At 68.6% G+C, this 229,398-nt stretch carries 196 protein-coding genes, 1 tRNA gene, 19 pseudogenes and 2 other annotated features (2 of these 218 cut by a window edge); of the genes and pseudogenes, 100 read left to right on the forward strand and 116 right to left on the reverse strand.

The genetic code is table 11. The features are described from left to right. Together lysA and argS are read right to left on the reverse strand one after the other, a co-directional pair. Positions 1–95, reverse strand: partial view of a diaminopimelate decarboxylase gene (gene lysA / locus CKW28_RS15840; RefSeq protein ID WP_003925519.1) — the 5' end (the start) only. 1,324 nt of this gene lie to the left of the window's left edge; 95 of the gene's 1,419 nt are visible here — the first part of the coding sequence; the start codon lies at positions 93–95; its stop codon lies off the left edge, out of view. Further along, the gene (gene argS / locus CKW28_RS15845) at positions 92–1,744 is read right to left on the reverse strand and encodes an arginine--tRNA ligase (protein WP_003925520.1); all 1,653 of its coding nucleotides are present in this window, start codon (positions 1,742–1,744) and stop codon (positions 92–94) included. The genes lysA and argS overlap by 4 nt, the downstream gene beginning before the upstream one ends. 211 nt (positions 1,745–1,955) lie before the next feature. On the opposite strand from argS, the gene CKW28_RS15850 reads away from it, so the two are divergent. The 5 genes from CKW28_RS15850 (at position 1,956) to CKW28_RS15870 (ending at position 5,612) form a co-directional block, all read left to right on the forward strand. Further along, complete coding sequence (locus CKW28_RS15850; RefSeq protein WP_003925521.1) at positions 1,956–2,405, forward strand: hypothetical protein; 450 nt, start codon at positions 1,956–1,958, stop codon at positions 2,403–2,405. Positions 2,406–2,521: 116 nt separating this feature from the next. Further along, positions 2,522–2,594 (forward strand) — tRNA-Arg (locus CKW28_RS15855). Positions 2,595–3,101: 507 nt separating this feature from the next. After that, a complete protein-coding gene (locus tag CKW28_RS15860) occupies positions 3,102–4,676 on the forward strand; it encodes a hypothetical protein (protein WP_003925522.1) in 1,575 nt (524 codons plus the stop codon). Positions 4,677–4,945: 269 nt separating this feature from the next. After that, positions 4,946–5,284 (forward strand): type II toxin-antitoxin system RelE/ParE family toxin, encoded by a 339-nt coding sequence (locus CKW28_RS15865; RefSeq protein ID WP_003925523.1) that lies wholly within the window; start codon positions 4,946–4,948, stop codon positions 5,282–5,284. Between the two features lies 1 nt (position 5,285). Next, positions 5,286–5,612 carry a type II toxin-antitoxin system RelB family anti-toxin gene (locus CKW28_RS15870; protein ID WP_040546732.1) on the forward strand — a complete coding sequence of 109 codons (327 nt, stop codon included), beginning with the start codon at positions 5,286–5,288 and terminating at the stop codon, positions 5,610–5,612. A 246-nt stretch (positions 5,613–5,858) separates the two neighbouring features. On the opposite strand, the gene CKW28_RS24520 is transcribed toward CKW28_RS15870, so the two are convergent. Next, positions 5,859–6,248, reverse strand: coding sequence for a YegP family protein (locus tag CKW28_RS24520; protein ID WP_157997570.1), 390 nt, complete (start codon positions 6,246–6,248; stop codon positions 5,859–5,861). Here CKW28_RS24520 and istA point away from each other — a divergent pair. Then, positions 6,247–7,455, forward strand: a pseudogene (istA, locus tag CKW28_RS15880) (IS21 family transposase); the annotation flags it as partial. The gene CKW28_RS24520 and the pseudogene istA overlap by 2 nt on opposite strands. A gap of 34 nt (positions 7,456–7,489) precedes the next feature. Here the strand turns inward: istA and CKW28_RS15885 are convergent. The 6 genes and pseudogenes from CKW28_RS15885 to CKW28_RS15905 form a co-directional block, all read right to left on the reverse strand. Then, complete coding sequence (locus tag CKW28_RS15885) at positions 7,490–8,113, reverse strand: IS5 family transposase (RefSeq protein ID WP_328588361.1); 624 nt, start codon at positions 8,111–8,113, stop codon at positions 7,490–7,492. Further along, a pseudogene (locus tag CKW28_RS24170) lies at positions 8,104–8,307 on the reverse strand (transposase); the annotation flags it as partial. The pseudogene CKW28_RS24170 and the gene CKW28_RS15885, both read right to left, overlap by 10 nt. Before the next feature lie 56 nt (positions 8,308–8,363). Beyond that, positions 8,364–8,792 (reverse strand): Zn-ribbon domain-containing OB-fold protein, encoded by a 429-nt coding sequence (locus tag CKW28_RS15890; RefSeq protein ID WP_061252274.1) that lies wholly within the window; start codon positions 8,790–8,792, stop codon positions 8,364–8,366. A gap of 1 nt (position 8,793) precedes the next feature. Beyond that, complete coding sequence (locus CKW28_RS15895; RefSeq protein WP_003890696.1) at positions 8,794–9,984, reverse strand: thiolase family protein; 1,191 nt, start codon at positions 9,982–9,984, stop codon at positions 8,794–8,796. Positions 9,985–10,064: 80 nt separating this feature from the next. Then, the gene (locus CKW28_RS15900) at positions 10,065–10,487 is read right to left on the reverse strand and encodes an FAS1-like dehydratase domain-containing protein (RefSeq protein WP_234785025.1); all 423 of its coding nucleotides are present in this window, start codon (positions 10,485–10,487) and stop codon (positions 10,065–10,067) included. Between the two features lie 92 nt (positions 10,488–10,579). Beyond that, entirely contained in the window at positions 10,580–11,575 is a 996-nt protein-coding gene (locus CKW28_RS15905) for an NAD(P)H-dependent flavin oxidoreductase (RefSeq protein WP_003924896.1), read from the reverse strand. Between the two features lie 109 nt (positions 11,576–11,684). Here CKW28_RS15905 and CKW28_RS15910 point away from each other — a divergent pair, with 109 nt between their 5' ends. The 3 genes and pseudogenes from CKW28_RS15910 (at position 11,685) to CKW28_RS15920 (ending at position 14,864) form a co-directional block, all read left to right on the forward strand. Continuing rightward, a complete protein-coding gene (locus CKW28_RS15910) occupies positions 11,685–12,143 on the forward strand; it encodes a MaoC family dehydratase (RefSeq protein WP_003924895.1) in 459 nt (152 codons plus the stop codon). Continuing rightward, positions 12,143–13,336 carry a thiolase family protein gene (locus tag CKW28_RS15915; RefSeq protein WP_003924894.1) on the forward strand — a complete coding sequence of 398 codons (1,194 nt, stop codon included), beginning with the start codon at positions 12,143–12,145 and terminating at the stop codon, positions 13,334–13,336. The genes CKW28_RS15910 and CKW28_RS15915 overlap by 1 nt, the downstream gene beginning before the upstream one ends. After that, positions 13,333–14,864: pseudogene (locus tag CKW28_RS15920) on the forward strand (class I adenylate-forming enzyme family protein). The gene CKW28_RS15915 and the pseudogene CKW28_RS15920 overlap by 4 nt, the downstream one beginning before the upstream one ends. On the opposite strand, the pseudogene CKW28_RS15925 reads toward CKW28_RS15920, so the two are convergent. After that, positions 14,849–14,965 (reverse strand): annotated as a pseudogene (locus tag CKW28_RS15925) (CAP domain-containing protein); the annotation flags it as partial. The pseudogenes CKW28_RS15920 and CKW28_RS15925 overlap by 16 nt on opposite strands. Positions 14,966–15,034: 69 nt before the next feature. Here CKW28_RS15925 and CKW28_RS24430 point away from each other — a divergent pair. Beyond that, a pseudogene (locus CKW28_RS24430) lies at positions 15,035–15,331 on the forward strand (lipoprotein LpqH); the annotation flags it as partial. 44 nt (positions 15,332–15,375) lie between these two features. Here CKW28_RS24430 and CKW28_RS15935 read toward each other — a convergent pair. Beyond that, the gene (locus CKW28_RS15935; RefSeq protein WP_234785024.1) at positions 15,376–16,509 is read right to left on the reverse strand and encodes a CaiB/BaiF CoA transferase family protein; all 1,134 of its coding nucleotides are present in this window, start codon (positions 16,507–16,509) and stop codon (positions 15,376–15,378) included. Positions 16,510–16,698: 189 nt separating this feature from the next. Here CKW28_RS15935 and CKW28_RS15940 point away from each other — a divergent pair, with 189 nt between their 5' ends. Beyond that, the gene (locus tag CKW28_RS15940) at positions 16,699–18,162 is read left to right on the forward strand and encodes an aldehyde dehydrogenase family protein (protein WP_003924890.1); all 1,464 of its coding nucleotides are present in this window, start codon (positions 16,699–16,701) and stop codon (positions 18,160–18,162) included. A gap of 15 nt (positions 18,163–18,177) precedes the next feature. Next, positions 18,178–18,279: pseudogene (locus CKW28_RS24180) on the forward strand (SDR family mycofactocin-dependent oxidoreductase); the annotation flags it as partial. Between the two features lie 58 nt (positions 18,280–18,337). Here the strand turns inward: CKW28_RS24180 and CKW28_RS15950 are convergent. Continuing rightward, positions 18,338–19,694 (reverse strand): annotated as a pseudogene (locus CKW28_RS15950) (IS256 family transposase). 64 nt (positions 19,695–19,758) lie between these two features. On the opposite strand from CKW28_RS15950, the gene CKW28_RS15955 reads away from it, so the two are divergent. Beyond that, positions 19,759–20,499, forward strand: a complete 741-nt coding sequence (locus tag CKW28_RS15955; RefSeq protein WP_234785075.1) for a mycofactocin-coupled SDR family oxidoreductase — start codon at positions 19,759–19,761, stop codon at positions 20,497–20,499. A gap of 21 nt (positions 20,500–20,520) precedes the next feature. Next, entirely contained in the window at positions 20,521–21,765 is a 1,245-nt protein-coding gene (locus tag CKW28_RS15960; RefSeq protein ID WP_003923694.1) for a cytochrome P450, read from the forward strand. A gap of 83 nt (positions 21,766–21,848) precedes the next feature. On the opposite strand, the gene CKW28_RS15965 is transcribed toward CKW28_RS15960, so the two are convergent. Genes CKW28_RS15965 through CKW28_RS15975 form a run of 3 tightly spaced genes read right to left on the reverse strand, consistent with a single transcriptional unit; the run spans position 21,849 to position 24,619 of the window. Next, positions 21,849–22,730, reverse strand: coding sequence for an alpha/beta fold hydrolase (locus CKW28_RS15965; protein ID WP_003923693.1), 882 nt, complete (start codon positions 22,728–22,730; stop codon positions 21,849–21,851). Between the two features lie 58 nt (positions 22,731–22,788). Beyond that, complete coding sequence (locus tag CKW28_RS15970; protein ID WP_003886630.1) at positions 22,789–23,091, reverse strand: hypothetical protein; 303 nt, start codon at positions 23,089–23,091, stop codon at positions 22,789–22,791. Positions 23,092–23,119: 28 nt separating this feature from the next. Further along, positions 23,120–24,619 carry a class I adenylate-forming enzyme family protein gene (locus CKW28_RS15975; protein ID WP_197700595.1) on the reverse strand — a complete coding sequence of 500 codons (1,500 nt, stop codon included), beginning with the start codon at positions 24,617–24,619 and terminating at the stop codon, positions 23,120–23,122. Positions 24,620–24,698: 79 nt separating this feature from the next. Here CKW28_RS15975 and CKW28_RS15980 point away from each other — a divergent pair, with 79 nt between their 5' ends. From CKW28_RS15980 to CKW28_RS15995, 4 genes are read left to right on the forward strand one after another with little or no spacing between them, the layout of a single operon-like run. Then, the gene (locus tag CKW28_RS15980) at positions 24,699–25,850 is read left to right on the forward strand and encodes a thiolase family protein (protein ID WP_003886632.1); all 1,152 of its coding nucleotides are present in this window, start codon (positions 24,699–24,701) and stop codon (positions 25,848–25,850) included. Further along, on the forward strand, positions 25,847–26,692 hold the full coding sequence (locus CKW28_RS15985; RefSeq protein ID WP_003886633.1) for an alpha/beta fold hydrolase: 846 nt from the start codon (positions 25,847–25,849) through the stop codon (positions 26,690–26,692). The genes CKW28_RS15980 and CKW28_RS15985 overlap by 4 nt, the downstream gene beginning before the upstream one ends. Further along, a complete protein-coding gene (locus CKW28_RS15990) occupies positions 26,689–28,173 on the forward strand; it encodes a class I adenylate-forming enzyme family protein (RefSeq protein WP_003923691.1) in 1,485 nt (494 codons plus the stop codon). Before CKW28_RS15985 ends, CKW28_RS15990 begins: the two co-directional genes overlap by 4 nt. Continuing rightward, positions 28,170–29,282 carry an acyl-CoA dehydrogenase family protein gene (locus CKW28_RS15995; protein WP_003886635.1) on the forward strand — a complete coding sequence of 371 codons (1,113 nt, stop codon included), beginning with the start codon at positions 28,170–28,172 and terminating at the stop codon, positions 29,280–29,282. The genes CKW28_RS15990 and CKW28_RS15995 overlap by 4 nt, the downstream gene beginning before the upstream one ends. Positions 29,283–29,285: 3 nt before the next feature. On the opposite strand, the gene CKW28_RS16000 is transcribed toward CKW28_RS15995, so the two are convergent. Both CKW28_RS16000 and CKW28_RS16005 read right to left on the reverse strand, forming a co-directional pair. Then, positions 29,286–30,194, reverse strand: coding sequence for a TIGR03619 family F420-dependent LLM class oxidoreductase (locus CKW28_RS16000; protein WP_003886636.1), 909 nt, complete (start codon positions 30,192–30,194; stop codon positions 29,286–29,288). 1 nt (position 30,195) lies between these two features. Beyond that, positions 30,196–31,005, reverse strand: coding sequence for an SDR family NAD(P)-dependent oxidoreductase (locus CKW28_RS16005; protein WP_003886637.1), 810 nt, complete (start codon positions 31,003–31,005; stop codon positions 30,196–30,198). A gap of 166 nt (positions 31,006–31,171) precedes the next feature. Here CKW28_RS16005 and CKW28_RS16010 point away from each other — a divergent pair, with 166 nt between their 5' ends. The 3 genes from CKW28_RS16010 to CKW28_RS16020 are packed head-to-tail and all read left to right on the forward strand — an operon-like array spanning position 31,172 to position 34,442. Further along, entirely contained in the window at positions 31,172–32,338 is a 1,167-nt protein-coding gene (locus CKW28_RS16010; RefSeq protein WP_003923690.1) for an acyl-CoA dehydrogenase family protein, read from the forward strand. Further along, on the forward strand, positions 32,335–33,522 hold the full coding sequence (locus tag CKW28_RS16015) for an acetyl-CoA hydrolase/transferase C-terminal domain-containing protein (protein ID WP_003923689.1): 1,188 nt from the start codon (positions 32,335–32,337) through the stop codon (positions 33,520–33,522). Before CKW28_RS16010 ends, CKW28_RS16015 begins: the two co-directional genes overlap by 4 nt. Before the next feature lie 11 nt (positions 33,523–33,533). After that, positions 33,534–34,442: an SDR family NAD(P)-dependent oxidoreductase gene (locus tag CKW28_RS16020; protein ID WP_192810886.1), complete on the forward strand. Its 909-nt coding sequence runs from the start codon at positions 33,534–33,536 to the stop codon at positions 34,440–34,442. A 2-nt stretch (positions 34,443–34,444) separates the two neighbouring features. Here the strand turns inward: CKW28_RS16020 and CKW28_RS16025 are convergent, their stop codons facing one another. The 3 genes from CKW28_RS16025 to CKW28_RS16035 are packed head-to-tail and all read right to left on the reverse strand — an operon-like array spanning position 34,445 to position 38,259. After that, entirely contained in the window at positions 34,445–35,194 is a 750-nt protein-coding gene (locus tag CKW28_RS16025; RefSeq protein WP_003923688.1) for an enoyl-CoA hydratase-related protein, read from the reverse strand. After that, positions 35,184–35,813, reverse strand: coding sequence for a TetR/AcrR family transcriptional regulator (locus CKW28_RS16030; RefSeq protein ID WP_003923687.1), 630 nt, complete (start codon positions 35,811–35,813; stop codon positions 35,184–35,186). The genes CKW28_RS16025 and CKW28_RS16030 overlap by 11 nt, the downstream gene beginning before the upstream one ends. Further along, complete coding sequence (locus CKW28_RS16035) at positions 35,806–38,259, reverse strand: CaiB/BaiF CoA transferase family protein (RefSeq protein WP_003923686.1); 2,454 nt, start codon at positions 38,257–38,259, stop codon at positions 35,806–35,808. The genes CKW28_RS16030 and CKW28_RS16035 overlap by 8 nt, the downstream gene beginning before the upstream one ends. 201 nt (positions 38,260–38,460) lie before the next feature. Between CKW28_RS16035 and CKW28_RS16040 the strand changes: the two genes are divergently transcribed. The 9 genes from CKW28_RS16040 (at position 38,461) to CKW28_RS16080 (ending at position 46,440) form a co-directional block, all read left to right on the forward strand. Next, positions 38,461–39,600 carry an amidohydrolase family protein gene (locus CKW28_RS16040; protein WP_003886644.1) on the forward strand — a complete coding sequence of 380 codons (1,140 nt, stop codon included), beginning with the start codon at positions 38,461–38,463 and terminating at the stop codon, positions 39,598–39,600. 4 nt (positions 39,601–39,604) lie between these two features. Further along, positions 39,605–40,804: a thiolase C-terminal domain-containing protein gene (locus CKW28_RS16045; RefSeq protein WP_003886645.1), complete on the forward strand. Its 1,200-nt coding sequence runs from the start codon at positions 39,605–39,607 to the stop codon at positions 40,802–40,804. After that, the gene (locus CKW28_RS16050; RefSeq protein ID WP_003886646.1) at positions 40,801–41,250 is read left to right on the forward strand and encodes a Zn-ribbon domain-containing OB-fold protein; all 450 of its coding nucleotides are present in this window, start codon (positions 40,801–40,803) and stop codon (positions 41,248–41,250) included. The genes CKW28_RS16045 and CKW28_RS16050 overlap by 4 nt, the downstream gene beginning before the upstream one ends. Then, complete coding sequence (locus CKW28_RS16055) at positions 41,234–41,455, forward strand: hypothetical protein (RefSeq protein ID WP_003886647.1); 222 nt, start codon at positions 41,234–41,236, stop codon at positions 41,453–41,455. The genes CKW28_RS16050 and CKW28_RS16055 overlap by 17 nt, the downstream gene beginning before the upstream one ends. A gap of 14 nt (positions 41,456–41,469) precedes the next feature. After that, entirely contained in the window at positions 41,470–42,291 is an 822-nt protein-coding gene (locus tag CKW28_RS16060; RefSeq protein ID WP_003886648.1) for a mycofactocin-coupled SDR family oxidoreductase, read from the forward strand. Positions 42,292–42,306: 15 nt separating this feature from the next. Then, the gene (locus tag CKW28_RS16065; RefSeq protein ID WP_003923685.1) at positions 42,307–43,761 is read left to right on the forward strand and encodes an aldehyde dehydrogenase family protein; all 1,455 of its coding nucleotides are present in this window, start codon (positions 42,307–42,309) and stop codon (positions 43,759–43,761) included. 218 nt (positions 43,762–43,979) lie between these two features. Next, positions 43,980–44,783, forward strand: coding sequence for a DUF2889 domain-containing protein (locus CKW28_RS16070; RefSeq protein WP_234785074.1), 804 nt, complete (start codon positions 43,980–43,982; stop codon positions 44,781–44,783). Positions 44,784–44,863: 80 nt separating this feature from the next. Then, the gene (locus CKW28_RS16075) at positions 44,864–45,547 is read left to right on the forward strand and encodes an alpha/beta fold hydrolase (RefSeq protein WP_234785073.1); all 684 of its coding nucleotides are present in this window, start codon (positions 44,864–44,866) and stop codon (positions 45,545–45,547) included. After that, positions 45,472–46,440: an ISL3 family transposase gene (locus tag CKW28_RS16080; protein WP_234785072.1), complete on the forward strand. Its 969-nt coding sequence runs from the start codon at positions 45,472–45,474 to the stop codon at positions 46,438–46,440. The genes CKW28_RS16075 and CKW28_RS16080 overlap by 76 nt, the downstream gene beginning before the upstream one ends. A 68-nt stretch (positions 46,441–46,508) precedes the next feature. Here the strand turns inward: CKW28_RS16080 and CKW28_RS16085 are convergent, their stop codons facing one another. From CKW28_RS16085 to CKW28_RS16095, 3 genes are read right to left on the reverse strand one after another with little or no spacing between them, the layout of a single operon-like run. Beyond that, positions 46,509–47,453 carry a VOC family protein gene (locus CKW28_RS16085; RefSeq protein ID WP_003889577.1) on the reverse strand — a complete coding sequence of 315 codons (945 nt, stop codon included), beginning with the start codon at positions 47,451–47,453 and terminating at the stop codon, positions 46,509–46,511. Then, entirely contained in the window at positions 47,453–48,664 is a 1,212-nt protein-coding gene (locus CKW28_RS16090; protein ID WP_081475408.1) for a CaiB/BaiF CoA transferase family protein, read from the reverse strand. Before CKW28_RS16090 ends, CKW28_RS16085 begins: the two co-directional genes overlap by 1 nt. Continuing rightward, positions 48,661–50,163, reverse strand: a complete 1,503-nt coding sequence (locus CKW28_RS16095; RefSeq protein ID WP_003923682.1) for an aldehyde dehydrogenase family protein — start codon at positions 50,161–50,163, stop codon at positions 48,661–48,663. The genes CKW28_RS16090 and CKW28_RS16095 overlap by 4 nt, the downstream gene beginning before the upstream one ends. Positions 50,164–50,246: 83 nt before the next feature. On the opposite strand from CKW28_RS16095, the gene CKW28_RS16100 reads away from it, so the two are divergent. From CKW28_RS16100 to CKW28_RS16120, 5 genes are all read left to right on the forward strand, one after another. Further along, positions 50,247–51,446, forward strand: coding sequence for an acyl-CoA dehydrogenase family protein (locus tag CKW28_RS16100; RefSeq protein WP_040545949.1), 1,200 nt, complete (start codon positions 50,247–50,249; stop codon positions 51,444–51,446). Further along, positions 51,443–52,426 (forward strand): acyl-CoA dehydrogenase family protein, encoded by a 984-nt coding sequence (locus tag CKW28_RS16105; RefSeq protein WP_003923680.1) that lies wholly within the window; start codon positions 51,443–51,445, stop codon positions 52,424–52,426. The genes CKW28_RS16100 and CKW28_RS16105 overlap by 4 nt, the downstream gene beginning before the upstream one ends. A gap of 10 nt (positions 52,427–52,436) precedes the next feature. Beyond that, positions 52,437–53,579 (forward strand): acyl-CoA dehydrogenase family protein, encoded by a 1,143-nt coding sequence (locus CKW28_RS16110; RefSeq protein ID WP_003923679.1) that lies wholly within the window; start codon positions 52,437–52,439, stop codon positions 53,577–53,579. 113 nt (positions 53,580–53,692) lie between these two features. Then, positions 53,693–54,433 carry a FadR/GntR family transcriptional regulator gene (locus tag CKW28_RS16115; RefSeq protein WP_040545956.1) on the forward strand — a complete coding sequence of 247 codons (741 nt, stop codon included), beginning with the start codon at positions 53,693–53,695 and terminating at the stop codon, positions 54,431–54,433. Positions 54,434–54,446: 13 nt separating this feature from the next. Further along, on the forward strand, positions 54,447–55,277 hold the full coding sequence (locus CKW28_RS16120; protein ID WP_003889570.1) for a PaaI family thioesterase: 831 nt from the start codon (positions 54,447–54,449) through the stop codon (positions 55,275–55,277). 51 nt (positions 55,278–55,328) lie between these two features. Here the strand turns inward: CKW28_RS16120 and CKW28_RS16125 are convergent, their stop codons facing one another. From CKW28_RS16125 to CKW28_RS16135, 3 genes are read right to left on the reverse strand one after another with little or no spacing between them, the layout of a single operon-like run. Beyond that, positions 55,329–56,138 (reverse strand): enoyl-CoA hydratase/isomerase family protein, encoded by an 810-nt coding sequence (locus CKW28_RS16125; protein WP_003923677.1) that lies wholly within the window; start codon positions 56,136–56,138, stop codon positions 55,329–55,331. Between the two features lies 1 nt (position 56,139). Then, the gene (locus CKW28_RS16130) at positions 56,140–57,300 is read right to left on the reverse strand and encodes a thiolase C-terminal domain-containing protein (protein WP_040545946.1); all 1,161 of its coding nucleotides are present in this window, start codon (positions 57,298–57,300) and stop codon (positions 56,140–56,142) included. Beyond that, on the reverse strand, positions 57,297–58,502 hold the full coding sequence (locus CKW28_RS16135) for a Zn-ribbon domain-containing OB-fold protein (protein WP_040545945.1): 1,206 nt from the start codon (positions 58,500–58,502) through the stop codon (positions 57,297–57,299). The genes CKW28_RS16130 and CKW28_RS16135 overlap by 4 nt, the downstream gene beginning before the upstream one ends. 88 nt (positions 58,503–58,590) lie before the next feature. On the opposite strand from CKW28_RS16135, the gene CKW28_RS16140 reads away from it, so the two are divergent. The 3 genes from CKW28_RS16140 to CKW28_RS16150 are packed head-to-tail and all read left to right on the forward strand — an operon-like array spanning position 58,591 to position 61,674. Beyond that, positions 58,591–59,466 carry an SDR family oxidoreductase gene (locus tag CKW28_RS16140; protein WP_050811862.1) on the forward strand — a complete coding sequence of 292 codons (876 nt, stop codon included), beginning with the start codon at positions 58,591–58,593 and terminating at the stop codon, positions 59,464–59,466. Positions 59,467–59,473: 7 nt separating this feature from the next. Continuing rightward, positions 59,474–60,622 (forward strand): acyl-CoA dehydrogenase family protein, encoded by a 1,149-nt coding sequence (locus CKW28_RS16145; RefSeq protein ID WP_003923673.1) that lies wholly within the window; start codon positions 59,474–59,476, stop codon positions 60,620–60,622. After that, positions 60,619–61,674 carry an acyl-CoA dehydrogenase family protein gene (locus tag CKW28_RS16150; RefSeq protein WP_040545944.1) on the forward strand — a complete coding sequence of 352 codons (1,056 nt, stop codon included), beginning with the start codon at positions 60,619–60,621 and terminating at the stop codon, positions 61,672–61,674. Before CKW28_RS16145 ends, CKW28_RS16150 begins: the two co-directional genes overlap by 4 nt. A gap of 167 nt (positions 61,675–61,841) precedes the next feature. Here CKW28_RS16150 and CKW28_RS16155 read toward each other — a convergent pair whose 3' ends face one another. The 3 genes and pseudogenes from CKW28_RS16155 to CKW28_RS16165 form a co-directional block, all read right to left on the reverse strand. Next, positions 61,842–63,248, reverse strand: a complete 1,407-nt coding sequence (locus tag CKW28_RS16155) for an IS1380 family transposase (RefSeq protein ID WP_095176457.1) — start codon at positions 63,246–63,248, stop codon at positions 61,842–61,844. Between the two features lie 286 nt (positions 63,249–63,534). After that, positions 63,535–64,332, reverse strand: coding sequence for an IS21-like element helper ATPase IstB (gene istB / locus CKW28_RS16160; protein ID WP_095176459.1), 798 nt, complete (start codon positions 64,330–64,332; stop codon positions 63,535–63,537). A gap of 1 nt (position 64,333) precedes the next feature. Further along, positions 64,334–65,158: pseudogene (locus CKW28_RS16165) on the reverse strand (Mu transposase domain-containing protein); the annotation flags it as partial. Between the two features lie 48 nt (positions 65,159–65,206). Between CKW28_RS16165 and CKW28_RS16170 the strand changes: the two are divergent. Next, a pseudogene (locus tag CKW28_RS16170) lies at positions 65,207–66,569 on the forward strand (IS256 family transposase). 13 nt (positions 66,570–66,582) lie between these two features. Next, positions 66,583–67,823, forward strand: a protein-coding gene (locus tag CKW28_RS16175) for an IS3 family transposase (RefSeq protein WP_235653871.1) whose coding sequence is annotated in 2 segments (ribosomal slippage) — positions 66,583–66,865 and positions 66,865–67,823 — 1,242 coding nt in all. Because the reading frame shifts where the segments join, the coding sequence is not laid out codon by codon here. Beyond that, positions 66,858–66,975, forward strand: a sequence feature (AL1L pseudoknot). It overlaps the preceding gene by 118 nt. 109 nt (positions 67,824–67,932) lie before the next feature. Here CKW28_RS16175 and CKW28_RS16180 read toward each other — a convergent pair. Beyond that, positions 67,933–68,739: pseudogene (locus tag CKW28_RS16180) on the reverse strand (transposase); the annotation flags it as partial. A 135-nt stretch (positions 68,740–68,874) separates the two neighbouring features. Here CKW28_RS16180 and CKW28_RS16185 point away from each other — a divergent pair. Continuing rightward, positions 68,875–70,461, forward strand: coding sequence for an IS1634 family transposase (locus CKW28_RS16185; protein ID WP_235653883.1), 1,587 nt, complete (start codon positions 68,875–68,877; stop codon positions 70,459–70,461). 561 nt (positions 70,462–71,022) lie between these two features. Here CKW28_RS16185 and CKW28_RS16190 read toward each other — a convergent pair. Beyond that, complete coding sequence (locus CKW28_RS16190) at positions 71,023–71,604, reverse strand: TetR/AcrR family transcriptional regulator (protein ID WP_003923659.1); 582 nt, start codon at positions 71,602–71,604, stop codon at positions 71,023–71,025. Beyond that, entirely contained in the window at positions 71,594–72,577 is a 984-nt protein-coding gene (locus CKW28_RS16195) for a Rieske 2Fe-2S domain-containing protein (RefSeq protein WP_040545936.1), read from the reverse strand. Before CKW28_RS16195 ends, CKW28_RS16190 begins: the two co-directional genes overlap by 11 nt. Before the next feature lie 142 nt (positions 72,578–72,719). Here CKW28_RS16195 and CKW28_RS16200 point away from each other — a divergent pair, with 142 nt between their 5' ends. Together CKW28_RS16200 and CKW28_RS16205 are read left to right on the forward strand one after the other, a co-directional pair. Then, positions 72,720–73,715, forward strand: a complete 996-nt coding sequence (locus CKW28_RS16200; RefSeq protein ID WP_003923657.1) for an LLM class flavin-dependent oxidoreductase — start codon at positions 72,720–72,722, stop codon at positions 73,713–73,715. 105 nt (positions 73,716–73,820) lie between these two features. Further along, positions 73,821–74,165, forward strand: a pseudogene (locus CKW28_RS16205) (FadR/GntR family transcriptional regulator); the annotation flags it as partial. Positions 74,166–74,215: 50 nt separating this feature from the next. Here CKW28_RS16205 and CKW28_RS16210 read toward each other — a convergent pair. The 4 genes and pseudogenes from CKW28_RS16210 to CKW28_RS16230 form a co-directional block, all read right to left on the reverse strand. Next, complete coding sequence (locus tag CKW28_RS16210) at positions 74,216–76,171, reverse strand: tyrosine-type recombinase/integrase (protein WP_040545935.1); 1,956 nt, start codon at positions 76,169–76,171, stop codon at positions 74,216–74,218. Then, the gene (locus CKW28_RS16215) at positions 76,168–77,223 is read right to left on the reverse strand and encodes a tyrosine-type recombinase/integrase (protein ID WP_003923652.1); all 1,056 of its coding nucleotides are present in this window, start codon (positions 77,221–77,223) and stop codon (positions 76,168–76,170) included. Before CKW28_RS16215 ends, CKW28_RS16210 begins: the two co-directional genes overlap by 4 nt. Before the next feature lie 114 nt (positions 77,224–77,337). Next, positions 77,338–78,348 (reverse strand): annotated as a pseudogene (locus CKW28_RS16220) (IS256 family transposase); the annotation flags it as partial. An 836-nt stretch (positions 78,349–79,184) separates the two neighbouring features. Beyond that, positions 79,185–79,895, reverse strand: a complete 711-nt coding sequence (locus CKW28_RS16230; RefSeq protein ID WP_003924808.1) for a TetR/AcrR family transcriptional regulator — start codon at positions 79,893–79,895, stop codon at positions 79,185–79,187. Positions 79,896–80,018: 123 nt separating this feature from the next. Here CKW28_RS16230 and CKW28_RS16235 point away from each other — a divergent pair, with 123 nt between their 5' ends. The 4 genes from CKW28_RS16235 (at position 80,019) to CKW28_RS16250 (ending at position 82,086) form a co-directional block, all read left to right on the forward strand. Further along, positions 80,019–80,315, forward strand: a complete 297-nt coding sequence (locus tag CKW28_RS16235; RefSeq protein WP_040546436.1) for a hypothetical protein — start codon at positions 80,019–80,021, stop codon at positions 80,313–80,315. Between the two features lie 152 nt (positions 80,316–80,467). Beyond that, positions 80,468–80,701, forward strand: coding sequence for a hypothetical protein (locus CKW28_RS16240; RefSeq protein WP_040546438.1), 234 nt, complete (start codon positions 80,468–80,470; stop codon positions 80,699–80,701). A gap of 87 nt (positions 80,702–80,788) precedes the next feature. Continuing rightward, on the forward strand, positions 80,789–81,250 hold the full coding sequence (locus CKW28_RS16245; RefSeq protein ID WP_131588016.1) for a hypothetical protein: 462 nt from the start codon (positions 80,789–80,791) through the stop codon (positions 81,248–81,250). A gap of 17 nt (positions 81,251–81,267) precedes the next feature. Then, the gene (locus CKW28_RS16250) at positions 81,268–82,086 is read left to right on the forward strand and encodes an alpha/beta fold hydrolase (RefSeq protein ID WP_003924812.1); all 819 of its coding nucleotides are present in this window, start codon (positions 81,268–81,270) and stop codon (positions 82,084–82,086) included. Here CKW28_RS16250 and CKW28_RS16255 read toward each other — a convergent pair whose 3' ends face one another. Further along, positions 82,087–82,974 carry an LLM class flavin-dependent oxidoreductase gene (locus CKW28_RS16255; protein WP_040546440.1) on the reverse strand — a complete coding sequence of 296 codons (888 nt, stop codon included), beginning with the start codon at positions 82,972–82,974 and terminating at the stop codon, positions 82,087–82,089. It lies immediately after the preceding gene. 174 nt (positions 82,975–83,148) lie between these two features. Then, positions 83,149–84,329, reverse strand: a protein-coding gene (locus CKW28_RS16260; RefSeq protein WP_435406119.1) for an IS3 family transposase whose coding sequence is annotated in 2 segments (ribosomal slippage) — positions 83,149–84,107 and positions 84,107–84,329 — 1,182 coding nt in all. Because the reading frame shifts where the segments join, the coding sequence is not laid out codon by codon here. Next, positions 83,997–84,114, reverse strand: a sequence feature (AL1L pseudoknot). It overlaps the preceding gene by 118 nt. Positions 84,330–84,450: 121 nt before the next feature. Between CKW28_RS16260 and CKW28_RS24185 the strand changes: the two are divergent. Both CKW28_RS24185 and CKW28_RS16265 read left to right on the forward strand, forming a co-directional pair. Further along, a pseudogene (locus CKW28_RS24185) lies at positions 84,451–84,645 on the forward strand (transposase); the annotation flags it as partial. A gap of 44 nt (positions 84,646–84,689) precedes the next feature. Further along, a complete protein-coding gene (locus CKW28_RS16265; protein WP_072816225.1) occupies positions 84,690–85,259 on the forward strand; it encodes an IS5 family transposase in 570 nt (189 codons plus the stop codon). A 5-nt stretch (positions 85,260–85,264) separates the two neighbouring features. On the opposite strand, the gene CKW28_RS16270 is transcribed toward CKW28_RS16265, so the two are convergent. Next, a complete protein-coding gene (locus tag CKW28_RS16270) occupies positions 85,265–86,185 on the reverse strand; it encodes an IS110 family transposase (RefSeq protein WP_095176461.1) in 921 nt (306 codons plus the stop codon). 115 nt (positions 86,186–86,300) lie between these two features. On the opposite strand from CKW28_RS16270, the gene CKW28_RS16275 reads away from it, so the two are divergent. The 3 genes from CKW28_RS16275 to CKW28_RS16285 are packed head-to-tail and all read left to right on the forward strand — an operon-like array spanning position 86,301 to position 89,133. Continuing rightward, entirely contained in the window at positions 86,301–87,593 is a 1,293-nt protein-coding gene (locus CKW28_RS16275; RefSeq protein ID WP_003924143.1) for a sensor histidine kinase, read from the forward strand. Continuing rightward, positions 87,581–88,225, forward strand: coding sequence for a response regulator transcription factor (locus CKW28_RS16280; protein ID WP_003924142.1), 645 nt, complete (start codon positions 87,581–87,583; stop codon positions 88,223–88,225). Before CKW28_RS16275 ends, CKW28_RS16280 begins: the two co-directional genes overlap by 13 nt. Before the next feature lie 47 nt (positions 88,226–88,272). Further along, positions 88,273–89,133, forward strand: a complete 861-nt coding sequence (locus tag CKW28_RS16285; protein ID WP_003924141.1) for a DUF4097 family beta strand repeat-containing protein — start codon at positions 88,273–88,275, stop codon at positions 89,131–89,133. Between the two features lie 17 nt (positions 89,134–89,150). Here the strand turns inward: CKW28_RS16285 and CKW28_RS16290 are convergent, their stop codons facing one another. Both CKW28_RS16290 and CKW28_RS16295 read right to left on the reverse strand, forming a co-directional pair. Further along, complete coding sequence (locus tag CKW28_RS16290; protein ID WP_081475424.1) at positions 89,151–90,251, reverse strand: nitronate monooxygenase; 1,101 nt, start codon at positions 90,249–90,251, stop codon at positions 89,151–89,153. Then, positions 90,251–90,814, reverse strand: coding sequence for a GNAT family N-acetyltransferase (locus CKW28_RS16295; RefSeq protein ID WP_003924138.1), 564 nt, complete (start codon positions 90,812–90,814; stop codon positions 90,251–90,253). The genes CKW28_RS16290 and CKW28_RS16295 overlap by 1 nt, the downstream gene beginning before the upstream one ends. Before the next feature lie 94 nt (positions 90,815–90,908). On the opposite strand from CKW28_RS16295, the gene CKW28_RS16300 reads away from it, so the two are divergent. After that, the gene (locus CKW28_RS16300) at positions 90,909–91,244 is read left to right on the forward strand and encodes a hemophore-related protein (protein WP_040546162.1); all 336 of its coding nucleotides are present in this window, start codon (positions 90,909–90,911) and stop codon (positions 91,242–91,244) included. Between the two features lie 38 nt (positions 91,245–91,282). Here the strand turns inward: CKW28_RS16300 and CKW28_RS16305 are convergent, their stop codons facing one another. The 7 genes from CKW28_RS16305 to CKW28_RS16335 form a co-directional block, all read right to left on the reverse strand. After that, on the reverse strand, positions 91,283–91,759 hold the full coding sequence (locus CKW28_RS16305) for an Rrf2 family transcriptional regulator (protein ID WP_003924136.1): 477 nt from the start codon (positions 91,757–91,759) through the stop codon (positions 91,283–91,285). Positions 91,760–91,819: 60 nt separating this feature from the next. Then, entirely contained in the window at positions 91,820–92,554 is a 735-nt protein-coding gene (locus CKW28_RS16310; protein ID WP_003924134.1) for a 3'(2'),5'-bisphosphate nucleotidase CysQ, read from the reverse strand. Next, complete coding sequence (cysN, locus tag CKW28_RS16315) at positions 92,551–94,413, reverse strand: sulfate adenylyltransferase subunit CysN (RefSeq protein WP_003924133.1); 1,863 nt, start codon at positions 94,411–94,413, stop codon at positions 92,551–92,553. Before cysN ends, CKW28_RS16310 begins: the two co-directional genes overlap by 4 nt. Beyond that, positions 94,414–95,370: a sulfate adenylyltransferase subunit CysD gene (cysD, locus tag CKW28_RS16320; RefSeq protein ID WP_003924132.1), complete on the reverse strand. Its 957-nt coding sequence runs from the start codon at positions 95,368–95,370 to the stop codon at positions 94,414–94,416. Positions 95,371–95,823: 453 nt separating this feature from the next. After that, positions 95,824–96,318: a beta-class carbonic anhydrase gene (locus CKW28_RS16325; protein WP_003927147.1), complete on the reverse strand. Its 495-nt coding sequence runs from the start codon at positions 96,316–96,318 to the stop codon at positions 95,824–95,826. Between the two features lie 92 nt (positions 96,319–96,410). Then, the gene (locus tag CKW28_RS16330) at positions 96,411–96,764 is read right to left on the reverse strand and encodes a hypothetical protein (protein WP_131588065.1); all 354 of its coding nucleotides are present in this window, start codon (positions 96,762–96,764) and stop codon (positions 96,411–96,413) included. Between the two features lie 108 nt (positions 96,765–96,872). After that, positions 96,873–97,118, reverse strand: coding sequence for a hypothetical protein (locus CKW28_RS16335; protein ID WP_003927145.1), 246 nt, complete (start codon positions 97,116–97,118; stop codon positions 96,873–96,875). Between the two features lie 202 nt (positions 97,119–97,320). Between CKW28_RS16335 and CKW28_RS16340 the strand changes: the two genes are divergently transcribed. The 5 genes from CKW28_RS16340 to CKW28_RS16360 all read left to right on the forward strand — a co-directional run bounded on the left by CKW28_RS16340 (position 97,321) and on the right by CKW28_RS16360 (position 104,288). After that, the gene (locus CKW28_RS16340) at positions 97,321–98,298 is read left to right on the forward strand and encodes an oligopeptide ABC transporter permease OppB (RefSeq protein WP_003927144.1); all 978 of its coding nucleotides are present in this window, start codon (positions 97,321–97,323) and stop codon (positions 98,296–98,298) included. Next, complete coding sequence (locus CKW28_RS16345) at positions 98,295–99,209, forward strand: oligopeptide ABC transporter permease OppC (protein WP_003927143.1); 915 nt, start codon at positions 98,295–98,297, stop codon at positions 99,207–99,209. Before CKW28_RS16340 ends, CKW28_RS16345 begins: the two co-directional genes overlap by 4 nt. Next, positions 99,206–101,068: an oligopeptide ABC transporter ATP-binding protein OppD gene (locus CKW28_RS16350; protein WP_003927142.1), complete on the forward strand. Its 1,863-nt coding sequence runs from the start codon at positions 99,206–99,208 to the stop codon at positions 101,066–101,068. The genes CKW28_RS16345 and CKW28_RS16350 overlap by 4 nt, the downstream gene beginning before the upstream one ends. 98 nt (positions 101,069–101,166) lie before the next feature. Next, on the forward strand, positions 101,167–102,807 hold the full coding sequence (locus CKW28_RS16355) for an oligopeptide ABC transporter substrate-binding protein OppA (protein ID WP_003927141.1): 1,641 nt from the start codon (positions 101,167–101,169) through the stop codon (positions 102,805–102,807). Positions 102,808–102,896: 89 nt separating this feature from the next. After that, the gene (locus CKW28_RS16360) at positions 102,897–104,288 is read left to right on the forward strand and encodes a wax ester/triacylglycerol synthase domain-containing protein (protein WP_003927140.1); all 1,392 of its coding nucleotides are present in this window, start codon (positions 102,897–102,899) and stop codon (positions 104,286–104,288) included. Positions 104,289–104,322: 34 nt separating this feature from the next. Here CKW28_RS16360 and CKW28_RS16365 read toward each other — a convergent pair whose 3' ends face one another. Together CKW28_RS16365 and CKW28_RS16370 are read right to left on the reverse strand one after the other, a co-directional pair. Further along, positions 104,323–106,938 carry an AAA family ATPase gene (locus tag CKW28_RS16365; protein ID WP_003927139.1) on the reverse strand — a complete coding sequence of 872 codons (2,616 nt, stop codon included), beginning with the start codon at positions 106,936–106,938 and terminating at the stop codon, positions 104,323–104,325. Continuing rightward, positions 106,935–108,119, reverse strand: a complete 1,185-nt coding sequence (locus CKW28_RS16370; RefSeq protein ID WP_003927138.1) for a metallophosphoesterase family protein — start codon at positions 108,117–108,119, stop codon at positions 106,935–106,937. Before CKW28_RS16370 ends, CKW28_RS16365 begins: the two co-directional genes overlap by 4 nt. Positions 108,120–108,249: 130 nt before the next feature. On the opposite strand from CKW28_RS16370, the gene CKW28_RS16375 reads away from it, so the two are divergent. After that, positions 108,250–108,762 carry a SixA phosphatase family protein gene (locus tag CKW28_RS16375; RefSeq protein ID WP_003927137.1) on the forward strand — a complete coding sequence of 171 codons (513 nt, stop codon included), beginning with the start codon at positions 108,250–108,252 and terminating at the stop codon, positions 108,760–108,762. A gap of 60 nt (positions 108,763–108,822) precedes the next feature. Here the strand turns inward: CKW28_RS16375 and CKW28_RS16380 are convergent, their stop codons facing one another. Both CKW28_RS16380 and CKW28_RS16385 read right to left on the reverse strand, forming a co-directional pair. Continuing rightward, a complete protein-coding gene (locus CKW28_RS16380; RefSeq protein WP_003927136.1) occupies positions 108,823–109,392 on the reverse strand; it encodes a DUF3558 domain-containing protein in 570 nt (189 codons plus the stop codon). Continuing rightward, positions 109,389–109,985 (reverse strand): DUF3558 domain-containing protein, encoded by a 597-nt coding sequence (locus CKW28_RS16385; protein WP_040547405.1) that lies wholly within the window; start codon positions 109,983–109,985, stop codon positions 109,389–109,391. Before CKW28_RS16385 ends, CKW28_RS16380 begins: the two co-directional genes overlap by 4 nt. A gap of 115 nt (positions 109,986–110,100) precedes the next feature. Here CKW28_RS16385 and CKW28_RS16390 point away from each other — a divergent pair, with 115 nt between their 5' ends. From CKW28_RS16390 to CKW28_RS24190, 4 genes are read left to right on the forward strand one after another with little or no spacing between them, the layout of a single operon-like run. After that, complete coding sequence (locus tag CKW28_RS16390) at positions 110,101–111,834, forward strand: ABC transporter ATP-binding protein (RefSeq protein ID WP_003927134.1); 1,734 nt, start codon at positions 110,101–110,103, stop codon at positions 111,832–111,834. Between the two features lie 8 nt (positions 111,835–111,842). Next, on the forward strand, positions 111,843–113,726 hold the full coding sequence (locus CKW28_RS16395) for an ABC transporter ATP-binding protein (RefSeq protein ID WP_040547909.1): 1,884 nt from the start codon (positions 111,843–111,845) through the stop codon (positions 113,724–113,726). 47 nt (positions 113,727–113,773) lie between these two features. Then, positions 113,774–115,936, forward strand: a complete 2,163-nt coding sequence (locus tag CKW28_RS16400; protein WP_003927132.1) for a molybdopterin-containing oxidoreductase family protein — start codon at positions 113,774–113,776, stop codon at positions 115,934–115,936. Positions 115,937–115,979: 43 nt separating this feature from the next. After that, positions 115,980–116,315 (forward strand): hypothetical protein, encoded by a 336-nt coding sequence (locus CKW28_RS24190; RefSeq protein ID WP_003927131.1) that lies wholly within the window; start codon positions 115,980–115,982, stop codon positions 116,313–116,315. A 10-nt stretch (positions 116,316–116,325) separates the two neighbouring features. Here CKW28_RS24190 and abmR read toward each other — a convergent pair whose 3' ends face one another. From abmR to CKW28_RS16420, 3 genes are all read right to left on the reverse strand, one after another. Continuing rightward, positions 116,326–116,874, reverse strand: coding sequence for an ATP-binding transcription factor AbmR (gene abmR / locus CKW28_RS16410; protein ID WP_003927130.1), 549 nt, complete (start codon positions 116,872–116,874; stop codon positions 116,326–116,328). An 83-nt stretch (positions 116,875–116,957) separates the two neighbouring features. Further along, on the reverse strand, positions 116,958–117,161 hold the full coding sequence (locus CKW28_RS16415) for a hypothetical protein (RefSeq protein WP_003927129.1): 204 nt from the start codon (positions 117,159–117,161) through the stop codon (positions 116,958–116,960). Between the two features lie 108 nt (positions 117,162–117,269). Further along, positions 117,270–117,851: a TetR/AcrR family transcriptional regulator gene (locus tag CKW28_RS16420; protein ID WP_040547904.1), complete on the reverse strand. Its 582-nt coding sequence runs from the start codon at positions 117,849–117,851 to the stop codon at positions 117,270–117,272. 99 nt (positions 117,852–117,950) lie between these two features. Here CKW28_RS16420 and CKW28_RS16425 point away from each other — a divergent pair, with 99 nt between their 5' ends. From CKW28_RS16425 to CKW28_RS16435, 3 genes are read left to right on the forward strand one after another with little or no spacing between them, the layout of a single operon-like run. Continuing rightward, positions 117,951–118,760, forward strand: coding sequence for an acyl-CoA thioesterase (locus CKW28_RS16425; RefSeq protein WP_003927127.1), 810 nt, complete (start codon positions 117,951–117,953; stop codon positions 118,758–118,760). A gap of 51 nt (positions 118,761–118,811) precedes the next feature. Then, a complete protein-coding gene (locus CKW28_RS16430; RefSeq protein ID WP_040547401.1) occupies positions 118,812–119,012 on the forward strand; it encodes a heavy-metal-associated domain-containing protein in 201 nt (66 codons plus the stop codon). Next, positions 119,009–121,264, forward strand: coding sequence for a heavy metal translocating P-type ATPase (locus CKW28_RS16435; protein ID WP_003927125.1), 2,256 nt, complete (start codon positions 119,009–119,011; stop codon positions 121,262–121,264). Before CKW28_RS16430 ends, CKW28_RS16435 begins: the two co-directional genes overlap by 4 nt. A gap of 269 nt (positions 121,265–121,533) precedes the next feature. Here CKW28_RS16435 and CKW28_RS16440 read toward each other — a convergent pair whose 3' ends face one another. Both CKW28_RS16440 and CKW28_RS16445 read right to left on the reverse strand, forming a co-directional pair. Further along, on the reverse strand, positions 121,534–122,871 hold the full coding sequence (locus CKW28_RS16440) for an IS110 family RNA-guided transposase (RefSeq protein ID WP_157997571.1): 1,338 nt from the start codon (positions 122,869–122,871) through the stop codon (positions 121,534–121,536). A gap of 113 nt (positions 122,872–122,984) precedes the next feature. Next, positions 122,985–124,100 carry an adenylate/guanylate cyclase domain-containing protein gene (locus CKW28_RS16445; protein WP_003923726.1) on the reverse strand — a complete coding sequence of 372 codons (1,116 nt, stop codon included), beginning with the start codon at positions 124,098–124,100 and terminating at the stop codon, positions 122,985–122,987. A 67-nt stretch (positions 124,101–124,167) separates the two neighbouring features. On the opposite strand from CKW28_RS16445, the gene CKW28_RS16450 reads away from it, so the two are divergent. After that, positions 124,168–124,686, forward strand: a complete 519-nt coding sequence (locus CKW28_RS16450) for a DNA-deoxyinosine glycosylase (protein ID WP_040545963.1) — start codon at positions 124,168–124,170, stop codon at positions 124,684–124,686. Here the strand turns inward: CKW28_RS16450 and CKW28_RS16455 are convergent. Both CKW28_RS16455 and CKW28_RS16460 read right to left on the reverse strand, forming a co-directional pair. After that, on the reverse strand, positions 124,679–126,085 hold the full coding sequence (locus CKW28_RS16455; protein WP_003923723.1) for an amidase: 1,407 nt from the start codon (positions 126,083–126,085) through the stop codon (positions 124,679–124,681). The two genes, CKW28_RS16450 and CKW28_RS16455, sit on opposite strands and share 8 nt — an antisense overlap. Continuing rightward, the gene (locus tag CKW28_RS16460; protein WP_040545966.1) at positions 126,082–126,933 is read right to left on the reverse strand and encodes an AraC family transcriptional regulator; all 852 of its coding nucleotides are present in this window, start codon (positions 126,931–126,933) and stop codon (positions 126,082–126,084) included. The genes CKW28_RS16455 and CKW28_RS16460 overlap by 4 nt, the downstream gene beginning before the upstream one ends. 26 nt (positions 126,934–126,959) lie before the next feature. Between CKW28_RS16460 and CKW28_RS16465 the strand changes: the two genes are divergently transcribed. Both CKW28_RS16465 and CKW28_RS16470 read left to right on the forward strand, forming a co-directional pair. Next, entirely contained in the window at positions 126,960–127,433 is a 474-nt protein-coding gene (locus CKW28_RS16465; protein ID WP_003923721.1) for a VOC family protein, read from the forward strand. 31 nt (positions 127,434–127,464) lie between these two features. After that, on the forward strand, positions 127,465–127,905 hold the full coding sequence (locus tag CKW28_RS16470; RefSeq protein WP_003923720.1) for an HIT family protein: 441 nt from the start codon (positions 127,465–127,467) through the stop codon (positions 127,903–127,905). A gap of 21 nt (positions 127,906–127,926) precedes the next feature. Here the strand turns inward: CKW28_RS16470 and CKW28_RS16475 are convergent, their stop codons facing one another. After that, on the reverse strand, positions 127,927–128,964 hold the full coding sequence (locus tag CKW28_RS16475) for an LLM class flavin-dependent oxidoreductase (protein WP_003923719.1): 1,038 nt from the start codon (positions 128,962–128,964) through the stop codon (positions 127,927–127,929). 7 nt (positions 128,965–128,971) lie between these two features. Beyond that, a complete protein-coding gene (locus tag CKW28_RS16480; RefSeq protein WP_003923718.1) occupies positions 128,972–129,859 on the reverse strand; it encodes a uracil-DNA glycosylase in 888 nt (295 codons plus the stop codon). A gap of 75 nt (positions 129,860–129,934) precedes the next feature. On the opposite strand from CKW28_RS16480, the gene tap reads away from it, so the two are divergent. Then, positions 129,935–131,188: a multidrug efflux MFS transporter Tap gene (gene tap, locus CKW28_RS16485; protein WP_003923716.1), complete on the forward strand. Its 1,254-nt coding sequence runs from the start codon at positions 129,935–129,937 to the stop codon at positions 131,186–131,188. On the opposite strand, the gene CKW28_RS16490 is transcribed toward tap, so the two are convergent. Next, positions 131,185–131,850 carry a winged helix-turn-helix transcriptional regulator gene (locus tag CKW28_RS16490; protein WP_003923715.1) on the reverse strand — a complete coding sequence of 222 codons (666 nt, stop codon included), beginning with the start codon at positions 131,848–131,850 and terminating at the stop codon, positions 131,185–131,187. The genes tap and CKW28_RS16490 overlap by 4 nt on opposite strands. 78 nt (positions 131,851–131,928) lie before the next feature. Here CKW28_RS16490 and CKW28_RS16495 point away from each other — a divergent pair, with 78 nt between their 5' ends. The 6 genes from CKW28_RS16495 to CKW28_RS16520 all read left to right on the forward strand — a co-directional run bounded on the left by CKW28_RS16495 (position 131,929) and on the right by CKW28_RS16520 (position 138,053). Beyond that, positions 131,929–132,408: a DUF3237 domain-containing protein gene (locus CKW28_RS16495; protein ID WP_003923714.1), complete on the forward strand. Its 480-nt coding sequence runs from the start codon at positions 131,929–131,931 to the stop codon at positions 132,406–132,408. A gap of 9 nt (positions 132,409–132,417) precedes the next feature. Next, entirely contained in the window at positions 132,418–133,782 is a 1,365-nt protein-coding gene (locus tag CKW28_RS16500) for an FAD-binding oxidoreductase (RefSeq protein WP_003923713.1), read from the forward strand. 154 nt (positions 133,783–133,936) lie between these two features. After that, positions 133,937–135,388 carry an LLM class flavin-dependent oxidoreductase gene (locus CKW28_RS16505; protein ID WP_040545962.1) on the forward strand — a complete coding sequence of 484 codons (1,452 nt, stop codon included), beginning with the start codon at positions 133,937–133,939 and terminating at the stop codon, positions 135,386–135,388. A gap of 23 nt (positions 135,389–135,411) precedes the next feature. Next, on the forward strand, positions 135,412–136,443 hold the full coding sequence (locus tag CKW28_RS16510; RefSeq protein WP_003923711.1) for a methionine ABC transporter ATP-binding protein: 1,032 nt from the start codon (positions 135,412–135,414) through the stop codon (positions 136,441–136,443). A gap of 38 nt (positions 136,444–136,481) precedes the next feature. Next, positions 136,482–137,147 (forward strand): methionine ABC transporter permease, encoded by a 666-nt coding sequence (locus tag CKW28_RS16515; RefSeq protein ID WP_050811864.1) that lies wholly within the window; start codon positions 136,482–136,484, stop codon positions 137,145–137,147. A 12-nt stretch (positions 137,148–137,159) separates the two neighbouring features. Then, positions 137,160–138,053 (forward strand): MetQ/NlpA family ABC transporter substrate-binding protein, encoded by an 894-nt coding sequence (locus CKW28_RS16520; protein ID WP_003923709.1) that lies wholly within the window; start codon positions 137,160–137,162, stop codon positions 138,051–138,053. Between the two features lie 4 nt (positions 138,054–138,057). Here CKW28_RS16520 and CKW28_RS16525 read toward each other — a convergent pair whose 3' ends face one another. From CKW28_RS16525 to irtA, 3 genes are all read right to left on the reverse strand, one after another. After that, positions 138,058–139,050, reverse strand: a complete 993-nt coding sequence (locus tag CKW28_RS16525) for an NAD(P)H-dependent flavin oxidoreductase (protein WP_003923708.1) — start codon at positions 139,048–139,050, stop codon at positions 138,058–138,060. Positions 139,051–139,113: 63 nt separating this feature from the next. Next, positions 139,114–140,853, reverse strand: a complete 1,740-nt coding sequence (gene irtB, locus CKW28_RS16530; protein ID WP_003923707.1) for a mycobactin import ATP-binding/permease protein IrtB — start codon at positions 140,851–140,853, stop codon at positions 139,114–139,116. Further along, a complete protein-coding gene (gene irtA, locus CKW28_RS16535) occupies positions 140,850–143,576 on the reverse strand; it encodes a mycobactin import ATP-binding/permease protein IrtA (RefSeq protein ID WP_040545965.1) in 2,727 nt (908 codons plus the stop codon). Before irtA ends, irtB begins: the two co-directional genes overlap by 4 nt. Before the next feature lie 129 nt (positions 143,577–143,705). Here irtA and CKW28_RS16540 point away from each other — a divergent pair, with 129 nt between their 5' ends. Continuing rightward, complete coding sequence (locus tag CKW28_RS16540) at positions 143,706–144,926, forward strand: cytochrome P450 (protein WP_040545961.1); 1,221 nt, start codon at positions 143,706–143,708, stop codon at positions 144,924–144,926. Continuing rightward, positions 144,923–145,486, forward strand: coding sequence for a TetR/AcrR family transcriptional regulator (locus tag CKW28_RS16545; protein WP_003923704.1), 564 nt, complete (start codon positions 144,923–144,925; stop codon positions 145,484–145,486). The genes CKW28_RS16540 and CKW28_RS16545 overlap by 4 nt, the downstream gene beginning before the upstream one ends. On the opposite strand, the pseudogene CKW28_RS16550 reads toward CKW28_RS16545, so the two are convergent. The 3 genes and pseudogenes from CKW28_RS16550 to CKW28_RS16560 form a co-directional block, all read right to left on the reverse strand. Next, a pseudogene (locus CKW28_RS16550) lies at positions 145,471–145,785 on the reverse strand (SIP domain-containing protein); the annotation flags it as partial. The gene CKW28_RS16545 and the pseudogene CKW28_RS16550 overlap by 16 nt on opposite strands. Positions 145,786–145,794: 9 nt before the next feature. Then, positions 145,795–146,955 carry an acyltransferase family protein gene (locus tag CKW28_RS16555; protein ID WP_003923702.1) on the reverse strand — a complete coding sequence of 387 codons (1,161 nt, stop codon included), beginning with the start codon at positions 146,953–146,955 and terminating at the stop codon, positions 145,795–145,797. Beyond that, positions 146,952–148,667, reverse strand: coding sequence for a DEAD/DEAH box helicase (locus CKW28_RS16560; RefSeq protein ID WP_040545960.1), 1,716 nt, complete (start codon positions 148,665–148,667; stop codon positions 146,952–146,954). Before CKW28_RS16560 ends, CKW28_RS16555 begins: the two co-directional genes overlap by 4 nt. A gap of 94 nt (positions 148,668–148,761) precedes the next feature. On the opposite strand from CKW28_RS16560, the gene CKW28_RS16565 reads away from it, so the two are divergent. The 3 genes from CKW28_RS16565 to CKW28_RS16575 all read left to right on the forward strand — a co-directional run bounded on the left by CKW28_RS16565 (position 148,762) and on the right by CKW28_RS16575 (position 153,734). Then, positions 148,762–149,322 (forward strand): LppP/LprE family lipoprotein, encoded by a 561-nt coding sequence (locus CKW28_RS16565; protein WP_040545959.1) that lies wholly within the window; start codon positions 148,762–148,764, stop codon positions 149,320–149,322. Between the two features lie 75 nt (positions 149,323–149,397). Next, positions 149,398–152,811, forward strand: a complete 3,414-nt coding sequence (locus tag CKW28_RS16570; protein ID WP_003923699.1) for a TM0106 family RecB-like putative nuclease — start codon at positions 149,398–149,400, stop codon at positions 152,809–152,811. 122 nt (positions 152,812–152,933) lie between these two features. After that, complete coding sequence (locus CKW28_RS16575) at positions 152,934–153,734, forward strand: FadR/GntR family transcriptional regulator (RefSeq protein ID WP_435405804.1); 801 nt, start codon at positions 152,934–152,936, stop codon at positions 153,732–153,734. A gap of 90 nt (positions 153,735–153,824) precedes the next feature. Here the strand turns inward: CKW28_RS16575 and CKW28_RS16580 are convergent, their stop codons facing one another. The 8 genes and pseudogenes from CKW28_RS16580 to CKW28_RS16615 all read right to left on the reverse strand — a co-directional run bounded on the left by CKW28_RS16580 (position 153,825) and on the right by CKW28_RS16615 (position 163,845). Further along, entirely contained in the window at positions 153,825–155,030 is a 1,206-nt protein-coding gene (locus CKW28_RS16580; RefSeq protein ID WP_003923697.1) for an IS481 family transposase, read from the reverse strand. A 167-nt stretch (positions 155,031–155,197) separates the two neighbouring features. Further along, positions 155,198–155,416: pseudogene (locus tag CKW28_RS16585) on the reverse strand (transposase); the annotation flags it as partial. Between the two features lie 48 nt (positions 155,417–155,464). Then, positions 155,465–157,420, reverse strand: coding sequence for a tyrosine-type recombinase/integrase (locus CKW28_RS16590; RefSeq protein WP_040545935.1), 1,956 nt, complete (start codon positions 157,418–157,420; stop codon positions 155,465–155,467). Beyond that, complete coding sequence (locus tag CKW28_RS16595; protein WP_003923652.1) at positions 157,417–158,472, reverse strand: tyrosine-type recombinase/integrase; 1,056 nt, start codon at positions 158,470–158,472, stop codon at positions 157,417–157,419. Before CKW28_RS16595 ends, CKW28_RS16590 begins: the two co-directional genes overlap by 4 nt. 111 nt (positions 158,473–158,583) lie before the next feature. Continuing rightward, positions 158,584–159,600: pseudogene (locus CKW28_RS16600) on the reverse strand (IS256 family transposase); the annotation flags it as partial. Between the two features lie 154 nt (positions 159,601–159,754). Continuing rightward, positions 159,755–160,138 carry a hypothetical protein gene (locus CKW28_RS16605; protein ID WP_095176467.1) on the reverse strand — a complete coding sequence of 128 codons (384 nt, stop codon included), beginning with the start codon at positions 160,136–160,138 and terminating at the stop codon, positions 159,755–159,757. Continuing rightward, on the reverse strand, positions 160,122–161,048 hold the full coding sequence (locus CKW28_RS16610; RefSeq protein WP_003924965.1) for a DUF7064 domain-containing protein: 927 nt from the start codon (positions 161,046–161,048) through the stop codon (positions 160,122–160,124). The genes CKW28_RS16605 and CKW28_RS16610 overlap by 17 nt, the downstream gene beginning before the upstream one ends. A 28-nt stretch (positions 161,049–161,076) precedes the next feature. Continuing rightward, positions 161,077–163,845 (reverse strand): PEP/pyruvate-binding domain-containing protein, encoded by a 2,769-nt coding sequence (locus CKW28_RS16615; protein ID WP_003924966.1) that lies wholly within the window; start codon positions 163,843–163,845, stop codon positions 161,077–161,079. A gap of 474 nt (positions 163,846–164,319) precedes the next feature. Between CKW28_RS16615 and CKW28_RS16620 the strand changes: the two genes are divergently transcribed. Continuing rightward, positions 164,320–165,087 (forward strand): tyrosine-protein phosphatase, encoded by a 768-nt coding sequence (locus CKW28_RS16620; protein WP_003924967.1) that lies wholly within the window; start codon positions 164,320–164,322, stop codon positions 165,085–165,087. A 101-nt stretch (positions 165,088–165,188) separates the two neighbouring features. On the opposite strand, the gene CKW28_RS16625 is transcribed toward CKW28_RS16620, so the two are convergent. The 6 genes from CKW28_RS16625 to CKW28_RS16650 all read right to left on the reverse strand — a co-directional run bounded on the left by CKW28_RS16625 (position 165,189) and on the right by CKW28_RS16650 (position 172,667). Next, positions 165,189–166,748, reverse strand: a complete 1,560-nt coding sequence (locus CKW28_RS16625) for an aldehyde dehydrogenase family protein (protein ID WP_003924968.1) — start codon at positions 166,746–166,748, stop codon at positions 165,189–165,191. Positions 166,749–166,767: 19 nt separating this feature from the next. Further along, positions 166,768–167,544, reverse strand: coding sequence for an SDR family NAD(P)-dependent oxidoreductase (locus CKW28_RS16630; RefSeq protein WP_003924969.1), 777 nt, complete (start codon positions 167,542–167,544; stop codon positions 166,768–166,770). Positions 167,545–167,565: 21 nt separating this feature from the next. Next, positions 167,566–168,402, reverse strand: a complete 837-nt coding sequence (locus CKW28_RS16635; RefSeq protein ID WP_435405810.1) for a mycofactocin-coupled SDR family oxidoreductase — start codon at positions 168,400–168,402, stop codon at positions 167,566–167,568. Between the two features lie 91 nt (positions 168,403–168,493). Then, entirely contained in the window at positions 168,494–168,937 is a 444-nt protein-coding gene (locus CKW28_RS16640) for a Zn-ribbon domain-containing OB-fold protein (RefSeq protein ID WP_061252268.1), read from the reverse strand. Continuing rightward, complete coding sequence (locus CKW28_RS16645) at positions 168,934–170,178, reverse strand: thiolase C-terminal domain-containing protein (protein ID WP_061252269.1); 1,245 nt, start codon at positions 170,176–170,178, stop codon at positions 168,934–168,936. Before CKW28_RS16645 ends, CKW28_RS16640 begins: the two co-directional genes overlap by 4 nt. Next, entirely contained in the window at positions 170,175–172,667 is a 2,493-nt protein-coding gene (locus CKW28_RS16650; protein ID WP_003924973.1) for a CaiB/BaiF CoA-transferase family protein, read from the reverse strand. Before CKW28_RS16650 ends, CKW28_RS16645 begins: the two co-directional genes overlap by 4 nt. Positions 172,668–173,051: 384 nt before the next feature. Between CKW28_RS16650 and CKW28_RS16655 the strand changes: the two genes are divergently transcribed. Then, entirely contained in the window at positions 173,052–174,416 is a 1,365-nt protein-coding gene (locus CKW28_RS16655) for an FAD-binding oxidoreductase (protein ID WP_003924974.1), read from the forward strand. Here the strand turns inward: CKW28_RS16655 and CKW28_RS16660 are convergent. Together CKW28_RS16660 and CKW28_RS16665 are read right to left on the reverse strand one after the other, a co-directional pair. After that, positions 174,386–176,059 carry an MFS transporter gene (locus CKW28_RS16660; protein ID WP_040546569.1) on the reverse strand — a complete coding sequence of 558 codons (1,674 nt, stop codon included), beginning with the start codon at positions 176,057–176,059 and terminating at the stop codon, positions 174,386–174,388. The two genes, CKW28_RS16655 and CKW28_RS16660, sit on opposite strands and share 31 nt — an antisense overlap. Positions 176,060–176,177: 118 nt before the next feature. Beyond that, complete coding sequence (locus tag CKW28_RS16665; protein ID WP_003924976.1) at positions 176,178–177,395, reverse strand: multidrug effflux MFS transporter; 1,218 nt, start codon at positions 177,393–177,395, stop codon at positions 176,178–176,180. Positions 177,396–177,592: 197 nt separating this feature from the next. On the opposite strand from CKW28_RS16665, the gene CKW28_RS16670 reads away from it, so the two are divergent. Beyond that, positions 177,593–178,396: a hypothetical protein gene (locus tag CKW28_RS16670; protein ID WP_081475462.1), complete on the forward strand. Its 804-nt coding sequence runs from the start codon at positions 177,593–177,595 to the stop codon at positions 178,394–178,396. Positions 178,397–178,567: 171 nt separating this feature from the next. Beyond that, positions 178,568–182,338, forward strand: a complete 3,771-nt coding sequence (locus CKW28_RS16675; protein WP_003924978.1) for a multifunctional oxoglutarate decarboxylase/oxoglutarate dehydrogenase thiamine pyrophosphate-binding subunit/dihydrolipoyllysine-residue succinyltransferase subunit — start codon at positions 178,568–178,570, stop codon at positions 182,336–182,338. An 80-nt stretch (positions 182,339–182,418) separates the two neighbouring features. On the opposite strand, the gene CKW28_RS16680 is transcribed toward CKW28_RS16675, so the two are convergent. After that, entirely contained in the window at positions 182,419–182,805 is a 387-nt protein-coding gene (locus CKW28_RS16680; RefSeq protein WP_003924979.1) for a DUF732 domain-containing protein, read from the reverse strand. Positions 182,806–183,003: 198 nt separating this feature from the next. On the opposite strand from CKW28_RS16680, the gene CKW28_RS16685 reads away from it, so the two are divergent. Next, positions 183,004–183,828: an SDR family NAD(P)-dependent oxidoreductase gene (locus CKW28_RS16685; protein WP_003924980.1), complete on the forward strand. Its 825-nt coding sequence runs from the start codon at positions 183,004–183,006 to the stop codon at positions 183,826–183,828. Between the two features lie 48 nt (positions 183,829–183,876). Here the strand turns inward: CKW28_RS16685 and CKW28_RS16690 are convergent, their stop codons facing one another. The 8 genes from CKW28_RS16690 to CKW28_RS16725 form a co-directional block, all read right to left on the reverse strand. Then, positions 183,877–184,734 (reverse strand): glycine betaine ABC transporter substrate-binding protein, encoded by an 858-nt coding sequence (locus CKW28_RS16690; protein WP_040546571.1) that lies wholly within the window; start codon positions 184,732–184,734, stop codon positions 183,877–183,879. Between the two features lie 7 nt (positions 184,735–184,741). Next, positions 184,742–185,911 carry an NAD(P)-dependent malic enzyme gene (locus CKW28_RS16695; protein WP_040546573.1) on the reverse strand — a complete coding sequence of 390 codons (1,170 nt, stop codon included), beginning with the start codon at positions 185,909–185,911 and terminating at the stop codon, positions 184,742–184,744. Between the two features lie 84 nt (positions 185,912–185,995). After that, positions 185,996–186,589, reverse strand: coding sequence for a suppressor of fused domain protein (locus CKW28_RS16700; RefSeq protein WP_003924983.1), 594 nt, complete (start codon positions 186,587–186,589; stop codon positions 185,996–185,998). Then, on the reverse strand, positions 186,586–187,773 hold the full coding sequence (locus CKW28_RS16705) for an ABC transporter ATP-binding protein (RefSeq protein ID WP_003924984.1): 1,188 nt from the start codon (positions 187,771–187,773) through the stop codon (positions 186,586–186,588). Before CKW28_RS16705 ends, CKW28_RS16700 begins: the two co-directional genes overlap by 4 nt. Positions 187,774–187,783: 10 nt before the next feature. After that, positions 187,784–188,629 (reverse strand): carbohydrate ABC transporter permease, encoded by an 846-nt coding sequence (locus tag CKW28_RS16710; RefSeq protein WP_003924985.1) that lies wholly within the window; start codon positions 188,627–188,629, stop codon positions 187,784–187,786. 13 nt (positions 188,630–188,642) lie between these two features. Continuing rightward, positions 188,643–189,575: a carbohydrate ABC transporter permease gene (locus tag CKW28_RS16715; RefSeq protein ID WP_003924986.1), complete on the reverse strand. Its 933-nt coding sequence runs from the start codon at positions 189,573–189,575 to the stop codon at positions 188,643–188,645. After that, positions 189,572–190,969, reverse strand: coding sequence for an ABC transporter substrate-binding protein (locus tag CKW28_RS16720; RefSeq protein ID WP_040546736.1), 1,398 nt, complete (start codon positions 190,967–190,969; stop codon positions 189,572–189,574). Before CKW28_RS16720 ends, CKW28_RS16715 begins: the two co-directional genes overlap by 4 nt. A gap of 117 nt (positions 190,970–191,086) precedes the next feature. Next, positions 191,087–191,605, reverse strand: coding sequence for a YflT domain-containing protein (locus tag CKW28_RS16725; protein ID WP_003924988.1), 519 nt, complete (start codon positions 191,603–191,605; stop codon positions 191,087–191,089). A 117-nt stretch (positions 191,606–191,722) separates the two neighbouring features. Here CKW28_RS16725 and CKW28_RS16730 point away from each other — a divergent pair, with 117 nt between their 5' ends. Then, the gene (locus CKW28_RS16730) at positions 191,723–192,562 is read left to right on the forward strand and encodes a DUF4190 domain-containing protein (RefSeq protein WP_003924989.1); all 840 of its coding nucleotides are present in this window, start codon (positions 191,723–191,725) and stop codon (positions 192,560–192,562) included. 22 nt (positions 192,563–192,584) lie between these two features. Here CKW28_RS16730 and CKW28_RS16735 read toward each other — a convergent pair whose 3' ends face one another. Continuing rightward, positions 192,585–193,586, reverse strand: coding sequence for an HpcH/HpaI aldolase/citrate lyase family protein (locus CKW28_RS16735; RefSeq protein WP_081475463.1), 1,002 nt, complete (start codon positions 193,584–193,586; stop codon positions 192,585–192,587). On the opposite strand from CKW28_RS16735, the gene CKW28_RS16740 reads away from it, so the two are divergent. From CKW28_RS16740 to CKW28_RS16755, 4 genes are all read left to right on the forward strand, one after another. Further along, positions 193,585–194,883 (forward strand): magnesium transporter MgtE N-terminal domain-containing protein, encoded by a 1,299-nt coding sequence (locus CKW28_RS16740; protein ID WP_003924991.1) that lies wholly within the window; start codon positions 193,585–193,587, stop codon positions 194,881–194,883. The two genes, CKW28_RS16735 and CKW28_RS16740, sit on opposite strands and share 2 nt — an antisense overlap. Then, positions 194,880–195,434: a DUF1003 domain-containing protein gene (locus CKW28_RS16745; protein ID WP_003924992.1), complete on the forward strand. Its 555-nt coding sequence runs from the start codon at positions 194,880–194,882 to the stop codon at positions 195,432–195,434. Before CKW28_RS16740 ends, CKW28_RS16745 begins: the two co-directional genes overlap by 4 nt. Positions 195,435–195,617: 183 nt before the next feature. Beyond that, on the forward strand, positions 195,618–196,973 hold the full coding sequence (locus CKW28_RS16750; RefSeq protein ID WP_040546577.1) for a lytic transglycosylase domain-containing protein: 1,356 nt from the start codon (positions 195,618–195,620) through the stop codon (positions 196,971–196,973). Between the two features lie 28 nt (positions 196,974–197,001). Continuing rightward, positions 197,002–198,144, forward strand: a complete 1,143-nt coding sequence (locus CKW28_RS16755) for an Mrp/NBP35 family ATP-binding protein (RefSeq protein ID WP_003924994.1) — start codon at positions 197,002–197,004, stop codon at positions 198,142–198,144. A 296-nt stretch (positions 198,145–198,440) separates the two neighbouring features. Here CKW28_RS16755 and tatB read toward each other — a convergent pair whose 3' ends face one another. The 4 genes from tatB to sigE form a co-directional block, all read right to left on the reverse strand. Then, positions 198,441–198,875, reverse strand: a complete 435-nt coding sequence (gene tatB / locus CKW28_RS16760) for a Sec-independent protein translocase protein TatB (protein ID WP_003924995.1) — start codon at positions 198,873–198,875, stop codon at positions 198,441–198,443. A 2-nt stretch (positions 198,876–198,877) separates the two neighbouring features. After that, positions 198,878–200,383: a serine protease HtrA gene (gene htrA, locus CKW28_RS16765; protein ID WP_003924996.1), complete on the reverse strand. Its 1,506-nt coding sequence runs from the start codon at positions 200,381–200,383 to the stop codon at positions 198,878–198,880. 92 nt (positions 200,384–200,475) lie between these two features. Beyond that, on the reverse strand, positions 200,476–200,874 hold the full coding sequence (gene rseA / locus CKW28_RS16770; protein ID WP_003924997.1) for an anti-sigma E factor RseA: 399 nt from the start codon (positions 200,872–200,874) through the stop codon (positions 200,476–200,478). Positions 200,875–201,060: 186 nt separating this feature from the next. Beyond that, entirely contained in the window at positions 201,061–201,702 is a 642-nt protein-coding gene (gene sigE, locus CKW28_RS16775; RefSeq protein ID WP_003924998.1) for an RNA polymerase sigma factor SigE, read from the reverse strand. Positions 201,703–202,051: 349 nt separating this feature from the next. On the opposite strand from sigE, the gene CKW28_RS16780 reads away from it, so the two are divergent. The 5 genes from CKW28_RS16780 (at position 202,052) to CKW28_RS16800 (ending at position 206,716) form a co-directional block, all read left to right on the forward strand. Continuing rightward, a complete protein-coding gene (locus CKW28_RS16780; protein WP_003924999.1) occupies positions 202,052–202,729 on the forward strand; it encodes an O-methyltransferase in 678 nt (225 codons plus the stop codon). A 102-nt stretch (positions 202,730–202,831) separates the two neighbouring features. Then, complete coding sequence (locus tag CKW28_RS16785; protein WP_003925000.1) at positions 202,832–203,503, forward strand: TetR/AcrR family transcriptional regulator; 672 nt, start codon at positions 202,832–202,834, stop codon at positions 203,501–203,503. After that, the gene (locus CKW28_RS16790) at positions 203,478–204,395 is read left to right on the forward strand and encodes an ABC transporter ATP-binding protein (RefSeq protein WP_003925001.1); all 918 of its coding nucleotides are present in this window, start codon (positions 203,478–203,480) and stop codon (positions 204,393–204,395) included. Before CKW28_RS16785 ends, CKW28_RS16790 begins: the two co-directional genes overlap by 26 nt. Continuing rightward, positions 204,392–206,011 carry an ABC transporter permease gene (locus CKW28_RS16795; protein ID WP_003925002.1) on the forward strand — a complete coding sequence of 540 codons (1,620 nt, stop codon included), beginning with the start codon at positions 204,392–204,394 and terminating at the stop codon, positions 206,009–206,011. Before CKW28_RS16790 ends, CKW28_RS16795 begins: the two co-directional genes overlap by 4 nt. A 72-nt stretch (positions 206,012–206,083) precedes the next feature. Continuing rightward, a complete protein-coding gene (locus CKW28_RS16800; protein WP_050811947.1) occupies positions 206,084–206,716 on the forward strand; it encodes a methyltransferase family protein in 633 nt (210 codons plus the stop codon). Positions 206,717–206,728: 12 nt separating this feature from the next. On the opposite strand, the gene glgC is transcribed toward CKW28_RS16800, so the two are convergent. Further along, complete coding sequence (gene glgC, locus CKW28_RS16805) at positions 206,729–207,943, reverse strand: glucose-1-phosphate adenylyltransferase (RefSeq protein WP_003925004.1); 1,215 nt, start codon at positions 207,941–207,943, stop codon at positions 206,729–206,731. Positions 207,944–208,109: 166 nt separating this feature from the next. Between glgC and glgA the strand changes: the two genes are divergently transcribed. Continuing rightward, the gene (gene glgA / locus CKW28_RS16810) at positions 208,110–209,273 is read left to right on the forward strand and encodes a glycogen synthase (protein WP_003925005.1); all 1,164 of its coding nucleotides are present in this window, start codon (positions 208,110–208,112) and stop codon (positions 209,271–209,273) included. A gap of 16 nt (positions 209,274–209,289) precedes the next feature. On the opposite strand, the gene CKW28_RS16815 is transcribed toward glgA, so the two are convergent. The 10 genes and pseudogenes from CKW28_RS16815 to log form a co-directional block, all read right to left on the reverse strand. Next, positions 209,290–209,457, reverse strand: a complete 168-nt coding sequence (locus CKW28_RS16815; protein ID WP_003925006.1) for a DUF3117 domain-containing protein — start codon at positions 209,455–209,457, stop codon at positions 209,290–209,292. Positions 209,458–209,615: 158 nt separating this feature from the next. Continuing rightward, entirely contained in the window at positions 209,616–210,239 is a 624-nt protein-coding gene (locus tag CKW28_RS16820; protein WP_003925007.1) for a DNA-3-methyladenine glycosylase I, read from the reverse strand. 235 nt (positions 210,240–210,474) lie between these two features. After that, positions 210,475–210,763: pseudogene (locus CKW28_RS16825) on the reverse strand (DivIVA domain-containing protein); the annotation flags it as partial. 60 nt (positions 210,764–210,823) lie between these two features. Beyond that, positions 210,824–211,774, reverse strand: coding sequence for a glucosyl-3-phosphoglycerate synthase (locus CKW28_RS16830; protein WP_040546583.1), 951 nt, complete (start codon positions 211,772–211,774; stop codon positions 210,824–210,826). After that, positions 211,771–212,646, reverse strand: a complete 876-nt coding sequence (gene folP / locus CKW28_RS16835; RefSeq protein ID WP_003925010.1) for a dihydropteroate synthase — start codon at positions 212,644–212,646, stop codon at positions 211,771–211,773. Before folP ends, CKW28_RS16830 begins: the two co-directional genes overlap by 4 nt. Before the next feature lie 88 nt (positions 212,647–212,734). Continuing rightward, positions 212,735–213,598, reverse strand: coding sequence for a metal ABC transporter permease (locus CKW28_RS16840; protein ID WP_003925011.1), 864 nt, complete (start codon positions 213,596–213,598; stop codon positions 212,735–212,737). After that, entirely contained in the window at positions 213,595–214,326 is a 732-nt protein-coding gene (locus CKW28_RS16845) for a metal ABC transporter ATP-binding protein (RefSeq protein ID WP_003925012.1), read from the reverse strand. Before CKW28_RS16845 ends, CKW28_RS16840 begins: the two co-directional genes overlap by 4 nt. Continuing rightward, positions 214,323–215,231, reverse strand: a complete 909-nt coding sequence (locus CKW28_RS16850; RefSeq protein ID WP_003925013.1) for a metal ABC transporter substrate-binding protein — start codon at positions 215,229–215,231, stop codon at positions 214,323–214,325. The genes CKW28_RS16845 and CKW28_RS16850 overlap by 4 nt, the downstream gene beginning before the upstream one ends. Positions 215,232–215,330: 99 nt before the next feature. Beyond that, positions 215,331–217,121 (reverse strand): long-chain-acyl-CoA synthetase FadD6, encoded by a 1,791-nt coding sequence (fadD6, locus tag CKW28_RS16855; protein WP_003925014.1) that lies wholly within the window; start codon positions 217,119–217,121, stop codon positions 215,331–215,333. Positions 217,122–217,161: 40 nt separating this feature from the next. Next, positions 217,162–217,725, reverse strand: a complete 564-nt coding sequence (gene log, locus CKW28_RS16860) for a cytokinin riboside 5'-monophosphate phosphoribohydrolase (protein ID WP_003925015.1) — start codon at positions 217,723–217,725, stop codon at positions 217,162–217,164. Between the two features lie 190 nt (positions 217,726–217,915). Between log and CKW28_RS16865 the strand changes: the two genes are divergently transcribed. Then, complete coding sequence (locus CKW28_RS16865; RefSeq protein ID WP_003925016.1) at positions 217,916–220,033, forward strand: tetratricopeptide repeat protein; 2,118 nt, start codon at positions 217,916–217,918, stop codon at positions 220,031–220,033. Positions 220,034–220,038: 5 nt separating this feature from the next. Here CKW28_RS16865 and CKW28_RS16870 read toward each other — a convergent pair whose 3' ends face one another. Together CKW28_RS16870 and CKW28_RS16875 are read right to left on the reverse strand one after the other, a co-directional pair. Continuing rightward, a complete protein-coding gene (locus tag CKW28_RS16870) occupies positions 220,039–220,839 on the reverse strand; it encodes a PE domain-containing protein (protein WP_003925017.1) in 801 nt (266 codons plus the stop codon). Between the two features lie 22 nt (positions 220,840–220,861). After that, positions 220,862–221,953, reverse strand: a complete 1,092-nt coding sequence (locus CKW28_RS16875; protein WP_003925018.1) for a hypothetical protein — start codon at positions 221,951–221,953, stop codon at positions 220,862–220,864. 204 nt (positions 221,954–222,157) lie between these two features. On the opposite strand from CKW28_RS16875, the gene CKW28_RS16880 reads away from it, so the two are divergent. Beyond that, complete coding sequence (locus CKW28_RS16880) at positions 222,158–222,976, forward strand: type VII secretion target (RefSeq protein WP_003925019.1); 819 nt, start codon at positions 222,158–222,160, stop codon at positions 222,974–222,976. Here the strand turns inward: CKW28_RS16880 and CKW28_RS16885 are convergent. Both CKW28_RS16885 and dapE read right to left on the reverse strand, forming a co-directional pair. Beyond that, complete coding sequence (locus CKW28_RS16885; RefSeq protein WP_003925020.1) at positions 222,973–224,559, reverse strand: ABC-F family ATP-binding cassette domain-containing protein; 1,587 nt, start codon at positions 224,557–224,559, stop codon at positions 222,973–222,975. The two genes, CKW28_RS16880 and CKW28_RS16885, sit on opposite strands and share 4 nt — an antisense overlap. A 101-nt stretch (positions 224,560–224,660) precedes the next feature. Then, the gene (dapE, locus tag CKW28_RS16890) at positions 224,661–225,728 is read right to left on the reverse strand and encodes a succinyl-diaminopimelate desuccinylase (RefSeq protein ID WP_003925021.1); all 1,068 of its coding nucleotides are present in this window, start codon (positions 225,726–225,728) and stop codon (positions 224,661–224,663) included. Positions 225,729–225,762: 34 nt separating this feature from the next. Between dapE and dapD the strand changes: the two genes are divergently transcribed. Then, positions 225,763–226,719, forward strand: a complete 957-nt coding sequence (gene dapD, locus CKW28_RS16895) for a 2,3,4,5-tetrahydropyridine-2,6-dicarboxylate N-succinyltransferase (RefSeq protein WP_003925022.1) — start codon at positions 225,763–225,765, stop codon at positions 226,717–226,719. Positions 226,720–226,830: 111 nt separating this feature from the next. Here the strand turns inward: dapD and CKW28_RS16900 are convergent. The 3 genes and pseudogenes from CKW28_RS16900 to CKW28_RS16910 form a co-directional block, all read right to left on the reverse strand. Beyond that, a pseudogene (locus tag CKW28_RS16900) lies at positions 226,831–227,177 on the reverse strand (VOC family protein). Between the two features lie 289 nt (positions 227,178–227,466). Then, positions 227,467–228,804, reverse strand: a complete 1,338-nt coding sequence (locus CKW28_RS16905; RefSeq protein WP_157997571.1) for an IS110 family RNA-guided transposase — start codon at positions 228,802–228,804, stop codon at positions 227,467–227,469. 119 nt (positions 228,805–228,923) lie between these two features. Further along, positions 228,924–229,398, reverse strand: a pseudogene (locus CKW28_RS16910) (acyl-CoA synthetase) (it continues 919 nt past the right edge of the window).

Raw genomic sequence — 229,398 nt, forward strand, 5'->3', positions numbered from 1 at the left:
AACAGCAGCAGCTCGTCCGGAGACTGCGGCCGGGGTGGCGTCTCACCGTGGTGGATCTCTTCGGCATGCCGGGGTCCGGCGGGGTGGGCGATCACATCCGCTCCGGAGCGCTCACGCCGAGAATGCCGAGTCCGTTGGCGATCACCTGGCGGGTAGCCTCGCACAACGCCAACCGCGCCGCATGCAGTTCGGTGGGTTCCTCATCCCCCTGTGGCAGCACCCGGCAGGAGTCGTAGAACCGGTGGTAGGCGCCCGCCAGATCCTCCAGATACCGCGACACCCGGTGCGGCTCGCGAAGCGCCGCAGCGGTTTTCAGGATCCGCGGGAACTCCCCGATGGTCCGGATCAGGGTGCCTTCCTTGTCGTGGGTCAGCAGATCGAGGTGTTCGGTGCTGGGGGTGACGCCCAGGTCGGCGGCGTTGCGGGCCAGTGCCGACAGCCTGGCGTGCGCGTACTGCACGTAGTACACCGGGTTCTCGTTGGTCGCCGACGACCACAGTTCCAGGTCGATGTCGATCGGGGTGTCCACCGAGGAGCGGATCAGCGCATAGCGGGCCGCGTCGACCCCGATGGCCTCGACGAGGTCGTCGAGGGTGATCACGGTGCCGGCCCGCTTGCTCATCCGCACCGGTTGCCCGTCGCGGACCAGGTTGACCATCTGCCCGATCAGCACCTCGACGGTGTCCGGGTCGTCACCGAACGCCGCGGCGGCCGCCTTGAGCCGGGTGACGTAGCCGTGGTGGTCGGCGCCGAGCATGTAGATGCACAGGTCGAAGCCGCGTTCGCGCTTGTCCAGGTAGTAGGCCAGGTCGCCGGCGATGTAGGCGGGCTGGCCGTCGCTCTTGATGACCACCCGGTCCTTGTCGTCGCCGTAGTCGGTGGTGCGCAGCCAGACCGCGCCGTCCTTCTCGTAGATCGCGCCGGCCTCGCGCAGCCGGGCGATCGCCTGGTCCACCCGGCCGCTGGTGTGCATCGACTCTTCGTGGGTGTAGACGTCGAAGTCGGTGCCGAACTCGTGCAGCGACTGTTTGATGTGGGCGAACATCAGGTCGACGCCGATGGACCGGAACGTCTCGTGCATCTCGTCGTCCGGCAGGGACAGCGCCTGCGGCTCCTTGGCCAGCACCGCCGCGGCGATCTCCTGGATGTATTCGCCGGCGTAACCGTCCTCCGGGGTGGGCTCCCCCTTGGCGGCCGCGATCAGCGACTTGGCGAACCGGTCGATCTGGGCGCCGTGGTCGTTGAAGTAGTACTCGCGGGTGACGTCGGCGCCCTGGGTGGTCAGCAGCCGGCCCAGCGCGTCGCCGACGGCGGCCCAGCGGGTGCCGCCGATGTGGATCGGCCCGGTCGGGTTGGCGGAGACGAACTCGAGGTTGATCTTGCGTCCGGCGAGCGTGTCGGAATGGCCGTACCGCGCCCCCTGCCGCAGCACGGTGGCGACGATGGCGCCCTGGGCGGTCGCGTCGATCCGCAGGTTGACGAAGCCGGGGCCGGCCACCTCCGCGGCGGCGATACCGTCGGCCTCGGCCAGCGCCGCAGCGAGCCAGCCGGCCAGCTCGCGCGGGTTCACCCCCACCTTCTTGCCCAGTTGAAGTGCGATGTTGGTGGCGTAGTCGCCGTGCTCGGGGTTGCGCGGACGCTCGACGGTGACCGTCGCGGGCACGGCGGCGGTGTCGAGGTCGCGCTCGGCCAGCACCGCGACGGTGGTGGTCTTCAGCAGCTCGGCCAGATCGGCGGGGGTCACGAGGCTCCATCCTATGGTCTGAGGTGATCAAGGCCCGAATCCGTGCCATCGGGCGGCGGGACGAACCCCCTTCAAAGGTGACTTTGGTCTCTTACCTCGAGCCGCGGCAAATGATCGACTGAAGGAGCGAAAGTCGTCGCACCGGGGTTACCGGCGGCTGTATCCCACTGGTCGTCCCGACCTGGACATCGACCGGCGGAGAGGGTCAGCAATGGAGATCTCGCAAGACTCGGCGCTCGCGACGCGCAGGTTCGCCCGTGTGCTCGGGCCCTACATGGTGATCGTGCCGCTCGCCGCAGCGGCACGGCCGTCAGACACCCAGGCGGTGGTGGGAGCGATCGACGCGAGCGGTGTCTGGCAACTCCTGACCGGGGTGTTCGCCCTGCTCGCGGGCCTCGTCATCGTCGGGCTGCATGAGCATCGGCGCGGGCCGGCGGCGATCATCGTCTCCGTTGTCGGCTGGCTGGCCGTGCTGGAGGGGTTGGTGTTACTGGTCGTCCCGCGGGCGTACCTGGCGCTGGCCGATTGGCTGGTCGGATCCACGGTCTTGTTGTGGGTCGTCATGCTGGTCGCGGCGGCGATCGGGGCCTACCTGACCTACGTCGGCTGGATCGGGGAACGGTCCGTGGCGCAGGAACCGGGTTCCCGGGCCCGCGCCTGACCTCCCCATCGGCCGGGCGTGAAAGCCCCGAGTCCGTGCCATCGGGCAGGCGGTGGTGGCCTGACGGGGAGAATGCGTTACGCTGTGTCACGCCCAGCGCGCAGAGTCATCTCAGCGCCCCCGTAGCTCAGGGGATAGAGCGTCTGCCTCCGGAGCAGAAGGTCGCAGGTTCGAATCCTGCCGGGGGCACAGCCTCTGACCTGCGCGTTTGTCGCTGACAGCGCGCACGTCGGACCTGCGTCACGACGAAAAGTCACACAAAAATCACAACAGCCCCGTGATGGGGTGTCACTGGGCGCGCTTCCGGCTTCCCCGGATGGTGCCGAGCACGTTCGCTGCTGACCGTGACCATGCGCGACGTGATGTTCGGGAACCTGCCCGAGGGGCAGGACATGTGGGAGTACCTGGACGGTCCCCGGCGTGAGTTCCTCGAACGCGCCAACGAAGCCTTTTATGAAAGGACTGACGCACACCTGCAACCTCCCAGTTCGCGGGATTCTCAATGCTTTGAACTGGGCTTTTGCAGGTGTGCTGGTGTCCGGGTTGGGAGAGTCAACCCGGACTCTGCGACCGTATCTGTGACCCGTCCGCCCCGCACTTCACCCGTGCGTGCGGTGCGCACCTGAACACCCACGCGCCATTTGAACCGCAACGTGCAGCCCTGCTGATGTCGGGGGTTGGCGTTACCGTCCGGCCATGGCTCTCGACATACCCGACGATGCTCCTCGCCACCGGTTCATGCGCTACGTGCGCCCGCCTGTTGACCGTCCCATCGCCCGTGATTCCGGCGCGTTGTTTTCACTGCGTCCGAACACGCGAAAGCTCAGGATCGCAGTCGATGTACAGACCCTGAGCGAGCCCACGCACGAGCTGCTGCGAGTCCTGTCCCGTGACGAGGAAGTCGAACCGCTGCTGCTGGTGCAAAACGAGGAGACCGAGCCCTCGACCTGGATGCGGGCGCTCGATTGTCCCCGCTGGTACCAGTTCGAGTTCACGACGGTGGCAGACGCACCAAGGTTCCTGGATTCTTCGACCGTTGGAGTGTCCGGTTACGAAGACGGTATGAGGACACTGGCGACCTCGGGGAACTTCTTCAGCGTTTACGCGATGCTTGACGAAGCTGCACGCGCCGCGTACTCGGACGACTCCGGGATCACTCTTGCTGATCGCCACCGCGCCGCAGCCCTGGCAAGTGCCGCTGGGGCAATCGGAGCCGATGTCATCGTGACCGCTGCGCCCACCGCAGGGCGGGATGATGTCGCGGACAACGATCTGGTCGTGAGTGTCACGCCCAGCCAGTTGATCCCGCTGTTCGGGCACTACCTCCGAATGACCGCCAATCCAGTGCTTGAGGTTTCCAGGGGGCAGATCATCGGCGGAGGCGAGCTGGTCCAGACGTTCAACGCAACCTCGGTGGCGGACCTGTACCTGGCGGGCATCGACGCTTCGGTTCCGCACCTCACCGCGATCCGAATGATGGCGACGGCAGGCGGGGATCAAAATCTCGTTCAGTCGATGGAGGCAATTGCTCTGCGGCTGAGTCGAGCCGCACGAGCGGTGGATCATGTGCTGGCTGCGCTGAGCAACGGCACCTCAACCGACACGCAACGTTCTGACACGGCTGAGATGACAGCAGAAGCATTCGACCGGATGCTCCTGTATCTGTGCGCCGCGATGGACCGGTACGCCCGAATCACCAAGACCCTGTTCGACACAAGCCTTGATCCTGACAAACAGCGCGGAACGCTGACCTCCACCGATGAGCTGAAATCGGTAATCGACCGGTTTGAACCGACAGACACGACACTGCTCGAATCGTTAGGCGCATACGCACGGGTGATCGGGCAGTTGCGCAACCGAATCCACGCGATTCCGCTGGGCACCCGCCACCAGTTGTCGCGCAGCTACGGCTCATCCACAACGGTCGCCCTCACCCTCGACGGTCTCCCAGAGCTGGACCCCGCAACCACACCGCTCAGTCAGGACCAGCTTGACAGGCTTGGAGTCTGGAACGCCCAGCCATCCAACCCGTTCCAGCCGCGCGCCTACTGCGCCGACATCGCCACCGTTGCGACAACCCTGTTCAGGGAGACGTTGCAATACCTGGAGGAGTTCTCACGCTTCATCATCCGCAACAAACCCGTGGCGACGGTGACAACGCAGAAGCACCCTGTGCTGGGCTGCTGGGCGGGCGACCCCCGTCCGATGCCGGGTCCAGTGCCCAACGAGCTTCTCTACCGAGAGATGTTGGGATGGGCTGACTTCGGCTGACCCTGAGCCACCCGACGCTGACCCCGCGCCTTCCGGGGTGCCCACCCACCCCGGAACCACCCTGGTCCCTGCACCTGATCACGTGAGTGTTTTCCCAGGTCAGCGGCGTATCCAGCGACGAGGTGGCGCGCGGCTGGCATGATCGGCAGGGCTGCGGGGTGGTGCACGGGGTGCCCACCCACCCCGGCGAACCCCGGAGATGCTCGACACCGTTGTGAGCAGCGGATACGGCGAGCCCTTGCATATAACTCTGGCGTTATACTATTCTCATGTGGGAGGTCATCCTGGTCGAGGAGGTGGAACAGTGGTTCTTCAGCCTGGACCCCGATGTGATTGACGTGGTTACCGGTGCCATCGACCGGTTGGAGGAGAGCGGACCAGCGTTGGGACGCCCGACCGCCGACCGGGTGAAGGGCTCCAAGTACCACCACATGAAGGAGCTGCGCCCCGCAGGCACCAGCATCCGCATCCTGTACATCTTCGACCCGACGCGGCGAGCAGTGCTGCTGGTGGCGGGCGACAAGGCAGGACAGTGGAAGAAGTGGTATCAGGACAACATCCCCGTGGCGGAACAGCGCTACGAGAGATGGTTTGAGAGAGGTGAGTGACATGGCACGCAGTTGGCGGGATGTCCGGGCTGAGGCGGTCGCCTCAGGTCGTGTCGATCCGGCGCGGGCTGACGCCGCGCGCAGGCGGATGAAGGTGATGGAGCACGCTCACACGCTGGCTGAAGTGCGCAAGACCCTCGGCATGTTGCGCCAGGAGGACATCGCTCAGCGCATGGGAGTGTCCCAGGCTCGCGTGTCGAAGCTGGAGCGCGGCGACCTGGCGCACACCGAGCTGGGAACGCTGCTGTCCTACATTCAGGCGATGGGCGGCGAACTGAAGATCGAGGCGCGGATCGGTGACAACAGCATCGACCTGATCCCGGCATAACCCGAACAGTTCCAGAGCCCCGCACCGATCCGGTGCGGGGCTCTGTTCGTCGTCAGCGTCATCACCATCACCAACAGCAGGAACAGATGTTCACCGGGATGTCCACCGGGAACGTCACGTCCCCGTGCGGTCAGGCGACCCATGCCCATCTGCTCACCACTCTCGGCATTGTGGACACTGCCAAGTCTGTCGGTGAGTTCGTAGAAGTCGTTCCTCAATTCGACCGCTCCCACCAGGAGCGACCGCTCAGGTCAGGTCCACGACGGGCGCACCAGGGGCGTTGGTCTTCACGGACTCGATCCCGTTGAGCGCCCCAGACCGCGTGGTGTAGCCCTCGCTGACGGCGATGGTCTCCCCGTTTCCCGCTTTCAGCCGGAATCGGTACTCCCCGCCCGGTCCTTGTACAGCTCGAACTTGCCTGCCATGTGTCCCCCCATACTTGGCTTGACAGGCACGGCACCAACAAGCACCGACTGTCGTCTGCCATGAGCTTGGGACCAGTGTGACCTGATTTTTGCCAGGAGGATGGGACCACCTGGATTGCCAGTTATGGGACCACCGGCGCGTCGCGTCGGTGGTCTCTTCGTTTGTTCGTTCGATCGTCGTGACAGCTCTAGTCACGGAGGCAGCGGGCATGGCTTTTCGGGAGGTCAATGTGAACGAGATCAGGGAAGTACTGCGGTTGTGGCTGGGGGTGGCCGGGTTACCGGCGCCAGGCCTGCGCACGATCGCCGCGCATTGCGGCCTGGACCGCAAAACGGTGCGCCGCTATGTGCAGGCCGCGCATGCTGCCGGTCTGCGCCGAGACGACGACGCCAGCGTGATCGATGACGGGTTGATCGGGGCGGTCGCCGAGGCGGTGCGCCCGGTGCGCCCGCATGGTCATGGTGCGGCGTGGGAACAGTTGTTGGCGTTCGAGGGACAGATCAGGGCGTGGGTGGCCGGCGACGGTGAACAGCGGCCGTTGACGATCACCAAGATCCACACGTTGCTGGCCCGGCAGGGGTGTGTGGTGCCGTATCGAACGTTGCACCGATTCGCCAGTGAGCGTTGTGGTTTCGGCCGCAAGGGCACCACGGTACGGGTTGCTGATGGTGATCCCGGCGTGGAGTGCCAGATCGATTTCGGCTACCTGGGAATGCTCACCGACGCCACGGACGGTCGGCGCCGCAAGGTGCATGCGTTGATCTTCACCGCCGTCTACTCCCGGCACATGTTCGTCTGGCTGACGTACTCGCAGACCCTGGCGGCGGTGATCGCCGGATGTCAGGCGGCGTGGGCGTTTTTCGGTGGGGTGTTCGCAGTGCTGATCCCCGACAATTTGAAACCGGTGATCGCTTCTGCTGATGCGCTCAACCCGCAGTTCACCCGTGGGTGGCTGGACTACGCCGGTCATGGCGGATTCCTCACCGACCCGGCCAGGGTGCGGTCCCCGAAGGATAAGCCGCGGGTGGAACGCGTGGTGCAGTATGTGCGCCGAAACTTCTGGGACGGTGAAACATTCAGCAGTCTCGACGAAGCTCAGCACGTCGCGACCGTGTGGTGTGAGCGCACCGCCGGGACCCGCATCCACGGCACCACCTGCGCGCGTCCGCTGGAGGTGTTCACCGCCGAAGAACAGCCGCTACTGCTGGCGATGCCGGGGGTCTATGACGTGCCGGTGTTCAAAGCGGTCAAGGTGCACCGTGATTTCCACGCCGAGGTCGCCAAAGCGCTGTACTCGCTGCCCGAGTGTTGGATCGGCACCACGTTGGACGTGCGTGCCGATGGGGAGTTGGTGAAGTTCTATCACCGCGGCACGCTGGTGAAAGTCCATCCCCGCCAGCCGGCCGGGGGCCGCAGCAGAGCGTGTCAAGTTTTCTGTGTAACTGACGGTTTCAGAATGATCTCCGCAGTCGCCTCAAACAGATGATGCTGCACGCGAGTTCGAGCAGCCCCTGATGCAAGTCCGCTCGTACCTCGGAACGTGTTCGCAGACGCTTGAACTGGTGCAACCAAGCGAAGGTCCGCTCGACGACCCAGCGGACCTTGCCGAGCCCGGAGCCATGCGCGGCGCCTCGGCGGGCAATCATCGGGGTGATCCCCTTTTCGCGAAGCAGGTTTCGGTACTTGTCGTAGTCGTAGCCTCGGTCGGCGAACAACCGGCGGGGCCGATTCCGCGGCCGGCCCCGCCGGCCTCGAATACGGGGGATCGCCTCGACGAGCGGCATCAGTTGAGTGACGTCGTGGCGGTTTCCGCCGGTCAGCGACACCGCAAGAGGGGTTCCGTGCCGGTCGACGATCACATGGTGCTTGCTGCCGGTGCGGCCGCGATCGACCGGTGAGGGTCCCGTGTGATCCCCCCTTTGAGGGCCCGCACGTGCGAGCCGTCGACGGCGACGTCGTCCATCTCGAGCAACCCGGCGGCTCGCAGCTCCGCGAGCAGCATCTCGTGCAGCCGCGGCCACACCCCGGCCTCGGTCCACTCCCGCAACCTGCGCCAGCAGGTCACTCCGCTGCACCCGATCGTCTCTGCCGGCACATCACGCCAGGCCACGTTGGTGCGCAGAACGAACATGATGCCGGCCAGGGCGACCCGGTCGTCGACCGGCTTGCGCCCCGGAAACCGGAACCGGCGGGCAGATCTGGGCGGAAGCAGCGGAGCTACACGCTCCCACAGATCGTCAGGAACAAGATCAACAGACACTCTCGACACGGTGCCCGAAACCGTCCCGGAACGCCATCTACCACGCCGAACTCATTCTGAAACGGTCAGTAAGCCGGTTTGAACGCGTAGGTGAGCAGCTGCTCACCTGACTCAGTCTCGAAAACCGTTGTGGTGCTGACCATCTTCTGGCCGATCGACAGCTCCGTGGCGGTCGCGCCGATGAGTAGCGCCTCGACCAGCACACCCTCAGGCAGCTCGATGAACCCGACGATGTAGGGCTTGAACTCCTCGGGCGAGCGCTTGCCCTTGTACGGCAGCGGCGGCGGGAACTCCTGGGTGGTGTAGGTGTAGAGGGTGCCCTCGGTGGACAGTTCGATCGGCTCGATGTCCTCCTGGATCGCCGGGTCGGCGTCGAACAGCTCCGGCCGCTCGGGCGGGAACTTCACCACGCCGGTCGACCGGCGCCGCGAGCCCAGCAACACGGCGCGGTCGCCGTCGACCCGGAACACGTTGTCTGCGATGAGTTGAGTCATGTCATGCCACCTCGATTACCATTGCCGCACCCATTCCGCCGCCCGCGCACATCGACAGGACGCCGAGTCCGCCTCCGCGACGCCGTAATTCGTGGATCGCCGACGTCACCATCCGCGCCCCGGTGGCCGCGATCGGATGACCCAGGCTGATCCCGGAGCCGTAGACGTTCACGATCTCGTCGTCGAGACCGAGTTCCCGCGTGCACGCGATCGCCTGCGCGGCGAACGCCTCGTTGATCTCGAACAGCGCGACGTCGGAGATCGTGCGCCCCGCCAGATCCAGCGCCTTGGGGATCGCGTAGATCGGGCCGCTGCCCGTGCGATTCGGCTCCACCCCCACCGATGCCCACGACAGCACATGGGCCAGCACCGGGCGATGGGTGTCGGGTCGGGCCAGCGCGACGACCGCCGCGGCGTCGTTGACGCCGGACGAGTTACCCGCCGTCACCGTGAAACCCTCGATCTCCGGGTGCAAAACCTTCAGCCCGGCCAGCACCTCCATGCTGGTGTCGCGGCGCGGATGCTCGTCCTCGGCGAATGTGATTGTCGACCCGTCGGCCTGCGGCACCTCGACGGGCACGATCTCGTCGATGAACGAGCCCGCGTCGATCGCCTTGACCGCGCGCTGGTGACTGCGCAGCGCCCACTCGTCCTGCTCCTGCCTGCTGATGCCGTATTGCACCGCGCAGTTGTGCGCCACCGTGATCGACATGTCGACCGCGGGAGCATCCTCGGTCGGGGGATGGGAGAACGGGAACCATGGATCCTCGTAGTCCTCCGGCGCCTTGCCCGACGTGAACGGCTTGCGCTTGCGCAGCACCGGGGTCGTCGAGCACGATTCCATGCCGCCGGCCAGCACCGCGGTGCTCATCCCGGCCGCGATCTGGCCGGCGGCCACTGCGATCGCCGACAGGCTCGACGCGCACTGCCGGTTGACGGCCAGCCCTGGGATGGAGGTCAGCCCGAGGTCGACCGCGACGTAACGCGCGCTGTCACCTCCGCCCTGCAGGACCTCGGCCAGCACGAAGTCATCGAAGTCGGTGGCGTCTAGTCCGGAGCGCTCGACGGCCGCCGCGACCACCGGTTTGGCCAGTTCGACGGCGGGCGTGTTGGCCAGCGAGCCGCGACGGGCGGTGCCGATCGGGGTGCGGGCGGCGGCCACGATCGCCGCGCGGGACGTCGTCGACGTCATATGTCTCCCAGGGTAGTCGGATGGAGGGTCTGCAGAGGCACTATACAGCTAAATAGATAGATAAATAAGTGATTGCGCCGCTAGTCGGCCGCTGTGGCGCTGCGCCGGACCAGTCGGGCGGGGCTGTACTCGAGTACCTCGTCGCCGTGGTGGTTGTGGACCTTGATGGTGCTGACGACGAGGCCGCGGCTGGGATTCCTGGTGGCGCGGGATTCCGATATGGCGACCACCGCGTGCACTGTGTCACCGACGTAAACAGGCTGACGGACCTTGAGGTCCATGCCCAGGAAGGCTATTCCGGTTCCCGCGAACGCCAGGGTCTGTATGACGAGTCCCTCGGCGAGGCTATAGGTCAGTGCGGCGGGCACCAGGCGACGACCATGGCCTGCCGCAGAATCCGATGCGTCCAGGAACAGCGGCTCGGTGAAGCCGGCCCAGGTGACGAAATTGATGAAGTCGGTTTCGGTGATGGTGCGGGCGCCGGTCCGGAACGACAGGCCCACCGGCAACTCTTCCCAGGTGAGCCCTCGGTGGAGAGGGGAGGCGACAGCCTCTTCGGGCGCGGCCGGGTGCTCCCTCGCGGGATCCTCCCTGTTCACTGATCGGCCCCGGCTGGCGACCGCACCATGGCCTGCAGGCGACCCTCGATCAGGTGCTCCGCGTCGCGAATGATGCGGGAGAGCAGGGTGCCGACGGTGGGAATGTCGTCGATCAGTCCCATGGACGTCCCGATCCACCAGATCCCGGCTTCAAGGTCGCCCGTCTCGTACACCCGCGCTCCGCGGGCGCCGGAGACCAGGTCTCTGACGTCCTCGAACCGGCCCCCATCGGCGAGGATCCGCACGACTTCGCGCGACACGCTGTTGCTCGCCACGCGCCCGGTATTGCCAAGGGTCCGAAAGATCAGTTCGGTGCCGCGTTCATCGCCCGCGACAATGGCCTCCTTGACCTTCTGGTGGACCGGTGACTCGACGGTGCACATGAACCGGGAGCCCATGTTGATGCCGTCGGCGCCGAGGGCGAGTGCGGCCACCAGGCCACGCGCATCGGCGAAGCCACCCGAGGCGATCATCGGGATCTCGATCTGCTTGGCGGCCGCCGGGATCAGCACCAGGCCGGGGATGTCATCTTCACCGGGGTGGCCGGCACATTCGAATCCGTCGATACTGATGCCGTCCACGCCGAGTTCCTGTGCCTTGACCGCGTGGCGCACCGAGGTGCACTTGTGCAGCACCTTTATCCCGTTGTCGTGAAAGTGCGACAGGTGCGGGGCGGGGTTGGATCCCGCGGTCTCGACGACCTTGACGCCGGAGTCGATGATCACCCGGCGGTATTCGTCATAGGGCGGGGGGCTGATCGTCGGCAGGATCGTGAGGTTCACCCCGAACGGCTTATCGGTCAGGTCGCGGCACCGTGCGATCTCGTTGGCCAGATCCTTCGGCGTCGGCTGGGTCAGCGCGGTGATGAACCCCAGCGCACCGGCGTTCGCGACGGCCGCGACCAGTTCGGCTCGTCCCACCCACTGCATACCGCCCTGGGCGATGGGGTGTTCGATACCGAAGGCCTCGGTGAACTTCGTTGTGAGGGGCATGAGCGTTCCTGGGTAGGCGGGTGGAGATGATCGACGAATAGCAGCATACAGTTAAATAGATAGCGATATTGTTAGGTGTGCCTGTGGTCGGCTGACGGATGGGAGTGACATGAAAACGATCGGATCCATCGACGAGGCGATCGCGGCGGCCGGTACCGAACTCGGTGTCAGCCAGTGGTTCGAGGTGGAACAGGAGCGCATCAGCCAGTTCGCCGACGTCACGCTCGACCACCAGTGGATCCACGTCGACACCGAGCGCGCGAAGACCGAGAGTCCCTACGGCACCACGATCGCACACGGCTTCCTCACGCTGTCGCTGATCCCGGGCCTGAGCAAGGACAACTACCGTGTCGACAACGCGAAGATGGGCCTCAACTACGGCCTCAACAAGGTCCGATTCCTAGCGCCGGTGAAGGCCGGCAGCCGCGTGCGCGTGCGCTCGGAGATGGCCGAGGCGGACAAGATCGGAGATGACACCGTGAATTTGCTGGTCCGCCACACCGTCGAGATCGACGGCTCCGAGAAACCGGCCGCCGTCGTCGAGATGATCTCGCGGTGGATCTTCTGATGAGCCGGGGTCCGTTCGACGGTAAGGCGGTGCTGACCGGCGCCGGCAAGTCCCAGGTCGGGCGTCGACTCGGCCGGACCGGCCTGGACCTCACCCTGGAGGCCGTGCTGCGTGCGATCGCCGACGCGGGCCTGGACGTTGACGACATCGACGGCATCGCCAGCTATCCCGGTCCCGGCGTTCCGGACCCGGGGTTCAGCGGAGCCGGTATCCACGACGTCCGCAACGCGCTCGGCCTGCGCAGCCGGTGGTACATCTCCAGCATGGAGACCGCGGGCCAGATCGGACCCGTGATGGAGGCCTGCATGGCCGTCAGTCTCGGGCTGGCCAACCATGTCGTCGTGTTCCGGTCGGTGTGGGAGTCCACCGCCGCGCAGCAGGGCGGCGGCGGGCGCGCGTCGGTGTTGTTCAGCGGGGGCAAGCTGCCACCGCACCTGGAGTGGGTGGCGCCGTTCGGCGCGCTGTCGGCAGCGAACTGGCTCGCCATGCCCGCCCAGCGGTACATGCAGGAATACGGGCTCACCCGCGAACAGCTCGGCGCCATCGCGATCAACGCGCGCCGCAACGCCGGGCTCAATCCGGACGCGATCTACCGCGAGCCGATGACGATGGACGACTACCTCGGCGCGCGGATGATCTCGGAACCGTTGTGCCTCTACGACTGTGACATCCCGTGCGACGGCGCCACCGCGGTGATCGTGTCACGCCGCGACGCCGCCAAGGGACTTCCGCGCCATCCGCTGACCGTGGGGTCCGTCGGCCCCGGGATGTTCGAACGCGCCACGTGGGACCAGCGCTCCGACCTCACTACGATGGCCGCCCACGACTCCGCGGCCACACTGTGGCAGAACACCACGCTGACCCCGAAAGACGTCGACATGGCGCAGATCTACGACGGCTTCTCGTTCCTGACCGTGATGTGGCTGGAGGCGCTGGGGTTCTGCGAGCACGGCAGGGTTGGCGAGTTCATCGAGGGCGGCCAGCGGATCGCCCTGGACGGTGACCTGCCGATCAACACCAGCGGCGGTCAGCTCTCCGCGGGACGGCTGCACGGAATGGGCTTCCTGCATGAGGCGTGCGTGCAGATGTGGGGAGAGGGTGGCGACCGCCAGGCCCCCAAGACGCCCGAGGTCGTCGCCGTCGGCGTCGGTGGCGGCCCGGTGGCCGGTTCGATGCTGCTCAGCAGCCGATGACCGCGCTGACGGTGGGAGACATCGTCTCCGACAACGCTCACCGCTTCCCGGACGTCGTCGCCTACCGGATGGGCGAGAGGACGCTCACCCATGCCGAGCTCTACGACCGGGCAACCCGTCTGGTGTCGGCGATGGTGGCCGCCGGCGTGCGGCGCCAGGACCGCATCGCGATTCTCAGCCGCAACAGCATCGAGTTCGGCGAGGTGATGGCGGCCACCCACCTCAGCGGAATCATCCTGGCCACTGTCAACTTCCGGCTCACCGGCGGTGAGGTCCGCGACGTGATCAACCGGGTCCGGCCGAAGATCGTGTTCGTCGGCGACGAGTTCGCGCCGATGGTCGCCGACCTCGCCGGGCAGTTGACGTCGACGCCGCTTCTGGTGTGCGTCGGCGACGGACACTCCGCGATGACGGACTACGAGGAGTTCGTCGCCTCCGGTCGCGCTGGGGATGTCGCGCTGCGCGCGCGGCCGGAGGACATCGCCTGCCTGATCTTCACCAGCGGCACCACCGGTGCGTCGAAGTGCTGCATTCTCGGTCAAACCGAGCACCGCCGCGTACTGTTCACAATGAACAATGAAATGCGCTCCGGCTCTGACGATCAGATCCTGATCAACATGCCGATGTTCCACATCGGCGCGATGGCGATGCTTGGCGGCATGCACGCCCGCGGCGGGACCGTGGTGCTGCAACAGCAGTTCGATCCGGACGAGGCGGTCCGGTTGATCGCTGAGCATCGGATCACCGTGCTGCATCTGGCACCGGTGATGTTGAGCGCGCTGCTCGACGCGGTCACCGACACCGGGTCGCTCGAGTCGCTGCACACCGTCGTGTACGCCGCCGCGCCGATGACCATGAACATCCTCGAGCGTGCGCTCGCGCTGATGCCCTCGGTCGGATTCCTCAACCTGTACGGACAGACCGAGGCGATCGTGTCCGGGTTGCCCCGCGAACTGCACGCCGGTGATCCGGAGGCACTACGCTCGGTCGGCTTCCCGTTCCCGGGCAACCGGGTGCGCATCGTCGACGACGACGGTGCCGACGTTCCAGTCGGAGAGGCGGGCGAGATTGTGGTGCAGTCGGATTCACTATTCCGCGGGTACTGGGACGATCAGGCCGCGACCTTGGCGACGCTGCGCGACGGCTGGTGTCACACCGGGGACGTCGGGCGATTCGACGAGCGCGGTCTGCTGTATCTGGTGGACCGCAAGAAGGACGTCATCATCACCGGCGGGGAGAACGTGTACTCGCCGGAGGGGAGGACGCCGTTTTGCGGGTGACCGGTATCGCCGCGTGCGCGGTGGTCGGTGCCCCCGACGAGCGCTGGGGTGAGGCGGTGTGCGCGGTCGTCGTGTGTGAACCCGGTGCCGACGTCACACTCGAAGCCGTGCAGGCGGAGGTCCGGCAGCGGCTGGCCGCGTACAAGATCCCGCGCCGGCTCGTGATCGTCGACGAGCTACCCGTGCTGCCCAGTGGCAAGGTCGACAAAAAGCGGCTTCGCGCCCAGGTCGCTCAGACCGGGGGATAGGCCGGGGGCGGATAGACCCCGCGCAGAATCCACGCGAACCAGTTGATGCCGTACTCCAACTCGTCGCTGGCGTCGTAGTCCGAATTCGGGTCCACTGACACAGTGTCCCAAGTTAGGGTCGAATTGGGAAGATATTTAGCTAATTCAGGTCTGAGTCGAATCGAGGTGTGATGTCGAACCGCACGGTCCTCGCGATCGCCTTGAGTATCGCAGCAGCGCTGTCCGCCTGTTCGACGACGGCGGCTCCCGAGCGTGCGGCGGGCACGCTGCCGTCGGGCACCGCCGAGATCGCGCTCGATGGTGCGCTGGTCGACACCGTGCACACGGTGAAGTGTTCGACCACCGAGGCGGTGACGACGATCGAGGCCGGTGACGAGAACGCCGGGGCGACGATCACCGTCGACACCAGTGACAAGCCGGTGGTCCGATCCGCCGAACTGCGCGCCGTCAACGGTTTCACCGGCAGTGCCTGGGACGGGCTCGGACCCGGGACCGACCTCGAGATCACCGGTCAGACATACGTGCTTAAAGCCGTGGGCAGCCGGCCGTCATCCTGGCCGACCGTCGGAGCACCCACGGCCGGCCGGTGCTCCAGACCGCCGAAACGGATTGCCGGAGCGACCTGTTCGAGCGGTCCGAGCACCGGGTCCTCGACCGTCACCACCATCCCGTTGTGGCGCACCTGGGGTTCGTCGAAGATCTGGCCGGGGCGCAGTTCCGGGATGGCGGCGATGTCGGCGTCGAGCAGTCGCTTGAGCCACACATCACGGGGCTGCGTCTCGAAGATCGCGGGTACTTCCTCCATCACGATCCTGCGCTCGTCGTCGGTGAGCGGCATCTGCATGTCCGAGCCGTCCTCGGCGACCTGCACCCGGTCGGCGAGCCCGAGTTCACGGATGAGCCGCCCGAAGGCGCCCACCGCGCCGGTGTGCACGCCGATGTACTCGTCGTCGGCGCAGCGGAATGACCGGGAGATCAACCGGATCCGGCCCGGCACGACCGGCGGCGCACTGTCGGCGTCGTCGGCGTCGCCCCACAGCATGCCGAGGTAGCTCAGGGCACCGTCCACCAGCGAGGTCTGGACGTGGCGGCCCCGGCCGTCGCGGGTCCGCCGGTACAGCGCGGCCAGCGCTCCGATGACCGCGAGATAGGCGGCGCCGATGCTGGCGAACGGCAGGCCCTCGTAGATCGGCGCGGGGCGCAGCCCGACCTGTTCGGCGGTCACGCCCACATACGAGCTCACGATCGCCTCGTGGCCCGCCACCTCCGCGAGTGTGCCGTCCTCGCCGAATCCGGTGATCGACGTGTAGACCAGCCGCGGGAACGCGGGATGCAGATCGGACCAGCCGATCCGCAGCCGCTCGGCGACACCGGGACGCCAGCTGGTCAGGAAAACATCTGCGGCGGAGAGCATCTCGAACAAGCGGGCCCGGCCGGCGTCGGCCTTGAGGTCGAGCGTGACGCTGCGCTTGCCACGGTTGAACACCGCGTACTCGGTCTTGCGCACATCGCGCAGCGGGTCACCGCCCGGCGGTTCGACCCACCACACCTCTGCGCCGTAGTCGGCGAGCATCCCGCTGGCACGGGGTCCGGCAAGTCCTCGTGAGCAGTCGACCACGGTGATCCCGTCGAGCGGACCAGCCACGCTGACCTTCCCTTCGCTGTCGAAACCTCAACCACCACAAGCGCGTGTGAGGGCCAATCTAGGAGCGCGCCACAGCCCTGAACAGGTCGCGAACGCAAACGGCGCTTTCACCTCAGGCCGTTGCCTCCGCATCGGCCGAGATCCAAAGATGGTCTGCGTCACATCCGGCGCAACAGATCGGACGGAAACGTGCAACGCACACTGCCCGACAAACTCCCCGCTCCCCGCCTCGTCATCGGCGGTGGGGACGTCATCTCCACCAGCGGCGGCGTTTACGAACACCACTACGCCGCAACGGGTGGGGTCCAGGCCGAGGTCCCACTCGCGGGCCCCGCAGAGGTCGACGCCGCGGTGGCGGCCGCCCGCGCGGCCTTCCCCGCCTGGCGTGATCTGGACCTCAACCGGCGCCGCGACATCCTGCAGGAACTGGCCCGCCGGCTGGTCGCCGACGGTGAACGTCTCGGGGCCATCGCGACCCTCGAGGTCGGTACCCCCAATCTGCTGGCGAGCTCGTCGTCGGCGATGGCCGCGGACTGGTTCACCTACTACGCCGGCTGGATCGGCCGGTCCGCGGGCGAGGTGGTCCCAGTCCCGGCGGGCGGCGCGCTGGACTACGTGCTCGACGAACCCCTCGGCGTGATCGCGGCAATCATCCCGTGGAACGGCCCGCTGATCTCCATCGGCATGAAGGTCGCCCCGGCACTGGCGGCGGGCAACTGCGTGGTGCTCAAACCACCGGAGAACGCACCGTTCTCGGCGCTGCGGTTCGCCGAGCTCGCCGCCGAGGCGGGACTGCCGCCGGGTGTCCTCAACGTCATCCCCGGCGGCGCGGAGGCGGGCAGCGCACTGTGCTCGCATCCCGGCGTCGACAAGATCACGTTCACCGGTGGTGGCGAGACGGCGCGCAAGGTGTTCGCCGCTGCCGCACAGGCACTGACCCCGGTGGTGCTCGAGCTGGGCGGGAAGTCCGCGAACATCGTGTTCCCGGACGCCGATCTGGACGCGGCCGCGACGATGGCGGTCAGCGCCGGGCTGATGATGCTGTCCGGACAGGGCTGCATTCTGCCGACACGGCTGTTGGTGCACGACGACGTCTACGACGAGATGGTGACCCGCGTGGTGGCCGGCGCCGACGCGTTGACGGTCGGCGACCCCTGGCAGCCGACCACGATGATGGGCCCGCTGGCCACCGCGGCACAGCTCGAACGCGTCACGCGCGCAGTCGATTCCGCACTGTCCGACAAGGCGGGCAAGCTTCTGGCCGGCGGCCGCCGACCCGACGGGCTCGATGCCGGCTACTTCTACCGCCCCACCGTGTTCGGTGACGTCGACCCCGCCAGCGATCTGGCCCAGACGGAGATCTTCGGGCCGGTGCTGGCGATCCTGCGCTTCCGGTCCGAGGAGGAGGCCGTCGAACTGGCCAACAACACCCAGTACGGGCTGGCTGCCTACATCCACACCCGCGACCTGCGCCGCGCACACGTGATGGCTGCCGCGCTGGACGCGGGTGGCGTTGCGGTCAACGGGTTTCCGATCGTGCCGAGCGCGGCACCGTTCGGCGGGGTCAAGCAGAGCGGATTCGGCCGGGAAGGCGGGATCTGGGGTCTGCGCGAGTTCCAGCGCACCAAGAACGTCTACATCGGCCTGCAATAGAAAGGGTTTCGCGCAATGGGCAGGGTCCAGGACAAGGTCGTCTTCATCACCGGTGCCGGTATCGGCCAGGGCCGCTCGCACGCGGTGGCGCTGGCCAACGAGGGCGCCGACATCATCGGAGCGTGTCAAGTTTTCTGTGTAAGTCGCTTGTTTGGTTTCCTGTCGATCGTCGGTGTTACAGATACGGCTCGATGCGGTCTGGGTAGACCAGCGAGAGTTGTTCGAGTGCTTTCTTCCAGTTGGTGACCACCTGTCCTTCCACGAGGCGTCCGGGAGCTGTTCGGCAACGTTTCTGGCTGCGTTCCTTGGCCCGTTCGGCGGCGCGTTTATCCTCGATGTTGCAGATGGCCAGCCACAGCAGTTTCACCACGGCGGCATCGTTGGGGAACTGGCCGCGGGTCTTGGTGACCTTGCGTAACTGGTAGTTCAGCGATTCGATCGAGTTGGTCGTGTAGATCACCCGGCGCAACTCGGGCGGAAACGCCAAAAACGGCGTGAACTGTTCCCACGATCGATCGAAAACCCGTGTCACCGTGGGATTCTTCGTGCCCAACTCCGATGCGCTGAACGCGTCGAGCTCGGCACGGGCCGCTTCGGCGTTCGCCGCGGTGTAGATCGGTCTGAGTGCTGCGGCCACGGCCTTGCGGTCGCTGTAGGACACGAACCGCAACGCGTTGCGGATCAGATGCACCACACAGGTCTGAACGGCGGCCTGCGACCAGGTGGCCGCGATCGCCTCGGGGAAGCCGGTCAACCCGTCGCAGCATACGATCAACACGTCGCGGACGCCGCGGTTGGCCAGATCGGCACACACCGAGGCCCAAAACGCCGCTCCTTCGTTCTGCTGGACCCAGATGCCCAGGACGTGCTTGATCCCGGCCATATCGACGCCCACGGCGATGTGAGCGGCCTTGTTGCGGGTGTGGCCGCCGTCTTTGACCTTGACGACGATCGCGTCGAGGTATATCACCGGGTAGATCGGGTCCAGCGGCCGGCGCTGCCAGGCCAGGACCTCCTCGCAAGATCTCGTCGACGATCTTGGAGATCGTCTCGTGCGAAACGTCGGTCCCGATCGTCGACGCAAGGTGAAACTGTATGTCACGCAGGGTCATTCCACCGGCGTACAGCGAAATGATCATGTCATCGAGCCCGCCGAGGCGCCGCTGACCCTTGGGCACCAGCCGCGGAGTGAACGAGCCGTCACGATCACGCGGCACATCCAACGGCACCGGGCCGGCCTCGGTCTGCACCGTCTTCGCCGAAGTGCCATTGCGGGCATTGGGCAGCGCCCGCCCCACCGGGTCGCCCTTCTCATAGCCCAGATGATCGGTCAGCTCCGCAGCCAGCCCACGCTCCAGAGCCAGCTTGATCAGCCCGGGCAGCAAGCCCCCCTCACCGGTCAACGCAACCTCGCCGGAATCGACCTGAGCCAGCAAATCGTCCACCACGCCCGACACCCGAAGCGCCTCGGCCATCTCCACGGTGGACCCCACCTCACCCAGTGCCAAATCCGCGTCCTTGCCTGTCGCCATGCCCTGAGATCCTTCCGTCAGGACTTACACAGACCATCTGACACCCCCCATCATCGCGGTCGACGTGTGCCGCCAGGTCAGCGACAAGGTGCAGTACCCGTACGCTAGTCAGGAGGATCTCGACGAGACCCGCAAGCTGGTCGAGAACGCCGGCCGCCGCTGCGTGACCTACGTCGCCGACGTCCGCGACGCCGCCGCGCTCAACGAGGCCGCGGCCGCGGGCGCCCGCGAGTTCGGCCACATCGACGCGGTGCTGGCCAACGCCGGGGTGTGCACCTTCCACAAGGACGGATCGCTGACGATCACCGAGGACCTCTTCGACCTGGTCGTCGACACCAACCTCAAGGGTGTGTGGAACACGATCCAGGCGACGGCGCCGCACCTCATCGAGGCAGGCGGCGGTTCGATCGTCATCACCAGCTCGGTCGCCGGGCTGCGCGGCCAGGTGCCGTATGCGCACTACGTCGCCTCCAAGCACGGCGCCGTCGGGCTCATGCGGGCCTTTGCGAACGAGCTCGCCCCGCACCGCATCCGGGTCAACACCATCCACCCGACCGGGGTGCTGACCGCGATGGGCAGCGACCCGAGCGCGTACGCCTGCGCCGAACCGCAGCCGCTGTTCGCTTCCGGCGCGGCGAACATGCTGCCGGACCTCGACGCAGCGGCCGATCAGCCGTACGCACCAGTGGCGATCCTGCACCCCGAGGAGATCTCCAAGACGGTGCTGTTCCTGCTCTCCGACGATGCCCGCTACATCACCGGTGTCACGCTGCCGGTCGACGCCGGCAACACGAACAAGCCCTGATCCCAGAGGAAGACCGCACACATGACCACGTTCGACACCCGGCCCACCGTCGACTTCGACCACCACTCCCCAGAGTACGCGCAGAACTCCGCGGCGATCAACGCCGAGCTGCGCGCGAAATGCCCTGTCGCCCACACGGATGCACACGGCGGCTTCTGGGTGATCAGCCGCTACGACGACGTCGTCGCCGCCGCCAAGAACGACGAGGTGTTCGCGTCCGGCTACACCGTCAACGGGGTGTCGCCGCTGGGGGTGACGATCCCACCGTCGCCGGTGCCGATGTGCCCGATCGAGATGGACCCACCGGAGTACCTGCCCTACCGCAAGCTGCTCAACCCGTTCTTCTCCCCCGGGGAGAGCAAGAAGTGGGAGCCGCGCATCGCGCACTGGGTGGACGTCTGCCTCGACCAGGTGATCGAGAAGGGCTCGTTCGACCTCGTCGACGATCTCGCCAACCCGGTGCCGTCGCTGTTCACTTGTGAGTTCCTCGGGCTGCCGATCGAGAAGTGGAACGATTTCGCCAGCGTCCAGCACGAGATCATCTACACCCCACCGGAGGAGCAGGAGGACATCCTGCGGCGCTACATGGAGCTCTGCGGCGAGGTCTTCCAACTCATCACCGAGCGCCGCCAGAACCCGACCGGTGAGGGACTGATCGACTTCCTGGTCACCGCCGAGATCGACGGAGAGCCGATCCCCGACGACAAGGTGTTCTCGATGGTGAACCTGGTCATCGCGGGTGGGTTCGACACCACCACCGCGGTCACCGTCAGCTCGCTGGTGTATCTGGCCGAGCATCCCGAGGACCGGCAGCGGCTGATCGACAACCCGGATCTGCTGCCGCGGGCCATCGAGGAGTTCCTGCGCGCCTTCACCCCGCAGCAGGCGCTGGCCCGCACTGTCACCAAACCCGTCACGGTGGCCGGGGTGGAGCTGCAGCCGGGGGAACGGGTGCTGCTGAGCTGGGCCTCGGCCAACCAGGACGAGACCGCGTTCGAGCGGCCTGAGGAGATCATCCTCGATCGGTTCCCCAACCGGCACACCACGTTCGGCATCGGCATCCACCGCTGCCTGGGCTCACACGTCGCCCGCATCGAACTGGAGACGATGATCCGACGGGTCCTGGACCGGATGCCCGACTATCACGTCGACCTCGCGGCAGCGCGCCGCTACCCGAGCATCGGGATCATCAACGGCTGGATCAACGCGCCCGCGACGTTCACCCCGGGCCAGCGGCTGCGCGACGAGAAGCTGCCCGGCGCCTGACCTGGATCCACTGCGCCGAGTGTGAACTGGTGGCGGCGAAACCGCGATTTCCCCGCCCTGGATTCACACTCGGCGCGTAGACCTCAGCTCGCGAACAGCTTGAGCCGCGACCGGATCCGGCGGTCCAGGAAGTCGTCGAGCACATCCTCGAACACCGCGTTGTCGTCGCCGGCCACCATGTGGTGGGCGCCCACCACGATCGCGAACTCGGCGTGCGGCACCAGCTCGATGAACCGTTTGGCATCCTCGACGCTGAGCACGTCGGACTCCCCGCCGCGCACCAGCAGCGTCGGCAGCCGCAGATCACGGGCCGCCGCGCCCAGCCGGGCCGGATCGATCAGCGGATCGCGCTGCACCGCCTCGAACGGTTCGGCGAGGAACTTCGGGTCCCAGTGCCAGTACCAGCGGCCGTCACGGAAGCGCAGGTTCTTCTTCAGCCCCTCGAAGTTCTTCGGCCGCGGCCGGTGCGGCACGTAGGCGGCGACGGCGTCGGCGGCCTCCTCCAGCGACCCGAAGCCCGACTCGGCGTGGGCCAGCATGAAGTCGCGGATCCGGCTGGTGCCCTTCGGCTGCAGGAACGGCGAGACGTCGACCAGCACCAGACCGAGCCCCAGATCGGGCCGGTGACCGATCGCCGCCAGCGACGACACACCACCGAGGGATGCGCCGACGTAGACCGGCTGACGGCCCAGGTACTCGGCGATCGCGATCACGTCGTGGGCGAAGGTGTCCAGCCCGTAGTAGCCGTCCGGGGACCAACCGCTGTCGCCGTGTCCGCGCAGGTCAACGGTGATCGCGTACCAGCCCTTGGCGCCGAGGTCGGTCGCCGTCGAACCCCACGAGTGCCGGGTCTGCCCGCCGCCGTGCAACAGCACCACGGGTGTGTCCGACGGATCGCCGTACGCGTCCGCGGCCAGAGTGACGTCGGTCGACGGAATCTCCAGCGTCTCGTGTCGTGGTCCCATGTCACTCCTCACCCTCGTCGCCGCGGGTACACACCCCGGCCCCCATCGTGACACGGGCTCAGTCACTGGCGGGCAGCGGCTTGGCCTCCTTGAGTGAAAGCGGCGTTTCGCCGATGCTCAGCGTGCCGGCGCCGGCCTTGGTCACCAGGACCTCGGCGCCGCCCTCGTCGACGTAGCGCTTGCCCATCGCGCTGCCGTCGGCGAACGCCGGGTCGAGGCTCAGACCCGCGCCGGGCTCGGCGTCCAGCGTCACCATCGGGGCGCCGCCGCAGCGCAGGTCATCGAGGCTGTCGGCGGTCCGCACGACGATCACCTGGGTGTCGCAGACCTGGCTCTTGAGACGGGTGCCGTTCTTGATCACTGTTGTGCTCCTTAGGATTTGGCTGCTGTCAGTTCTGGAGGGCGCCGGCCCGCAGGTTCTCGAGGATCTCGCGGCGCAGCACCTTGCCGGTGTCGGTGGTCGGCAACCGGTCGACGATCTCGATCCGGTCCGGGGTGCGGGAGCCGCGCAATGTCTTGTGCGCGAACGCCCGCAAGTCCCCCGGTTCGACCTCGGCGCCCGGCTCGGGCACGACGACCGCGACGATGATCTGTCCCCACTGGTCGTCCTCGAGCCCGACCACGACGACGTCGTGCACCGCGGGATGCTCGATCAGCACGTCCTCGACCTCGGCGGGCGCGATGTTCTCCCCGCCGCGGATGATCGTGTCGTCGGAGCGCCCGCCGATGAACAGGTAGCCGTCCTCGTCGACCATCGCGACGTCCTTCGTCGGGAACCAGCCGTCGTCGTCGAGCACCGACCCGATCCCGGTGTACCGGCCCGACACCTGCGGCCCGCGCACGAACAGCTCACCGGTCTCCCCCGGCCCGAGCACCTCACCGTTCTTGGAGCGGATCTGGATCTCGATGCCGGGCACCGGCTGGCCGACCGACCCGAGCCGGCGCACCACCTTCTCGTCGTCGGACGCCAGCGCGATCCGGTGGTCCTCGGGACCCAACACCGCGATCGTCGAACTGGTCTCGGTCAGCCCGTAGGCGTTGACGAACCCGACGTCGGGCAGCAGCTCAAGAGCCTTGCGCACCAACGGAAGACCGACTTTCGAGCCGCCGTAGGCCAGGTTGCGCAACGACGGCAGCTCCCGCGGCCGGGCCTCCAGTTCGGTGACGATGCGGTCGAGCATCGTCGGCACCACCGTCGCCGTCGTCACCTTCTCGTCGGCCACCAGCCGCACCCACTCCGCAGGGTCGAACCGGCTGAGGCACACGATCTTCCGGCCCGCGTACAGGTTCGACAGCGCCGCGCCGACGCCCGCGATGTGGTACGGCGGCACGCACACCAGCGCCGCGTCCTCGGCGTCGGCGTCGGCGAATTCGACGGTGCCGGTGACGTAGCTGGTCAGGTTGTTGTGGGTCAGTTCGACGGCCTTCGGGCGTGAGGTCGTGCCGGAGGTGAACAGCACGATCCCGACGCTGTCGGGGTCGGCGAAGCCCTCCAGGGGTTCGGCCGCGCGCGCCGCCTCAACGAACTCCGACGAGCGCATCACCTGCTTGCCGGTGCCGGCGACCGCGTCGACGTACTCGTCGTCGGCGATCACCAGTGGTGACGGCAGCCGCTCGATGAGCTGGTGCAGGCCCTCGGCGCTCAGCCGGTAGTTCAACGGCGTGAACGGCACGGTCGCGTGCGTCGACGCGAAGATCAGCAGCGGCAGCATCGCCCCGCCGAGCCCCACGTAGGCGACGTGCTGAACCCCGGAACCCGCGATGACCTGCGCGCCGCCGCCAGCCAGCCGCGCCAGCTCCGTGGTGGTCAGCCGAACGTCACGGTCGATGACTGCCACCCGGTCAGGATCCCCCGAGACGGCCATCTCCAGCAGAAGTGCAATGCTCAACGCCCTCAGTCCTTCGCTAATCCGCTATATAGTTATATTTATAGCACCCCGCTTACGAACATCCCACACGAGGAGCGCCATGAGCACACCCGACATCGCGATCATCGGCGTCGGCATTCATCCGTTCGGACGATACGCAGACCGCTCGGCTTTGGAAATGGGTGCGGTCGCCATCGGCCGGGCGCTCAAGGATGCCGGCGTGGACTGGTCCGATGTCGGCAGCCTCTACGCGGGCAGCCTCGAGGTGGCCAACCCGGAGGCGATCACCGGCCTGGTCGGCATGACCGGCATCCCGGCGCGGGCCACGCTGAGCGGCTGCGCCACCGGCAACTCGCTGCTCACCCTCGCCGCCCGCGACGTTGTGGCGGGCGTGGCCGACATCGCCGTCGGCGTCGGACTGGACAAGCATCCGCGCGGCGCGTTCGGCGCCGACCCCGCGGTCGCGGGTCTGCCGCAGTGGTACGGCGATCAGGGCATGTTCCTGACGACGCACTATTTCGGCACCAAGATCATGCGCTACATGCACGACCACGGCATCAGCGAGCAGACGCTGGCCCGCGTCGCGGTCAAGAACCTCGGCAACGGCGCACGCGCACCGCACGCGTGGCGGCGCAAGCCGATGAGCCTGGAGACGATCCTGGAGTCCCCCGTCGTCAACGCCCCACTGCGCCAGTTCATGTACTGCAACCCGAACGAGGGTGCGGCCGCCGTGGTGGTGTGCCGGGCCGAGGACGCCAAGAAGTACACCGGCACCCCGATCTATCTGCGCGCCAGCGCCCTGCGCAGCCGTCGGGAGGGGTGCTACGAACTGCTGCGCACCTCGATCGAGCTGCCGTTGGTGGAGGGCACCACCGCCGCGGCCGCCAAAGCGGCTTACGAGCAGGCCGGCATCGGCCCGGAGGACGTCGACGTCGCGCAGCTGCAGGACACCGATTCCGGCTCGGAGATCATCCACATGGCCGAAACCGGGTTGTGCAAGGACGGCGAGCAGGAGCAGATGCTGGCCGATGGCGAAACCGAGATCGGCGGCCGGATCCCGATCAATACCGACGGCGGGCTGCTGGCCAACGGCGAACCGGTCGGCGCGTCCGGCCTGCGCCAGGTCTACGAACTGGTCCACCAACTGCGCGGCACCGCGGGCGAACGCCAGGTGCCCAACAACCCCAAGGTCGGCCTGGCCCAGGTGTACGGCTCGCCCGGCACCGGAGCCATCACGATCCTGTCGAGATGAGCGCGACGACCATCACCGTCGATGACGCCGCTATCGAGTACACCGATGTCGGCGGCGGGCCGCCGATCGTCTTCGTCCACGGCGCCTACGTCACCGGCGCCCTGTGGGACGACGTGGTCACGCGACTGTCCCGGGGACACCGGTGTATCGCGCCGACGTGGCCGTTCGGCGCGCAACGCACGCCGGTCGGCGACAGCGTCGATCTGGATGTCGTCGCGTGTGGCCGGCGCATCATCGGGTTGCTCGAACAGCTGGACCTGCGCGACGTGACCCTGGTCGCCAATGACTCCGGGGGTGGAATCACGTTGTCGGCGTTGGGGATTCTCGGGCTGGACTGGTCGCGGGTGTCACGGCTGGTGTTCACCAACTGCGACACCTTCGAGCACTTCCCGCCGAAGCAGTTCGCCCCGCTGGTGAAGCTGTGCCGTGTCGCTCCTCCCCTCGGAGGTGCAGTACTGCGGCTGCTGGCGACCGGCCCGGGATTAGCCTTCTTCAAGCGCGCCGTCACCAGGAACGGGATCACCGGGGACCGCGACGACGCGATCTTCGGCGGCTTCCTGAGCTCGGCCGCGGTCCGCCGGGAGGCAGTGCGGTTCAGCGCTGGGCTGCATCCGCAGCACACGGCGGCCGCAGCCCAGGCTATCGGGAAGTGGACAAAACCCGTGCTGGTCTTGTGGGGCACCGCCGACGACCTATTTCCTGTCAGCCACGCGCAGCGCCTCGCCGAGGCCTTCCCGAACTCCAGACTGCGCCTGATCGAGGGCAGCTCAACCTACGTCATGCTGGATCATCCTTCCGAAACCGCCGACGCCATCGGCACGTTCATCGCGGGACGGTCATGACCGCCACCATCGCCGGACTTCTCGACGACGCCGCGGCGCGAAAGCCGGATCAGCGCATGCTGATCGACGTCGACGGCGGCTGCCTCACGGTCGCGGAGGTGGCGCGTCTGTCGTCCGCGGCCACCCGTTGGCTCGCCGACGCGGGCGTGCAGCCCGGGATGACGGTCGCATGGCAACTGCCCGCGCACAGCGCCGCGGCGCTGCTCATGCTGGCGCTGGCCCGCATGCCGGTCGTTCAAGCCCCGGTGCTGCACCTCTATCGACAGCGGGAGGTCCAAGCCGCCCTCGACGTCGCCGGTGCCGACGTCCTCATCGTCGACGCCTCCACCGCCGCCAACGCTCCCGACGACACCTCGGTGATCACGCTGCCCGACGACTTCGTCGACGTGTTGCGGGCGATGCCGGCCGAGCCGGTGCTCGTCGAGGACCCTCGGCCGGACGACGTGCGGTGGATCTACTTCACCTCCGGAACGACCGGACGTCCCAAGGGCGTTCGCCACACCGACAGCACGCTGCTGGCGGCGGCCCGCGGCTTCACCGCTCACCTCGGGCTCGGCACCCATCCCCAGGAAGTCAGCACAATCGCGTTCCCCGTCGCCCATATCGGCGGGATTGTCTACCTGTCGTGTGCGCTGCTGGCCGGCTTTCCGGTCCTCTTGATCCCCAAGGTCGAAGCCGACGAACTTCTGCGGTTGCTCGCCGAGTACCGGGTGACGGTGACCGGCGGCAGTACGGCCTTCTATCAGATGCTGCTGTCCGCGCAACTGGCATCCGGGCAGAACGAGCCGCTTGTCCCGACGCTGCGCATGCTCATCGGTGGCGGCGCCCCGTGCCCACCCGAAGTGCACCGCAAGGTGCGGGCCCACATGGGCATACCGATCGTGCATGCCTACGGAATGACCGAGGCGCCGATGATCGGTGTCAGCGAGGCCGCCGACACCGAGGAACAACAGTCCAACAGCAGCGGGCGTCCCATCCCGGGCTCCGAGATCCGCATCGCCGCGAACGGGGAGATCGAACTGCGCGGCTCCAACGTCACCACGGGATACGTCGACCCCGACCAGTGGTCGGGGTCGACGACAGCGGACGGCTGGTTCCGCACCGGGGACAGCGGGCACCTGCGGCCCGACGGCCGCATCGTGATCACGGGCCGGGTCAAGGATCTGATCATCCGCAAGGGCGAGAACATCTCTCCCGAGGAGATCGAGAACGAGCTGCTGGCGCACCCGCTCATCGACCAGGTCGCGGTGATCGGACATCCCGACGAGGAGCGCGGCGAGCTGGTCTGCGCCGTCGTGCGCCGCTCACCCGGTCGGCGGGATCTCACTCTCGGGGAGGTGTGCGCCTTCCTCGACGAGCGCGGACTGATGAAGCAGAAGTGGCCCGAGCGGCTCGTCGTCGTCGACGAGTTCCCGATGACGGGTCTCGGGAAGATCGCGAAACGCGAACTCGTACAACAACTCACAGGAGGAATCCGATGACGGCGCTGAGCGTCGAGGAACGCCAGGAGCTCGCGCAGTCCATCCGCGCGGCATGCGAGCGACTCTCGCCCGAGGAGCGGGTGCGCGCGGTGGCCTACGACGGTGATTCTCAGCACCGCGGTTTCGACACCGAGCTGTGGAAGGTGTTGTGCCAGCAGGTCGGGGTGACCGCGATCGCGCTGCCCGAGCGGTTCGGTGGCGCCGGTTACGGCGCGTCCGCGATGGGCGTCGTCGCGCACGAGTTCGGGCGCGCGCTGGCGCCGGTGCCGTTCGTCGCGACGGTGCTGGCGACCAACCTGCTGCTGGCCGCCGACGCCGGTGACCGGCTCGCCGGCCTGGTCGACGGGGAGCGCACCGTCGCCGTCGCACTGACGGGCGACGGCGGGCTGTGGCGGCGCGAGGACGTGACCGTCTCAGCGGAGAACGGGGCCACCGGGTGGACGCTCAACGGTGTTGTGCGCCATGTCCTTCACGGCGCGTCGGCCGACGACCTCGTCGTCGCGGCGGTCGCCGGCGGTGAGCTCGCCTTGTTCACGCTCGACGCCGCCGGTGCCGCGGTCGCCGAGGAGGAGGTGCTCGACGGCACCCGGCCGATGGCGACCCTCACCTTCAACTCCACGCCGGCCACCCTGCTGGCCCGCGGCGGCGCGGTCGAGGAGGCCATCGCGGACAGCGTCGACCTGGCGTTGGCGGTGCTGTCCGCCGAACAGGTCGGCGCCTGCGAGCGGGTGCTGGAGATCGCGACCGACTACGCCCGCACCCGCGAGCAGTTCAACCGCCCGATCGGCAGCTTCCAGGCGATCAAGCACAAGTGCGCCGACATGCTCGTCGACCTCGAGTTGGCCCGGTCGGCGTCGCAGGCCGCGCTGGAGGCGTTCGACGTCGGGCCGGCAGACGAGAAGACCTGGCGGGCGAGCATGGCCAAAGCGGTGTGCTCGGAGGCGCTGCGCAACGCCGCGCACGCGAACGTCCAGATCCACGGCGGCATCGGGTTCACCTGGGAGAACTCGGCGCATCTCTATCTGCGACGGGCGCGCACCGACGAGGTGCTGTTCGGCAAGCCCTCCGAGCACTGGGACCGGCTGGGCGCCGAAGCCCGGATCGTCTGACCGCTACAGGCCGAAGTGCTCGGCGAACCGGGTCATGTAGGTCTCGGCCGCCGACGCCGACGAGGCGTGCACATGCGCGAGGATCCGGGTCGCCCCGGCGGCGCCGACGGCGGAGACGAAGCGATCCAGCTCGCCGACCGCGGCGGCGTCGTCGAAATCGACTGCGGGAACGGCGACTTGGATCTCGATCTGCGCGGGATCCCGGCCCGCGTCGGCGAGCAGCTGCCGCAGCTTGTCGGCCGTCCGCGCGAAGTCGTCGACGGTCTCGATCGCCGCGGTGCGCACCGACGAGGCGACGGCGGCGGGGTTGACCATCGGGCACCACCCGCTGCCGTGTTCGACGACGCGGCGCAGCGTGGCGGGACTGTTGCCCCCGATCCACAGCGGCGGGTGCGGCTTCTGCACCGGCGTCGTCACAGCCATCTCCCCCGCCGCAGCGAACGTCGTTCCCGTGACGGGTGTTTCGGGGTGCAGCCAGATCGCGCGCAGGGCGGCGAGGTACTCGTCGAAAAGCGTGACGCGGTTCTCGAATTCGACACCGAGCGCGGCGAACTCCGAGCGCAGGTATCCGGCGCCGACGGCGGCGATGAGCCGGCCGCCCGACACCTCGTCGAGCGACGACAGCGTCTTGGCGGTCAGGTACGGGGTGCGGAACGGCAGCACCCACAGGTGCGTCATCAGCCGGATGGTCGAGGTGGCGGCCGCGAAGAACGCCAGCGCGACGGCCGGGTCGAACGTGCTGTGGCCTCCGGAGCGGCGCCACTTCGCCGACGGCGCGGGATGATCGGCGAGCGCGATGGCGTCGAACCCGACCGCTTCGGCGTGTACCGACAGTGCGCGCAGGACGGCGGGCTCGCGGAGCTCGGGGTTGGCGGTGGGGACGTCGCTCGGGTATTCGAGGGTGAAGTGCATGTCAGTAGATCGATTGCGTCGCGCCACCGTCGAGGTGGAGGTTGATGCCGTTGAGGAAGTCGGCCCGCGGGCTGGCGAGGAACGCGACGGCGTAGGCGACGTCGCTGACCTGCCCGATGCGGTGCACGGTCTGGCCGGTGCCCTTGAGGATGTAGTCGGCGGCCTTGTCGAGGTCGTCGCCCCAGCCGCGGTGGTCGGCGAAGGTCCGCAGGAAGTCCCTGAGTCCCTCGGTCATGATCATGCCGGGCATCACCGTGTTGACGGTGATGCCGGTGCCCGCCAAGGCTTTTGACAAGCCCATCGACATGTTGATCATCGCTGCCTTGGACGGGCCGTAGTCCGGTTGGCCCGATGTCGGGATGATGCCCGCGGCGGAAGCGATCTGGATTATGCGGCCCCAGCCGCTCTCCTTCATCGCCGGTACCAGGGCGTGGATCAGGTAGCCGGCGGACATCACGTTGCGCTGGTAGGTGACGCCCCACTCCGACACGGGCAACGCGAACCACGACTGGATGCCGGTCTCGGAGGACCCGCCGGCGTTGTTGACCAGGATGTCGATGCCGCTGAACGCCGCGGCAGCGGTGTCGGCGACCTGTGCGGCACCGTCCTCGGTGGCCAGATCGCCGACGGCGGTCGCGGCCGTGCCGCCGTCGGCGCGGATCCGGTCGGCCACCGCCTCGGCGCGTTCGGCGTTGCGGCCGTGCACCACGACCGACACCCCCTCGGCCGCCAGCGTCTCGACGATGCCCGCACCGATTCCCGAACTACTGCCGGTGACCAGTGCCCGCTTGCCGTTCAGATCGAAGTCCATGGGTCTCCTCGCGTCGTCGCGCACTCCGAGTCTAGCGCGATATCGATATATGTATATTGATATAAGGGGAGACTCTTGCTGCACGTTTCGCCCGTGAGTAGACTCACCGACAGTAAACGGGCTAAATGTTTTTCTATTTAGTCCGGACGAACCGCCTGGAAGTGACGTGACGATTACCGACAACGGCCCAGCCAGCACCGACTCCCTCGGCGACCTGCGCGCGAAGTTCCGCGACTTCCTCGCCGACGCACCGAAGCCCGCCGGCCTGCGCAACTACGGCCCGACTCCGACGGCCGACGACATCGAGCCCGGACGGGCGTGGCACAAGTACCTGGCCGACCACGGCTATGTGTGCCTGCACTGGCCGAGGGAGTACGGCGGCGCGGACGCGCCGGTGGCGTTCCAGGCCGCCTTCGCCGAGGAGTGCGCGCGCGCCGGGGTGCCCCGGCAACTGGCCATCACCGCGATCGACCTCGTCGGCCCGGTGCTGATCAAGTTCGGCACCGACGAGCAGAAAGCGCGCTACCTCGAGCCGATCCGGCTCGGCGACCACGTCTGGACCCAGTTGTTCAGCGAACCGGGCGCCGGCTCCGACCTCGCCGGTGTGCGCACCCGGGCGGAGAAGACGGACACCGGCTGGCGCATCAACGGCCAGAAGGTGTGGAGTTCGGCGGCCAACTCCGCGGACTACGGGCTCCTGCTGGCCCGTACCGGCCCCGACTCCCACCGCGGGCTGAGCATGTTCATCGTCCCGATGGACGCCGACGGCGTCTCCGTCCGCCCGCTCAAGCAGATGGACGGCGAGAGCAAGTTCAACGAGGTCTTCCTGGACAACGTCGAGCTGCCCGACGACGCCATCATCGGTGAGCCCGGCCAAGGGTGGACGATCGCGATCATGACGCTCGGGCGCGAGCGGCTGACGCTGGGCTCCCAGGCCGTCGCGATGTTCAAGCTGCACGAGAAGCTGGTTGCCGCGGCCCGTGACCGCGGTGCGCTCGATCCGGTGCTGGCGCGGTCGATGACCAGACTGTGGGCCCGGATGTGGCTGCTGCGCTACACCTGGCAGCGCGCCATCGACGAGGGCGACACGACCTCGGCGGCGTTCTCGGTGCTCAAGCTGATGACGTCGGAGACCGACCGCGACCTCGCCGACATGGCGACCGAGGTGCTCGGCACCGACGTGTGCGTCGACCCAACCGCGGGCACCGACGACGCCGATCTGGTGCGCGCCATGCTGGTCGGCCGCGCCCAGACGATCCTGGGCGGCACCAGCGAGATCCAGCGCAACATCCTCGGCGAACGCGTGCTGGGGCTTCCCAAAGAACCTCGGTGACAACGGATCTGCTGCGCTCACCGCTGGCCGCGGAGCTGCGGGCACGTCTGCGCCCGGGGATGACGGTCGCGCTGGGCGACGGCGTCGGTGCACTGCGGTGCGCGGACGACGGCACCTCGGTCGCCGCGACGCTGAGTGCGCTCGCCGCGGAGCTCGGCGACATCCGCCTGGTCCTGGGCTGGTTGACCGCGCCACTGGACGGCCTGGCGACGGAGGTGTTCCGCGACATCGTCGCGCTTATGCCGGGCTGGGGTGTCCGCGACGTCCTGCGCGCACCGAACGCCCGGTTCGTTCCGGTGCGGTTGAGCGCGATCGCCGCGCTGTTGCGTGACGCGTTGTGTCCCGATGTGCTGTTGACGCGAGTCATCCACCGCGACGGGTCTTTTCACTTCGGTACCGAAGTGTCCTGGCAACGCGAGCTGGTGGACAGCGGCGTTCCGGTGCTGGCCGTCGTCGACGACGGGGTCTGCGCCGACGCCGGTCCCCCGCTGCCCGCGAGTGCCATGCGTGTGGTCGGGCGCAGCGCCGACCGACCGGTGACCATCCCGTCGCGCGCCCCGGAACCGGTTCACGAGGCGCTGGCCGACGCGGTGCTCCGATTCGTCCCGGAAGGTGCGCGCCTGCAGTACGGACCCGGTCAACTGGGCACCGCACTGCTGGACCGGATCCGCCAGCCGGTGAGCATCGACACCGGGTTGCTGACCGACGCGGTGCTCGGCCTGGAGCGCAAGGGTCTTCTGGCCGGAACCCCTTCGGCCACTTACCTGTTCGGTAGCGAAGCTCTCTACACGTGGGCCGACGGCCGGCCGATCCTGCGCGGGATCGAACACACCCACGATCTCACCCGGCTGTCGCGGGGGACACCGCTGGTCGCGGTGAACACGGCGATCGAGATCGACCCCTTCGGGCAGGTCAACGTCGAGGGCGTGGGCGACAAGGTCGTCGGCGGGATCGGCGGGCACCCTGACTACTGCGCGGCGGGCGCGATGAGCCGCGGCGGCCTGTCGATCATCGCGGTGCCCTCGACGGTCAACGGCCGCTCCCCCTATGTCGAGCGGCTGAGTAGGCCCGCGTCCACCCCCGCCCATGACATCGACGTGATCGTCACCGAGTCGGGTCACGCCGATCTGCGCGGCGCCGACTGGACCCAACGCCGCCGACTGATCGCGGCACTGTTCGAGTGAAAGGACTCTCAATGACCTCACCATTGGCCGGACGGGTTGTCCTGGTGACCGGAGGCGGCCGCGGTATCGGGCGCGCGCACTGCCTCGCGCTCGCCAAACACGGTGCCGCGGTGGTGGTCAACGACCCCGGCGTCGGTCGCGACGGCACCGCGGGTGACGCGGGACCGGCCGCGCAGGTCGTCGCCGAGATCGAGGCCATGGGCGGAAAAGCCGTGGCGCACACCGGATCCGTCGCGAAGTGGGACGACGTCGCGGACATGATCCGCACCGCGGTCGACACCTTCGGCATGCTGACCGGCGTGGTCAACAACGCGGGCATCGTGCGCGACGCCACCGTCGCCAACGCCACCGAGGAGGACTGGGACGCCGTCATCGCGGTGCATCTGAAGGGCACGTTCGCCGTGACCAGGCACGCGTGCGAGTACTGGCGCGCACAGGCCAAGGCGGGCAACCAGATCGACGCCCGCATCGTCAACACGGTCTCCGGTGCGGGGCTGTGGGGCAACATCGGCCAGGCCGCCTACGGCGCCGCCAAAGCGGCGATCGCCAACCTCACCGTGGTGACCGCGATGGAGGGACGCCGCTACGGCGTGGTCGCCAACGCGATCTCACCGCTGGCCGTCACGCGCATCAGCCAGGACTTCTTCAAGGGCGAGCGGGCCGACGACCCGGCCCTGGATCCGGCCCGCAGTTCCGAGGTGGTCGCCTGGCTGCAGTCGGCCGAGTCGGGCTGGCTGACCGGTCAGATCCTGCGCGTCGACGGCCACAAGCTCAGCCGCATCGAGGGGTTCACCGAGGCGCCGAGTCGCTACCACGCCAAAGACGGGGCGTCCCTGGAGTTCTCGGAGATCGGCCAGGCGGTCAGCTGGCTGTACGGCACCTCACCGCGCGGGCTGGCCGGCCCACTGCCGCGCACCTGACGTCAGCGACCGACCCACCGCGGCGGCCGTCGCTCGAAGAAGGCCGCCAGGCCCTCCTGCAGATCATCGGAACTCACGACCCGATCGACGGCCTTCGCCGTCGCCGTCCACCCGACGGCATCGGCCTCATCGAGCTGATCCGCCAACGCCTCGAGGATCGCCTGCACCGCCGTCGGCGAGGACTGGCAGACGTCCTCGGCGAGGTCGATCGCCGCCTCCAGAGCGGCGCCCGGTTCGGCTATCCGGTTGACCAGACCGAAATGGTGAGCCCGTTCGCCGGACAACTCCGCACCGGTGATCATCAATTCTTTGGCCAGATGAATGGGCAGCGACCGCGTCGCCCGGAGCAGGGCGCCCGACGACGGCACCAGACCACGCCGTGACTCGGGCAGGGCAAAGCGCGCCGTCGTGGCCGCGACGACCAGGTCGCACGCGAAGGCGATCTCCATGCCACCGCCGAAGCAGGCACCCTCGACCGCGGCGATCAACGGTTTCCGGCGACGGCGGCGGATGATTCCGTACTCCCCGCCGCGCTCGGTTCGCGCGTCCGCTCCGTCCTTCAGATCGGTGCCGGCGCAGAAGAACTCGCGGGTGCCCGTCAGCACACCCGCCCACAGCTCGTCGTCGTCATCCATGAGATCCAGCGCGGCACTGAGCGCCTCGGCCATCTCCTTGTTCACCGCGTTGCGTTTAGCCGGGCGATTCATCGCGATGACGAGGATCCGGTCCTGGCGCCGGACCTCAACGATCATCGGGTGCGCCTTCCATTCCGGCAGCGCCCAACCCGCGCAGCACGAAGCCCATCAGGTGGTCGACTTCGTCGGCCACGCTCCCGGTGGTCTTCTGCTGGAACCGGTCGAGAAGCGCGGCCTCGACCGCCGCGCGGATCGTCCGGGCGTCGGACTCCGGTGCGCATTCCGTGAAGATCCCCTCGGCCTTGCCGCGGTGCAGGATCGCGGCGATCGACGCCTGATCGGCGGCGCTCATGATCTCCAGCTCGCGGTCATAGCCGGGCGTTCGCCGCATCTCCTCGGAGTAGAAGGTCGCCATCCTCTTGCGTTTGCGTGGATTCGACACCAGGTCGAGCATGTGCGCCATCCACGCCCGCAACGCCTCGACGGGCCCCTCGGCGCGGGCGACAACCTCGCGAAGTTGCGCCCGGACCGCGTCCCGGTCGCGGCGGAACAGCTCCAGCAGCAGATCGTGCTTGGTGCTGAAGTTGCGGTAGAAGGCGCGGGTGCCCAGCCCGGCCTCGTCGAGGATCTCGGTGATCGACACCGCCGAGCCGGCGTTGCGGTGCAGGCACCGGTAGGCGGCATCGATGATGTGCTGCCGCTCCGATGAGCGATCGACCGTCCGTGTCTCAGCCACAGTTGATTACACCGGCATCCTGCCATTTCGCGATTGTCGCGTCATCGTAGCCGAACTCCCTGAGCACGGCGGCGGTGTGCTGGCCGGCCAGGCACCCGCCCGGGGCCCTGGTCGCAGACCGGCTCAGGCCGGCCAGCGGGGAGAACCGCAGGTGCTCGTCGAACACCGGACTCACCGCGGGCACGGTGTATTCGGCCGCCAGCGCCGGATCGGTCTGGATGAGCCGCGCCGGGGCGCCCTCGTAGAGTTCCACACAGCCGATCCCGGCCGCGGACAGGCGCTTCTCCCAGAACGCTGCGGGTTCCTTGCCGAACACCGCCTCCAGCCTCCGGGCGAGCTCGTCGTCGTTGGCGGCCCGGCCCTCGGGCGTGGCGAAGCGGTCGTCGGCGAGATCGGCGAAGTCCCGCAACGCGTCGACGAGCGGCTGCCATTCCTTCGGCTGCGGTGCGGCCAGGAAGATGTGCCCGTCGCCGGCGGCGTAGATCCGGTACAGGGCCGAGAGCCCGTTGCCGTCGTGGACCGGGGCGGGGGCCGTCGGCGCATCCGGGTAGTCGACGAGCCAGTCGGTGAGCACATGGGTGACGGTGCCCAGCATAGAGGTCCGCACGTCGTTGACCGGGTTGCCGCGGTCCCGCCCGATCAGCGCGGTGAGGATCGCCGACGCGACGGCCAGGGCGGCCAGGCCGTCGCTCTGCAACTCCGGCGCCGTTCCGGCGCTGGTCACCCGCGGCGCCTGGTGCATCACCTCGTCCAGGCACGACGTCGCGCACGCGGCGTCCGGGGTGTTGGTGAGCGCCACCCCGCCGGCAGCACCGATGCTGGGCGCGTAGGAAGGGCGGGCGCCGTACGGCCCGTCGACGCCGTAGCCCGGCGCGGACACGTAGATCAGGTCGGGCTTGACGGCACGCAGGGTCGCCGCGTCGATCCCCAACCGTTCGGCCGCACCGGCGCGCATCGACTGCAGCACCACGTCGGCGGAGGCGACGATCCGGTGCGCGACCGCCTTGCCCTCATCGGTGTGCAGGTCGACCTGGATACTCTCTTTGCCCTGCATCACCTTTGCGCCCGCCGCCTCGGGGAACTGCAGGAGGTTGCGGATGTTGTCGCCGTTGACGTTCTCGAACTTGATGACCCGCGCGCCCAGGTCGGCGAGCACGCTCGTGGCGTACGGCGCGGCGAACATCTCACCGAACTCGACGATCGTGATGCCCGCCAGCGGGGGCTGCGACGACGCGTCGCCACCGGCCATCGCCACGCCCTCGGACCGCCATCCCGCGCCCGCCTCGCCCAGCCGGGGCGCAGGCGACGGCTGGCGCAGGGGTCCGTCCGCCGTGTGGATCAGCGTGGAGGGCTGGCGGACCGGACCGACCTCCGGGTCCTCCACGACGGTCGACCGCCGGTCGTGGACGAGCTGGGGGTGGTCGAGGACCTGCGGACCGGAGCGGAACAACTCCGCACACAGGTCGGGGTTGTTGTCGAACACCTGCTGCCATTCGGCGAGGGTGCGCTCACCGACCTTGGCGAGCATGATGGACCAGAACTCCTTGTACAGCACCGGACTCTCCAGAGCCGGGAAGCCCTTCCACTTCGGGTCGGCGAGCAGTTCCATCATGCCGAACTCGGTTAGCATGGCCGCGAACAGATGCGGGGACACCTGCGCGAACTGCAACCAGTGACCGTCCTTGGTGGGAGCGGCCAACAGCGCCAGCAACATCGGACTCTGGGGTGTGCCCTCTTCGGTCCACGCCTCGACGTTCTCATACGCATCCGGCCACCGGATGCCGACCATCTCGCCGAACCAGTTCCACGCGTCGATCGAGTGCACCCCGCGCACCAGGTCGGCGTCGACGATCTGCCCCAGCCCGCTGCGGTCGCGCTCGTGAAGTGCGGCCAGAATGCCGTGCACGGCAATGTGTCCCGCGGCGAAGCTCGCGTAGGGCACGGTCACGTACGACGGCCGCGGGGGATTGGCCATCCGACGCACCGCGTGTGAGAGACCGGCCTTGGCCAGCACCAGCCCCTCGTAGCCCTTGAGGTCGCGCCACGGACCACTGCGCCCCCAGCCGGTGATATGCGCGATCACCAACCGCGGGTGGCGCGCGAGCAGCGCCTCCGAGTCGATCCCCAGTTCGGCCAGGGCAGCGGGGCTGAACGTCGTCACCACGACGTCCGCGTCGCGCAGCAGGGCATCCAGTTCATCGGCCCCGGAACCGGACTTGAGGTCGACGACCGTGCTGCGCTTCCCGCGACCGAACGCGGGCCAGCCGCGCAGCGAGCGCACCGGACTGCCGCCGGGTGGTTCCACCATCAGCACGTCGGCACCCGAGTCCGCCAGGAACTGGGTGCAGACCACGCCGGGCAGCGTGGTGGACAAGTCGACGACACGGGTGCCAGCGAGTGGGGTCACCGACTGGGGCGCGGCCTGGGTACCGGCGGAAGACGACATCTAGTCCGACTCCTTTGAAAAAGAATTTTTCGCGTCATGCCACAGATAACGTGGCTGTGTGATGTGTATCGCATCGTATGCGGCAGCATTCCGTTAATTCAGCCCGATTTTCACCCACACCTGGTTGACACGCCCACTGGCCTCGCCCTAGCCTCAGTGCAAATCAATTTTTCACTCGTCGGCTGACGGTTGGAGGACCGCGTGACCAAGATCTGGGCGAATTCGGGCGACTCGCATTTTCTGGAACCAGACGACCTGTGGGTGTCCCGCCTGCCGAAACGGCTGGCCGACCTGTGCCCACGTTCGGAGAAAGATCCCGACGGCGAGTACGAGACCGTCTACGTCGACGGCCAGATCTTCCGGCGCAAGTTGCCGTCGTCGGCGATGCTCGCGTTCGCGGAAATGAGCTCCCGCCCGGACGGCTGCCGTGATGCCAAGGCCCGGTTAGCCGACAACGACCAGGAAGGCATCTGGGCCGAGGTGATCTTCCCGTCGCTGGGCATGTGGGCCTCGACGTTCCGCACCCCGGAGTTGCTCAAGGCGTGCATGCGCGTCAGCAACGAGTGGGCGCTGGAGGAGATCGCCTCGGTGTCCCCGCGTTATGTGGTGACCGCACAGATCTCCACCCTGGTCGTGCAGGACGCGGTCGAGGAGCTGCAGTGGGCCGCTGACAAGGGGTTCAAGGCGGTGTTCCTGCCGACCACTCCGCATCCGAGTGCGCCGGACTGGCATCGCGACGACTGGGAGCCACTGTGGGCGGCCGCCGAGGAGGCCAACATGGTGCTGGCCTTCCACATCGGCACCGACCCGGTGGATCCGGCGAAGGGCAACAGCGCCACGGGCGGTGCCGGCCAGGTGTACCGCGGCCCGGGTGGCGCGATCATGAACTACACCGAGACGACGTTCTCGGGGCAGCGGGCCGCGATGAAGATGGTGGCCTCCGGTGCGCTGGACCGGCATCCGAACCTGAAGGTGCTGATCTCCGAGGGGGGTGCCACCTGGGTTCCGTTCCTCGGCGACCGGCTGCTCGAGGGATACCGCCAGCACCACATGGCGGTGCGGCCCAAGCTGAACCGGAACCCGAAGGAGATCCTCTACAGTCAGGTGTACGCGTCCTTCCAGCACGACGAGAGCGCGGTGCAGGCCTTCGAGGCGATGGGCTACCGCAACGTCATGTTCGGCAGCGACTACCCGCACATGGAGGGCACCTGGGGCCACACCCAGGACACGCTCAAGACGCTGTTCGACGGGGTCAGCGACGAAACCCGGCTGCGCATCACCCAAGGCGCGTTCTTCGAACTGTTCCCCGACGTCCCACCCGTGCCGGCCGAAAGCATCTGATCCAGTGACACATTCGAACGGCCTCCGCGACGTCGCGATCGTCGGCATCGGCGCGACGCCCTACTACAAGCGTGGCGGGTCTGTGCCGAAGACCACCACCGAACTCGCCTGCGAGGCGATCATCGCCGCCTGTGAGGACGCCGGCCTGTCGGTCCACGACATCGACGGGTTCGCCTACTACTCCGGCGCCAGCGCGGGCTACACCGAGAAGATGGACACCGCCGACTTCATGGAAACCCTTGGTATTCCGGAAGTCCGGTTCACCGCGGCACTGACGTCGGGCGGCGGCGGGTCGGCGGGTGCCATCGGGTTGGCGCGCGCGGCGATCGTTGCCGGCGACGCGTCGGTCGTCGTCACCGTCATGGCGCTGCAGCAGGCCAAGCAGCGCCTGGGATCGGTCTTCTCGGCGATGGAGCCCGATCCGATCAACTCCTTCCTGCAACCGTCGGGACTGTTCGGGCCGGGTCAGCTGATGTCGGTGCTGGCGCGCCGTCACATGCACCTCTACGGCACCCGCCGCGAGGCGTTCGCCGAGATCGCGATCTCGACCCGCACGAACGCCATGAACCGGCCCAAGGCGATCCACCGGAACCCGCTGACGCTGGAGGACTACTTCAACGCCCGGATGATCGCAGAACCGCTGTGCCTCTATGACTTCTGCCAGGAGACCGACGGTGCGGTCGCGGTCATCACCACCAGCATGGACCGCGCCAGGGATCTGCGTCAGCCGCCGGTGCCGGTGGTCGCCGCCGCCCACGGCGGCGTCAAGGACTGGGGCCGGGCCTTCGCGTGGATGGGTATGCCCGACGAGTACTTCGCGTCCTCGGGGAACAAACCGATCGCCGAACGGCTCTACCGGCAGGCAGGAATCACGGCGAAGGACATCGACGTGGCGCTGCTCTACGACCACTTCACCCCGATGGTGCTGATGCAGTTGGAGGACTACGGGTTCTGCGAGAAGGGTGAGGGCGGACCGTTCGTGGAGAGCGGGGCCATCCGCTACGACGGCGGCTCCATCCCGGTCAACACGCACGGTGGCCAGCTGTCGGAGGCCTACATCATCGGCATGACCCACATCATGGAAGGAGTCGAGCAGATGCGCGGCACCGCCATCAACCAGGTGGCCGACGCCGAACTCGCGTTGGTCACCGGCGGTCCGGCCAGCCTGCCGGTCAGCGGCCTGATTCTGGGGAAGGCGGCATGAGCACAGCCGAGGCCACGCTCGCGACCACCATGCCCGGCGAGCATGTGCGGATCGCGGTCAACTCCCACACCGAGCCGTTCTGGCAGGCGGCCAAGGAACGACGGCTGGTGGCGCCGCAGTGCGCCGAGTGCGGCACCTTTCGGCTGCCGCCGACGCCGTTCTGCCCGAAGTGCCAGTCCAAGGCCGTCAACTGGGTCCAGCTCAGCGGTGAGGCGACCGTGTACAGCTTCGCGGTGATCCACGGTCTCCCGGGCATGCCCGATCTCACCGTGGTCCCCGTGGTCGTCGACCTCCCCGATGCTCCGGGCGCACGCCTGGTCAGCAACGTCGTCGGCATCGCCCCGGCGGAGGTGACGATCGGAATGCGGCTGCGCGTGGACTTTTCACCGATCGCCGACGGCTGGATGCTCCCGGTGTTCCGCGCCGCGGATGGTGCCGATGGCTGACGACGACAACTCACTGCACGAGAAACCCCTGGAATTCCTGACCAGCATCGCCAACACCGGCGGCGATTGCGACGGTCAGGTCGTCGTGCCCGAGAACGGGCGCTACCGCGCGTGGTGCACGTGCGGCGACTGGAGCGTCGAGGTCGACGACTCCGAAGAAGGTCTGAGGTTGGCACGCATCCACACCGGCCGCGCGCCGGACTGACACGGAGTCGACTCATGGGAAACCTCGAAGGCAAAGTCGCCTTCATCACCGGCGCCGCCCGGGGCCAGGGCCGAGCACATGCGGTGCGCCTGGCCAGCGAGGGCGCCGACATCATCGCGCTCGACATCTGCGCCGACATCGACTCGATGGACTACCCGAACGCATCGCCCGCGGATCTCGAGGAGACGGCCAAACTCGTCGAGGGCACCGGGCGGAGCATCGTGGCGCGGCAGGCGGACGTGCGCGATGCCGACGCCGTCGACGAGGTGGTGCGCGAGGGTGTCGAACGGTTCGGCCGCCTCGACATCGTCGTGGCGAACGCGGGCATCGTGCGACTAAGTTCCGACGAGCCCTCGCAACGGCGGCAGATCTTCCGCGACATCATCGACGTCAACCTGGTCGGCGTGTGGAACACCGTCGAAGCCGCCATCCCCCATGTCATCAATGGAGGGCAGGGCGGGTCGATCGTCATCACCAGCTCCAGCGCCGGCCTCAAGGGCACCGGCACCGACCGTGCCGGCGGTCAGGCGTACGCGGCCGCCAAGCGCGGCCTGGTCGGGCTGATGCAGGTGTGGGCCAATCAGCTTGGGCCGCATTCGATCCGGGTCAACACCATCCACCCGACCGGGGTCGCGACCGGCATGGTGATGAACGAGACGATGGCGAAACTGTTCGAGCAGGGCGACGAGGCGTTGTCGGCCATGCAGAACGTCCTGCCGATTCAGATCCTGCAGCCCGAGGACATCGCCGAGGCCGTCGCGTGGCTGGTGTCCGACGCCGGCAGGTTCATCACCGGCACCGCCTGGCCGCTCGACGCCGGGTTCTCAGTGAGATAAGGGAGTCAAGATTCCATGACCTCGACGCTCGAACGCCCCGAAGTCACCCTGCGGATCGGCGGTGAGAAGCGCCGCACCGCGTCCGGTGGCACCTTCGACCACATCAACCCGTGCACCGGGGCTCCCGACGCCGCAATCCCCCTGGCGGGACCCGCCGAGATCGACGACGCCGTCAAGGCGGCCCACGATGCCTTCCACAGCTGGCGTCAGACAAATCCCGCCGAACGCCGGCGCCTGCTGTTTCGGCTGGCCGAACTGATCGAACAGCACACCGACGACTTCGTCCGCCTCGGCACATTCGACAACGGCACCCCGGTCGGCCTGGTGGCCGGTCTGGTCGCGATGTCAGCGGAATGGACGCGCTACTACGCCGGCTGGGCCGACAAGATCACCAGCGAGGTCTCCGGCACCTACGGGACGACCGGCGAGTTCAGCTACACGCTGAGCCAGCCCTACGGCGTGATCGGCGTGATCATCACCTGGAACGGCCCGCTCATCTCGCTGGCGATGAAAGTGCCTGCGGCCCTCGCCGCCGGCAACACCGTCGTCGTCAAGCCCTCCGAGCTCACGCCGTTCAGCGCCACCTTGTTCGCCGACCTGGCCGCCGAGGCCGGCATCCCCGACGGCGTCATCAACGTGGTGCCGGGCACCGGCGACGCCGGCGCCGCGCTGGTCGCACACCCGCTGGTCAAAAAGGTCACTTTCACTGGCGGCCCGGACACCGCGCGCAAGATCCTGCAGTCGTGCGCCGAGCACATCAAACCGTCGGTCATGGAACTCGGCGGCAAGTCCGGCAACATCATCTTCGAGGACGCCAACCTCGACACCGCCTGCAGTGTCGGAACGTTGATGTCGGTCGGCATGATGAGCGGTCAGGGTTGTGCGTTCCCGACGCGCATGATCGTGGCCCGGCCGCTCTACGACGAGGTCCTGACGCGGGTGTCAGCGCTGGCACCGATGGTCAAGGTCGGCGATCCTCTGGAACCCGACACGGTCGCCGGGCCGGTCGTCAACGAGGCTGCGCTGCAACGGATCCTCGGCATGATCGAGCGCGCCAAGCAGGACGGTGCCCGGCTGCTCACCGGTGGCGAGCGCCTCGGCGGCGATCTCGCGGACGAATACTTCGTGGCGCCCACGGTGTTCGCCGACGTCGACCCCTATTCCGAGCTGGCACAGAAGGAAGTATTTGGTCCGGTGTTGTCGATCATCCCGTTCGACACCGAGGAGCAGGCCGTCGAGATCGCCAACAGCACTCCCTACGGGCTGTCGGGTTATGTGTTCACCAACGATCTCAAGCGCGCGCACCGGGTCGCCGAGCAGCTGGAGACCGGCGAGGTGCTGATCAACGGTGCCGCACCGCTGACCGTGCACCGGCCGTTCGGCGGCTTCGGGATCAGCGGAATCGGCAAGGAGGGCGGACGCGAAGGCCTGGCCGAATTCCTGCGGACCAAGAGCGTCAGCATCGCGTGATGCAGCGGTTCCCGCGCCACCCGCTGCACGGCATCCACGACCCGACGCGTCATACCCCGCCGCGTCGGCCAGGATCGGTGCGGCGCACGAGTTCGGTTGACATGACGCGGGATCCGGGCTCCCTCGATCCCGTGTTCCTGCACGGACACGCTCGTGACCTCTACACCGCGCCGGACAGCACTACCACGGTGCTGGGCACCGCGGCTGTGGAGGCCACCGTGGAGCTGGTGGCCCGCGTCATGCAGCATCTCGCGATTCAGCCACCGGTCGCCGGCCTGCACCTGGTCGGCGCTCCGGCGATGAGCGGTTTCCGCAACGCGGTCGACAAGGCCGCACCCGAGCTGCGGATGCGGCGCGATCTGCGCTACACGCTTCTCGACGATCTCCCGGTTGCCACTCTGATCTCCGGCCACGCACTGTCGGCGTCCGGGGTGCTGGGGAAGGCCTCCACCACGGGATACATGCCGGTCGCCGACCAGTGTGCCGGCTTCGTCACGGGAGGCCTGTTGATGTCGAGCTTCGCGCGCGACGAGCCGACCGTGGTGACGGGCCCGGTCGCACCGGAGTTGCGCGATCCCGCCGACCCGCTGTCGTGGCACGACATGGCCGACCTGCCGGTTCACGGTATGCGTCGGCAACGCCGGCTCGACGTCTGGCGCAGCGGTCGAGATGTTCTGGTGGATGCGATGTTTCGCGACACCTATGTGCGTGCCGACGGTGTCGTGACGGTCATCCACGAGTACACCCTCGAGGCTGCGGTCGATCCCGGATCCGGCGTGATCGTGCGGGCGGAGGCCACACCGCGCGTGCTGCCCTGGCAGGAGTGCCCCGGTGCCGTCGCGAGCGCCCGCCGGATCGCCGGGATGCGACTGGATGAACTGCATGCCCGGGTGCGCAACGAATTGCACGGCACGACGACCTGTACGCATCTCAACGACCTGCTCCGCAGCGTCGCGGACACCGCGGCCCTCATTCCCGCACTCCCCACCGACAGAACGAAGAAGAAATGCCGCTTTCGCTGACGTTCGATGTCTCCGGTGCCGTTGGCAGCGGCGAACAACTCACCCAAACGGCCTGGGCATTCCTACCCGAAGATCCTTCGTTGGCTCCGGCGATCCTGGTGTGCCTGGCGGGCGGGCTGTATGACAAGCACTACTGGCACATGGAGATACCCGGCCACCCCGGGTACAGCTTCGGCGAGCACATGGCGGAAGCGGGCTACATCGTCGTCGCGGTCGACCATCTCGGCGTCGGTGAGAGCACCGACCCCGTCGCGTCGGGGGTGGTGGGCCTGGAACTGCTCGCCACCGGTGATGCCGAGGTCGTCCGCCAGGTCCGTTCCCGCGCTGCGGCAGGCACGCTGGTGGAGGACCTGCCCCCTGTCCAACTACCCGTCGTCGGGGTGGGCCATTCGATGGGGTCGTGCCTCACCACGATGGTGCAGGCGCGTGAGGGCGGCTACGACGCGGTGGCACTGCTCGGCTACGGCGTGCAGATCACCAACATCCACGAAAAGGACGCCGACGCTGAGGATCTGGAAGATCGCATCCAGCAGAGCCTGGAGACCGCCTATCAGGTCACCGGCGCCAAACCCGGCGACAACTTCGTGGTCGCCCCGCGCGACTACCTCAAGGACATGTTCTACGGCGGCGAGGTCCCGCAGGAGGTGATCGACGCCGACACGGCCGTGCAGAGCCGAGTGCCGCTGCGGTGCGCGGCCGAGGTGACTACCCCGGGTTTCGTGGAGAAGTACACAAGACGTTGGGGGTCAGCTGGGACACAGTGAACACGGTCGCCGCCGAACTCACTCGTGAACTGGTCTTCAACAGTGCTGGCCACCTCGACGGTGTTCGCTATCTGGGTGTTGATGAACACAAGTGGAAACACCGCCGCGGGCAGGGCGAGGCCGATTTCGTGACCGTCATCGTCGATCTGACTCCGGTCATCGACGGCACCGGCCCAGCCCGCCTGCTCGACATGGTGGCCGGCCGATCCGCCGCGGTGCTCACCGACTGGCTGGGCGCCAAGGACCCGAACTTCCGCAGCCGAGTCAAGGTCATGGCGATGGACGGGTTCGCCGGCTACCACACCGCCACCGCCGACGCTCTGCCGGCAGCACGGGCGGTCATGGACCCGTTCCACGTGGTGCACCTGGCCGCCGACAAGCTCACACTGTGCCGCCAGCGCGTCCAGCAGAACACCTGCGGGCACCGCGGCCGCAGCGGCGACCCACTGTTCGGGATTCGCCGGATTCTGCTGACCCGCACTGAGCTGCTCACCCCCAGGCAGAAGGCCAAGCTGGACAAGGCCCTGTCAGCTCACGACGCGCACGCAGCAGTGGAGGTCACCGCCTGCTACTACCAGGACCTGATCGGCGCCTACGCCAACCCGGACCGCAGAGCGGGCAAGCTGGCGATGTTCAAGTGTCTCAAACGAATCCGATCCGGACTCCCCAAAGGGCTCGACGAACTGGCCCAACTGGGACGCAGCCTCTGGAAACGACGCCACGAGATCCTGGCCTACTTCGACGTCGGCGTCTCGAACGGCCCCGTCGAAGCCATCAACGGCCGCCTGGAGCACCTCCGCGGCATCGCCCTGGGATTCCGCAACCTCAACCACTACATCCTGCGATCCCTGATCCACTCCGGCCAACTCCAAAACCGGATCAACGCACTCTAAATCCGGAAGAGCCCGCAAACTGCCCCGAAAAGCCGCGAAACTACGGCAGTTTGCGACTGCTCGCGCGGTTAACGCTGGAAGAACTCCAGCGGGCGTTCGACGAACTCGAAGACCACCCCGTCCGGGGAACGCAGGAACGCGATGTAGAGCCCGTCGATCTTGGTGCCGGGCAGCGGGCACCACACCGGGTCGCCGCACCGCTCGACCCAGTCGGGCACGGCGGCCAGGGCCTGCTCGACGTGCTCGACGCGCAGCGCGCAGCGGTACAGCCCCTGGCGGTTACCGCCCCACGGCACCGGCCACTGACCGGCGGTGTCCGGATGGCCCACCACTGTCACCGTGAACTGCTCGCCGTCCTCCGGCAGCGCGAAGCGGGCGACCGTGCAGTCGACCGACTCGCCAGAGGCCCCTGGGGCCAGTTGGTCTCCGGCCACGGTCATCGTCACCGGCGCAGACACCTCCGAGAACCCGATCGCGGTCAGGAACCTCGCGGTGGCCGCGAGATCGATCGCCGCGATCCGGATCCCGCCGAACAGTGCACCGTCGAGATCTCTTGACGTCTGGGCCAATTCGATCACCGCGCCGTCGCCGTCGACCGCGAGCACCGCCTTGGCCCCGGAGATCAGCCCGTCGACCGGCTCCCCCACCGTGACCCCGGCATCCCGCAGCGCCGACGCGGCGGCGTCGAGGTCGGCCACCCACATCAGCGTCGACCGGATTCCCGGCCGGGTCGGCGCGGTGTCCGGATCCCGCACCAGAGACGGCGAGAAGAACTCGATCGCCTCCAGCGCACACCCGTCGCGAGCGCCCCGGGTGTCGTAGAGAAACGCGGTCTCACAGAAAGTTTCACCGCCCGCGATCCCCAGGATGCTGCCGTCGGTGGCCACCTTCGGGTCGGTGCGCATCCGTGCGGACAACCCGAGCCCCTCGGCATACAGCCGCTCGGTCGCCTCCAGCGAGGCACAGTTGAGGTTGACGTGCAGGAACCGCCGCGCGAGAACGTCGGAACCCACTACAGCGCCACCGACTTGATCTTGAGGTCGATGATCGCGTCCTCGTCGTAGCCGAGTTCGGCGAGCAGTTCGTCGGTGTGCTCACCGTGTCCGGGCGCGCACCGTAGCGACAGCGGTGTCTCGTCGAACTGCACCGGGCTGGCCGCCAGCGCGAACTCGTTGCCGTGCGCGTCGGTGGTACGAGGCAGATACCCGTTGGCGATCACCTGCGGATCGTCGTGGATCTCGCGGGCGGTCCGCATGACGTCCCACACGCCGTCGAAGCCCTCGAACGCCTTCTCCCAATGCGGAAGATCCTGGGACGCGAACGTCTTGCGCAACTCGGCGATGCAGGCGACACGATTCTCGAAACGCACTGCCGCGTTGGCGAAGCGCTCGTCGTCGATCAGGTCGGTGCGTCCGAGCCGCGTGCAGAAATCGGCCCAGAACCGGTCGGCCTGCAGCAGCACGAACGCGATGTGCCGGCCGTCGCGGGTCTGATACATACTCGCCACCGGGTTCGGCATCTCGGGCAGGTTGAACTTCGGGATGTCCGCGCCGATGACGCCGGCGCCCACCACATCCGGGCCCAGCTGCCAGATCGCCGCTCCCAACAGCGACACGTCCACCACCGACGGCTTGCCGGTGCGTTCCCGCTTGAACAAGGCGCCCGCGATGCCGGCGGCGATCGTCAACCCGCCGTAGACATCACCGAAGGCCGGCCGCTGGATGGGCGGATACGAGCCGTCACCCGCGGCGTAGGCCTCCCCGATACCGCCGCGTGCCCAGTACGCGGCGAGGTCGAACCCACCCTGCGTCGCGAGATCGCCCTTGGTGCCGTACCCGTGGCCGCGCGCGTAGATGATCTTCGGGTTGCGGGCCCGCACCTGCTCGACGTCGATGCCCATCCGCTGCCGCGAGTCCGGCAGCAGGTTGGTCAGGAACACGTCGGCGGTCTCGACGAGCTTCATCAACACCTCGAGGCCCTCCGGGGTTGAGGTGTCCAGCCCGATGCTGCGTTTGCCCCGGTTGGGCTGCTCGATGAAATGGTTCACCCCGCCGGCCCCTGCGACGATTCCGGAACTCACCAGACCGCGCTGGGGATCTCCGGTCTCGGGATGCTCGACCTTGATGACGTCGGCGCCCCAGTCCGCCAGCACCGCACCGGCCGCAGGCACGAAAGTCCAGGCGGCGACCTCGATTACCCGAACTCCTTTGAGAATGTCAGTCACTGGCCAGCCTCCAGGGGATAGGCGATCGTCTTGGTCTCGAGGTACTGTTCGAAACCCTCATGGCCGTTCTGGCGGCCGATACCGCTCATCTTGTACCCCCCGAACGGCGCGTCGGCACCGTAGTACAGGCTGTTGTTGATCATCAGCGACCCGGTGCGGATCCGGCGGGCGACGGCCATCGCGCGATCGTCGGGGCCCATGACCGCGCCGGCCAGGCCGTAGGTCGAGTTGTTCGCCAGCTCGACAGCGGCGTCGTCACCGCCGTTGTACGGCGTGATCGACAGCACCGGCCCGAAGATCTCCTCCTGGAAGATCGTGTGGTGCGGTTCGACGTCGGCGACCACCGTCGGCGCCACGAAGTAGCCGCGGTCCAGCCCCTCGGGCACCCCGCCGCCCACGGTGATCCGGCCCCCTTCGCGCTTGGCGATCTCGATGTAGTTGAGCACCCGGTCGCGCTGTCTGGCCGACACCAGCGGCCCGCAGAACGTGTTCGGGTCCGCCGGGTCACCGACGGCCAGCGAACCGAACGTCGCACTCGCCACCTCGGCGGCCTGGTCGTAGATCGACCGCGGCACCAGCATGCGGGTGGCCAGCGCGCACCCCTGACCCGAATGCATCAGCGCGCCAACGCATCCCGGTAGTGCAGCCTCCAGATCCGCGCCCTCGCGCACCAGGTACGCCGACTTGCCGCCCAATTCGAGCATGGTGCGCTTCATCGTGTCCGCGCCCAGCCGCTGGATCAGCTTGCCGACCGCCGTCGACCCGGTGAACGACACCATGTCCACGCGCGGATCGGTGGCCAGCACCTGCGCGATGCTGTTGTCCGACGTCGGCACGATGTTCACCACGCCCGGCGGGATGTCGGTCTTCTCGGCGATGATCCGGCACCAGCGCAGCGCGCTCCACGGCGTCTCCATCGCGGGCTTGAGCACCACCGAGTTCCCGGTGGCCAGGGCCTGGCCGAGCTTGTTGCTGATGATCTCGAACGGGAAGTTCCACTGCGTGATCGCCCCGACGACGCCCACCGGCTCCTTGACGACCTTGCGGTGATACGGCGCCCCCATCAGGGCCGCGTCGGGCAGCGGACGCTCCCAGGCGAACTCCGAGATGTAGTTGGCCGGCCACCGGATCGCGTCGGCCAGCGGCCACTCCAGCTGGGCGATGAACGTCATGCCCACGGTGGCGCCGACCTCGGCGATCAACTCGGCGCGGATGTCCTCCTTCTCCTCCTGCAGCGCGTCGTGCAGCTGCAGCAGGCAGCGCCGGCGGAACTCGTGGTTGGTCGACCAGTCGGTGGTGTCGAACGCCCGGCGGGCCGCGGCGATCGCCTGCTCCATGTCGTCGGCGCCGACGTCGGTCGCGGTCCCCAGCACCTCCTCGGTTGCCGGGTTGATGTTGTCAACCGTCTTCCCTGTCCGCGACTCCCGCAACTCACCGTCGATGTAGAGCCTGGTCTCGGGGTTGAACTGCACGCTGGTGGCGACCGGCGAAGCCGTCATTGGCACTCCCCCTCGCTGGACTGTCGTCGCGCGCTAGTGTACCTCTTATAGATAATTGTTTAGCTGATTCGGGAGGTGACGCAGTGCCAGCTGCCGTCGACGGCGCCGTCAAGCGTAGCGATTACGTGTCCGACGTGGCCCAGTTTCGGCAGGATCTCCGGCAGTACCTGCGGCGGCTGGACTACGCCGACGTCTGGCGGTCCGCCGCGTCCACCACCGCGGAGGACGGACTCGCCCACGACGCGACCGTGATGGCCAGCCTGTACGCCGACGGCTGGAACCGCTACGGCTGGCCGGAGGAGGCCGGCGGGCTCGGCGGCACCGAGATTCACCGCGCGGTGCTCTACGAGGAGCTCGGCCAGGCGATGCTGCCGATTCCCGCCCAGGCCTGGACGCTCGAGGTGATCGCACCGTCGGTGCTGAAGTTCGCACCGCACCTGGCGAGCCGGTTCCTGCCGAACTACCTCAACGGCTCCGAGTGGTGGGGCCAGGGCTTCTCCGAACCCGAGTCCGGCAGCGACCTGGCCTCGCTGCGCACCCGCGCCACCGTTGACGGCGACGGGTTCGTCGTCAACGGCCAGAAGATCTGGACCAGCCAGGGCGCCACCGCCAAGCGGCTGCTCGTGCTGGTGCGCACCGGCACCCCGGAGAGCCGCCACCGCGGCCTGTCCATGCTGCTCATCGACACCGACACCCCCGGCCTCACCGTGCGTCCGATCGCGCTGGCCAGCGGCCGCCGGGAACTGGCCGAGGTGTTCTTCGACGACGTGCGGGTGCCCACGGACCGGCTGATCGGCGAGGTCGGCGGCGGGTGGGCCGTGACGATGTTCCTCATGCAGTACGAGCGCGGCATGTACGGCTACGCGGCGCTGAACAAATCGCTGATGGAGCTGAGCCGGGTGCGCGAGTACATGGTCGAGCGCGCCGTCGGGCAGTCCGCGTGGGAGAAGTTCGCGCGGGTGTACGTCGAGGTCATCACCGCCCAGGCGCGCGCTGCCAGCAACGTGCGGAGGCTGGCCGCGGGTGAGGCGATCGGCCCCGAGAGCAGCATCGACAAGCTGCTGTTCAGCGAGGCCGAGCGCGACGTCAACGACCTGATCATGGACATCGCACGCGACCACATCATGGTCGACCCCCTCGGCGCCGACCCCGCCGAACTCGACACCGTCCGCGCCGAATGGTGGTACTCACGCGCCGCCACGATCATGGGCGGCACCGCCGAGGTGCAGCGCGGGATCATCGCCGACCACCTGCTCGGACTGCCGAAGGAGAAGCGCGCATGACGGCCTCGCAAGTCGACGAGTCGTGGCCGATGGTCGAGGAGGCGGTGTTCCGCCTGTTCGACGAGATCGCAGCCAAACAGGATCACGTCGCCATCGATCCCCTGCTCTCCGAATTGGGTTGGGCCGACATTGAATCCGAGTATCCGGTGGAGGCGTGCGCACTGTTGTTCCGCGCCCAGGGCCGCTCCCTCGCGCTGACCGACGCACTCGACCGCGTCATGATCGCCGAGATGGCCTCGCTGGTCGAGGAACCCGTCGACTGCGTCGTGCTGCCCGCGCTGGCACAGGCCTCGGTGCCCAGCTCCAACGAGGGGCAGGTGAAGGGGATCGTGCTCGGCCCGCTGCGCGGGCGGGTGCTGGTCCCGGTGTCCGGTGCGATGGGCACGGTGTCGGCGACGGTCGTCGACGCCGATCAGCTGCGCGCCACACGCCTAAACACGTTCGACAGCTCCGTCGTCTGGACCCGCGTGGAAGGCGCCACCGACGGTGAGTTGGTCGACGCCTCGACCGAGTGGGCCCGCGCGGTCGCGGCGGCCCACCGCGCGCTGGCCACCGAGCTGATCGCGCTCGCCGACCGCGCACTGCAGATCGCCGTCGAACATGTCAGTGTCCGAGTGCAATTCGGCTCACCGATCGGCTCGCTGCAGTCACCGCGCCACCTGCTGGCGGCCGCCGCCGCGAAACTGGAAGGGGCCCGCGCCCTACTCGACGACTCGTGGCACTACGGCGGGGTGCTGTCCGCTCAGGTCGCAAAGGTCTCGGCCGGACGCGCCCACCGCGCGGTGTCCGACGCCGTGCTGCAGGTGTGCGGCGCGGTGGGGCTGACCGCCGAACACGACCTGCACCGGTACGTGCGGCGAGGGATGCAGATCGACTCGCTGTGCGGTTCCTACCGACAGCTGGAATCGCTGCTCGCCGACCGCCTGTCCGCCATCTACGCGCCCGGCCGCGCACTGCCCGCCATCATCAACGTCAACTGAGGGAACCCGTATGCGCCGCAACATCTTCGAACAGGTCCATGACGACTTCCGCGCCACCGCACGGGAATTCTTCGAGCGTCACTGCGTACCCAACGTGGAGAAGTGGGAGAAGCAAGGCAAGGTGGACCGCGAAGCCTGGCTCGCCGCGGGTGAGGCCGGGCTGATCGGCTGGGAGTTCGATCCCAAGTACGGCGGGTTGGGAATCAAGGACTTCCGGTTCAACCAGATCATCTCCGAGGAGATGTTCATGACCGGGTCGGTCGGCATCGGCCTGGGCGTGCAGAACGACATCCTGATGCCGTACCTCAACACGCTGACCACCGAGGAGCAGAAGCAACGCTGGCTGCCGAAGTTCATCTCCGGCGAGTACATCGGCTCCATAGCGATGTCCGAGCCCGCCGCAGGTTCCGATCTCGCCGGCATCAAGACCACCGCCCGCGACGCCGGGGATCACTGGGTGGTCAACGGCCAGAAGACGTTCATCAGCAACGGCCTGCTGTCGAAGCTGGTGCTGACCGCGGTGAAGACCGATCCGTCCGCGGGCCATCGGGGCATCAGCCTGCTGATGATCGAAGACGGCATGGAGGGCTTCACCCGCGGCCGCAAGCTCGACAAGATCGGCCAGTACTCGGCTGACACCGCCGAGCTGTTCTTCGAGGACGTCAAGGTGCCCAAGGAGAACCTCGTTGGCGAACTCAACCGCGGGTTCTACCACCTGATGCAGAACCTGCCGTTCGAACGGGTCGGGGTCGCCTGCTACGCGCTGCCCGCGGCGCGCCGGGCACTCGAGCTCACCAAGCAGTACTGCCTGGAGCGCACCGCGTTCGGCCAGCCGATCGGCAAGTTCCAGGTCAACCGGCACTTCATCGCCGAGATGCAGACCAAGCTCGACGCCGCCCAGACCTACCTGGACCAGTGCGTGCTCGCCGTCAACGAGGGTTCGCTCTCCGCCGCCGACGCCGCCGGCCTAAAGTGGTGGACCTCGGAGGTGCAGTGGGAGATTATCGACCGCTGCCTGCAGCTGCACGGCGGGTACGGCTACATCAACGAGTACGAGGTGGCGCGGCTGTGGCGTGACTCGCGGGTGCAGCGGCTCTACGCCGGCACCACGGAAATCATGAAGGACCTCATGGGACGAGCGATGGGTTACTGACGATGGGTGGAAATGAGCTTGCTCACCCTCGGCGCGCGTATCGCGGGTGACAACCGACGTTTGGGTTAACCTGGAAAACAGTTAGTGGATTCTGGAATGGGGTGGAGGACGACATGGAGGTCACCAGCCTTCGCGAGCCGAAGATGGCGGACCGGGTAGCCACCGTCCTCCGCCGCATGTTCATCCGCGGGGAGATTCCCGAAGGGACGATGCTGCCCCCGGAGTCGGAACTCATGGAGCGGTTCGGCGTGTCGCGCCCGACGCTGCGTGAGGCGTTCCGCGTCCTGGAGTCCGAGTCGCTGATCGTCGTGCAGCGCGGCGTGCGCGGCGGTGCCCGGGTCACCCGGCCGCGCCGCGAGACGCTCGCGCGCTACGCCGGGCTGATCCTCGAGTACGAGGGTGTGACGGTCAAGGACGTCTACGAGGCCAGGGTGGCGCTCGAGGTGCCGATGGTGGTGCAGCTGGCCAAGGACCGCAACCCCGCGGTCATCGCCGAGCTCGAACGCATCGTCGAGGCCGAGTCGAAGCTGGAGCCAGGCGCCGAGACCGTCTCGCAGCTCACCGACTTCCACGGCGCGATCGCCCGGCTGTCGGGCAACAAGACGCTGCAGATCGTCACCGACATGCTGCACCACGTCATCGAGAAGGCGAACCGGTCACTGCAGCCCACCGAGGGCACCCGCGCCGAGCAGGCGGTCAAGAAATCCACCAAGACCCACCGCATGGTGCTGGACTACATCAAGGCCGGAGACGCCGAGAAGGCCGGCGAGCTCTGGCAGAAGCACCTGCAGAAGGCCGGGGAGTACCTGCTGTCGGGCACCGAGATGTCCACGGTCGTCGACCTTCTCGAATGACCGGGGTTTTCAGGTGACCGACCTCGCCGCGGCTGGCGACCTCGAGACGCCCGCCCACCTGCTGCGCCGGTTCGAGATCGACGTGCTGGGCGTGGACATGGACGCCGCAACGGTGGAGATGTCGATGTCGCTCGCCGGCATGCGTAATCCGTTCACCGGCCATCCGACCGTCGCCCCGCTGGGGCTGCTCGTCGACTCGGCCAACGGCATGTCCAACCACTACCGGCATCGCGGCAGGGAGTGGACGGTCTCCAGCGAGCTGGCCATCGAGCTGAGCCCGGAGGGGAGTGTGGTGGCGGCGGCCGACGACGCCCCACCCGTCGTGGCCACGGCCCGCCCGCTCGGCCCCCGTGACAGCGGATCGTCGCTCTCGGTCTGCACGCTGACCTGCGGCGGCGTCGTCATCGGCGGCGGGACCGTGCGCTCGTACTTCGTCACGCCCGACGAGGTGAACATGGACGAACCCGAGGAGACGCTGGTGCGGACCGAACGCACCACGCTGGCCGAACTGATGGCCGTGGAACCGGTTCCGGCGCCCGACGGTGTGTGGCGTCTCCGCCAGAAGGTGGACCCGTTCCTCAACAACGCCGTCGGGATCGTCAACGGTGGAATCGCCTGCGCCGGGCTGGAATTGGCTGCCTCGGCGGCGGTGAACACCGGCGAGGACCTGATGCGCACCGCGTCGGTGCGGGTGAACTTCCTGCGCCCGTTCTACGCCAGCGAGAAGTCCCGCTACGAGGCATCGCCGCTGCGGATCGGCCGGGGCACCGCGGTGGCCGACGCCCAGGCGATCGGCGACGACGGCCGACCCGCGCTCGTCGCCCGAATCACCGCCTACCGCTAACGATTCGGGTGTAGTTGGTGGCGGTGAGCACCACCAACTACACCGAAACCGCTACTTGTTGGACTTGGCGCGGAACGCCGCGACGCGCTCCTGGAACTCCGGCGTGGTGAACGAGGTGTACTCCTCGGCCAGCGCGTACTCGAGGATCCCGAGCGCGGCGCGCGACAGGTGCATGTTCATCGCGACCTTCGTGGCCCGCAGCGCCTGCGGGGGCAGCGCCGCCAACCGCTCCCCGATCGCCAGTGCGTCGTCGAGCACCGCGTCGTCCTCGGCCACCTTGGTGACGAGGTTGAGCTTCTCGGCCTCCTCCGGGGTGATCCGATCGCCCAGCAGCACATACTGTTTGGCCTTCATCAGCCCGATCAGCAGCGGCAGCATCGCGGCACCGCCGTCGCCGGCGACCAGGCCCACCGCGACGTGCGGGTCGGCCAGATAGCTGCTCCTGCCCATCACCAGGAAGTCGCTCAGCAACGCGATCGAGCAGCCCAACCCGACGGCGGGACCGTTGACCGCCGACACCAGCGGCTTGGGGAAGTTGATCACCTCGAGGAAAACCGTTCGGGCCTCGGTGATCTGGAACTGGCGCGCGACCGGGTCCTCGATCAGCCGGCCGAACATCACCATGTCGCCGCCGGCCGAGAAGGCCTTGCCGACGCCGGTGGTCACGACGGCGCGGACGTCCTCGTCGTCGGTGAGCCTGCGCCAGATCGTGGCGAAGGCGTGGTGCACCTCCTCGTTGACCGCGTTGAACGCCTCCGGCCGGTTGATGCTCACCACGTGCACCGCACCGCGCTTCTCGACGAGCAGCCAGGGGGCGAACTCCTCGTAGCCGGGCAGGGTGGCGATCTCGGAAGTCGTCATATCAGTCCTTTTCACTCGAGAGGATGGTCACCGCTGAGACCGCGGTCGGTCCGCCGATGTTGTGCGCCAACGCTACCCGCGCGCCGTCGACCTGGTTCTCGGCCTCGCCGCGCAACTGGTTGAACAGCTCGTAGCACTGGGCGACGCCGGTGGCGCCCGGCGGATGGCCCTTGGCCTTCAGCCCACCGCTGGGGTTGACGGGGATCGAGCCGCCGACGTAATTCTCCCGGCCCTCGACGATCTTGTACGCCTCGAACCGATCGGCGAAGCCCAGGTCCTCGTAGCTGATCAGCTCGACGCCGGTGAAGCAGTCGTGCACCTCGGCGACGTCGATGTCCTTCGGGGTCACGCCGGCCATCTTCATCGCCGCCTTCGCGGCCCGCACCGTGGGCGGGAAGGTCGTCATATCCTGCTTGTGCTGGTGCATGACGCGGTCCATGCCGATACCGACGCCGCGCACCCAGACCGGCCGGTCGGTGTAGCGGTCGACGACGTCCTCGGCCGCAAGGATCACCGCGGCCGCACCGTCGCTCTGCGGGGTGCAGTCGTAGAGACCGAAGGGTTCGACGACGATCGGGGCCGCCAGCGCCTGCTCGACGGTGATCTCGTAGCGCAGTTGGGCCTTCGGGTTCTTCAGCGCGTGGAAGTGGTTCTTGACCGCCACCATCGCCAGGTGCTCCTTGGTGGCGGGCGACTCGTGCAGATACCGGGTGACGTGCAGCGCGAAGTTCGCCGGTGCCACCAGCCCGAGCGGATAGTCCCATGCGTTGTCGCGCGTCATCGCCGCCCACTCCCAGAAGGTAGTGTTCGACGACGTCTCCCGCACCTTGTCCGCGCCGACGACGAGCACCACGTCGTACATCCCCGAGGCGATCGCCATCACGCCGTTACGGACGGCGTCGTTGCCGGTGGCGCAGGCGTTTTCGACGCGCGTCACCGGGATGTCGGTGAGATCCAGGGTGTCGGCCAGGATCCCGGACGGGAACCCGTCGGTGGTCGACAGCTCACCGAACCAGGCCGCCTCGATCTCGGACTTGGAGATGCCCTTGTCGACATTGGCGACGGCCTCGGCGTACGCCATCGGCACGAGATCCTTGATGCCCAACTCGAAATGCTCACCGAACGGCGTCATTCCCGCGCCGACAATGGCCACTCGTCTCACGACGCAACTCCTTCCGCCCGCCCCGGCCAGAACGCGTATCCGTAGTCCGGGATGCCCGATCTCATCGCGATGCGCCGCAGCACCACCGCACCCGGCTGACCGACCGTCGTCTCCCCCGCCGGCACGCCGGTCACCTTGAGCAGCACCCGCACCGGGCTGCCGTCGAGCTGTACGACGGCCAGCGAGTACGGGCTGGGCAGGTCGGGCACCGGAATGCGGATGGTGGTGTGGGTGTATACGGTGCCGGTGCGCGGCAACGGTTCGAGCCGGTACTCGGTGGCGAGCGTGCCGCCGTCGTCGACCCGCAACCGCGGCGGGAACTGCGGTGCGCCGTCGATGCCCGGCCGCTCGTCGAAAACCGCAGCCTCCCAGCGGATCTTCGGCTCGAACGCGCGGTTGTAGGCGGGCATCGAGATCGGGATACCGTTGCCCTCGGCGTAGGTGAACCTGGGCAGTTCGCGCGGTTCGACCTCGTCGCGGGTCACCGTCACCTCACCCGGCGCCAGGTCCGCGACGCTGATCGTGGCCTGCTCGACTCCGATGACCAGCCCGGATCCCTTGCCCTCGATCGCCTCGGCCAGCGCCCGGATCAGCCCGGAGGCCGACACCGTGCGGTCCTCGACGGCGCCGGAAGTGTCGACGGCCTTGCCCAGCTGCGCGGCGGGCACACCGGCGGCCGCGGCCACCCGACCACGCAGATCCAGCCTGTCCAGCGTCGCGCGCACGCCGACCTCGCGCTGCAGACGCGGATCGGGGTAGGTGTGCCGCGATCCGTCGTCGCTGCGCGCCACCAGCGGAAGGCTGCGGGTCTGCCGTGCGCGGACCACCAGCTCGGCGCCGCGATCACCGGTCAGCGCGGCGGCGGCCCCGGCGGCGGCGTCGTTGTCGTCGGCGCCGATGACCAGGGTGCCCGGCGCGGCGCTCACGAGCTGGTCGAGTACCGCGGGGGCACCGCCGAGCACCTCGGACACCGGGGTGTCGGCGGGAAGTCCCAGAGCCGCCACCAGCACGGCGCCGTTCCCGCCCTCGACGAGCGGGAAGTTGCGGGTCACCAGCACGACGGCGCGCGCCTGCGCCCCGGGGTCGGCGGCCCGGCCGGCAGCGACGGCCATGGTGAGCGCGTCCTCGTCGGGCCCCTTGACCCGGCGTTTACCGCTGGTCCACGGCGGAAGGTACGTGCCGATCGACACGATGTGAGTCATCAAACCTCGTTTCCGACGGCGCCCGCAGGCGATCAACCGTTTCTAATACGCTATATAGTTAACGCATTCGACACAACATTGACTGTCGATGAATTTCCAGGGAGGACACACGTTGGCCGAAACCAGATCGCTGACCGACCGCGCCGTCATCGTCACCGGCGCGAGCCGCGGCATCGGGCGCGAGATCGCGGTCCGGGTGGCCGCCGACGGGGCACGAGTCGGGCTGCTGGCCCGCACCGAGACCCCGAACCCGAAGCTCGCCGGCACGCTCGCCGAGACCGCCGAGGCGGTGCGGGCGGCCGGCGGGCAGGCCTACGAGGCGGTCTGCGACGTCCGCGACGCCGACTCCGTGGCGGCCGCCGTGGCCGACATCGCCGACGCGTTCGGCGGCATCGACGTCGTGGTGAATAACGCCGGAGCGCTCGACCTGCGACCGACATCGGCGTTGCCACCCAAGAACTTTCGCCGGCTACTCGCGGTGAACGTGGAGGGGCCGTTCGCCGTCGTGCAGGCGGCGCTGCCGCACCTGCGCCGCTCGGACAACGCGCACATCGTCAACGTGTCGCCGCCGGTGAACCTCGCCCCCGCCTGGATCGGCGCGCACACCGGCCATACCGTCGGCAAGTACGCCGAGAGCCTGCTGACCATCGGCTGGGCGGCGGAGTTCGCCTCGATTCCCGTCGCGGTCAACTCGCTGTGGCCCGCCACGACTGTGGCGAGCACCGGCATGCTGGTCGCGATGGGCGACGAGGTCAGGGCGCAGGCGCGGGATCCACGGATCATGGCCGACGCTCTGCACGCCCTGGTCACCCGGCCGGCCGACTGCACCGGCAACTTCTATACCGACGAACAGATCCTGCGCGAGGAAGGCGTCGCCGACCTCACCGGCTACCGGCTCGCGGCCAGCGAGGATGATCTGGTTCCGAACTTCTATCTCGAATCCACCCCGCTCCCGACGATCTAGGAGAGCTGTGAGCCAGTTCGACGCCCTGCGCGCCAACGAACCCGAACTCGCCGACTTACGGGCCTCGGTGCGCGAATTCCTGGAAAGAGACCGCGCCGAGTTCGGCTGGGAACCCGACGTCGACTCCTGGCTGGGCCAGTGGGACGAGGGCTTCTCCGCCCGCCTGGCCGCCGCCGGATACGTCGGGATGACCATCCCGAAGGAGTACGGCGGACACGGCCTGACCCACCTGCACCGGTACGTGGTGACCGAGGAGCTGCTGGCCCAGGGCGCGCCGGTGGCCGCGCACTGGGTCGCAGACCGTCAGGTCGTGCCCGGGCTGCTGGCCTACGGCACCGAGGAGCAGCGCCAGCGGCTGCTCCCCCGCATCGCCGCCGGGAAGTTCTTCTCCTCCATCGGGATGAGCGAACACGGCGCGGGGTCGGACCTGGCCGCCGTGCAGACGAAGGCGGTCAGGACCGACGGCGGCTGGGTGCTCAACGGCACCAAGGTGTGGACCAGCGGTGCGCACAAGGCCCATCAGGTCGTCGTGCTGGCCCGCACCAGCCCGCCGGATCCGCAGAAGCGGCACGCCGGGTTCAGCCAGTTCCTGGTGCCGTGCGACGCCAAGGGCGTGCGGATCGAACCGATCCTGCTGATGAACGGCGACCACCACTTCAACGAGGTCTCCTTCGAAGACGTGTTCATCCCGGACGCGGATGTGCTCGGCGAGATCGGCAACGGCTGGCACCAGGTGACCGCCGAGCTGTCCTTCGAGCGCAGCGGGCCCGAGCGGATCCTGTCGACGGTGCCGCTGATCGTCGCGGCGATCCGCCTGCTGGGCAACACCCCCGGCACCGATGACACCACCGCCAGGATCGTGGGTGACCTTCTGGGACGGCTGATCTCACTGCGGCAGCTGTCGGTGTGGGTGGCGCGCACGCTGTCCGAGCACAAGGACGCCGCCAACCAGGCCGCACTGGTCAAGGATCTGGGCACACGCTTCGAACAGGATTCGATCGAGGTGATCGCCGATGTGCTCGACCGGGTGTCGCCGACACCTCAGATCGCGGCGCTGACCGCCACCGCGATCCTGCACAAGCCGATCTTCACGCTGCGCGGCGGCACCAACGAGGTGCTGCGCGGCGTCGTCGCACGAGGAATGGGGTTGCGATGAGCGCACTTTCGGGCGGGGTGTTCGCCACCGACACCGCCGACGACTACACCGACCTGCGCCAGCTCGTCGACGACATCGGGCGCCGGTCGTTCGACGCCCGCATCGGCACCCGGCGGGTGCCCGACCAGTTCGACGACGAGCTGTGGGGCAACCTCTCCGACACCGGGCTTACCCGGTTGACCAGCGACCCCGATCTCGGCGCCGGCCCCAACGAGCTCGCCGTCGTGCTGTCCGGCATCGCCCGGTACGCGGGTGCGGTTCCACTGGCCGAGACCGATGCGCTCGCCGGCTGGCTGGGCCGCGAGGCGGGCCTCGACCTGCCCGACGGGCCGCTGACCGTCGCGATCGCCGAACACTCCGGTGACGGACCCGTGAAAGCCGTCGACGTCCCGTGGGCGCGGGCCGCCGCGGCGGTGCTTCTCGCGGTGCGGACCCCGGACGGGGCACGCATCGGAATCACATCGAACCCGCAGGTCGTCGACGGGCACAATGCCGCGGGTGAGCCCCGCGGCCGGGTGACCGTCGATCTCGGTGCTGTCACGTTGGCGTCGGTCGACGACGCCGTCCTCACCGAGCTCACCCTGCGCGGCGCCTGGTGCCGCGCCGTGCAGATCGTCGGCGCGCTCGACACCGCGGCGGCGATGACGGTCAGGCACACCGCCGAACGCGAACAGTTCGGCCGCTCGCTGAGCAAGTTCCAGGCGGTGCAGCACGCGCTGGCTGGGATGGCCGGTGAGATCGAACGTGCCAGAGCGGCGGCATCCTTGGCGGTCGCAGCCGCCGCTGATTACGGATTCGCGGCACCGCGAACCGAATTCGCGATCACCGCCGCGCGGGTGACTGCCGGCCGTGCCGTCACCGCGGTGACGACGAGCGCCCACCAGCTGCACGGGGCCATCGGCGTGACCGCCGAGCACCCGCTGTGGTCGGTGACGCTGCGCGCTCAGGCCTGGGCCGACGAGTTCGGCACCACCGCCGGGTACGCACGCCGACTCGGCCGTCTAGCACTCGAATCGGCGAATCCGTGGGACCTGGTCATCGGCAACGTCTAACCTCGATTTTGCATCGAGTTGACGCGGAGTTGCTTTGAACGCTGGTTGTGTTGCTGGGGCGGTTTTTTTGGTATGACGGCATGATCGGTCGTCCCGTGTCGCCGGGTGGGGCGGGCTTTCCCAGGGCCTGTGGTTCTTTCGTGATCGGTGGTCAAGGGGGCTGGCGGTTATCCGAAGGCGGTGCGCAGGTGTTGCCAGGCGGTGACGATCGCTGCGGCCCATCGCCAGGTGGCGTCGATGCGTAGCCGTAGTTGGCGGGCGCCGCGGGTGATGCGGGCGGCGACGTGCAGGACGCGGTAGCGGAAAGTGTTGATCTCGGCGCGGGCCAGCCCGGGCTGGTTGCGGAAGCCGATGAGTCTGGTCCAGGTGACCAGGTCGGCGGCGGCCAGCACGATTTCCAGCCAGGCGGCGTTGGCCCAAAACGAGTGACACGGCAGGTTGCGCAGGCCGGTGGCTTTGAGTTCGCGGATGCGGTCTTCGACGCGGGCGTGCTGGCGATGACGTAGCTCCAGGCCGGCGACTTGCCCGGGCACCACGCCGTGGGGTGTGTCGGTGATGAACGCGGTGACGCGCATCCCGTCGGCGTCGGTGAACCGTAACTGTGCACCCGGATGGGGGCGCTCCTTGCGCAGGATCAGTCGGGTGCCGGGCGGCCAGCTCTCGAGGTTGACCAGGTCGGTGGCCTCGGCGACCCAGGCCCCGTCGCGGATTCCGCCGCGGGTGTCGATGGCCGGATACCAGCATGAACCGAGGTTGAGGGTGTCCACGGCGTCCTGGACGCGAACGTCGACGGGGTAGCCGAACGAGAACCCCACCCCGGCAGTGCGGCAGGCCTCGGCGAACTTATGGGTGGCCCCGGCGGTGTCGCAGCGCACCAACACCTTCGGCTTATCGGGGTCGCCGGGTTGATCGGGGTCGGGCTGCCACGCTGGGGGCAGCGCGGCCAGGGCCTGCTCCAGGACAATGATGTGATCGCTGGCGGTGTTGGCACCGGCGTTGCCGGTGCGCAACAGCCCGCCCAGAGCTTCCCCACCGGCGATCTCCGGGCGGTCCAAAAACGCCAGCAGCGGATGGTGGCCGAACGTCTTCTTCCAGGTCGGCGTGGCGCCGGCTTTGTTGTCGGAGTGATCGATGACCAGGGTCGCATCGAGGTCGATGTGCAACCAGTCCTGATCAGCGGGGGCCGCTCCGGCGTCCCAGGCCGCCGCTCGCGCGGCGGCCCGCGCGGCCCGCACCGCGGGCAGGTGGGCGGCGTCGATGCGCTCATCGACCAGCCGCCACATCGTCGTCGTCGACGCCGCGGCACCGAACACATGCTCACGATCGCCGCACAGCTGGCCGACCCCGTCGATGCAGACCGCCCCGTCGGCGACCGCGGCGGCCAGATCAGCGAAGACATCACCGGGGGCGTAAACCCACGGGCCCCGGTAGGTGTCGACCAAAGCTACGGTGACCTGCGTTGATAGGCCCGTGCGGTCGGCGAGTTCACGCACCATGCCCATCCCGGCGTGCGACACGACGCCGTGGCCGTCGGCTGAGACTTTCACCCGTGGTGCGACCGCGATATTCTTCACCTGCGAGGTGCCTTTCCGTGGGAACGATCCGAACCTTAGACAAGTCCGATTATTCCTTACAGGACAGGCACTTTCGCTTATCTACACGCCATCAAGGGCAACATTCCACGAAAAATCCGGGCTAACCGGGTAGGTTCGTGCGGTGGCGTACGTGCGGAAAGTGCGCACTGCCTCGGGCGCGGTGGCGGTGCAGGTGGCCCGCAAAGACCGGGGTCGAGTGGTGATTGTCGCTTGCCAGGGTGATGGGACCACCTGATTGCCAAGGGGATGGGACCACCGTGGCGCGTTACTGAGGATGCTCGTCGTCGGGGCCGGGGTCAAGCTGGGGTCGGGTGCGTTGTCGGTAGGACGGTCCCTCGATGACCAGGGTGTGGGCCGCGGAGGTCAGCCGGTCAATGGCTGATTGGGCGAGCAGGGTGTCGGCGGTCATGGTCAGCCATTCGGCGGGCTCGCGGTTCGACGTCACGATGGTGGTCTTGGTGCGGTGGCGTTCGACGACGATTTCGTAGAAGTCGCTGGTTTCGGTGGCGTCGAGGGGTCGTAGCGCGAAGTCGTCGATGATGAGGACGTCGACGGCGGCCAGTCGGCGGATCTCGGCTTCGACGGTGTGGTCGAGCCGGGCGGCGCGTAGCCGGGTGAACAGTTTGTCGGCGCGGCCGAACACGACGGTGTGGCGGCGACGAATAGCCATGTGCCCCAATGCTGTTGCCAGATGAGTTTTGCCAACACCAACGGGTCCGAGGACGATGGCGGACTGGCCGGCGTCGAGGAACCGCAGTGAGGTCAGATCGCCGAGCAGGGTGCGGTCATAGCGCAGGTCTTCATGTGCGGCCCAGGTGTCGAACCGCATGGTGGGGTCGAGCCCGGCTTTGGCCGCTCGTAGTGCGGCGGAGCGGGATTCGCGTCTGGAGACCTCGTCGGCGAGCAGTGTTTCGAGAAAGCCGATGTGGCTGAGTTTGTGTTGGCGGGCCAGGGCGGCGCGTTCGGGCAGGGTGTCGGCCATCGCTCCGAGTTTGAGGGCCTTGAGCAGGCTGAGCAGATCAGCGCCGATAGGGTCGGTGGCGCCACGGTGGGTGGTGGTCATGTCAGCGGGTCTCCTCGGGATCGGTACCGGGTACGACGGTCAATGATGTTGGGGTGGAATTGAATTCGGATGGACCGCGGACAAACCGGGTCGCGGTGTGGCCGACTGCCTGTGGCAGTGCCGGGGCGCTGGTCTCGGTGGCGCGCTCCAGCATGGAGGCGATCTTGTTCACCGAGACGACATCGAGATCCAGCGATAGCGAGCAGGCTTGTTCGACCCGCGCTGCGCCGTAGCGCCGTACCAGGCCCAGCAGGCGGTAGACCGTGCGCATCCGGGTCCAGGGCAGCCGGTCATCGAGGATGCGTTCGGCGTAGATCCCCACGTGGGGGCCGTGGGAGGCGCAGGTGGCGATCAACGCCGCCACATCCCGCAGGGCGTAGCCGGTCTTGTGTTCGGGCAGATCGGTGGGGTCGGTACTGCGCCCACCGGGCCGCTGGCGGGGGTGAACCTTGACCAGCACGCCGCGGTGGTAGAACTTCACGAGCTCGGTGTCGGCGCGCACGTCCAAGCGCTGTCCTATCCAGCACTCGGGCAGCGAGTACAGCGCCTTGCCGACCTCGGCGTGGAAATCGCGGTGCACCTTGACCGTCTTGAACACCGGCACGTCATAGACCTCCGGCGCCGGCAGCAGCTTCGGTTGTTCCTCGGCGGTGAACACCTGCCCCGGCTGTGCGCAGGTGGTGCCGTGGGTGCGGGTGCCCGCCGTGTCACGACACCACCGCACGGCGGCCTGCTGCGCTTGCTCAAGGCTGGTGAATGTTTCACCGTCCCAGAAGTTTCGGCGCACGTATTGCACGGCGCGTTCCACGCGCGGCTTGTCTTTCGGGGGGGTGTCAGATGGTCTGTGTAAGTCCTGACGGAAGGATCTCAGGGCATGGCGACAGGCAAGGACGCGGATTTGGCACTGGGTGAGGTGGGGTCCACCGTGGAGATGGCCGAGGCGCTTCGGGTGTCGGGCGTGGTGGACGATTTGCTGGCTCAGGTCGATTCCGGCGAGGTTGCGTTGACCGGTGAGGGGGGCTTGCTGCCCGGGCTGATCAAGCTGGCTCTGGAGCGTGGGCTGGCTGCGGAGCTGACCGATCATCTGGGCTATGAGAAGGGCGACCCGGTGGGGCGGGCGCTGCCCAATGCCCGCAATGGCACTTCGGCGAAGACGGTGCAGACCGAGGCCGGCCCGGTGCCGTTGGATGTGCCGCGTGATCGTGACGGCTCGTTCACTCCGCGGCTGGTGCCCAAGGGTCAGCGGCGCCTCGGCGGGCTCGATGACATGATCATTTCGCTGTACGCCGGTGGAATGACCCTGCGTGACATACAGTTTCACCTTGCGTCGACGATCGGGACCGACGTTTCGCACGAGACGATCTCCAAGATCGTCGACGAGATCTTGCGAGGAGGTCCTGGCCTGGCAGCGCCGGCCGCTGGACCCGATCTACCCGGTGATATACCTCGACGCGATCGTCGTCAAGGTCAAAGACGGCGGCCACACCCGCAACAAGGCCGCTCACATCGCCGTGGGCGTCGATATGGCCGGGATCAAGCACGTCCTGGGCATCTGGGTCCAGCAGAACGAAGGAGCGGCGTTTTGGGCCTCGGTGTGTGCCGATCTGGCCAACCGCGGCGTCCGCGACGTGTTGATCGTATGCTGCGACGGGTTGACCGGCTTCCCCGAGGCGATCGCGGCCACCTGGTCGCAGGCCGCCGTTCAGACCTGTGTGGTGCATCTGATCCGCAACGCGTTGCGGTTCGTGTCCTACAGCGACCGCAAGGCCGTGGCCGCAGCACTCAGACCGATCTACACCGCGGCGAACGCCGAAGCGGCCCGTGCCGAGCTCGACGCGTTCAGCGCATCGGAGTTGGGCACGAAGAATCCCACGGTGACACGGGTTTTCGATCGATCGTGGGAACAGTTCACGCCGTTTTTGGCGTTTCCGCCCGAGTTGCGCCGGGTGATCTACACGACCAACTCGATCGAATCGCTGAACTACCAGTTACGCAAGGTCACCAAGACCCGCGGCCAGTTCCCCAACGATGCCGCCGTGGTGAAACTGCTGTGGCTGGCCATCTGCAACATCGAGGATAAACGCGCCGCCGAACGGGCCAAGGAACGCAGCCAGAAACGTTGCCGAACAGCTCCCGGACGCCTCGTGGAAGGACAGGTGGTCACCAACTGGAAGAAAGCACTCGAACAACTCTCGCTGGTCTATGAAGTACCCCAGGTTTTGTTCCGATCCGTATAGGAGGATCAGGAACATGCCACGTAAGTATTCGCCGGAGTTTCGTGACCGTGCGCTTCGGTTGTTGGACACCACGATGGAAGACTCAGGGGTTTCTGAGTTCGAGGCCATCAAGTCTGTAGCCAGCAAACTTGGTGTATCGCAGGAATCGGTGCGCCGGTGGCGGCGCAAGGCCGAGATTGACGCCGGGCAGCGCCCCGGCGTGACCAGCACTGAGCACGCCGAGATCCGCAAGCTCAAGCGCGAGAACGCCGAATTGCGCAGAGCTAACGAGATTTTGAAGTCTGCGTCCGCGTTTTTCGCAGCGGAGCTCGACCGCCCCGCGACGAAATGATCGCCTTCATCGATGCGCATCGCGATCAGTTCGGGGTCGAGCTCATTTGCCGTGTTCTGCGGGCAGCAATCGCCGGTTTCCTCACCTCCCGGGGCTATCGGGCCGCCAAGGCCCGCCCGCCATCAGAGCGGGCGATGCGCGATGAACTCCTCATCGCCGAGCTGCGCACCGTCCACGAGCAGAACTTCTCGGTCTATGGCGTCAAGAAGATGCATCACGCCATGAAACGCCGCGGCTGGCGGGTCGGCCGCGAGCAGACCCGCCGGTTGATGCGTAAAGCCGGCCTGCGCGGCGTGCAGCGCGGTAAGCCGGTGTTCACCACGATCAGCGACCCTGCGCACTGCCGGCCTGCTGATCTGGTCAACCGGCAGTTCAGCGCTGAGGCCCCAGACCGGCTGTGGGTTGCTGACATCACGTTCGTACGGACCTGGCAGGGGTTCTGCTACACCGCGTTCGTCACCGACGCCTGCACCAAAGCCATCAAGGGATGGGCAGTCGCGGCCAGCATGCGCACCGAGGACCTACCGCTGGAAGCATTCAATCATGCTGTGTGGCACTCGGACTCAGACCTGTCTGAGTTGATCCATCACTCCGACCGAGGGTCGCAATACTTATCGTTGACATACACCGACCGGTTGGCCGAGCTCGGGATCGCCCCTTCGGTGGGGTCCCGCGGCGATAGCTATGACAACGCCCTCGCCGAAGCGGTCAACGCCGCCTACAAGACCGAGTTAATCAACCGCGGCAAACCCTGGCGCAGCGTCGACGACGTCGAGTTGGCCACCGCCGGATGGGTGGCCTGGTACAACCAGGAACGCCTGCACGAAGCCCTCGGCTACGTCCCACCAGCCGAGTACGAGGCCGCCCTCACCGGCACCTCACACCCCGCGAGCCAGCCAACCCCGGCCCTCGCAACCAACTAGGAACAAAACCTGGGGTACTTCAGTACCCAGACCGCATCGAGCCGTATCTGTAACACCGACGATCGACAGGAAACCAAACAAGCGACTTACACAGAAAACTTGACACGCTCTCTTTCGGCGAGGCCACCCTCGCCGGGTCGGTCAGGAACCCGGCATGGCCGGCGTAGTCCAGCCAGCCCTGGCTGAACTGCGGGTTGACCGCATCGGCGGCGGCGATCACCGGTTTGAGATTGTCGGGGATCAGCACCGCGAACACGCCCCCGAAGAACTCCCACGCCGCCTCGCATCCGGCGATCACCGCGGCCAGGGTCTGCGAGTAGGACAGCCACACGAACATGTGTCGGGAGTACACCGCGGTGAAGATCAGGGCATGCACCTTGCGGCGCCGCCCGTCGGCGGGGTCGGTGAGCATCCCCAAATAGCCAAAATCGATCTGGCACTCCACCCCGGGATCACCATCGGCGACCCGTACTGTGAGGTCCTTGCGGCCGAAACCGCAACGCTGGCTGGCGAATCGATGCAATGTCCGGTACGGCACCACACAGCCCTGCCGACCCAGCAGGGTGTGGATCTTGGTCACCGTCAACGGCCGCTGCTCTGCCGTGCCAGCCACCCAGGCAGTGATCTGATCCTCGAACCCCAAAAGCTGCTCCCACGCCGCCCCGTGGCCATCAGGGCGCACCGGACGCACCGCTTCGGCGACCAACCCGATCAGGCCGTCATCAATCGCGCTGGGATCAGCGTCGCGGCGCAGACCGGCCCCCTGGGCGGCCTCGACATAGCGCCGCACCGTCTTGCGGTCCAGGCCGCAATGCGCGGCGATCGTGCGATAGCCCGGCGCCGGCAACCCCGCGACCCCCAGCCACACCCGTAACACTTCTCTGATCTCATTCACACTGACCTCCCGAAAAGCCATGCCCGCCGACCTCCGTGACTTGAGCCGTCACGACCGATCGAACGAACAAACGAAAAGACCACCGACGCGACGCGCCGGTGGTCCCATAACTGGCAATCCAGGTGGTCCCATCACCCTGGCAAAAATCAGGTCACACTGGTCCCATCCTCATGGCAGACGACAGTGATCCTGGCTCATCTGGGATCAGCGCATACCGATGCTGAGCTGGGCATTCTGCTCGAGCAAGCGAGGGAAATGGTGGTCGGCGGCCAGGCGGCGCTGGATTTCGAGGTGGCTGCCCGCGCCCAATCGATGGCCGATGTGGCCGATTTCCGTGCGCAGGCGTTGATCTCCGAGCGAGCCACACCGACGGTCGCGGCGCCGGTGGTGCCGCCCGGGCGTACCGTCGGTGCCAGCTCGCGGCTGCTCTACGACGTCCTGGGCCACGTCTATGACTGGCTCGGCTTCGATGCCGTCGGCGACGCGGTGTTCCGCGATTTGGTGATCTCCCGGATCGTGGAGCCAACCAGCAAGCTCGACGCCTCACGAGTGCTGGCAGATCTTGGGGCTCGGTTGGTGTCCTACAAGACCATCGACCGCCATGCCCGCAAGATCCACTCCAGCGGTCACCGCGACACGATCGCCGAGAAGTGCTTCGCCTACGCTTCGGACTGCGGTGGACTGTCGCTGATTTTGTACGACGTGACCACCCTGTATTTCGAAGCGGAATCCGAGGATTCGCTGCGCAAGGTCGGCTATTCCAAAGAGCGTCGAGTCGATCCTCAAATTGTGGTCGGACTGCTGGTCGACCGGACCGGATTTCCCTTGGAGATCGGCTGTTTCGAGGGCAATACCGCTGAGACCACCACGATCGTGCCGATCATCACCAGCTTTCTGGCCCGCCACCATCTGCAGGGCACACCGATGGTGGTGGCCGCCGACGCAGGCATGCTCTCGCAGACCAACCTCGCCGCGCTGGATGAGGCGAACCTGTCGTTCATCGTCGGCTCGCGGGTCACCAAGGCTCCCGGCGATCTGGAATCCCACTTCCATTGGAACGGCGATCTTTTCACCGACAGCCAGGTCATCGACACCGTGACTCCCCGGCACGGCAACACCCGCGTCAACGACACCAAATTGCGTACCGAACCGGTCTGGAACCCCGACCGCGATACCGGGGCGTGGCGGGCGATCTGGGCGTATTCGGCCAAACGGGCCCGCCGCGACCAGAAGACTCTGGCCGCCCAGGAAGCCCGGGCCCGGGCGATCATCTCCGGCGAGAAGAAGGCCAAGACAGCACGATTCGTCACGACCCGCGGCGATGAACGCACTCTCGACGAAGCCAGCCTGGCCCGTGCCCAATCCCTGGTCGGGCTCAAGGGCTACGTGACCAACGTCCCGGCATCGGTGATGCCCGCTGGCGAGGTCATCGCGAAGTATCACGACCTGTGGCACGTCGAGAAGTCGTTTCGGATGTCCAAAACCGACCTTGATGCCCGGCCCATGTTCAACCGCATGCGCGATGCCATCGAAGCGCATCTGACCATCGTGTTCGCCGCGCTGGCCGTCTCCCACGCCATCCAATCGCGCACCGGACTATCCATCGCCAAAGTCGTCAAGACACTGCGGCCGCTGCGCTCGGCGACCATCAACATCAACGGCGCCACGCAGACCTTCCCACCAGAGATCCCCGACACCGAGCGCAAAATCCTCACCGACCTCGGCTTCAAACCTGGGTACTAAGCAAAATGTCCAAACTCAGGAGTTTTATGCACAGGAACTAATTCGAGCAATTTTCGAAGAGTTTCTTTCCCTTGTGTCAATAACGATCTGCACGCGGGCCCAAAAGAACATAAATGCAGCCGATAATCTCGACTGCTATCACTGATTACAAAATCACTTTACGCCGTCCAACAAGAATGGAACCGTCACCCGTCGGTCGATCAACTCGGCCGCGACGTTGAGACGCGTCTCATCGGCGCTACTACAGGGCCGATGCAGAGGTGGCGCACATCCCTGGGCCCGGCTCGGACATCAAGAACCCGCGCGCGGATGGGGCGGATTGTCAGAATCCGCATAAGCTCGGACATTTGTGTCGTGGCCCACACTCGACGATGGTGAATCTTCACAACCGCGAAAAAAACTAAAGATCTATCTATATAGCGAATTGGATATCCCGTAGCGCCCAAACTTCGCGGGACTCTGGTGGCCGATCTCGGCACAGATCTGCGGCTCGGATTCCGTTGCTCACCGCACCTTCGCATCCAGCGATCGCCGGGGCGGGGTTCTTCGCAGGCCGCGGCGTCATTCGACCAGCCGCCAGACGACTTCGGACACCGCACCCAGCACCTCGGCGAGGGACACGTCGGACACCCCGTTGTGATGGATCAGCCAGGACCGCTCGAGCATCGCCATGACGGCCAGGCCGGTGGCCGCCGCGTCCGTGGACACCGGCCTGGCGGCCGCCTTGGCGATCCGCTCCCCCAGCGCCCGCGCCGCGCGCCGGTGCGACCGCGCCACGGTGGCGCGGAACGCTTCGTCGTCCGGCATGTCCTCCTCTGACCGGATCACGAACGCGCCGTTACGGTCGAGATAGGCGAAATAGCGGGCCACCCACTCGTCGATCCCGGCGCGCGACATGTCCTCGCCGAACGACTCAGCCACGGCGAGCACCTCGCGATAGGTGTCAGTGCCTAGTTCGATGAACAGTTCGGTCTTGTCGCTGAAGTAGTAGTAGAAGTTCGCGCGAGTGACGCCGGCCAGGTCGGTGATGTCACGGATCGTCACCCCGGAGAACCCCTTGCGGGCGAAGGCCACCCGGGCTGCGTCGAGGATGGTCGAGCGGGTGCGATCCGACTTACGGGCCGTACCGTTGTCAGCCGGCATGGACCGGCTCCGGGTAGAAGCCGCGCGCCCATGCCCGCAACTCCTTGAAACCGTCGGCCTCCGACGGCGCCAGCGCGGGTTTGTCCGTGTAGCGCTGGTGCTCCCAGATCCGGATATCGTCGGGCAGCGCCAGCTTGGCGGAGTCGAGCCGCTCGACGAAGTTGTCGGCACCCTCGTCGCTGATCCAGTAGCTCGCGAAGATGTCCGAGGTGGTGTCGTCGACGGGCGTGGCGTTGATCGAGATCACCCGCACTCCCTCACGCAGATGCTCGGCGGTAAATGAGACACCGATGCCCGACCAATAGATCTCGATGGTGTTCAGGGTGTCCTCCGGACGATCGAGTCCGTCGGCCCACCGTCTGCCGAATCCGACCTTGGCCGCCCAAGTCGCCTCGTCGCGCGTCTCACGCAGCACCCGCGGGCTGATCGGCGTGCCGTGCACGAACCGGAAATGATGTGGGTCGACGGCATTCTCAGCGATGACCTGCGGGTGCACCTTGACGCGCTCGAACCTGGTGCGACAGTCGGGAGTGAACTCGTAATAGCTACGCGACGAGACATGATCACCGAGAACGTCGAAAGTGTCGGGCAACCGCCAGCGCGGCTCGGCGCCGGAGACGTCGTGCCAGATGTAGATGGTGTCATGGGCCTCGACGACGGGGTAGGAACGGATACGCCTGCCGCGATTCGGGCGTTTCTCGTAGGGAATCCGCACGTTTCGGCCCTGCCCGTCCCAGACCCAGCCGTGGAACGGACACTGGATACCGTCGTCAACAACGCATCCGCCGTGCGCGAGGCTGGCCCCAAGGTGCTCACAGTGCGCATCGAGCACGCTGACGGTGCCGTCCGCCTGCCGGAACGCCACCAGATCGCGCCCGAAATAGCGCAGTGGCGCGACCGCGCGATCAGTGATCTCAGCACTCCAGGCGACCTGAAACCAGCCGGTCGGCACACTGCTCGGCAGCCGAGTCATCGAACCTCCTATGTGTCACCACGTTTCCAGTCACGAACCCTACCTCACCTTTTGACAAAAAAGTCAAAAATTAGATCCGGAAGTCGTGCGCGGTGTATCTTCACCTGTATTACTAAGTAAGCGATCTACGAATGGGGTCAACATGCGGTGGGGTTTGCCATGGCCGGGTGAGCAGGTGGCGGTGGAAGCCGAAGCGGTCGGCGCATCGGTGTTCTGCGCCGGCGAGTTCGCCGATATCAGCGCGTATGTGACGGCCGCGGAGATGGCCCTGTCGACAACGTCGGCGATGGTCGGCCCCGGCATCGCCTACGCGTTCGCACGCTCTCCCTTCGTACACGCCTCCTCGGTGCGACACCTTTCCAAGCGGGCGCCGGGCCGGGTGTTCCTCGGCCTGGGTGCCGGCACTGCGCGGATGAACAGCGACTGGTTCTGCGTCGACTCCTCCCACCCGGCGCCCCGCATGGCTGAACTCATCGAGGTCATCCGACTGTTCCTGCACGCGGAGAATGGCGAGAAGATCCGGTACTCCGGCGACTTCTACCGCGTCGACGCCGACATCCGGGCACCCGTCTTCGGTCGCCTGGACGTGCCGATCCTCATCGGCGCGTTCAACCGCATCATGCTCCGCACCGCGGGCCGCGTCGCCGACGGTGTGCTCGGCCACGGGTTGTTCACCGACCGCTGGTGGGACGAGGTCGTGGGTCCCGAAATCACCGCGGGCGCCACAGCGGCGGGCCGCCGGACCGAGGATCTGAAACGCTGGGGCTGGGTGATCACCGCGGTCAACGACGAGGATCCGCAGCGGGCCATCACCGACGCCCGCCTGCAGATCGCCTTCTACCTGACCGTCAAAACCTACGACTCACTGGTCGAACTGCACGGATGGCAGGATCAGGTGAGCGCCATCCGCACCGCGTTCCGCAGCGGCGACCCGCGCTCAATGGCCCGGCATGTGACCGACGACATGCTGTGGGCGATCGCGGTCTGCGGTGACAGCGACCAGGCCGCCGAGATGCTGGCAGCGCGGAAGCGGTTGCCCGACACGGCGATACTGGCCGCTCCGAGTTTCCTGGTCAGCCCGCGCCGGCGAGCGGGCTACGACGCCGCTGGGCTACGCCTGATGGCTGATCGGTCGTGACGGGCGCGGTTATGACCTCCGACGTCGGTACACATGGTTTACTGAGTAGTACAACTGATCCATGACGAAGGGACCGCAGTGTCTCGACCTGAGTCGCTGGCTCCGATGATCTCAGCTGACGCGGCGCCCGGCGCGGTGCGGTCGCCCAAAACGGCCGAACTGGTCGCGCGCACACTACGGCGAATGGTCGTCGAGGGCCAGCTCAAGGACGGCGACTTCCTCCCCCACGAGGCGGAACTGATCGCACACTTCGGCGTCAGCCGGCCGACGCTGCGCGAGGCCGTGCGCGTACTGGAGTCCGAGCGCCTGGTCGATGTCCGCCGCGGTTCCCGCACCGGCGCCCGGGTCCGCGTACCAGGCCCGGAGATCGTCGCCCGGCCGGCAGCCCTGCTACTGGCGCTGTCCGGCGCGACGCTGGCCGATGTGCTGACCGCCCGGATCGCCATCGAGCGCTGTGTCATCAGCGCCGAAACGGATCAACCCCTGATTGCCGATTTGGGTCAGCGGTCGAGCCGCTGCAGGTGGTCGGTCAACGCGTCAGCGACGCGATGGTGACGGGCCGCTTCATCGGGCCATCCTCGGTCGCGGGCATCGACCTCGAGTGCCTCGACGTCGGTGCGTTGCGCCTCGAGCGCGTCGCGGAACTCCGGTCCGGTGACGAAGTTGTCGCAGGTCTCGCAGATGTTGGCATAGGGACAAGCACCCGCGCTCTCGTGACGGGAACAGTAGCCGTGGGCAACACGCGTTTTGAGCATCTCGCTGCCAAGCCAAATCACGGCATCGGGGACGATCGGTTTGCCGACCGGGGTGAGAGTGAACCGCCGCCGCATCTTGCCCATCGCCTGGTCGTAGGCATCACGCAACGTCGGTGAAGCCAAAGTGGCGTAACGCAAAGTCATTTGCGGGGTGACGTGCCCGAGCAACGCCATCAACGCCTGCAGGCCCATCCCGGCGTTCGCGAGTTCGGTAGCCCACGTATGCCGCAGCTGATGCGGGGTCACCACCAACGGCGCACCCCCGGCCCCACGCAGTCCGCAAGTCTCGACGGCAGCGATCAGTCCGTTGCGCAGCCGGGTCTGGCTGAGACGGCGACCGTGCGCGACGAACAGGAAATCGGTCAACGCTCCGGTGCGGGGGTGCGGCAGCGGCCGGCAGATACCACGCCCGGTGGTCCACTCGTCCAACGCGGCGATGGTGGCGACCGAGAGCGGGACCATGCGTTCGGTGGCGAGCTTGCCCAACGGAACCTTCAACCAGGTGCCGGCGGGACCGTAGTCGATGACGCTGCCAAGTTCGAGGTCGAGTAGCTCCCCGACCCGCAGACCAGCTCCGCGGAGCACGGTCAGCCCGATACGAGCGAACGAATCATCCAGCCCAGAGACCGCATTCATCACTGCAACATCGATGTCGGGCGGCAGGGCCCGCGGAAGCGGTTGATCGAGTTTGGGGACGTCGACGGCGAAAACCAGACGGCGCGGTGGGGCCTGCTCCCAACCCCATTCGGTGATGTCGTCGAGCAGGTTGCGCACGCTCAGCACCGTCGATTGGATCACGGCCTTCGAGATGATGCGTCCGGCGCCGGAAGCGGCGCGTTGCCCACGCCAGGTGCGGGTGCGGTTCCAGACGAGGAAACCCTCGATGTGATTGCGGTCGAGATCCTCGAGGGACGTGACCTCGGGATGAGCGGTGGTGAGGTAGTCCGCGAACGGCAGCAAGTCGTTGATCAAGGATTCGACGGATTTCGGACGCAGCACCGATGCCCGGACGGTGACGTAACGCAGCAATGTTGCGCGAATCGCGTCGGCCATCGGAACCTCGGCGAAGCGTTGAGCGTAACTGCGGGCCCACCGCCGGCGCCGTGGTGGTGTGTCGACGATGCGGGCCTGAAACAGCATCTGTCGCAGCCCCGCAATCCGGTTGCGGTAGGCGCGACGAGACGTTGCCGGAATCGACTGTGTTGCAGCCAATGCAGCGTCGAATTCGTCGACGGTATCGGCGCTCACGCCGCTGACGAGTCCGCCGTGCCAGGCGAGCAGCACCGCCAGACATTCACCCAGGACCGTCTCGATCCATTGCGGTGTCCAGCCCAAGGCCAGCCCGGCGGCCCGGACTGCGGCGAACCCGTCCGGGTCGCGGTCCTCGACGGCTCGGCCGAGACCGGTGAGGTTCTTGACGGCCGCAAGTTCGAGGTCCAGCCGCAGCTCGCCGCGTCCGATGAGGTGACACAGCAGCGGCCACGCCCCGGTGCGGCGCAGTTCGATGAGCCGTTCGGCTGCCGGTCGGGTCATCCAGTCCCGCAGGTCCGGATGCGAGGTGAGGAAGGTGGTCGCGATGAGGGTGCGAGCGCGCACCGACCTACCGCTGAGACCCAGGGCGGCAACGTACTCGAGGTAATCGGCCAGCACCGTATCCGGGTCGGCCAGCGGATCGACCATTGCGAGCGCGGGGGTGGTCATCGTCGTGTCCCGGCGAGGCTGGCGCGGGCCGCGCCGTATTCGGCGGCGAGCTGCGCGACCGACAGATGCACGTATCCGGCGGTGGTCTCGGGAGACACGTGCCCCATCAACTCCCGTAACGCCATCAGATCGATTCCCGCAGAGGCCAGTTCGGTGCCGTAGGTGTGGCGCAGTCGGTGCGGACGCACCCGCGTTGCGCCGGACAGGACTCGGTGCCGCCGGAACAGCGACCGCAGTCCGGCCTCGGTGACCGGCGACCCGTGGGTGGGGCCACGCAGCACCACGAAACACTCTTGCGTCGCCAACCCCGGTGGCCGTTCGAGGCGCAGATAGGCCGATAGTTCGGTGAAGAACACCGCATCGACCGGCACCACCCGTTCCTTCGAGCCTTTGCCGAGCACCCGCAACCGACGTCGACCGAAATCGACGTCTGCCAGCCGCAGTGATCGCACCTCGGCGCTGCGCAGACCCCCGAACAGCATGGCCCACACCATCGCCCGATCCCGATGAGTGCGCAACGACGCCACGAACTGCTCTACCGCGTCGGCGTCGAGGGATTCGGGCAGCAGTCGCGGTTGACGCACCAGCCGGCCCCCGGCTCGGGGTCGGCCCGGTCCGAGGTGCCCGAGCAGTCCGCGCGCTTGTGGTCGCAGGCCCTGCCCGCGCCGCGGTGAGGGCACCGGATTGTCGGCGCGCATCCTGGTCATCACCAGGTACTCGAACAACGCCCGCACCGCCGCGACTCGTCGGTTGATCGTCGACGCCGCCGCGCCCCGATCACCTCGTGTCGCCATACCTGGGCGGGGTTCGCGGCGCACGTCCTGCCAGTCGATCCACTCGAACACCGTCACCGGCGTCACCGCCGCCACCGTGAGGTCGCGATCGAGAAGGAACCGGGCCAGGTTGAGCACGTCGAACGCATACGCCCGCACCGTTGCCGCACTGAATCCGCGTCCGGCCAAGTGTGTCAGGAATGCGTTCGCCGCTGCGCTTCCCTCCCACTGGCCGTCGATCGCATAGCCGTCGCCGTGGGTCCGCACCCGAACGGTCATGGTCTGCCCCTCTCGATCGAGCTGACACCGCCAGCATGCGCCGAGCAACGCCGTCGGCCCCGGACCTCACGCCGCACCCATGATCGTGTCGTGAGAGGGCCGGTTAACCGATCTCGGATTATTCGACCAGATCTTCTGCCAATGGGCCCGCGGGAACGCGGTGAACGCCAGCACATCGGTCTTGGCTTCGCCCATCATGGCGGCGACCTTCGGAAACGAGCCGGCCAGCGTGTCAGCGACGCGGTCCCACTGCGCGGCGACCTCGTCGGGGTCGGTGTGGGCGAAGATCGTCTTGACCGCCGCGGTCACCGCCGGGGCATGCTTGGCCGCGACCGCGGTGTGCAGATTACGCATGAAATGCACCCGGCAGCGCTGCCACGACGAGTTCGTGAACTGTTGCGCCACAGCGGCTTTGAGTCCGGCATGGGCGTCGGAGATGACCAGATGCACCCCTGAGAGCCCACGCGCTTTCAGCGACGCCAAAAACTCGCGCCAGAACTCGAAGGACTCGCTGTCGCCGACGGCGGTGCCCAAGACTTCGCGGGTGCCGTCGATGGATACCCCGGTGGCCACCACCAGGGCCTGAGAGACCACGTGCGCCCCGATACGGACCTTGCAGAACGTCGCATCGCAAAACACGTACGGGAACTGCGTATGGGCCAAGCTGCGGATGCGAAACGCCTCGATCTCCTCATCGAGGCCCGCACAGATCCGCGAGACCTCCGACTTGGACACCCCGGAGCCCACGCCCATGGCGGTGACCAGGTCATCGACACTGCGGGTCGACACACCGTGCACATAGGCTTCCATGATCACCGCGTGCAGCGCGCGGTCGATGCGGCGACGGCGCTCCAGCAGTGACGGGAAGAACGAGCCGGCCCGCAGCTTGGGGATCTGTACCTCGATATCGCCGCTGGTGGTCGACACCGTCTTGGGTCGGTGCCCATTGCGGTGCACGGTGCGCCCATCGGTGCGCTCGTAGCGGCCCGCTCCGATCGCCGCGGTGGCCTCGGCCTCGATCAGCTGCTGCAACCCGGCGCGGATCAACTCGGCGAACACCGCCCCCGAATCAGCAGACTTGAGCGCATCGAGCTGAGCAAGCAAGGCAGAATGGTCCTGGGTCATCGCGTAGATGGTCCTTTCGTGAGTAACTTTTGTCGGTGACTCACTGATCACTACGCGATGGCCCACCCCAGCACCGGGAACGACACACCCCGGCCGTAGGGCTCAGGTCCCAAACCCCACCACTCCAGGGGACTTACCCCGAGCCTGAACGGGGGACGTGCCACACACCTGTTCGATTTGCTGCCCAGCCACGCCGAGAAGTCACACCAAAGTCACACGAGGTCGTTTGCCCATGCTGGGTGAACGCAACACCCCACCGCTCTGACCTGCGCGTTGAGCCGTGGTGACACCCGTGTTTCCCCTGGTGGACTTTGCGAATCTGCCTCCGGAGCAGAAGGCCGCAGGTTCGAATCCTGCCGGGGGCACCATCTGACCAGCACGTTTGCCGTCAGGTCAATGCGCACAGATGGCGCCTGCGTCACGACGAACAGGTCACACGAAAGTCGCAACAGCACCGGAATGGGGCCTCGCTGCGCGCGCCCCTGGGCTTCACCGGATGGCGCCAAGCACGTTTTACTGCGTCCCTCAGACCCTCGGTGTCAGGGTGCGGGCACAGCCGCGCGGTGGTCCGGGGACGAGTGCCGCTTCGCGACGGCCGCCGACGAGACACCGTGCGATCCGTTCTACTTTGTCGTCGACGAGAGTTCGTGTTCGCTCATGACACTCCGCGATGCGGGGTTTAGGCGGGGCGTTGACCACCGGTAGGTGCGATGACCGACGACGCCGATATCCGGCCCGCCGCTTCACGTTTGGCGAGGACACCGTCATCGACAACATCGACCTCGACGAGGAGCCTGGCATCCTGCAGTTGATCACGGCTAAGGCCGCCGAAAAGCTCACTGCGACAACCGGTCCAACCATTCCTTGAGCAGCTCCGCTTCGGCCTCGGTCAGCACACCGGCGCCGCCCGTTTCCAGCACCGATTTGAGGGCGATGGCCCGGGTGGCCACGCCGGCGCCGTCGGCGGGACCTGCGGCGCCGCCGGTGGTGATCGCCGCCAACATGGCCTCCCGGGTCGCCGCGGACAGTTCCGGGTCGCGCTCGGCGGGCGTTTGCGAGATCAACGTCAGCGTGACGCCGCGGCATGCCGAATGCATCATCTCGGCAGCCCGGTCGACCCCGATCCGTAGACGTCCCGCCTCGGCGACGCGCTGCATCAGCGACCTCAGAATGGCGTCCCCCTCGGCGACCGCCCGGGGTTTGGCGTCCGGGCGCGGATCGCCGTACAGCACCGTGTAGGTGGCAGGGTGGCGCAGGCCGAACTCCACATGCAGGTCCCAGCCGTCGCGCAGATCGTGGACCGGGTCGTCGGTCAGCGCACGCTCGCGTTTCGCCTTGAGATATTCGGCCATGCCGAGGCTGGCGGCGTCGTCGATCAGGCGGCGCATATCGCCGAAATGCCGATAGATCGTGGGGGGCTGCACTCCCGCGGCAGCGCTCACGTTGCGGGTGGTCACGGCGTCCCGTCCCTGCTCGGCGAGGATCTCGGCGGCCGCGCGCAGAATGCGCTCCCGCTGCTCGCGTTGCTGCTCGGTCAATCCATCCACGTTATCGACGGTAGCATTCTCCATCTATCGCTGTTACTATCAGCGATATCGGTATTTTGCTATCACCGATATCCAGTGCCGGCGGCGGCATCATCGACCCCCGTTATCGGGAAGGACAAGACCATGCGATTCCGGACAGCTTCCGCTTTGGCCGTGGTCGGCATACCGGCAGCGCTGAGCCTGGCGATCGAAACCCAGGCCGCACCGTCGGGACCCGGTTCGGCGGCCGACATCATCAACCGGCTCGAAACCGAGGGCCTACGGGTGATCGTCAACCGCGTCGGCACGGGTCCGCTGTCGGAGTGCACCGTGACCCGGATGGCCGCCGGCCGGGACGTCACCCGGCGAGACGCCACCGGTGACGACAGTTCGGTGGAACGTCTGCGTTACCGAACGGTCCACGTCACGGTCACATGCTGACCGGGTTCTGCGTGCAAACCCGTTGCGGCGCATGGTTATCTCACACCCATCCGATGCCGCCCACCCCACCGTTCGCCGAGTGACCACGGTCGCGAACCGACCGATGTGGTCAACTGGTTCCGAACCGGCCGCGACAGTGGCAGGCTGCCGTCATGGCATTCCGAGTGAGTTTCGTCGACGAGGGCGAGAACAGCATTCAGGGCAGCGATTTCGACACCTACTACTTCCTGTCCGACGGTGTGCTGCGGGTCGAACTGGCCGAGGAGACGTTCTACTACTCCCCGTCCTACTGGCGATGGGTCGAACCGAGTCGTGGCCATCTCCCCGGCCTGCGACAGGTGCCCGGCGGCAACGGCGAATGGTTCGCGTCCGGACCCTCGATCTGAACAGGCCCGATATAAGGGTCCGGGCCCGGATCTAAGGGCTTTCTGAAAGGCCTCGTCCCAGCCGCCGTCAGATGGAATGATGCCGTTATGGCCGGGATTGTCCGGTTGGACACCGCAGGCAGGAAAGGCGCCCAGTCGGCCCGAAAAGCGCAGACCGGGCAGGAAACAGAGCGCGCCAAGAAAGCCCGGTTGGCGGCCATGCGTGCTGCCGATGGTTTCTGGCGGTCCCCCGTCGGCCAGGCGCTCCAGGCCTATCAGCGTGGGGACGGCTTCTTCCAGGTGCAGTTGCCGCACTCGGCCGTCAGGTTCAATCCCCTGGGCCCGCCGTCCGGCCTGACCTCATCCGTCGATGCCGGCTTCAACAAGACCGACGTGCTCGGCCAGATCGAGGAGATCGGCTGGCGGCTGATCCAGGCCACCTGGGTGCAGGTCGAGCCTGCCCCGCGTCCCGGACCACCGACCCCGACCCAGCCCGCCGGCGCCGACGACGTCGTCGGCATCTATCTGTTCCGTCGAGATCAGCCGCACTACCGGCCGGTCGCCGACTGACCCGTACCGAGGTTCCGATGCCGCGATTCAGCCGAGCCGGAACCACCATCGACTACACCGACACCGGGGCGCCCGCAGGCCGGCTCGAGGCGCCCACCATCCTGTTCGGCCACGGTCTGCTGTTCAGCGGCTGGCAGTTCAACCTGCAGATCTACGCGCTGCGCCGGTACTACCGCTGCCTGGCCATCGACTGGCGGGGTCAGGGCGCCAGTTCGGGAGCCGCCCGCCCCTACGACATGGACACGCTCACCGAGGACGCCGCCCACCTGGTCAGATCGCTGGGCGTCGCGCCCGCCCACTACGTCGGGCTGTCGATGGGCGGGTTCGTCGGGATCCGGCTGGCAGCCCGCCACCCGGAGCTGGTGCGGTCGCTGGTGCTGATGAACACCAGCGCCGGCCCGGAGGACCCGGCCAAGGCCGACCGCTACCGCACGATGGCCCGGATCTACCGATTCACCGGCATCGGACCGCTGCGTCGGGCGGTGCTGCCGTTGATGTTCGGTCCGGCCTTCCTGGCCGACCCGGATTCCGAGGACGTGATCGACGAATGGGAGCGGCGGCTGCGCCGCTACCCACGCAGCAGCGTGCGCGACGCCGTGCTGGCAGTGGCCAACCGCGCCGGCGTCGAGGACGAACTCGCCGCGATCGACGTGCCCACCCTGGTCATCGGCGGCGCCCAGGACGCCGCCACCCCGCCGGCACACGCGCAGGCGCTGGCGGCCGGCATCCGCGGTGCACGGCTGGAGATCATCGACGACTGCGGCCACAGCAGCCCCCTGGAGCGGCCCGACGTGGTCACCGAGCTGTTGCGCGGGTTCCTGCTGGAGCACACCTGATCACGGTTCGCCGAACTCGCGCACCACCTCGGCGGCCCGGCGCACCTGATCGACGTCGGCACTGGTGGGGATCAGATGCACCTCGTCGGCACCGATGTCGCGGAACCGGCGCAACACGCGGTGCAGTTCGTCCTCGCTGCCGGCGAATCCGGTGGTCGGGGCCATCGCGTCGACGAACTCGACCGGAATCCAGTTCATGTACCGGCGCAGATGCCGGTGCACCTGGTCGCGGGCGGTGTCGGCCGCGCCGAGGGCGAACCAGAACGACGTCGCAAGATGCGGGGCCGGCTTACCCGCCTGCGCCCACGCCGACCTGGCGATGTCGAACAACTCGTTCTGCTTGCCGGTGTCGAGATCCAGCGTGGTGCCGGCCATTCCGTCCGCCCACGCCGCGGCGCTGCGCACGGTCTTCGGGCCGATCGTGCCCACCAGCAACGGCGGCCCGCCGGACTGCACCGGAGGCGGGCCGACCGGCAGCACCGACTCGGTCACCTTCTCCCCCGCCCACACCCGCTTCATGACCGCCACCCGCTCGGCCATCTCCCGCATCGTCTGGGTCGCCGGATCGGCCCCGACGGCGCGATAGTCCTCATGGCGGCCACCCACGCCGATGCCGACCGTCAACCGGCCGCCGCTGAGCACATCGCCGGTGGCGAGACCTTTGGCCAGCAGCACCGGGTCGTGCAGTTGCGGCACCACGACCGTCGTCACCAACCGCACCCGGTCGGTCCAGGCGGCCAGCGCCCCGAGCAAGGTGAGGCTGTCGGGATTGTCGAAGGCGATCCGCTCACCCCAGCACAACGCCGAGAAGGGGCCGTCGTCGATGGCGCGGGCCCACGTGCGCAGCGTCGCGGCGTCGAGGTCCGGCTCCATCACCGGCATGGTCATCCCAATCCGCACGCCGGTGATTGTGGCAGGTTGGCGACGCTCGACGGCGCCGAGCGTCCGCGAATGCGCACGGATCACGGCGTGTCGCGGTGCAGACACCTTCGTAAGTGGTTTTTGTCAAGGGGTTGGGGGGCTCTGCCCGGTCCTCGTCTTGAAGTACCCCAGGTTTTGTTCCTAGTTGGTTGCGAGGGCCGGGGTTGGCTGGCTCGCGGGGTGTGAGGTGCCGGTGAGGGCGGCCTCGTACTCGGCTGGTGGGACGTAGCCGAGGGCTTCGTGCAGGCGTTCCTGGTTGTACCAGGCCACCCATCCGGCGGTGGCCAACTCGACGTCGTCGACGCTGCGCCAGGGTTTGCCGCGGTTGATTAACTCGGTCTTGTAGGCGGCGTTGACCGCTTCGGCGAGGGCGTTGTCATAGCTATCGCCGCGGGACCCCACCGAAGGGGCGATCCCGAGCTCGGCCAACCGGTCGGTGTATGTCAACGATAAGTATTGCGACCCTCGGTCGGAGTGATGGATCAACTCAGACAGGTCTGAGTCCGAGTGCCACACAGCATGATTGAATGCTTCCAGCGGTAGGTCCTCGGTGCGCATGCTGGCCGCGACTGCCCATCCCTTGATGGCTTTGGTGCAGGCGTCGGTGACGAACGCGGTGTAGCAGAACCCCTGCCAGGTCCGTACGAACGTGATGTCAGCAACCCACAGCCGGTCTGGGGCCTCAGCGCTGAACTGCCGGTTGACCAGATCAGCAGGCCGGCAGTGCGCAGGGTCGCTGATCGTGGTGAACACCGGCTTACCGCGCTGCACGCCGCGCAGGCCGGCTTTACGCATCAACCGGCGGGTCTGCTCGCGGCCGACCCGCCAGCCGCGGCGTTTCATGGCGTGATGCATCTTCTTGACGCCATAGACCGAGAAGTTCTGCTCGTGGACGGTGCGCAGCTCGGCGATGAGGAGTTCATCGCGCATCGCCCGCTCTGATGGCGGGCGGGCCTTGGCGGCCCGATAGCCCCGGGAGGTGAGGAAACCGGCGATTGCTGCCCGCAGAACACGGCAAATGAGCTCGACCCCGAACTGATCGCGATGCGCATCGATGAAGGCGATCATTTCGTCGCGGGGCGGTCGAGCTCCGCTGCGAAAAACGCGGACGCAGACTTCAAAATCTCGTTAGCTCTGCGCAATTCGGCGTTCTCGCGCTTGAGCTTGCGGATCTCGGCGTGCTCAGTGCTGGTCACGCCGGGGCGCTGCCCGGCGTCAATCTCGGCCTTGCGCCGCCACCGGCGCACCGATTCCTGCGATACACCAAGTTTGCTGGCTACAGACTTGATGGCCTCGAACTCAGAAACCCCTGAGTCTTCCATCGTGGTGTCCAACAACCGAAGCGCACGGTCACGAAACTCCGGCGAATACTTACTGACCGTTTCAGAATGAGTTCGGCGTGGTAGATGGCGTTCCGGGACGGTTTCGGGCACCGTGTCGAGAGTGTCTGTTGATCTTGTTCCTGACGATCTGTGGGAGCGTGTAGCTCCGCTGCTTCCGCCCAGATCTGCCCGCCGGTTCCGGTTTCCGGGGCGCAAGCCGGTCGACGACCGGGTCGCCCTGGCCGGCATCATGTTCGTTCTGCGCACCAACGTGGCCTGGCGTGATGTGCCGGCAGAGACGATCGGGTGCAGCGGAGTGACCTGCTGGCGCAGGTTGCGGGAGTGGACCGAGGCCGGGGTGTGGCCGCGGCTGCACGAGATGCTGCTCGCGGAGCTGCGAGCCGCCGGGTTGCTCGAGATGGACGACGTCGCCGTCGACGGCTCGCACGTGCGGGCCCTCAAAGGGGGGATCACACGGGACCCTCACCGGTCGATCGCGGCCGCACCGGCAGCAAGCACCATGTGATCGTCGACCGGCACGGAACCCCTCTTGCGGTGTCGCTGACCGGCGGAAACCGCCACGACGTCACTCAACTGATGCCGCTCGTCGAGGCGATCCCCCGTATTCGAGGCCGGCGGGGCCGGCCGCGGAATCGGCCCCGCCGGTTGTTCGCCGACCGAGGCTACGACTACGACAAGTACCGAAACCTGCTTCGCGAAAAGGGGATCACCCCGATGATTGCCCGCCGAGGCGCCGCGCATGGCTCCGGGCTCGGCAAGGTCCGCTGGGTCGTCGAGCGGACCTTCGCTTGGTTGCACCAGTTCAAGCGTCTGCGAACACGTTCCGAGGTACGAGCGGACTTGCATCAGGGGCTGCTCGAACTCGCGTGCAGCATCATCTGTTTGAGGCGACTGCGGAGATCATTCTGAAACCGTCAGTTACGTGGCATGTTCCTGATCCTCCTATACGGATCGGAACAAAACCTGGGGTACTTCACGACGAAGACCGCCTCGATGATGGCCCGACGCCGCCGCTGACCACCCCAACGGCCCAGCTCGCGAACCACCGCGGCCTCAAACCGTGCCAGCCCACGTCCCTTGAGCCGTTCCGGGCGGCCGTCACAGCGGTCGAGCACCACCGCCACAGCCGCACACCAGTTGCTCGAACCGAAGGGATCCGCCGCCGCCTCCAGCACCCCCGGCCAGACGCACTCCAGCAGGTCGCGCAGCTGCTGCACACACGCAGTGGCCTCGGTGACCAGCCGCTCACGGCGCGCTCCCAGCTGGCGCAGCCGCGCCCACGTCTCCTCAGCACGCTCGGGGCGGTAACAATGCAGCTGGGCCACCAGCCGCGCGATCAACATCGCATCCTTGTCATCGCTTTTGTCACGGGTGTAGTCCTCAGCTTCACGTGCCCGACCCACCAACATCGGGTTCACACACATCAACGTCATATCGCGTTGAGTGGCAAGCTGATTGAGCACCATCCAGCGATGCCCGGTCGGCTCACACCCCACCGTCACACCACAGAACCCATGCTTGTGCGCCACGCGCTGCGCCCACTCCAGCACAGGACCCAATTCCCACGCCCGAGCCTTCACCGTCTTGCGGGCCAGCACCTGCGAATCGTGATCACACACCACCACCGCCTGCTTCTTATCCGCCAGATCAATACCGACGATCACATGATCGGCCGGCACCAGCCGCCGCAGCTCGGCCAACTTGGCATTACGGCGCTTGTCACCACGCGACAGACCACTACCCTTGGACACGACGCCCTCCTCCATGTCATTGGGACTCGAACCCGTCAACGACATCAGGAGGGCGTCGCCACTTTCATCACCAACACGCCGCATAGCTCTCTTACTACGGTCGCTCGCACAGGTGTGGCGGGCGGGTGGGGGTTAACCCCCGTGGGGGTCTCCGGGAATCAGCGTGTCGCGCACCGCGGTCGATCCCTAGGTTGAAAGCATGGTTGCAGTCACCGCGGAAACCGCACCCGCACCGGCACCCACGCGCACCGCCCGCCTCGGTGTGGTGCCCACGGCGTCGATGGTCACCGGCGCCGCGATCGCCCTGGTGTGGTTCTGGATTCCCCTGACCATCTTGATCGTCGGCATCAGCTCGATCCCATCAGTGATCGGCTTCCTGCTGGCCGGCGTGGTGTTCATCTATCTCATCCGCGGCGTGGAATGGGTCGAGCGGATCCGCAGCGAGGCGGTGTTCGGCATGGGCATCCCGATCCCGCCGCGCCGGCTCTCGCCGCACACGGGTTTCCAACGGTGGGCGCATCAGCTGTGGCTGGACATCAGCAGCGCCCGGTTCTGGAAGGCCGCGGCCCACCACTATCTGCGGATGAGCTACGACATGCTGGCCGTCGGCGTCGCGTTCGCCCTGCTGGCGTTCGCATTCCTCGGCCCCGCCGGCGCTATCGCCGTGCGCAACAGCGACGACAACGCCGGCCTGACCTTCCTGCCCCCGGCGCTGGCGGTGGTGCTGGCGGTCATCGCGGTCGCCGCCGCCGCGGCGATCCTGTTCTTCGCCCCGGCGGTGGACGCCCGCATCGACCGCTGGCTGCTGCCGCCGTCGTCGACCGAGGCGCTGCAACACCAGGTCAGCGCGTTGTCCGACGCCCGGGCGGGCGCGGTGTCCTCAGCCCAGACCGAACGGCACCGCATCGAACGCGATCTGCACGACAGCGTGCAGCCGCGGCTCGTGTCGCTGGCCATGACCATCGGGCTGGCGCAGACCAAACTCGACACCGACCTGCCCGCGGCGAAGAAGCTGATCGCCGAGGCCCACGAGGACGCCAAGAGCGCGCTGGCCGAACTGCGTGACGTGGTCCGCGGAATCGCCCCGACCATCCTCACCGACCGCGGTCTGGACGCGGCGCTGTCCGCGGTCGTACAGCGCGCCGAAACCTCCGGTGTGCCGACCACTCTGAACCTGCACCTGCCCCGACGGCTGCCGGAGGAGGTGGAGTCGGTCGCCTACTTCGTCGTCGCCGAGGCGTTGACCAACGTCGTCAAACACGCCCAGGCCAGCCAGGCGGTGGTCACCGTGCGGTTGAACGAGACAGACAACACCCTGCAGGTGTCGGTGTTCGACGACGGCTGCGGCTCGGCACAGATCTCCGACCGGGACAACGCCACCGGGCTGCGCGGACTGGCCGAACGGGTCCGCGCCGCGCACGGCACATTCACCGTGTCCAGTCCGCCCACCGGTCCCACCATCGTCACGGCGGTGCTGCCATGCGGATCGTGATCGCCGAGGACTCCGCGCTGCTGCGGGCCGGCATCGAGCGCATCCTCACCGACGCGGGTCACGAGGTGGTGGCGGGCGTCCCCGACGCCACCGACCTGCTGCGGTTGGTCAACGAACTGCGGCCGGACCTGGCCATCGTCGATGTGCGGATGCCCCCCACGTTCACCGACGAGGGCATCCGGGCGGCCGCGCTGCTGCGCAGCCAGAATCCGGAGTCCCCGGTGCTGGTGCTGTCCCACTATGTCGAGGAACGCTACGCTGCAGACCTGATCGCCTCGGACACAAAAGGTTTCGGGTATCTGCTCAAGGACCGGGTGGCCGACGTGCCGGCCTTCCTCGATGCCGTCGAGGTGGTCGGGGGCGGCGGCACGGTGCTCGACCCGGAGGTGGTGTCACAGATCTTGGTGCGTTCACACCGGCGCAGCGCTCTCGATGAGCTTACCGCCCGAGAACACGACGTGCTGCGGCTGATGGCCGAGGGCAAGACCAATTCGGCGATCGCCGGTGCGCTGCACATCTCGATCGGCTCGGCGGAGAAACACATCGCGTCCATCTTCACCAAATTGGGCCTGGAACCCGATGAGAGCGAGAACCGCCGCGTTCTGGCGGTGCTGCGCTATCTCGAATCCTGAAGCCCGAATCCTGAAGCCCCGAACTCGGAAGCAGCGAAAGGCAAGTCATGACTACCCTCACTCCCCCACCGCCGCCGGCGCTGTCACCGGGCAGCCGCACCGCGCTGCGGGTGGTGCTCGTCGTCGCCGCGGCGGTCCTGCTGCTCGGCACACTCGTGGGACTCGGGGTGCTGGCATGGGGGGTCAGCACGGTGCGGGTGGTGGCCGACGAACAGGATCTGCCCGCCGAGATGCGCACCCTGACCATCGACACCGGAGATATCCCGGCCATGTTGCGGATCACCTCGGACTGGGAGACCCGCACACCGGTCGCCGAACTGCGGCTGGTGAACTCCTTCCGCGGCGGTGACCACCGGCTCCTGGTCACCACCGCCGGCGCCGACACCGAGATCCGCATCGACGGCAACCCGTCCCGCGTGAACCGGTGGGGCCGCGCCGCGGAGGTCACCGTCACCCTGCCGCCTGATCAGGCCCGCCGCCTGCACCTCACCACCCGCCAACAGGCCGGGGTGCTGCTGGCCCAGACCGACCTCGACGAGCTGACCGCCGGCACCAGGCACGGCCGGATCATCCTCAGCGGCGACGCCCGCCGCATCGAGGCGCACAGCCAGAACGGCGGAGTCAAAGCCCGCCAGGCGATCTCGGTCACCGAGTCGTTCCGGGCCACCACCGGCGAGGGCGAGATCGACGTCGAATTCCGCGACGCCCCGCCCCGCACCGTGCACGCCACCACCCGACGGGGTGCGGTGGTGCTGGGCCTGCCCGGCAGCGGCCCATATCTGGTGCACGCGCAGGCCGGCGGATCGACGCGGGTGCGGGTCCCCGAGACCACCTCGCCCACCGCGGCGACCGCGGAGGTGACGGCCCGCGCCGATGAGGGCAATGTGCTCATCGAACAGTCCGGCTGAAGCCGGGCGGGGCGCGGTCACGACCGCGCCGGCAACTCCGCGGCCAGGCCGGTGAGGATGTCGGCGGCGGGGCCGGCGGTGATCGACCGGTAGCCGGTTCCCGCCCACACATTGGTGCCGTGCGGGTCCCCGGCCCGCGCCGCGGCCGCCCGCACGGGACTGGTCAGATGGTGCACCTGCGGATAACCGAACGGCGCGGCATCCTCGTGTTCGTCGATGAACCGGTTGCGCAACCCGCGGGCGTAGCGGCCGGAGAACGCGCGGGTGAGCGCCGTTTCGGTGAACTGCGGATCCCGCAGCGCCGCCCGCTGCGTCGGGCCGGTACCGGCTTCGTCGGCCAGCAGGAACGCGGTGCCCGCCTGCACCGCCACCGCCCCGGCGGAGATCGCCCCGGCCACCCCGGCCGCGGTGACCAACCCGCCGGCGGCGACCACCGGGATGGACAGCCGCGCGCTCACCGCCGCCACCAGGTCCAGCAGCGGCTGATCGGCCGGCAGCACCGTCGGATCGAAGGTGCCGCGATGTCCTCCGGCCGCGGCGGCCTGGGCCACCACCGCGTCCACCCCGCAGGCCTCGGCCGCTTCGGCCTCGGCCACCGTCGTGACCGTCGCGATGGTGGTGATGCCGACGTCGCGCAGCCGGGCACATTCATGGGCCGAGGGCAGGCCGAAGGTGAACGACACCACCTCGGGCCGCAGGTCGGCCACCACGTCGAGTTTCGCCGCCCAGTCGTCGTCATCGAAGCGCGGTTCGCCGAGCGCCACACCGTACCGTTCGGCCTCACCGGCGAGGTGCTGTGCGTACCGCTCCAACTCGGCGGTGAACGCGGTATCCGGTTGTGGGGTGAAGAGATTGACCCCGATCGGGCCGGTGGTCAACCGGCGGGCGGCGGTGATCCGGTCGGCGAGGGTGGCGGCGCTCAGGTATCCGGCCGCGAGGAATCCGAGCCCGCCGGTCTCGCTGCCCGCGGCGGCCAGCTCGGGAGTGGACGGTCCGCCCGCCATCGGGGCGACGACGATCGGGTGGCGCAGGTCGCGCAGGTCGAAGCGGGCGCCCGAACCCGAGCGGGCCCCGGAAAGCGGGCCGGCGCCACTCGAACGGGTTGGGGAATCCGTCATCACCGCACCGCCTTGGCAAACAGCAGCACGTCCTGCGGCTCGCTGCCGAGGTTGGGCAATACGGCGTACCGGGCCAGCCGGCCCTCCAGCGTCAGTCCGCAGCGGCGCAGCACCGCCGCCGACGCCGCGTTGTCGACGTGGCACACCGCCCACAACCGGTACACCCGCTCATCGCGGCTGACGGCGTCGATCAGCAGCGACAACGCCTCGGAGGCAAGGCCCCGGCCCCACCACCGCCGGCCGAGGCAGTAGCCGAATTCCACCGCATGGGGTTCCGGGCGCCGCCATCCGCAGAGACCGACCACGCCGACCCCGGTCAGGTCCATCACCCAGGTGCGGTCGGTGTCGGCACCTGAATCGGCCTTCGAACCGGCCCTGGCATTCGCGTTGAAGATGGTGTCGATGACGCGGCGGGTCTCCCTGACGTCGACGTGCGGGCGCCAGGACACGAAACGCGCCACCTGCGGGTCGCTGCACACCCGGCTGAACAGCGTGTCGGCGTCGTCCGTGCGGGGTGGACGCAACCGGACCCGGGGTCCGGCCAGGGTCTCGACCGTGGTCATGACCTCATCCTGCACCCGTCTGGTGAAACATGTACGCCGCCGCACCGCCGACTGTTAGCCTCAGTCCAGCTGTTCGGGGGGAAAGGTGAACGAGATGAGGCTGTCACCCACGAGGATCACCGTTGCTGTCGGCGCCGCGGCGCTGGCGCTGAGCACGGGTGGTGGTGTCGCCGCCGCGCAACCCGGCATGGACCGGTTGATCAATACGACGTGCAGCTACAACCAGGTGGTGGCGGCGCTGAACGCGCACTCACCCGCGCTGGCCGAGGAGTTCGCACAGGCTCCCCTCGCCCAGCGGATGGTCAGCCAGTTCATCGCCGCGCCGACCCAGCGGCGTCAGCAGCTCGCGCGGCAGGCGATGGCCACCTCGGCCGGCCAGGAGTACTTCGGGTCGATGATCCAGGTGGCTGACACCTGCAACAACTTCTGAGCGGTCCCGCGGCCGAGGGTTGACCGTCGCGGCACGGTTCAGGGCACCGTGTGGCCGCGCTGGCGTTCCTGGCGCTGATAGTCGGCGGCCAGCTGCCGGACGTGGTCGGGCAGCTCACCGGCGGCGACGTCGGCCAGGCTGGTCTGCTCGAGCACCCAGCGCATGCTCGCGCGCAGTGCCCGCCACACGTCGGTGAGGGCGGCGGTCGGCCCGGAATAGGGCAGGTCACCCAGCCCCATGTCGCGGACGCTGGCCAGCGGCCCGTCGATGCAGCGCAGCACGTCGGCGATGCTGATCTGGTCCGGCGGGCGGGCCAGCGAATATCCCCCGTCGCGGCCGCGGTGACTGCGGACCAACCGGGCGGTGCGCAGTTCGGCGAGGATGTCGACGAGAAACTGCGCGGGGATGCCCTGCGCCTTGGCCAGATCGTCGGTCTTGACGATCACGCCCTCGTCGGCGGCCGCCAGTTGCACCATCGCGCGCACCGCGTACTCCGCCTTCGCCGACATCCGCATGTGCGGATTGTCGCATCCGTCGGCAGCGGTTTCGGCGTGGCTACCGTCGCTGAGCGACCGTCAGCACGCCGAAATCGCAGATAGCACGGCGTCGGCAAGCTCGGGGCGGCACACCAGGATGTCGGGCAGCCGGGGGTCGGGGTTGTTGTAGCGCAGCGGCGAGCCGTCGATACGCGAAGTGTGCAACCCGGCCGCGACGGCCACCGCGGCCGGTGCGGCGTTGTCCCACTCATACTGTCCGCCGGCGTGCACGTAGACATCGGCGCGGCCCTGCACCACCGCGGCCACCTTCGCGCCGGCAGAACCCATCTCGACCAGGGTGCCGTTCAGCGCGTCGCGCACCGTCAGCGCCAGCGCGGGAGGGCGGGTGCGCGACACCACGATCCGCGGCTGCGCCGCCGCCGGTGGTGGTGCGGAGACGTCCGGGGTCGCCAGGGTCACGCCCTGGGCGGGTAACGCCACCGCCCCGGCGGCCAGTGTCCCGCCGGCCCACAGGGCGACGTGCACGGCCCAGTCGTCGCGACCCGGTTCGGAGAACTCCCGGGTGCCGTCGAGTGGGTCGACGATCCACACCCGGTCGCTGGTCAGCCGGGCCGGATCGTCGGCGCCCTCCTCGGACAGCACCGCGTCACCAGAACGCAGCCGCGCCAGTTCCGCCATCAGGAAGTCGTGGGACCGTTTGTCGCCCGCGTCTTTTCGTTCCGATGCGGCAGCGTCGGCCAACTCGGTGCGCACCGTCAGGAGCAGGTCTCCGGCCCGGGCGGCCAACCCGGCGGCCAGCTCGTGATCGTTCACACCCGCTCACCGAGCAGGTCGATGACCATCTGCGCCAACTCGTCGAGACTGTGCTCGGGGGTGAGTCGCAGATCGGGGTTCTTGGGCCGCTGATAAGGGCTGTCGATGCCGGTGAAGTGGGTGATCAGCCCGGCGCGCGCCTTGGCGTACAAACCCTTGGGGTCGCGCCGCTCGCAGTCCTCCAGCGGGGTGTCGCAGAACACCTCGAAGAACTCGAACCCGGCTTCGGCGTGGATCTGGCGGGCCAACTGCCGGTGCTCCTCGAGCGGGCTGATCGCCGGCACCAGCACGACCTGTCCGGAATCGGCGAGCAGCGTGGCGATGTGGGCCAGCCGGCGCAGGTTCTCGGCGCGGTCGGCCATCGAGAACCCCAGATCGGAGTTGAGGCCGTGCCGCAGATTGTCGCCGTCCAGCACGTAGGCGGGACGACCGCGTTCGAGCAGTTTGCGTTCCACCAGCATCGCCACCGACGACTTGCCCGCGCCCGACAGTCCGGTGAACCACACCGTGCACCCCCGCGACAACCGGTCTGCGGCGGTGACCAGCGACTGGTGCCGCACGGTGTCCGGGCTGGCGGTCTGCCGGCGTCCGCGCAGCACCATGCCGGCGCCGACGGTGCCGTTGGTCACCGGGTCGATGAGGATGAACGATCCGGTGGCCGGATTGCGGGTGTACTCGTCGAGCAGCAGCGGCGCCTGGCTGCGCAGCGAGATGCGGCCCAGCTCATTGAGTTTCAGGGCGGTCGCGGATTTGTCGCGTTCCAGGGTGTTGACGTCGAGCCGGTAGTCCAGGTCGGTGATGCGGACCCGGGTGGTGCGGGTGGTGTGCTTGAGGATGTAGTCGCGGCCCGGTTCCAGCGCCGACTCGTCGGCCATCCAGCACACCGTGGCGTCGAAATCCTGGGTCATCTGCGGCCGGTTGTCCGACCGGGTGATCATGTCCCCGCGGCTGATGTCGATGTCGTCGGCGAGGGTGATCGAGATCGCCATCGGCGGGAACGCCTCGGTCACCGGTCCGGACGGGCCCTCGATGCCGGTGATGCGGGACGTCTTCCCGCTGGGCAGTACGACGATCTCGTCGCCGGTGCGCAGCACACCGCTGGCGACCGTGCCCGCATAGCTGCGGTGGTCCTGATGTTCGCGGGTGTGCGGTCGGATCACGTACTGCACCGGGAACCGCACGTCGACCAGGTTGCGGTCGCCGGCGACGTCGATGCTCTCCAGATGCTCCAGCAGGGCCGGGCCCTCATACCAGGGGGCCCGGTCGGATTTCGTGACGACGTTGTCGCCGTGCAGCGCCGACAGCGGGATGGCCCGGACGTCGTGCAGGTCGAGCCGGGTCGCGAACGCCTCGAACTCCTCCCGGATCGCGTCGAAACGCTCACGGTCCCAGTCGATCAGGTCCATCTTGTTGACGGCCAGCACGACGTGCCGCACCCCCAGCAGCGACGCCAGGAAGGCATGCCGCCGGGATTGTTCGAGCAACCCGTTACGGGCGTCGACGAGCACGATCACCAGATGCGCGGTGGACGCGCCCGTGACCATGTTGCGGGTGTACTGCAGATGGCCCGGAGTGTCGGCGATGATGAACTTGCGCTTGGCGGTGGCGAAGTAGCGGTACGCCACATCGATGGTGATGCCCTGCTCCCGCTCGGCGCGCAGCCCGTCGGTGACCAGCGCCAGATCGGTGTAGTCGTGTCCGCGTTCCTGCGAGGTGCGTTCGACCGCGGCCAGCTGATCCTCCATGACGGCCTTGGAGTCGAACAGCAGCCGTCCGATCAGGGTGGACTTACCGTCGTCCACCGAACCGGCGGTGGCCAGCCGCAGCAGCGTGGTGGGCTGGTTGAGCACCTGTGTCATCTAGAAGTAGCCCTCCCGCTTGCGGTCCTCCATACCGGCTTCGGAGATCCGGTCGTCGGCGCGGGTGGCGCCGCGTTCGGTCAGCCGCGACACCGCTGTCTCGGCGATCACCTCGTCCACCGTGGCGGCCGTGGACTCCACGCAACCGGTGCAGGTGACGTCGCCGACGGTGCGGAACCGCACCGTGGTCTCGAACACCTCCTCACCCGGGTCGGGCTGCATGAAGCGGTGCACCGCCAGCAGCATCCCGTCGCGACGGAACACCTTGCGGCGGTGGGCGTAATAGATCGACGGCAGTGTGATGTTCTCCGCGCCGATGTAGGACCAGATGTCGAACTCGGTCCAGTTCGACAGCGGGAACACCCGGATGTGCTCACCCTTGTGATGCCGGCCGTTGTACAGATTCCACAGTTCCGGCCGCTGCGCCTTGGGGTTCCACTGGCCGAACTCGTCGCGGAAGGAGAACACCCGCTCCTTGGCGCGGGCCTTCTCCTCGTCGCGCCGGGCACCCCCGAAGGCGGCGTCGAACTTGTTCTCCCGGATGGCGCGCAACAGCGTCACGGTCTGCAGCGGGTTGCGCGACGGGCCGTTCTCCACCACCCGGCCGGCGTCGATGTCGTCCTGCACCTTGGCGACCACCAGCCGCAGGTTGTTCTCGGCGACCAGTTCGTCGCGGGTGGCCAGCACCTCGTCGAAGTTGTGGCCGGTGTCCACATGCATGACCGGGAACGGCACCCGGCCCGGCCGGAACGCCTTCATCGCCAGGTGCAGCATGACGATCGAGTCCTTGCCGCCGGAGAACAGCAGCACCGGACGCTCGAACTCGGCGGCGACCTCGCGGATGATGTGGATCGCCTCGGCCTCCAGCGCGCGCAGATGGCTGAGCTCGTAGGCACGGGGCTCAGGGGCGCCGGACCCGGGGGCGCCCTCCGAGGCCTGTGGAATCGTCGCGGTCATCGCTTCCTCATTAAGTTGGTAGAACTACCCAAATTTACCGCCATTACGAGGTATGTAACCACTCGCCGGACGGTGATGTCAAAGCTGTCGCCCGGCTTGTGGGGCCGGCCTCAGCGTGCGGGCGCCGCGTCGAGCGTGCGGGCGCCGCGTCGAGCGTGCGGGCGCCGCGTCGAGCGTGCGGGCGCCGCGTCGAGTGGGCGGGCGCCGCGTCGAGTGGGCGGGCGCAGCGTCGAGTGTGCGGGCGCAGCGTCGAGTGTGCGGGCGCAGCGTCGAGTGTGCGGGCACGGCCCCCAAAGTGCCGTCCCGGTGCGTTCTGAGGCCGATTCGCACCGGGACGGCACGCTCGACGCACCCAACACACGCCCGGCGCCGCTACCGCACGTTCGCCGGCCCCGCCGCACACTCGGAAGCGCGACCTACAGCGTGGTTCCCGCGGCGATGCTCAGGGTGACGTCAATCCAGGGTGACTTCGGTGAGCCGACCGGTGGCGACGTCGAACACGAACCCGCGCAGCGACTCGTGCAGGGTGACGAACGGACTGGCCTCGATACGGCGCAGCGACTGGCGGACGTCCTCGGCCGGGTCGGAGAACGATTCGGGGGCCCAGGGTGGCCGGATCCCGATCTCCTCCTCGATCTGCTTCTTGAAGTCGTCATCGGTGAACGTCAGCATGCCGCAGTCGGTGTGATGGATCAGGATGATCTCCCGAGTCCCCAGCAACCGCTGGCTGATCGCCAGCGATCGGATCTCGTCGTCGGTGATCACCCCGCCGGCGTTGCGGATGACGTGCGCCTCACCCTCGTTGATGCCGAGCGCCCGGTACACGTCGAGGCGGGCATCCATACAGGCCACGATCGCCACATGCTTGCTCGGCGGCAGCGGCAGCGGCCCCTTGAAGGTCTTGGCGTACTCCTCGTTGTTCCTCAGATATTCATCGGTGACGGACATGCACCCTCCTGATCGCGGAGCCCGCACACCGGGCCCGGTGTGAGGCTAGCAATCACAGTGACGCATGCCACCATTCGAAATCAGCGTGATTTTTACCCCGTGTCGAAGCCGTCCGGCCGCTCCGCGGTGACCGGCGGGGTCGCCATCGGCGCCGTCGAGGTGGTCGGGCCGTTCCTCTTCCCGGAATTGCCCCCCGCCCCCGAAGACCCCGAAGACCCCGACGACCCCGCCGACTCCGGGGACTCCGGGGACTCTTCCGGTTCTTCCTCCGAACCCTCCTCGGGGACAGCGGACTCCCCGGTGGTCATCGCGGTGGTGGTCACCGGCCCCGGCGACGGGGGTTCCGGCTGGGCCGCGCCGACCTCGGCGCCGAAGGTCAGACCGAGGGCGCCCATGGCGATCAGCGCGCCGACCCCAACTGCCGCGGACACAAGTTTCAGCTGCATCACCCTCACCTCGACTCCACACGTCTCGTCTCAAGCCTCGGCTGCGGCGCTGCAACCGAGTTGAGGATTGCCGGCTGTGATCGCGTCAAACCCGATCGCCGTCGAAGCCTATTTCGCGGCCTCCTGCTCGGGCGGCAGTGGCGCCGGCCCCTTGATCTGCGGTTCGGCCCGCGTCGTCAACGGCGTCGGAGGGGGTGTCTGCGAGACGATGGTCACCCCGGTCGTCATGGTGGTTCTGCCCAGTCCGACCGTGGTGCCGCCCGCCGGCTCCTGGTGCACCCCGGAGCTGAAAATACCCAAGGCGACCACTGCGCCGGAACCGATCACCGCTGCGGTGGCTTTCATCTTGTTCATTCGTCCTCCCGAGGTGCCTCCCGAGGTGCTGCCGCCACGCCTGCGGTTACCAGTACACGACACATCGGGATGATGCACAGGACCGCCCGGTGAACATTGGGTAAAAGTTCGCGGGCGCGTCCGGAGTACCCGCGGCCGCGGCGATCTCTTAACCTGTGCCCATGCTGCGTCCGGATCCGTCGAGCCGCCCCCCGGGAGCGCCGTGACCCGATTCCTGGCGCGCCGGTTTCTCAACTACCTCATCCTGTTGGCGCTGGCGGCGTTCCTGACGTTCACCCTCACCTCGGTGTCGTTCCGGCCACTCGACAGCCTGGAACAGCGCAATCCCCGCCCCCCGCAGGCGGTGATCGACGCCAAGGCCGCCGAGCTCGGTCTGGACAAGCCGATCCCGATCCGGTTCGCGGACTGGGCCGGCGGCGCCGTCCGCGGTGACTTCGGCACCACCATCACCGGACAACCGGTCTCCGAGGAACTGTGGCGCCGCATCGGGGTGAGCCTGCGCCTGCTGATCATCGGGTCGGTGCTCGGCACCGTGGCGGGCGTGGTGCTCGGCGCCTGGGGCGCCATCCGGCAGTACCGGCTCTCCGACCGGGTGGTCACCGTGCTGTCCCTGCTGGTGTTGAGCACCCCGACGTTCGTCATCGCCAATCTGCTGATCCTCGGCGCGCTGAACGTCAACTCGGCGCTCGGCGTGCAGCTTTTCGCCTACACCGGTGAGACGTCACCAGACGTGGTGGGCGGCACCTGGAATCAGATCCTCGACCGGCTCCAGCATCTCGTGCTGCCCACGCTCACCCTCGCATTGGCCGCGATGGCGGGCTACTCGCGTTACCAGCGCAACGCCATGCTCGACGTCCTCGGTCAGGACTTCATCCGCACCGCCCGCGCCAAGGGTCTGACCCGCCGCCAGGCACTGGTCAAACACGGGCTGCGGACCGCACTGATCCCGATGGCCACCCTGTTCGCCTACGGCTTGGCCGGGCTGGTGACCGGCTCGGTGTTCGTCGAGAAGATCTTCGGCTGGCACGGCATGGGTGAATGGATCGTGTTCGGCATCGCGACCCAGGACACCAACATCGTCGTCGCCATCACCGTGTTCACCGGCGCGATGATCCTGGTGGCCGGTCTGCTCTCCGACGTCATCTACGCGATGCTCGACCCGAGGGTGCGTGCCCGATGACCGACACCGCCTCCGCGGCCCGCTCCGGTCTGCACACCGAACGGTTCGTGTCCCGCCGCACCCTGGTGCTGCGGCGCTTCCTGCGCAACCGGCCCGCCGTCATCTCGCTGGCGGTGCTGGCGCTGATGTTCGTCGGCTGCTACGCGCTGCCGCCGTTGTTGCCGTACAGCTACACCGACCTCGACTACACCGCGCTGCAGCAGCCGCCCAGCGCCGAACACTGGTTCGGCACCAACGGGCTGGGCCAGGACATCCTGGCCCAGACGTTGCGCGGGATGCAGAAGTCACTGCTGATCGGCGTCTGCGTGGCCTTCATCTCCACGCTGTTCGCCGCGACCGTCGGCGCGGTAGCCGGGTACTTCGCCGGCTGGCGGGACCGCGCCCTGATGTGGCTGGTCGACCTGCTGCTGGTGGTGCCCAGCTTCATCCTGATCGCGATCATCACCCCGCGGACCCGCGACACCGGCACCATCCTGTGGCTGATCCTGCTGCTGGCGGCGTTCAGCTGGATGATCAGCTCGCGGATGGTCCGCGGGTTGACGATGAGCCTGCGGGAGCGCGAATTCGTCGTCGCCGCACGATATATGGGCGTGCCGCACTGGCGCATCATCGTGCGGCACATCATCCCCAACGTGGCCTCGATCCTGATCATCGACACCGCACTCAACGTCGGCCTGGCCGTGCTGGCCGAAACGGGGCTCAGCTACCTGGGATTCGGTGTGCAACGGCCCGATGTGTCGCTGGGGACGCTGATCGCCGACGGCACCCCGTCGGTCACCACCTTCCCCTGGGTGTTCCTGTTTCCCGCCGGGGTGCTGGTGGTGATCATCCTGTGCGCCAATCTGATCGGCGACGGCCTGCGGGACGCCTTCGATCCCGGTGCCGGCGCGCTGCGGAGGGCCTCCCGATGACCAGCCCGTTGCTGGAGGTCAACGACCTGACCGTCACCTTTCCCACCGACACCGACCCGGTGGCCGCGGTGCGTGGCATGACCTTCTCGGTGCACCCCCGTGAGGTCGTCGCACTGGTCGGCGAATCCGGCGCGGGCAAGTCGGCGAGCGCCATGGCGGTCGTGGGGCTGTTGCCCGAATACGCCCAGGTGTCTGGGTCGGTCCGGCTGCAGGGCCGCGAACTGCTGGGGTTGTCCGACCGGCAGATGTCGGCGATCCGCGGCAGGTCGATCGGCACGGTGTTCCAGGATCCGATGTCCGCCCTCACCCCGGTGTACACCGTCGGGGATCAGATCGCCGAGGCGCTGCAGGTGCATCAGCGTGATCTGAGCCGACGGGCGGCCCGGGCCCGCGCGGTGGAACTGCTGGAACTGGTCGGCATCAACCAGCCCGAGCGGCGCGCCCGGTCCTTCCCGCACGAGCTGTCCGGCGGGGAACGCCAACGGGTGGTCATCGCGATCGCGATCGCCAACGACCCGGACCTGCTGATCTGCGACGAACCGACCACCGCGCTGGACGTCACGGTGCAGGCCCAGATCCTCGACGTGCTCAAGACCGCCCGCGACGTGACCGGGGCCGGGGTGCTGGTCATCACCCACGATCTGGGTGTGGTCGCCGAGTTCGCCGACCGGGCGCTGGTGATGTACGCCGGACGCGCCGTCGAGGTGGCCTCGGTGCAGCAGCTCTACCGCGACCGGCGGATGCCCTACACGGTCGGGCTGCTGGGATCGGTGCCCCGGCTCGACGCCGCGCAGGGCACCCGGCTGGTGCCGATTCCGGGGGCGCCGCCGGCGATGACCGATCTGCCGCCCGGCTGCCCGTTCGCGCCGCGCTGCCCGCTGGCGATCGACGACTGCCGCGCCGCCGAACCCGAACTGCTCGAGATCACCCCCGCCGGGCCCGGGCACGGGGAACACCGGGCGGCGTGCATCCGCACCGAGCTGGTGGCCGGCCGCAGCGCCGCCGACATCTACGGCGTGCAGACCGAACCGCCCGCAACGCCGGCGGGGCCGGCCGACGCGCCGGTGGTGTTGCGGGTCCGCGATCTGGCCCGCACCTATGAGCTCACCAAGGGCGTGGTGTGGCGGCGCCGGATCGGCGAGGTGCGCGCGGTGGATGGCATCAGTTTCGACCTGCAGCAGGGCCGCACCCTGGGCATCGTCGGCGAATCCGGATCGGGCAAATCCACCACGCTGCACGAGATTCTCGAACTCACCGCGCCGCAAGCCGGGTCGATCGAGGTGCTCGGCTCCGACGTCGCCCGGCTCAGCGCCGGGAAGCGGCGGGAGCTGCGCGCCGATCTGCAGGTGGTGTTCCAGGATCCGGTCGCCTCCCTGGACCCGCGGCTGCCGGTGTTCGACGTGTTGGCAGAACCGCTGCAGGCCCACGGATTCGACCACCGCCGCATCGAGCAGCGGGTGGCCGAACTCCTCGAGATCGTCGGTCTGCGCCGGGCCGACGCCGGCCGCTATCCGGCTGAGTTCTCCGGTGGGCAGAAGCAGCGCATCGGCATCGCCCGGGCGCTGGCGCTGCAGCCCAAGATCCTGGCGCTCGACGAACCGGTGTCGGCGCTGGACGTGTCGATTCAGGCCGGCATCATCAATCTGCTGCTCGATCTGCAGGAGCGGTTCGGGCTGTCCTACCTGTTCGTCTCGCACGACCTGTCGGTGGTGCGGCATCTGGCCCACCGGGTCGCGGTGATGCACCGCGGGGTGATCGTCGAAAAGGGCGAGGCCGATCAGGTGTTCACCAACCCCCGCCACGACTACACGAAACGGTTGCTGGCCGCGGTGCCGCAACCGGAACCGCGACACCGTTAGAGTCGGTGGGCATGACCGGTCGCCCCTTTGCGCGAGCAGACAGAAACTCACCCCGACACGCCGGACGGCGCGCCATCCTGCGACTGCTCGCGGTGGGAATGGTGGTGGTGCTGGCGCTGGCCGGCTGCGCCCGCGAGGACACGGACACCCCTGCCGCCGGGGGCCCCGCGGAACTCGGCACCACCAACGACATCAACCCGCAGGATCCGGCCGATCTGGAACAGGGCGGCAATCTGCGGCTGGCGCTCACCGCGTTGCCGCCGAACTTCAACCCGCTGCACATCGACGGCAACGTCGCCGACGCCGCGGGCATGCTCAAGGCCACCCTGCCGCGGGCGTTCCGCATCGCCCCGGACGGCACCGCCACGGTCAACACCGACTACTTCACCAGCATCGAGCTGACCAGCGAAGATCCGCAGGTCGTCACCTATACCATCAATCCGGACGCGGTCTGGACCGACGGCACCCCGATCACCTGGGAGGACATCGCCGCGCAGATCCACGCCACCAGCGGCAAGGACCCCGCGTTCGCGATCGCCAGCTCCAACGGCGCCGACCGGGTGGAGTCGGTGACCCGCGGTGTGGACGACCGGCAGGCGGTGATCACGTTCGCCAAACCGTACGCGGAATGGCGCGGAATGTTCTCCGGCAACGGCATGCTGCTGCCCAAGAGCATGACCGCGACCCCGGAGGCGTTCAACACCGCGCAACGCGACGGCCCCGGACCGTCGGCCGGGCCGTTCATGATCACCAGCATCGACCGCGGAGCGCAGCGCATCGTGCTCACCCGCAACCCGGACTGGTGGGGCGATCCCCCGCTGCTGGATTCGATCACCTACACGGTTCTCGACGATGCGGCGCGCATCCCGGCGCTGCAGAACAACGCGCTGGACGCCACCGGGCTGGCCACCATCGACGAGTTGACGATCGCCCAGCGCACCCCGGGTATCTCGATCCGCCGGGCGCCCGGAAACAGTTGGTACCACTTCACCTTCAACGGGGCGCCGGGGTCGATCCTGGAGGACAAGGCGCTGCGCCAGGCCATCGCCAAGGGAATCGACCGGCAGACCATCGCCAACGTCACCCAGCGCGGGCTGGTCGACAACCCGGTCCCGCTCAACAACCACATCTTCGTCCGCGGGCAGGAGGGCTACCAGGACAACAGCGACGTGGTGGCCTACAACCCCGAACAGGCCAAGGCCGAACTCGACGCCCTCGGCTGGCGGCTCAACGGCCAGTTCCGCGAGAAAGACGGCCGCCGGCTGGTGATCCGCGATGTGCTCTTCGATTCGTTGAGCACCCGGCAGTTCGCCCAGATCGCGCAGAGCAACCTCGCAGAGATCGGGGTCAAACTCGAGATCGACGCCAAGGGGGCGACCGGCTTCTTCAGCGACCACATCATCCCGGGCAATTTCGACATCGCCCAGTTCACCTGGGTCGGCGACGCGTTCCCGCTGTCGGGTCTGACCCAGATCTACGCCTCCTACGGCGAGAGCAACTTCGGCAAGATCGGCAGCCCGGAGATCGACGCGAAGATCGAGGAGACGCTGTCCGAGCTTGATCCGGAGCGGGCGCGGGAGCTGGCCAACGAGATCGACCAGATGCTGTTCGAGGAGGTGTTCAGTCTGCCGTTGACCCAGTCGCCCGGCAACGTCGCGGTGCGCAGCAACCTGGCGAACTTCGGGGCGTTCGGCCTCGGCGATGCCGACTACACCAAGATCGGCTTCATGAAGCCCTGACCGGTGGACGGCAGGCACCGGCCCTATCGACCGGCAGATCTGCGACTCGGTGATACCGGGCCCGTTCAGGTCATAGGCTGAAAAGTCCGATGCCACGGTTCATGCGCGCGAGCGACGCCTTCACCTGGGCAATGGAAAGCGACGCCCGGCTGCGGTCGACCGTGGTCGCGTTGATCGTGTTGGACGGCACTCCCGATTGGGACGACGTCCGGCGCCGGTTCGACCGGATCAGTCGGACGTTGCCGATGTTCCGCCAGCGGGTGGTCGAGACACCGCCGCCGGCCCCACCCCGCTGGGAGTTCGCCGCCGACTTCGATCTCGACTTCCATCTGCGCCCGGTGTCGGCTCCCGCACCGGGCGATCTGGACGCCGTGCTGGAGATGGCGCGGGTGTTGGCGATGGAGGATTTCGACCGGATCCGGCCGATGTGGCGGGTGCTGCTGGTCGACGGGCTGGCCGACGGTGGCGCCGCGGTGCTGTGCGCCTTCCACCACGCGCTGACCGACGGTGTCGGCGCGATCCAGATCGGAAGGATTCTGTACGAGGTGTCCGGCCGGCGACCCGACCGCGGCCCGATGCCCGCCGAGCCGGAGGTGCCCGAACCGGCGCCGTTGAGCGGATACCGGGATGCGGTGCGCTACTGCGTGGACGTCGCCGGCAAGGCGGTCACCGGGGCGCTGCGATCCGCGCCGGCGCTGATCGGGCGGGGTATCCGGCAGCCGCTGCAGACGGTCTCGGCCGCGGCGGCCACCGCGGCCTCGGTGTATCGCACCGTGCGGCCGGTTCCCGCGCCCGGATCGGAGTTGATGACCGAACGCAGCCTGCTGCGCCGGGTGGGGGTGCACGAGGTGCCGCTGGCCCCGCTGCGCGCGGCCGCGGACCGGGTCGGCGGCACCGTCAACGATGCGTTCATCGCCGGGGTGGCGGGTGGGCTGCGGCGATACCACGAGGAACATCAGGTCCCGGTGGGCGAACTGCACATGTGCATGCCGATCAGCTTGCGCGGCCCGGCCGACGAGATGGGTGGCAACCGGATCACGCTGATGCGCTTCGACGTTCCGGTCGGCATCGCCGATCCGGCGGTACGGATCGACCGGATCCGGCGGCGCACCACAACCGTGCGCACCGAACGGTCGCTGCCGTACACCGAACTGATCGCCGCAGGGTTGAACCTCCTGCCGCGCTGGTACATCGGCGCCGCCCTGCGCAACGTCGACTTCGTGGCCAGCAATGTGCCGGGGATACCGGTTCGGGTGTACCTCGGTGGTGCGCCGGTTCGGTTCCAGTGTTCGTTCAGCCCGACGATCGGCGCGGCGGTGAACGTCACCATGCTGACCTATGCCGGTAGCTGCGCGTTGGGCATCAACGCCGACAGCGCCGCGATCCCGGACTTCGACGTGTTCCACGAGTGCCTGATCGCCGGTTTCGAGGAGGTGCTCGCACTGGCCCCCGAGGGGGCCGAGCAGCCCAGACCCGGATAGCCCCGGCCCGGATGGCCGAGAAGCCGGGGGCGGCTCAGGCCGTCAGCTCGATGCGGTGGGCATCGCTGATCCCGGCGTACCGGTCCGGGCTGCAGGTCAACACGATCACCTGCCCGTCCCCGCCGACGGCGTCGAAGACCGCGCCCATCTTCACCAGCCGCTCGGCATCGGTGAAGCCCAGTGCGTCGTCGATCACCACCGGCACGGTGTCGTCCCTCGCCACCAGCGCCGCGCCGGCCAACCGGGCCACGATCCCGAGTTGTTCCTTCGCCCCGCCGGACAGCGATTCGTAGTCCACGGTGCGACCGGCCAGCGTGCGGCTGCGGATACACAGATCGCTGTCGATCTCGACCTCGAAGCTGTCGCCGAACACGATGCGGCCCAACCGTTCCACTTCGGCGCGGAACGGGTCGACGTAACGCCGCCGGCTGGCGTCACGATGCCGCAGCATCGTCTCCCGCAGCAGCTTCACCGCTCGGGCGAGCCGGCCGATCCGCAGGAACTCGGCCTCGGCCTGCTCGCGTTCGGCCTTGGCGGCGTCGAGCTCACCCTTGCGGCCCTCGCTGCCGTAGACCTCCAACTGGGCGTTCAGCTCGCGCAGCGCATCGGCGGTGCGGCGGTGCTCGGCGTGGACGGTCTCGGCGTGTCGGGCGGCGGTGTCCAGGGCGGCCGCCACCTGGTCCGGTTGCGCCGCGGACAACTCCGCGTTCAGCTGCGCGACCCGGACCGCAGCGCGTTCGGCCTCCTCGCCGTGCGCCGCGGCGCGCACCACCAGCGTCTCGTCGTCGACGTCGGCGCGTTGAGCGGCCAACCGGGCCGCGGCGGTGTCGAGTTCGGTCCGGGCGGCGGTGAGCTTCTCCCGCAGCGCGGCGGCGGTCTGCGACTTCTCGGCGAGCCTGCGGGCGGCCAGCACGGCGGCCTTGCGGTGGGTCTCGCAGTCGGTGTGGGCCTGCTGGTAGGCACGTTCCGCGGCGGTCAGTTCGGCCTGGGCGTCGTCGACGCCGAGTTCACCGGTGTCGTCCGACGCGGCGGCATCGAGTTCGGCCAACCGCGCCCGCAGCCGCTCGAGCGTGTCCTCGCCGGTGAGCGCCACCACGGTGGCGGCGAATGTCTCCCGCGCCGTGGACAGTTCGCGGCGACGCTCGACCTGGGACCGGGCCGATGCGACGTCCGCCACCCCGGCGTGCTGCAGGGCGTCGGCCAGCGCGGCCCGCGCCACGTCGAGTGTCTCCTGCATCTGGGCGGCCGGGGCACCGGGGACGATGCGCGCGGTGAGCAGACCGGGGAGTTCTATCTCGGTCGGGGCGGTGGCCCCCGCCGTCCAGCTGCCGCCGGCCGGGATGGTCAGCTGTTCGTCGCCGACCCGTAGTTCGAGGTCGACCGCCGCGGTCAGCTCGATGTGCGCTGACGCCAGCTCGGCCTGCCCTGCGGCCCGCTCCACGGCCAACTCCGCCGCCTCGATCTGGCGCAACGCCGCCTCGGTCACCGTCAGCGTCGCCAATTCGCCGTCCACCCGGGCGAGTTCGGTCGCAGCGGCGTCGATTCTGCGCAGCCGATCGGCGAGCGTGTCCCGCTCGGCCCGGTCGGCGAGCCGCTGCACCGCCTGCCGTGCCGTGTCCACGCGCTCGCGTGCGGCATCGGCGGCCTCGCGCGCCCGTTCGGCGGCGGTGTCGGCCTCCTGCTGCACTTCGCGTGCGGTCGCCTCCGCCTCGAGGGCGGCGTCGACCTCGGGTTGCAGGGCGGCGACCGCGGCGGTGCGCTCCTCGATCTCGGCGCGCAGCCGGCGGCGTTCGTTCAGCGCGGCCACCGAGGCGGTGTGGGTGGCTTCGGCCGCCTCGGCGGCCAGTTGTGCCTCGGCGAGTTGCCGGGTCAACCGCTCGACGGCTTCGGCCGCCTCCCGCGCCGCGGCCAGTTGCGCGTCGGCGGTTCTCCGCCCGTCCTCCAGCTCGGCCAGGGACTCGGTCAACGTGGCGTGCCGGCGCACCGCATCCTCCACCTCGGCGACCCGGGCGGCGCAGCGGGCGACCTGTTCGTCGGCGGCCTGCAGCCGTTTGGTGGCGGCCAGCCACTCGCCGGTGGGCCGTCCGGTGGCGGTGAAGTACTTGCGGTATTCGGCGTCGATCCGGTCGATCAGCAGCGGTTCGGTTCCCGACGTCTGCACCGCCTCACCGGCCACCGCGTCCAGCGCGCGGGACAGCGCATCGCAGCCGGACAGATCGACCGGTGCGGTCGACCCCGCCTGCAGCACCCGCTGGGTCCGCCACAGCTCCATGTCGACGGTTTCGCTCAGCATCGCCAGTGCCCGTTCGTGGGCCTCGTCGCCGCTGAGTTCCTCCCGCCGCGGCGCCAGGATGGTCAGCTGCGTCGCACATTTCTTGTGGAATCGCTTGTGGTAGACGAAACGATATGGGCCGGTGGAGATCTCGGCGGTGATCTCGGCGCCGACATCGGCGTGGGTGGGCTTGACCTGCTTCACCTCTTTCTTGGTGGAGCGGTCCTTGGCGTGGAACAGCAGATCGAGTGCCTCGATCATCGAGGATTTGCCGATCTCGTTGGCGCCGCTGACCACCACCACCCCACGGTCGGGGAACTCGACCTCGCGGCGGGCGATGCCCCGGTAGTTGGTGAGCGCCAGCCGGTGCAGTCTCATGCCGCGCTCCCCTCGCCTCGGCGCGAACCCTGTTGTTCCCCGGCGCCTTCGGCGAGCCGCAACAGCAGGGCCAACGCCCCGCGGGCATCGTCGGCCTCCTCGCCCTCGGACCGGGCGAGCGCGACCAGTTCGTCGACGGCGGCGGCGGCGAACCCGCCGACCCCGAGGTCGTCGAACTCCCCGTCGGCGGGCAGCACCGCGATGTCGGTGTGTCGTTCCCAGGTGGTCAGGGCCGCGAACCGCCGCGCGTACTTGTCCAGGCAGGCGTCGAGCGCGGCCTTGTCGGTCACGCTCAGCGACCCGGTGAGCGCCAACCGCACCACGGTGCGTTCCTTGTCGGCCAGACAGTCCAGATTGATGTCCAGGTCGGCGATGTCACGGTTGGTGTCCACGGTGCGGCGCAGCGTGACGAACTTCCACCGGCCGACCCGGTGCGGTTCCACCTGCACCGGACGCTGCGGATCGTCCTCGTCGATGTCGACCAGCAGCACATGCCCCGGATCGCTCTCGATGTCGTCGTAGTTGGTGACCTCCGGCGACCCCGAGTACCAGACCCGGCCGGAGGAGCCCACCTCGGTACGGGAATGCTTGTCGCCCAATGCCACGTAGTGCACCGCACCTCGGCCGAGCGCGTCGTGCAGCACGTCCAGGCGGATCAGTGACGGTTTGTCGCGATCCGGGTCGAGGATGTCCACGCCACCGTGGGCGACGACGACCCGGGTGACCCCGTCGGCGGGCACGTCGGCCAGCACCTCGGCGACCAGATCGGTGGTCGGCGCCTTGGACCGCCACGGCGCGGCGACCAACTGCAGACCGGGACGCACCTCGTGGCAGCCGGCGCGGTCGAGCACCACCACGTTGTCCGGGCATTCCCTGATGAACAACGCGCTGGTGTACACCGAGGCGGCGTCCAGCGGATCGTGGTTGCCCGGCAGCAGATACACCGGAACCCCGATGCCGCGCATCGCCTCCAGCGACAGGCTGATCTCGCGCGGCGGCAGCTGATTGTCGTCGAAGACGTCACCGGCCACCACGATGAACTCCGCCCCGGTGCGTTCGGCGAGCGCGCCCAGTTCGGCCACCGCCTCCCGGCGGGCCGCCGAATACCGGGGCTGCGCCTCGCCGTTGAGCCAGTGCCGGGTCATGCCGAGTTGCCAGTCCGCGGTGTGCAGAAACCGCATCGTCGCCGCCCTCCTGTCCGGTGATCGTGCCCGTTGCCGAGGCAAGCCGAGTGTAGGACCGCCCTCTGACAAGACCGGGGATTCGACCGGGCTGTGTCCGGCCGGTCCCGCCTGCTCTAGCGTGGATCGGATGAGCGACCCCTTCCGAACCCTGGTGTTGCTGCGGCACGGCAAGTCGGCCTACCCACCGGATTGCGCGGACCGCGACCGGCCGCTGGCCGAGCGTGGGATCCGGGAGGCCGGTCTGGCCGGCGACTGGCTGCGTGCGCACGTTCCACCCGTCGATGCCGTGCTGTGTTCGCCGGCCACCCGCACCCGGCAGACCTTCGACCGCACCCGGCTGACCGCCCCGGTGCACTACGCCGAACGGTTGTACGACGCCACCCCGGGCACCGTCATCGACGTCATCAACGGCGTGGCAGCGCATTTCGACACCGATATCCGCACCCTGCTGGTCATCGGTCACGAGCCGGCGCTCTCCCGGGTCGCGCTGGGTCTGTCCGACGGCGGCAATGCCACCGCCGCGCAGCGGATCTCGGAGAAGTTCCCCACCTCGGCGATCGCGGTGCTGCGGACCGCGGCGGACTGGGACGAGCTGGCGCTGCAGGGTGCGGCGCTGGTCGCCTTCCACGTTCCCCGCTGAGTGCCCCGCTGAAAGTTGCCCCGGTGAGAGGGCCCCGCCGCGATCCGGGACCGTCCGGCGTCAGGCCCGGGTGGCCAGCGTCAACTCCATGAGCTTGATCGCCATCCCGCACGCGTCCATGCCGGGCGCCTGCGGGTTCACCCACCAGCCGACCACGCCGGCGGCGTCGCTGGCCACCCCGCACGATCCGTTCGGATCGTTGGGCCGCATGACGAACGATTCGATGCCGGCGATGTTGCGGTTCTCGATCTGGTAACCGAGCCGTTCGGCGACCTGCCGCTCATTGGCCAGGTCGCCCTGCTCGAACCAGAACCGGGTGATGTCCACCAGACCGTTCGGATTGGCGGCCTGCCAGCGGCACACCGCTCCGATGAAGGTGGCCTGGATGTCGAGCGGGTCGGCGCCCACCGTCTCGGCGAGGATGTCCTCGGTGAGCACCTCGCACTCCTTGAGCAGGTTCGGGTACCGCCGTTCGGAGTCGTCGTTGCGTTCGACGCTGCCGCTGCCCGCCCGGGCCGCGGTGCCCTCGACGGTGCGGGTGCAGCCGGCCACCACCGTCACCGCGGCCAGCAGGGTCAGCAGCGCGACGAGAATCCGACGCGGCGGCAGCGGAGCAGGATGTCGGCTCATTGGGCGTTCACAATCGATTGCCGGGCCAGTTCCTTGGCGACCTCACACGGATCGGTGGGCGGCCGGTTCACATAGCTCACCGACCATTCGATGAAGTCGTCATCGAACTGGATGCCCACCTCGCACAGGTTCACCGTGCCCAGCAGCGGGCTCTCGTTGATTCCGATGAAGCCTTCGTGGCCCTCGATGGTGATGTCCTCGACGCTGGTCCGGGACAGCTCCATGGTCTTGCGCTCACGGCCGATCGGGCTGCCTCGGAAGTGGGTGAACGAGAAGTGCGGCCCCATGATGCCGCCGTTCACCAGCCACTGGCATCCGACCGAGGTGGTGGCGGTGTTGACCAGCCCGCTGATCTGGGTCACCTCCATGATCGTCTCGTCGCTGATCCCCCCGCATTGTGGGAAGAACGGGCCGTGGGTCACCTCCCCGCCCCCGTCGCCGGGTTGCTGGGCCTCCGGTGACGACGACGGTTCGGAGCTGTCGCATGCGGCGAGCACCGACACGGCGGCCGCGGCGAGCACGGCCAGGGTCCTGACGGAGGAGGACCTGACATGCCGGCGGACGGCAGAGCTGCTGCGCTTCACGTCATGCACTGTAGCGGCAGCCGGACCGGCCAACTACCGACACACCGGCTGACCAGCCCGTTCACCGGCCATGCCGGGCCGGTCGGTGGCCTCGACACGGCGATGGGTGTGCGACAGTAGCGGGATGCTGTGGGCGCTGTTACGCCGCTTTCTGCGGCCGTACCGGTGGCTGCTGGTCGTGGTCGCGGTGCTGCAGGTCGTCAGCACCCTGGCCGCGCTGTATCTGCCCACCGTCAACGCCGCGATCATCGACGACGGGGTGGCCCGGGGCGACACCGTGAGAATCCTGGAACTCGGGGCGGTGATGCTGGCGGTCACCGGGCTGCAGGTGCTCTGCGCGGTCGGGGCGGTCTACTTCGGCTCGCGCGCCGGCATGGGGTTCGGCCGGGATCTGCGCGGGGCGATCTTCCACCACGTCGTGGGGTTCTCCGCCGAACAGACCGCGCGCTTCGGCGCGCCGTCGCTGCTGACCCGCACCACCAACGACGTGCAGCAGATCCAACTGCTGGTGCAGATGACCTGCACGGTTCTGGTGACCGCGCCGATCATGTGTGTCGGCGGGATCGCGATGGCGATCCACCTCGACGCCGGGCTGTCCTGGCTGCTGCTGATCAGCGTGCCGGTGCTGGCGCTGGCCAACTACTGGATCGTGTCGCACCTGATGCCGATCTTCCGCCGCATGCAGCAGTTGATCGACAACATCAACCGGGTGCTGCGCGAACAGCTGTCCGGAGTCCGGGTGATCCGGGCGTTCACCCGCGAACCCGTCGAGAGGGTCCGGTTCGAAGCGGCCAACCGGGCACTGGCCGACGCCTCGCTCGCGGCGGGCCGCTGGCAGGCGCTGATGCTGCCGGCGACCACCCTGGTCATCAACGTGTCCAGTGTGGCGTTGGTGTGGTTCGGCGGCCTGCGCATCGACGCCGGCCAGATGCAGGTCGGGGTGCTGATCGCGTTCCTGTCGTACTTCATGCAGATCCTGATGGCCGTGGTGATGGCCACCTTCATGCTGATGATCTTCCCGCGCGCCTCGGTGTGCGCCGAACGGATCACCGAGGTGCTCGACACCCCGCCGGCGATCGTGGTCCCGCCGCAGCCCGCCCGACCGGACGCCATCGCCGGAACGGTGCAGTTCGACGCGGCGACGTTCAGTTATCCGGGAGCGGATCGCCCGGTGCTGCAGGACATCTCACTGACCGCGACACCGGGAACGACCACCGCGATCGTCGGGTCCACCGGGTCGGGGAAGTCGACACTGCTGTCGCTGATCTGCCGGCTCTACGATGTGACCGCCGGCGCGGTGCGGGTCGACGGGATCGACGTCCGCGACTACGACATCGAACGGCTGTGGCAGGCGATCGGGCTGGTGCCGCAGCGGGGCTACCTGTTCTCCGGCACGGTGGCCGACAACCTGCGCTTCGGCAAGGCCGACGCGACCGAGGACGAGATGTGGCAGGCGTTGGAGGTGGCGGCCGCCGACGGTTTCATCCGCGCCCATCCGGACAGGCTGGCGATGCCGGTCGCCCAGGGCGGTGTCAACTTCTCGGGCGGGCAGCGGCAGCGGTTGGCGATCGCGCGGGCCGTCATCCGCCGGCCGGCGATCTACCTGTTCGACGACTCGTTCTCGGCGCTGGACGTCCACACCGACGCCCGGGTGCGCGCCGCACTGCGCACCGTGGCCGCCGACTCGACGGTGATCATGGTGTCGCAACGGATCTCGACGGCGGCCCAGGCCGATCAGGTGGTCGTCATCGAGGACGGGACGGTGGTCGGGATCGGAACCCACGAGTCGCTGTCGAGGAGCTGCCCGACCTATGCCGAGTTCGCCGAATCACAGACGTTGACCGGGGCGCAACCGTGACCGGGCCGATGAACCGCCCGCTGCGCGGGGTGGTACAGGCCCCGACCGAACGGTCAAGCGACTTCACCGGAACCGCGCTGCGGCTGGTCAGACGTCTTGCTCCGCAACGAGGCCCGGCGCTGCTGGTCGTGCTGCTGGGCATCGGAGGCATCGCGATCGGGGTGATCGGCCCCCGGATCCTCGGCCACGCCACCGATCTGCTGTTCAACGGGGTGATCGGGCGGCAGCTGCCCGCCGGGATCACCAAGGAGCAGGCGGTCGAGGCGGCGCGCGCCCGTGGCGACTCCACCTTCGCCGACATGGTGTCCGCGATGGACGTGGTGCCCGGTCAGGGCGTGGACTTCGGCGCGGTCGCCCGCACCCTGCTGGTGGCGCTGGGTTTGTATCTGCTCGCCGCGGTGCTGGTCTGGCTGCAGTTCCGGGTCCTCAACGTCACGGTGCAGCGCACCATCATGACGCTGCGTGCCGAGGTCGAGGACAAGGTGCACCGTCTCCCGCTGTCCTACTTCGACTCCCGGCGGCGTGGTGAGGTGCTCAGCCGGGTCACCAACGACGTGGACAACATCGCCACGTCGTTGTCGATGACGATCAGCCAACTGCTCACGTCGTTGCTGACGTTGGTCGCGGTGCTGGTGATGATGGTGACCATCTCACCGTTGCTGGCGCTGATCACCGTGCTCACCGTCCCCCTGTCGTTGTGGGCGACCCGGACGATCGCCCGCCGCTCACAACGGATGTTCGTCGCGCAGTGGCGCAACACCGGCCGGCTCAACGCCCACATCGAGGAGACCTACAGCGGTTTCACCGTCGTCAAGACCTACGGCCACCGCGCCCACGCCGAGGATCAGTTCCGGGCCCTCAACGCCGAGGTGTACCGGTCCGGTTTCGGCGCCCAGTTCTTCTCCGGTCTGGTCGGTCCCGTCACCGGATTCATCGGCAACCTGAGCTTCGTCGCGGTCGCGGTGGTGGGCGGGCTGCAGGTGGCCACCGGCCAGGTCACCCTGGGCAGCATCCAGGCGTTCATCCAGTACGTGCGCCAGTTCAATCAGCCGCTGACCCAGGTCGCCGGCATGTACAACACGCTGCAGTCCGGGGTGGCCAGCGCCGAGCGGGTGTTCGAACTGCTCGACGCCGACGAGGAGTCGGCGGAGCCCGACGTCGAGCTGCCCGCCGGACCGGGCCGGGTGGAGTTCGACCGGGTGAGCTTCGGCTACCGGCCCGACCGGCCGGTGATCCACGATCTGTCGCTGGTCGCCGAACCGGGCAGCACGGTGGCGATCGTGGGGCCCACCGGCGCGGGCAAGACCACGCTGGTGAATCTGCTGATGCGGTTCTACGAGGTCGATTCCGGTCGCATCCTGATCGACGGGACCGACATCTCGACGGTGAGCCGCCGGTCGCTGCGGTCCCGGATCGGGATGGTGCTGCAGGACACCTGGTTGTTCGGCGGGACGATCTACGACAACATCGCCTATGGCCGGCCGGACGCCACCGAGGAGGAGGTGCTGGCCGCTGCCCGCGCCGCCTACGTCGACCGGTTCGTGCACACCCTGCCCGACGGCTACGCGACCCGGATCAGCGACGACGGTGGGGCCATCAGCGCCGGCGAGAAGCAGCTCATCACCATCGCGCGGGCGTTCCTGGCCCGCCCGCAACTGTTGATCCTCGATGAGGCGACCAGCTCGGTGGACACCCGCACCGAAGTGCTGATCCAGCATGCGATGACCGAGTTACGGCGGGACCGAACGAGTTTCATCATCGCGCACCGGTTGTCGACCGTCCGCGACGCCGATCTGATCCTGGTTCTCGAGGAGGGCCGCATCGTCGAACGGGGCAGCCACGACGAGTTGATGGCCCGCCGCGGCGAATACTGGGCCATGACCCAGGCCTGAACCGGATTTCGGCCCGGCGGCACGGGTGACCGCCTATCGTCGGCGCCATGACCACCGTGCACACCTTCTGCCGGTACTGTCTGGCCGCGTGCGGCGTCGAGGTCACCGTCGAGGACAACCGGGTCGTCAATATCTCCGCGGACAGGGCCAATCCGCACACCTGGCACGATTTCTGCGCGAAGGGCCGCACCGCCCACCAGGTCGTCGAGCATCCGCGGCGCATCCTGGCCCCCATGCGCCGGGTGGGCGACCGCTATGTCGAGGCCGACTGGGACGAGGCGATCACCGACATCGCGACCCGGTTGAACGCGCTCATCGACGCCGACGGCCCGGACGCGATCGGTTTGTACTACGGCAACCCTACCGGCTATTCGACGTCCAACCTCATCTTCATGAACGCGTGGCTGGACGCCGTCGGCACCAACAACCGCTACGCCGTCGGGTCGGTCGACCAGAACGCCCTGCACGTGGTCGCCGAGGCCATGTACGGCTCGCCGATCATGGTTCCCGTCTCCGATGTCGACAACTGTGACTACTTCCTGATCGTCGGCGCCAATCCGGCGGTGAGCGCGTGGAACTGGGTTGAGTCGGTCCCCGACGGCTGGCGGCGCGCGCTACGCCGCCAGCGGGCCGGGGCCACGATCGTCGTCGTCGATCCGATACGCACCGAGACCGCCGACCGGGCCGACATCCACCTGGCGGTGCGGCCTGGTCAGGATTGGGCGCTGCTGCTGGCCATGGTGAAGATCATCCTGGACGAGGGGCTCGAACACCGCGGCGACTGCACCGAGCTGGCCACCGGGGTGCCGCGGCTGCGCGAGCTGGTGGCCGCCGCCGACCTTGACGACCTCGCCGCGCGGTGCGATGTCCCCAGAACCCAGATCGAGCGGGTGGCACGTGGTTTCGCCACCGCCCGCACCGCGATGGCGGTGACCCGCACGGGGGTGTCACTGCATGCGACGGGCACCGTCGGTGAGTGGCTCGGCCACGTCCTCAACGTGATCACCGGGCGCATGGACCGTCCCGGTGGCCGGCGTTTCGAACGCGGTTATGTCGACGCTCAACGGCTCACCGCCCTGGTCAAGCCCCCGGCCCACCGCAGCCGGGTGCACGGCCGCCCGATGGTCGCCGGTGCGCACGCCCTGGCCGAGTTGCCGGACGAGATCACCACACCCGGCCCGGGCCGGATCCGCGCGCTGGTGATCAACAGTGGCAATCCGGTGGTTTCCGGCCCGGACGGCGCCCGGCTCGACGCCGCACTGGCACAACTCGACCTGCTGGTCGCCATCGATCTCGTCCAGCGGGAGAGCCACCGCCACGCGCACTGGCTGCTGCCGGCGGTGCACTGGCTGGAACGCGACGATCTGCTCGCGCTGACCAGCGGCATGCACGACGAGCCTTACGCCCAGTACGGCGTCCGCGCCGTCGACCCGCCACCGAGAGCCCGTGAGGAGTGGCGGATTTTCGTCGATCTGGCGCTCGCCATGGGCCGGCCGCTGTTCGGTGTTCGCGGCATCAACGAGTTCGTCACCGCGACACGGTGGCTGGCACTGCGCACCGGTCGGCCGGGGGTGGCGTTCGGCCCGCACTGGCTGGACCGGCTGATGGTGGCGACGTCGCGGAAGATCAACGGCCACAGGCTGACATGGCGTGATCTACGAGAGCATCCACATGGGCTGGTGCTGGGTCCACGCGAGTTCGGTCATTTCCGCTCGGCGTTGCGAACCCCCGACAAGAAGGTGCACACCGCGCCGCCGGAGTTCATCGCCCGGGTCCGTGAACTCCTTGCCGAACCGCACCCGCAGGCTCCTCCCGGCTACCCGTTCGTCCTCGGCAACCGCCGGCGGCGGCACTCGATGAACTCGTGGCTCAACGAACTACCCGACCTGCATCCCGGCGGCAGGCAGAACACCGCGATCCTGCACCCCGACGACGCGGCAACGCTCGGCATCGCCGACGGGGACCGGGTGCGGCTGTCCTCCCCGGTGGGTGTGGTCGAAGCTGAGGCTAACCTCAGCGACCGACCACGGCGCGGACTGGTGATCCTCGATCACGGCTGGGGGTCAAGAGTTTTCGATCCATCCGGGCACCATCCGCCGCAGTCCTACGGCGTCAATCGCAACCTTCTGGTCGATGCGTCGATCGACCCGCTGTCGCAGACGTCGACGCTGGGCACCGCGAACGTGGCTATCGAGCGATCAGGGGCGTAGAGTCGATTCCAGCCGTCCCAGCGACGTGACGGTAGGAGTTCAGATGATCAGGAATCGAAACCGCGCACTCGGTTTGCTGGCGTTCACCGCGGCAGCTGGGGCAGGACTCGCGGCGCCCACGCTCATCGGGGCGGAAGCAGTTCCGGAGGAACGCCGAATCGAGGAACGCCGAATTCTGGCGCAGCCCTGTATCAATGGCATCGTTCCGGGTAATCCCTATGTCAAGAACTGCAGCGCGCCCAAGACCGGTCCGCGAATCCGGGGTCAGGCGCCCGATGCGGCGGCGATCATCGCCTGCCGCGGCATTCCGGGCTGTCTGGCGTACTACGTGAACTATCCGGGCCGAACCGTCTGGGGCCCGGCCACCCCGCGGCCGTGATGGGTCAGACCTAGAGTTGCGGACCCTCGGCGCGTAATTCATCCACCGCAGCCATCGCCTCGCGCAGCCTGCTCAGCCACTCGTCGGTGTGTTCGCCGACGAGTCGGACACACCAGGCCAGAGCGTCGGCGCGGGAGCGGGCGACCCCGGCGTCCACCAGGGTGTCGAGCACCTGCCGTTCGGGCTGCCGGAGCCGGGTCATCACCGGTACCGCCAAGTGGGTGAACAGGATTCGCTTGGGATGGGGATCGGCGGCGTATTCGACGCCCCAGGCCACCTTGCGACCGTACCGGTCTTCGGCTTCATCGGCGATCCGCATCCGGTCTGCGCGGGTCTCCTCCCGGAACCTGGCCACCCGGCCGGTCGCACGCGCGTCACCGTCCGCGCCGGAACCGTCGACGTCCGGAAGCCGCCCGATGACGGTGATCTCCTCCCGGTCGACGATCACAGTCGGATCGCCGGTGAACCATCCGTCGGGGATACGGCCGGCGAACCAGTCCGCGGCGTCGTCGGCATCGGGACGTGAGCTCTGTTGCCAGCCCACGGACCGGCGGTGCATTCGTCGCATGATTACATGATTACAACGTAAGAACCCTTACCCAGGTGCGTTCGCTATCGGTGAACGCTGCCGCAGGGGTCCGGCTAGCGGCGCCGTAGCAGCGCGGCCCCGCCGGCCACCAGCAGCACGATCAGCACCAGAGCCGCCCAACCCGCTCCGGCCAGCCACCACACCAGCACCAACGCCGCGATGACCGGCGAGGTCGCGAACAACACCATGCCCGGATGCTGTTTCAACACCGCCAGCGCGCCGCGTGCCCGGTTCCGGTCGATCTGATTTCCCGCCATGGCCCCAGCATGCCAGCGCGCCGCCGGCTCGTTACCGTGATCGTGCAACCCCCGGAAGGGATCCAGCCCTCGGAGGGGATGAACGTCACCACTCGGTGCGGGCGGGCGTCAGTCCGCCGACCCGGAGCACAGCAGGGTGAGCTCGTCGACCACCGCATCCAGCGCCGCCGGATCACGCCGCGCCTGCGCCAGCACCAGCGCACCCTCCATCGCGGTGAGGATCAGCACCGCCACCGAGTTCGCGCGCCGCCGGGCCATCCCGTCGGACACCAGCTTGTCCGAGATCAATCCGGTCAGGTCCGCGAAGGCGACGCCGGCGACATCGCGGGCGGCACGTTCGGTGCCCAGCGCCGCCGCGACGATCGGGCAACCGACGGCGTAATCACCGGCCTCCAGCCCGTCGCGCCACACCCCCACCAACTCCCGCAGCGCGGTGGGCAGGTCGGCGGCCTCGTCGAGCACGCGGGCCACTCGTTCGGTCAGCTGGGCGGCCGCCGTGCGGGTGGCCTCCTCGATGAGCTGCGCCTTACCGGCCGGGAAGTGGTGGTAGATCGATCCGCGTGGGGCTCCGCTGTCGGCCAGGACGTCGGCGAACGACGTCGCCGCGACCCCCTGGCGACGCATCAGGGCCACGGCGCTGCGCAGCATCGCCGCGCGCGGACCGCTCTGCGGATCTCGGCGCCGGGTCACCTCCACCCCCATCCGTCGTGTCCACCGATCTGCCTATGTATGATGCCATACATAATTTCAGTTCGCGGCCGTTGCCGGCCGATCGCTTCGAGGAGTGCCATGACGGATCTCTCGGCTCCGCCGCACCCGTTCGACAGCGCCGTCGGGCTGAGCCCGGCACTGCGCGGCCGCACCCGCCCGGAGTACGCGAACATGGTGGGCCCGTTCGGCGGTATCACCGCCGCGACGCTGGTCCGCGCTCTCGAACAACATCCCGACCGGCTCGGCGATCCGCTGGCGATCACCGTGAACTACCTGGCCCCGCTGGTGGACGGCGAATTCGACGTCACCGCCCGCGCGGTGCGTACCAATCGCACCAATCAGCATTGGCTGCTGGAACTGTCCCAGGACGGCACGGTGACCACCACCGCGTCCGCGGTGACCGGCCTGCGCCGCGACACCTGGGCCGACACCGAGATCTCCCCGCCCACCGCGCCTGACCCCGAAGACGTCGCGGTGCAGGAATTCCCCGAGTTCATCGCGTGGGCGCGCAACTACGAGATGCGGTTCGTGCGCGGCGCGATCCCGACCGAAGAGGCCGTCGAACAACCGGATTCCACCTCGACGCTGTGGGTACGGGACGCTCCGCCGCGTCCGCTGGACCATCCGGCGCTGACCGCGCTGTGTGATGTGTTCACACCACGGGTGTTCCTGCGTCGCGGCCGGGCCATGCCGGCGAGCACCGTCTCGATGACCGTGTACTTCCACGCCGACGCCGCGGAGCTGGCCGAGGTGGGCGAGGACTTCGTCCTGGGCACCGCACGCGGCCACCGCTACACCGGCGGACACTTCGATCAGAGCGGTCAGCTGTGGAGCAGAGGCGGCACCCTGCTCGCCACCACGCATCAGCTGGTGTACTTCAAGGACTGACCGCACACACCGGGCCAGCACCCATACCCCGTATGGGTATAGACTCGGGGTATGAGCGTCGAAATCCACGTCCGGGGCATGAGCTGCGGCCACTGCGTCTCCGCGATCACCTCCGCCGTCCGACCGTTGCCCGGTGTGGAGGGCGTCGAGGTCGACCTCGACGCCGGTGTCGTACGCGTCACCGGCACCCCGGACGAAGGAGCCGTCACCGCCGCGATCGAGGACTGCGGCTACGACGTGCCGGGGGCATGAACACCGGCGGAATGAACACCGTCACCCTCACGGTCGGCGGCATGACGTGCGCCTCGTGTGCGGCGCGGGTGGAGAAGCGACTCAACCGCATCGACGGGGTCGTCGCCACCGTCAACTTCGCCACCGAGCAGGCGACGGTGCGGTATCCCGACCACGTCGACCCGGCGGATCTGATCGCGGCGATCGAGGCCACCGGGTACACCGCGAGCCTGCCCGCCCCTCAGCGCGACACCGGCGGCGCCCCGGCAGGAGCCGCAACCGGAGCCGCCGGGGACGACCACGATGCCGAGGCCGAACGCTGGCGGCGACGGCTGACCATCTCCGCGGCGCTGAGCATCCCGGTCGTGGTGCTGTCGATGATCCCGGCGCTGCAGTTCACCCACTGGCAGTGGCTGGCGCTCACGCTGACCTCACCGGTGGTGGTGTGGGGGGCGTGGCCGTTCCACCGCGCCGCGGTGGCCAACCTGCGGCACGGCACGGCCACCATGGACACGTTGATCTCCCTCGGCGTCACCGCCGCGTATCTGTGGTCGCTGTGGGCGTTGTTCTTCACCGCCGCCGGCATGCCCGGGATGACGATGACGTTCACCCTGCTCCCCGCGGACACCGGCGAACCGCACATCTACCTCGAGGTGGCCGCCGCGGTGACCACCTTCATCATCGCCGGACGCTACTTCGAGGCGCGCGCCAAACGGCAGTCCGGGGCCGCGCTGCGGGCCCTGCTCGACATGGGCGCCAATGACGTCGCCGTGCTGCGGGACGGCGCCGAAAAACGCGTCCCGATCGGGGAACTGCACGTCGGCGACGTCTTCGTGGTGCGTCCCGGCGAGAAGATCGCCACCGACGGGGAGGTGGTCGCCGGGAACTCCGCCGTCGACGCGTCGATGCTCACCGGGGAGTCGGTGCCGGTGGAAGTGGGGCCGGGCGATCAGGTGGTCGGGGCGACGGTGAACGTCGGCGGGCACCTGCAGGTACGTGCCACCCGGGTCGGCGCCGACACCCAACTGGCGCAGATGGCGCGGCTGGTCACCGAGGCGCAGAGCGGCAAGGCCGAGGTCCAGCGGCTGGCCGACCGGGTGTCGGCGGTGTTTGTGCCGATCGTCATCGCGCTGTCGGCACTGACCCTGGCCGGATGGCTGCTGCTGACCGACGCACCAGTCAGTGCGGCCTTCACCGCCGCCGTCGCGGTGCTGATCATCGCGTGCCCGTGCGCGCTGGGTCTGGCCACCCCGACCGCCCTGCTGGTCGGCACCGGCCGCGGCGCCCAACTCGGCATCCTCATCAAGGGACCGCAGGTGCTGGAGTCCACCCGCCGCATCGACACCGTGGTGCTGGACAAGACCGGCACCGTGACGACCGGCCAGATGTCGGTCACCTCGGTACACGTCGCCGACGGACTCTCCGAGACCGAACTGCTGCGCTTGGCCGGCGCGGTCGAACACGCCTCGGAACATCCGATCGCCCGGGCGGTGGCCACCCACGCGGCCCAGACGGTGCCGCCGCTGCCGGAGGTGTCGGACTTCGAGAACCACGGCGGCAACGGAGTTTCCGGCCGGGTGGACGGGCACGACGTGCGGGTCGGCCGGTTGGCCTGGCTCGGCCTGTCCGCCGGGGACCGACTGCGCAACGCCGCCGCCCAGGCCGAGGCCGCCGGACACACCCCGGTGTGGGTCGCCGTCGACGGCCGCATCGCCGGTGTGATCGTGGTGTCCGACACCGTCAAGGACCATGCGGCCGAGGCGATCGCCGAACTGCGGGCACTGGGCGCCACACCGGTGCTGCTCACCGGGGACAACGACCGCGCCGCCCGCACGGTGGCGGCCCAGGTCGGCATCGACGACGTGATCGCCGGCGTGCTGCCCGCCGAGAAGGTCGACCACATCAAACAACTGCAGGACCGCGGCCGGGTGGTCGCGATGATCGGTGACGGGGTCAACGACGCCGCCGCGCTGGCCCAGGCCGATCTGGGGCTGGCGATCGGCACCGGCACCGACGTGGCGATCGAGGCCTCCGACCTGACCCTGGTGACCGGTGACCTGCGGGCCGCGCCGGACGCGATCCGGTTGGGGCGCGCCACCTTACGCACCATCAAGGGGAATCTGTTCTGGGCGTTCGCCTACAACGTCGCGGCGCTGCCGCTGGCCGCGGCCGGTCTGCTCAACCCGTTGATCGCGGGCGCGGCGATGGCGTTCAGCTCGGTGTTCGTGGTGAGCAACAGCCTGCGGCTGCGCCGCTTCACCCCCTCCCGCTGATTGTCGCGATACGAGCGACCCCTTTTGCACGGGGCTGCGCGGCGTGTCGGCGGGCAGACACCTTCGTAAGTGGTTTTTGTCAAGGGGTTGGGGGGCTCTGCCCGGTCCTCGTCTCTACGTAGTCATCAAACGGGTTTGGTACCCAACTGCGTGCAACCGAGTTCGGTGAGGACGGGCGGGGCCTGCTCATGGTGTCTGGCGAGGTCACCAAGTGGTGCCTCAGGGGCGCTTGGAGCTTGGCCCCAACCGTGGTTATTCGAGTGGCTTGGTTAAGCGGCCACGGGCATCACCTGCGCGGCGGCGATGGCGCCATCCCAGCGCACCCGCTGGGTGACCACGACATGCAGCCAACGCAGCAACGCCGCAGCGATCGCTGCTCGGGCCTGGCCGTCGGTGAGCTTGTTGTCGTCGCGGGTCGTCAGATACCGGTAGCGAGCGAGCATCACCGGATTATGTTGAAGGGCACCCCATGTCGCGCGCCAGGCGGCCAGCCGCAGCCGGGGTCGGCCACGCCGGGAGATCCGCGCTCGGCCGTTGAAGGTGCCGCTGGCGTTGTCGCGTGGGCACAGCCCGGCATGTTTGACCAGCGCGCGAGGGCTGTCAAAACGGGTGGGATCGCCGGTTTCGGCCAACATCGCCGCCGCTCCCACCGCCGAGACTCCGGGGATGCTGGTGACCAACTCGGTCAGCTCGAGTTCGTCGAGCACCTCAACCATGCGGGCTTCCACCTCGGCCAGCCGGATGCTGGCCGCGCGCCAATCAGAAAGCACCCAGCGGGCCCGCTCCAGTACACCGCGGCGTTGGACCATCACCCCGGCCGGGTCGACCAGCGCGACGAAGACCGCCTCGATGATGGCCCGACGCCGCCGCTGACCACCCCAACGGCCCAGCTCGCGAACCACCGCGGCCTCAAACCGTGCCAGCCCACGTCCCTTGAGCCGTTCCGGGCGGCCGTCACAGCGGTCGAGCACCACCGCCACAGCCGCACACCAGTTGCTCGAACCGAAGGGATCCGCCGCCGCCTCCAGCACCCCCGGCCAGACGCACTCCAGCAGGTCGCGCAGCTGCTGCACACACGCAGTGGCCTCGGTGACCAGCCGCTCACGGCGCGCTCCCAGCTGGCGCAGCCGCGCCCACGTCTCCTCAGCACGCTCGGGGCGGTAACAATGCAGCTGGGCCACCAGCCGCGCGATCAACATCGCATCCTTGTCATCGCTTTTGTCACGGGTGTAGTCCTCAGCTTCACGTGCCCGACCCACCAACATCGGGTTCACACACATCAACGTCATATCGCGTTGAGTGGCAAGCTGATTGAGCACCATCCAGCGATGCCCGGTCGGCTCACACCCCACCGTCACACCACAGAACCCATGCTTGTGCGCCACGCGCTGCGCCCACTCCAGCACAGGACCCAATTCCCACGCCCGAGCCTTCACCGTCTTGCGGGCCAGCACCTGCGAATCGTGATCACACACCACCACCGCCTGCTTCTTATCCGCCAGATCAATACCGACGATCACATGATCGGCCGGCACCAGCCGCCGCAGCTCGGCCAACTTGGCATTACGGCGCTTGTCACCACGCGACAGACCACTACCCTTGGACACGACGCCCTCCTCCATGTCATTGGGACTCGAACCCGTCAACGACATCAGGAGGGCGTCGCCACTTTCATCACCAACACGCCGCATAGCTCTCTTACTACGGTCGCTCGCCGGGGTCACTCCGCGCGGCGGGCGCGGTAGAGCTTGACCTCGCCCTTGATGCCCTTGAGCCGGCGGGATCCGGCGAACGACCAGCGGAACCGCTCGTCGTCGCCGATCGCCTCCCGGGTGGCCTCGGCCACCAACACCGATCCGGGACGCGCCACCCCGGTCACCCGGCTGGCCAGATTGACCGGGCTGCCGTACCAGTCGCCGGCCCGGCTGACCGCCATCCCGGTGGCCATCCCGGCCCGCACCCGCGGGAAGTCCTGATCGGCGCCGGTGCCGTCGATCAACTCCAGCATCGCCGCCAACAGCTCCGCCGGATCGACGCTGACCAGCATCACCGCGTCCCCGATGGTCTTGATGAACCGAACCGGGGGTTCGGCCACCTCACGCGCCAGATCGGCCAACCGCGCGGCGAGCTGCTCGAGCTCCTCCGGCGGCACCGCCTCCCCCAACCGGGTGAACCCGACCAGGTCGGCGAACGCGATGCTGACCAGCCGGGCACCCGGCAGCGGGACCCCCTGGGCGCGTTCGGTGACGCTGACCGCTTCGGTCTCCATCGCGTGCCGCAGCTGCAGCAACAGCAGGTCCTGGATCATCGGGCCCAGCAGCGGTGCGAGCCGACGCACCAGCGCCTCGGCGTCCTGGGCGATCTGCAGTTCGGTCTTACCCGGCTGCAGCACCGCGGCCACCACCGTGGAGCGCATCAGCTCCGCCGCCTTGGCCAGGCCCTCGGACAGGACGGCGGCGATCTGCACCATCTGATCCGGATCGACCCCGGCCTCGATGAATCGCTGGGCGCGGGCGGCGGCCTCGGCGTCGGCACGCAGATGCACCACCGCATCCGGATCGTCGACGCGCGGCAGACCCAGCGCCCGCAGCATCCGCTGCAGCAGGCCCAGGTCCATCCCCGTGCTGCGGCTGATCTCGGCGGCCGAGACGTACCGGCTGTCGTCACCGATCAACCGGCGCGACGCCAGCAACATCGGCGACACCGATTCGCGGATCTCCTCGATGGAGTAGCCGCGCTCGATCAGCCAGGCGATCAGCTCGGCGCGCTGCTCCCGCGCCTCACCGGTCAGGTCGTCGAGCAGACCGGACGCTTCGATATCGACATCGTCAGCCATCGGCTCAACGTATACCGTTGGTGAGCCACAGCGATGTGGTCCGTCCCGAAAGCCCGGAGGTCCGGCCCTGAGCGAACCGCTGATCCACAGTTTTGCGCCGATCGTCGGGGACCGGCCCCGGCTGCTGATCCTCGGCAATGTGCCCGGTGTGCAGTCGCTGAGGGCCCAGCGCTATTACGAGACCCCGCGAAACGCGTTCTGGCGCATCATCGGCGAGCTGCTGGGCTTCGAGCCGGACGCACCGTACGACGTCCGGCTGGACGCGGTGCGCGCCCGGTCGGTGGCGGTGTGGGACGTGCTGCGGTGCTGCCGCCGCAAGGGCAGCCTGGATTCCGCTGTCGAGCGGGACAGCATGCAGCCCAACGATTTCGGCGCGTTCTTCGCCGAGCATCAGACGATCACCCGGGTGGTGTTCAACGGTGCGGCCGCCGAAGCCAACTTCATCCGGCTCGTCGGCGCCGATCCCGGCATCGAGTCCGATGTCGAGTTCGTGCGCGCCCCGTCGACCAGCCCGGCGCAGACCATGCGCTACGACGACAAGTTGCGGGCCTGGCGGTCGGCGCTGACGCCGGTCTGCCTCAGCTGATCGGCGGGCGCATCGGGGCCCACGGCCGCACCGCCTCGATCTGGGCGGCCAGCGCCAGCAGGGTGGCCTCGTCGAACGGCCGGCCGACCAGCTGGACCGAGGTGGGGATGCCGTGCCGGTCGCGGCCAAACGGCACCACGGCCGCCGGTTGTCCGGTCAGATTCCACATGGCCTGAAAGGGCACCCGCGCGGCGACCGCGGCCAGGGTGGAGACCGCGCCGCGGCGCTGGTAGGCCCCGATCCGCGACGGTCCGGTCGCGGTGCCCGGAGTGAGCACCACGTCGACGTCATCGAAGATCGACTGCACCCGCCGCACCAGAGCGGGCTGCCGCACCCGGATACCGGCCAGCCGACGATCCGAGACCAACCCGCCGATCCGGGCGAACGCCCGGGTCCGCCGTTCCAGCCGTTTCGGGTACGGCAGCATCTGCACATCGTCGTGGACGCCGCGGAAGTACCGCGGCAGCGCGTTCCCGAACACCGCGGCCGGCGGATAGTCCGGATCCCGCCGGATGACGTCGTGGCCGAGTTCACGCAGCAGCCGCTCCGCCGCGTCGACGGCCGCGCGCTGCGCCGGCCCCACCCGGGCCAGCAGCGGCGGCGGCACCTTGGTGCTCACCGCGATGCGCAGCCGCGCCGGTCGGCGGGCCGCCGCCGCGACGAACCCGCCGGGCGGCGCGGGGGCGGTGGTCGTGACGTCCAGGAACACCGCCGCATCCTCGACGGTACGGGTGATCGGCCCGTTGACGCTCAGACCGCACCACGCCTCGTCGTGCGGGGCCAACGGCACCCGGTCGCGCTGCGGTTTGATGCCGAAAAGCCCGTTCCAGGTGGCCGGGATGCGGATCGACCCCATCCCGTCGGAGCCTAGCGCCATGGCGGCCAGCCCGGCGGCCACCGCCGCCCCGCTGCCGCCGCTGCTGCCGCCCGGTGCGAAGTCCGGGTGCCACGGGTTGCGGGTCGCGCCGAACGTGACGGTTTCGGTGAACGGCCAGATCATCATCTCCGGCACCGTGGTCTTCCCGAGGATCACCGCGCCGGCCTCACGCAGCCGGCGCACCACCTCGGCGTCCTGTTCGACGGCGGGTCCATGCGCGCTGGTGCCGTAGGTGGTGGTCTCCCCCGCGACGTCGACGTCGTCCTTGATCGCGATCGGCACGCCGAGCAGCGGTGCCCGCTCCCCCGCGTCCAGCCGCTGCTGCGCCGCGGCGGCCTCGCGACGGGCGGACTCGGCGCACACCACCCGGTAGCTGCGCAACTGCGGGTCCAGCCGCGCGATGCGCTCCAGATACCCGTCGAGCAGGGCCGGGGCGGTGAGCGTCCCGGCCGCCAGCAGGCGGGCCTGCTCCGCGGCGCCGACGAAGGCGGTGTCCTCGAAATCGGTTGTGCTCGTGGTCATGTCCTGCTCCGATAGCGGTCGGCGTATTGCGCCGGGGTGCACCCCAGCATGGCCCGGAAGTCGTTGATGAAATGCGGTTGGTCATACCAGCCCAACCGCACCGCCAGGTCGGCGAAGTCCACGTCGGGCGAACTCTCGATCTCCAGCGCGGCCTGCTGCAGCCGATACCGGCACAGCACCCACTTCACCGGCACCCCGACATACCGGCGAAAGATCCGCTGGGTGGTGCGCACACTCCACGGCGCGTGCTCCATCACCTGATCGACCCGGTGCATCCGGTCGTCCTCGCGGATGCGGTCCAGCAGCCGGGTCAGCGCCACGTAGGTGGTGTCGGGCGCGCCGCGGTGACCGCCGATCACCGTGTCCAGTTGCTCCGCGACCGCGGTCAGCTCATCGGAAATGATTGTGCCGATGGATAATTCGCCGGATAATTCGTGTTCCGCCCGGACCACCCGGCCGGTGTAGGAGGCGGCGTCGCGGCCGAATCGGGCGGTGAAACCACCGGGTCTGAACCGGGCGCCCGCCACGGCGCCGCGCTCGTTCAACGTGATGCGGAACACCTGCGGAACGACCCCGTGGATCAGCGTGGCCGGAAGCGAAAACCCGTGCCGGACACCGTCTTCACCCCACTCGTGGGTCAGGTGCATGACCGGGAAGCTGATCACGGTGCTCGGCTGGGGCGGCCGGTCGCGCAGATCCCAGCTCACCGCCCAGAAGTGCTCGACGAACGGCGCCGCCTCGGCCGACGGTTCCCAGCGGTACAGGTCATAGACCGAGGCGTCGACCGCCCGGCCGACCACACCGCGGACCGGGGCGACCGGCGGTGACGCGTTTTTCCAAGCACCCACGGTCACCAGGCTACGAAACTGGCGCCATGAGCAACCCCATTCCCGAGGGCTACACGAGCCTCACCCCGTTCCTGTGTGTCAACGACGCCGCGGCCGCCATCGATTTCTACGTCGAGGTGTTCGGCTCCACCCTCGTGGAGCGCACCGACACCCCCGACGGCGGGGTCGCGCACGCGGAGCTGGACTTCGGCGCCGGGCGGTTGCAGCTGGGTGACCCGAACCGGGCGTATCAGATCGCCGCACCCGACCCGACCGCCCCGGCGACGCATTCGATCGCCCTGTACTGCAGCGATGTCGACGCCGTGGTGGCACGGGCGGCCGCAGCCGGCGCCACCGTCCGGGAGCCGGCGCAGACGTTCGTCACCGGGGACCGGTTCGCGTCGATCGTGGACCCGTTCGGGCAGCGCTGGTCGGTGATGACCCGCGTCGAGGAGGTCACACCGGAGGAACGGGACCGGCGGCTGGCCGAGTGGATCGCGCAGACCGCCGCACAGAACTAAAAGCGGTCCGACCGGCCGCTAACGTGGCGGTATGTCTTGTGTGTTCTGCGCCATCGTCGCCGGTGACGCCCCGGCCATCCGCGTCTACGAAGACGACGACTACCTCGCCATTCTGGACATCCGGCCGTTCACCCGCGGGCACACGCTGGTGATCCCCAAGCGGCACACCATCGACCTGACCGACACCCCGCCGGAGACCGTGGCCGGCATGGTGACCCTCGGGCAGCGCATCGCCCGCGCGGCGCGCCGGTCCGGACTGCACGCCGACGGCAACAACCTGGCGATCAACGATGGCAAGGCCGCCTTCCAGACGGTGTTCCACATCCATCTGCATGTGGTCCCGCGCCGCAACGGCGACAAGTTGTCGTTCGCCAAGGGCATGGTGTTGCGCCGCGATCCGGACCGGGAGGAGTCCGCTCGGCTGTTGCGGGAAGCGTTGGCGCAGTTGGACACCACCCCGTCGGCGGAGTGAGCGGATCCCCGCAGAACCGCTCTAGAACAATTCTTTCGCCAGCAGTTCCAGGGTCGCCTCGCGGGCCGGTGCGGTCGCCGGGTCGGTGCCGCGCCGGGCCGTGGCGACCGGATTGACCATGACCTCGTCGACGTCGAACTCGGCGGCCAGCGCCCGGACCTGCTCGGCGGCATCGGCCGGGGTGCCGGCCACCGCCCGCCGCGCGCCCGCCTCGACGACCGCCCGCTGTTGCGGGGTGAGCGGCCGCTGCTCGGCGTCTTCGACCAGGTCCAGCGCACCGAGCGGCTCACCGGTGCGCAGCCGGGCCATCATCTGCAGCTGGGGCAGCAGCAGCGCCATCGCCTCGTCGCGGGTGTCGGCGACCACCGCGTTGACGGTCAGGAAGGTCAACGGTTCCGGCGTGTGCTTGCCGGGCCGGAAGTTCTCCCGGTAGATCCGCAACGCCTCGGCGGTGCCCTGACCGCTGAAGTGGTGGGCGAACACATAGGGCAGCCCCTTGGCCGCGGCCAGATGCGCCGAATACGTCGACGAGCCGAGCAGCCACAGCTGCGGCACGCTCACCGCTTTCGGGGTGGCCTTGAGGATGTAGCGCTGTTGCGGGATCGGCACCCGTACCCCGTGCGGGCTCATCAGCGCGACGATGTCGTCGAGATGGTCCGGAAACGCCTCGATGTCGCGGTCGTCGCGGCCGGCGGCGCCGCGCAGGGCCAGTGACGTCACCGGGTCGGAGCCGGGTGCGCGGCCGATGCCGAGGTCGATGCGGCCCGGGTGGGCGGCCTCGAGCAGCGCGAACTGTTCGGCGACGGCGAGCGGCGCGTGGTTGGGCAGCATCACCCCGCCCGACCCGATCCGCATCCGGGTGGTGTGCGCGGCCAGATGCGCGATGAGCACCGGCGGGCTGGTCGCGGCCACCGCCTCCATGTTGTGGTGTTCGGCCACCCAGTAGCGGGTGTAGCCGAGCCGGTCGGCGGTCTGTGCGAGCTGGGTGGACGCGGTGAGCGCATCGGCGGTGGTCTGGTCGGTGCGCACGGGAACGAGGTCGAGGACGGAGAGCCGCATGTCCGGGTCAACGCCGGGCATCACCGTCACCTTCCCGTCGTCCTGCGATTTCGGCGTGGTCGCGGTCGCTGAGCGAACGTTGGCACGCCGAAATCGCAAGGGTGAAGACGTCGTCGAGCATCGCCGGGGTGAGTTTGCCGGTGAAGGTGTTCTGCTGGCTGGGGTGATAGCAGCCGATCAGCGTCACCGGACCGTGCGGGCCCGTCAACTCGGCGGTCGCGCCGTGCCCGAACTTCGGCGCGGGTCTGGGCACGTCCCCGATCATCTGCAGCGCCGCCCGCCACGCGAAGCCGCCGAGCGCCACCACCACCCGGACATACGGGCCGGTGAGCCGCCATTCGGCATGGAGCCACGGCGCGCAGGTGGCCCGTTCGGCCGGGCTCGGGGCGTTGCCCGGGGGCGCGCAGCGCACCGCCGCCGCCAGCCGGGTGTCGTACAACTCCAGCCCGTCGGCGGCGTCGACGCACTCGGCCTGGTTGGCCAGGCCGACGCGGTGCAGCGACGCGAACAGGAAATCACCCGACCGGTCGCCGGTGAACACCCGCCCGGTGCGGTTGCCGCCGTGCGCGGCGGGCGCGAGCCCGACGACCAGGATCCGCGGCCGTACCGCACCCCAGCCCGGAATCGGCCGGCCCCAGTAGGGCTCGTCGGCGTACGACCGCCGCTTGACGGTCGCGGCCTCCTCACGCCACTGCACCAGCCGCGGGCAGGCCCGGCACACCGACACCAGCGCGTCGAGTTCCTCGATCGTCTCGACCGCCCCGGCCAACGCCTGCACCTGGGCGGCGTTGGCGGCGACGGCGGTGTGCGGGGTGGCCGGGTCGCCCGGCCACCCGGAGCCGGGTGGTACCGGCGACTCGAACACCGCGCCGGTGCGGGGGTGCGGGTGGGTCACCCCTCCACTGTGCCGGGTGGGACGAATTCGTTCGCCGGGATCGGATCGGCGGCGTAGATTTCCGCACCGATAGCCATGAGCACCAGCACCCGCGGCCCCGTCCTGCTGATCTACTCCGCGGCATTGACAGCCGGTGCCGGCAACGGCATCTCGATCATCGCGTTCCCGTGGCTGGTGTTGCAGCGCAACGGCTCCGCGCTGGAGGCGTCGGTGGTGGCGATGGCGGCCACCCTGCCGCTGCTGGTGGCCACCCTGTTCGCCGGGGTCGCGGTGGACTATCTGGGGCGACGCCGGGTGTCGATGATCTCCGACCTGCTGTCGGCGCTGTCGGTGGCGGCGGTGCCGGTGATCGCGCTGACATTCGGCGTGCAGGCGGTCAATGTGGCGGTGCTGGCCGCGCTGGCCGCGCTGGGTGCGTTCTTCGACCCGGCCGGGATGACCGCGCGCGAGACGATGCTGCCGGAGGCGGCCGCGCGGGCGGGCTGGACGTTGGACAAGACCAACAGCGGCTATGAGGCGATCTTCAACCTGGCCTACATCGTCGGGCCGGGTATCGGCGGGCTGTTGATCGCCACGCTGGGCGGTGTGAACACCATGTGGGTGACCGCGGCCCTGTTCGTGGTGTCGATCGTGACGATCGCGGCGCTGCGACTGGAGGGCGCCGGGCTGCCGGATCGCGCTCTGCTCACCGACAGTGTGCTGGCCGGCATCGTCGAGGGTCTGCGGTTCGTGTGGCGCACCCCGGTGCTGCGGGCGCTGCTGATCGTCGATCTGGTGGTCACCGGCCTGTACATGCCGATGGAGAGTGTGCTGTTCCCGAAGTACTTCACCGACCGCGACGAACCTGCCCACCTCGGCTGGGTGTTGATGGCGTTGTCGATCGGCGGGCTGACCGGCGCGCTGGCCTATGCGTGGGTGTCGCGGTTCGTCAGCCGCCGGGCCACGTTGATCACCGCGGTGCTGACGCTGGGCGCCACCATGACGGTCATCGCGTTTCTGCCGCCGCTGCCGCTGATCCTGGCGATGGCGGCGGTCGGCGGTTTCGCCTACGGGCCGATCCAGCCGATCTACAACTACGTGATGCAGACCCGCGCGCCGCAGCATCTGCGCGGCCGGGTGGTCGGGGTGATGGGCTCGCTGGCGTATGCGGCCGGCCCGCTGGGGCTCGTCATCGCCGGCCCGCTCGCCGACTCCGCCGGTCTGCGGGTCACCTTCCTGGCGTTGTCGCTGCCGATGGTGGCGTTGGGTTTGATCGCGATCGGCCTGCCGGTGCTGACCACGCTGAACCAGCCGGCCGCCGACCAGATCGACCTGCAGTTCGACGATTAGGACCGATCAGGCACCGCCCGGCCGGCGGGCGCGGTGACCACCTCGGCCAGCCGCCGCAGCGCGTCGGCTCTCCCGTCGACGCGCAGGCGGCCCTGCGCCACCAGTTCGGCCGCCCGGTCCGGGTGCAGCGCCGCGGCCAGCACCTCGGCCGCACCGGTCAGCGTCACGTCGACGGCGGTGTCGTCGTCGAGGTCCTCGACGGCGTCGGCGCTGATGCGCACCGCCGCCGCACCCTCGGGGGTGACCAGCCGCACCGACAACGGCGGCCCGGTGCGGTCCGGCCGGACGTGGGCACGTACCGCGCGGGCCAGCCAGTGCGGACGCACGACGTCGCCGGCCCGGCGGGTCTCCAGCAGGGACCTGCCCCACCGGATGAACGCGTGGACCACGGCTTCGAGCGCCGCGCCGTCGGCGGTGAGTTCATAGACGGTGCCCGACGCCGGTTTGGGCAGCTCACGCCTGCGGACCAGGTGGTGCTCCTCGAGGTGGCGCAGCCGGGTGGCCAGCATGTCGGTGGCGATCGGGCGCAGCGCCGTCAACAGGTCGCTGTACCGCCGGGGACCGTCGAGCAGCTCCCGCACGATCAGCAGTGTCCAGCGGTCGCCGACCAGATCGAGGCTCTTGGCCAGCGCACAGTGCTGGCCGTAGGTCCGGGATGCCATGACCCCAGCCTACTTGCCAATTGGAAATTTCAAGTTCGTGCTTGCTTTCTCCAAGCACACCGGCGTAGCGTCGTCGGGATGACACTGGTCGACATCGACGCCCGCCCGGCGCTCGAACATCTTCTCGACATCCGCATCGGCTTCCATCCGGCGCAGATCATCCCCACGCCGGTCGGCATCCGGATGTCGTACGCCATCCGGGAGGGCCGCTTCGCCGGCCCCGACATCCGCGGTGCGGTGCTGCCCGGCGGCGGCGACTCTGTCCTGCTCGGCACCGATCAGGTGGCCCGGCTGGATGTGCGGGCCACCCTGCGCACCGACGACGGCGCCCTGATCCACCTCACCAACACCGGCCGCATCCACATGAGCCCCGAAGCGATGCAACGGTTCTCGTCCGGAGAGCTGATCCGCCACCACGAGTGCTACGGCCGGTCCAGCCCACTGTTCGACACCGACGACGAGCGGGTCACCGGTGGCTCACCGCGCTGCACACGGTGGCGATCAACGAGGTGTCGCTGTCCGCGGTGCACTACCGCGTCTTCGCCGTGCGCTGACTAACATCGGGGCGTGTCTGCAGCGCTGAGCGCCCTGATCGCCGAACTCCCCGACGGGACCGTGGTCACCGACCCGGACATCCTGGCGTCCTACCGCCAGGACCGCGCCCGTGATCCCGATGCCGGGACCCCGCTGGCGGTGGTACGGCCGCGGCGCACCGAGGAGGTGCAGACCGTGCTGCGCTGGGCCAACGCGCACCGTGTCCCGGTGGTGCCGCGCGGCGCCGGCACCGGGCTCTCCGGTGGCGCGTCCGCACTGGACGGCGGGATCGTGCTGTCCACCGAGAAGATGCGTGACATCACCGTCGACCCGGTCACCCGCACCGCGGTCGTTCAACCGGGTCTGCTCAACGCCGAGGTGAAGCAGGCGGCGGCCGAACACGGGCTGTGGTATCCGCCCGATCCGTCGTCGTTCGAGATCTGCAGCATCGGCGGCAACATCGCCACCAACGCCGGCGGGCTGTGCTGCGTCAAATACGGGGTCACCACCGACTACGTGATGGGCCTGCAGGTGGTGCTGGCCGACGGCACCGCGGTGCGGTTGGGCGGGCCGCGGATCAAGGACGTCGCCGGATTGCCACTGACGAAGTTGTTCGTCGGCAGCGAGGGCACGTTGGGTGTGGTCACCGAGGTGACGCTGCGGCTGCTGCCGCCGCAACACCAGGCCAGCACCGTGGTGGCCACGTTCGCGTCGGTGGAGGCGGCGGCGGAGTCGGTGCTGGCGATCACCGCCAGGATCCGGCCGTCGATGCTGGAGTTCATGGATGCGGTGGCGATCAACGCCGTCGAGGACAAACTGCGGATGGGACTGGACCGCAGCGCCGCGGCGATGATGGTGGCGGCGTCGGACGACCGTGGCCCCGCGGGCGCCGAGGACGCCGAGTTCATGGCACAGGTGTTCACCGAACACGGTGCCACCGAGGTGTTCTCCACCGCCGACCCGGACGAGGGCGAGGCGTTCGTCGCGGCACGCCGGTTCGCCATCCCGGCGGTGGAGGCCAAGGGCGCGCTGCTGCTCGAGGATGTCGGGGTGCCGCTGCCGGCGCTCGCCGATCTGGTCGGCGGGGTGGCCCGGCTGGCCGACCACCACGAGTTGACCATCTCGGTGATCGCGCACGCCGGAGACGGCAACACCCATCCGTTGATCGTCTACGACCCGGCCGACGCGGCGATGGCCGAACGTGCCGCCCAGGCGTTCGGCGAGATCATGGAACTGGCAATCGATCTCGGCGGCACGATCACCGGCGAGCACGGGGTGGGCCGGCTCAAGCGGCCGTGGCTGGCCGACCAGATCGGCCCGGAGGCAATGGAATTGCACCGCCGGATCAAGGACGCGCTGGACCCGAACGGCATTCTCAACCCGGGCGCGGGATTCTGACACCTGTTGCGTGACGCTGTGGCGGAGGATCGCGGGCTGCGCCGCCCCGGCGTCACGTGAGACCCCGGGTCCGATCCAACGCTGCGCGTTCGGGTTCCGATCGCGCTGAATGTAACCGGTGACGCGGTCGTCGAGCGCGGGGGAATCTTTCCGCGTGACTCGTGTTATCCGTTTCAACGCCTTCGACATGAACTGTGTCGCCCACCAGTCCCCCGGTCTGTGGAAACACCCGGAGGACCAGTCCTGGCGCTACAAGGATCTCGAGTACTGGACCGAGCTGGCCCGGCTACTCGAACGCGGCCGGTTCGACGGTCTGTTCATCGCCGACGTGCTGGGCACCTACGACGTGTACGGCGCCGGCGACGAGGCGGCGATACGCCAGGCCGCGCAGATCCCGGTCAACGATCCGATGATGCTGGTCTCGGCCATGGCGCTGGTCACCGAACATCTCGGCTTCGGCATCACCACCGGAACCGGTTTCGAACACCCGTACCCGTTCGCCCGGCGGATGTCCACGTTGGACCACCTCACCAAGGGCCGCATCGGATGGAACGTCGTCACCGGCTACCTTCCGGCCGCCGCCCGCAACATGGGGCAGAGCGATCAGCCGGCCCACGACGCCCGCTACGACCACGCCGACGAGTATCTCGAGGTGCTCTACAAGCTGTGGGAGGGTTCGTGGGAGGACGACGCGGTGATCCGTGACCGCGAGCGCGGGGTGTTCACCGATCCGGACAAGGTGCACCACATCGGCCACCGCGGAAGACATTTCAGTGTGCCCGGTGTCCACCTGTCCGAGCCGTCGCCGCAACGGACACCGGTGATCTACCAGGCCGGATCGTCACCGCGCGGGGTGCGGTTCGCGGCCGAGAACGCCGAGGCGATCTTCACCGCGTCGCCGACCAAGGAGATACTCCGCCGGACCGTCAGCACCATCCGCCAGGAACTCGAGATCGCCGGGCGCGACCCGTATTCGGTGAAGATCTTCAATCTGACCACGATCATCACCGCCGAGACCGACGAGGAGGCGCACGCCCGGCACGCCGAGTACCTCGCCTACGGCGATCCGGAGGGCGCGCTGACGTTCATGTCCGGCTGGATGGGCGTGGACCTGGCCCGATACGGGCTCGACGAACCGGTCGGCAACGTCGACTCGAACGCGATCCTGTCGGCGGTGGCGGCATTCCAGTCCGCCGACCCCGATGGCCGGGAATGGGCGGTCCGCGATATCGCCGAGTGGGGCAAGATCGGTGGGATGGGCCCGCGCATCGTGGGATCCGGTTTCACCGTCGCCGACACACTGCAGGAGTGGGTCGAGGAGACCGACGTCGACGGCTTCAATCTGGCCTACGCGATCACGCCGGGTTCGTTCGCGCAGTTCATCGAGCACGTGGTGCCGGTGTTGACCGAGCGTGGCGCCTATCAGCCGGCCTACACGCCGGGTACGTTGCGGCACAAGCTCTTCGGTAAGGGCGACCGGCTGCCCGACGACCACCGGGGCAGCCGGTACCGGGTCGGTGGTCCCCTGTCGACGATCATCGACCGACCCTCGACACTGCCGTCGTCGCCGGCATCGGCGGCCTCCCAGCCGATCAGCGGCCGGTAGCGGATCTCGGACGTGCTGCGAACATGATCGAATTGACCGATCTGACCAAGGTGTACGGATGCGGTGAGCACCGCACCGTGGTGCTCGACCGGATCAACTTCCGGGTGGAGACCGGTGAGGTCCTCGCCGTGGTCGGGCCCAGCGGTGCCGGCAAGAGCACCCTGGCCCAGTGCATCAACCTGCTCACCCGGCCCACGTCCGGATCAGTTGTCGTCAACGGTGAGGACCTGACCACGCTGTCCACCCATCGGCTGCGGGTCGCGCGCCGCCGGATCGGCACGGTGTTTCAGTCGTCGGGTCTGTTGGAACGCCGCACCGCCGCCGAGAACGTCGCGCTACCACTGGAATACCTCGGTGTCACCGCCGCCGAGACGCGGAAACGGGTCGCCGAACTGCTCGACCGGGTCGGGCTCGCCGCACGCGCGAACCATTATCCGTTCCAGTTGTCGGGTGGTCAGCGCCAACGGGTCGGCATCGCACGTGCCCTGGCGCTGCGGCCCTCGGTGCTGTTGTCCGACGAGGCCACCGCGGGGCTGGACCCGACCACCACCGCCTCCGTCGTCGAACTGCTGCGGGAACTGCGTGACGACCTGAACCTGTCGATCGTGTTCATCACCCACGAGATGGACACGGTGCTGAAGATCGCGGATTCGGTGGCGCGGCTGGACCACGGACGGATCGTCGAGGCCGGGCGGCTGGTCGATCTGCTCACCGATCCCGCGTCGGCGCTGGGCGCGGACCTGCGCCCGCAGGGAGCGGCAGCCGCCGCGGCCCCCGGCCAGCAGGTGTGGCAGGTGGTCTACGACACTCCCGATGTGCCGGCGGATTGGATCGCCCGCGTGTCGGTCGACCTCGGTGCTCCGGTGGCGGTGCTGGGCGCGTCGGTGCAATCGATCGGCGGCGTCACCGTCGGTGGCGCGACGCTCGGGATCGATGACGGGTTGAGCCCGCGGGTGCCGGAGGTGTTGCGGCGATACGGCCTCGCCGTCGCCGACAGCGTGACCTCCACCGCGGAGACCTCCACCGCGGAGAAGGAACTGGAGGAAGTTGCGTGACATCCGTACTCGCCGCCGGCACGGTCCCGCTCGACGAGATGGCGGGTCTGTTGTTTCCGGCCCTGCTGGACACGCTGACCATGGTCGGGATCGTGATGACGATCGTGACACTGGTCGGGGTGCCGCTGGGTGCGCTCGTCCACAACCTCGCGCCCGGCGGGCTGTTCGAGAACCCCACCCTGCACACGGTGCTGAGCTGGACCATCAACATCGGGCGGTCGCTGCCGTTCTTGATCCTGATGGCGGCCATCATGCCGTTCACCCGGTTCGTCACCGGCACCAACATCGGAATCGCGGCGGCGGTGGTGCCGATGTCGCTGGCGGGTATCGCGTTCTTCACCCGCATCGTGGAGAACTCGCTGCGGTCGGTGCCACCGTCGGTGGTACAGGTGGCCCGTGCGTCCGGAGGGTCGCCACTGCAGATCATCCGCACCGCCCAACTGCACGAGGCCGTGCCGTCGATCCTCGGCGGCCTGACCATCAACGTGATCGCGATGATCGAGTACTCCGCGATCGCGGGCACCATCGGCGCCGGCGGAATCGGCTACGTCGCGGTCACCTACGGCTATCAACGCTTCGACCAGGGCGTCATGGCCGCCACCATCGTCATCCTGGTCTGCACCGTCGCCGTGGTTCAGCTGATCGGCGATGCGCTCGTCCGCTTCACCACACCACATGCGCGCGCCCGCGCAGCCAGAGTCTGAAAGGGATTTACGATGTCAACCGCCGGCACCCCGGTCGACGACCACGGATTCGAGCTCAAACGACGGCCCACCCGGCTGTGGGTCGCGCTGAGCCTGCTTGCCGTGGTTGCGCTGCTGATCGGCGCGCGGTTCGTGATCTCCGGAAACTCTCAGTCCCCGAACGAGATTCCGGGGGCGACACTTGTCGTCGCCAGCACCGAGAGCAATGCCGCCGAACAGGCGCTGATCGAGTTCGTCGCCCGCGAGGTCGCACCTCGTTACGGCATCAAGGTGGCGTTCCGCGGTCTGGCGGACAGCAACACGATCAACCGGGCGGTCAGTGAAGGCGAGGTGGCCGCCACCACCTATCAGCACAGACTGTGGCTCGGGCAGGTGCTCGAGGCCAATCCCGACTTCCGGGAGGAGGCGGCGGCGCCGATCTTCCGGTGGGCGTTCGGCATCTGGTCGGACAAGTACACCGATGTGGCCCAGATTCCGGACGGAGCGACCATCGCGCTGTACTCGGATCCGGCCAACGAGGCACAGGGGCTGTGGCTGCTGGAACGCGCCGGTCTGATCGAACTGGATCCGGCGGTGGACAAGTGGACCGCCACCCAACGGGACATCGTCGCCAACCCGAGGAATCTGAAGTTCACCCTGTTCGACTTCGCCGCGCAGACCCGGGCGCTGCCCGATATCGACGCGGCGGTCGGCTACTCCGAGTTCTACATCGCCGCGAAGGTGCCGCTGGAACGGCAGATCTTCGCACCGCCGCCGCCGGACGAGTTCGCCGCGGTGCTGACCATCGGCAGCAGATGGGCCGACACCGACAACATCAAGAACCTGGTCGCAGCGTTCCGGGATCCGGCCGTGCAGGAGTTCCTGGCCACCGATCCACGGGTGAAGCACATCCTGCTGCCGTTGTGATGCGTCAGACCCCCTGCGCGGGGCTGAGTTCGGCCACCGCGTCGCGGGCCGGGATGACGGCGGCCATCCGCAGCACCGACTCCCCCGCGTACAGCGCGGTGCGGTCCACCCAGGCCGCCGGCATCGCCCGGGTGGGGGCCGCGGGTGAGAACAGCGGCAACGCCGGGCGCTGCCACCGCACCAGCACCGCCGGCGGGACGTCGCCCAGGCGGGCCATGAATTCGCTGCGTGCGTTGATCCAGACCGGCAACCGTTTCGCCGTCCCGGACGCATCGCACCAGCGGCGGGTGGCCGCATTGCCCACCACCCGGTGCGGGGCCGGCCACCCCAAACCGAAAAGCATGGTGCGGTAGGTGGTTTCGGCCTCCAGCAGGCGGCGCTGATACTCCGGATGCGCACCGGATTCGTGGGTGAGCAGGAATCGGGTCCCGGCCACCACGGCGTCCGCACCGGCATCCAACGCCGCCCGGGTGTCGGCGGCGGTGGCAACACCACCGGCCAGGAACACCGGCCGGCCGCCGGCGAGGTCGCGGGCTTTCGGCAGAAAGGCCGCCGCAGGTGATTCACCGACCAGGTGTCCACCGGCCTCGGCCCCCTGGGCGATCAGCGCGTCGACGCCCCAGTGCAGCGCCCGGCGCACCTGATCGGCGGTGCCGACCATGGTGAACACGAACACCCCGGCGTCCCTGAGCTCCCGCACCAGCGCACGGTCCCCGCCGAACGCGACGACCGCGACGTCGATCCGCTCCTCGACGCACACCCGCACATGGGGGCGCCGGACGAACGGCATCAACAGATTCACCGCGACCGCCCGGCCGGGGGCTTCGGCGCGGACCCGGCGGATCCCGTCGCGCAACCGGTCGGGTGCGGTCAGCCCGAGCGTTCCGAGACCGCCGGCGTCGGCGACGGCGACGGCGAGTTCCGGCCCCGCCAACCCGCCACCCATACCGGCTTGCGCCACCGGAACGTCCAGCCGCAGGCGGTCCAGGACATCCACGCCCGGCAACCTACCGTGTGGCCGCGGCCGGGTCGAGCGCGGGTGATCCGGTGGCGAGGAGCGTCACCGCGCCGTCGACCCGATCGCCCACTCCGACGCGGCCTGCTGCTGTGCCCAGAACTGGGCGAAACGCCCTCCGGCGGCGAGCAGTTCGTCGATGGCTCCGTCCTCGACCACCCGTCCGGCCTCGACGAACAGCACCCGGTCGGCGTGCCGGATGCTGGCCAACCGGTGCGCGACGATCACCCGGGTGCGGGGGCGGGGATCGGCGGTCAGCGCATCGACCACGGCGGCCTCGTTGGCGTTGTCCAGCGCACTGGTCGCCTCGTCCACCAGCAGCACCGGCGCCGGTTTCAGCAGTGCCCGCGCGATGCTCACGCGCTGGCGTTCACCCCCGGACAGCGCGGTGCCGCCCTCCCCCACCACGGTGGCGTCGCCGTCGGGCAGCCGGTCGAGGAGTTCGTCCACCCGCGCCAGCCGCATCGCCGCGGTGACGTCGTCCGGGTCGGCTTCCGGATCGCCCACCAGCACGTTGTCCCGTAGGGTCCCGTCGAACAGATACGGGTGCTGGAACACCACGCTCACCGCCGCCCGTCGCGCCTCCGGGTCCAGGGTGGTGACGTCCACCCCGTCCAGCAGCACCCGCCCCGATGCCGGCTGCTGCAGACCGGCGATCAACGACAGGATGGTGGTCTTCCCCGAACCGGACGGCCCCACGATCGCGGTGGTGTTGCCCGGCCGCAGCGTGAAGCTGACCCCGTCGAGCACCACCTCATCGCCGTAACTGAAACGCACATCGTCGAATTCGATGCTCGGCGCGGCGCCCGTCCGGTCCAGCCGGCGGCGGCCGGCGGGAAGTGTCGGCGCGTCCAGCACCGCCTGGATGCGGTTCAGCGTGGCCCGGGTCGTTTCCAGCGCCGGCGCCAGATCGGCGATCGCCGCGAACGGTTCGAGGTAACGGACCAGCACCACGATCAGCGCGATCGCCTCAGGCACCCCGAGTTGACCGCGCACCGTCAACCAGACGGCCATGCCGGCGAATCCGATCAGCGCCACCTGGCCGGCGAGGCTGAACAGCACCTGGCCGGGGATCTGCATGGTCAGCAGCCGCAGGCCGGCGCCGTGCTGCGCCGCCAGCGCGCTGCCCACCTGGCTGCGTGCCGGTTCCACCCGGCGGGCCGCCCGCAGCGCCTGCTGGGTGCGGGCGAACTCGATGATGCGTTCGGTGAACGCGGAATTGGTCTCACCGGCCACCTTGTCGGCGGCCCGGCTCAACCGGCCGGACAGGGCCAGCGCCCCGAACAGCACCGCGACCCCGGCCAGCGCGGCCAGCCCCAGCGGCACCGACACGAACAACAGCGCGACGCCGATGGCGGCCGGCAGCAGAGCCGCGCCGATCAGGGGGGTGAGCAGGTTGACCACCAGCCCGGCCAGTTCCGGCCCGGTGGCCGCGATCGCCTGCCGCGCCGTGGCGGTGTTGTCGGGGGTGAACCAGCTCATCGCGACGTTCGGGAGCCGGTCGGCCATATCGTGCTGGGTGCGGCTGAGCACCGCGAATCCCAGATCGAACCCGAGCCGGGCGGTGTTGGTGTCGGTCACCCAGCCGGCCAGGGTGACCGCGGTGAGCCAGCCCAGCCACAACCAGGCGTCCGACGGGGTGTCGCTGAACAGTGCGGCCAGCAACGGGATGAGCAGCACCGCGCCGACCGCGCGCAGCAGCACCGACAGCAGGGTCAGCACCGCGTATCCGGCGACGGCGCCACGCTTCTCGGCCGGGACCAGTCTCAGCAGGGTGCGGATCATCGGCCCACCTCCACCGCGTCGGCGCTGACCGGCCGGCCCGCGTCCGGGCTCGAATACCGCCCCGAATCCCAGAGCCCGCGGTACCGGCCACCCGCGGCGAGCAGTTCGTCGTGGGTGCCGACCTCGACGATCCGACCGTCGTCGAGCACGACGATCTGGTCGGCGTGGGTGATGGTGTGCAGCCGGTGTGCGATCACCAGTACGGTGCGGTCCCTGGTCAGCCGGTTGATCGCCTGCTGCACCAGGTATTCCGATTCCGGATCGGCGAACGCGGTGGCCTCGTCGAGCACCAGCACCGGGGTGTCGGCCAGGATGGCACGGGCGATCGTCACCCGCTGCCGCTCACCCCCGGACAGCGCCGATCCGGCGCCCAGCACGCTGTCGTAGCCGTCGGGCATCCGGGTGATCCGGTCGTGGATCTGGGCGTCCCGCGCGGCCGTCCGGATCCGCTCGAGACCGGCGTCCGGTTCGGCCAGCGCGATGTTCTCCGCGACGCTGCCGTGCACGAGCTGGGCGTCCTGCAACACGAACCCGACCCGGCGGTACAACTCGTCGGCGGTCAGGGTCCGGATGTCGCGGCCGTCCACCCGGATCGCGCCCTGGGTCACATCGTGGAACCGGGCCACCAGGGCGGCCAGCGTCGATTTACCCGATCCGGACGGCCCGACCAGCGCGGTCACCGTGCCCGGACGCAGCGTCAGCGTCACATCCCGGATCACCGGGACACCCGGCCGGTATTCGAAGCTGACCCGGTCGAGTTCGACGGTGCCCGGTCGGGCCTGATCGCCGGAGGCGTGATCGGTCCCGGCCTGGCCGGTCCGGTCCCGGACGACGAGTTCGGGTTCGTCCAGGACGGTCTGGATCCTGCGGGCGGCCAGCATCCCGGTCTGGATGCCGCTCAACCCGTAGCCGATGCCCAGCAGCCGGGCGCCGAAGGTGGTGCCCAGCAACAGGAACGGCAGCAGGTTCACCGGATCCATCCGGCCGGTGACCACCAGCGGCACCCCGGCGACCAGGATGATCCACAGGAAGGTCGCCGGCCTGGTCACCAGGTCCATCAGCGTCTTCTTCCCGACGAACGGGCGTTGCCAGGACACCAGGAAGTCGATGTAGTCGTCGAGCCGGCGGCGGAACCGGGAGGCCGCGGCGCCGCCGAAGATCCGGATCACCGGCTGGCCCTCGAGGAAGGCGCCCGCCTCCCCGCCCATGCGCTCGGCCCAGCGGGGCGCCTGGGCGATCTTCGATCCGGACTGGATCGTCATCACCGACATCAGCACGAGATAGACCAGCACCGGAATGAACAGCACCAGCGCCACCCGCCAGTCGGCCACGAACAGGTAGACCAGCACGGCCACCGGGGCGACGACGGCCGCGACCGCATCCGGGATGGCGTGGGTGATCAGATAGTGCAGGGCCAGGGTGTCGTCCTGGACGAGTTGTTTGGTCGACGCCGACCCGCGCCGGGTGAACCACCCCAGCGGCAACCGCGACAACTTGGTCAGCAACCGGCCGCGCAACTCATGGGCGAATCGGGCGTCGACGCGGTGCAGCCACAGCGTCATCGCGGCGGCCAGGACGGCGCCCAGCCCGATCAGCGACACGGCGGTCAGACCCAGCGTCCACAGCCGTTCCGCCTCCGCACCGCCGAGCAGCAGCCGGGCCAGTTCGACCAGCAGCACGAACGGCGCCAGTTCGATGAGGGTGATCAGGGCCTGCAACACCCCGGAGACGATCAGCGGCTTCTTCAGCGGGGCCAGCAACCGGCTGCCCGCCTCGGCGCGCCAGCGGCCACGCACCGGTGTGCGCGGCTGCGCGGCACCCGGGGCCGGCGCAGCCTGGGGAGCGCCCGTGGTGGCCGCCGCCGGGGCGGCCGCGTGCTCGGGGGTGCCCGCCCCGCTCGCGGCGGCAGGCTTCGCGGCGGCTTTCGCGGGTGCAGTCTTCGCGGCGGGTTTCGCGGGTGTGGACGTCTCGCCGCGGGAGGAGCCCATCGCCCGGCCCTCGGTCCAGTAGGCCTGGGCGTAGACCTCCCGCTTCGGGAAACCGAATTCGTCGCGCAACCGGGTGCGGACCTGTTTGAGCGCGCCGGCCTCCGGGCCGGCCCAGCAGTACCAGTTCGACCAGTCCCGGAGCTCCAGGGCCGCCGCGAGCGAGGACGCATCGTCGCGGGACACCCGGTGCACCCGCAACCGCGGGTGCTCGGCCAGCGGGATCAGCACATCGTCGTCGTGATGCTGTTCGAGGTACAGCTCGATCGGGATGTCGTGCGGAACCACCTCGATGATGCCGTTGATCGCCGGGGTCGAGGCCGAGTCCCCGATGAGCAGATAGCCGACCGGCCGGTCCTCGGGGTCCTCCGGGACGCTGAAACCCCGCGACCCCATCGACATGACCGCGATGGTGGCGCCGGGCTCGACGGTGCGGGCCCATGTCGAGGCCGGCCCGGCGGGTTCGTGCAGCACCATGTCCACCGCGAACCGGCCGGTCTCCGGGTCGGATTCGGTGATCGTGTAGGCGCGCTGGAACTCGGTGTCGGACCCGTCCGGATCGGGGAACCAGAACCGCAACCAGGAGGTGGGTTCGACGATCACCTCGTCGAACAGCGTCGGCGACACCAGCCGTACCCGCACGAAATGCGGGGCGATGTACTCCTTGTCGACGACGGTGGCCTGATGGTCGCGGGCACCGAGCCCGCGCAGCATCACACCCTGAAATCCGCGTGCCATCGGCATCTCCTCCCGACCGGGCGTCGGATTCACCCGCCCAACTGAGGTTAGCCTCACTTGCCCTGACCGCGGGGCTCCCCCTCCGGCCGGACCATTGACACGATACGGTCGATGTCCTATCAATGAGACATGACAGCAGGTGTGTCTCAGACGCCGGTTCGGTTCACCCTGTCCACCGCCGCCACCTGGTCGGATCCGTGGCCGATGTACGCCGCGTTGCGCGACCACGACCCGGTACATCACGTGGTGCCCGAGCACCGGCCCGAACACGACTACTACGTGCTGTCACGGCATGCCGACGTGTGGCGTGCCGCCCGGGATCACGAGACGTTCTCGTCGGCGCGGGGCCTGACCGTCAACTACGACGAGCTCGAGCTGATCGGGCTGGCCGACAACCCGCCGTTCGTGATGCAGGATCCGCCGGTCCACACCGAGTTCCGCAAACTGGTGTCCCGCGGCTTCACCCCGCGGCAGGTGACAGCGGTGGAACCGGCGGTGCGCCGGTTCGTCGTCGAACGGATCGAACGGCTGCGGGCCGACGGCGGCGGCGACATCGTCGCCGAACTGTTCAAACCGCTGCCGTCCATGGTGGTCGCCCACTACCTCGGGGTGCCGGAATCCGACCGCGCCCAGTTCGACCGCTGGACCGACGCCATCGTGGCAGCCAACACCGGCGCCGACGGTGTCATGGGCGCCGGCGCGGCGGTCGGTGAGATGATGGCGTACTTCACCGAGCTCATCGAGTACCGCCGCCGCGAACCCGCCGACGACACCATTTCGCACCTCGTCGCCGCCGGGGTGGACCCGCTGCCGGTGCTGGCGTTCACCTTCACCATGGTCACCGGCGGCAACGACACCACCACCGGCATGCTCGGCGGGACGATGCAACTCCTGCACCGCCGGCCCGATCAGCGCCGCCTGCTGGTCGAACGACCGGAACTGATCGCCGACGCGGTGGACGAGTTCCTCCGGCTCACCTCCCCGGTGCAGGGGCTGGCCCGCACCTCCACCCGGGACGTCACGATCGGCGACACCACCATCCCGGCCGGCCGCAAGGTGTTGCTGCTGTACGCGTCGGCCAACCGCGATGAACGCGAATTCGGCCCGGATGCAGCCGAACTCGACGTCACCCGCCGGCCCCGCAACATCCTGACGTTCAGCCACGGCGCCCATTTCTGCCTCGGTGCGGCCGCGGCCCGCATGCAGTCACGGGTGGCGCTGACCGAGCTGCTGGTTCGCTGCCCGGAGTTCAGCGTCGACGAGGACGGGATCACCTGGGCCGACGGCGGCTATGTGCGCCGCCCGCTGACGCTGCCGGTCCGGATACCCGGTCAGGCGCCGCGCCGATGACCGGGAACTGGTTGGCCGACCGGCGCACCGAGGTGGCGGCCGAACGCATCCTCGACGCCGCCCACGAACTGTTCACCCGCCACGATGCCGCCACCGTCGGCATGCGCGACATCGCCCGCGCGGCCGGCTGCTCCCGTGCCACCCTGTACCGCTATTTCGACAGCCGGGAGGCCCTCCACACCGCCTATGTGCACCGGGAGGCCCGCCGGCTGTACCGGGAGCTGGGGCCGCGGCTCGCGGCGATCGGCGATCCGCAAAACAGGTTGATCGAGGGCATCCTCGCCGCACTGGACGCCGTTCGGGAGAACCCGGCGCTGTCGTCGTGGTTCGCCGCCGGGCACCGTCCGGTCGGCGCGGAACTGGCGGACCGCTCCGAGGTCATCCACGGCCTGGTGGCGGGTTTCCTGCGCTCGCAGGGTTTCGACGACGACGGGCGCCGGGCCCGGTGGCTGGTGCGGGTCATCGTGTCGCTGTTGCTGTTTCCGGGCCGCGACGAGGCCGAGGAACGCGCGCTGCTCGAGGACTTCGTGGTGCCCGCGGTGGCTCAGGCCACCGAATAGGCCTGCGCCCGCATCGACCTGCGCGACATGCCGTACTCCTCGCGCAGGACCTTGGCCACCGCCCGGGTGGTCCGGTTGTCGCAGGCGACCCAGGCGAATCGACCGGCGGACTCGAGACCGGCCGCGCGGATGGCCTCCACCAGCGCCTGGCCGTCGTTCGTCCGGCCCACCCAGGTGACGCCCGTGCTGCGCAGCACCGGCAGGTGCCTGTCGTCGTCGTGGCGGGCCTCGAGGAACACCCGCGCCGGCGCGTCCCCGATCGCCGCCAGCAGCGCGTTGATCGCCGGCAGCGACGCGGTTACCCTAAGTCACTGATCGCGGACCCGGGTGAACCGGTGCAGGAGCCATGCCAGCGGGATGGTCAGCACCATCGTCCAGACGAACAACCAGAACATCGATCCGGTGTAGACCGGGCTGCGCAGGATCTCCACCATCGCCACTTCCATCAGGATCAGGTGGATCAGGAAGATCTCGTAGGAGATCTCGCCGAGGAACACCATCGGCCGGCTGCCCAGGACGCGCGAATACCAGCCCTTGTTGCCCAGCGCCAACGGCGCGACCATCAGGGTGGCGATCACGGTGTAGAAGCCGGTCTTGGCCCACGCCTCCCACAGTTCGTTCGGTGAGGTGGTCGGTTCACCGCCGATCGGGGTGGCGACGATGAAGTAGCAGATCAGCGCCAGCGGGATGCACACCAGCGCATAGGCGCGCACCCCCATCGGCTGCAGTGCGGCGAGCATCATGCCGCCGAGGAACCAGATCAGGTAGGTGGGCAGCCACAGTCGCGCACCGTCGGGCAGCCAGTCCACGGTGTGCACCAGATACAGCCAGGCCGGGCTGATCGCCGCCAGCACGGCCAACCCCGTCAGCAGCAGCCCGGGCCGCCACCGCCGCCGGCACACCACCACCAGCAGCAGGTACGCCAACAACGGCAGCACCGCATAGAACGCCACCTCCACCGCCAGGCTCCACATCTGGGTGAGCCCCTGGTGCAGGTACGAATACAGGTAGTTGTCGGTGTAGATCTGGGTGTGGGTCAGATTGCGCAGCAATCCCTCCCAGGTGTGGCCCGGGTTGGGGCCCGCGTCGCGGAAGTGATAGACGGCGTAGGCGGCCAGCACGGTGACGACATAGGCCGGCATGATGCGGCGCACCCGCCGCCACGCGTAGCGCTTGACCGACGGTGCGGGCCGGCGTTCGGCCGCGGCCCGCACCCACGGCCCGAACAACAGGAAGCCCGACAGCACGAAGAAGATCGGCACGCCGATCTCCATCCGGGAGTACACCAGCCCGAGATAGCCCTGTGGATAGCGGCCGGTGGTGTAGGCGGCGTGGGTGAGCACCACCAGCAGCGCCGCCACCGCCCGGATCCCGGTCAGGGATGCGACCCGTTCGGCCCGGGAGATCGACTCCAACCCGCCCTGGACGACGTCCGGCTCGGTCAGCTCACCGCCCCGACGAACCGTCATCTGTCTTTCCGCTTCCCTCCGCCGCGGCCCGGACCCCGGTTAGGCCCGTGCGCCGGGCCCCGGTCCAGACGAAGGTCGATCGGCACACCCGAGATCCTGGTGTGTTCAAGGGCTTTCAGCGCCTTGCGGGGCAGTTTGGCGGGCAGTTCCACCAGCGAGTAGTCAGCCCGGATGGTGATGTGACCGAAGTCGCTGCGGTGCAGGCCGCCCTCGTTGGCGATCGCGCCGACGATGTGCCCGGGCCCCACCTTGTGCCGTTTGCCCACCGCGATGCGGTAGGTCGCCATCTTCTGGTCGCCCCGGCGCGGCGGCCGGTCCCGGCGCTCCCGGCCGTCCCTGCGCTCGGACCGCTCCCGGCGCTGCTCCGGCGGCGGCTCGACCATCAGGAACTCGTCACCGTCGCGGGTCTGCACCGCCAGCGCGGCCGCGATGTCGGCCAACGGCACGTCGTGGTCGCGTTCGTAGTCCTCGATCAGGCCGCGGAACAGGTCGATCTGCGGGGAGCTGAGCGCCTCGCTGATGGCGTCTCGGAACTTGGCCACCCGCTTGGCGTTGACGTCGTCGACGGTGGGCATCTCGGCCTCGAGGACCTTCGACCGGGTGTGCTTCTCGATCGCCTTGAGCAGATGCCGTTCCCGCGGGGTGACGAACAGCAGTGCGTTGCCGGACCGTCCGGCCCGCCCGGTACGGCCGATGCGGTGCACATACGACTCGGTGTCGTGCGGGATGTCGTAGTTGACGACGTGCGAGATCCGGTCGACGTCGAGCCCGCGGGCGGCCACGTCGGTGGCGATGAGGATGTCGAGGCTGCCGTCCTTGAGCGCGGCGATGGTGCGTTCCCGCTGGGCCTGCGCGATGTCGCCGTTGATGGCCGCCGCGGCGAACCCGCGGGACCGCAGCCGTTCGGCGAGCTCCTCGGTGGCCTGTTTGGTGCGGACGAACACGATCATCGCCTCGAACGGTTCGGTTTCCAGCACCCGGGTCAGCGCGTCCATCTTGCGCGGCCCGGCCACCTGGATGAACCGCTGGGTGATGTTCTCGGCGGTGGCGGTCCTGGCCTTGACGGTGACCTCGACCGGATCGTGCAGGTACTTGGTGGTCAGCTTGCGGATCGCGGCCGGCATCGTCGCCGAGAACAACGCGACCTGCTTGTACTCGGGGGTGTCGGCGAGGATGCGTTCGACGTCCTCGGCGAAGCCCATCTGCAGCATCTCGTCGGCCTCGTCGAGCACCAGGTAGTCCAGCCGGCTCAGGTCGAGGGTGCCGCGGTCGAGGTGGTCGATGACCCGGCCGGGGGTGCCGACGACGATCTGCGCGCCGCGCCGCAACCCGGACAGCTGCACGGTGTAGGACGAGCCGCCGTAGATCGGCAGCACCTGGACATCGGGCAGGTGGGCGCCGTACCGGCCGAACGCCTCGGCGACCTGCAGCGCGAGTTCCCGCGTCGGGGCCAGCACCAGCGCCTGGGTCGCCCGGCTGGCGGTGTCGATCTTGGACAGGATCGGGATCGCGAACGCCGCGGTCTTCCCGGTGCCCGTCTGCGCCAGCCCGACCACATCGGATCCGGCCATCATCGCCGGAATGGTGGCCGCCTGGATCGCCGACGGCGTCTCATATCCGACGTCCCCGACGGCCCGCAGCACCGCCGGGTGAATCTGCAGGTCAGCGAAAGTCGGATCGGTGCCGCTCACGTCGGCTTCAGGGGAGGTCATCGGGTTCAAAGTCTAATCGGCGGCACGGCCCCGACCTGCCGCGCGGCCGTCTGGCGGGGGCGGTACCTTCGCAGATGTGAGAGAGACAGCGGTGATGTCCCGGCTGGGGATCGGGTCGGTCGCGTTGGCGGTGACACTGCTGTCCGGCTGTGGGGCAGGCGATTCCACGGTCTCGCTGACTCCGGAACCCACCGCGCCGAGCCCGGGCGCAGCCGCGCCGGACACCCCATCGGCCGCCCCGCCGGTACTGGAAACCCCCGCACCGGGGGCCCAGGCCGATCCCTGCGCGGTGAACCTGGTGGCCCCCGAGGTGCTGCGCGCGATCGCCGAGTTGCCGCCCGATCCGCGCAGCGGGCAGGCGTGGAGTTCGGAACCGATCGCCGGCAACTACAACGAATGCGCCACGCTGTCGGCGGTGATCGTGCGGGCCAACACCAACGCGGAGAATCCCAACACCCGGGCGGTGATGTTCCACCTCGGCAAGTTCATCCCGACCGGCGTGCCCGACACCTACGGGTTCAACGCCATCGACACCTCGGCCGGCTCCGGCGACACCGTGGCGCTGCGCTACGACAGCGGTATCGAGGGGTTGTCCGGCGTGGTGAAGTTCCGCTGGAACGGCAACGGGGTGGAGCTGGTCGGCAACACCGGCTGAACCGCCCTGGCGCGAACGGCCGGGCCGGTGTTTCGCGCTCGAGCGGCGTCGGTGGGCTGACCTACAGTTGCGGCCATGTTCGTCGCCGCCGACCGGGTCATCTACAGCGCCTCGGACCTGGCTGCCGCCGCGCGCTGCGAATACGCCCTGCTGCGGTCGTTCGACGCCGAGCTGGGCTGGGGGCCGCCGGTGGCGGTCGACGACGGGATGCTGACCCGCACGGTCGAGCTCGGTGACGCCCACGAACGCCGTCACCTCGAGGCCCTCAGAGAGGCGTCTGACGACGCCGACGACCCGGTGACGGTGATCGGGCGGCCGGCCTACACCGTCGAGGGGCTGACCGCGGCCGCCGAGGCCACCCTGCGGGCGGTGCAGCGGCGGGCGCCGGTGATCTATCAGGCCACCATGTTCGACGGGCGCTTCGTCGGGTTCGCCGACTTCCTCGTGCACGAACCCGCCGACGACGGCGGACGGTACCGGCTCCGCGACACCAAACTCGCCCGGTCGGCGAAGGTGGAGGCGCTGCTGCAGCTGGCGGCGTACGCCGAGGCGCTGATCGCCGCCGGTGTCCCGGTGGCCCCCGAGGTGGAGTTGGTGCTCGGCGACGGGCACACCGTCCGCTACCGGGTCGACGAGCTGCTGCCGGTCTACGCGCCCCGGCGCGCCGCGCTGGAACGGCTACTCGACGAGCATCTGGCCGGGGGCCGCCCGGTGCGTTGGGAGGACGAGGAGGTGCGCGCCTGTTTCCGCTGTCCGGAATGCCGCAGCAGGGTCGCCGAATCCGATGACCTGCTGCTGGTGGCCGGAATGCGGGTCAGCCAGCGGGCCCGGCTGCTCGACGCCGGGATCACCACCCGCACCGCGCTGGCCCGGCACCGCGGACCGGTGCCCGGGCTGCCCGCACGCACCGTGGACGCGCTCACCGAGCAGGCCCGGCTGCAGATCGAGGCCGGTGACACCGGCAAGCCGCCGTTCGTGGTGGCCGACCCCCAGCCGCTGGCCCTGCTGCCGGACCCGGACAAGGGCGATCTGTTCTTCGACTTCGAAGGCGACCCGCTGTGGACCGTCGACGGCCGGGAGTGGGGGCTGGAATACCTGTGGGGGGTGCTGGAGTCCGGCGGCAGGTTCACCGCGCTGTGGGCGCACGACCGCGCCGAGGAACGCCGGGCGCTGGCCGACTTCCTGGCGTTCGTGCGCAAACGTCGCCGCCGCTACCCGAACATGCACATCTACCACTACGCCGCCTACGAGAAGACGACGTTGCTGCGGCTGGCCGGCCGGTACGGCGTCGGCGAGGACGAGGTCGACGAGCTGTTGCGCAGCGGTGTGCTGGTCGATCTGTTCCCGTTGGTGCGCAAGAGCCTTCGCGTCGGCACCGAGAACTACAGCCTGAAGTCGCTGGAACCGCTGTACATGGGCGCCGAACTGCGCGCCGGGGACGTCACCACGGCCGCGGAGTCGATCAACATGTACGCGCGGTTCACCGAGCTGACCGCCGCGGGCCGCCATGACGAGGCGCGGACGGTGCTCAAGGAGATCGAGGACTACAACCACTACGACTGCCGTTCGACCCGCAAGCTGCGCGACTGGCTGCTCACCCTGGCCTTCGAGTCCGGGGTGCCGCCGCTGGGCCCGCAACCGGTGGTCACCGACCACACCGACGACGAGGAACCCGATGACGTCGCCGCGGCCCTGAGCGCCTTCGCCGGCGACACCGTCGAACAGCGCACCGCCGAACAGACCGCGGTCGCCCTGCTGGCGGCCGCCCGCGGCTACCACCGTCGCGAGCGGAAACCGTTCTGGTGGGCGCATTTCGACCGGCTCAACAACCCGGTCGACGAGTGGGGTGACAGCAGCGATGTGTTTCTCGCCGACAACGCGGTGGTGGTCGAGGATTGGCACAAACCGCCGCGGGCCCGCAAACTGCAACGACACACCCGGCTCACCGGGACCCTGGCCGCCGGCGCGCTCGGCGACAGGGTGTTCGCGCTGTACGAACCGCCCGCACCGCGGCATCTGACGAACGATCCGGACCGGCGCGCCGCCGGGGACGCCGACGTCATCGCCGTCGACGATCCGGCGGTGCCGACCGAGGTGGTGATCTGCGAACGGGTCGACGACGGCGGTCAGTTCGATCAACTGCCGTTCGCGTTGACACCGGGCCAGTTGATCCCCACCGAGCCGCTGCGGAAATCGATCGACGACACCGCCGCGGCGGTGGCCGCCGGGTTGCCGGCGCTGCCCGACACCGCGGTCGTCGATCTGCTGGCGCGGCGGACCCCGCGCACCCGCAGCGGCGCGGCGCTGCCGCACACCGGCGACGCCATCGGCGACATCACCGCCGCCCTGCTCGATCTGGATTCGTCCTTCGTCGCGGTGCACGGACCGCCGGGCACCGGCAAGACCTACACCGCGGCCCGGGTGATCGCCCGGCTGGTCACCGAGCACCGGTGGCGGGTGGGTGTGGTCGCGCAGTCACATGCGGTGGTGGAGAACCTGTTCGGCGATCTGATCGGCGCCGGGGTGGCCCCGGAGCTCATCGCCAAGAAGAAGCACGCACCCGATCCGGCGTGGCGCGAGATCGACCCGGCCGGCTACGCCGCCTTCCTCGACGACCACGACGGTTGCGTGATCGGTGGAACGGCATGGGATTTCGCGCACCCGAACCGGGTTCCGCCGGAACGGCTGGACGTGCTGGTGATCGAGGAGGCCGGACAGTTCTGCCTGGCCAACACCATTGCGGTGGCGCGGGCGGCGCGCAACCTGTTGCTGCTCGGCGATCCGCAACAACTCCCGCAGGTCAGCCAGGGCCACCACCCCGAACCGGTGGACTGTTCGGCGCTGGGGTGGCTGGTCGCCGAGCATCGCACGCTGCCCGAACGGTTCGGCTACTTCCTGGACCGCTCCCACCGGATGCATCCGGCTGTCTGCGCCCGGGTGTCGCGGCTGGCCTACGAGAACCGGCTGCACTCCGCGGAGGAACGGACCGCGGCCCGCCGCCTCGCCGGGCATCCGCCGGGTGTGCGGGTGCTGACCGTCGAGCATCTCGGCAACTCGACCAGCAGCCCCGAGGAGGCGGACGCGATCGTCGCCGAGATCGGACGGCTGCTCGGCGCCGAGTGGACCGACGAGCACGGCACCCGCGGTCTGCGCCCCGAGGATGTGCTGGTGGTCGCCCCGTACAACGCACAGGTGGTGCTGCTGCGCCGGTGCCTCGACGAGGCCGGGCTGAGCGGTGTCGACGTCGGCACCGTCGACAAGTTCCAGGGCAGGCAGGCGCCGGTGGTGTTCATCTCGATGACCGCGTCGTCGATCGACGATGTGCCCCGGGGGATCTCATTCCTGCTCAACCGCAACCGCCTCAACGTCGCGGTCAGCCGGGCCCAATACGCCAGCGTGGTGGTGCGATCCGCGGCGCTGACCGACTACCTGCCGTCGACACCGGACGGCCTGGTCGAACTCGGTGCGTTCCTGACCCTCACCGGATGAGTCCCCGATGGGCGGGACGAGACGTTTCGGCGGCGCAGTGTAACGCCGGCGAATTCTTCATGTGTATTCTCCCCGTAGTGACGAATTGAATTATCGCGCTACGGCGACACCGCCCAATCGGAGTGAGAGATTTGACCACCCAGTTCACCACCTCCGGGCTCCCGGTCATCTACGACCCCGGTATGAACCATTCCGGCGCCCCCGCGAGTGCGCGCCCACCGAAGGCCTCGGAGATCACCGCCACCCGGATCGTGAACGACATCGTCGACCAGGGTCTGCAGGTCAACGACAAGCTTCCCGGAGAAGCCGAGATGCTGGCGGCCTACGGGGTGAGCCGCGAAACCCTGCGCGAGGCATTGCGAATCCTCGAGGTCCAAGGGCTGATCGCGATCAAGCGGGGGCCGGGCGGCGGGCCGATCGTCAGCGCGCTGAACTCCTACTATCTGGCCCGCACCGCCACCATGTACTTCATGTTGGCCGGGGCGACGTACAACGAGCTGTTCGAGGCGTGGGCGGTGCTGGAGCCGCCGATGTCGGCGAAGGTCGCGCGGATCAGCGACACCCAGATGAAGAAGGAGGCGTTCGCCGCAGCCGAGATGTCGGCCGAACTGTCCTCCGATCGCGACGAAATCTTCAGCGCGGCCAATAATTTCCACGCCGTGATCGCGCAGATGAGTGGTAGCCGGGTGTTGATGTTGCTGACTCAGGCGGTGAACCACATCGTCGTCGACCACGTTCTGGCATCCGGGGAGATGATGCCGAGCAGCACGATTTCGCACTCGCACGCCGATATCGCCCACGCCATCATCTCGGGCTGGCCGCGCCGCGCCGAGTCGCTGATGCGCGACCACATCGAAGAGGTGCGCGATTTCGTCCGCGACCGCCAGCCCGAGCGGATGGACGACGTCATCCAGTGGCGCTGAATCCGCGATTTCGGCGTGCTGACGCTCGCTGAGCGACCTGTGGTGTCTCGGGACATCGCTGACACTTTTGTCTCGGGACATCGCTGACAGTCATGATGGCGGTTTTGGTTCGCGGGTGCGGTAGGTGCGGGTGGTTTTGTCGCCGCGCTGGTAGTTGCGGGTGGGGTCGGCGGTGAAGGACCGCACCAGTGTGGTGCCGCTGAGGATGGTGATGTGTTGGCCGTCGCGGATGATGTCGCATTCGTGTCCGGCCCAGCGCAGTCCGACGTTGACCTTGTAGGGCGCGACGAACACGTATCCCGATGTCGGGCCGACGGTGTGTCGGCTGACGATTACCGGCGCCGGCACGGGTCGGTCGGCGGGGCGGGCCTTGTCGCCGGCGGCGAACACCTCGGCCGGGAGGGCGCCGCGGTGTGCTCGGTGCGGCCGCTGGTGGTTGTAGAACGTGCGGAACTGCTCGAGCAGGGCGTTGAGTTCGGCGATGGTGGTCGCGGGGTCGCGGGCGGTGAGCCATTTCTTCAGCGTCTGCCAGAACCGTTCGATCTTGCCGCAGGTCTGGGGATGAAACGGTGTTGCGTTGATGGTCTGCACACCCAAGGCACGCAAGTTGGTTTCGAACGCCGACTGGTGGGCGTGGAACCGGCCAGTGTAGACGATGCCGTTGTCGGTCAACGACATCGAGGGAATCCCGCACTCGGCGATGCCAGCCAGCATCGTTTCCCAGACCAGCTGTGCGTCGGCGTCACCGGCGCAGGCGCGTAGTGCGGGAACGTAACGCGAATGGTCATCGAGGCTGCCGGCGATGCCGGCCGGGCTGCCGTCGGCCAGCACCCAACCGGTCCAATCAGACTGCCAGCACTCGTTGGGGCAACTGAAGACGAACCGCTTGGTCGCCGATTTCGGGCGTTTCTGCGGCTGCGGGGTGATCGCCCCACGACGGCTGAGAATCTGCCACCCCCTCTGCCACACCGTCGACACCGACGGCACCGTGACGCCGTCACGCTCAAACGACCACACGATCGACTGGGCGCCGTGATCTCGGCCCTGTTCGATCAGCTGCTTGCGCCGCAATACGATCAGGTCTTCGACCTCGACCGGAGTCTGTCCTGGTGAGGTCAACGGCCGCCGGGACAGCTCCTGCAACCCCTCGATACCGCTGTCACGAAACCGCCGCCGGAACTTGTAAAACGTCTGTCGACTGATCTTCCTGCGGCGGCAGAACTCCGCCACATTGTCGATCTCCCCGGCCACCGCCGCAGCCATGCGAATGTCCATCGCCGTCACCTTCTGGGCCATGAACCATCGTGCTCACGGCCCTACTCAGGTGTCAGCGATGTCCCGAGACATACAGGTGTCAGCGATGTCCCCGAACAGAACAGATCGCTGAGCGACCGTCAGCACGCCGGGTCAAGTTCAGGGACGTGGTGTACGTCGTCGTCGTGTGATTCTTCGATGGTGTTGGTTCAGGTAGTCAGTGCTGCGGGGTTGGCCTCCTGTTCGGTTGGGTTGTCGTTGACGGCCCGTGATTTGCTCAGGACGTCCAGGCCGAGGTAGCGCCGGGATTCGGCCCATTCGTCGTGTTGTTCGGCCAGCACGGCCCCGACGAGGCGGATCAGGGCGTCGCGGTCTGGGAAGATGCCCACGACGTCGGTCCGGCGGCGGATTTCCCGATTGAGCCGTTCCTTTATCCGGCCCTCAGGGTCGGATCAACCCCTGATTGCCGATTTGGGTCAGCGGTCGAGCCGCTGCAGGTGGTCGGTCAACGCGTCAGCGACGCGATGGTGACGGGCCGCTTCATCGGGCCATCCTCGGTCGCGGGCATCGACCTCGAGTGCCTCGACGTCGGTGCGTTGCGCCTCGAGCGCGTCGCGGAACTCCGGTCCGGTGACGAAGTTGTCGCAGGTCTCGCAGATGTTGGCATAGGGACAAGCACCCGCGCTCTCGTGACGGGAACAGTAGCCGTGGGCAACACGCGTTTTGAGCATCTCGCTGCCAAGCCAAATCACGGCATCGGGGACGATCGGTTTGCCGACCGGGGTGAGAGTGAACCGCCGCCGCATCTTGCCCATCGCCTGGTCGTAGGCATCACGCAACGTCGGTGAAGCCAAAGTGGCGTAACGCAAAGTCATTTGCGGGGTGACGTGCCCGAGCAACGCCATCAACGCCTGCAGGCCCATCCCGGCGTTCGCGAGTTCGGTAGCCCACGTATGCCGCAGCTGATGCGGGGTCACCACCAACGGCGCACCCCCGGCCCCACGCAGTCCGCAAGTCTCGACGGCAGCGATCAGTCCGTTGCGCAGCCGGGTCTGGCTGAGACGGCGACCGTGCGCGACGAACAGGAAATCGGTCAACGCTCCGGTGCGGGGGTGCGGCAGCGGCCGGCAGATACCACGCCCGGTGGTCCACTCGTCCAACGCGGCGATGGTGGCGACCGAGAGCGGGACCATGCGTTCGGTGGCGAGCTTGCCCAACGGAACCTTCAACCAGGTGCCGGCGGGACCGTAGTCGATGACGCTGCCAAGTTCGAGGTCGAGTAGCTCCCCGACCCGCAGACCAGCTCCGCGGAGCACGGTCAGCCCGATACGAGCGAACGAATCATCCAGCCCAGAGACCGCATTCATCACTGCAACATCGATGTCGGGCGGCAGGGCCCGCGGAAGCGGTTGATCGAGTTTGGGGACGTCGACGGCGAAAACCAGACGGCGCGGTGGGGCCTGCTCCCAACCCCATTCGGTGATGTCGTCGAGCAGGTTGCGCACGCTCAGCACCGTCGATTGGATCACGGCCTTCGAGATGATGCGTCCGGCGCCGGAAGCGGCGCGTTGCCCACGCCAGGTGCGGGTGCGGTTCCAGACGAGGAAACCCTCGATGTGATTGCGGTCGAGATCCTCGAGGGACGTGACCTCGGGATGAGCGGTGGTGAGGTAGTCCGCGAACGGCAGCAAGTCGTTGATCAAGGATTCGACGGATTTCGGACGCAGCACCGATGCCCGGACGGTGACGTAACGCAGCAATGTTGCGCGAATCGCGTCGGCCATCGGAACCTCGGCGAAGCGTTGAGCGTAACTGCGGGCCCACCGCCGGCGCCGTGGTGGTGTGTCGACGATGCGGGCCTGAAACAGCATCTGTCGCAGCCCCGCAATCCGGTTGCGGTAGGCGCGACGAGACGTTGCCGGAATCGACTGTGTTGCAGCCAATGCAGCGTCGAATTCGTCGACGGTATCGGCGCTCACGCCGCTGACGAGTCCGCCGTGCCAGGCGAGCAGCACCGCCAGACATTCACCCAGGACCGTCTCGATCCATTGCGGTGTCCAGCCCAAGGCCAGCCCGGCGGCCCGGACTGCGGCGAACCCGTCCGGGTCGCGGTCCTCGACGGCTCGGCCGAGACCGGTGAGGTTCTTGACGGCCGCAAGTTCGAGGTCCAGCCGCAGCTCGCCGCGTCCGATGAGGTGACACAGCAGCGGCCACGCCCCGGTGCGGCGCAGTTCGATGAGCCGTTCGGCTGCCGGTCGGGTCATCCAGTCCCGCAGGTCCGGATGCGAGGTGAGGAAGGTGGTCGCGATGAGGGTGCGAGCGCGCACCGACCTACCGCTGAGACCCAGGGCGGCAACGTACTCGAGGTAATCGGCCAGCACCGTATCCGGGTCGGCCAGCGGATCGACCATTGCGAGCGCGGGGGTGGTCATCGTCGTGTCCCGGCGAGGCTGGCGCGGGCCGCGCCGTATTCGGCGGCGAGCTGCGCGACCGACAGATGCACGTATCCGGCGGTGGTCTCGGGAGACACGTGCCCCATCAACTCCCGTAACGCCATCAGATCGATTCCCGCAGAGGCCAGTTCGGTGCCGTAGGTGTGGCGCAGTCGGTGCGGACGCACCCGCGTTGCGCCGGACAGGACTCGGTGCCGCCGGAACAGCGACCGCAGTCCGGCCTCGGTGACCGGCGACCCGTGGGTGGGGCCACGCAGCACCACGAAACACTCTTGCGTCGCCAACCCCGGTGGCCGTTCGAGGCGCAGATAGGCCGATAGTTCGGTGAAGAACACCGCATCGACCGGCACCACCCGTTCCTTCGAGCCTTTGCCGAGCACCCGCAACCGACGTCGACCGAAATCGACGTCTGCCAGCCGCAGTGATCGCACCTCGGCGCTGCGCAGACCCCCGAACAGCATGGCCCACACCATCGCCCGATCCCGATGAGTGCGCAACGACGCCACGAACTGCTCTACCGCGTCGGCGTCGAGGGATTCGGGCAGCAGTCGCGGTTGACGCACCAGCCGGCCCCCGGCTCGGGGTCGGCCCGGTCCGAGGTGCCCGAGCAGTCCGCGCGCTTGTGGTCGCAGGCCCTGCCCGCGCCGCGGTGAGGGCACCGGATTGTCGGCGCGCATCCTGGTCATCACCAGGTACTCGAACAACGCCCGCACCGCCGCGACTCGTCGGTTGATCGTCGACGCCGCCGCGCCCCGATCACCTCGTGTCGCCATACCTGGGCGGGGTTCGCGGCGCACGTCCTGCCAGTCGATCCACTCGAACACCGTCACCGGCGTCACCGCCGCCACCGTGAGGTCGCGATCGAGAAGGAACCGGGCCAGGTTGAGCACGTCGAACGCATACGCCCGCACCGTTGCCGCACTGAATCCGCGTCCGGCCAAGTGTGTCAGGAATGCGTTCGCCGCTGCGCTTCCCTCCCACTGGCCGTCGATCGCATAGCCGTCGCCGTGGGTCCGCACCCGAACGGTCATGGTCTGCCCCTCTCGATCGAGCTGACACCGCCAGCATGCGCCGAGCAACGCCGTCGGCCCCGGACCTCACGCCGCACCCATGATCGTGTCGTGAGAGGGCCGGTTAACCGATCGGGGGTTGTTCGACCAGATCTGGCGCCAGATCTGCTTGGGGAACGCGGTGAACGCCAGCAGGTCCGGGCGGGCTGCCTGCAGGTGGTCGGCGACCTTCGGCAGCTTATCGACAAGTGCGTCGATGATCCGATCGTATTGCGCCGCAACTGACTCAGCATCGGGTTGGTCGAACACCGAATGCAACAGAGTGCGTACCCACGGCCACGAACTCTTGGGCGTGACGGCCATCAGGTTGGTTGTGTAGTGGGTGCGGCAGCGCTGCCACGTGGCGCCGGGCAGGGTGGCGCCGATCGCGGCGACCAGCCCGGTGTGCGCGTCGCTGGTGACCAGTTTGACCCCGGACAGGCCGCGGGCGGTCAACGACCGCCAGAACGCCAGCCACCCGGCGCCGTCCTCGGCGGTGGTGACGTCGACACCGAGGATCTCGCGGTAGCCCTCGGCGTTCACACCCGTGGCGATCAGGGCGTGCACGTTGACCACCCGGCCCTGCTCGCGGACCTTGAGCACCAGCGCGTCGGCGGCCACGAACGTGTACGGGCCGGCATCCAGCGGCCGGGTGCGGAAGGCCTCGACGGCGGTGTCGAGCTCGGTGGCCATCACACTGACTTGGGATTTCGACAGGCTGGTGATGCCCAACGTCTCGACGAGCTTGTCCATCCGCCGGGTCGAGACCCCGAGCAGGTAGCACGTGGCGACCACGGTCGTCAGGGCACGCTCGGCGCGTTTGCGGCGTTCCAACAGCCAGTCCGGGAAGTACGAACCGTGCCGTAGCTTGGGGATCGCTAAATCAAGACTGCCTGCGCGGGTGTCGAATCGGCGGTGCCGGTACCCGTTACGGGAATTGGTGCGCTCAGCGCTGCGCTCGCCGTATCCGGCACCGCACAGGGCGTCGGCCTCGGCACCCATCAGAGTGTGGATGAACGTGGCCAGCAGCTCGCGCAGCACGTCGGGATGGGTGGTGGTGAGTCGTTCGGCCAACACGGTGGGCAGGTCGATATTGTGGGCAGTGGTCATCGCGTGTGTTCCTTCTTTGCTCGAGTGACTTTCGACGGTCCCTCGAAGAATCACGCGATGACCCTCAATCATTCGGCTACGACACGCCGGTACCACTGATCAGGTCCGACTCGTACACCACTCTGCTGGACGCAACCGCACGCCGAAATCACTATCAGATGTACTCGCGCAGTTCCCGGATGAGACCGCCACCACCCACCCGGCCGATCACGCAGGCGTGCCGAACCGGGGCGGTGCCGGCGGGTTCGACGTGGACCTCGTGCTCCTCGAGGAAACCACCGGCGAAGAACTCCCGGCGCACCCTCCGGTACCGGTAGGCCGGGGCGTCCGCCGGCCGTCCGGCCATCCGCTCGGCGAAGGACCGCGCGGTCCGCTGCTCGGTGCCGTTGCGGACGATGACCCCGTCCGGCTCGAAACAGCACCAGAACGCCTCGGCGTCACCGCGCTCGATCGCCGTGAACAGGCGGGTGGCCAATTCGTCGAGTCGGTCCGATCCGGCCACCGCCCGCTCCTCGTGTTCGTTACCCGTTCGCCTCATCGAGACGGCGCTGCAGGCTGGGGGTCAACTGCTTCAGCTCGGCCAGCTCGAGCACACCGGTGCCCAGCCGTCCGCCGCATTCGAACATCGCGAACCCGTTGCTGGTGAACCAGCCGTCATGGTGGTTGCTCAACTGCGAACTCACGCAGTCCCCGGTGATGTGGTACGCATCGCCGGGTTTGGTCCAGATCCGGGCGTCGCAGCCCTCGACGCTGAACCCGTCGTCACCGACCCGGCCGCCGAACGACATCCTGGTCACTTCCTTGAATTCGCCGTCGAACACGTATCCGAACGCCCGCACGCCGGCGTTGGTGGCGAATGTGCCCGCCGCGCAGTAGAAGTTCTCCGAGAACGTCGCGCAGATCCAGCGGTGCGCGCCGACGGTGTTCCAGTCCCGGATACCCCAGGAGTGATCCTGGAACGCCCAACCGGACACCTCCAGCGTCTGGCCCCCTTGGGTGACCGTCCCCGACGCCCTGCCGAAGGTCTCGTAGTGGTTGGCACCGACTTCGGCGCCGCTGCCGTCCAGCGCCACCGAGATCGCATCGGTGAACGCCTCGTAGACGATGTCGACCTTTGTTCCGGTGCTGGGATATTCGCTGCTGAACCGATACTTCTGCAGCGGTTCCAGCGTCTGGATCCTCATCCGGCCGATCTCGAACTTCGACAGATCCTGATCGGGTATCGGCAGCGTGAGGGCGTTGAAGTGCCCTGCGTGGCGGCCCTGGACCGTCACCCAGTCCCACACATCGGCCCGTTCGCGGGGCCGCTGCAACCCGAAGTGGTGCGATCCGCCGGACATGTTCGACGGGTCGAACCAGTAGAGCACCCAGCTCTCCTGCCACCGCTCATCGTCGCCGGTGGGCTGGTGCGATCCGTCGTCGGCCGGATCTACCTTGCGTAGCTTCAACTGCTTCCCTTCCAGACGTTCAGGCGGCTCAGGCGGCTCCGGCGGGGGCGGGTTCGAGCACCTCGACCAGCCCGGTGGTACCGTTGATCCGGACGTAGGCGCCGTCGGGGATGATCTGCGTGGCGCCCACGATCTGCACGGCGGGGATCCCATGCTCGCGCGACAGGCAGGCCCCGTGTGCGAGCATGCCGCCGGTCTCGATGATCAGCCCGCTGATCACCCCGAACACCGGCGACCAGCCCGGGTCGGTGGCGTTGCAGACCAGCACGTCGCCCTGTTCGAGGGTGCCGATCTCAGTCATGCTGGCCAGCACCCGCGCCCGGCCCTCGACCTGCCCGGCCGAGGTGCCGACACCGTTGATCGCACCGCTGCCCGCCACGGCGGCCGGGGCCGCCTCGTCGACCGGGGTCTCACCGCGCATGAACATCGGCGGGGTGAACGTCCGGGACTCGAACAGTTCGAAGTCGGGTCGGCGAGCCGCGATCTTGGCCTGCACGAGCGGCTGCTTCGCGGTGCCGTTGAGCACCTCGAACAGCTCGGTCTCGCCGAGGAAGAACGCGTCGTCCTCCTTCTCCAGGCGACCGCGCTCGACGCACCGGCGCGCGACCTCCAGGAACGCCTTGCGCTTGGCGTAGGTGATCCGGTCGATGAAGTGGCGCCAGTCGTCACGCAACACCAGGAAGTCGATGATCTGGTGCTGCAACAACTTGAACAGCTGCTGCTTGACCGGGCCGAGGAAGCCCCGGCCGAGGTTCTCGATGACCTCCGCCTCGGCGGCTTCCCGGCGGGCCCGGACGCGTTCCTCCAGCTCGATCGGCGGGGTGGCTTCGGGCGCCTGCAGCTGCACCTTGAACGCCTCGTAGTCGACCGCCGGATCGTCCGCGCGACGCTTGAAGATCAGGTCGCGGTCCGGATGGCCGCGGTGGCCGTGTTCGGCGAGGAACTCACGGTACTTCTCCAGGAACTCGCGGCCCTCGTCGCTGTTCTCCAGTTCCGCAAAAAACGCTGCGCCCTGGTGCTTTTCGAACGCGTCCGAGAGCACCTTGGAGTGGCGGATCATCGACGTCAGCTCGAAGAACGCCCGGTTCTCCAGCGCCTGCAGGGTCGTCGGCAGACCGCTGATCAGATCCTGACCGAGCAGCTCATTGGTGCCGGTGTAGTACTTGGCGAGCAGCGCGGCATGCAACGAGAAGAACATCGACATCGCGGTGTACGCGCCGAACCACAGCGGGTCCATGAAGTCGATCGCGTACTCCTGCAGGTCGCGCTGGTAGCGGTAGAGCTCGTCATCCGACAGCGCCCGCAACTCGGCGTCGGAAAGGCCGTTGGCCTTGGCCACCGCCGCCTCGTTGAACAGGTAGTCCTCCCGGATCACCTTCTTCCACCTCGACAGCGAATAGATCGGTGAGACCGAGAAGCTGATCATCGCCTTGAGCCAGCGGACGACGTCCAGCGGCTCGGCGAACATCTGCTCCTGCATGTCGGCGGGCACCACGTTCGCACCGGCCGGACGGGCGAACCGCGGCAGAACGTAACGCAGCCGCTTCTCGTCCATGTCGACGTTCCAGTAGACGGTGCCGTACTTGTCCTTGTACAGCCGCTGCCCGAGCAGATCCTGGAATCCCGCGCGGGCGTTCATCCGGTCGTAGCCGACCTGGGTCTCGCGGGCCCGCACCGAGAAGAACAGTGGGGTGATCCCACCGGTCCAGTACTGTTCGGCGTATTTGAACGTCCACAGGGTGTCGGGGTCCTCCGGACCGTTCTGCCAGTCGTTGAAGCCCTCGGGCCAGGTGAACTTCGCCCCCGTGATCGGTCGGGTCTGCAGCAGGAAGAACTCGCCGTCCACGCAGGCCCACTCGATGTCCTGGGGCAGTCCGCCGTAGTGGTCCATCACCTGCCGGCCCAGCGCGGCCAGCTCAGCCACCTGCTCGTCGGTCAGGCTGAGCCGGCCCGCGTCCTCCTCGGACACCGCCAGGGTGACGGTCCCGCTGGGCTTGTCCGGGGCACGGACGATCTTTTCCTTCTTGTTCCCGACGTTGGCCTGCTTGATCTTGAGGGTGCCGAGGTCGACGGTGAACTCGTCGGGATTGATCGCTCCGGAGACGATCGACTCCCCGAGCCCGTAGGCGGAGTTGATGACGATCTCGTCGGTGCGGTTGTTCAGCGGGTTGGCGGTGTACATCACCCCGCTGACATCGGCCTCGGCCATGGTCTGCACCACGACAGCGATCTTGGCCTCGCGGTGATCGAAGCCGTGCTCCTCGCGGTAGGCGACCGCCCGGGCGGTCCACATCGAGGCCCAGCACCGCCGGACCGCGTCGAGGACCTCGCCGGTCCCGCGGATGTCGAGGTAGGTGTCGTGCATGCCGGCGAAGCTGGCCTCGGCGGTATCCTCGGCCGTGCCGGATGACCGCACCGCCACATAGACGTCGGCGCCGAGTTCGGTGTAGGCGCGTTCGATGTCGTGGGCGAGCTTGTCGGGAAGCTCCACCGCCGTCACGACATCACGGATCGCGGCCGCGGTGCTCTCCAGCCGCGCGAGGTCGGCCACGTCCAGGCCCTTCAGCAACTCGAAGATCCGGTCCGCCGCCCCACTGTCGGCGAGGGTGGCGGCATACGCCTCGGTGCTGACGGTGAACCCGTTGGGAACCCGGAAACCGGCCGCGACGAGTTCGCCGAGATTCATGCCTTTTCCGCCGACGAGTCGCGGGTCGGTGGCGCCGGGATCGGCGAATCGGATGACGTTGCTCACGGTGTGCTCCGCTTCGACGGTGTTCGGGGATGTGACGGCTGACATATCGGTCATCATGCAGAGCCACCCCTGCGGTGTCAAGGTTTCCTCCGGAGGAATTTGGTCCAGACGTCTGTCCGCCGAATTCGAGCCGACCTTGACATCCACGGCACCGCAGCTGATTTCGCCAGATCGCCGCCGCCACCCCTGCCGACGCCGATGGCCGACGATCACCGCCCGGCGTATCCGGGCCCCTGGAAACCGCCGGCGCGCGAGACCACCCGCGACGGGGGCACGCGCGGAGCCCGGATACCGTCGGCTGCACCCTGCCGACGCCCATACCGCATCGACCCGTCGGCTGGCGCAGCACCCAAGGCCAGCCGGTCGACCAGCGGAAACTCCAATCTGAACCGCGGGAAGCGGTATGCTGGGTGCGATAATTCCTCCGTAGGAAAAGCTTGACCATCGGACCGTCATGGCCTTGGATGGGTCCGTAGCCGCCACCTGCGCGGAGGCATCGAAACAACAGTGGAGGTATGTGTGTCCGCCCCGGTAACGATCGTTCCGAACTTCCGCTCGCTGGGCGGCCTGCCGACCACCGACGGTCGCCGGGTCAAAGAAGGCGTTCTGTACCGGTCCGAGAACCTCACCAACCTCGATGAGGACGCGCGGAAACACCTTGCGGCACTGAATATTCGCAGCGTCTGCGACCTCCGCAGCGCGGGCGAGCAGCAGAAGCATCCGCTGGTCTGGCCCGGTGAGAATCCGAAATCCATTCCGGTCAAGACGCTCCCGGACGCCCGAGTGGCCGGTACCGAGCTGATCCACGAGCTCATGAGCGACCCCTCAGGGGAGAGACTGGCGCGGCTGCTGCGCGAGAACGCGGCCGATATGCCGACCGCGTTCCAGGACAGCATGAAGGCGATCTTCGACGCGATCATCGACGACGAGGCACTGCCGATGCTGGTGATGTGCGTGGCCGGCAAGGACCGCACCGGGTTCGTCGTCGCCATCATCCTCGCCGCCCTCGATGTCGAATGGGATGCGATCGTCGCCGACTATCTCGCCTCCAAGGACCACACCGACAAGTACCGGCTGCACCAGTCGCTGATGGAGTACATCGAGGAGCCACCGGCGGAACTGTTGTCCGCGGACACGCTGCTCGACGTCGGAAACCGCGCCGAATACCTCAAGGCCTCCTTCGACACGATCGACCGCGAGCACGGCTCGTTCGAGAACTATCTCGTCGAGGTGTGCGGGCTCACCCCGGAGCGGCGGGAGCGGCTCAAAGAACTGATGCTCGAGTGACTCGCAGTCGCGCGCGGCGATGAGGCGAGCGCATGGTTGCTGCCACCCGGGGTATGCGGACAACACCGTGCGCTCGTCCCATGCGGGATCGGGGCGGGTGTTCAGGGCCTGACGCCGTGGGTGACCACGTCTGCCGACTCCACCACCTCCCGCGGCAGTTCCAGACTCGGATCGATCGCGATCGTCTTGGGCCGCAAATACTCCGCCAAGCCGGCCGGACCGTGCTCCCGACCGATTCCGGATCGCTTGACCCCGCCGAACGGGGCGTTGAAATCGGCGGTGTAGGAGTTCACCGCGAACGTTCCGGTGTGGATTCGGCGGGCCAACCGGAAGCCGTGGGCGACATCGGCGGTGAACACCGAACCGGACAACCCGTAGGGCGTGTTGTTCGCGATCTCGATCGCCTGATCCTCGGTGTCGTACGGGATCACCACGGCCACCGGGCCGAACACCTCTTCCTGGGCGATCTCCATCTCGGGGGTGACACCGGTCATCAGGGTGGGCTGCACGTACCAACCGCGGTCCAGCCCGTCGGGGACGCCGCCACCGAACGCGATGGTCGCACCGTCGCGCACCGCCCGTTCGATGAAACCGAGCACCCGTTGCTGGTGCGCACGGGTGATCATCGGACCGATCTGGGTGTCGGGGTCGTGCGGGTCGCCGACCTTGAGGTCGCCGAACGCCCGCACCAATCGGTCCACGATCTCGTCGTGTCTGGCGCGCGGCACCAGGAACCGGCTCTGACTGGTGCAACTCTGTCCGCTACTGGGGACCACGCTGACCGCCACCAAGGTGGGGATCACGTCGTCGAGGTCGGCGTCGTCGAGGACGATCGCCGAGGCCTTGCCGCCCAACTCCAGCACCGCCGGCCGGACGAGCGCTCCGCAGGCCGCGCCGATCTGTTCGCCCACAGCCCGTGACCCGGTGAAGCTGACCATGTCCACACCCTCATGGGTGACCAGATGGTGGGAGACCTCCGGTCCGGCGGCCACGATGTTGATGACTCCCGGCGGGAAGCCCACCTCCTGGATCAGCTCACCCATCGCGAAGACCGCCAACGGATTCGGCTCGGGAACCTTGATCACCACGGTGCATCCGGCCACGATCGCCGGTGCGACCTTCTGCGCGGTCCCGGCCAACGAGAAGTTGTACGCCACCAGCGCCGCCAGCACCCCGGCCGGTTCCTTGACGGTCAGGCTCTGGGTCTGGAACGGCATCACCATCCCGCCCGCGGCGCCACCGGCCAGCGGCCCGAGGTCGGCGGTGCGGACCTCGGTGAACGGATACTGGCGACCGATCACGGCGTTGTAGTTCCAGTGCAGCGTCGGCGCCACGGCCTGATAGATGTCGGCCTGGGTGCGCGGGCAGCCGAGCTCGTCGACGAGCAGTTCGGCAAACTCGTCGCGGTGCTGCTGCAGCTTCGCCGCCAGCGCTTCGCACAGATCGGCCCGCTCGGCCACCGGCCTGGTGGGCCAGTCGGTTTCGTAGAACGCCCGGCGAGCGGCGGCCACCGCGGCGTCGATGTCGGCGGCGGTGGCCGCCGGGACCCGGCCGATCTCCGCACCGGTGGACGGTGAGATCACCGGGAACGTCGCCGACGATGATGCGGGCCGCCACCCACCGTCGATGAAGAACTCGCCGTAGCTGCGTTTCAACGCCATGACACGCTCCTGCGATGGGTCAGTACGGTGACGATCCACCGTCGATGTTCAGCGTGGTGCCGGTGATCGCCGAGCTCTCCTCGGCGACCAGCATCGACACCGCATGTGCGACCTCGTCGAGCTCGATGTGGCGGCCGATCCGGGACAGGTCCTTGTAGTTCTGCTGCGGATCGGCGAACCGGCCTTCGTCGAACGCCTTCGACGCCTTGCGCTGACGGGTCGGAATGTGCACGTACCCGGGGCAGACCGCGTTACAGGTGATGCCGTGGGCGCCGTAGTCGAATGCCAGCGATTTGGTCAGCCCCAGCAGCGCGTGCTTGCTGGTGACGTAGGGCCCGATCTTCGGCAGTGTCGGCATCTTGCCTTCCAGTGAGGACATCATCACGATCCGGCCCCACGACGCGGCGAGCATGTCCGGCACCACGGCGCGGGTCATCCGGATCGCCGACATGACGTTGCGGTTGAAACTGTCCAGCCAGGCGTCGGGGTCGAGGTCGTGGATGTAACCGAACTCGTTCGAGCTGCCGCCGCCGACGTTGTTCACCAGGACGCCGATGCCGCCCAACGCGTTCCGGACCTCGGCTGCGACTCGCTCGGCATCGTGGGGGTCGGTGGCGTCAGAGCGGATGAACACGAACTCCTCCGGGCAGCCGACCTCGTCGACGAGTTGGGCGCCCCTCTCGGCGTTGCGGCCGGTGACGGCGACCCGCATCCCGTCGGCACGCAGGCGCAGCGCGATCGCCTTGCCGATGCCGTCGGTGCCGCCGGTGACCAGCGCGTTACGGGGTTTGGTCATGATGCTCGTCCTCTGCTCTGCTCACTTGACCAGTTGGCCGGCGTCGACCGGGATCGCCAGCCCGGTGACGTACCGGGCGGCATCCGAGGCCAGGAACGCCACCATCTCGCTGATGTCCTCGGGTTCGAGCACGTCGACCGGGAGGGCCGGCATCTGCCGGAATACCTCCATGGCATCCGCCTCGGTCGGTTCGTCGAGGTCAGGGCGGAACACCTTGAACGTGGGCTCGTTGATGATCATCGGGGTGCGCACCGAGCCGGGGCACAACGCGTTGACCCGGATGTTGTGTTCGGCGAGTTCGTTTGCGAGCGTGCGCATCAAGCCGATCACCGCGTGTTTGGACGACACGTACGGCGCCAGGTGCTGGTAACCCTTCAGGCCCGCCGACGACGAGATGAGGGTGATCGACCCGCCCCTACCGGCCTCGATCATGGACGGGACCGCGGCCTTGACGGTGTGGAAAACGCCGGTGAGGTTGACGTCGAGCGCGGCTCGCCAGTCGGCTTCCGGGATCTCCCAGGTCTTCTTGTAGGCCGTTCCGATCCCGGCATTGGCGACCACGATGCCGATCGGACCGAACTGCGCGATCCCATCGTCGACGGCACTCTTCACGTCGTCGTAGTTGCGGACATCGCCCCGGCGGGCCAGGATCCGGCCGCCGTCCTCCTCGACGAGACGGACCGTCTCCTGCAGGTCCTCAGGGGTGGCCAGCGGGAAGAAGCACTCGTCGATATCGGCGGCGATGTCAAGCGCGACGATCGCCGCGCCCTCGCGGGCCAGGCGCAGCGCATGCGACCGCCCCTGACCACGCGCCGCACCGGTGACGAACGCGACCTTTCCGGTGAAAGCGCCCATGATGCTCAACTCCTCACTGAGATTTCTGTCTGCAATAGCGGCGAGAACCGGCGAATTGCTCTGATCAGCACCGGCCGGTACCGGTCTCACGGCCTCAACGGTCGGGCTCCCACTGCGGAATGGTCACCCCGGAACGCTCCTCCCAACGCACCCGCATCGGCATTCCGGCCTCCAGTTCGGTTTCCGCGTCCAGTGTTCCGAGGAATCGGACGGACGGAAAGTCGGTCAATGCCACCAGCACCACGGCGTAGGGCGCCGGGAAGGCGGGATCCACCGGATGCCGCACCACGGTCCAGGTGTGCAGGGTGGCGGTCCCGGCCGCCTCCACCCACCGGACCGGGCCGTCCTCGGTGCCCACCAGCACCGGCGGATGCACCGGGGTGCCGTCCGCCTGCAGCGCGACCAGGAGTTTGCGCTGGGCGCAGCCCGCCCAGAACGGGGCCGAGTCGTGGTCGGTGGTGATCGGGATCGGCAGCAGATCCGCCGACCCGACACCCGCCGCCACCGCGTCCGCCCGGGAGACGGCAGCCGGGGTCATTGGTCTCTCCTCAGGATGAGTGCACTCGTCGGAGCCGGCGAACCGCCCGTCACCAGGCAGGTCGCGGCGTCGCGGACCTGGCCGGTGGATTCGCCGCGTAGCTGACGCACCCCCTCGAGCACGTGGTTCATGCCGTGGATATAGCCCTCGGACAGGTGACCGCCGGACGTGTTGACGGGAATCGTTCCATCGAGGTCGATCGCCCCGCTCTCGACGAACGGCCCGCCCTCCCCCTTGCTGCAGAAACCGTAATCCTCAACCTGGATCAGGGTGGTGATGGTGAAGCAGTCGTAAATCTGCGCCACATCGATGTCGCTGGGGCCCAAGCCCGCGCGCCGGTACAGCGTCTGCGCGGCCCGCTTGGAGGGGAAGGTGGTGTAGTCGTCCCGAAACAAGGTGGGAAACACCACTCCCCCTTTGGGGTCCGGTCCTGTCGCCATCGCCACGGCGCGGATCAGAACCGGGGCCGGACGGCAGTCCCGCGCCCGCTCGGTCGAGGTGACGATCACCGCACAGGCGCCGTCGGTCTCCAGGCAGTAGTCGAACAGCCGCAGCGGCTCGGAGATCGGCCGCGAGTTCTGATGATCCTCCAGCGTCATCGTCCGGTCGTGCATCTGGGCGCGGGGGTTCGCGTTCGCCCGTTTGCGCACCGTGGTGGCGATGACCCCCAGTTGTTCACTGGTGGTGCCGTAGTCGATCATGTGCCGCTGCGCCACCATGGCGTACAGCTGCCCTGCGGCGGCCAGTCCGTACGGCAGGAAGTACTCGTCGTAGCTGCCGTTGCCGCCGACGGTCGCCGGCCCGCCCAGATTGCGCCGGGTCTGCCCGTACCGATCCGCGCCGGACCGGCCGTTGAGGGCGCGGTACACCAGGACCGTGGTGGCCTGTCCGCTTTCGATCGCGGCCACCGCCTGGGCGATCTGTCCGGGAGCCACCGCCCCACCGGCGCCGCTGATCCCCCAGTAGGTGACGTCCTCGAGGCCCAGTGCGGTGGCCAGATCGTTGTGGGTGACCGTGTCGAAGTCGTTGCGCACCAGACCGTCGATGTCGCCGGGCTGCAATCCGGCATCGGCGAGCGCGTTGCGGGCGGCCGCCACCGCCAGCCCCAGCTCGCTGACGCCGGAATTTCGGGTGTACGCCGTCTCACCGATGCCGGCGATCGCGCACTGATCCCGATGCGGCGCATAGTCTTTCGAGGCAGGGTGGGTAATCGCCGGGCCGTTCGCCACCGGTGGGGTCATCGGGCCTCCGCGCCGTCGCCGACGGGCGTGTCGACGACCACGCCCGCCCTGACCAGGTGGTCGATCTCGGCGGCCGACAGCCCCAGTTCGGTGAGTACCTGGCGGGTGTGTTCGCCGTGTACCGGCGCGCGGCCGAGCGGCCGGACACCGTCGATGTCGATCAACCGACCGGCCATCTCCATCCGGCCGAGTTCGGGGTGCACATAGGACTCGATCAGACCGCGGTTTTTGAGGTCCGGATCGTCGAAGAGCGCGAACGCCGGGCCGTCGGGCAACGCTTCGGCCGGCACCCCGTACGCCTCCAGCCGCGCCTGCCATGCCGTGGCCGTGTCGGTGCCGAAGACCCGGGTGAGCGTGTCGGCCAGGTCGGCCTGATGCCGTCGTCGGCCGTCGTCGTCGGCGAACCGCTCGTCCGCGAGTTCCGGGATGGCCTGCACCAACCGCTGCCAGTCCGGCTCAGCGGTCACCGACAGACACAACCAGCCCCGCGCCGCGGGGTAGATCCGTTCCAGCGCAGAGATTCCCCAATGTCCGGCGTCGATGACCGGCCGATCGCCGCGGTGTTCACCGTCCGGTGTCACCCAGGCCATCGACGCGTTCACCAGGTGGGCGTACACGATCGAGGTGTCGACGTCCTGCCCCTCACCGGTGCGGTCCCGGTGGTACAGGGCCTGCAGCACGCCGATCGCCGAGAGCAGACCGTTGCCGGTGTCCCCCAGCGAGATCGACGGCCATATCGGAGTTCCACCGTTGTCGGCGGCACCGTCCACCCATTCGGTGCCGGCCAGTGCCGCCCCGGTCTGGTCGTTGGCGGGCTTGGTCTCCCGCTCACCGCGTTCGTACCCGCGGGTGTGGCAGTAGATCAACCGCGGGTTGATCTTGCGCAGACTCGCCGAATCCACCCTAAGCTTGCGGGCGGCGGACTCCCGCATGTTGTGGTGCACCACGTCTGCGGTCGCCACCAGCTTCTCGAACAGGACCTTGCCCTCTTCGGACTTCAGGTCGATGACGACACTACGCTTCCCCCGGTTGGACATGTGCGAGTACTGGGTCCGCATCCAGGTCTCGTCCTGGCGGGAGCTGACCCGGATCACGTCGGCGCCGAGCGCGGCCAGCACCTGCGCGCCGAACGGGCCGGCGATGGCCAGACCCAGGTCCAGCACCCGGATACCGGCCAGCGGCGCCGGGGGGTTCGCCCCGGAGGATCTCGAAGCGCCGGACTCCGATTCACCGCTGCGGGCCTTGGCTGGCCGCCCGTCCTCCACGCTGCGAACCCAATCATTGTGGCTGCCGGGCGGGTACGTGGTCTCGCCGACAGTAGCGGGGCACCGGGACAGCCGCACCACATCGCCGACCGCGCGGATGGCGCCGTACTCCTCGTCCTTGAACTCGCGGACGCATCCGTCGGCGAGCAGCGACTCGTCCAGCAGGGCTTCTTCCGGGGACCGCACGATCTCCAATGGCACCCCCGCCGTCCTGGCGGCCCGCTCCCAGTCCGCTGCCGGGAACTTGGCTGCCGCGGCTGCCATCTCGGGATGGAAATGCCCCAGCATCACCATGTCGTGGTAATCGGTGGAGATCCGCAGATCCGCATCCTTGGGCGAGACTCCCGACTCGGGGATGACGATCTCATCGCCTTCGCTCACACCGAGCATGAATCCGGGCAGTTGCACCCACTGCTGGATCCACCTGCCGTCGGCCGTGCGGTAGAAGCCCTTCGGCGCACGCGGATCGGTGGTCCAGCCCAGATATCCTTCGGCGTAGGGGTTTTCGACTCGCTGCCAGGCGATGCTGCCGGCGCACAGCACACCCTGCAACAAGGACGTCTTGAGGTGCTGACCCCGCCCGGAGATCTCCCGGACGCGGAGCGCGGCGCTGATGCCGATCGCGGCCAGGTACGCGGTCGCGTTGCTGGCCCACGGAATTCCGAGATACATCGGTCCGGGCCGGTCGGGGCCGACCCCGGTGCCGGGCCCCAGGTCGACGTCCGCCAATGGGTCCTCCCATCCGGAGAGGGCCCCGATGGTGGTCCCGGGGATGCCGCGGGCCTCCCAGTGCAGGCCGGTGCGCGCGGCGACCAGGGCTTCGATCGGTTTACGGCCCTGATGGCCGGCCGCCTCGCCGTAGCCGCTGATCGAACACCGGACGAGCGCGGGGTTTCCGGCGGTCAGCGCCGGCAGGTCCAGACCGTCGGGCACCGGATCGACCGCGTCGACGAGCACGTCGGCCGAGGCGATGAGTTTGGCCAGCACGTCGCGGTCGGCGGGTTCCGCAGGATCGAGAGTCACCCGTTTCTTGCCGCGGTGCCACACCCGGTAGCCGGACAGGTCGGCGAACGGGTCGGCCGGCAGGTCGATCCGGACGACCTCCGCACCGGCGTCGGCCAACAGCATCGTGCTGATCGCACCGGCGATACCCTGCGTCAAGTCGATGACGCGCAACCCGTCGTAAACGGCGCGGGTCTGCTCGACTGTCTCAGCGGAACTCAACTCGTCGTCTCCTCGGCGGACTGCTCACTGCGCTCGAATGCCCTCGACGCCCGTCAAACGGCACTTCCGGGCTGGGAGAGCCGTTCGGGCTGTGTCCGCAAACACATTAGTTCCTCATGAGGGATTCGGCAATGCCCCAATTTCGAGCAAAGTCCCAAACGCACGTAGGATACGCTGTCTACTGTTCTTTGCTATGATCCAGCAAACTTGTAGACGGCTTGATACGGGTTCACGATGCACCGACCGGTGTGAGACGTCGGCAGCGCACCCGGATCGCGGCACCGGTACCCGAGGCGGTGCGATTTCGGCGTGCTGACGATCGCTGAGCGATCGTCAGCACGCCGAAATCGCTATCAGGACACCCGGATGTGATACACCGACGCCATGACCGCAACTCTGGCCGGCCGGTTGGCGCAGATCGTCGGGCCCGCTCACGTGAGCACCGATCCGGATGTGCTGGCCGGCCGCAGCGTCGACCACACCGGCCGGTACCGGGGCCGGGCCACCGCGCTGGTGCGGCCGGGCGACACCGCCGAGGTCGCGGCGGTGCTGCGCACCTGCCGTGACGCCGGAAGCCATGTCACCGTCCAGGGCGGACGCACCTCGCTGGTCGCCGGCACCGTGCCCGAACACGATGACGTGCTGCTGTCCACCGAGCGGCTCACCGATATCGGACCGGTCGACACCGTCGAACGTCGTGTCTGGGCGGGCGCCGGGGTGACGCTGGCCGCGCTGCAGCACACCGCCGCGGCGGTCGGCCTGACGTTCGGCGTCGACCTGGCGGCGCGGGACACCGCCACCGTCGGCGGGATGGCCGCCACCAACGCCGGCGGACTGCGCACGGTGCGGTACGGCAACATGGGCGAACAGGTGCTCGGCCTCGAGGTCGCACTGCCCGACGGTTCGGTGTTGCGCCGCCACAGCGCAGTCCGGCGGGACAACACCGGCTACGACCTGACCTCGCTGTTCATCGGCGCCGAGGGCACTCTCGGTGTGATCACCGCACTGGATCTGCGGTTACACCCCACGCCGCGGCACCGGGTGAGCGCGATCTGCGGCTTCACCGATCTCGACGCGCTGATCGACGCCGGGCGCGTCCTGCGCGACACCCCGGGGATCGCGGCGCTGGAACTCATCGACGCCCGGATCGCGAGGTTGGCCGCCGAACACCTCGGTGTCGCGGTGCCCGCGCCGGGCGACTGGCTGCTGCTGGTGGAACTGACCTCGCTCGGCGACGCCGACGACGATCAGACCGAGCGGCTGGCGGTTGCACTCGACCAGTTGGATCTGGCCGGCGAACCCGCCGTCGGCGTGGATTCCGCTGCCCGGCAACGCCTGTGGCGGGTCCGCGAATCCACCGCCGAGGTCCTCGGGGTGCACGGTCCACCGGTGAAATTCGATGTGTCGCTGCCGCCGGCCGCCATCCCCCGGTTCGCCGCCGAGGCCGCCGCGATCGTCGGTCGCCATGCCGCGCAGGCGATTCCGGTGTTGTTCGGTCACATCGGCGAGGGCAATCTGCACCTCAACGTGCTGCGGTGCACACCCGATGAGGAGCGCGCGCTGTATCCGGCGATGATGGACCTGATCGCCGGATGCGGCGGCAATGTGAGCTCCGAGCACGGCGTCGGCACCCGCAAACGGGACTACCTCGGCATGTCGCGCAGCGACGCCGACATCGCCGCGATGCGCGCCATCAAGGCCGCGTTCGACCCGACCGGTTATCTCAACGCGGCGGTGTTGTTCGGCTGAACGACCGGCCCGCCGGGCGGGCCCAGCGATGGTCGCAATGTCGGTCGCAATGTCGGTCGCAGCGCCGGGATCACGGCCGTCACCGCGATGTCGGTTCGGGGGTTCGGGTCCGGTCGGGCGAGCTCGATCACCAGGTAGTCGTCGTGCTCGTCGAGGTACTGCGCGTCGGCGTCGGGTTGCGGCGTCGACAGCACGATGCCTGCCAGGAAGATCGCCGCGAGCACCCCGAACAACGCCACGAACGCCGGCAGCAACATCGACTGCGCCATCGCCGCGGCATACGGTGCGTGCAGGAATTCGGGCAGCACCCTCGTCTGCTCGCCGGCCGGGACAGCGGTGGCCCCGAACGGCAACTCGGCGCTCAGCCGCCCGGTGAGGAACGCCGCCATCCCGGCACTGCCCAGCACCGAGCCGATCTGACGGGTGGTGTTGTACACCCCGGACCCGGCGCCGGACAGGTGCAGCGGCAGCTGCCGGGTGGCGGTGGTGGCCAGCGGCGACCAGATGAACGCCATGCCCACACCGACCGCGACGAAGGGCAGCACCAGCCGCCAGATCGGGGTGGTGGGCGCCATCTCGACCGCCAGCCAGGTCAGGCCGACCGCCACCACCGAGAATCCGAAACCGACCACCGGCGTCGGATGGGACCGGTCCACGATCCGGCCCGCCATCGGGGCCAGCACCCCGCTCGCGACCGCCATCGGTGCGATCAGCAGCGCCGAACCGGTCGGCGACAACCCGCACACCGCCTGCGCGAAGAACATCGCCGGCAACACCATCGCGGTCACCACGAAGCCGATGGTGGCGACGCCGACGTTGGCCAGCATGAAGTTGCGGTCGGCGAAGATCTGCAACGGCACCAGCGGGTGGCGCCTGTTGGCGGACTGCCAGATGACGAACATCGCCATCACCCCGGCGCCGCCGGCCAGGGTGCCCCAGATCCACGGCGCCCACCGGTGGGTCTGCGCCTCCTGCAGCGCGAACACGATCAGGAACAGCCCGACCGCCGACAGCACCATGCCGAGCACGTCGAACCCCTGGTCCTGGCGGGGCAGCCGCGGCATCAGCCGGGCGCCCAGCACCAGACCGGCGATGCCGATCGGCACGTTGACGATGAAGATCCACTGCCAGCCCAGCCCGTCGACGAGAACACCGCCGGCCAGCGGGCCGATCAGCGTCGCCACCCCGGCAGTGGCGCCCCAGACGCCCATCGGGACGCCGCGCCGGTCGGCCGGGAAGATCCGGGTGATCATCGACAGCGTCTGCGGTGTCAGCAACGCCGCGCCGAGGCCCTGCAGCACCCGGGCGGCGATGAGCATCCCGATCGTGCCCGCCAATCCGCACCACAGCGAGGCCGCGGTGAAGATCGCCAGCCCGATCAGATACATCGTCCTGGGCCCGAACCGATCACCGAGCCGCCCGGCGATCAGCAGCGGCACCGCGTACGCGAGCAGGTAGGCGCTGGTCACCCAGATCACCGCGGTGTAGTCGGCGCCGAGATCGGCCATGATCTCCAGATTCGCGACGGGCACGATCGTCGCGTCGACCAGGATCATGAAGAACCCGATCAGCATCGCCCACAGCGCATGCCAGGGGTTGGCGGCCGCGGACCGCGGCGCGTACGCAGTGAACACTTCGCTCATGGTGGACCGACCGGCGTCGACGGATGTCACAGAATCAGCGGGCGGGCTTCACACCCCCCGCGCCGACCGTACGGTCCACTCCGGTCGCGGACAAGTACCCGCGAGTAACCCGACGTGATCAGGCGTGTTCGACGAGCATGTCAGCGGTGTCGCGGTGCTCGGCGCCGGGGCGCACACCCGCCGCCAACAACGCCACGAGCGCGATCAGCACTCCCCCGGTCATCACCGCGGCCATCGCCGGCGCGCTGTTGCCCAACACGCCGACCAACGGTGAGATCACCGCTCCGAGGCCGAACTGTCCGCACCCCAGCAGCGCGGCCGCGGTGCCCGAGGCCTCCGGATGGCGCGACAGAGCGAGCGCGGGGGCGTTGGGCAGCACGAAGCCCATGGCGCCGAGCACCCCCCACACCGGCAGCACGAACCCGGCGAGCCCGCCGACTCCGGTGACGGCCAGCCCGACGAACACGAATCCGAGCACCGATGCCACCGCCAGCGCCGTCACGACGATCGTCGACGGGTCGAACCGCCGCAACAGCACCACGTTGAACTGCGTCGCACCGATCAGCGCGATCGCGCCCGCGCCGAACACCAACGCGAAGGCCTGCTGGTTCAGCCCGTAGCCGTCCTGCAGGACGAACGCGGCGCCGGAGATGTAGGCGAACAGCCCGGACATCCCCAGCGCGGCGACCAGCGCCAAGACCACGAACCTCAGGTCGCGCAGCAGCATGAGGTAGGTCACGCCGACCGCGCGGAACCGCAGCGGGCGCCGCTGCGCCCGCGGCAGCGTCTCCGGCAGCGCGGCCGCCGCCAGGACGAGCAGTCCGCCGCCCAGGACCACCAGGGCGACGAACACCCACCGCCAGGAGCCGTACAGCAGCACCGCCGCCCCCAGCGACGGCGCCAGCACCGGCGCCACGCCCAGCACCAGCATCAGCCGCGACATCACCGTGGCGGCGCCCGGGCCGGCGAACAGATCGCCCACCACCGCGACCGCGACCACCGCGGCGGACGCCGAACCCATCCCCTGCAAGGCCCGGGCGATCCCGAGCATGGTGATGTCCGGCGCCACCGCGCACAGCACCGACGCCAGCATGTGCACCGCGATACCGGCCATCAGCGGCCGGCGGCGGCCCAACGAGTCCGACAGGGGGCCGACGACGAGCTGGCCGAGCGCCAGCCCGACCAGCGTGCCGGTCAACGTCAGCTGCGCCACCGACGACGACACGTTCAGCTCGTCGGCGATCCGCGGCAGCGCCGGCAGATACATGTCCATGGTGAGCGGCCCGAGGGTGATCAGCGCCCCCAGCATCAGGATCATGCGGGTGCGGCTGGGCATCCCGCTCGGCGTCCGGGGAGATGTCCGGTCGGAAAGGGCCACGGCGTTCGACTCTGCCACGGAAGTACTTAGCGACGCGAATCATTTGTTTTGTTCCCGCACCCGCGGGTTCGGCGCACGTGTCGTCGCACACATCGGGGGAACCCGTCAGGCGTTAGCCTGGGCGCAACCGCTACGACACCGGGAGGCCGCAGCACATGAGCGCATGGTTCCGCGCGAAGGACCGGTCGGCCGGGACACCCGCCACAGCATCCGGTGGGGGGTCCGGTGGGGCGTCCGGTGGGGCGCCCGAAGCGGGGGCGGCGGCGCGGGTGCTGACCGGGATCATCGAACGCGGCTCCCGGGCGCAGGCCCCCGCGGTGCGCGCCTACGTCGGCCGGTTGCGCAACAAGTACCCCGACGCCTCCCCGGCCAAGATCGTCACCAAGCTGGAGAAACGCTATCTGGCGACCGTGGTGGCCAGCGGGGCGGCGGTCGGTTCCACCGCCGCCGTGCCGGGCGTGGGCACATTGGCCGCGCTCTCGGCGGTGACCGGTGAGACCGCGGTGTTCCTGGAGGCGACCGCGGTGTTCGTGCTGGCGGTGGCCGAGGTGCACGGCATTCCGCTCGAGGAGCGGGAACGCCGTCGCGCGCTGGTGCTGGCGGTGCTGGTCGGCGACGAGGGCAAGGGGGCGGTGCGCGACCTGCTCGGGCGCGGCCGGACCAGCGGCGCCTGGATCAGCGAGGGGGCGGCGACGTTGCCGCTGCCGACGGTGTCGCAGTTGAACTCGCGGTTGCTGCGCTACTTCGTCAAGCGCTACACGCTCAAGCGGGGTGCGCTGGCGTTCGGCAAGGCGCTTCCGGTCGGGGTGGGCGCCGTCGTCGGCGGGGTCGGCAACCGGATGATGGGGAAGAAGATCATCGGCAACGCCCGGACGGCGTTCGGCGCCGCACCACCACGCTGGCCCGCGCCACTGCATCTCCTGCCTCCGTTGCCGGAGTCCGGTACGGATTCGACCTGAATCCCACCCCTGTACCGGGGAGCCGAACCGATACCGGATCGTGACGACCTTGGGCCGATGGTCTCCGGAAGGGCTAGCCTTGAGACGGCGTTGAAACGGGTAACCGGACAGGTTAGGCAGGCGAGGCACGCACGCGTGCTCTGATATGAGGAATCGAGGCGATTAGCTGCTGTGAGCAGTTCACCTTCACCATTCGGTCAGAACGAGTGGCTCGTCGAGGAGATGTATCGGAAGTTCCGCGAGGATCCGTCGTCGGTGGATCCGAGTTGGCACGAATTCCTCGTGGACTATTCCCCCGGCACCAGTACGGACACCAATCGCGGCGGCAACGGGATCCCGGCCGCCGCGACCGCCACTCCGATCTCACCGCCCGAACCCGCGCCCGCCCCGCCCCCCGAACCCGCCAGCCCTGACGGCGCCGCCAAGCCACAGACCGCCAAGACCAAGACCGCCAGGACCCCGTCCTCAGGGGATTCCTCCGCCGGGGCCGCCGCACCGGCCGCCCCGAAACCGCAGGAGAAGAAGCCCGCAACACCGGCCAGGACGGCCGACAGCGGAGCCGAGCTCGAGAAGCAGGTGTTGCGCGGTCCCGCCGCGGCCGTGGTGCGCAACATGGACGCGTCGCTGGAGGTACCCACCGCGACCAGCGTGCGCGCCATCCCGGCCAAGGCGATGATCGACAACCGCATCGTCATCAACAACCACCTCAAGCGCACCCGCGGCGGCAAGGTCAGCTTCACCCACCTGATCGGCTACGCCGTGGTGCAGGCGGTCAAGCAGTACCCGGCGATGAACCGGTACTTCGCCGAGATTGACGGCAAACCCCACCTCGTCACCCCGCCGCATGTCAACCTCGGGTTGGCCATCGACCTGCAACGCAAGGAAGGTGAGCGGCAGCTGGTCGTCGCCGCCATCAAGAAAGCCGAGACCATGGGCTTCCGCCAGTTCGTCGCCGCCTACGAGGACATCGTCCGGCGCGCCCGCGACGGCAAGCTGACCATGGACGACTTCACCGGTGTGACGATCTCGCTGACGAACCCGGGCACCATCGGCACCGTGCACTCGGTGCCGCGGCTGATGGCCGGGCAGGGCGCGATCGTCGGCGTCGGCGCGATGGAGTATCCGGCGGAGTTCCAGGGCGCCAGCGAGGACCGGATCGCCGAACTCGGCATCGGCAAACTCGTCACGCTGACCTCGACCTACGACCACCGGATCATTCAGGGCGCCGAGTCCGGCGAGTTCCTGCGCATCATCCACGAACTGCTGCTCGACGACGATTTCTACGACGAGATCTTCCGCGAGCTCAACATCCCCTACGAGCCGGTCCGGTGGCGCCCGGACAACCCCGACTCGATCGAGGACAAGAACCCGCGGGTCATCGAACTGATCGCGGCGTACCGCAACCGCGGCCATCTGATGGCCGACATCGACCCGCTGCGTCTGGACAAGGAACGGTTCCGCAGCCACCCCGACCTCGACGTCCTCACCCACGGGCTGACGCTGTGGGACCTGGACCGGGAGTTCAAGGTCGGCGGCTTCGGCGGTTCGGAGACCAAGAAGCTGCGCGACGTGCTGGGGCTGCTGCGCGACGCGTACTGCCGCCACGTCGGCATCGAGTACACCCACATTCTCGAGCCCGAACAGCAGCAGTGGCTGCAGGAGCGGATCGAGGTCAAACAGGCCAAACCCACCGTCGCCGAGCAGAAGTACATTCTGAGCCGGCTCAACGCCGCGGAAGCGTTCGAAACCTTCCTGCAGACCAAATACGTTGGCCAGAAGCGGTTTTCGCTGGAGGGCGCGGAGACGGTCATCCCGACGATGGACGCGGTGATCGACCAGTGCGCCGAGCACGGCCTCGATGAGGTCGTCATCGCGATGCCGCACCGCGGGCGGCTCAACGTGCTGGCCAACATCGTCGGCAAGCCCTACTCGGAGATCTTCAAGGAGTTCGAGGGCAACCTGAACCCGTCGCAGGCCCACGGATCCGGCGACGTGAAGTACCACCTGGGCGCGAGCGGCACCTACATCCAGATGTTCGGCGACAACGACATCGAGGTGTCGCTGGTGGCCAACCCGTCGCACCTGGAGGCCGTCGACCCGGTGGTCGAGGGTCTGGTCCGCGCCAAACAGGACAAGCTCGACAAGCAGGGCGACGACCGGTTCAGCGTGGTCCCGCTGGTGCTGCACGGCGACGCGGCGTTCGCCGGCCAGGGTGTGGTCGCCGAGACGCTGAACATGGCGCTGCTGCGCGGTTACCGCACCGGCGGCACCATCCACATCATCGTCAACAACCAGATCGGCTTCACCACCTCGCCGGACGACGCGAAGTCCTCGGAGTACTGCACCGATGTGGCGAAGATGATCGGCGCACCGATCTTCCACGTCAACGGCGACGACCCCGAGGCCGCGGTGTGGGTGGCCAAGCTGGCCGTGGACTTCCGGCAGAAGTTCCACAAGGACGTCGTCATCGACCTGATCTGCTACCGCAAGCGCGGCCACAACGAGGGCGACGACCCGTCGATGACCCAGCCGGAGATGTACGACGCGATCGACGCCAAGCGCGGCGTGCGCAAGAGCTACACCGAAGCGCTGATCGGCCGCGGCGACATCTCGCTGAAGGAAGCCGAGGACGCGCTGCGCGACTACCAGGGTCAGCTCGAGCGCGTGTTCAACGAGGTGCGTGAGCTCGAACGCCACCCGGTCGAACCGAGTGAGTCGGTGGAGTCTGCCCAGATGATCCCGCGCGGGATGGACACCTCCGTCGACAAGGCGATGCTCGCGCGCATCGGCGATGCGCACGTGTCGTGGCCCGAGGACTTCACGGTGCATCCGCGGGTCAAGCCGGTGCTGGAGAAGCGCCGCGAGATGGCCTACGAGGGCAAGGTCGACTGGGCGTTCGCCGAGTTGCTGGCGCTCGGTTCACTGATCGCCGAGGGCAAGACGGTGCGGTTGAGCGGCCAGGACACCCGCCGGGGCACGTTCAGCCAGCGGCACGCGGTGGTCATCGACCGCAAGACCGGCGAGGAGTTCACCCCGCTGCAGTTGCTCACCCGCCATCCGGACGGCACGCCCAACGGCGGCAAGTTCTTCGTCTACGACTCGCCGCTGTCGGAGTTCGCGGCGGTGGGCTTCGAGTACGGCTACTCGGTCGGCAACCCCGACGCGTTGGTGTTGTGGGAGGCGCAGTTCGGCGACTTCGTCAACGGCGCGCAGTCGATCATCGACGAGTTCATCTCCTCCGGTGAGGCCAAGTGGGGGCAGCTGTCGGATGTCGTGCTGCTGCTGCCGCACGGGCATGAGGGGCAGGGGCCGGACCACACCTCGGGCCGTATCGAACGGTTCCTGCAGCTGTGGGCCGAGGGGTCGATGACGATCGCGATGCCGTCGACGCCGGCCAACTACTTCCACCTGCTGCGCCGGCATGCGCTCGACGGCATCAAACGACCGCTGATCGTGTTCACGCCGAAGTCGATGCTGCGGCACAAGGCCGCGGTCAGCGATCTGCGCGACTTCACCGAGGCCAAGTTCCGCTCGGTGCTCGAGGAGCCGACCTACGTCGACGGCGACGGCGACCGCAGCAAGGTCCGCCGGCTGCTGTTGTGCAGCGGGAAGCTGTACTACGAACTGGCCGCGCGGAAGGCCAAGGACAAGCGGGACGACATCGCGATCGTGCGCATCGAACAGCTCGCCCCGCTGCCGCGGCGGCGCATCGCCGAGACGCTGGACCGCTACCCGAACGTCGAGGAGAAGTTCTGGGTGCAGGAGGAGCCGGCCAACCAGGGCGCGTGGCCGTCGTTCGGCCTGACGTTGCCGGAGATGTTGCCGGGCCACTTCACCGGGCTGAAGCGGATCTCCCGTCGGGCGATGTCGGCCCCGTCGTCGGGCTCGTCGAAGGTGCACGCGGTCGAGCAGCAGGAGATCATCGACGAGGCGTTCGCCTGACGCTGGCGAGCGACCGTGTCTGTACGCGACACGCCGTGTCCAGCCGTACAGTCGCGGTCGCTCGCGGCTCGCCGCGAACCTCAGATGCCCAACAGGTCCAACGGGATCGGAGACTGACCGCTGGCCAGCGCCGCGACCGCCCCGGGGCAGAACACCGAGATCGCGACGCCGGTGAACACGGTGGCCGGCCCCAGCGGACGGCCGATCGCCTCGGCGACGTCGGCGGCCACGTTGGCGGCGGCCTGCCCGGGTTCGACCAGCCGCGGGCAGATCGACTGACCGACCTCGACGGCGCGCGCCGGATCGACGCCGACGACGCCGCGGTCGGCCAGGGCGCGGAGGAAGACATCGACACCGGTGTCGGCCTGCGCGCTCGGCGCGACGGCCGACGCGCCCGACAGGGCCGGCGCGACCAGCAGCCCGACCGCCAGGGCCAGGGTGGCGAGGATCGAGCGTAGGTTTTTCATGCCCGGTGCATCGCGGCGACGGGCGCGAGCGTTACCGGGTGGTGAGTTGGCCGCGGTGTACCGTGCCGATGCCCACGGCCTCGACCGCCCGGACGCCGGCAGCCTCGGCGCCCGGGCCTCCTGACCCTCCCCGCCATAACCAGGACCGCGGGTACCGGTTAGTCTCGACGCAACGGAACCGAGCGCAAGGAGAGTGCAATGCAGGGCTTCGCCGGCAAAGTCGCGGTGATCACCGGCGCCGGGTCGGGCATCGGTCAGGCGTTGGCGCTCGAACTCGGCCGGTCCGGGGCCAAGGTCGCGATCAGCGACGTCAACACCGAGGGGCTGACCGAAACCGAGGACCGGCTCAAGGCCATCGGCGCGCCGGTGAAGGCCGACCGCCTCGACGTCACCGAACGAGCCGCGTTCGAAGCCTACGCCGACGCCGTCGTCGAGCACTTCGGCGTGGTCAACCAGATCTACAACAACGCCGGCATCGCCTACACCGGCGACATCGAGGTCAGCCACTTCAAGGACATCGAACGGGTGATGGACGTCGACTTCTGGGGCGTCGTCAACGGCACCAAGGTGTTCCTGCCGCATCTGATCGCCTCGGGCGACGGCCACGTGATCAACATCTCCAGCGTGTTCGGCCTGTTCTCGGTGCCCGGCCAGGCGGCCTACAACGCGGCCAAGTTCGCCGTCCGCGGGTTCACCGAGGCGCTGCGTCAGGAGATGATCCTGGCCGGCCACCCGGTGAAGGTGACGACGGTGCACCCGGGCGGGATCAAGACCGGCATCGCCCGCAACATGACCGCGGCCGAGGGGCTCGACGCCCAGGAGCTGGCGCGGGCCTTCGACACCAAACTGGCCCGGACCAGCCCGGAGAAGGCGGCGCAGATCATCCTCGACGGTGTCCGGAAGAACAAGGCGCGCGTGCTCGTCGGCACCGACGCCAAGATCCTCGACGCGATCGTGCGTCTCACCGGCTCCGGCTATCAGCGCCTGTTCCCGAAGTTCGTCGCCCGCACCATGCCCCGATAGCGATTTCGGCGTGCGCACGACCGCTGAGCGACCGTGAGCACGCCGAAATCACCGGCCCGGCGGGTTGCGCTCCAGCCAGGCGGCGGCGACCTCAGCGGGATCCGCGTCGTCGTCGACCTGACGACGCATGTCGATCAGCGCCGCGGTGTCGAGCACCCCGGCGATCTGGTTGAGCGCCAGCACCTGCGATTCGGTGAGCTCGTTGCGCCGATACAGCGGAACCAGATTCTGGGCCCGCACCAGCGCGGTGTTGTCGGAGAGCACCACCACCTCGGACGGCACCCCGACCGCGGCGGTCGTCGTCCACGCGCCGTCGATCTCGCCCGCCCGCAGCGCCGCGAACATCGCATCGGCGTCGGGATACCGGCGCGGCGCCGGAAGCTCACACGACCCGAGCCTGCGCGGCACCGCCATCGTGTCGCGGGTCGTGTCGGTCGCTGTGTCGATAACAATGCCGGTCACCACGTCGGCACAGCGCCGGGCCAGCGCGCTCAGATCCCGTGACCCCCAGGCCTCGGCCGTGGCCTCGGTCACCGCGACCGTCGGGGTGTCCTCCGCCGAGATCGTGTAGTCACCGGCGGCGATGCCCTCCGGCAGCGCGGCGACCACGTCCCGGTACACCTGTTCCGCCGCCCGCGCCGGCGCGCCCGGGGCGAACCGCTCCAGCAGCCGGCCGGTGAAACCCGGCACCACCCGCACCGCCGCGGAGTCCAGACCGGCCAGCGGATCGTCCATCAACTCCACCCGGGTCGGCGTGCCGTAGTAGCGCAGCGCCGCCGCGTACAGGTGCGCCACCAGCGCGTCGTCCGGGGTGGCGCCGATCGGAACCGGCGGCGGCCCGCTCGGCCCGCCGCAACCGGCCACCAGCAGCGCCACCAGCACCACTGCCAGGCGGCGAACCGTCATCGCGGGCTCAGATGTCGGCTGCCGCGGCCACCGCCTCGGCCACCGCCGGGCCGACGCGCGGATCGAGGGCGCTCGGCACGATGTGGTCGACCCCGAGATCGTCGCCGATCACCGAGAAGATCGCCCGGGCCGCCGCCACCTTCATCTCCTCGGTGATCCGGCGTGCCCCGGCGTCCAGGGCTCCGCGGAACACCCCCGGGAAGGCCAGCACGTTGTTGATCTGGTTCGGGAAGTCGCTACGGCCGGTCGCGACCACCGCCGCATACTTGCGGGCGACGTCCGGATGGATCTCCGGATCCGGGTTCGACAGGGCGAACACGATGCACTTCGGGGCCATCGAGGCGATCAGTTCTTCGGGCACCAGGCCGGCCGACACCCCGAGGAAGACGTCGGCGTCGGCCAGCGCCTCGGCCAGTCCCGCGGTCAGGCCGCGCGGATTGGTGCGCTGCGCCAGTTCGGTCTTGACCTCGTTCATGTCCTCCCGCCCGGGGTGCAGGATGCCCTTGGAGTCCAGCACCACGATGTCGCGGATGCCCTTGGCCTGCAGGATGTTGGCGCACGCCACGCCCGCGGCGCCGGCGCCGGAGATCACCACCCGCAGCGAGTAGATGTCGCGGTCCAGGACCTCGGCCGCACCGATCAGCGCCGCGAGCACGACGATGGCGGTGCCGTGCTGATCGTCGTGCATGACCGGGCAGTCCAGCGCCTCGACGACGCGGCGTTCGATCTCAAAGCAGCGCGGCGCGGAGATGTCCTCGAGGTTGACCGCGCCGAATGTCGGCCGCAGCCGGATCAGGGTCTCGACGATCTCGTCCGGATCCTTGGTGTCCAGCACGATCGGGATCGAGTCCAGGCCGGCGAACGCCTTGAACAACGCGCACTTGCCCTCCATCACCGGCAGCGACGCCTCCGGGCCGATGTCTCCGAGGCCCAGCACGGCGCTGCCGTCGCTGACCACCGCGACCAGCCGGTTCGACCAGGTGTACTTGGCCGCCAGCGTGCGGTCGGTCGCGATCGCCCGGCTGACCTGGGCGACTCCTGGGGTGTAGGCGATCGAGAGGGCCCGCTGGGTGTCCAGTGGTTCTTTCAGCGCGACCGAGAGCTTGCCGCCTTCATGGTGGGCGAAGATTTCCGCGTCGTCTACGACGACCTGGGGCGTACGCACAGTTTCCGACACGGCGCAAGGGTATCTGACCGCGCAGAGGTCGATCGTGCCGGTGACGCAAAATCCGCCGCTCTACTCGGATTGGCGGCCCGCCGCTCAACTCGGATTGGCGGCCCGCCGCCGTGGGTCCAGGACGTCCACCCCGTCCACCTCCCACGCCTCCCGCATCGCCCCGGCCCCCTTGAGCCGTACCCAGGCCGCCTCGGTCGGCGTGATCGGTATGGCAGACAACAACACCACCGGTGAGCGCGGCTCCGGCAGCGCCACCTCGTCGAGGTCGCCGGGCCCGAGCAGGAACGCCGTGAACGGCGCCCCGTCCCACAGCGGCTGACCCAGGTCCACCAGCGCGTCGGGCTCCAGAATCAGACCCTCCACCGCCGGCGCGGCGGCCAGTACCGCCACCGAGCGGGCCAACCCGGCCGGCGTCGGCCCCTTCAGCGCGACGACCACCTCGGCGCGCGGACCCCGCACCGGGTCGGTGACCAGTGCGTCGGGGTCCCCCATCGGATGCCGCGAACAGCCCAACGACACGTAGCGGGAGACGCCCTCCGGGCTCGGGCCGAACCGCAGGATCTCGTAACGCTCCGTGCCCAGGAAGGTGACACTGGCCGCCGCCGGTTCCCCGGTGATTCCGATACGGGCAAACTGTTCGGTCAGCCGCGCCCGGACCGTGGTCAGGACGTCGGTCACGCGTCCGACGGCGGGAGGGTCAGGTTGGCACCGGTGTCCGCGTCGAAGACCAGCAGCTTGGCCGGGTTGAACGCGAGCTGCAGGCTCTGCCCCTTCTTCGCCTTGGACTCGGTGGAAACCCTTGCAATGAACTCGTTTTCACCGGCCCCGGATTCGGCCGCCAACTGGGCGAGTTGAGCCGCATGGGCGCCCGCGCCCTCGGCCCGGAAGTGCACGTACTTCTCCGCCCCGAGCGATTCGACCAGCTCGACGTTGACGTCGAACGTCACTGCGCCCAGCCGCGCATAGGTGTCCAGCAACGATACGTCTTCCAGGTGCTCCGGCCGTAACCCGGCAATGATGTTGTCGGTCTTCTCATGCCGGCGCACCGTGTCGAGCACGTCGGGCGGCAGCAGCGCCTCGCCGAACGGCAGCCGCACACCGGCGTCGGTCAGCGAGGCCGGGAAGAAGTTCATCCCCGGTGATCCGATGAACCCCGCGACGAACAGATTGGCCGGCTGGGTGTAGAGCTCGTCGGGCGTCCCGATCTGCTGAGCCACGCCGTCGAGCATCACCACCACCCGGTCCCCGAGCGTCATCGCCTCGGTCTGGTCGTGGGTGACATACACCGTCGTGGTGCGCAACCGGCTCTGCAGCCGGGCGATCTCCGAACGCATCTGCACGCGCAGCTTCGCGTCGAGGTTCGACAGCGGCTCGTCCATCAGGAACGCCTTGGGCTGCCGCACGATCGCACGTCCCATCGCGACCCGTTGCCGCTGCCCGCCGGACAGCTGAGCGGGCTTGCGGTCCAGAAGTTCGGTCAGGTCAAGGATTTTCGCTGTCTCCTCGACCTTGCGGGCGATGTCGGCCTTCTTCATCTTGGCCAGCGTCAACGGGAACGCGATGTTCTGCCGGACCGTCATGTGCGGATACAGCGCGTAGGACTGGAAGACCATGGCGATGTCACGGTCTTTGGGGGCGACCTCGTTGACCCGTTCGCCGTCGATGCGGATCTCACCGGAGGTGATGTCCTCGAGTCCGGCGATCATGTTGAGGGTGGTGGACTTTCCGCAGCCCGACGGGCCGACGAGGATGATGAACTCGCCGTCGGCGATGGTCAGTGACAGATCCTTCACGGCGTGCCGGACACCGCCTGCGCCGTCGGGGTAACTCTTGGTCACCTTATCCAGCACAATCTCGGCCATAGAAACCCCGCTACCCCTTCACCGCACCGGACGTCAGTCCCGAGACGATCCGTCGTTGGAAGATGAGAACAAAGACGATGATCGGGATCGTGATCACCATCGCGCCGGCCGCGATCGATCCGGTCGGCTCCTCGAATTGCGAACTGCCGGTGAAGTTCGCGATGGCCACCGGGGCGGTGATCGCCCGCTCGGTGGCGGTCAGCGACAGCGCCAGCAGCAGGTCGTTCCAGGCGAAGATGAACACCAGGATCGCCGCGGTGACGATTCCCGGGGCGGCCAACGGCGCGATGACCTTGCGGAACGCCTGACCCGGTGTGGCGCCGTCCATCTTGGCGGCCTTCTCCAGGTCCCACGGGATCTCCCGGAAGAACGCCGACAGCGTGTAGATCGCCAGCGGCAGGGCGAAGGTGATGTACGGGATGATCAGACCCGCCCAGGTGTCGAACAGCCCGAGTTGGCGTTCGATGTTGAACAACGGTGTCACCAGGGAGATCTGCGGGAACATCGCGATCAGCAGGGCCACCCCGATCAGCAGCCGCTTGCCGGGGAAGTTCAACCGCGCCACCGCATATGCGGCCATACCGCCCACCACCACCGCGATCACCGTGGTGATGAGTCCGATGCCGATCGAGTTGATCAGGGCCGAGGTGAACACCCCGCTGCCCCCGCCCCGGAAGATCGCCTTGTAGTTGTCGAAGGTGATCTCGTCGGGAATCAACTTGCCGTCCTTGACGGTCGCCGTCGACTTCAGCGACAGGCTGAGGATCCACAACACCGGGAACAGTGCATACAGGATGACCAGGAGATCGATGACGATCCATCCGGTCGCCCGCCGGGCAGTGACCCGCTCGTTCACCGCGCCTCCCAACTCACGACCGCTCCGCGTCCGAACCGGGCGCGGAGGTCCCGAAGATCTTGATGTAGATGAACGCGATGACCGCCACACACAGGAAGATCAGCACGCTGATCGCCGACCCGAGACCCAGGTTGAACGCCTTGAACAGGTTGTTGTAGCCCAGGATCGACACCGAGCCGGTGTTGTTCGCGCCACCGGTGAGGATGTAGATGTTGTCGAAGATCCGGAACGCGTCGAGCGTGCGGAACAGCAGGGCCACCAGAATGGCCGGCTTGATCATCGGCAGGATGATCTTCACCAGGCGCTGCCACGCGTTCGCGCCGTCCATCTGGGCGGCGTTGAGCAGTTCCTGCGGCACCAGGGCCAGCCCGGCCAACAGCAGCAACGCCATGAACGGCGTTGTCTTCCACACCTCGGCGAGCACCACGATGGCCAGCGACGGCAGCTGCTGGGTCAGCGGCGCGCTGCCGTCGGGCAGCAGGTTGGCCAGATAGCCGGTGCCCGGCGTCCAGGCGTAGTACCAGCTGTAGGACGCGGCGACGGTGACGATGCCGTACGGGATCAGGATCGCGGTGCGCACCACACCCTTGCCGAAGATGGTGCGGTGCATGACCAGTGCCAGTGCCAGGCCGAGCACGAACTCGATGGCCACCGATACCACGGTGATGCCCAGGGTCACCGCGAAGGCGGTCCACCAGTACTCGTCGGTGAGCACGGTGACGTAATTCTCCAACCCGACGAAGCTGACGTCGTCGGGCTGGGCCAGGTTGTAGCGCAGCAGGCTCAGCCACACCGCGTAGGCGATCGGATAGCCGGTGACCGCGACCATCAACAGGACCGCCGGCGCGATCAGCCAGTACGCGAGCCGCCGTTCGGAGCGGGTGTCGTCGGTGCGGGCGACGGCAGCCGCCGGTGTCGGGTCCGCCTTCTCGGCTGCGGCGGTCATGGGATCAGCCCCTTACCGTCAATGGCCTGCTGGACCTGCTCGGCGAGTTCGTCGGCGGTGCGCTCCGGGTCGATCTGGCTGATCGGCGCGAGGGTGGCCGACATCCGGGTGGACATGGCCTGGTAGACCGGGGTCGCCGGGCGCACCGCGGCGTTGATCAACTGGTCGCGGATGATCTCGTACTGCGGATACTTGGCCTGGAACTGTGGATCGTCGTACAGCGAGGTGCGCACCGCCGGGAGGCCGCCCTCGATCGAGGTGAGCCGCTGGTTCTCCTCGTTACGCAGGCAGCGCACCGCCTCGAACGCCTCGGCCTTGTGCCGGGTGGTGCTGGCCACCGCCAGGTTCAGCCCGCCCAGGGTGACCCGGGCGGGTTCGTCCGGCCGCACACCGGGGTACCGGGCGAACCCGAACACCTCTTTGCTGGCATTCAGGGCGAGGTCGAACTGTTCGTCGGTCGGCGCGAAGGTGCCGACATCGTTGATGCTGCCGCGCAGCGCGGGGTTCTCGTTCAGCGGCAGGAAGCCCACCCCGCCCTTGATCGCGTTCTCCAGCAGCGACGGCAACACGTAGGGCCAGTTCACCTCCAGCGCGGCCCGGCCCTGTTCCAGCGCCAACCGAGCGGTGTTCTCGTCGGTCTGGGTGATCGACGGATCGGCCCCGGGCGCGGTGGCCACGGCCTTGATGATCTCCAGCGCCTTCACCGTCGCAGCACGATGTTCGGGGGTGTCGGTCAACGTGACTCGCTGCCCGTCGTCGGAAAGCACCTGTCCCCCGGCGCTTTCCAGCAGCGTGTTGAACCACACCACCAGCCCTTCGTACTGTTTCCCTTGCACCGCAATCCAGCTGGGCCCACCCTGGGCGTGCAGCCGGGCGGCCTCGGACAGCATCTCGTCCCACGTTGCCGGGGGTTCGTCCATCAGATCCGCTCGGTACCAGAGCAACTGGGTGTTGGTGGTGATGGGCGCGGCGTACAACTCGCCATTCCACTTGGCGGTTTCCAGCGGTCCGGGCAACGTGTTGGTGGTGGCGTCGGCCTCGGCCAGTCCGGCCGGGTCCTCGGACAGCGGTAGCGCCCAGCCGGCTTCGGCGAACTCGGCGGTCCACACCACATCGAGCGCCATCACGTCCAGCGACCGATCGTTACCGGTGAGCCGGCGAGCCAGCTGCAACCGCTGGGCGTCGGCCTCGCGCGGCAGGCTGCGCTGCTCGATGCGGAACCGGCCACCGAGTTCGGCGTTGCACCGTTGCGCGACAGCAGTGAACGTGGCCGCCTCGTTTGCCGGCGTGTAGTAGCTGATGACGATCTCACCGCTGTCGGAGCCACAAGCGGCGACCGTCGAGGCCGTCATCAACGCGACCGCTGCTGTTGCACACCACCGTCGAGCGCGCACCACCTGCCTCCCGTCCACCCAGGAACCCTCGCGCCGCAAACCGTAGAGGTAGACGTACCAGATCCGCAACACCTGACGTGCGTACGGGTCCCAATCGTGACCTGGGCCGCAGCGTCGTCAGAGAGTCAAGCGGGCCAGCATATCCCGGCCCCGTTCGGCATTCTGCGGATCGCACAGGACGTCGTAGCGGCCGGCGACCAGCTGCATGGTGGAGCTGAAATCTCTTGTCCCGCGAGCCATCGCATACGGGACGGCCGAGGTGATCAGGCCGAACACGATGCCGAGCAGCAGGCCGGTCAGCAACGCGCTCCACGGGGCGGGGCTGAAGAAACTCAGGATCAGGCCGATGAACAGACCCAGCCAGGCGCCGGTGAGCATGCCGCCACCGAGCACCTTGGGCCAGCTCAGGCGGCCGGTGACCCGTTCGACCTGCATCAGGTCCACCCCGACGATGGTCACCTGCTGCACCGGGAACTGTTGGTCGGACAGATAGTCGACAGCGCGCTGCGCCTCGGCGTAGGTGGGATAGGACCCGATCGGCCATCCTTTGGGTGGCGTCGGCAGACCGGGAGCGGGTGTGCGCCCCGGCACCTGGGGCTGACCGGGGTTCTGTCCGGGTGAGAACGGGCTGGTCATCGGTCGTCATTCTCCCCTATTCGCACCTGATATGCACTGCTCACGTACTCTTTCGGCCACTTCGGCAGCACCGTTCGCTCTACCAGCGACGTTCACCTCGTAGGCTAGGTTGACAGCATGACAAATCCGGGGAACGCGGACGGGACACCACCCGCTGAAGGACAGCCGGGGCCATCGGAGACCGGTGCGGACGACCTCGCCCGGGAGCCCACCGGCGGCGCCGACCCCACCGCATCCGAGCACACCCCCGACCAGCCGACCGCTGCCGATCAGGCGGCCGACCAGGCCGGGGACCGACCGGACGAGCAGGCCTTCGACGGGTCGTGGGCGGCGGCCGGTGAGACCGCGCCGGCGTACGGCGAGTCGCCGCCGGCCGGGTTCGCACCGCTCGACTACCCCGGGGCCGGGGCCGGTACCGAGCCGTACCAGCCGTCCGGTTACCCGGCCCCTCCGCCGGGAGCGCAGTATCCGCCGCCCTACCCTCCGGGACCCCAGCAGCCCGGGTATGGCTACCCCGCGCCGCCGCCGTATGACGCGCCCCGGTATCCGACGCCGCCCTACGATCCCGCCCAACCCCCGCAGTTCGGGGCCGGACAGTTCGGGGCAGCGGGGTACCCGGACCCGAACCAACCGGGCTATCCCGGCTACTACGGATACCCGCAGGGCTACAGCCAGGGATACACCCAGCCGCCGAGCACCAACACGTTGTCGATCTGGTCGCTGGTCATCTCGCTGATCAGCATTCCGCTGCTGTGCAGTGGCCTGCTGTCGTTTTTGGCACCGCCCGCCGCGATCGCCGGGATCGTGCTCGGTTCGCTGGGGTTGAACCAGATCAAGAACACCGGCGAGAACGGGCGTGCACTGGCCATCGGCGGAATCGTGGCCGGCGCCGCGGTGCTCGTGATGGTCGTGGTGATCATCCTGATGATCATGCTGGCCGCGGCGGCCGGCGCATGAGCTGACGCCCACCGGCGGGCCGTCAGCTCGGCGGCTGGAACCGTCCCCCGGTGCGGGTCATCCCCGCGGCCCGCCCCTTGGCGGCGATCACCAGCGCCATCTTGCGGCTGGCCTCGTCGATCATCTCGTCGCCGAGCATCGCCGCGCCGCGGGCACCGCCGGCCTGCGAGGTGTACCACTCGTAGGCCTCCAGGATCAGTTCAGCGTGGTTGTAGTCCTCCTGGCGCGGGCTGAAAACCTCGTTGCCCGCGGCGATCTGATCCGGATGCAACACCCACTTGCCGTCATATCCCAGCGCCGCGGACCGGGCCGCCACCCGGCGGAACGCCTCGACATCGCGGATCTGCAGGAACGGCCCGTCGATCGCGGCGATGCCGTGGGTGCGTGCCGCGATCAGGATCCGCATCAGCACATGGTGATAGGCGTCGCCGACGTCATATCCCTCGGGTTGCTCCCCGACCACCAGCGTGCGCATGTTGAGGCTGGCCATCAGGTCGGCGGGGCCCAGCACCAGAGCCTGCACCCGCGGGGCGGCGGCGATCGCGTCGATGTTGGTCAAACCCTGCGCGTTCTCGATCTGGGCCTCGATCCCGATGCGCCCGACGGGCAGTCCGTGCTGCACCTCCAACTGCGACAACAACAGGTCCAGCGCATGGATGTGTGAGACGTCGGTCACCTTCGGCAACACGATGATGTCGAGGTGCGCGCCCGCGGCCGACACCACTTCGATGACATCGGAATGGGTCCACGGGGTGCTCCAGTCGTTGACCCGGACCCCGCGCATCTGATCGCCCCAGCCGTCCTCGGCCAGCGCCGCGGCGACCCGAGTCCGGGCCTCGGCCTTGGCATCCGGCGCCACGGCGTCCTCGAGGTCGAGGAAAACCTGGTCCGCCGGCAGGGTCTTGGCCTTGGCGATCATCTTCGCGCTGCTGCCCGGCACCGACAGACATGTCCGGCGGGGGCGAACAGAATTGTCGGGTCGATTCACATTCTGCACGCCTACAGTCTCTACCCTTTGACTCATGGCGTCGGTGAACCGGGTCTATGCCGCCCGACTCGCGGGGATGGTCGTCCTGGGCCCCGACGGCGAATCCATCGGCCGGGTGCGCGATGTGGTGATCAGCATCAGCATCGTCCGTCAGCAGCCCCGGGTGCTCGGGTTGGTCGTCGAATTACTTACCCGGCGAAGGATTTTCGTGCCGATACTGCGTGTCACCGCGATCGAGCCGGGCGCGGTGACACTCAACACGGCCAATGTCTCGCTGCGCAGGTTCGCCCAGCGTCCCGGTGAGGTGCTGGTGCTGGGGCAGGTGGTGGAGACCCGGGTGCGCATCAACGACCCCGACCTCCCCGACCTCGCCGGAGTCGACCTCGTCGTCGTCGATCTGGGCATCGAACAGAGCCGGACCCGCGACTGGCTGGTCACCAGGGTGGCGGTGCGCCGCCCGCACCGGCGACTGACCCGCCGCAGCAACATCTACGTCACCGACTGGCAGTACGTGGTGCAGGGGCTCACCCCGTCCGGACTGGCGCTGCCGGATCAGGGTGTCGCCCAGTTGCTCGAACAGTTCGAAGGTCAACGCCCGGTGGAGGTTGCCGACGCGCTGCGCGAACTGCCGCCCAAACGGCGCTTCGAGGTGATCGCCGCGTTCGACGACGACCGGTTGGCCGATGTGCTGCAGGAACTCACCGCCGCCGAGCAGACCCAGGTGCTGCGGCAGCTGAAAACCGACCGCGCCGCCACGGTGCTGGAGGCGATGGATCCGGACGACGCGGCTGATCTGCTGGGCGCGTTGGCGCCGACGGACGCCGAGGCGTTGTTGCGCCGGATGGACCCGGAGGACTCCGAGGACGTCCGCCGGCTGCTGAGCCACTCCCCCAACACCGCCGGCGGTCTGATGACCTCCGAGCCGGTCGTGCTGTCACCTGGCACGACCGTCGCCGAGGCGCTGGCGCGGGTCCGCGACCCGGACCTGACCCCGGCCGTGGCGTCGGTGGCGTTCGTGACCCGGCCCCCCACCGCCACGCCGACCGGCCACTATCTGGGCTGTGTGCACCTGCAACGGCTGCTGCGGGAACCACCCGCGGCGCTGGTCAGCGGCATCCTCGACGCCGACCTGCCGGTGCTGCATCCCGAGGAGTCGCTGGCCGCGGTCACCCGCTACTTCGCCGCCTACAACCTGGTCTGCGGGCCGGTGGTGGACGAGCAGAACCATCTGCTCGGTGCGGTGTCGGTCGACGACGTGCTCGACCATCTGCTGCCCGATGACTGGCGGCAGCAGGAGGAACCGGAACTGACCGACGCCGAGGGGCTGACGTGAGCGAACTGTCGGCACGGCAACGGCTGGACACCCCCCGCGCGTCCCGCGGCCTGGACCTCGGTCTGGGCCTGGACGTCGACGCGATGGGCCGGTTCAGTGAGCGCATCGCCCGGTTCCTGGGCACCGGACGGTATCTGGCCGCCCAGACCATCGTGGTGGTCGTGTGGATCGCGCTGAACATCGGCGCGTTCGCCTGGCAGTGGGACCCGTATCCGTTCATCCTGCTGAACCTGGCGTTCTCCACCCAGGCCGCCTACGCCGCGCCGCTGATCCTGCTCGCCCAGAACCGGCAGGAGAACCGCGACCGGGTGGCGCTGGAGGAGGACCGTCGCCGCGCCGAGCAGACGAAGGCCGACACCGAGTACCTGGCCCGTGAACTGGCGTCGCTGCGGCTGGCCATCGGCGAGGTCGCCACCCGCGACTACCTGCGCCGCGAGCTCGACGAACTGCGCGAAATGCTCTCCGAACTGCAGCGTCACGGCGGCACCGGCGACACCGGCGACTTCGGGCCGCCCGAGCCCTCCGGCCGGCCGGCGCCACCCAGCGAGTGAAACCCGGGAGTGCGGCCCGGGAGTGAGCGCAGGGCCGGTGCGCCCGGCGGATCCGGCGTCCGCGCCCGTCGGACCCGATTCGAAACCCGACATGGCCGGTGTTCGCCATTGCGTCAACAGGCCAGGTACGACTAGGTATGGTGACTTGGTTCACTTACGTCGTCACGACCCGAGGATGGTTGAGTGCGCATACGGGGACGAGCCGCCGTCGCGGCGGCGCGGCGCCGGTTGAGCCGCGCAGTGAATCGACCCGCCTTGAACCGACCCGCCTTCGGGCTCGCCGTGATCACCCCACTGGTCTTCGCCGGTGCGGTCGGCGGCTCCGGACCACTCCAGTTCCCGCACGAGTCCGACACCGCGGTCACCCCGCTGGCCGCGGTCAGCCCGGAGCCGGTGGACCGGTCCGGCCCGACCGTCGTGGCGCTGCAGAAGAAGCCCGCCCCGTTCCATTTCGTCGAATCCACGGTGGCCGCCCCACCCCCGGCAGCGGTGGTCAATACCCCGGGCACGCTGGGCATACCCGCGATGGCGCTGCGGGCCTACCGCAACGCGGAGCGGATGATGGCGCACGCCCAGCCGGAGTGCGGGGTGAGCTGGAACCTGCTGGCCGGAATCGGCCGGATCGAGTCGATGCACGCCTACGGCGGCGCCACCGACGCCAACGGCACCGCGATACGACCGATCCTGGGTCCGCTGTTGGACGGATCCCTGCCGGGCAACGAGATCATCGTGCAGAGCCGCACCGCCGACCGGGTCACCTATGCCCGCGCGCTGGGGCCGATGCAGTTCCTGCCCGGCACCTGGGCGCGCTTCGCCTCCGACGGTGACGGCGACGGCAAGGCCGATGTGCAGAACCTGTTCGACTCCACGCTGGCCGCCGCCCGCTATCTGTGCAGCGGCGGGATGAATCTGCGGGATCCCTCGCATGTCATGCAGGCGCTGCTGCGGTACAACAACTCGGTCGCCTATGCGCACAATGTGATGGGCTGGGCGGCCGCGTACGCCACCGGTGTGCACCCGGTGGATCTGCCACCGCTGACCGGTCCGGTGCCGTCGCTCAACTCCCATGTGTCCGGCTACGACGGGCTCGGCCCCGGTTCCCCGCTGAACGCCATGGGCCTGTCGCCGGGTGATCCGCTGGCGGTGCTGCCGCTGATCGACGGTCGTGCGGAGGCCGCCACCCGGCTTCCCGGCCCGGTCCCCGGGTTCGCGCCGAACCAGGAGCTGGGGCCGTTGCCCGGCCCGGCCCCGGAGTCGCCCGCCACGCCCACGACCCAGGAGGCGCCGCCGTGGGTGCCGCCCTGGATGCAACCCCCGGAGCCGGAGTGCGTGGTGTTCTGCCTCAAGCCGACCGCGCCGCCGGCCCCGCCGCTGGGGCAGCCAGCACCGCCGCAGGTCGCGCCGGCACCGCCGGCTCCCGGCCCGGCGCCCGAGGCTCCACCCGAGCCCGGCCCCGCGCTCGCCGACCCGGCGCAGCCACCGGCACCCGGCCCCGCACCGGGCCCGGCTCCCGCTGCGGTGCCCGGCCCGGGTCACTGAGATAGCCGCGGGCCTACACTCGTGGGTGATGACCCACACCCCGGAAGACCTGACAGCGGCCGTGCGCGCGGCGCTGGCCAAGGTGATCGACCCCGAGCTGCGGAAGCCGATCACCGAACTCGGCATGGTCAAAAGTGTCACCGTCGGATCCGACAGCGCCGTGCACGTGGACGTGTACCTGACCACCTCGGCGTGTCCGAAGAAGACCGAGATCGCCGATGCGGTGCGTGCCGCGGTCACCGATGTGCCCGGCACCGGCGCGGTGACCGTCGGGCTCGACGTGATGGACGACGAACAACGGGCCGAACTGCGCAAGAAGCTGCGCGGTGACTCCCGCGAACCCGTCATCCCGTTCGCCCAGCCGGGGTCGCTGACCAGGGTGTACGCGGTCGCCTCGGGTAAAGGCGGGGTCGGCAAGTCCAGTGTGACGGTGAACCTCGCCGCCGCGATGGCCGCGCGGGGGCTGTCCGTCGGGGTCCTCGACGCCGACATCTACGGGCACTCGGTGCCGCGCATGATGGGCACCGAGGACCGGCCGGTGCAGGTCGACTCGATGATCGTGCCGCCCGTCGCGCACAACGTGAAGGTCATCTCGATCGCGATGTTCACCGCCGGCAACACCCCGGTGGTGTGGCGGGGCCCGATGCTGCACCGGGCGTTGCAGCAGTTCCTCGCCGACGTGTACTGGGGCGACCTCGACGTGTTGCTCCTCGATCTGCCACCGGGCACCGGTGACGTGGCGATCTCGGTGGCCCAGTTGATTCCGAGTGCCGAGATCCTGGTGGTCACCACACCGCAGGCCGCGGCAGCCGAGGTCGCCGAACGGGCCGGCGCGATCGCCCTGCAGACCCGTCAGCGCATCGTCGGCGTGGTGGAGAACATGGCCGGGCTGCAACTGCCCGACGGCACCACGATGAACCTGTTCGGCGAGGGCGGCGGCCAGCAGGTCGCCGAGCGGCTGACCCGCGCCGTCGGCGCCGAGGTGCCGTTACTCGGACAGGTGCCGCTGGATCCCGCGCTGGTGAGCGCCGGTGACGCCGGGGTGCCGCTGGTGTTGTCGGCGCCGGACTCCGCCGCGGGCAAGGAACTGCGCAAGATCGCCGACGCGTTGTCGACGCGCAAACGGGGTCTGGCCGGTATGTCGTTGGGGCTCGACCCGGCTGGTCGCTGAGATTCGGCCGGCTCGACCGGCCGTGCCGGAGCTCGGCGTGCCCACACGGTCTGAGACTGTGCACTCAGCGCGACCAGAGTGCACGGCCCGCGTCGAGGGTGCTCGGCCCGCGTCGACGGTGAGTTCAACGCGTCGAATGGGAACTCCGCGGGTCGACACGCCGGAAACCGCCTCCGGCACCGCACATCCGAACCAGCTCACGCACATTCACAGCAGCTGACGCACATTCGCGGCGGCCGCTGCACATTCGACGGCACGGGCATACCTGAGCGGGCATACCTGAGCGCTCGGTCTGATCAGGTGGCGTCGGGGTCGATCTTCGGGGTGCGCACGGGGGTCTCCGCGTCGACCGGCTGGACCGTATTGGACTGCGTACCCGACGGCGGGTGCGGCGCACGGGAATCGGCGGCGGAACCGGCCCCGTCGGAACCAGGGGTGTCGAACCGGCCGGTGAAGATGGAATCGTCGCCGTCCAGCAGATGTTTGGTGAGCGCGGCCCGCGGCGTCATTCCCCGCAGTTTCTGCAGCTCGCTCAACGGTTCGCGCAGGTCGTCGAACTCCGGACCGAATTCCTCCCGCAGCTGGCTGGTCGCGCCGCTGACATAGTCGCGCACCTGCCGCAGCGCGTTGGCGGTCCAGCGGATGGCGCCGGGTAACCGCTCCGGACCGAGAATCACCAGTCCGGCGATGACCAGGATCACCATCTCACCCCAGCCGACGTTGGAGAACATGGCTACTCTTTGTCTCTGGTACTCGGCTCGGCGTCCGGGGTGATCATCAGCGTCACCGGTCGGCCCTCCCGCAACACCTCGATCGGGGCCTCCTCGCCGACCTTGAGTTGCCGGACCGCGACGACGAACTCGTCGGCGTCGGCCACCGTGCGGTCACCGACCTTGACCACCACGTCGTTCTCCACCAGGCCCCCGCGGTCGGCGGGGCCGCCGACCTTCACGTCGCGGACCAGCGCCCCGGAGGCGAGGTCGTTGCTCACCGACACCGCGGACACCCCCAGCGTCGGATGAGAGATGTGGCCGTCCCGGATCAGGGTCTCCACCACGGTCTTCACCTCGTTGACCGGGATCGCGAAGCCCAGCCCGCTGGCGCTGTCGGACAGCGACTTCCCGGCGGTGTTGATGCCGATGACCTCGGCGTTCATGTTGATCAGCGGGCCGCCGGAGTTGCCGTGGTTGATCGACGCGTCGGTCTGCACGCCGTCGATCACGGTGTCGGTGTCGGTGCCCGAGCGGTTCCCGGACAACGGCACCGGACGGTTCAACGCGCTGATGATGCCGCGCGTGACCGTGCTGCGCAGCCCCAGCGGCGCACCGGCGGCGATGACCTCCTCGCCGACCTGCAGCTTGTCGGAGTCACCCATCCGCGCCACCGTCAGATTGTCGACGTTGTCGACCTTGAGCACCGCGAGGTCGGTTTTCGGGTCACGGCCGACCAGGTTGGCCGGCACCTTGGTGCCGTCGTTGAACACCACCTGGATCTGGAAGTCGGCCGGTTTGGTGGCGGCCTCGGAGATCACGTGATTGTTGGTGACGATGTAGCCGGCGCCGTCGACCACCACACCGGACCCCTGCGAGCCCTCATTGCCCTTCTTGGCCTCGATGGTCACCACCGAGTCGGCGACCGCGGCCGCCACCTCGGCGATCTTTCCGGGTGGCAGGTCCTCACCGCCGCCGGTCTGCAGGGTGACCTTCGAGGTGGTGAACGCCTCGGTGACCTCCGCGGTCACCCGACCCACCCACCCGCCGAGCAGGCCGATCGCGATCGCGAGAACACCGAGGATGGCCAGCGCCGCGTAGGACACCCGCCCGCCGAACAGCACGTCGCGGAGGCCGAGCTTGCCGGTGTCGGCCGGGGCCGGGGCCGGCGGCGGTTCCGGCAGCGCCGGGGTGCCCAGGGCGACGCCGGCGTTGGGGTCGCGCCACGGGTCGGGCGGCGGGTCGTCCGGCGCCTTCTCGGCTTCCAGCGCCCCGGCGTCGGCCGGGTGGCGTTGCAGCGACTCCACACCGGGATGAGGACGCCCGAACGCCTCGGCCAGCACCGGGTCGGGCGCCTGATCGCGGGGGGTGTACTCGCCCTGGTCGACGTACTTCTCCGCGTCGAGGAACGGTCCCGTGACGCCCTCCGGACGTCCGAAGGCCCGCTGCTGGGCCGGATCGACGGGTGGGCGTTCGACGGGCCGCGGCGCCAGACGGTGGCTGTCGTTCGGCTGGTCCTGATTGGTCACCCGGTATCGCTCTCTGTCGGGGAGTTCACTGGTCTCGGGAAGCGCCCGCCGGGGGCCGGCGCAGACCGCTTCGCGAAAACTGCGCCTCTACCCTACCGACGTTTACGCCAGCCGCGAGGCTGCCAGTCAGCAAAGGGTGGGGGCTTCGGATCCTCCGGCGTCGTCGCCGACGTGCGGTTCGGGATCTCCGACAGCAGGCCCCACAGCGAATTGGGCACGTCCACCGGTCGCGACTCCCGCAGCGCCGCCCGGGCCTGGGCCTGCGCGTCGACCTCGGCGGCGCACTGCGGACACAGCGACAGGTGGTGGGCGGCGCGCAGATGGGCGGTCATCCCCAGCTCACCGTCGACGAACGCCGCGACGGCCTCGGTGGACAGATGCTCGGTCGACCCGAACTGGCGCGGCGCGCCGACCGGTGCGTCGTTCTGCGGCGCGAACTGAGCGGGGAGCCAGGAGAACGCACGACGGAACAGATGTCCCGGTTCGGCCATCACCTGGCTCCTCTCAGCTTGATCAGTCGTCACGGGCCCGCGACAGGGCTAGGTCAGGTCGTGACCGTGGTGTTCTTTCGAATGTAGCGCGCAATGCGCCGGGAGACACCCGGCACCGGTCATGCGTCCGCCAATCAGGACCGCCAATCAGGACCGCCAATCAGGACCACCGATCAGGACCACCGATCAGGACGTGGTGGCCGACTGCCCGGAGTTCTGCGAGTGCCGGGCCAGATAGTCCCGCAACGCCTGCCGTCCGCGGTGGATGCGGCTGCGGACGGTGCCCAGCTTCACCCCGAGGGTGGCGCCGATCTCCTCGTAGGACAGCCCCTCGATGTCACACAGCACCACCGCGGCGCGAAAGTCGGGCGGCAGCGAGTCCAGCGCGGCCTGCAGATCCGGACCCAACCGGGCGTCGTGGTAGATCTGCTCCGGATTGGGTGAATTGCCCGGCACCCGGTCGTAGTCCTCGGGCAGGCTCTCCATCCGGATGCGTCCACGCCGCCGCACCATGTCCAGGAACAGGTTCGTGGTGATGCGGTGCAGCCAGCCCTCGAACGTCCCGGGCTGGTAGTTCTGCAGCGACCGGAACACCCGGATGAACGTCTCCTGGGTCAGGTCCTCGGCGTCGTGCTGGTTACCCGACAGCCGGTAGGCCAGCCGGTACACCCGGTCGGCGTGCTGGCGAACCAGCTCGTCCCAGGACGGCATGGTGGACTTGTCCCCGGTGGCGTCGAACACCGCGGTGCCCGTCGGTTCCTCGACGGGCTCGGCCCACTCGGTGGCCTGCGGCGGCGCGAAATGCGTCATCGACGCCGGAACCGACATCGAAAGCGTGCTCTGGGGTGCTGTGCTGATCGCATCCTCCTGTAGGCGGCCGTCATCTGCTCCCGACGGCGTCACGTCCGGATGAACGCGTTCCTCGGCGGGCGTATTCCCGCCTGGCCGGTGCGGGATCCGAGATCCGGCCCAGGCAGGGACCCAGGATCGGGATTGGTCCATGGGAGATACCGTTCCTCATCGCTGTGTGGGAGCACTGGGAGCGCACTGAACGTTCCCTGAGAATGTCAGCTACCCACCCGTCTACCTGGGCAAACCCGTCAAAATTAAGGTTTCGCACAGTTTCCTGCCGGGCGTGTCGCATACCCGGCACCACCGGTTCGCCTACGCTGCGGGCATGACCAGCACCGACGATCCGGGCAGTCGGCCCCTCTCCCATCCTCGTTCCGATACCGCCCAGTCGCTCCTGGCCCATGCCGAGCAGTCCATCTCCGAGGACGAGATCGTCGCCGCAGCACGGGAACGCGCCCACGACATCGGTGTCGGCGCGGTCACTCCGGCGGTGGGTGCGCTGTTGAGCGTGCTGGCCAAGGTGACCGGCGCCAAGGCGGTGGTGGAGGTCGGCACCGGCGCGGGGATCAGCGGGTTGTGGTTGCTGTCGGGGATGCGCGACGACGGTGTGCTCACCACCATCGACCTCGAGCCCGAACATCAGCGCATCGCCAAACAGGCCTTCACCGAGGCGGGCGTCGGCCCCGGCCGCACCCGGCTGATCAGCGGCCGCGCCCAGGAGGTGCTGACCCGGCTCGCCGACGAGTCCTACGACCTGGTGTTCATCGACGCCGATCCGATCGACCTTCCGCAGTTCGTCACCGAGGGTGTCCGGTTGCTGCGCTCCGGCGGGGCGATCGTGCTGCACCGGGCCGGGCTCGGGGGACGGGTCGGCGACGCCGGTGCGGCCGACGCCGAGGTGTCGGCGGTGCGCGAGGCGACCCGGTTGATCGCCGAGGACGAGCGGCTCACCCCGGTGGTGATTCCCCTCGGCGACGGTCTGCTCGCCGCCGCACGCGACTGATCCCCGCTTCCCGCTGCGTTTCTGCCGCTGCGTTCTGCTGCTGTGTTTCCGGGCGAGCAGAAGTCTTGACGCCGGACTGAACGCACGTTTAGTGTACTGAACATGCGTTCAGCCGATGACCGCACCGCCGCGGCGCGGATCCGCGATGCCGCGATCGACCAGTTCGGCCGGCACGGTTTCGATGTCAGCGTGCGCGCCATCGCCGAGGCCGCCGGCGTCAGCCCGGCGCTGGTCATCCATCACTTCGGCTCCAAGGACAACCTGCGCAAGGCCTGCGACGATCACATCGCCGAGGAGATCCGCTCGGGCAAGTCCGCGGCGATCCGATCCAACGACCCGGCCACCTGGTTCGCCCAGATCGCCGAGCTGGAGTCGTACGCGCCGATCATGGCGTATCTGGTCCGCAGCATGCAGTCCGGAAGTGACCTGGCGAAGATGTTGTGGCAGAAGATGATCGACGACACCCGCTGGTATCTCGACGAGGGTGAGCGCGCGGGCACCGTCAAACCCAGCCGGGATCCCAAGGCGCGGGCGAGGTTTCTGGCGATCAGCGGCGGCGGCAGTTTCCTGCTCTATCTGCAACTGCATGACAACCCGACCGACCTGGCTGCCGTGCTGCGGGATTACAGCCGGGACATGATGTTGCCCGCCCTCGAGATCTACACCCACGGACTGATGGCCGATTCGACGATGTTCGACGCGTTCGTGGCCCGGGAGACCCAACAGTTGTCCGACCAAGGAGGGGCACATGACGACGACGTCGCCGCGGTTTGACGCCGAACCAGCCGTCGAAATCCACGGACTGAAGAAGAGTTTCGGCCGCACCAGGGCGGTCGACGGCCTGGACCTACGGGTCGAGCGGGGCAGCGTCGCCGGATTCCTCGGCCCCAACGGCTCGGGCAAGTCGACCACCATCCGGGTGCTGCTGGGTCTGCTGCGCGCCGACGGCGGCACCGCCCGACTGCTCGGCGGCGACCCGTGGCACGACGCGGTCGAACTGCACCGCCGCCTGGCATACGTGCCCGGGGATGTGACGCTGTGGCCCAATCTCACCGGCGGGCAGGCCATCGACTTCCTGGCCGGCCTGCGCGACAACTTCGACACCAAACGCCGGGACGAACTGATCGAACGGTTCGAACTCGACCCGGACAAGAAGGCCCGCACCTACTCCAAGGGCAACCGGCAGAAGGTGGCGCTGGTCGCGGCGTTCAGCACCAACGCCGAGATCTACATTCTCGACGAACCGACCTCCGGTCTGGACCCGTTGATGGACAAGGCGTTCCAAATGTGTGTGCGGGAGGCCGCCGACAACGGTGCCGCGGTGCTGCTGTCCAGTCACATCCTCGCCGAGGTGGAGCGGCTGTGTGACTCGGTGACCATCATCCGGTCCGGCCGGACGGTGCGCGCCGGCCGGCTCGACGAATTGCGGCACCTGATGCGCACCACCGTCAAGGTGCGCACCCGTGCCCCGATCGACGCGCTGCGTACGGCCCCCTACATTCACGAGTTCAGCACCGACGACGGTCTGCACACCTTCTCGGTGGACCGCACCGATCTGGACCGCACGATGACCGAGCTGACGACGCTCGGCATCGAGGAGCTGACCGTGACCCCGGCCTCGCTCGAGGACCTGTTCCTGCGCGAGTACCAGGAGGTGCCGCGATGAGCGCCACGGTCACCGCCCGGCACGCCCGCGCGGCGCGACCGGCCACCGGGTCGACGCTGACCGGTCTGGGCAGGTTGATCGCGTTGGCGTTGCGCCGCGACCGCATCCGGTTGCCGGTGTGGGTGGTGGTGCTGACGGTGAGCATCGGGTACATGCCCGCCGCATTGGAGATGGCCTATCCGGACGAGGTCGACCGCCTCGCCCGGGTCAACCTGATGAAGAACCCGGCCGGCATCATGTTCGCCGGCCCGATGTTCGGCAAGAACGAGACCGCGCTCGGGGCGATGGTCGCCAACGAAGCGATGCTCACCTTCATCGTCGCCGCCTCGATCCTGGCCATCCTCACCGTGGTTCGCCGCACCCGGGCCGAAGAGGAAAGCGGCACAGCCGAACTCGTGCTCGCCGCGCCGGTGGGCCGGCACGCCCGCACCGTCGCGGCGATTCTGCTGCTCGCCGGTGTCAACGCGGTGCTGGCGGTCACCCTGACCGCGGCGACGGCGGCGACCGGCCTGCCGGTGGTCGACTCGGCGGCGATGAGCCTGGGGATCACCGGGGTGGCGATGGTCTTCGGCGCCACCGCCGCGGTGACCGCGCAGCTGTGGCGCACCTCGCGGGCCGCGACCGGCGCCGCGCTGGGTGCGCTGGCCGCGGCGGTGGTGGTACGCGGGGTCGGTGATGTGATCAACCACTCCGGCAGCGTCGTGAGCTGGCTGTCGCCGGTTGCCTGGGCCCAGCAGATGCGGGCGTTCGTCGAGGTGCGGTGGTGGCCGCTGGCCCTGCTGGTGCTCCTCACCGTCGTTCTGCTCGGCGCGGCGGCGGTGCTGGAACGGTCCCGCGAGTACGACGCAGGCACCCTGCCCGCCGGCGGAGACCGGCCGGGGGCGCCCCCGATCCGCGGGGTGTTCGGGCTGCAGCTGGTGCTGCAGCGCGGGCAGCTCATCGGCTGGTCGGTGGGCTTGTTCCTGGGCGGGCTGACCTTCGGTTCGCTGACCCAGGCGATGCTGGACATCGCCGAGGAGAACGAACTGGTCGCGGCGATGCTCGCCGCCCACGGCAATGCCGGCATCTTCACCACGATGACCCAGTTCCTCGCCGCCGCGACCACCGCCTTCATCGCGATCACCGTGCTGCGGTTGCGCAGCGATGAGCAATCCGGTCTGGCCGAGCCGGTGCTGGCCGGTTCGGTGTCGCGATGGCAGTGGCTGCTGTCGACGGTGGCCGCGACACTGCTCGGTGCGGCGACGCTGCTGTTCTTCGCCGGATTGGGCAACGGCCTGGGCGCCGGCATCGCACTGGGTGACCCCGGCACCGTCGGCGAGCTGGTGCTGTCCGCGTTGGCGCACCTGCCCGCGATGGCGGTGATGACCGGCATCGCAGCGCTGGCCTTCGCGCTGCGGATGAACTGGATCGCCTGGCTGACGGTGACTTTCGTGATCGTCTCGCTGTACATGGGGGCGCTGCTGCGGGTGCCGCAGTGGCTGCTCGACCTGTCCCCGGTCACCCGCATCAAGGTGCCGATGGAGACCTCGGTGACCACGATGGTGGTGATGGTGCTGATCGGTGCGGCGCTGACGGCGACGGCCGGCTGGCGGTACCGGGGCCGCGACGCACTCTGACCCTGCCGGACCAGGACGACGACACAGGGGGACACGGTGTACCTGCGCACGACGATCTACTCGGTCTTCGGCATGGTGCTGTTCGGGGCACTGATGTTCGGACCGGCCGGCACTCTGGGCTACTGGCAGGGGTGGGCGCTGCTGGCGGTGCTGGTGGCCTTCACCGTGCCGTACACCGTGTACCTGGCGGTGAAGATGCCCGACACCCTTCGGCGTCGGCTGCGTTCCGGGCCGACCGCGGAGTCCCGCCCGGCGCAGCGGGCCGCCATCCTGGTGGTGCAACTGGCCGCGCTGGGGATGTTGGTCCTGGGCGGATTGGACCACCGCCTCGGGTGGAGTCGGGCGCCGGTGTGGGTGTGCGTGGTGGGTCTGGTGCTCACCGCCGCGGGGCTGGCGATCACCATGGGTTCGGTGCTGCAGAACGCTTGGGCCGCAGCAACCGTCACCACCGAGAGCGATCAGCAGGTGGTGTCCACCGGCTTGTACGGTGTGGTCCGCCACCCGCTGTACGCCGGTTCGGTGGTGCTGTTCCTCGGCATGCCGTTGGCCCTCGGCTCGTACTGGGCGCTGGCGCTGGTCGTGGTGGCCGTCGCCGGACTGGTGGTACGCATCCTCGACGAGGAGGCGCTGCTGCGCACCGAACTGGCCGGCTATCCGGACTACACCCGCGCCGTGCCCTACCGGCTGGTGCCGTACGTGTGGTGAGCCGCGAGCGGCTCAGATCCACACCCCCTTACCGACGGTCACCACACCGCCGGCGCTGATCGCGAACCGCTCCCGGTCCTTCTCGAGGTCGACGCCGACCATCTCGCCCGGACCGACCACGACGTTCTTGTCCAGGATCGAGCGGCGCACCACCGCACCGCGTCCTACCCGCACCCCGGGCATCAGCACACTGCCCTCGACGATCGCGCCGTCGTCGATCACCACATTCGACGACAGCACCGAGTTGCGCACCGAGGCCGCCGAGATGATGCTGCCCGCACCCACCACCGATTCCTGGGCGGAACCGCCGTTGACGAATTTGGCCGGGGCCAGGTTCTCGGTGGCGCCCCGGATCGGCCAGCGCCGGTTGTACAGGTTGAACACCGGATGCACCGACACCAGGTCCATGTGGGCGTCGTAGAACGCGTCGAGGGTGCCGACGTCGCGCCAGTAGCCGTGATCCCGTTCGGTGGCGCCGGGGACCTCGTTGTCGTTGAAGTCGTAGACCGCGGCCATCCCGTCCTCGACCAGCCGGGGGATGATGTCCCCGCCCATGTCGTGGTCGGAATGGTCGTCCTCGGCGTCGGCCTTGATCGCGTCGATGAGCACCTTGGTGGTGAAGATGTAGTTGCCCATCGACGCGAACGCCTCATCGGGGTTGTCGGGCACTGCGGGCGGCTCCGCTGGTTTTTCCACGAAAGCACGGATACGGCCCGACTCGTCGGCGTCGATGACGCCGAACGCGGTGGCCTCCTTACGCGGCACCCGGATTCCGGCCACCGTCGCCCCCGCCCCGCTCTCGATGTGGAACCGCAGCATCTGTTCGGGGTCCATCCGGTACACGTGGTCGGCGCCGAACACCACGATGTAGTCCGGGTCCTCGTCGTAGATGAGGTTCATCGACTGGTAGATCGCGTCGGCCGACCCGGTGTACCAGCGCGGCCCGAGCCGCTGCTGCGCGGGAACCGGGGTGATGTACTCACCGGCCAGGCCGCTGAGCCGCCAGTTCTGCGAGATGTGCCGGTCCAGCGAATGCGATTTGTATTGGGTCAGCACACAGATCCGCAGAAACCGGGCGTTGACCAGATTCGACAGCACGAAGTCGATGAGCCGGTAGGCGCCCCCGAATGGAACCGCCGGCTTTGCCCGGTCCGCCGTCAATGGGTAGAGCCGCTTCCCCTCCCCGCCGGCCAGGACAATGCCCAGCACGTGTGGCGCTTCCCTCATACCCACAAACCTATCCGGCGGTGCTGCCCACTGCTAGTTGTTGCGCACTATCACGCGTGTTGCCCCGACGGCCGGCCACACGCACCGATGTCGACGGCAACGGGTTGTCCGCCGGGTTCGCCGGTCGGTGCTGCATCGCGGCGAACCGGGCACTACCGTCATCCCCATGCGGGTGGCGATGATGACCCGGGAGTACCCACCCGAGGTCTACGGCGGCGCCGGCGTGCATGTCACCGAACTCGTTGCGCAGTTGCGTCACCTGTGTGCGGTCGATGTGCTCTGCATGGGCGCGCCACGGGTCGATGCGTTCGCGGCCCGGCCCGATCCCACCCTCAAGGGCGCCAACGCGGCGCTGTCGACGCTGTCGGCCGACCTGCACCTGGTCAACGCCGCCGGTGCGGCCACCGTCGTGCACTCGCACACCTGGTACACCGGCCTGGCCGGACACCTCGCCGCGCTGTTGTACGGCATTCCCCATGTGCTGACCGCGCATTCGCTGGAGCCGATGCGGCCCTGGAAGGCCGAACAGCTCGGCGGCGGCTACCGCATCTCGTCCTGGGTCGAACGTACCGCGGTGGAGGCCGCCGACGCGGTGATCGCGGTGAGTTCGGGGATGCGCGCCGACGTGCTGCGCACCTATCCGGCCGTCGACCCCGCGCGGGTACACGTGGTGCGCAACGGGATCGACACCGACGTCTGGTATCCCGCCCCGCCGGATCCGCAGGAGTCGGTGCTGGCCGAACTCGGCGTCGACCCCGGCCGCCCTATCGTGGCGTTCGTCGGTCGGATCACCCGCCAGAAGGGGGTGGCCCACCTGCTCGCCGCGGCGCACCGCTTCGATCCCGGAATCCAGTTGGTGCTGTGCGCCGGCGCTCCCGACACCCCCGAGATCGCGGCCGAGATCACCGCGGCGGTCGGCGAACTGGCCCGTCGCCGCACCGGCGTGTTCTGGGTGCGCGACATGCTGCCGATCGGGAAGATCCGCGAGATCCTTTCCGCGGCAACGGTCTTCGTGTGCCCCTCGGTGTACGAACCGCTGGGGATCGTCAACCTCGAGGCGATGGCGTGCGGCACCGCGGTGGTGGCCTCCGATGTGGGGGGTATCCCGGAGGTGGTGTCCGATCACCGGACCGGCCTGCTGGTGCACTACGACGCCGGCGACACCGAGATGTATGAGAGACGGCTCGCCGAGGCGGTGAACACCCTCGTGTCAGAGCCGGACCGGGCCCGACAGTACGGTCAGGCCGGCCGGGACCGGTGCATCCGCGAATTCTCCTGGGCGCACATCGCCGAGCAGACCCTGCAGATCTATCGACAGGTCGCCGGGTGACCGCGCACCCGGACCGCTAGCTGGTGACGGCCTTCAGCTCGTCGGCGAGAGCCGCTGCCTCCTCGGGCGTGAGTTCGACGACGAGACGACCACCACCTTCTAGCGGTACCCGCATCACGATGCCGCGCCCTTCCTTGGTCGCCTCCAGCGGACCGTCACCGGTCCGCGGCTTCATCGCCGCCATCGAGTGCTCCCTCCACATGATCCGGCCTGCGTTGTTGCAGGCCCGGCCTCGGGCCGAGCCTGCCCACCCGATGGCAGTACCCGGCACTGACTGCTAGTGATCACCCTCCATTCTTCCCTATCCGGGTCCGTGGGTGTGCAAAGACCCGTCAAAGGTGATCATGACGTCACCCGGGACGCCCGGGGAACCCAGCAGCCCGCGGTGTGGTCGTCGACCATCCCGGTGGCCTGCATCAGCGCATACGCCGTGGTCGGGCCGATGAACCGGAAGCCCCGGCGCTTGAGTTCCCTGGCCATCGCGACCGACTCCGGGCTGGTCGCCGGGATCTGGGACATATCGGCGGGCCGGGGCCGCCGCGCGGCGTCGGCCGGCGCGAACGACCACAACAGGTCGCTCAGCTCGACGTCCAGGTCGGCGGCGACGCGGGCGTTGGCGATGGTCGCCTCGATCTTGGCCCGGTTGCGCACGATGCCCGCGTCGGCCAGCAGCCGCTCGACGTCGCGGTCGGTGTAGCCGGCGACACGCTCGATGTCGAACCCGTCGAACGCGCGCCGGAAGTTGTCCCGTTTCCGCAGGATGACCAGCCAGGACAGGCCGCTCTGGAAGGCCTCCAGACTGATCCGTTCGAACAGCGCCGCCGAGTCCCGCACCGGCTGTCCCCACTCGGTGTCGTGGTAGTCGCGGTAGAGCAGGAAGTCGGCCGGCGACAGCCGCGCCGGGTCGATCCAGCCGCAGCGGGTCCGGCCGTCGTCGAACGAGGACCCGTCCGCGGGGCCGGTCACGATTCGTCCTCGGATCGGGTGGCCACGGATGCGGCACCCTGCTCGGCGCGGTCATGATCGTCTGGGTCGGCAGATCGGTCGGCCCCGCCGGTCGTCCCGGTCTCGTTCGCCTCGTCGGCTTCATTGGGCTCGGTGGCCTCGGTGGCCTCATTGAGCTCGGGGGCCTCGGTGGCCTCACCGGCACCGTCGATACCGGTGGTGTCGGTGTCCTCCCGGGCGTCGGCGTGCGGGGTGGCGTCGGCCGCGCGCAGTGCGGCCAACTCCCCGCGCAGCAGGTCCAGTTCCTGCCCGAGCCGATCCAGCACCCAGTCGACCTCGCTGGTCTTGTAGCCACGCAGGGTCTGGGTGAACTTGACCGCCTGGACGTCGCGGCCGGTCACCCCCGACGCGGGCAGCACCGTCGCGGTGGTGCCGCGCGGCAACGGCGGCAGCGGCTCACCGCGGCCGAACAGCACGCTGCCCACCCCGAACAGCACCACGGCCACCAGGATGAGGACCACCAGATAGAGCAGAACCAGCGTCACGCCCTCGATACTGCCGGATTCCTCCGACAGGCTGCGACACCTGCCGTCGTGATCGGCTGGTCAGCGGGGGCGCAGGGTGGCCATCGGGGGCCGGTCGACGAGCGACACCGGGAAGGTCCGCGGGGTGAAGCCGTCCCCGTCGGCGAAGAACTGGGTCAACGCCGCGCCGGAGTCCGGGATGCCGCACCGGTTCAGCAGCGTCGCGATCACCTGTCGGCTCATCGCGGCGAGATCGGTCAGCGGCCGGTTGCGGTGCGCCCGCACCCCGAGGTTGACCTGGGCGATCGCGTCCAGTCCGAGCCGGTCGTAGGTGTCGAGCAGCAGGCCGATCTCCACGCCGTATCCGGGAGCGAACGGCACCGACATCAGCAGTTCGCGGGTGCCGGCGTACTCACCGCCCAACGGTTGCAGCACGCACGCCAGTTCCGGGCGCAGCGCGGCCAGCAGCGGGCGGGCGACGAGTTCGGTGACCCGGCCGCCGCCGTGGCCGTCCTCGCTGCCGCTGATCTTCAACGGTCGCCGGTAGAACCCCTTGACCAGGTGCACGCCCTCGGTGACCAGCAGCGGGCCCACCAGTTTGGGCACGAACATCGGATCGGGGTCGATCAGGTCGGAGTCGACGTACACGATGATGTCGCCGGTCACCGCGGCCAGCGACCGCCACAGCACCTCCCCTTTGCCGGGTTGGGGTGCGATCTCGGGCAGCGCGGTCTCCCGGCTGATCACCCGCGCACCGGCCGCGACCGCGCGGATCTCGGTCTCGTCAGTGGATCCGGAATCCAACACGATCAGCTCGTCGACCAGCCCGCCGAGCAGCGGAGCGATGCTGCCGACCACGCTGCCGACCGTCTCTTCCTCGTTGAGCGCGGGCAGCACCACCGAGATGGTGCGGCCGGCCTTCGCCGCCTCCAACTCCTCGACCGTCCAGGACGGGCGTTCCCAGCTGTGATCGGCCAACCAGCGATGGCCCGCGTCGACGTTGGCGGCGGCCACATCAGGAAGCAGAGTCATGCCAGTCCCCTCACTGTGCGGGTCGGCGGTCGAACCCCTTGAATCGACGCCACCATCTCCAGGACGCGTCGGGTGGGTGCCACTTCGTGAACCCGGAACATCGCGGCGCCCGCCGCGGCGGCCAGGGCGGTCGCGGCCAGGGTGCCCTCCAACCGATCGGTCAAAACCACACCGAGAGTCTCCCCCACGAAATCCTTGTTGCTCAGCGCCATCAGGACCGGCCATCCAGTGTTTACAAGGTCTTCCACATGCCGCAACAAAGTAAGGCCGTGATGAGTGTTCTTGCCGAAATCGTGGGTCGGATCGATGAGGATCGCATCCCGCGGGACCCCGGCGGCGACGGCGCGTTCGGCGGCCGCGGTCACCTCCGCGATCACATCGTCGACGACCGCGCGTTCGGTGATGCCGTAGTTCACCCGGAACGGCCGGGTGCGCGGCGCGGCGCCGCCGGTGTGCGAGCACACCAGCCCGGCATTGAACTCCGCGGCCACCGCGGGCAGCTCCGGATCGTGCCCCGCCCAGGTGTCGTTGATCAGATCGGCTCCGGCCGCGCAGGCCTGTTTGGCCACCGACGCCCGCCAGGTGTCGACGCTGATCAACTGGTCCGGATAGGTGTCGCGCAGCCATTCGATGAACGGCACCACCCGGGCGATCTCCTCCTCGGCGTCCACCACGCTGCCCGGCCCGGCCTTGACCCCGCCGACGTCGATGACGTCGGCGCCCTCCTCGATGACCCGGTGCACCGCCGCCTTGGCGGCCTCGTCGGAGAACGTGGCGCCCCGGTCGTAGAACGAGTCCGGGGTGCGGTTCACGATCGCCATGATCAACGCGCGATCACCGGCCACCGGGCGGCCACAGAACGTCGACTGCACGTCTCCATACTGCCCGTTGTCCCCAGATTCGCGATTTCGGCGTGCTCGCGATCGCCTGGCGATCGTGCGCACGCCGAAACCGCGAGCCTCAGCCGCGCGACCGCAGCCGGGCCGACGCCGCGCGGGTGAGCACTCCCTGCCGCGGGGCGAACAGGTAGACCAGCCCGAACAGCAAACCCTGGGCGACCACGATCATCCCGCCGGACGCGGTGTCGAGGTGATAGCTGACGTACAGCCCGGTGATCGCGGCGGCCACCGACATCAGCGGCGCGATGACCAGCATGCGCCCGAAACTGTCGGTCAGCAGATACGCGGTGGCGCCCGGGATGATCAGCATGGCGACCACGAGCACCACCCCCACCGCCTGCAGGGCCGCCACCGCGGTCAGCGCCAGCAGCGCCAGCAGCGCCGCACCCAGCAGCCGCGGGTTCAACCCGATGGTGTGCGCGTGGATGGAATCGAAGGCGTACAAGGTGAAATCACGCCTCTTGGCCAGCACCGCCGCCACCACCACGGCCCCCAGGATCGCCACCTGCAGCAGGTCGTTTCGGCTGACGCCCAACAGATTTCCGAACACGATGTGGTTCAGGTCCACCTGGCTCGGCGTCACCGACACCAGCACCAGGCCGGCGGCGAACAGCGTGGTGAACACGATGCCGATCGCGGCGTCCTCCTTGACCCGGCTGGTATCGCGCACCAGCCCGATGAGGGCGACGGCCAGGAAGCCGAACACCACCGCGCCCACCGCGAACGGGGCGCCCACGATGTAGGCCAGCACCACCCCGGGCAGCACCGCGTGCGACACCGCGTCGCCCATCAGCGACCACCCGATCAGCACCAGCCAGCAACTCAGCAGCGCACACACCACCGAGGTGATCAGCGCGGTGGCCAGTGCCCGCACCATGAACTCGTATGCGAGCGGGTCGATGAGGATCTCGCGCAGCAACGTCATCGCCGGCTCAACACGTCCTGCCCGAACGCGCGGGCCAGATTGTCCGGCGCCAGCACGGTTTCCGGATCGCCCTGAGCCAGAACCCTCCGCATCAACAGGATCACCTCATCGGCCAGTGTGGGCAGCGAACGAAGGTCGTGGGTGGACACCAGCACCGTCTTCCCGTCGGCGGCCAGTTGCCGAAGCAGGGCGATCAACGCCGTCTCGGTGCGGGTGTCGACCCCGGCGAATGGTTCGTCGAGCAGCAGGATGTCCGCCTCCTGGGCGATGGCGCGGGCGACGAACGCGCGTTTGCGCTGACCGCCGGAGGCCTGGCCGATCTGGCGTCTGGCCAAGTCGGTCAACCCCACCCGGTCGAGGGCGGCGGCGACGGCGGCGCGGTCGGCGGCACGCGGGCGCCGGGTGAACCCCTGATGGCCGTACCGTCCGGTCATCACCACGTCATGGATCGACAGCGGGAAGCTCCAGTCGATCTGCTCGCTCTGCGGCACGTAGCTGATCGCGCCGCGTTTGCGCGCCACCGCCGGCGGATCGCCGTCCAGCAGCACCCGGCCGGTGTCCGGCCGGACGAGTCCCACGATCGTCTTGAACAGCGTGGACTTCCCCGAACCGTTCATCCCGATCAGCCCGCACACCGTACCGCGTCGCACCCGCGCCGAAATATCGCGCAGCGCAACGACTTCGCCGTAGCGCACGGTGACGTCGGCCACCTCGATCGCGAAGGTCATGACCGGCGCCCGGCCAATCCGGCGGCGATGACGTCGGCGTCATGGCGGATCAGGTCCAGATAGGTGGGCACCGGCCCGTCGGGCTCCGACAGCGAGTCGACGTAGAGCACGCCGCCGAACACCGCGCCGGTGGCCTCCACCACCCGCTGCATCGGCGCGTCGGAGACGGTGGATTCACAGAACACCGCCGGTACCGCGTTGGCGTTGACGAACTCGATGACCGAGGCGATCTGACGCGGGGTGGCCTGCTGTTCGGCGTTGACCGGCCAGATGTACTTCTCGGTCAGCCCGGCGTCGCGGGCCAGATAGGAGAACGCCCCTTCACAGCTCACCAGGGCGCGCTGACCGGGCGGCAGGCCGCTGAGCCGGTTCACCAGATCCTCGTGGACGGCGCGCAACTCCTGCTGGTACGCCTCGGCGTTAGCACGGTAGTGCTCGGCGTTGGCGGGATCGAGCGCGCTGAACGCGTCGGCCATGTTGTCGACATAGGTGATGACGTTCAGCGGCGACATCCAGGCGTGCGGATTGGGTTGATCGGTTCCGGCGATGCCGATCGGCTCGATGCCGTCGCTGACCCGCACCCGTTCGACGTTCACCTCGCTGATGAACTGTTCGAACCAGGCCTCCAGGTTCAGCCCGTTGTCGAGGATCAGGTCGGCCCGGGCGGCTTTGCGGATATCGCCCGGGGTCGGTTCGTAGCCGTGGATCTCCGCGCCCACCTTCGTGATGGATTCCACCTGCAGGTGTTCGCCGGCGACGTTGCGGGCGATGTCGGCCAGCACGGTGAAGGTGGTCAACACCATCGGGGTGTCGTCGCCCGCACCGCGGTGCGGACCGCACCCGAGGAGCCCGAACACCAGAGCCCACACGGCGAGCACGGTCCCGAGACACCGGCGGATTTCCATGACGCCGATATTAATGTTCGGGTACCCGAAACCTCAACTGAGGTCGGCCGATTTCGGCGTGCGTACGGCCGCTCAGCGATCGTCCGCACGCCGAAATCGCTAGTTGACGGGCCGCTTGCCGTCGCGGACCTCCGCGGCGTACTCCTCGTAGAACGGCACGTAGCCCTCCTCGCGGCCGGCGAGCACGTAGAGCGGATCCTCGATGTGCGGGCCCTGCCCCTCGTTGCGCAGGTCGACCTTGCGGCTCTTGAAGGTGGTGGTCTGCTCGATCTCGTCGACGACCCGGACGAACAGCGGCACCGCATACACCGGCAAGCGCTTGTACAACGTCTCGGCGAACGACTTGCCGTCGAACTCACAGCCCTCGTTCAGTTTGAGGGCCACCATTCCGGCCCGCCCGCCGGTGCCCTCCACCTCGACGCCGTACACGGTCGCCTCGTCGACGGTGGGGTCGGCCGAGACCGCCGCCTCGACCTCGGTGGTCGCGACGTTCTCACCCTTCCACCGGAAGGTGTCGCCGAGCCGGTCGACGAACGCGGCGTGCCCGAACCCCTGGTACCTCATCAGGTCACCGGTGTTGAACCACACATCGCCGTCACGGAAAGCGTTGCGCACCAACTTCTTCTCGGTGGCCTGTGGATCGGTGTAGCCGTCGAACGGCTGGAAGCTGCTCACCTTCGACAGCAGCAGGCCGGGCTCGCCGCGCTTCACCTTGCGCACCCGGCCGTCGGCGCCGCGCAGCGGCTCGCCGGTCTCCTGATCGAATTCGACGAACGCCACCGGGCTGGGGCAGATGCCGGTGGTCTTGTCGATGTTGAAGGCGTTGACGAAGGCGGTGTTTCCCTCACTGGCGCTGTAGAACTCACACACCCGCTCGATGCCGAACCGCTCGACGAAGTCGTCCCAGATGGCCGGCCGCAGACCGTTTCCGCAGATCACCCGCACCCGGTGGGCGCGGTCGGTGGGCTTGGGCGGCTGGTTGAGCAGGTATCCGCAGATCTCGCCGATGTAGACGAACGCGGTGGCGTCATGCCGGATCACCTCATCCCAGAACCGCGACGCCGAGAACGACTTCCCCAGCGCCAGAGTCGCGCCCGCCGACAGCACCGACGACACCGCGACCGTCAACGCGTTGTTGTGGTACAGCGGCAGACAGCAGTACAGGGTGTCGCTGCTGCGCAGCCGCATACCGAGCGCGCCGAAGCCGGCCAGCGCCCGCAGCCAGCGATAGTGGGTCATCACACTGGCTTTCGGCAGCCCGGTGGTTCCGGAGGTGAAGATGTAGAACGCCTTCTCCCGGGCCAGGATCGAGGACGTGATGGCCGGGTTGGTGGTCGGCGCGTCGACCGACAGCCGATCGAGGTCGTCGGCGGACAGCAGATCGGCGACGTCGGCATCGGACTCCTCGACCTGCTTCACCAGGTCGGGGGCCGACACCACGATCTTGGCGTCGAGCAGCCCGATGCTGTGCGCCAGCACGTCGCCCTTCTGATGGTGGTTGAGCATGCCGGCGATGGCGCCGAGTTTGACCGTCGCGAGCATCAGCAGGACGGTGCGCGGCTCGTTCTTGAGCATCACCCCGACCACATCGCCCTGGCCGACACCGCGTGCGGCCAGCGCGGCCGCATAGCGGTTGACGGTCTCGTTGGCCTGCCGGTAGGTCAGCTGCTGATCCTCGAATTTGAGGAACACCTTGTCGGCGTAGCGAGCCGCCCGCTCCTGGAACACCTTGCCGATCGAGGTCTTGGCCGACGGGCGTGCGCCGAAGCCGGCGATGACGCCCCGCAACATCACCGGCACGTCCAACGCCATGCGGGGCAACCGGCCGGCGATGTCGAGCAGTCCCACCCGCTCCCGGGTGGCCGATCGGTTGTGTCGCTCGTTGCTCATCGGTGTCCGTCTCCTCCGATCTGGCTGTGCTGGCTACACCCTAGAGCGTGTCCGCGGACGGAGCGCAGGCCGCCAACGCGTCCTCGATGTCGGTGACGACGATGAGCCGTTCCATCGCCGCCGGGTCCACATAGCCGGTGTCCACCAGCCCGTACAGCCAGGCCAGCAAACCGGCGTAGTGGCCGTCCGGATCGAGCATCACCACCGGTTTCTCATGCATACCCAGATAGCCCGCGGTCCAGGCTTCGAAGAACTCCTCGAGGGTGCCGATGCCGCCGGGCAGCGCGATGAACGCATCCGCGCGGCCCTCCATCACCTGTTTGCGTTCCCGCATGGTGTCGGTGACGATGAGTTCGTCGGCGTCGACGTCGGCGAGTTCGCGGTGCACCAGCGCCTTGGGGATCACCCCGATGGTGTACCCGCCGCGGGAGCGGGCACCCTGGGCCACCGCGCCCATCGCCGACACGTTGCCGCCACCGGACACCAACGCCCAGCCCCGTTCGGCGATCGCGACGCCGACCCGGTGGGCGAGGTCCAGCAGCTCCGGATGTCTGGGGCCGGAGGCGCAGTAGACGCACACCGCCCATTCACGGAACAGATTCACAACCACTCGCTCGACCACCCTGCCAACCTAGACCAGCGGCGATGCTCCGGCGGCCCTGAGCGGCCCTGACCGGCGCCTCGAGCGGCCTGAGCGGCTTTGCGGCAATCCCGGCCGGATCCGCGCGGGCGGTCCTAGACTCCGGGCGGTGTCTGTTCAGTGGCCGGCGGCGCCCCAGCCGATGCTCGAGCCGATGGTCGAGTCGGTGCTCGACGCGGTCGAGGCGGCCGTGCGCGACGAGGGTGGCGCGGTGCTGACCGGGCCGGCGGGTGTCGGCAAGAGCGTGCTGGCCGGGTTGGCCGCCGACCGGCTCGCCCCCGAGTCCGGACCGGCCGACCGGCTCACCGGCACGGCCGCCGACGCCGTGGTCCCGTTCGCCGCGTGCCGGCCGGTGCTGGCGGTTCCCGAGGTCGGCCGCACCGCCGATGTACTGCGGGCGGCCCGTGCCGCGCTCGGGGACGGCCGGGTGGTGATCGTCACCGATGCCCAGTACCTCGACCCGCTGTCGGCGACGCTGGTCTACCAGCTCGCGGTCAGCCGCGCCGTCACACCGATCATCACGGTCAGCACCGATTCCCCTGCGCCGGAGGCGATCACCTCGCTGTTCCGGGATGGTCGGCTGCCCCGGATCGAGGTGGACGCACCCGATCACGACGCCGGCCGGCTGACCGCCCGGGTGGCCGCGTTCATGGCCGGTCTGCCGGACGAGGCGGCCCGGGTGATGCGGTTCCTCGCCGTGGCCGGCAGCCTGTCCGCCGGGCAGCTCGCGGAGCTGGCCGGACCGGGCGCGGTCGAGCGGGCGGTGGCTTCGCGGGCCGTGGTGCGTGCCGGGGCCGCCGATGACGCGGCCGGGGCCGACGGGGCGTGCGATGTGGTGCGTCCGGCGCATCCGCTGTATTGCGCTGCGGTGCGCGCGGAGCTGACCGAACCGGAGGTGCGCGGGGTGCGCACCGAGCTGGCCGGCGCGGCCGCGCCGACCGATGTGGTGGGCCGGCTGCGGTGGACGTTGCACGCTTTGGACAGCGATGCGCCCCCGGCGGCACAGCAGTTGACCGTCGCCGCAGAGGATGCGCTGCGGCTCGGTGATCTGGGTCTGTGTGAGCGGTTCGGCCGGGCCGCCGTCGGTGCCGCGGGTTCCGGGGCCGGGCTGGCGGCCCGGTTGCCGCTGGCATACGCGCTGGCGTTTCAGGGCCGCGGCCGCGAGGCCGACGAGGTGCTCGCGGCGGTGGACTCGACCGGGCTGACCGAGCATGAGTTGATGGCCTGGGCACTGCCCCGGGCGGCCAATCAGTTCTGGATGTTGTCACAACCCGAACGGGCGGTGGCGTTCTTGCGCACCGTGCGGGAACGGGTGTCGTCGCCGACGGCGGCCACCACGCTGGATGCGCTGTCGGCGACGTTCGCGATGAACGCCGGGCGCCCGCAGCAGGCGTTGCAGACCGCGACCGAGGTGTTGGCCTCCCCCACCGCCGATGGCACCGCGATCGGGTGGGCCGGCGCCGCGGCCGCGTTGAGCGCCGCGCGGATGGGCCGGTTCACCGAGGTGGACGCGCTCGCCGAGCGGGCGATGTCGGCAGGACATCCCGGTTTGTTGCGGTTCACCAGCGGCTTCGGGCAGACCACGGCGCGGCAGTTGACCGGCGCGCCGGATCAGGCGCTGGCGCTGGCCCGGCGGCTCACCGAGATCGCCCAGCTGCAGCAGCCGGGCCGGGCGATCGGGGAACTGTTGATCGCCGAGGTGCTGATCACCAGGGGCGACCTCGACGAGGCGGTCGCACTGTTGCGGGCGGCGGTGAAGGTGCTGACGCCGACCGGATATTCGTGGGCGCCGTTGGCGGCGATGCTGCTGGCCCGGGCGCTCGGCGAACAGGGTGCGGCACCAGAGGCGGCGATCGCGTTGTCCCGCGCGGAATCTCGGCATGGCCTGAAGTCGATGCTGTTCGCCCCGGAGTTGGCACTGGCGCGGGCGTGGACCCGCGCAGCGCGGGGCGACCGGCACGGCGCGGTCGACGCGGCGCGTGAGGCCGCCCGGGCCGCCGAGCGGGGTGGGCAGCATGCGGTCGCGTTGCGGGCGCTGCATGATGCGGTGCGGCTCGGCGACATCCGCGCGGTCGACGGCATCACCCGGCTGACCACCCGGCTCGGCCTGGACTGTGCGTTCGGAACTCTGGCGCTGCGCCATGCCCGGGCGCTGACCGGCGGGGACGCCGACGGACTCGACGAGGTGGCGGCCGCGTTCCGCGATGTCGGCATGCGGCGGGCGGCCGACGACGCGGCGGCCCGGGCGGCCGAGGTGCGCGGCCGCCGGTAGGACCGCTACATCCGGCGGGCGATGTCGTCGCCGCCGCGGGTGTCCGGCCAGGCCTGGACCGGCTGCTCCGGCCGGGACTGGGATTCGACCGGCTGGGCCCCGACAGCCTCGGACGGCTCCGACGGTACGGATGGGGCCGGTTGCGCGATCGGCGCCGGACCCTGACCACCCCCACCGGCCGCGGCCGACTCGGGCTGCTGCGCCGGCGGCTGCTCCTCGACCCGCGGCTGCTGCTCCGTCCGGACCTGTTCGTCAGGCCGATGCTCGTCGGGCCCGGGCTCCTCCCGGCGTTCGTCGAGCCCGTCGCGGGACTGCTGCGCCCCCTGACCCGGCCCGCCGTGGCCGGCCGGACCCGCCATGCCGGCGCCCACCGGGCCGCCCTGCTCCTCACCCGCAGGTTCGGCGCCGCCGGCGCCCTGCGCGGCCTTCATCACCTGTTCCATCAGCGAGCTGAACATCCCGGTCTGCCCGCCGAGCCCGCCGGCACCCTGACCGGCGCCGCCGGCCTGCTGCCCCAATTGGTCGAGTTGCCCCAGGGCACTGGTGATCTGGCCGATGCCCTGCTGGCCGGAATCGTCGGCATTCGTGTACGCCGTCTGCGCCACCCCGAGCTTGCCGGTGAACGCGTGCTCCTTGGCCGACAACGCCGCGACATTGGCCGCGAGCGGCGCGGCCAGCGTCGGCAGCACCGCCGCGATCGTCGCGCTCATGGCGTCCTCACCGGGTGGCAGCATCGGTATCTCGGGCAGCTCGACGGCGGCCGGATTCCAGCTCAGGCCATCGGGTTTACGCAGCGGGCTGGTCATTGCACGCCCCTCTCGGTCAAGTTCACCAGTCGTCGTCCTCGTCCTCACCGAGGTCGTGTTCGAGCATCTCCGGTGCGGCGATACCCGGGCGGGTGCCGCCACTGGTCCCGCGGGCGCCCATCATGCCCGGCGCCATTCCCATACCGCCGCCCATTCCGGCCGCCACCGGCGCCGCCCCGACGACGGTGGCTCCGGCCGCCGCTCCGGTGTCGACCGACACCGGTGACACCTTGCCGCCCAACATGTTCGCTATCAGCGGGGTCTGTGGCGAGCTGCCGCCGGCGCCGGGCAGCGACGCGGCGCGCACCATGCCGGCACCACCGCTGGGCCCCGATCCGCCAGCCAGCGGATGGTTGGACAACGAGGAGAACGGATTGGCGTTCAGCGCGCCGGGCCCCTTACCGCCCACCGCGCCGAACAGCGAGGTGATCTGCTGCAGCGGCTGACTGAGTTGTTGCAGCGGTTGGCTCAGCTGCTGCGGCACCTGGCCGGCCATCTGACCGACCTGTGCCGGGATCTGCGCCGCCATCCCGGCCAATTGGGCGGCCTGCTGGGCGGCGTCGCCGGCGGCCTCCTGGCCCGGCGCCCCGGCCGCCGGCGCACCACCGGCGGTGGGGATGGTCGGCGGCACACCGAGGGTGTTGGCCAGTTCGGTGGAGCTGGCGGTGACCTGGCCGACGTTCTGCGCGAGCCCCATCGCGATGCGGCTCTGCAGCAGCTCCTGTCTGTTGGGGAACGGGGCCGCCGCGATCGCCTCGCATTCCCGTTGGGTCTCCACCGCGACGGCGTTGGCCATCGTCTTGGCCTTGATGACGGCGGCCTCCATGCTGCGCAGTTTGGCGGCGATCGCCGCGGCGTGCGCGGCGTTGGCCTCGTGGCCGGCGATGATCGTGCTGGCTTCGCCGACGGCGGCGGTCGCACCGCTGCCCTCCCAGGTGTCGGAGAGCTGCATCATCTGCCCCTGCTGTTGCGGGACCACGGTGCCGGTCAGCTTGGCGGCAAGCGCCTCATAGGCCGCCGCGGCGGCGCCGAGCGCATCCTCGTCGACGTTCGGCCAGCCGGGCCCGGTGACCGTCTGCCCGCCATAAGGGCTGGTATCGGGCATGATCCCCATGACTCGACCCCTTTCCACGGTGCACCGACGCGGATCTAACGTTACCGCGCCCACCGGCCCCGTCTTGACACTTACTCGGCAAGCGTATGATTTGCCGACCCGCAGGCGGCGGGACAGTCCGGGCGAGTATTCGGCGCATCAACCGGTGCCGTGGCGGCCATAGAATTCTTAGCCAGCCCGAAAGATCACCGGCGGAGGCATGAGTTGAGCGGCAACGTATTCGTCCAGCCCGAGGGGCTGCAGACGTTCTCCCAGACCCATTCCGGCATCGCGGGGGCGCTGCCGCAGTCGTCCGCTGAGGCGACGCCCGGCCCCGTCGAGACCAGCCACGGGCCGATCGCGGCGGCGGCCAACGCGGCGTTGCGAAACGCGCTGAGCAGCCGGGGCGGCACCGTGCAGGCGACCACCACCAGCGCCGCCACCATCTCCGAACTGCTGCACAGGGCCGCCCGCGCCTATCAGGAGGGCGACCTTCGCAGCGCGGAGGAACTGCGCGCGGCGGCCAACGCGATCGCCGACGGGACCGGGGCGGGCGGTGCCGGCCCCGCCGGTGCGCCGGGCGCCGGCGTCAGCGGCGTGCCCGGTGCGGGCGTCAGCGGCCCCGGGGCCGCCGGTGGCGCCGACACGATGGGTCAGATGCTCGGGCAGATCGGCGGCCAGGTGGGCCAGTTGGCCGGGATGGCGATGGCGCCGCTGCAGGGGCTGGCCCAGGTGCCGCAGCAGGTGATGCAGGGGATCCAGCAGGCCGTCCAGACCGCCACCGGGGCCGCCGGCATGGCCGCCGGCGCGGACGCGGCCGGGCTCGAGGAGGCCGCCCTGGACGGCGAGCGCGCGACCGGAGCCCCCGAGCACGCCGAACGCCCCGAGGGTCAGCGGGAGCAGGCCGCCGGTGCGCAACGGGACGCGCCGCCGGTCAGCCCGCTACCCGGTGCGCAAGCCGGCCCCGACAGCGGCCCCGAGAACACCGCGGCGCCGGATCCCGCAGGCTCGACCCGGGCCCAGATCCGGCCGCCGGTGCACTAACTCAGCTTCCCGTCGGACAGGCGCAGCCGGCGGTTCACACCGATGGCGGCCACGAACCGGTCGTCGTGGCTGACCACGATGAACGCACCGCGGTAGGCGATCAGCGCCGATTCCAACTGCGCGATGCTGGTCAGATCGAGGTTGTTGGTGGGTTCGTCGAGCAGCAGCAGTTGCGGCGCCGGTTCGGCGTGAAGCACACAGGCCAGCGTGGCGCGCAGCCGCTCCCCGCCGGAGAGCGCCCGGATCGGAAGCGCGATCCGCTTGTCGTCGAACAGGAATCGCGCCAGCAGATGCCGGCGTCCGGTCACGCTCAGGGTGGGGGCGAACTCCGCCAGGTTGTCGAGGACGGTTTGACCGGGGTCGAGCAGATCGAGCCGCTGGGACAGATACGCGATGCGGCCGTCGGCTCTGGTGACCGTGCCGGCGTCCGGTGCCAACCGCCCGCCGATGACGCGCAGCAGGGTCGTCTTGCCGACCCCGTTGGCGCCGGTGAGCGCGATCCGCTCCGGTCCACGGACCGTGAGATCGATTCCGCGCAAGACGTTTCCGACCGTCAGCCCGGAACCGGCGAACACGGTCCGCCCGGCCGGCACCGTGGTGTCGGGCAGATCGAGCACCATGGCGTCGTCGTCACGCAGCCGCTTTTCCGCCTCCTCCAGCCGGGCGCGGCCGGCAGCTATCCGGGCCGCGCGGACCTCATCGGTGCGGCCGGCGGATTCCTGGGCGCGCCGCTTCATCGCCCCGGCCACGATCCTCGGCAGCCCGGCGTCCTTGACCGTGCGCGCGGCGGTGCCCGAACGGCGGGCCGCGCGTTCGCGCGCCTGTTGCCGTTCCCGCTTCTCCCTTCTGAGCGACTGTTCGGCGTGGCGCACATCGTTGCGGGCGGACTGCTGGTCGGCCGCCAACTGCCGCTGGTAGGTAGTGAAATTGCCGCCGTAGAAAAGCATTTCGCCGCGGTACAGTTCGGCGATCCGCTCCATCCGGTCCAGCAGTACCCGATCGTGGCTGACCACCAACAGGGTTCCCGGATAGTCGTCGAGCGCGGCGTGGAGCCGACGGCGCGCGTCGGCGTCGAGGTTGTTGGTGGGCTCGTCGAGCAGCAACACCTCGGGCCGTCGCAGCAGTTGGGCGGCCAGCCCCACCGCCACCACCTCGCCACCGGACAATGAGCCGAGCCGCCGGTCGACGGCCACCTCGCCGAGGCCCAGCCGGTCCAGCATCCCGCGGCACCGTTCCTCGACGTCCCAGTCGTCGCCGATCGCGGCGAACACCGCCTCGGAGGCGTCACCGGCGGCCAGCGCATCCAGCGCGGTCAGCACCGGGGTGATGCCGAGCACGTCGCCCACGGTGGCCTCGGGCATGAATGGCAGGTGTTGCGGCAGATGGCCGACCGTGCCGTCGACGGTGACGGATCCGCTGGTGGGGCGGCGGGCGCCGGCGATCAGATCGAGCAATGTGCTCTTGCCGGCGCCGTTCGGCGCGACCAGACCGGTGCGGCCGGGACCGATGGTGAACGACAGGTCGGTGAACAGTGCGGTGCCGTCCGGCCAGGCGAACGACACGTCGGAGAAGACGATGGACATGCGGGGACTCCACAGGAGTGGCGGACAGATTCACCCGGAGTGCGCGTCAGCGCGTTACCACCGCATGTCTTTCAGGCTAGGTGGTCTGTCAACCGGATTTCTCAGCCGGACAGATAGCGCCGCAACACGTCGGTGACCGCGGTGATCGCGGTGACGTCGACGTGCTCGTCGGACTTGTGCGCCAGATTGGGATCACCCGGCCCGTAGTTCACCGCCGGCACCCCGAGCGCGGCGAACCGGGCCACATCGGTCCAGCCGTACTTGGCGCGCACCTGTCCCCCGGCCGCGGCCACCAGCTGCGCGGCCGCGGGCTGCTGCAGTCCGGGCAGGGCGCCGCCGGCGGCGTCGGTCAGCTCCATCCGCACATCCAGACCGTCGAACACCTCGCGCACATGCCGCTCGGCCTGCTCGACGGTGCGGTCCGGGGCGAACCGGAAGTTCACCGTCACCGAGGCGGCGTCCGGGATGACGTTGCCGGCCACACCACCGTCGATCCGCACCGCCGACAGGCCCTCGCGGTAGACGCAGCCGTCGATGTCCACCGACCGCGCCCGGTAATCGGAGAGCCGGTCCAGCACCGGCGCCAGTTTGTGGATCGCGTTGTCGCCCAACCAGGACCGTGCCGAATGTGCCCGGGTTCCGGTGGTGCTGATCACCATCCGCAGGGTGCCCTGACAGCCGGCCTCGATGAATCCGCCGGACGGTTCGCCCAGGATCGCGACGTCGGCGCGCAGCCAGTCCGGCAGTTCCCGTTCGATGCGGCCCAGCCCGTTGGCGGCGGCCTCGATCTCCTCGCAGTCGTACATCACCAAAGTGATGTCGTGCGCGGGTTCGGTGACGGTGGCGGCCAGATGCAGGAACACCGCGTCACCGGATTTCATGTCGGAGGTGCCGCAACCGTAGAGCAGATCGCCGACGCGCCGGCTGGGCAGGTTGTCGGCGGCCGGCACGGTGTCGGTGTGACCGGCGAGCAGCACCCGGGTGGGCCGGCCGTGGTTCGTACGGGCCAGCACCGCGTTGCCGTTGCGGATCACCTCGAAGCCGCGAGTCTGCTCGCGCAGCGCGGTCTCGATCTCGTCGGCGATGCGCTGCTCATGCCGCGATTCGCTGGGGATGTCGACCAGCGCCGCGGTCAGCGCGATCGGGTCGCCGTGCAGGTCCAGGGCCACAGCTGACCAGGCTAGTCCAGTAGCCTCTGAGGGCGTGACGTCTGCTGCAGGAATCGGCCTGGCGACCATCGCCGCCGATGGAACGGTTCTGGACACCTGGTTTCCCGCGCCCGAGCTGGGCGCCGCGACCGCTGAGGGCGGAGCAGCCGGCACCACCCGGCTGTCGGGCGCCGACGCGCCCGCCGAGCTCGCCGCGCTGACCGGCCGCGACGACGACCGCGGGGTGGAGACCGTGGTGGTGCGCACCATGATCGCCTCGCTGGACGACAAGCCCGCCGACGCCCACGACGCCTACCTGCGGTTGCATCTGCTGTCACACCGGCTGATCAAGCCGCACGGCGCCAACATGGACGGCATCTTCGGGGTGCTGGCCAATGTGGTGTGGACCAACCACGGGCCGTGCGCGGTGGAGGGCTTCGAGACGGTGCGGGCGCGGCTGCGCCGCCGCGGCCCGGTGACCGTCTACGGCGTCGACAAGTTCCCGCGGATGGTCGACTACGTCACCCCGACCGGGGTGCGCATCGCCGACGCGGACCGGGTGCGGCTGGGGGCGCATCTGGCGCCGGGCACCACGGTGATGCACGAGGGCTTCGTCAACTTCAACGCCGGCACGCTGGGCACCTCGATGGTGGAGGGCCGCATCTCCGCGGGGGTGGTCGTCGACGACGGGTCCGACCTCGGTGGCGGGGCGTCGATCATGGGCACGCTGTCCGGCGGCGGCAAGGAGGTCATCTCGGTGGGCAAGCGCTGCCTGCTGGGCGCCAACTCCGGGCTGGGCATCTCGCTGGGCGACGACTGCGTCGTCGAGGCCGGGTTGTACGTGACGGCGGGCACCAAGGTGACCACCGCCGACGGGAAGACGGTCAAGGCGCGCGAGCTGTCCGGCGCCGACAACCTGTTGTTCCGGCGTAATTCGGTCACCGGCGCGGTCGAGGTGGTCAAGCGCGACGGCACCGGCATCACACTCAACGAGGCGCTGCACGCCAACTAGCCCGCCCCCGTCCCGCGAGCGCCCGTGTCTGCACGGCGACACGCCGTCACGGGCGTGCATGTGCGGACGCTCGCCGATGGTGAGCGCGACGAAACTGCACAGGCCTGCGGGTCACCCGGAAGCGAGAACGCAGAATTCGTTGCCCTCGGGATCGGCGAGCACCACCCAGGTCTGCTCCCCCTGGCCGATGTCCACCCGGCGTGCGCCGAGCGCGATCAACCGTCGACTTCGGCCTGCTGATCGTCGGGGGTGAAGTCGAAGTGGATCCGGTTCTTGACGACCTTGTCGTCGGGCACCCCGAGGAACAGCCAGTTCGGGCCGGCGCCCGGCGGGGCAGGCAACACCACGTCGCCGTCCTCGTCGACCTGCTGTCGCCAGCCCAGCGCCGCCGCCCACCATCCGCCCAGGGCGGTGGCATCGTGCGCATCGATGCAGATCTCGGTGAAGATCAGGCTCATCCCGACGCCCCTTTCGTCGCGCTCGCGGCCGGTGAGTGTCCGCGAATGTACGCCCGTGGCGGCGTGTCGGTGTGCAGACACCTTCGTAAGTGGTTTTTGTCAAGGGGTTGGGGGGCTCTGCCCGGTCCTCGTCTCTACGTAGTCATCAAACGGGTTTGGTACCCAACTGCGTGCAACCGAGTTCGGTGAGGACGGGCGGGGCCTGCTCATGGTGTCTGGCGAGGTCACCAAGTGGTGCCTCAGGGGCGCTTGGAGCTTGGCCCCAACCGTGGTTATTCGAGTGGCTTGGTTAAGCGGCCACGGGCATCACCTGCGCGGCGGCGATGGCGCCATCCCAGCGCACCCGCTGGGTGACCACGACATGCAGCCAACGCAGCAACGCCGCAGCGATCGCTGCTCGGGCCTGGCCGTCGGTGAGCTTGTTGTCGTCGCGGGTCGTCAGATACCGGTAGCGAGCGAGCATCACCGGATTATGTTGAAGGGCACCCCATGTCGCGCGCCAGGCGGCCAGCCGCAGCCGGGGTCGGCCACGCCGGGAGATCCGCGCTCGGCCGTTGAAGGTGCCGCTGGCGTTGTCGCGTGGGCACAGCCCGGCATGTTTGACCAGCGCGCGAGGGCTGTCAAAACGGGTGGGATCGCCGGTTTCGGCCAACATCGCCGCCGCTCCCACCGCCGAGACTCCGGGGATGCTGGTGACCAACTCGGTCAGCTCGAGTTCGTCGAGCACCTCAACCATGCGGGCTTCCACCTCGGCCAGCCGGATGCTGGCCGCGCGCCAATCAGAAAGCACCCAGCGGGCCCGCTCCAGTACACCGCGGCGTTGGACCATCACCCCGGCCGGGTCGACCAGCGCGACGAAGACCGCCTCGATGATGGCCCGACGCCGCCGCTGACCACCCCAACGGCCCAGCTCGCGAACCACCGCGGCCTCAAACCGTGCCAGCCCACGTCCCTTGAGCCGTTCCGGGCGGCCGTCACAGCGGTCGAGCACCACCGCCACAGCCGCACACCAGTTGCTCGAACCGAAGGGATCCGCCGCCGCCTCCAGCACCCCCGGCCAGACGCACTCCAGCAGGTCGCGCAGCTGTTGCACACACGCAGTGGCCTCGGTGACCAGCCGCTCACGGCGCGCTCCCAGCTGGCGCAGCCGCGCCCACGTCTCCTCAGCACGCTCGGGGCGGTAACAATGCAGCTGGGCCACCAGCCGCGCGATCAACATCGCATCCTTGTCATCGCTTTTGTCACGGGTGTAGTCCTCAGCTTCACGTGCCCGACCCACCAACATCGGGTTCACACACATCAACGTCATATCGCGTTGAGTGGCAAGCTGATTGAGCACCATCCAGCGATGCCCGGTCGGCTCACACCCCACCGTCACACCACAGAACCCATGCTTGTGCGCCACGCGCTGCGCCCACTCCAGCACAGGACCCAATTCCCACGCCCGAGCCTTCACCGTCTTGCGGGCCAGCACCTGCGAATCGTGATCACACACCACCACCGCCTGCTTCTTATCCGCCAGATCAATACCGACGATCACATGATCGGCCGGCACCAGCCGCCGCAGCTCGGCCAACTTGGCATTACGGCGCTTGTCACCACGCGACAGACCACTACCCTTGGACACGACGCCCTCCTCCATGTCATTGGGACTCGAACCCGTCAACGACATCAGGAGGGCGTCGCCACTTTCATCACCAACACGCCGCATAGCTCTCTTACTACGGGCGCTCGCGGCAGTGTGAGTCAGCGCAGCTGTTTCTTGAGCACCTTTCCCATCGCGTTACGGGGCAGGCTGTCCACCACCCGCACCTCGCGCGGCCGTTTGTGCACCGAGAGTTGCTGGGCCACATACTCGATCAGCTCATCCGGCTCGGCGTCACCGACGATGAACGCGACGATGCGCTGCCCCAGGTCGTCGTCGGGCAGGCCGACCACCGCGGCCTCGGCCACGCCGGGATGCCCGAGCAGCGCCGCCTCCACCTCCCCGGCGCCCACCCGGTAGCCGCCGGTCTTGATCAGGTCCACCGATTCCCGCCCGACGATGCGATGCATGCCGGTGTCGTCGATGACCGCGACGTCGCCGGTGCGGTACCAGCCGTCGTCGAACGCCTCGGCGGTGGCGTCCGGCCGGTGAGATAGCCGTCGAACACCATCGGACCGCACACCTGCAGCCGGCCGATGGTCTCGCCGTCGTGCGGCGTCTCGGCCCCGTCCTCGT

It is taken from the genome of Mycolicibacterium thermoresistibile (assembly GCF_900187065.1).
Taxonomy (GTDB): Bacteria; Actinomycetota; Actinomycetes; order Mycobacteriales; family Mycobacteriaceae; genus Mycobacterium; species Mycobacterium thermoresistibile.

Bases quoted from the DNA above. Each gene is read 5' to 3' on its own strand.
- CKW28_RS15850 (WP_003925521.1), top strand. From the start codon at position 1,956: ATGGAGATCTCGCAAGACTCGGCGCTCGCGACGCGCAGGTTCGCCCGT.
- CKW28_RS15860 (WP_003925522.1), top strand. From the start codon at position 3,102: ATGGCTCTCGACATACCCGACGATGCTCCTCGCCACCGGTTCATGCGC.
- CKW28_RS15865 (WP_003925523.1), top strand. From the start codon at position 4,946: ATGTGGGAGGTCATCCTGGTCGAGGAGGTGGAACAGTGGTTCTTCAGC.
- CKW28_RS15870 (WP_040546732.1), top strand. From the start codon at position 5,286: ATGGCACGCAGTTGGCGGGATGTCCGGGCTGAGGCGGTCGCCTCAGGT.
- CKW28_RS24520 (WP_157997570.1), bottom strand. From the start codon at position 6,248: ATGCCCGCTGCCTCCGTGACTAGAGCTGTCACGACGATCGAACGAACA.
- CKW28_RS15890 (WP_061252274.1), bottom strand. From the start codon at position 8,792: ATGACTCAACTCATCGCAGACAACGTGTTCCGGGTCGACGGCGACCGC.
- CKW28_RS15895 (WP_003890696.1), bottom strand. From the start codon at position 9,984: ATGACGTCGACGACGTCCCGCGCGGCGATCGTGGCCGCCGCCCGCACC.
- CKW28_RS15905 (WP_003924896.1), bottom strand. From the start codon at position 11,575: ATGCCCCTCACAACGAAGTTCACCGAGGCCTTCGGTATCGAACACCCC.
- CKW28_RS15910 (WP_003924895.1), top strand. From the start codon at position 11,685: ATGAAAACGATCGGATCCATCGACGAGGCGATCGCGGCGGCCGGTACC.
- CKW28_RS15915 (WP_003924894.1), top strand. From the start codon at position 12,143: ATGAGCCGGGGTCCGTTCGACGGTAAGGCGGTGCTGACCGGCGCCGGC.
- CKW28_RS15960 (WP_003923694.1), top strand. From the start codon at position 20,521: ATGACCACGTTCGACACCCGGCCCACCGTCGACTTCGACCACCACTCC.
- CKW28_RS15965 (WP_003923693.1), bottom strand. From the start codon at position 22,730: ATGGGACCACGACACGAGACGCTGGAGATTCCGTCGACCGACGTCACT.
- CKW28_RS15980 (WP_003886632.1), top strand. From the start codon at position 24,699: ATGAGCACACCCGACATCGCGATCATCGGCGTCGGCATTCATCCGTTC.
- CKW28_RS15985 (WP_003886633.1), top strand. From the start codon at position 25,847: ATGAGCGCGACGACCATCACCGTCGATGACGCCGCTATCGAGTACACC.
- CKW28_RS15990 (WP_003923691.1), top strand. From the start codon at position 26,689: ATGACCGCCACCATCGCCGGACTTCTCGACGACGCCGCGGCGCGAAAG.
- CKW28_RS15995 (WP_003886635.1), top strand. From the start codon at position 28,170: ATGACGGCGCTGAGCGTCGAGGAACGCCAGGAGCTCGCGCAGTCCATC.
- CKW28_RS16000 (WP_003886636.1), bottom strand. From the start codon at position 30,194: ATGCACTTCACCCTCGAATACCCGAGCGACGTCCCCACCGCCAACCCC.
- CKW28_RS16005 (WP_003886637.1), bottom strand. From the start codon at position 31,005: ATGGACTTCGATCTGAACGGCAAGCGGGCACTGGTCACCGGCAGTAGT.
- CKW28_RS16020 (WP_192810886.1), top strand. From the start codon at position 33,534: ATGACCTCACCATTGGCCGGACGGGTTGTCCTGGTGACCGGAGGCGGC.
- CKW28_RS16025 (WP_003923688.1), bottom strand. From the start codon at position 35,194: ATGATCGTTGAGGTCCGGCGCCAGGACCGGATCCTCGTCATCGCGATG.
- CKW28_RS16035 (WP_003923686.1), bottom strand. From the start codon at position 38,259: ATGTCGTCTTCCGCCGGTACCCAGGCCGCGCCCCAGTCGGTGACCCCA.
- CKW28_RS16050 (WP_003886646.1), top strand. From the start codon at position 40,801: ATGAGCACAGCCGAGGCCACGCTCGCGACCACCATGCCCGGCGAGCAT.
- CKW28_RS16055 (WP_003886647.1), top strand. From the start codon at position 41,234: ATGGTGCCGATGGCTGACGACGACAACTCACTGCACGAGAAACCCCTG.
- CKW28_RS16060 (WP_003886648.1), top strand. From the start codon at position 41,470: ATGGGAAACCTCGAAGGCAAAGTCGCCTTCATCACCGGCGCCGCCCGG.
- CKW28_RS16065 (WP_003923685.1), top strand. From the start codon at position 42,307: ATGACCTCGACGCTCGAACGCCCCGAAGTCACCCTGCGGATCGGCGGT.
- CKW28_RS16095 (WP_003923682.1), bottom strand. From the start codon at position 50,163: ATGACGGCTTCGCCGGTCGCCACCAGCGTGCAGTTCAACCCCGAGACC.
- CKW28_RS16105 (WP_003923680.1), top strand. From the start codon at position 51,443: ATGACGGCCTCGCAAGTCGACGAGTCGTGGCCGATGGTCGAGGAGGCG.
- CKW28_RS16110 (WP_003923679.1), top strand. From the start codon at position 52,437: ATGCGCCGCAACATCTTCGAACAGGTCCATGACGACTTCCGCGCCACC.
- CKW28_RS16115 (WP_040545956.1), top strand. From the start codon at position 53,693: ATGGAGGTCACCAGCCTTCGCGAGCCGAAGATGGCGGACCGGGTAGCC.
- CKW28_RS16125 (WP_003923677.1), bottom strand. From the start codon at position 56,138: ATGACGACTTCCGAGATCGCCACCCTGCCCGGCTACGAGGAGTTCGCC.
- CKW28_RS16135 (WP_040545945.1), bottom strand. From the start codon at position 58,502: ATGACTCACATCGTGTCGATCGGCACGTACCTTCCGCCGTGGACCAGC.
- CKW28_RS16140 (WP_050811862.1), top strand. From the start codon at position 58,591: ATGAATTTCCAGGGAGGACACACGTTGGCCGAAACCAGATCGCTGACC.
- CKW28_RS16150 (WP_040545944.1), top strand. From the start codon at position 60,619: ATGAGCGCACTTTCGGGCGGGGTGTTCGCCACCGACACCGCCGACGAC.
- istB (WP_095176459.1), bottom strand. From the start codon at position 64,332: ATGACCACCACCCACCGTGGCGCCACCGACCCTATCGGCGCTGATCTG.
- CKW28_RS16190 (WP_003923659.1), bottom strand. From the start codon at position 71,604: ATGCCGGCTGACAACGGTACGGCCCGTAAGTCGGATCGCACCCGCTCG.
- CKW28_RS16195 (WP_040545936.1), bottom strand. From the start codon at position 72,577: ATGACTCGGCTGCCGAGCAGTGTGCCGACCGGCTGGTTTCAGGTCGCC.
- CKW28_RS16200 (WP_003923657.1), top strand. From the start codon at position 72,720: ATGCGGTGGGGTTTGCCATGGCCGGGTGAGCAGGTGGCGGTGGAAGCC.
- CKW28_RS16210 (WP_040545935.1), bottom strand. From the start codon at position 76,171: ATGACCACCCCCGCGCTCGCAATGGTCGATCCGCTGGCCGACCCGGAT.
- CKW28_RS16215 (WP_003923652.1), bottom strand. From the start codon at position 77,223: ATGACCGTTCGGGTGCGGACCCACGGCGACGGCTATGCGATCGACGGC.
- CKW28_RS16235 (WP_040546436.1), top strand. From the start codon at position 80,019: ATGCGATTCCGGACAGCTTCCGCTTTGGCCGTGGTCGGCATACCGGCA.
- CKW28_RS16240 (WP_040546438.1), top strand. From the start codon at position 80,468: ATGGCATTCCGAGTGAGTTTCGTCGACGAGGGCGAGAACAGCATTCAG.
- CKW28_RS16245 (WP_131588016.1), top strand. From the start codon at position 80,789: ATGGCCGGGATTGTCCGGTTGGACACCGCAGGCAGGAAAGGCGCCCAG.
- CKW28_RS16250 (WP_003924812.1), top strand. From the start codon at position 81,268: ATGCCGCGATTCAGCCGAGCCGGAACCACCATCGACTACACCGACACC.
- CKW28_RS16255 (WP_040546440.1), bottom strand. From the start codon at position 82,974: ATGACCATGCCGGTGATGGAGCCGGACCTCGACGCCGCGACGCTGCGC.
- CKW28_RS16270 (WP_095176461.1), bottom strand. From the start codon at position 86,185: ATGCGGCGTGTTGGTGATGAAAGTGGCGACGCCCTCCTGATGTCGTTG.
- CKW28_RS16275 (WP_003924143.1), top strand. From the start codon at position 86,301: ATGGTTGCAGTCACCGCGGAAACCGCACCCGCACCGGCACCCACGCGC.
- CKW28_RS16280 (WP_003924142.1), top strand. From the start codon at position 87,581: ATGCGGATCGTGATCGCCGAGGACTCCGCGCTGCTGCGGGCCGGCATC.
- CKW28_RS16285 (WP_003924141.1), top strand. From the start codon at position 88,273: ATGACTACCCTCACTCCCCCACCGCCGCCGGCGCTGTCACCGGGCAGC.
- CKW28_RS16290 (WP_081475424.1), bottom strand. From the start codon at position 90,251: ATGACGGATTCCCCAACCCGTTCGAGTGGCGCCGGCCCGCTTTCCGGG.
- CKW28_RS16295 (WP_003924138.1), bottom strand. From the start codon at position 90,814: ATGACCACGGTCGAGACCCTGGCCGGACCCCGGGTCCGGTTGCGTCCA.
- CKW28_RS16300 (WP_040546162.1), top strand. From the start codon at position 90,909: ATGAGGCTGTCACCCACGAGGATCACCGTTGCTGTCGGCGCCGCGGCG.
- CKW28_RS16305 (WP_003924136.1), bottom strand. From the start codon at position 91,759: ATGCGGATGTCGGCGAAGGCGGAGTACGCGGTGCGCGCGATGGTGCAA.
- cysN (WP_003924133.1), bottom strand. From the start codon at position 94,413: ATGACACAGGTGCTCAACCAGCCCACCACGCTGCTGCGGCTGGCCACC.
- cysD (WP_003924132.1), bottom strand. From the start codon at position 95,370: ATGACCGCGACGATTCCACAGGCCTCGGAGGGCGCCCCCGGGTCCGGC.
- CKW28_RS16325 (WP_003927147.1), bottom strand. From the start codon at position 96,318: ATGTCCGTCACCGATGAATATCTGAGGAACAACGAGGAGTACGCCAAG.
- CKW28_RS16330 (WP_131588065.1), bottom strand. From the start codon at position 96,764: ATGCAGCTGAAACTTGTGTCCGCGGCAGTTGGGGTCGGCGCGCTGATC.
- CKW28_RS16335 (WP_003927145.1), bottom strand. From the start codon at position 97,118: ATGAACAAGATGAAAGCCACCGCAGCGGTGATCGGTTCCGGCGCAGTG.
- CKW28_RS16345 (WP_003927143.1), top strand. From the start codon at position 98,295: ATGACCGACACCGCCTCCGCGGCCCGCTCCGGTCTGCACACCGAACGG.
- CKW28_RS16350 (WP_003927142.1), top strand. From the start codon at position 99,206: ATGACCAGCCCGTTGCTGGAGGTCAACGACCTGACCGTCACCTTTCCC.
- CKW28_RS16355 (WP_003927141.1), top strand. From the start codon at position 101,167: ATGGTGGTGGTGCTGGCGCTGGCCGGCTGCGCCCGCGAGGACACGGAC.
- CKW28_RS16360 (WP_003927140.1), top strand. From the start codon at position 102,897: ATGCCACGGTTCATGCGCGCGAGCGACGCCTTCACCTGGGCAATGGAA.
- CKW28_RS16365 (WP_003927139.1), bottom strand. From the start codon at position 106,938: ATGAGACTGCACCGGCTGGCGCTCACCAACTACCGGGGCATCGCCCGC.
- CKW28_RS16370 (WP_003927138.1), bottom strand. From the start codon at position 108,119: ATGCGGTTTCTGCACACCGCGGACTGGCAACTCGGCATGACCCGGCAC.
- CKW28_RS16375 (WP_003927137.1), top strand. From the start codon at position 108,250: ATGAGCGACCCCTTCCGAACCCTGGTGTTGCTGCGGCACGGCAAGTCG.
- CKW28_RS16380 (WP_003927136.1), bottom strand. From the start codon at position 109,392: ATGAGCCGACATCCTGCTCCGCTGCCGCCGCGTCGGATTCTCGTCGCG.
- CKW28_RS16390 (WP_003927134.1), top strand. From the start codon at position 110,101: ATGCTGTGGGCGCTGTTACGCCGCTTTCTGCGGCCGTACCGGTGGCTG.
- CKW28_RS16395 (WP_040547909.1), top strand. From the start codon at position 111,843: ATGAACCGCCCGCTGCGCGGGGTGGTACAGGCCCCGACCGAACGGTCA.
- CKW28_RS16400 (WP_003927132.1), top strand. From the start codon at position 113,774: ATGACCACCGTGCACACCTTCTGCCGGTACTGTCTGGCCGCGTGCGGC.
- CKW28_RS24190 (WP_003927131.1), top strand. From the start codon at position 115,980: ATGATCAGGAATCGAAACCGCGCACTCGGTTTGCTGGCGTTCACCGCG.
- abmR (WP_003927130.1), bottom strand. From the start codon at position 116,874: ATGCACCGCCGGTCCGTGGGCTGGCAACAGAGCTCACGTCCCGATGCC.
- CKW28_RS16415 (WP_003927129.1), bottom strand. From the start codon at position 117,161: ATGGCGGGAAATCAGATCGACCGGAACCGGGCACGCGGCGCGCTGGCG.
- CKW28_RS16425 (WP_003927127.1), top strand. From the start codon at position 117,951: ATGACGGATCTCTCGGCTCCGCCGCACCCGTTCGACAGCGCCGTCGGG.
- CKW28_RS16430 (WP_040547401.1), top strand. From the start codon at position 118,812: ATGAGCGTCGAAATCCACGTCCGGGGCATGAGCTGCGGCCACTGCGTC.
- CKW28_RS16435 (WP_003927125.1), top strand. From the start codon at position 119,009: ATGAACACCGGCGGAATGAACACCGTCACCCTCACGGTCGGCGGCATG.
- CKW28_RS16445 (WP_003923726.1), bottom strand. From the start codon at position 124,100: ATGGCTGACGATGTCGATATCGAAGCGTCCGGTCTGCTCGACGACCTG.
- CKW28_RS16455 (WP_003923723.1), bottom strand. From the start codon at position 126,085: ATGACCACGAGCACAACCGATTTCGAGGACACCGCCTTCGTCGGCGCC.
- CKW28_RS16465 (WP_003923721.1), top strand. From the start codon at position 126,960: ATGAGCAACCCCATTCCCGAGGGCTACACGAGCCTCACCCCGTTCCTG.
- CKW28_RS16470 (WP_003923720.1), top strand. From the start codon at position 127,465: ATGTCTTGTGTGTTCTGCGCCATCGTCGCCGGTGACGCCCCGGCCATC.
- CKW28_RS16475 (WP_003923719.1), bottom strand. From the start codon at position 128,964: ATGCGGCTCTCCGTCCTCGACCTCGTTCCCGTGCGCACCGACCAGACC.
- tap (WP_003923716.1), top strand. From the start codon at position 129,935: ATGAGCACCAGCACCCGCGGCCCCGTCCTGCTGATCTACTCCGCGGCA.
- CKW28_RS16490 (WP_003923715.1), bottom strand. From the start codon at position 131,850: ATGGCATCCCGGACCTACGGCCAGCACTGTGCGCTGGCCAAGAGCCTC.
- CKW28_RS16495 (WP_003923714.1), top strand. From the start codon at position 131,929: ATGACACTGGTCGACATCGACGCCCGCCCGGCGCTCGAACATCTTCTC.
- CKW28_RS16510 (WP_003923711.1), top strand. From the start codon at position 135,412: ATGATCGAATTGACCGATCTGACCAAGGTGTACGGATGCGGTGAGCAC.
- CKW28_RS16515 (WP_050811864.1), top strand. From the start codon at position 136,482: ATGGCGGGTCTGTTGTTTCCGGCCCTGCTGGACACGCTGACCATGGTC.
- CKW28_RS16520 (WP_003923709.1), top strand. From the start codon at position 137,160: ATGTCAACCGCCGGCACCCCGGTCGACGACCACGGATTCGAGCTCAAA.
- irtB (WP_003923707.1), bottom strand. From the start codon at position 140,853: ATGATCCGCACCCTGCTGAGACTGGTCCCGGCCGAGAAGCGTGGCGCC.
- irtA (WP_040545965.1), bottom strand. From the start codon at position 143,576: ATGGCACGCGGATTTCAGGGTGTGATGCTGCGCGGGCTCGGTGCCCGC.
- CKW28_RS16540 (WP_040545961.1), top strand. From the start codon at position 143,706: ATGACAGCAGGTGTGTCTCAGACGCCGGTTCGGTTCACCCTGTCCACC.
- CKW28_RS16545 (WP_003923704.1), top strand. From the start codon at position 144,923: ATGACCGGGAACTGGTTGGCCGACCGGCGCACCGAGGTGGCGGCCGAA.
- CKW28_RS16555 (WP_003923702.1), bottom strand. From the start codon at position 146,955: ATGACGGTTCGTCGGGGCGGTGAGCTGACCGAGCCGGACGTCGTCCAG.
- CKW28_RS16560 (WP_040545960.1), bottom strand. From the start codon at position 148,667: ATGACCTCCCCTGAAGCCGACGTGAGCGGCACCGATCCGACTTTCGCT.
- CKW28_RS16565 (WP_040545959.1), top strand. From the start codon at position 148,762: ATGTCCCGGCTGGGGATCGGGTCGGTCGCGTTGGCGGTGACACTGCTG.
- CKW28_RS16570 (WP_003923699.1), top strand. From the start codon at position 149,398: ATGTTCGTCGCCGCCGACCGGGTCATCTACAGCGCCTCGGACCTGGCT.
- CKW28_RS16580 (WP_003923697.1), bottom strand. From the start codon at position 155,030: ATGGCCCAGAAGGTGACGGCGATGGACATTCGCATGGCTGCGGCGGTG.
- CKW28_RS16590 (WP_040545935.1), bottom strand. From the start codon at position 157,420: ATGACCACCCCCGCGCTCGCAATGGTCGATCCGCTGGCCGACCCGGAT.
- CKW28_RS16595 (WP_003923652.1), bottom strand. From the start codon at position 158,472: ATGACCGTTCGGGTGCGGACCCACGGCGACGGCTATGCGATCGACGGC.
- CKW28_RS16605 (WP_095176467.1), bottom strand. From the start codon at position 160,138: ATGAGGCGAACGGGTAACGAACACGAGGAGCGGGCGGTGGCCGGATCG.
- CKW28_RS16615 (WP_003924966.1), bottom strand. From the start codon at position 163,845: ATGTCAGCCGTCACATCCCCGAACACCGTCGAAGCGGAGCACACCGTG.
- CKW28_RS16625 (WP_003924968.1), bottom strand. From the start codon at position 166,748: ATGGCGTTGAAACGCAGCTACGGCGAGTTCTTCATCGACGGTGGGTGG.
- CKW28_RS16630 (WP_003924969.1), bottom strand. From the start codon at position 167,544: ATGACCAAACCCCGTAACGCGCTGGTCACCGGCGGCACCGACGGCATC.
- CKW28_RS16640 (WP_061252268.1), bottom strand. From the start codon at position 168,937: ATGACCCCGGCTGCCGTCTCCCGGGCGGACGCGGTGGCGGCGGGTGTC.
- CKW28_RS16645 (WP_061252269.1), bottom strand. From the start codon at position 170,178: ATGACCCCACCGGTGGCGAACGGCCCGGCGATTACCCACCCTGCCTCG.
- CKW28_RS16655 (WP_003924974.1), top strand. From the start codon at position 173,052: ATGACCGCAACTCTGGCCGGCCGGTTGGCGCAGATCGTCGGGCCCGCT.
- CKW28_RS16660 (WP_040546569.1), bottom strand. From the start codon at position 176,059: ATGAGCGAAGTGTTCACTGCGTACGCGCCGCGGTCCGCGGCCGCCAAC.
- CKW28_RS16665 (WP_003924976.1), bottom strand. From the start codon at position 177,395: ATGCCCAGCCGCACCCGCATGATCCTGATGCTGGGGGCGCTGATCACC.
- CKW28_RS16670 (WP_081475462.1), top strand. From the start codon at position 177,593: ATGAGCGCATGGTTCCGCGCGAAGGACCGGTCGGCCGGGACACCCGCC.
- CKW28_RS16680 (WP_003924979.1), bottom strand. From the start codon at position 182,805: ATGAAAAACCTACGCTCGATCCTCGCCACCCTGGCCCTGGCGGTCGGG.
- CKW28_RS16685 (WP_003924980.1), top strand. From the start codon at position 183,004: ATGCAGGGCTTCGCCGGCAAAGTCGCGGTGATCACCGGCGCCGGGTCG.
- CKW28_RS16690 (WP_040546571.1), bottom strand. From the start codon at position 184,734: ATGACGGTTCGCCGCCTGGCAGTGGTGCTGGTGGCGCTGCTGGTGGCC.
- CKW28_RS16705 (WP_003924984.1), bottom strand. From the start codon at position 187,773: ATGGCCGAGATTGTGCTGGATAAGGTGACCAAGAGTTACCCCGACGGC.
- CKW28_RS16715 (WP_003924986.1), bottom strand. From the start codon at position 189,575: ATGACCGCCGCAGCCGAGAAGGCGGACCCGACACCGGCGGCTGCCGTC.
- CKW28_RS16725 (WP_003924988.1), bottom strand. From the start codon at position 191,605: ATGACCAGCCCGTTCTCACCCGGACAGAACCCCGGTCAGCCCCAGGTG.
- CKW28_RS16730 (WP_003924989.1), top strand. From the start codon at position 191,723: ATGACAAATCCGGGGAACGCGGACGGGACACCACCCGCTGAAGGACAG.
- CKW28_RS16740 (WP_003924991.1), top strand. From the start codon at position 193,585: ATGGCGTCGGTGAACCGGGTCTATGCCGCCCGACTCGCGGGGATGGTC.
- CKW28_RS16735 (WP_081475463.1), bottom strand. From the start codon at position 193,586: ATGAGTCAAAGGGTAGAGACTGTAGGCGTGCAGAATGTGAATCGACCC.
- CKW28_RS16755 (WP_003924994.1), top strand. From the start codon at position 197,002: ATGACCCACACCCCGGAAGACCTGACAGCGGCCGTGCGCGCGGCGCTG.
- tatB (WP_003924995.1), bottom strand. From the start codon at position 198,875: ATGTTCTCCAACGTCGGCTGGGGTGAGATGGTGATCCTGGTCATCGCC.
- rseA (WP_003924997.1), bottom strand. From the start codon at position 200,874: ATGGCCGAACCGGGACATCTGTTCCGTCGTGCGTTCTCCTGGCTCCCC.
- sigE (WP_003924998.1), bottom strand. From the start codon at position 201,702: ATGTCGGTTCCGGCGTCGATGACGCATTTCGCGCCGCCGCAGGCCACC.
- CKW28_RS16780 (WP_003924999.1), top strand. From the start codon at position 202,052: ATGACCAGCACCGACGATCCGGGCAGTCGGCCCCTCTCCCATCCTCGT.
- CKW28_RS16785 (WP_003925000.1), top strand. From the start codon at position 202,832: ATGCGTTCAGCCGATGACCGCACCGCCGCGGCGCGGATCCGCGATGCC.
- CKW28_RS16790 (WP_003925001.1), top strand. From the start codon at position 203,478: ATGACGACGACGTCGCCGCGGTTTGACGCCGAACCAGCCGTCGAAATC.
- CKW28_RS16795 (WP_003925002.1), top strand. From the start codon at position 204,392: ATGAGCGCCACGGTCACCGCCCGGCACGCCCGCGCGGCGCGACCGGCC.
- CKW28_RS16800 (WP_050811947.1), top strand. From the start codon at position 206,084: ATGGTGCTGTTCGGGGCACTGATGTTCGGACCGGCCGGCACTCTGGGC.
- glgC (WP_003925004.1), bottom strand. From the start codon at position 207,943: ATGAGGGAAGCGCCACACGTGCTGGGCATTGTCCTGGCCGGCGGGGAG.
- glgA (WP_003925005.1), top strand. From the start codon at position 208,110: ATGCGGGTGGCGATGATGACCCGGGAGTACCCACCCGAGGTCTACGGC.
- CKW28_RS16815 (WP_003925006.1), bottom strand. From the start codon at position 209,457: ATGGCGGCGATGAAGCCGCGGACCGGTGACGGTCCGCTGGAGGCGACC.
- CKW28_RS16830 (WP_040546583.1), bottom strand. From the start codon at position 211,774: ATGACTCTGCTTCCTGATGTGGCCGCCGCCAACGTCGACGCGGGCCAT.
- CKW28_RS16840 (WP_003925011.1), bottom strand. From the start codon at position 213,598: ATGACGTTGCTGCGCGAGATCCTCATCGACCCGCTCGCATACGAGTTC.
- CKW28_RS16845 (WP_003925012.1), bottom strand. From the start codon at position 214,326: ATGACCTTCGCGATCGAGGTGGCCGACGTCACCGTGCGCTACGGCGAA.
- CKW28_RS16850 (WP_003925013.1), bottom strand. From the start codon at position 215,231: ATGGAAATCCGCCGGTGTCTCGGGACCGTGCTCGCCGTGTGGGCTCTG.
- fadD6 (WP_003925014.1), bottom strand. From the start codon at position 217,121: ATGAGCAACGAGCGACACAACCGATCGGCCACCCGGGAGCGGGTGGGA.
- CKW28_RS16865 (WP_003925016.1), top strand. From the start codon at position 217,916: ATGGTCGAGTCGGTGCTCGACGCGGTCGAGGCGGCCGTGCGCGACGAG.
- CKW28_RS16870 (WP_003925017.1), bottom strand. From the start codon at position 220,839: ATGACCAGCCCGCTGCGTAAACCCGATGGCCTGAGCTGGAATCCGGCC.
- CKW28_RS16875 (WP_003925018.1), bottom strand. From the start codon at position 221,953: ATGGGGATCATGCCCGATACCAGCCCTTATGGCGGGCAGACGGTCACC.
- CKW28_RS16885 (WP_003925020.1), bottom strand. From the start codon at position 224,559: ATGTCCATCGTCTTCTCCGACGTGTCGTTCGCCTGGCCGGACGGCACC.